Annotated in this window: 211 protein-coding genes, 4 pseudogenes and 1 riboswitch; of the genes and pseudogenes, 137 read left to right on the plus strand and 78 right to left on the minus strand. The window is 46.2% G+C overall.

Features of this window, described 5'->3' with window-relative positions:
- Positions 1 to 138, minus strand: a pseudogene (locus VT06_RS18035) (IS4 family transposase); the annotation flags it as partial.
- A gap of 99 nt (positions 139 to 237) precedes the next feature.
- On the opposite strand from VT06_RS18035, the gene VT06_RS04930 reads away from it, so the two are divergent.
- The 9 genes and pseudogenes from VT06_RS04930 to VT06_RS18580 all read left to right on the plus strand — a co-directional run bounded on the left by VT06_RS04930 (position 238) and on the right by VT06_RS18580 (position 6,890).
- Complete coding sequence (locus tag VT06_RS04930; RefSeq protein WP_046553176.1) at positions 238 to 1,389, plus strand: RHS repeat protein; 1,152 nt, start codon at positions 238 to 240, stop codon at positions 1,387 to 1,389.
- Positions 1,389 to 1,874: a hypothetical protein gene (locus VT06_RS04935; RefSeq protein WP_046553177.1), complete on the plus strand. Its 486-nt coding sequence runs from the start codon at positions 1,389 to 1,391 to the stop codon at positions 1,872 to 1,874. Before VT06_RS04930 ends, VT06_RS04935 begins: the two co-directional genes overlap by 1 nt.
- A 105-nt stretch (positions 1,875 to 1,979) precedes the next feature.
- Entirely contained in the window at positions 1,980 to 2,207 is a 228-nt protein-coding gene (locus VT06_RS04940; RefSeq protein ID WP_235357363.1) for a hypothetical protein, read from the plus strand.
- A gap of 215 nt (positions 2,208 to 2,422) precedes the next feature.
- Positions 2,423 to 3,655 (plus strand): annotated as a pseudogene (locus VT06_RS04945) (RHS repeat-associated core domain-containing protein); the annotation flags it as partial.
- An 88-nt stretch (positions 3,656 to 3,743) separates the two neighbouring features.
- On the plus strand, positions 3,744 to 4,814 hold the full coding sequence (locus VT06_RS04950; protein ID WP_046553179.1) for a tetratricopeptide repeat protein: 1,071 nt from the start codon (positions 3,744 to 3,746) through the stop codon (positions 4,812 to 4,814).
- 56 nt (positions 4,815 to 4,870) lie between these two features.
- Positions 4,871 to 5,161, plus strand: a complete 291-nt coding sequence (locus VT06_RS18395; RefSeq protein WP_046553180.1) for a DUF5992 family protein — start codon at positions 4,871 to 4,873, stop codon at positions 5,159 to 5,161.
- A complete protein-coding gene (locus VT06_RS04960) occupies positions 5,103 to 5,348 on the plus strand; it encodes a hypothetical protein (RefSeq protein WP_235357364.1) in 246 nt (81 codons plus the stop codon). The genes VT06_RS18395 and VT06_RS04960 overlap by 59 nt, the downstream gene beginning before the upstream one ends.
- Before the next feature lie 79 nt (positions 5,349 to 5,427).
- Entirely contained in the window at positions 5,428 to 6,198 is a 771-nt protein-coding gene (locus VT06_RS04965; protein ID WP_046553181.1) for a type IV toxin-antitoxin system AbiEi family antitoxin, read from the plus strand.
- Between the two features lie 29 nt (positions 6,199 to 6,227).
- Positions 6,228 to 6,890 (plus strand): annotated as a pseudogene (locus VT06_RS18580) (nucleotidyl transferase AbiEii/AbiGii toxin family protein).
- Between the two features lie 297 nt (positions 6,891 to 7,187).
- Here the strand turns inward: VT06_RS18580 and VT06_RS17510 are convergent.
- On the minus strand, positions 7,188 to 7,955 hold the full coding sequence (locus VT06_RS17510) for a M15 family metallopeptidase (protein WP_082122446.1): 768 nt from the start codon (positions 7,953 to 7,955) through the stop codon (positions 7,188 to 7,190).
- A 155-nt stretch (positions 7,956 to 8,110) separates the two neighbouring features.
- A riboswitch (TPP riboswitch) is annotated at positions 8,111 to 8,223 on the plus strand.
- Between the two features lie 39 nt (positions 8,224 to 8,262).
- Here VT06_RS17510 and VT06_RS04980 point away from each other — a divergent pair.
- Genes VT06_RS04980 through VT06_RS04995 form a run of 4 tightly spaced genes read left to right on the plus strand, consistent with a single transcriptional unit; the run spans position 8,263 to position 12,117 of the window.
- On the plus strand, positions 8,263 to 10,371 hold the full coding sequence (locus VT06_RS04980) for a TonB-dependent receptor (RefSeq protein ID WP_046553182.1): 2,109 nt from the start codon (positions 8,263 to 8,265) through the stop codon (positions 10,369 to 10,371).
- A gap of 29 nt (positions 10,372 to 10,400) precedes the next feature.
- The gene (locus VT06_RS04985; RefSeq protein ID WP_046553183.1) at positions 10,401 to 10,649 is read left to right on the plus strand and encodes a YkoF family thiamine/hydroxymethylpyrimidine-binding protein; all 249 of its coding nucleotides are present in this window, start codon (positions 10,401 to 10,403) and stop codon (positions 10,647 to 10,649) included.
- Positions 10,646 to 11,278: a nicotinamide riboside transporter PnuC gene (gene pnuC, locus VT06_RS04990; protein ID WP_046553184.1), complete on the plus strand. Its 633-nt coding sequence runs from the start codon at positions 10,646 to 10,648 to the stop codon at positions 11,276 to 11,278. Before VT06_RS04985 ends, pnuC begins: the two co-directional genes overlap by 4 nt.
- Entirely contained in the window at positions 11,224 to 12,117 is an 894-nt protein-coding gene (locus VT06_RS04995) for a choline kinase family protein (protein WP_046553185.1), read from the plus strand. Before pnuC ends, VT06_RS04995 begins: the two co-directional genes overlap by 55 nt.
- Here VT06_RS04995 and VT06_RS05000 read toward each other — a convergent pair.
- Complete coding sequence (locus VT06_RS05000) at positions 12,112 to 12,294, minus strand: helix-turn-helix domain-containing protein (RefSeq protein ID WP_046553186.1); 183 nt, start codon at positions 12,292 to 12,294, stop codon at positions 12,112 to 12,114. The two genes, VT06_RS04995 and VT06_RS05000, sit on opposite strands and share 6 nt — an antisense overlap.
- A 356-nt stretch (positions 12,295 to 12,650) precedes the next feature.
- Here VT06_RS05000 and VT06_RS05005 point away from each other — a divergent pair, with 356 nt between their 5' ends.
- The 6 genes from VT06_RS05005 to VT06_RS05030 are packed head-to-tail and all read left to right on the plus strand — an operon-like array spanning position 12,651 to position 18,505.
- Positions 12,651 to 15,446, plus strand: a complete 2,796-nt coding sequence (locus VT06_RS05005; RefSeq protein ID WP_046553187.1) for a monovalent cation/H+ antiporter subunit A — start codon at positions 12,651 to 12,653, stop codon at positions 15,444 to 15,446.
- Complete coding sequence (locus VT06_RS05010) at positions 15,446 to 15,802, plus strand: Na+/H+ antiporter subunit C (RefSeq protein WP_046553188.1); 357 nt, start codon at positions 15,446 to 15,448, stop codon at positions 15,800 to 15,802. Before VT06_RS05005 ends, VT06_RS05010 begins: the two co-directional genes overlap by 1 nt.
- Positions 15,799 to 17,313 (plus strand): monovalent cation/H+ antiporter subunit D, encoded by a 1,515-nt coding sequence (locus VT06_RS05015; RefSeq protein ID WP_046553189.1) that lies wholly within the window; start codon positions 15,799 to 15,801, stop codon positions 17,311 to 17,313. The genes VT06_RS05010 and VT06_RS05015 overlap by 4 nt, the downstream gene beginning before the upstream one ends.
- Positions 17,310 to 17,846 carry a Na+/H+ antiporter subunit E gene (locus VT06_RS05020; protein WP_046553190.1) on the plus strand — a complete coding sequence of 179 codons (537 nt, stop codon included), beginning with the start codon at positions 17,310 to 17,312 and terminating at the stop codon, positions 17,844 to 17,846. Before VT06_RS05015 ends, VT06_RS05020 begins: the two co-directional genes overlap by 4 nt.
- Positions 17,840 to 18,109, plus strand: coding sequence for a K+/H+ antiporter subunit F (locus tag VT06_RS05025; protein ID WP_046553191.1), 270 nt, complete (start codon positions 17,840 to 17,842; stop codon positions 18,107 to 18,109). The genes VT06_RS05020 and VT06_RS05025 overlap by 7 nt, the downstream gene beginning before the upstream one ends.
- A gap of 9 nt (positions 18,110 to 18,118) precedes the next feature.
- Positions 18,119 to 18,505 carry a Na+/H+ antiporter subunit G gene (locus tag VT06_RS05030; RefSeq protein ID WP_046553192.1) on the plus strand — a complete coding sequence of 129 codons (387 nt, stop codon included), beginning with the start codon at positions 18,119 to 18,121 and terminating at the stop codon, positions 18,503 to 18,505.
- Here the strand turns inward: VT06_RS05030 and mnhG are convergent.
- From mnhG to VT06_RS05120, 18 genes and pseudogenes are all read right to left on the minus strand, one after another.
- A complete protein-coding gene (mnhG, locus tag VT06_RS05035; RefSeq protein ID WP_200897916.1) occupies positions 18,502 to 18,885 on the minus strand; it encodes a monovalent cation/H(+) antiporter subunit G in 384 nt (127 codons plus the stop codon). The genes VT06_RS05030 and mnhG overlap by 4 nt on opposite strands.
- The gene (locus VT06_RS05040) at positions 18,878 to 19,162 is read right to left on the minus strand and encodes a monovalent cation/H+ antiporter complex subunit F (protein ID WP_152658981.1); all 285 of its coding nucleotides are present in this window, start codon (positions 19,160 to 19,162) and stop codon (positions 18,878 to 18,880) included. The genes mnhG and VT06_RS05040 overlap by 8 nt, the downstream gene beginning before the upstream one ends.
- Positions 19,159 to 19,632, minus strand: coding sequence for a Na+/H+ antiporter subunit E (locus VT06_RS05045; protein WP_046553194.1), 474 nt, complete (start codon positions 19,630 to 19,632; stop codon positions 19,159 to 19,161). Before VT06_RS05045 ends, VT06_RS05040 begins: the two co-directional genes overlap by 4 nt.
- A 2-nt stretch (positions 19,633 to 19,634) precedes the next feature.
- On the minus strand, positions 19,635 to 21,125 hold the full coding sequence (locus VT06_RS05050; protein WP_046553357.1) for a Na+/H+ antiporter subunit D: 1,491 nt from the start codon (positions 21,123 to 21,125) through the stop codon (positions 19,635 to 19,637).
- A gap of 5 nt (positions 21,126 to 21,130) precedes the next feature.
- A complete protein-coding gene (locus tag VT06_RS05055; RefSeq protein ID WP_046553195.1) occupies positions 21,131 to 21,475 on the minus strand; it encodes a Na+/H+ antiporter subunit C in 345 nt (114 codons plus the stop codon).
- Positions 21,472 to 21,912, minus strand: coding sequence for a Na+/H+ antiporter subunit B (locus VT06_RS05060; protein ID WP_046553196.1), 441 nt, complete (start codon positions 21,910 to 21,912; stop codon positions 21,472 to 21,474). Before VT06_RS05060 ends, VT06_RS05055 begins: the two co-directional genes overlap by 4 nt.
- A gap of 86 nt (positions 21,913 to 21,998) precedes the next feature.
- Positions 21,999 to 24,278, minus strand: a pseudogene (locus tag VT06_RS05065) (putative monovalent cation/H+ antiporter subunit A); the annotation flags it as partial.
- Between the two features lie 238 nt (positions 24,279 to 24,516).
- The gene (locus tag VT06_RS05070) at positions 24,517 to 24,792 is read right to left on the minus strand and encodes an HPr family phosphocarrier protein (protein WP_046553198.1); all 276 of its coding nucleotides are present in this window, start codon (positions 24,790 to 24,792) and stop codon (positions 24,517 to 24,519) included.
- Positions 24,782 to 25,639 carry an RNase adapter RapZ gene (rapZ, locus tag VT06_RS05075; protein ID WP_046553199.1) on the minus strand — a complete coding sequence of 286 codons (858 nt, stop codon included), beginning with the start codon at positions 25,637 to 25,639 and terminating at the stop codon, positions 24,782 to 24,784. The genes VT06_RS05070 and rapZ overlap by 11 nt, the downstream gene beginning before the upstream one ends.
- Positions 25,636 to 26,109: a PTS IIA-like nitrogen regulatory protein PtsN gene (ptsN, locus tag VT06_RS05080; protein ID WP_046553200.1), complete on the minus strand. Its 474-nt coding sequence runs from the start codon at positions 26,107 to 26,109 to the stop codon at positions 25,636 to 25,638. Before ptsN ends, rapZ begins: the two co-directional genes overlap by 4 nt.
- 7 nt (positions 26,110 to 26,116) lie before the next feature.
- The gene (gene hpf / locus VT06_RS05085) at positions 26,117 to 26,404 is read right to left on the minus strand and encodes a ribosome hibernation promoting factor (protein ID WP_046553201.1); all 288 of its coding nucleotides are present in this window, start codon (positions 26,402 to 26,404) and stop codon (positions 26,117 to 26,119) included.
- A 26-nt stretch (positions 26,405 to 26,430) separates the two neighbouring features.
- Entirely contained in the window at positions 26,431 to 27,927 is a 1,497-nt protein-coding gene (locus tag VT06_RS05090; protein WP_046553202.1) for an RNA polymerase factor sigma-54, read from the minus strand.
- 46 nt (positions 27,928 to 27,973) lie between these two features.
- Complete coding sequence (gene lptB / locus VT06_RS05095; RefSeq protein WP_046553203.1) at positions 27,974 to 28,696, minus strand: LPS export ABC transporter ATP-binding protein; 723 nt, start codon at positions 28,694 to 28,696, stop codon at positions 27,974 to 27,976.
- Positions 28,693 to 29,187: a lipopolysaccharide transport periplasmic protein LptA gene (gene lptA / locus VT06_RS05100; RefSeq protein ID WP_046553204.1), complete on the minus strand. Its 495-nt coding sequence runs from the start codon at positions 29,185 to 29,187 to the stop codon at positions 28,693 to 28,695. Before lptA ends, lptB begins: the two co-directional genes overlap by 4 nt.
- Positions 29,180 to 29,731 (minus strand): LPS export ABC transporter periplasmic protein LptC, encoded by a 552-nt coding sequence (gene lptC, locus VT06_RS05105; RefSeq protein WP_046553205.1) that lies wholly within the window; start codon positions 29,729 to 29,731, stop codon positions 29,180 to 29,182. Before lptC ends, lptA begins: the two co-directional genes overlap by 8 nt.
- Positions 29,728 to 30,282 carry a 3-deoxy-manno-octulosonate-8-phosphatase KdsC gene (gene kdsC / locus VT06_RS05110; protein ID WP_046553206.1) on the minus strand — a complete coding sequence of 185 codons (555 nt, stop codon included), beginning with the start codon at positions 30,280 to 30,282 and terminating at the stop codon, positions 29,728 to 29,730. Before kdsC ends, lptC begins: the two co-directional genes overlap by 4 nt.
- Before the next feature lies 1 nt (position 30,283).
- Complete coding sequence (locus VT06_RS05115) at positions 30,284 to 31,252, minus strand: KpsF/GutQ family sugar-phosphate isomerase (RefSeq protein ID WP_046553207.1); 969 nt, start codon at positions 31,250 to 31,252, stop codon at positions 30,284 to 30,286.
- 24 nt (positions 31,253 to 31,276) lie between these two features.
- Positions 31,277 to 32,254, minus strand: coding sequence for a calcium/sodium antiporter (locus tag VT06_RS05120; RefSeq protein ID WP_046553208.1), 978 nt, complete (start codon positions 32,252 to 32,254; stop codon positions 31,277 to 31,279).
- Between the two features lie 287 nt (positions 32,255 to 32,541).
- Here VT06_RS05120 and VT06_RS05125 point away from each other — a divergent pair, with 287 nt between their 5' ends.
- The 7 genes from VT06_RS05125 to murA are packed head-to-tail and all read left to right on the plus strand — an operon-like array spanning position 32,542 to position 37,087.
- Positions 32,542 to 33,333: an ATP-binding cassette domain-containing protein gene (locus VT06_RS05125; protein WP_046553209.1), complete on the plus strand. Its 792-nt coding sequence runs from the start codon at positions 32,542 to 32,544 to the stop codon at positions 33,331 to 33,333.
- Positions 33,330 to 34,112: a lipid asymmetry maintenance ABC transporter permease subunit MlaE gene (gene mlaE, locus VT06_RS05130; protein ID WP_046553210.1), complete on the plus strand. Its 783-nt coding sequence runs from the start codon at positions 33,330 to 33,332 to the stop codon at positions 34,110 to 34,112. The genes VT06_RS05125 and mlaE overlap by 4 nt, the downstream gene beginning before the upstream one ends.
- Before the next feature lies 1 nt (position 34,113).
- Positions 34,114 to 34,578: an outer membrane lipid asymmetry maintenance protein MlaD gene (gene mlaD / locus VT06_RS05135; RefSeq protein ID WP_046553211.1), complete on the plus strand. Its 465-nt coding sequence runs from the start codon at positions 34,114 to 34,116 to the stop codon at positions 34,576 to 34,578.
- A gap of 2 nt (positions 34,579 to 34,580) precedes the next feature.
- A complete protein-coding gene (locus VT06_RS05140) occupies positions 34,581 to 35,255 on the plus strand; it encodes an ABC transporter substrate-binding protein (RefSeq protein WP_052750173.1) in 675 nt (224 codons plus the stop codon).
- A 4-nt stretch (positions 35,256 to 35,259) separates the two neighbouring features.
- Complete coding sequence (locus VT06_RS05145; protein WP_046553212.1) at positions 35,260 to 35,553, plus strand: lipid asymmetry maintenance protein MlaB; 294 nt, start codon at positions 35,260 to 35,262, stop codon at positions 35,551 to 35,553.
- A gap of 8 nt (positions 35,554 to 35,561) precedes the next feature.
- Positions 35,562 to 35,819 (plus strand): BolA family protein, encoded by a 258-nt coding sequence (locus VT06_RS05150; RefSeq protein ID WP_046553213.1) that lies wholly within the window; start codon positions 35,562 to 35,564, stop codon positions 35,817 to 35,819.
- An 8-nt stretch (positions 35,820 to 35,827) separates the two neighbouring features.
- Entirely contained in the window at positions 35,828 to 37,087 is a 1,260-nt protein-coding gene (gene murA, locus VT06_RS05155) for a UDP-N-acetylglucosamine 1-carboxyvinyltransferase (protein WP_046553214.1), read from the plus strand.
- Positions 37,088 to 37,093: 6 nt separating this feature from the next.
- Here murA and VT06_RS05160 read toward each other — a convergent pair whose 3' ends face one another.
- The 3 genes from VT06_RS05160 to VT06_RS05170 form a co-directional block, all read right to left on the minus strand.
- Positions 37,094 to 38,179, minus strand: coding sequence for a trypsin-like peptidase domain-containing protein (locus tag VT06_RS05160; RefSeq protein WP_052750174.1), 1,086 nt, complete (start codon positions 38,177 to 38,179; stop codon positions 37,094 to 37,096).
- Positions 38,180 to 38,271: 92 nt separating this feature from the next.
- Positions 38,272 to 39,624, minus strand: coding sequence for a Do family serine endopeptidase (locus VT06_RS05165; RefSeq protein ID WP_046553215.1), 1,353 nt, complete (start codon positions 39,622 to 39,624; stop codon positions 38,272 to 38,274).
- A gap of 90 nt (positions 39,625 to 39,714) precedes the next feature.
- A complete protein-coding gene (locus VT06_RS05170; RefSeq protein ID WP_046553216.1) occupies positions 39,715 to 40,161 on the minus strand; it encodes a YhcB family protein in 447 nt (148 codons plus the stop codon).
- A 122-nt stretch (positions 40,162 to 40,283) separates the two neighbouring features.
- Here VT06_RS05170 and zapE point away from each other — a divergent pair, with 122 nt between their 5' ends.
- The 8 genes from zapE (at position 40,284) to VT06_RS05210 (ending at position 46,434) form a co-directional block, all read left to right on the plus strand.
- Complete coding sequence (gene zapE, locus VT06_RS05175) at positions 40,284 to 41,375, plus strand: cell division protein ZapE (RefSeq protein ID WP_046553217.1); 1,092 nt, start codon at positions 40,284 to 40,286, stop codon at positions 41,373 to 41,375.
- Between the two features lie 217 nt (positions 41,376 to 41,592).
- On the plus strand, positions 41,593 to 42,021 hold the full coding sequence (gene rplM, locus VT06_RS05180; RefSeq protein ID WP_046553218.1) for a 50S ribosomal protein L13: 429 nt from the start codon (positions 41,593 to 41,595) through the stop codon (positions 42,019 to 42,021).
- Positions 42,022 to 42,033: 12 nt separating this feature from the next.
- Positions 42,034 to 42,426, plus strand: coding sequence for a 30S ribosomal protein S9 (gene rpsI / locus VT06_RS05185; protein WP_019675270.1), 393 nt, complete (start codon positions 42,034 to 42,036; stop codon positions 42,424 to 42,426).
- A gap of 271 nt (positions 42,427 to 42,697) precedes the next feature.
- Positions 42,698 to 43,288 (plus strand): ubiquinol-cytochrome c reductase iron-sulfur subunit, encoded by a 591-nt coding sequence (gene petA / locus VT06_RS05190; protein ID WP_046553219.1) that lies wholly within the window; start codon positions 42,698 to 42,700, stop codon positions 43,286 to 43,288.
- Positions 43,288 to 44,562, plus strand: a complete 1,275-nt coding sequence (locus VT06_RS05195) for a cytochrome bc complex cytochrome b subunit (RefSeq protein ID WP_046553220.1) — start codon at positions 43,288 to 43,290, stop codon at positions 44,560 to 44,562. Before petA ends, VT06_RS05195 begins: the two co-directional genes overlap by 1 nt.
- Complete coding sequence (locus tag VT06_RS05200; protein ID WP_082122447.1) at positions 44,562 to 45,299, plus strand: cytochrome c1; 738 nt, start codon at positions 44,562 to 44,564, stop codon at positions 45,297 to 45,299. The genes VT06_RS05195 and VT06_RS05200 overlap by 1 nt, the downstream gene beginning before the upstream one ends.
- Positions 45,300 to 45,376: 77 nt before the next feature.
- On the plus strand, positions 45,377 to 46,015 hold the full coding sequence (gene sspA / locus VT06_RS05205) for a stringent starvation protein SspA (RefSeq protein WP_046553221.1): 639 nt from the start codon (positions 45,377 to 45,379) through the stop codon (positions 46,013 to 46,015).
- Positions 46,015 to 46,434: a ClpXP protease specificity-enhancing factor gene (locus VT06_RS05210; protein WP_082122448.1), complete on the plus strand. Its 420-nt coding sequence runs from the start codon at positions 46,015 to 46,017 to the stop codon at positions 46,432 to 46,434. Before sspA ends, VT06_RS05210 begins: the two co-directional genes overlap by 1 nt.
- A 54-nt stretch (positions 46,435 to 46,488) precedes the next feature.
- On the opposite strand, the gene ilvY is transcribed toward VT06_RS05210, so the two are convergent.
- Positions 46,489 to 47,373: an HTH-type transcriptional activator IlvY gene (gene ilvY, locus VT06_RS05215; RefSeq protein ID WP_046553222.1), complete on the minus strand. Its 885-nt coding sequence runs from the start codon at positions 47,371 to 47,373 to the stop codon at positions 46,489 to 46,491.
- Positions 47,374 to 47,549: 176 nt separating this feature from the next.
- On the opposite strand from ilvY, the gene ilvC reads away from it, so the two are divergent.
- From ilvC to VT06_RS05255, 8 genes are all read left to right on the plus strand, one after another.
- Positions 47,550 to 49,031 carry a ketol-acid reductoisomerase gene (gene ilvC, locus VT06_RS05220; RefSeq protein ID WP_046553223.1) on the plus strand — a complete coding sequence of 494 codons (1,482 nt, stop codon included), beginning with the start codon at positions 47,550 to 47,552 and terminating at the stop codon, positions 49,029 to 49,031.
- 350 nt (positions 49,032 to 49,381) lie between these two features.
- Positions 49,382 to 49,771 carry a hypothetical protein gene (locus VT06_RS05225; protein ID WP_046553224.1) on the plus strand — a complete coding sequence of 130 codons (390 nt, stop codon included), beginning with the start codon at positions 49,382 to 49,384 and terminating at the stop codon, positions 49,769 to 49,771.
- 121 nt (positions 49,772 to 49,892) lie between these two features.
- Positions 49,893 to 50,324, plus strand: a complete 432-nt coding sequence (locus VT06_RS05230) for a methylglyoxal synthase (RefSeq protein ID WP_046553225.1) — start codon at positions 49,893 to 49,895, stop codon at positions 50,322 to 50,324.
- Positions 50,325 to 50,370: 46 nt separating this feature from the next.
- Positions 50,371 to 51,054, plus strand: coding sequence for a VIT family protein (locus VT06_RS05235; protein ID WP_046553226.1), 684 nt, complete (start codon positions 50,371 to 50,373; stop codon positions 51,052 to 51,054).
- A 70-nt stretch (positions 51,055 to 51,124) separates the two neighbouring features.
- On the plus strand, positions 51,125 to 51,934 hold the full coding sequence (locus VT06_RS05240) for a TlpA disulfide reductase family protein (RefSeq protein WP_046553227.1): 810 nt from the start codon (positions 51,125 to 51,127) through the stop codon (positions 51,932 to 51,934).
- A gap of 142 nt (positions 51,935 to 52,076) precedes the next feature.
- A complete protein-coding gene (locus VT06_RS05245) occupies positions 52,077 to 53,096 on the plus strand; it encodes a Fe(3+) ABC transporter substrate-binding protein (RefSeq protein WP_046553228.1) in 1,020 nt (339 codons plus the stop codon).
- A gap of 28 nt (positions 53,097 to 53,124) precedes the next feature.
- Positions 53,125 to 54,759 (plus strand): iron ABC transporter permease, encoded by a 1,635-nt coding sequence (locus tag VT06_RS05250; RefSeq protein ID WP_046553229.1) that lies wholly within the window; start codon positions 53,125 to 53,127, stop codon positions 54,757 to 54,759.
- A gap of 2 nt (positions 54,760 to 54,761) precedes the next feature.
- On the plus strand, positions 54,762 to 55,799 hold the full coding sequence (locus tag VT06_RS05255; protein ID WP_046553230.1) for an ABC transporter ATP-binding protein: 1,038 nt from the start codon (positions 54,762 to 54,764) through the stop codon (positions 55,797 to 55,799).
- Positions 55,800 to 55,862: 63 nt separating this feature from the next.
- On the opposite strand, the gene VT06_RS05260 is transcribed toward VT06_RS05255, so the two are convergent.
- Both VT06_RS05260 and VT06_RS05265 read right to left on the minus strand, forming a co-directional pair.
- A complete protein-coding gene (locus VT06_RS05260; RefSeq protein ID WP_046553231.1) occupies positions 55,863 to 57,032 on the minus strand; it encodes a homoserine O-acetyltransferase in 1,170 nt (389 codons plus the stop codon).
- 10 nt (positions 57,033 to 57,042) lie between these two features.
- Positions 57,043 to 58,344, minus strand: a complete 1,302-nt coding sequence (locus VT06_RS05265; protein WP_046553362.1) for a GntP family permease — start codon at positions 58,342 to 58,344, stop codon at positions 57,043 to 57,045.
- A 154-nt stretch (positions 58,345 to 58,498) separates the two neighbouring features.
- Between VT06_RS05265 and VT06_RS05270 the strand changes: the two genes are divergently transcribed.
- Both VT06_RS05270 and VT06_RS05275 read left to right on the plus strand, forming a co-directional pair.
- On the plus strand, positions 58,499 to 60,742 hold the full coding sequence (locus tag VT06_RS05270) for a TonB-dependent receptor (protein ID WP_046553232.1): 2,244 nt from the start codon (positions 58,499 to 58,501) through the stop codon (positions 60,740 to 60,742).
- A 72-nt stretch (positions 60,743 to 60,814) separates the two neighbouring features.
- Positions 60,815 to 61,468, plus strand: a complete 654-nt coding sequence (locus VT06_RS05275) for a response regulator transcription factor (protein ID WP_046553233.1) — start codon at positions 60,815 to 60,817, stop codon at positions 61,466 to 61,468.
- Between the two features lie 53 nt (positions 61,469 to 61,521).
- On the opposite strand, the gene VT06_RS05280 is transcribed toward VT06_RS05275, so the two are convergent.
- Entirely contained in the window at positions 61,522 to 65,007 is a 3,486-nt protein-coding gene (locus VT06_RS05280; protein WP_046553234.1) for a PAS domain-containing hybrid sensor histidine kinase/response regulator, read from the minus strand.
- 43 nt (positions 65,008 to 65,050) lie between these two features.
- Positions 65,051 to 65,800 (minus strand): 3-hydroxybutyrate dehydrogenase, encoded by a 750-nt coding sequence (locus tag VT06_RS05285; RefSeq protein ID WP_046553235.1) that lies wholly within the window; start codon positions 65,798 to 65,800, stop codon positions 65,051 to 65,053.
- A 271-nt stretch (positions 65,801 to 66,071) separates the two neighbouring features.
- Here VT06_RS05285 and VT06_RS05290 point away from each other — a divergent pair, with 271 nt between their 5' ends.
- The 3 genes from VT06_RS05290 (at position 66,072) to nagA (ending at position 69,918) form a co-directional block, all read left to right on the plus strand.
- On the plus strand, positions 66,072 to 67,673 hold the full coding sequence (locus VT06_RS05290; RefSeq protein ID WP_046553236.1) for an AbgT family transporter: 1,602 nt from the start codon (positions 66,072 to 66,074) through the stop codon (positions 67,671 to 67,673).
- 210 nt (positions 67,674 to 67,883) lie between these two features.
- Positions 67,884 to 68,594: a SapC family protein gene (locus tag VT06_RS05295; protein ID WP_046553237.1), complete on the plus strand. Its 711-nt coding sequence runs from the start codon at positions 67,884 to 67,886 to the stop codon at positions 68,592 to 68,594.
- Positions 68,595 to 68,760: 166 nt separating this feature from the next.
- Positions 68,761 to 69,918, plus strand: a complete 1,158-nt coding sequence (gene nagA, locus VT06_RS05300) for an N-acetylglucosamine-6-phosphate deacetylase (protein WP_046553238.1) — start codon at positions 68,761 to 68,763, stop codon at positions 69,916 to 69,918.
- Positions 69,919 to 69,974: 56 nt separating this feature from the next.
- On the opposite strand, the gene coaD is transcribed toward nagA, so the two are convergent.
- Positions 69,975 to 70,463, minus strand: coding sequence for a pantetheine-phosphate adenylyltransferase (gene coaD, locus VT06_RS05305; RefSeq protein ID WP_046553239.1), 489 nt, complete (start codon positions 70,461 to 70,463; stop codon positions 69,975 to 69,977).
- 89 nt (positions 70,464 to 70,552) lie between these two features.
- Between coaD and VT06_RS05310 the strand changes: the two genes are divergently transcribed.
- The 5 genes from VT06_RS05310 to VT06_RS05335 all read left to right on the plus strand — a co-directional run bounded on the left by VT06_RS05310 (position 70,553) and on the right by VT06_RS05335 (position 77,830).
- Entirely contained in the window at positions 70,553 to 71,248 is a 696-nt protein-coding gene (locus VT06_RS05310; RefSeq protein ID WP_235357365.1) for a TetR/AcrR family transcriptional regulator, read from the plus strand.
- 147 nt (positions 71,249 to 71,395) lie between these two features.
- Positions 71,396 to 72,592, plus strand: coding sequence for a glycine C-acetyltransferase (locus VT06_RS05315; RefSeq protein WP_046553241.1), 1,197 nt, complete (start codon positions 71,396 to 71,398; stop codon positions 72,590 to 72,592).
- Between the two features lie 14 nt (positions 72,593 to 72,606).
- Entirely contained in the window at positions 72,607 to 73,629 is a 1,023-nt protein-coding gene (tdh, locus tag VT06_RS05320) for an L-threonine 3-dehydrogenase (protein WP_046553242.1), read from the plus strand.
- A gap of 248 nt (positions 73,630 to 73,877) precedes the next feature.
- Positions 73,878 to 74,372 carry a PEP-CTERM sorting domain-containing protein gene (locus VT06_RS05325; RefSeq protein ID WP_046553243.1) on the plus strand — a complete coding sequence of 165 codons (495 nt, stop codon included), beginning with the start codon at positions 73,878 to 73,880 and terminating at the stop codon, positions 74,370 to 74,372.
- Positions 74,373 to 74,725: 353 nt separating this feature from the next.
- On the plus strand, positions 74,726 to 77,830 hold the full coding sequence (locus tag VT06_RS05335) for a S8 family serine peptidase (protein WP_046553245.1): 3,105 nt from the start codon (positions 74,726 to 74,728) through the stop codon (positions 77,828 to 77,830).
- A 68-nt stretch (positions 77,831 to 77,898) separates the two neighbouring features.
- On the opposite strand, the gene dusC is transcribed toward VT06_RS05335, so the two are convergent.
- From dusC to VT06_RS05360, 6 genes are all read right to left on the minus strand, one after another.
- Entirely contained in the window at positions 77,899 to 78,858 is a 960-nt protein-coding gene (gene dusC, locus VT06_RS05340; RefSeq protein WP_046553246.1) for a tRNA dihydrouridine(16) synthase DusC, read from the minus strand.
- A 130-nt stretch (positions 78,859 to 78,988) separates the two neighbouring features.
- Positions 78,989 to 79,123: a DUF2256 domain-containing protein gene (locus VT06_RS18715; protein WP_082122449.1), complete on the minus strand. Its 135-nt coding sequence runs from the start codon at positions 79,121 to 79,123 to the stop codon at positions 78,989 to 78,991.
- 19 nt (positions 79,124 to 79,142) lie between these two features.
- Positions 79,143 to 80,018, minus strand: coding sequence for an HDOD domain-containing protein (locus VT06_RS05345; RefSeq protein WP_046553247.1), 876 nt, complete (start codon positions 80,016 to 80,018; stop codon positions 79,143 to 79,145).
- 93 nt (positions 80,019 to 80,111) lie between these two features.
- The gene (locus tag VT06_RS05350) at positions 80,112 to 80,588 is read right to left on the minus strand and encodes a hypothetical protein (protein WP_200897913.1); all 477 of its coding nucleotides are present in this window, start codon (positions 80,586 to 80,588) and stop codon (positions 80,112 to 80,114) included.
- A 103-nt stretch (positions 80,589 to 80,691) separates the two neighbouring features.
- Positions 80,692 to 82,560 (minus strand): M48 family metallopeptidase, encoded by a 1,869-nt coding sequence (locus VT06_RS05355; RefSeq protein ID WP_046553248.1) that lies wholly within the window; start codon positions 82,558 to 82,560, stop codon positions 80,692 to 80,694.
- A gap of 6 nt (positions 82,561 to 82,566) precedes the next feature.
- Entirely contained in the window at positions 82,567 to 83,157 is a 591-nt protein-coding gene (locus tag VT06_RS05360; RefSeq protein ID WP_046553249.1) for a LemA family protein, read from the minus strand.
- Between the two features lie 175 nt (positions 83,158 to 83,332).
- Between VT06_RS05360 and glpE the strand changes: the two genes are divergently transcribed.
- Together glpE and glpG are read left to right on the plus strand one after the other, a co-directional pair.
- A complete protein-coding gene (gene glpE / locus VT06_RS05365; RefSeq protein WP_046553364.1) occupies positions 83,333 to 83,659 on the plus strand; it encodes a thiosulfate sulfurtransferase GlpE in 327 nt (108 codons plus the stop codon).
- Positions 83,652 to 84,479 (plus strand): rhomboid family intramembrane serine protease GlpG, encoded by an 828-nt coding sequence (glpG, locus tag VT06_RS05370; RefSeq protein ID WP_046553250.1) that lies wholly within the window; start codon positions 83,652 to 83,654, stop codon positions 84,477 to 84,479. Before glpE ends, glpG begins: the two co-directional genes overlap by 8 nt.
- On the opposite strand, the gene VT06_RS05375 is transcribed toward glpG, so the two are convergent.
- The gene (locus VT06_RS05375) at positions 84,473 to 84,871 is read right to left on the minus strand and encodes a flagellar basal body-associated protein FliL (protein ID WP_052750175.1); all 399 of its coding nucleotides are present in this window, start codon (positions 84,869 to 84,871) and stop codon (positions 84,473 to 84,475) included. The two genes, glpG and VT06_RS05375, sit on opposite strands and share 7 nt — an antisense overlap.
- Positions 84,872 to 84,991: 120 nt before the next feature.
- On the opposite strand from VT06_RS05375, the gene VT06_RS05380 reads away from it, so the two are divergent.
- From VT06_RS05380 to VT06_RS05390, 3 genes are read left to right on the plus strand one after another with little or no spacing between them, the layout of a single operon-like run.
- A complete protein-coding gene (locus VT06_RS05380; protein WP_235357366.1) occupies positions 84,992 to 85,558 on the plus strand; it encodes a chorismate lyase in 567 nt (188 codons plus the stop codon).
- A complete protein-coding gene (gene ubiA / locus VT06_RS05385) occupies positions 85,555 to 86,427 on the plus strand; it encodes a 4-hydroxybenzoate octaprenyltransferase (RefSeq protein WP_046553252.1) in 873 nt (290 codons plus the stop codon). The genes VT06_RS05380 and ubiA overlap by 4 nt, the downstream gene beginning before the upstream one ends.
- A 39-nt stretch (positions 86,428 to 86,466) precedes the next feature.
- Positions 86,467 to 86,892 carry a DUF192 domain-containing protein gene (locus tag VT06_RS05390; RefSeq protein WP_046553253.1) on the plus strand — a complete coding sequence of 142 codons (426 nt, stop codon included), beginning with the start codon at positions 86,467 to 86,469 and terminating at the stop codon, positions 86,890 to 86,892.
- A gap of 19 nt (positions 86,893 to 86,911) precedes the next feature.
- Here VT06_RS05390 and VT06_RS05395 read toward each other — a convergent pair whose 3' ends face one another.
- Positions 86,912 to 87,586 (minus strand): 2OG-Fe(II) oxygenase, encoded by a 675-nt coding sequence (locus VT06_RS05395; RefSeq protein WP_082122450.1) that lies wholly within the window; start codon positions 87,584 to 87,586, stop codon positions 86,912 to 86,914.
- 175 nt (positions 87,587 to 87,761) lie between these two features.
- Here VT06_RS05395 and VT06_RS05400 point away from each other — a divergent pair, with 175 nt between their 5' ends.
- Positions 87,762 to 88,358 (plus strand): DUF3833 family protein, encoded by a 597-nt coding sequence (locus VT06_RS05400; RefSeq protein ID WP_046553254.1) that lies wholly within the window; start codon positions 87,762 to 87,764, stop codon positions 88,356 to 88,358.
- Here the strand turns inward: VT06_RS05400 and VT06_RS05405 are convergent.
- Positions 88,355 to 88,951 carry a DUF4136 domain-containing protein gene (locus VT06_RS05405; RefSeq protein ID WP_046553255.1) on the minus strand — a complete coding sequence of 199 codons (597 nt, stop codon included), beginning with the start codon at positions 88,949 to 88,951 and terminating at the stop codon, positions 88,355 to 88,357. The two genes, VT06_RS05400 and VT06_RS05405, sit on opposite strands and share 4 nt — an antisense overlap.
- Before the next feature lie 288 nt (positions 88,952 to 89,239).
- Between VT06_RS05405 and VT06_RS05410 the strand changes: the two genes are divergently transcribed.
- Together VT06_RS05410 and VT06_RS05415 are read left to right on the plus strand one after the other, a co-directional pair.
- Positions 89,240 to 90,475, plus strand: a complete 1,236-nt coding sequence (locus VT06_RS05410; protein WP_046553256.1) for a hypothetical protein — start codon at positions 89,240 to 89,242, stop codon at positions 90,473 to 90,475.
- Positions 90,476 to 90,504: 29 nt separating this feature from the next.
- The gene (locus VT06_RS05415; RefSeq protein WP_046553257.1) at positions 90,505 to 91,110 is read left to right on the plus strand and encodes a YjaG family protein; all 606 of its coding nucleotides are present in this window, start codon (positions 90,505 to 90,507) and stop codon (positions 91,108 to 91,110) included.
- Between the two features lie 100 nt (positions 91,111 to 91,210).
- Here VT06_RS05415 and VT06_RS05420 read toward each other — a convergent pair whose 3' ends face one another.
- Together VT06_RS05420 and rsmD are read right to left on the minus strand one after the other, a co-directional pair.
- Positions 91,211 to 92,038: a nidogen-like domain-containing protein gene (locus VT06_RS05420; protein WP_046553258.1), complete on the minus strand. Its 828-nt coding sequence runs from the start codon at positions 92,036 to 92,038 to the stop codon at positions 91,211 to 91,213.
- A gap of 166 nt (positions 92,039 to 92,204) precedes the next feature.
- Positions 92,205 to 92,798, minus strand: coding sequence for a 16S rRNA (guanine(966)-N(2))-methyltransferase RsmD (gene rsmD / locus VT06_RS05425; protein ID WP_046553259.1), 594 nt, complete (start codon positions 92,796 to 92,798; stop codon positions 92,205 to 92,207).
- Positions 92,799 to 92,879: 81 nt separating this feature from the next.
- Here rsmD and ftsY point away from each other — a divergent pair, with 81 nt between their 5' ends.
- The 4 genes from ftsY (at position 92,880) to rpoH (ending at position 96,664) form a co-directional block, all read left to right on the plus strand.
- Positions 92,880 to 94,022: a signal recognition particle-docking protein FtsY gene (gene ftsY / locus VT06_RS05430; protein ID WP_046553260.1), complete on the plus strand. Its 1,143-nt coding sequence runs from the start codon at positions 92,880 to 92,882 to the stop codon at positions 94,020 to 94,022.
- Between the two features lie 2 nt (positions 94,023 to 94,024).
- A complete protein-coding gene (gene ftsE, locus VT06_RS05435; protein WP_046553261.1) occupies positions 94,025 to 94,708 on the plus strand; it encodes a cell division ATP-binding protein FtsE in 684 nt (227 codons plus the stop codon).
- On the plus strand, positions 94,705 to 95,685 hold the full coding sequence (gene ftsX, locus VT06_RS05440; protein ID WP_046553262.1) for a permease-like cell division protein FtsX: 981 nt from the start codon (positions 94,705 to 94,707) through the stop codon (positions 95,683 to 95,685). The genes ftsE and ftsX overlap by 4 nt, the downstream gene beginning before the upstream one ends.
- 127 nt (positions 95,686 to 95,812) lie before the next feature.
- Entirely contained in the window at positions 95,813 to 96,664 is an 852-nt protein-coding gene (rpoH, locus tag VT06_RS05445; protein WP_046553263.1) for an RNA polymerase sigma factor RpoH, read from the plus strand.
- A 102-nt stretch (positions 96,665 to 96,766) separates the two neighbouring features.
- Here the strand turns inward: rpoH and VT06_RS05450 are convergent, their stop codons facing one another.
- From VT06_RS05450 to gpmM, 3 genes are all read right to left on the minus strand, one after another.
- Positions 96,767 to 97,537, minus strand: a complete 771-nt coding sequence (locus VT06_RS05450; protein ID WP_152658982.1) for a divergent polysaccharide deacetylase family protein — start codon at positions 97,535 to 97,537, stop codon at positions 96,767 to 96,769.
- Positions 97,538 to 97,600: 63 nt separating this feature from the next.
- Positions 97,601 to 98,773, minus strand: a complete 1,173-nt coding sequence (locus VT06_RS05455; protein ID WP_046553368.1) for a murein hydrolase activator EnvC — start codon at positions 98,771 to 98,773, stop codon at positions 97,601 to 97,603.
- An 11-nt stretch (positions 98,774 to 98,784) separates the two neighbouring features.
- Entirely contained in the window at positions 98,785 to 100,335 is a 1,551-nt protein-coding gene (gene gpmM / locus VT06_RS05460; protein ID WP_046553264.1) for a 2,3-bisphosphoglycerate-independent phosphoglycerate mutase, read from the minus strand.
- 162 nt (positions 100,336 to 100,497) lie between these two features.
- Here gpmM and VT06_RS05465 point away from each other — a divergent pair, with 162 nt between their 5' ends.
- The 4 genes from VT06_RS05465 to gpsA are packed head-to-tail and all read left to right on the plus strand — an operon-like array spanning position 100,498 to position 102,718.
- The gene (locus VT06_RS05465) at positions 100,498 to 100,932 is read left to right on the plus strand and encodes a rhodanese-like domain-containing protein (protein WP_046553265.1); all 435 of its coding nucleotides are present in this window, start codon (positions 100,498 to 100,500) and stop codon (positions 100,930 to 100,932) included.
- 2 nt (positions 100,933 to 100,934) lie between these two features.
- On the plus strand, positions 100,935 to 101,192 hold the full coding sequence (gene grxC / locus VT06_RS05470) for a glutaredoxin 3 (RefSeq protein WP_046553266.1): 258 nt from the start codon (positions 100,935 to 100,937) through the stop codon (positions 101,190 to 101,192).
- A gap of 19 nt (positions 101,193 to 101,211) precedes the next feature.
- Positions 101,212 to 101,706 (plus strand): protein-export chaperone SecB, encoded by a 495-nt coding sequence (gene secB, locus VT06_RS05475; protein WP_046553267.1) that lies wholly within the window; start codon positions 101,212 to 101,214, stop codon positions 101,704 to 101,706.
- A 4-nt stretch (positions 101,707 to 101,710) separates the two neighbouring features.
- Positions 101,711 to 102,718: an NAD(P)H-dependent glycerol-3-phosphate dehydrogenase gene (gpsA, locus tag VT06_RS05480; protein WP_046553369.1), complete on the plus strand. Its 1,008-nt coding sequence runs from the start codon at positions 101,711 to 101,713 to the stop codon at positions 102,716 to 102,718.
- On the opposite strand, the gene VT06_RS05485 is transcribed toward gpsA, so the two are convergent.
- Positions 102,711 to 104,576, minus strand: a complete 1,866-nt coding sequence (locus VT06_RS05485; protein WP_161795036.1) for a bifunctional diguanylate cyclase/phosphodiesterase — start codon at positions 104,574 to 104,576, stop codon at positions 102,711 to 102,713. The two genes, gpsA and VT06_RS05485, sit on opposite strands and share 8 nt — an antisense overlap.
- 170 nt (positions 104,577 to 104,746) lie before the next feature.
- On the opposite strand from VT06_RS05485, the gene VT06_RS05490 reads away from it, so the two are divergent.
- Complete coding sequence (locus VT06_RS05490) at positions 104,747 to 105,211, plus strand: tRNA (cytidine(34)-2'-O)-methyltransferase (RefSeq protein ID WP_046553269.1); 465 nt, start codon at positions 104,747 to 104,749, stop codon at positions 105,209 to 105,211.
- Here the strand turns inward: VT06_RS05490 and VT06_RS05495 are convergent.
- The 5 genes from VT06_RS05495 to glnA form a co-directional block, all read right to left on the minus strand.
- Positions 105,208 to 106,230, minus strand: coding sequence for an alpha/beta fold hydrolase (locus VT06_RS05495; protein ID WP_046553270.1), 1,023 nt, complete (start codon positions 106,228 to 106,230; stop codon positions 105,208 to 105,210). The two genes, VT06_RS05490 and VT06_RS05495, sit on opposite strands and share 4 nt — an antisense overlap.
- A complete protein-coding gene (gene glnG / locus VT06_RS05500) occupies positions 106,227 to 107,666 on the minus strand; it encodes a nitrogen regulation protein NR(I) (protein ID WP_046553271.1) in 1,440 nt (479 codons plus the stop codon). Before glnG ends, VT06_RS05495 begins: the two co-directional genes overlap by 4 nt.
- Before the next feature lie 4 nt (positions 107,667 to 107,670).
- Positions 107,671 to 108,735 (minus strand): nitrogen regulation protein NR(II), encoded by a 1,065-nt coding sequence (glnL, locus tag VT06_RS05505; RefSeq protein WP_046553272.1) that lies wholly within the window; start codon positions 108,733 to 108,735, stop codon positions 107,671 to 107,673.
- 81 nt (positions 108,736 to 108,816) lie between these two features.
- Entirely contained in the window at positions 108,817 to 109,332 is a 516-nt protein-coding gene (locus VT06_RS05510) for a DUF4124 domain-containing protein (RefSeq protein WP_046553273.1), read from the minus strand.
- 121 nt (positions 109,333 to 109,453) lie between these two features.
- Positions 109,454 to 110,863 carry a glutamate--ammonia ligase gene (gene glnA / locus VT06_RS05515; protein WP_046553274.1) on the minus strand — a complete coding sequence of 470 codons (1,410 nt, stop codon included), beginning with the start codon at positions 110,861 to 110,863 and terminating at the stop codon, positions 109,454 to 109,456.
- Positions 110,864 to 111,211: 348 nt separating this feature from the next.
- Here glnA and typA point away from each other — a divergent pair, with 348 nt between their 5' ends.
- From typA to VT06_RS05550, 7 genes are all read left to right on the plus strand, one after another.
- Complete coding sequence (gene typA / locus VT06_RS05520; protein WP_046553275.1) at positions 111,212 to 113,044, plus strand: translational GTPase TypA; 1,833 nt, start codon at positions 111,212 to 111,214, stop codon at positions 113,042 to 113,044.
- 129 nt (positions 113,045 to 113,173) lie between these two features.
- Positions 113,174 to 115,525: a TonB-dependent siderophore receptor gene (locus VT06_RS05525; protein WP_046553276.1), complete on the plus strand. Its 2,352-nt coding sequence runs from the start codon at positions 113,174 to 113,176 to the stop codon at positions 115,523 to 115,525.
- Between the two features lie 7 nt (positions 115,526 to 115,532).
- Positions 115,533 to 117,674, plus strand: coding sequence for an FAD-dependent oxidoreductase (locus tag VT06_RS05530; RefSeq protein ID WP_046553277.1), 2,142 nt, complete (start codon positions 115,533 to 115,535; stop codon positions 117,672 to 117,674).
- 3 nt (positions 117,675 to 117,677) lie between these two features.
- A complete protein-coding gene (locus VT06_RS05535) occupies positions 117,678 to 118,913 on the plus strand; it encodes an ABC transporter substrate-binding protein (protein WP_082122451.1) in 1,236 nt (411 codons plus the stop codon).
- A complete protein-coding gene (locus VT06_RS05540; RefSeq protein ID WP_046553278.1) occupies positions 118,889 to 120,538 on the plus strand; it encodes an ABC transporter permease subunit in 1,650 nt (549 codons plus the stop codon). Before VT06_RS05535 ends, VT06_RS05540 begins: the two co-directional genes overlap by 25 nt.
- Positions 120,522 to 121,184 (plus strand): ATP-binding cassette domain-containing protein, encoded by a 663-nt coding sequence (locus tag VT06_RS05545; RefSeq protein WP_046553279.1) that lies wholly within the window; start codon positions 120,522 to 120,524, stop codon positions 121,182 to 121,184. The genes VT06_RS05540 and VT06_RS05545 overlap by 17 nt, the downstream gene beginning before the upstream one ends.
- A 16-nt stretch (positions 121,185 to 121,200) precedes the next feature.
- The gene (locus VT06_RS05550) at positions 121,201 to 121,821 is read left to right on the plus strand and encodes a CDP-alcohol phosphatidyltransferase family protein (RefSeq protein ID WP_046553280.1); all 621 of its coding nucleotides are present in this window, start codon (positions 121,201 to 121,203) and stop codon (positions 121,819 to 121,821) included.
- Here the strand turns inward: VT06_RS05550 and VT06_RS05555 are convergent.
- Positions 121,808 to 122,626: a sterol desaturase family protein gene (locus VT06_RS05555; protein ID WP_046553281.1), complete on the minus strand. Its 819-nt coding sequence runs from the start codon at positions 122,624 to 122,626 to the stop codon at positions 121,808 to 121,810. The two genes, VT06_RS05550 and VT06_RS05555, sit on opposite strands and share 14 nt — an antisense overlap.
- A 134-nt stretch (positions 122,627 to 122,760) precedes the next feature.
- Between VT06_RS05555 and VT06_RS05560 the strand changes: the two genes are divergently transcribed.
- Positions 122,761 to 123,468, plus strand: coding sequence for a DUF1499 domain-containing protein (locus tag VT06_RS05560; RefSeq protein ID WP_046553282.1), 708 nt, complete (start codon positions 122,761 to 122,763; stop codon positions 123,466 to 123,468).
- Between the two features lie 86 nt (positions 123,469 to 123,554).
- Here the strand turns inward: VT06_RS05560 and VT06_RS05565 are convergent, their stop codons facing one another.
- On the minus strand, positions 123,555 to 124,100 hold the full coding sequence (locus VT06_RS05565; protein WP_046553283.1) for a hypothetical protein: 546 nt from the start codon (positions 124,098 to 124,100) through the stop codon (positions 123,555 to 123,557).
- A gap of 189 nt (positions 124,101 to 124,289) precedes the next feature.
- Here VT06_RS05565 and VT06_RS05570 point away from each other — a divergent pair, with 189 nt between their 5' ends.
- From VT06_RS05570 to VT06_RS05580, 3 genes are all read left to right on the plus strand, one after another.
- Positions 124,290 to 125,156 (plus strand): virulence factor BrkB family protein, encoded by an 867-nt coding sequence (locus VT06_RS05570; RefSeq protein WP_052750176.1) that lies wholly within the window; start codon positions 124,290 to 124,292, stop codon positions 125,154 to 125,156.
- Between the two features lie 54 nt (positions 125,157 to 125,210).
- Complete coding sequence (locus VT06_RS05575) at positions 125,211 to 126,134, plus strand: bifunctional GNAT family N-acetyltransferase/hotdog fold thioesterase (protein ID WP_046553284.1); 924 nt, start codon at positions 125,211 to 125,213, stop codon at positions 126,132 to 126,134.
- A 111-nt stretch (positions 126,135 to 126,245) separates the two neighbouring features.
- Positions 126,246 to 126,866 carry a restriction endonuclease gene (locus tag VT06_RS05580; RefSeq protein ID WP_046553372.1) on the plus strand — a complete coding sequence of 207 codons (621 nt, stop codon included), beginning with the start codon at positions 126,246 to 126,248 and terminating at the stop codon, positions 126,864 to 126,866.
- 143 nt (positions 126,867 to 127,009) lie between these two features.
- On the opposite strand, the gene VT06_RS05585 is transcribed toward VT06_RS05580, so the two are convergent.
- The 4 genes from VT06_RS05585 to hutC form a co-directional block, all read right to left on the minus strand.
- Positions 127,010 to 129,037 carry a methyl-accepting chemotaxis protein gene (locus VT06_RS05585; protein ID WP_046553285.1) on the minus strand — a complete coding sequence of 676 codons (2,028 nt, stop codon included), beginning with the start codon at positions 129,035 to 129,037 and terminating at the stop codon, positions 127,010 to 127,012.
- A 184-nt stretch (positions 129,038 to 129,221) separates the two neighbouring features.
- On the minus strand, positions 129,222 to 130,757 hold the full coding sequence (gene hutH / locus VT06_RS05590; protein ID WP_046553286.1) for a histidine ammonia-lyase: 1,536 nt from the start codon (positions 130,755 to 130,757) through the stop codon (positions 129,222 to 129,224).
- A gap of 5 nt (positions 130,758 to 130,762) precedes the next feature.
- Positions 130,763 to 132,436 (minus strand): urocanate hydratase, encoded by a 1,674-nt coding sequence (gene hutU, locus VT06_RS05595; RefSeq protein WP_046553287.1) that lies wholly within the window; start codon positions 132,434 to 132,436, stop codon positions 130,763 to 130,765.
- On the minus strand, positions 132,436 to 133,164 hold the full coding sequence (gene hutC / locus VT06_RS05600; RefSeq protein WP_046553288.1) for a histidine utilization repressor: 729 nt from the start codon (positions 133,162 to 133,164) through the stop codon (positions 132,436 to 132,438). Before hutC ends, hutU begins: the two co-directional genes overlap by 1 nt.
- A 157-nt stretch (positions 133,165 to 133,321) precedes the next feature.
- Between hutC and hutI the strand changes: the two genes are divergently transcribed.
- Positions 133,322 to 134,545, plus strand: coding sequence for an imidazolonepropionase (hutI, locus tag VT06_RS05605; RefSeq protein WP_152658983.1), 1,224 nt, complete (start codon positions 133,322 to 133,324; stop codon positions 134,543 to 134,545).
- 77 nt (positions 134,546 to 134,622) lie between these two features.
- Complete coding sequence (locus VT06_RS05610) at positions 134,623 to 136,092, plus strand: bifunctional diguanylate cyclase/phosphodiesterase (protein WP_046553289.1); 1,470 nt, start codon at positions 134,623 to 134,625, stop codon at positions 136,090 to 136,092.
- On the opposite strand, the gene VT06_RS05615 is transcribed toward VT06_RS05610, so the two are convergent.
- Positions 136,089 to 137,171 carry a formimidoylglutamase gene (locus tag VT06_RS05615; protein ID WP_046553290.1) on the minus strand — a complete coding sequence of 361 codons (1,083 nt, stop codon included), beginning with the start codon at positions 137,169 to 137,171 and terminating at the stop codon, positions 136,089 to 136,091. The genes VT06_RS05610 and VT06_RS05615 overlap by 4 nt on opposite strands.
- 29 nt (positions 137,172 to 137,200) lie before the next feature.
- Positions 137,201 to 137,686: a ribonuclease E activity regulator RraA gene (rraA, locus tag VT06_RS05620; RefSeq protein ID WP_046553291.1), complete on the minus strand. Its 486-nt coding sequence runs from the start codon at positions 137,684 to 137,686 to the stop codon at positions 137,201 to 137,203.
- 164 nt (positions 137,687 to 137,850) lie between these two features.
- Between rraA and VT06_RS05625 the strand changes: the two genes are divergently transcribed.
- On the plus strand, positions 137,851 to 139,842 hold the full coding sequence (locus VT06_RS05625; protein WP_046553292.1) for a bifunctional diguanylate cyclase/phosphodiesterase: 1,992 nt from the start codon (positions 137,851 to 137,853) through the stop codon (positions 139,840 to 139,842).
- Positions 139,843 to 139,870: 28 nt separating this feature from the next.
- Here VT06_RS05625 and VT06_RS05630 read toward each other — a convergent pair whose 3' ends face one another.
- From VT06_RS05630 to priA, 5 genes are all read right to left on the minus strand, one after another.
- Positions 139,871 to 140,239 (minus strand): gamma-butyrobetaine hydroxylase-like domain-containing protein, encoded by a 369-nt coding sequence (locus VT06_RS05630; RefSeq protein ID WP_046553293.1) that lies wholly within the window; start codon positions 140,237 to 140,239, stop codon positions 139,871 to 139,873.
- A gap of 40 nt (positions 140,240 to 140,279) precedes the next feature.
- Entirely contained in the window at positions 140,280 to 141,617 is a 1,338-nt protein-coding gene (gene hslU / locus VT06_RS05635) for an HslU--HslV peptidase ATPase subunit (RefSeq protein WP_046553294.1), read from the minus strand.
- Positions 141,618 to 141,628: 11 nt separating this feature from the next.
- On the minus strand, positions 141,629 to 142,147 hold the full coding sequence (gene hslV / locus VT06_RS05640) for an ATP-dependent protease subunit HslV (RefSeq protein ID WP_046553295.1): 519 nt from the start codon (positions 142,145 to 142,147) through the stop codon (positions 141,629 to 141,631).
- A 58-nt stretch (positions 142,148 to 142,205) separates the two neighbouring features.
- Positions 142,206 to 142,781: an SPOR domain-containing protein gene (locus VT06_RS05645; RefSeq protein ID WP_046553296.1), complete on the minus strand. Its 576-nt coding sequence runs from the start codon at positions 142,779 to 142,781 to the stop codon at positions 142,206 to 142,208.
- Positions 142,782 to 142,853: 72 nt separating this feature from the next.
- On the minus strand, positions 142,854 to 145,028 hold the full coding sequence (gene priA / locus VT06_RS05650) for a primosomal protein N' (RefSeq protein ID WP_046553297.1): 2,175 nt from the start codon (positions 145,026 to 145,028) through the stop codon (positions 142,854 to 142,856).
- Positions 145,029 to 145,231: 203 nt separating this feature from the next.
- Here priA and rpmE point away from each other — a divergent pair, with 203 nt between their 5' ends.
- The gene (gene rpmE, locus VT06_RS17775) at positions 145,232 to 145,444 is read left to right on the plus strand and encodes a 50S ribosomal protein L31 (RefSeq protein ID WP_082122453.1); all 213 of its coding nucleotides are present in this window, start codon (positions 145,232 to 145,234) and stop codon (positions 145,442 to 145,444) included.
- A 549-nt stretch (positions 145,445 to 145,993) separates the two neighbouring features.
- Positions 145,994 to 147,235 carry a malic enzyme-like NAD(P)-binding protein gene (locus VT06_RS05655; RefSeq protein ID WP_046553374.1) on the plus strand — a complete coding sequence of 414 codons (1,242 nt, stop codon included), beginning with the start codon at positions 145,994 to 145,996 and terminating at the stop codon, positions 147,233 to 147,235.
- Positions 147,236 to 147,339: 104 nt separating this feature from the next.
- Here the strand turns inward: VT06_RS05655 and VT06_RS05660 are convergent, their stop codons facing one another.
- The 4 genes from VT06_RS05660 to VT06_RS05675 all read right to left on the minus strand — a co-directional run bounded on the left by VT06_RS05660 (position 147,340) and on the right by VT06_RS05675 (position 152,136).
- Positions 147,340 to 149,217, minus strand: a complete 1,878-nt coding sequence (locus tag VT06_RS05660) for a hypothetical protein (RefSeq protein WP_046553298.1) — start codon at positions 149,215 to 149,217, stop codon at positions 147,340 to 147,342.
- A gap of 198 nt (positions 149,218 to 149,415) precedes the next feature.
- Positions 149,416 to 150,378 (minus strand): sugar phosphate nucleotidyltransferase, encoded by a 963-nt coding sequence (locus VT06_RS05665; protein ID WP_082122454.1) that lies wholly within the window; start codon positions 150,376 to 150,378, stop codon positions 149,416 to 149,418.
- A 135-nt stretch (positions 150,379 to 150,513) separates the two neighbouring features.
- Positions 150,514 to 151,323, minus strand: coding sequence for an SDR family oxidoreductase (locus VT06_RS05670; RefSeq protein ID WP_152658984.1), 810 nt, complete (start codon positions 151,321 to 151,323; stop codon positions 150,514 to 150,516).
- A gap of 48 nt (positions 151,324 to 151,371) precedes the next feature.
- A complete protein-coding gene (locus VT06_RS05675; RefSeq protein WP_046553299.1) occupies positions 151,372 to 152,136 on the minus strand; it encodes a hypothetical protein in 765 nt (254 codons plus the stop codon).
- 127 nt (positions 152,137 to 152,263) lie between these two features.
- On the opposite strand from VT06_RS05675, the gene VT06_RS05680 reads away from it, so the two are divergent.
- Both VT06_RS05680 and VT06_RS05685 read left to right on the plus strand, forming a co-directional pair.
- The gene (locus VT06_RS05680; protein ID WP_046553300.1) at positions 152,264 to 153,406 is read left to right on the plus strand and encodes a sensor histidine kinase; all 1,143 of its coding nucleotides are present in this window, start codon (positions 152,264 to 152,266) and stop codon (positions 153,404 to 153,406) included.
- Positions 153,399 to 154,043 (plus strand): response regulator transcription factor, encoded by a 645-nt coding sequence (locus VT06_RS05685; protein ID WP_046553301.1) that lies wholly within the window; start codon positions 153,399 to 153,401, stop codon positions 154,041 to 154,043. Before VT06_RS05680 ends, VT06_RS05685 begins: the two co-directional genes overlap by 8 nt.
- Positions 154,044 to 154,155: 112 nt before the next feature.
- Here the strand turns inward: VT06_RS05685 and metJ are convergent, their stop codons facing one another.
- Positions 154,156 to 154,491, minus strand: coding sequence for a met regulon transcriptional regulator MetJ (metJ, locus tag VT06_RS05690; RefSeq protein WP_019675723.1), 336 nt, complete (start codon positions 154,489 to 154,491; stop codon positions 154,156 to 154,158).
- 183 nt (positions 154,492 to 154,674) lie between these two features.
- On the opposite strand from metJ, the gene metB reads away from it, so the two are divergent.
- The 9 genes from metB to argH all read left to right on the plus strand — a co-directional run bounded on the left by metB (position 154,675) and on the right by argH (position 167,806).
- A complete protein-coding gene (gene metB, locus VT06_RS05695) occupies positions 154,675 to 155,949 on the plus strand; it encodes a cystathionine gamma-synthase (RefSeq protein WP_046553302.1) in 1,275 nt (424 codons plus the stop codon).
- A gap of 5 nt (positions 155,950 to 155,954) precedes the next feature.
- A complete protein-coding gene (gene metL / locus VT06_RS05700; RefSeq protein ID WP_046553377.1) occupies positions 155,955 to 158,360 on the plus strand; it encodes a bifunctional aspartate kinase/homoserine dehydrogenase II in 2,406 nt (801 codons plus the stop codon).
- 19 nt (positions 158,361 to 158,379) lie between these two features.
- Positions 158,380 to 159,273 (plus strand): methylenetetrahydrofolate reductase, encoded by an 894-nt coding sequence (metF, locus tag VT06_RS05705; RefSeq protein WP_046553303.1) that lies wholly within the window; start codon positions 158,380 to 158,382, stop codon positions 159,271 to 159,273.
- A 169-nt stretch (positions 159,274 to 159,442) separates the two neighbouring features.
- Entirely contained in the window at positions 159,443 to 162,298 is a 2,856-nt protein-coding gene (locus VT06_RS05710) for a ligand-binding sensor domain-containing diguanylate cyclase (RefSeq protein WP_046553378.1), read from the plus strand.
- Between the two features lie 123 nt (positions 162,299 to 162,421).
- Positions 162,422 to 163,453, plus strand: a complete 1,032-nt coding sequence (gene argC, locus VT06_RS05715; protein ID WP_046553304.1) for an N-acetyl-gamma-glutamyl-phosphate reductase — start codon at positions 162,422 to 162,424, stop codon at positions 163,451 to 163,453.
- Positions 163,450 to 164,220, plus strand: coding sequence for an acetylglutamate kinase (gene argB, locus VT06_RS05720; protein ID WP_200897914.1), 771 nt, complete (start codon positions 163,450 to 163,452; stop codon positions 164,218 to 164,220). The genes argC and argB overlap by 4 nt, the downstream gene beginning before the upstream one ends.
- A gap of 70 nt (positions 164,221 to 164,290) precedes the next feature.
- On the plus strand, positions 164,291 to 165,205 hold the full coding sequence (locus VT06_RS05725) for an ornithine carbamoyltransferase (RefSeq protein WP_046553305.1): 915 nt from the start codon (positions 164,291 to 164,293) through the stop codon (positions 165,203 to 165,205).
- A gap of 7 nt (positions 165,206 to 165,212) precedes the next feature.
- Positions 165,213 to 166,418, plus strand: coding sequence for an argininosuccinate synthase (locus VT06_RS05730; RefSeq protein ID WP_046553306.1), 1,206 nt, complete (start codon positions 165,213 to 165,215; stop codon positions 166,416 to 166,418).
- A 5-nt stretch (positions 166,419 to 166,423) separates the two neighbouring features.
- Positions 166,424 to 167,806, plus strand: a complete 1,383-nt coding sequence (gene argH / locus VT06_RS05735; RefSeq protein WP_046553307.1) for an argininosuccinate lyase — start codon at positions 166,424 to 166,426, stop codon at positions 167,804 to 167,806.
- A gap of 78 nt (positions 167,807 to 167,884) precedes the next feature.
- Here the strand turns inward: argH and VT06_RS05740 are convergent, their stop codons facing one another.
- Positions 167,885 to 170,461: a penicillin-binding protein 1A gene (locus tag VT06_RS05740; protein ID WP_235357367.1), complete on the minus strand. Its 2,577-nt coding sequence runs from the start codon at positions 170,459 to 170,461 to the stop codon at positions 167,885 to 167,887.
- A gap of 225 nt (positions 170,462 to 170,686) precedes the next feature.
- Between VT06_RS05740 and VT06_RS05745 the strand changes: the two genes are divergently transcribed.
- The 9 genes from VT06_RS05745 (at position 170,687) to VT06_RS05785 (ending at position 179,535) form a co-directional block, all read left to right on the plus strand.
- A complete protein-coding gene (locus VT06_RS05745) occupies positions 170,687 to 171,766 on the plus strand; it encodes a pilus assembly protein PilM (RefSeq protein ID WP_046553309.1) in 1,080 nt (359 codons plus the stop codon).
- On the plus strand, positions 171,754 to 172,350 hold the full coding sequence (locus VT06_RS05750; RefSeq protein ID WP_046553310.1) for a PilN domain-containing protein: 597 nt from the start codon (positions 171,754 to 171,756) through the stop codon (positions 172,348 to 172,350). The genes VT06_RS05745 and VT06_RS05750 overlap by 13 nt, the downstream gene beginning before the upstream one ends.
- Entirely contained in the window at positions 172,347 to 172,946 is a 600-nt protein-coding gene (locus VT06_RS05755) for a type 4a pilus biogenesis protein PilO (RefSeq protein ID WP_046553311.1), read from the plus strand. Before VT06_RS05750 ends, VT06_RS05755 begins: the two co-directional genes overlap by 4 nt.
- Entirely contained in the window at positions 172,943 to 173,479 is a 537-nt protein-coding gene (locus tag VT06_RS05760) for a pilus assembly protein PilP (protein ID WP_046553312.1), read from the plus strand. The genes VT06_RS05755 and VT06_RS05760 overlap by 4 nt, the downstream gene beginning before the upstream one ends.
- A gap of 90 nt (positions 173,480 to 173,569) precedes the next feature.
- Entirely contained in the window at positions 173,570 to 175,564 is a 1,995-nt protein-coding gene (locus tag VT06_RS05765) for a type IV pilus secretin PilQ (RefSeq protein ID WP_235357368.1), read from the plus strand.
- Between the two features lie 166 nt (positions 175,565 to 175,730).
- A complete protein-coding gene (gene aroK, locus VT06_RS05770) occupies positions 175,731 to 176,249 on the plus strand; it encodes a shikimate kinase AroK (RefSeq protein WP_046553314.1) in 519 nt (172 codons plus the stop codon).
- Between the two features lie 19 nt (positions 176,250 to 176,268).
- Positions 176,269 to 177,324, plus strand: coding sequence for a 3-dehydroquinate synthase (gene aroB / locus VT06_RS05775; RefSeq protein ID WP_046553315.1), 1,056 nt, complete (start codon positions 176,269 to 176,271; stop codon positions 177,322 to 177,324).
- Positions 177,324 to 178,658 carry an SPOR domain-containing protein gene (locus VT06_RS05780; RefSeq protein ID WP_046553316.1) on the plus strand — a complete coding sequence of 445 codons (1,335 nt, stop codon included), beginning with the start codon at positions 177,324 to 177,326 and terminating at the stop codon, positions 178,656 to 178,658. Before aroB ends, VT06_RS05780 begins: the two co-directional genes overlap by 1 nt.
- 4 nt (positions 178,659 to 178,662) lie before the next feature.
- Complete coding sequence (locus tag VT06_RS05785; RefSeq protein ID WP_046553380.1) at positions 178,663 to 179,535, plus strand: Dam family site-specific DNA-(adenine-N6)-methyltransferase; 873 nt, start codon at positions 178,663 to 178,665, stop codon at positions 179,533 to 179,535.
- On the opposite strand, the gene VT06_RS18820 is transcribed toward VT06_RS05785, so the two are convergent.
- From VT06_RS18820 to VT06_RS05800, 3 genes are all read right to left on the minus strand, one after another.
- Positions 179,477 to 179,671, minus strand: coding sequence for a DUF2970 domain-containing protein (locus VT06_RS18820; protein WP_046553317.1), 195 nt, complete (start codon positions 179,669 to 179,671; stop codon positions 179,477 to 179,479). The two genes, VT06_RS05785 and VT06_RS18820, sit on opposite strands and share 59 nt — an antisense overlap.
- Positions 179,671 to 179,928 (minus strand): hypothetical protein, encoded by a 258-nt coding sequence (locus tag VT06_RS05795; RefSeq protein WP_046553381.1) that lies wholly within the window; start codon positions 179,926 to 179,928, stop codon positions 179,671 to 179,673. Before VT06_RS05795 ends, VT06_RS18820 begins: the two co-directional genes overlap by 1 nt.
- Positions 179,929 to 180,083: 155 nt before the next feature.
- Positions 180,084 to 180,764: a TorF family putative porin gene (locus VT06_RS05800; protein ID WP_046553318.1), complete on the minus strand. Its 681-nt coding sequence runs from the start codon at positions 180,762 to 180,764 to the stop codon at positions 180,084 to 180,086.
- 219 nt (positions 180,765 to 180,983) lie between these two features.
- Between VT06_RS05800 and rpe the strand changes: the two genes are divergently transcribed.
- The 10 genes from rpe to speD all read left to right on the plus strand — a co-directional run bounded on the left by rpe (position 180,984) and on the right by speD (position 190,459).
- The gene (gene rpe, locus VT06_RS05805) at positions 180,984 to 181,661 is read left to right on the plus strand and encodes a ribulose-phosphate 3-epimerase (RefSeq protein ID WP_046553319.1); all 678 of its coding nucleotides are present in this window, start codon (positions 180,984 to 180,986) and stop codon (positions 181,659 to 181,661) included.
- A gap of 80 nt (positions 181,662 to 181,741) precedes the next feature.
- Positions 181,742 to 182,746 (plus strand): tryptophan--tRNA ligase, encoded by a 1,005-nt coding sequence (gene trpS, locus VT06_RS05810; RefSeq protein ID WP_046553320.1) that lies wholly within the window; start codon positions 181,742 to 181,744, stop codon positions 182,744 to 182,746.
- 32 nt (positions 182,747 to 182,778) lie between these two features.
- Positions 182,779 to 183,369, plus strand: a complete 591-nt coding sequence (locus VT06_RS05815; RefSeq protein ID WP_046553321.1) for an aminodeoxychorismate/anthranilate synthase component II — start codon at positions 182,779 to 182,781, stop codon at positions 183,367 to 183,369.
- Positions 183,370 to 183,389: 20 nt separating this feature from the next.
- Positions 183,390 to 184,505, plus strand: a complete 1,116-nt coding sequence (locus VT06_RS05820) for an HDOD domain-containing protein (RefSeq protein WP_046553322.1) — start codon at positions 183,390 to 183,392, stop codon at positions 184,503 to 184,505.
- Between the two features lie 289 nt (positions 184,506 to 184,794).
- Positions 184,795 to 186,012, plus strand: coding sequence for an aspartate aminotransferase family protein (locus tag VT06_RS05825; RefSeq protein WP_046553323.1), 1,218 nt, complete (start codon positions 184,795 to 184,797; stop codon positions 186,010 to 186,012).
- Between the two features lie 116 nt (positions 186,013 to 186,128).
- Positions 186,129 to 187,148, plus strand: coding sequence for an arginine N-succinyltransferase (gene astA / locus VT06_RS05830; RefSeq protein ID WP_046553324.1), 1,020 nt, complete (start codon positions 186,129 to 186,131; stop codon positions 187,146 to 187,148).
- Between the two features lie 13 nt (positions 187,149 to 187,161).
- Positions 187,162 to 188,631 (plus strand): succinylglutamate-semialdehyde dehydrogenase, encoded by a 1,470-nt coding sequence (gene astD, locus VT06_RS05835; protein ID WP_046553325.1) that lies wholly within the window; start codon positions 187,162 to 187,164, stop codon positions 188,629 to 188,631.
- 110 nt (positions 188,632 to 188,741) lie between these two features.
- Positions 188,742 to 189,092 carry a DUF3802 family protein gene (locus VT06_RS05840; RefSeq protein WP_046553326.1) on the plus strand — a complete coding sequence of 117 codons (351 nt, stop codon included), beginning with the start codon at positions 188,742 to 188,744 and terminating at the stop codon, positions 189,090 to 189,092.
- Between the two features lie 83 nt (positions 189,093 to 189,175).
- Entirely contained in the window at positions 189,176 to 189,604 is a 429-nt protein-coding gene (locus tag VT06_RS05845) for an OsmC family protein (RefSeq protein WP_046553327.1), read from the plus strand.
- A gap of 48 nt (positions 189,605 to 189,652) precedes the next feature.
- The gene (speD, locus tag VT06_RS05850) at positions 189,653 to 190,459 is read left to right on the plus strand and encodes an adenosylmethionine decarboxylase (RefSeq protein ID WP_046553328.1); all 807 of its coding nucleotides are present in this window, start codon (positions 189,653 to 189,655) and stop codon (positions 190,457 to 190,459) included.
- Positions 190,460 to 190,499: 40 nt separating this feature from the next.
- On the opposite strand, the gene VT06_RS05855 is transcribed toward speD, so the two are convergent.
- Complete coding sequence (locus VT06_RS05855; RefSeq protein ID WP_046553329.1) at positions 190,500 to 191,396, minus strand: phosphoribulokinase; 897 nt, start codon at positions 191,394 to 191,396, stop codon at positions 190,500 to 190,502.
- A gap of 179 nt (positions 191,397 to 191,575) precedes the next feature.
- On the opposite strand from VT06_RS05855, the gene VT06_RS05860 reads away from it, so the two are divergent.
- The gene (locus tag VT06_RS05860; protein ID WP_046553330.1) at positions 191,576 to 191,968 is read left to right on the plus strand and encodes an MAPEG family protein; all 393 of its coding nucleotides are present in this window, start codon (positions 191,576 to 191,578) and stop codon (positions 191,966 to 191,968) included.
- 9 nt (positions 191,969 to 191,977) lie between these two features.
- Here VT06_RS05860 and VT06_RS05865 read toward each other — a convergent pair whose 3' ends face one another.
- The 3 genes from VT06_RS05865 to VT06_RS05875 are packed head-to-tail and all read right to left on the minus strand — an operon-like array spanning position 191,978 to position 195,914.
- Positions 191,978 to 193,765 carry an ExeM/NucH family extracellular endonuclease gene (locus VT06_RS05865; protein WP_046553331.1) on the minus strand — a complete coding sequence of 596 codons (1,788 nt, stop codon included), beginning with the start codon at positions 193,763 to 193,765 and terminating at the stop codon, positions 191,978 to 191,980.
- 3 nt (positions 193,766 to 193,768) lie between these two features.
- Positions 193,769 to 195,076, minus strand: a complete 1,308-nt coding sequence (gene purD, locus VT06_RS05870; protein ID WP_046553332.1) for a phosphoribosylamine--glycine ligase — start codon at positions 195,074 to 195,076, stop codon at positions 193,769 to 193,771.
- A gap of 13 nt (positions 195,077 to 195,089) precedes the next feature.
- Positions 195,090 to 195,914 (minus strand): class I SAM-dependent methyltransferase, encoded by an 825-nt coding sequence (locus VT06_RS05875; RefSeq protein WP_046553333.1) that lies wholly within the window; start codon positions 195,912 to 195,914, stop codon positions 195,090 to 195,092.
- 182 nt (positions 195,915 to 196,096) lie between these two features.
- Here VT06_RS05875 and trmJ point away from each other — a divergent pair, with 182 nt between their 5' ends.
- From trmJ to VT06_RS18720, 21 genes are all read left to right on the plus strand, one after another.
- A complete protein-coding gene (gene trmJ, locus VT06_RS05880; RefSeq protein WP_046553382.1) occupies positions 196,097 to 196,846 on the plus strand; it encodes a tRNA (cytosine(32)/uridine(32)-2'-O)-methyltransferase TrmJ in 750 nt (249 codons plus the stop codon).
- Positions 196,847 to 196,850: 4 nt separating this feature from the next.
- Positions 196,851 to 197,660 carry a serine O-acetyltransferase gene (cysE, locus tag VT06_RS05885; RefSeq protein ID WP_046553334.1) on the plus strand — a complete coding sequence of 270 codons (810 nt, stop codon included), beginning with the start codon at positions 196,851 to 196,853 and terminating at the stop codon, positions 197,658 to 197,660.
- Between the two features lie 103 nt (positions 197,661 to 197,763).
- Positions 197,764 to 198,246 (plus strand): Fe-S cluster assembly transcriptional regulator IscR, encoded by a 483-nt coding sequence (gene iscR / locus VT06_RS05890; RefSeq protein ID WP_046553335.1) that lies wholly within the window; start codon positions 197,764 to 197,766, stop codon positions 198,244 to 198,246.
- Between the two features lie 19 nt (positions 198,247 to 198,265).
- Entirely contained in the window at positions 198,266 to 199,480 is a 1,215-nt protein-coding gene (locus tag VT06_RS05895) for an IscS subfamily cysteine desulfurase (RefSeq protein ID WP_046553336.1), read from the plus strand.
- A gap of 31 nt (positions 199,481 to 199,511) precedes the next feature.
- Entirely contained in the window at positions 199,512 to 199,895 is a 384-nt protein-coding gene (gene iscU / locus VT06_RS05900) for a Fe-S cluster assembly scaffold IscU (protein ID WP_046553337.1), read from the plus strand.
- A gap of 6 nt (positions 199,896 to 199,901) precedes the next feature.
- On the plus strand, positions 199,902 to 200,225 hold the full coding sequence (gene iscA / locus VT06_RS05905; protein WP_046553338.1) for an iron-sulfur cluster assembly protein IscA: 324 nt from the start codon (positions 199,902 to 199,904) through the stop codon (positions 200,223 to 200,225).
- 30 nt (positions 200,226 to 200,255) lie between these two features.
- On the plus strand, positions 200,256 to 200,780 hold the full coding sequence (gene hscB / locus VT06_RS05910; protein ID WP_046553339.1) for a co-chaperone HscB: 525 nt from the start codon (positions 200,256 to 200,258) through the stop codon (positions 200,778 to 200,780).
- 8 nt (positions 200,781 to 200,788) lie between these two features.
- The gene (hscA, locus tag VT06_RS05915; protein ID WP_046553340.1) at positions 200,789 to 202,645 is read left to right on the plus strand and encodes a Fe-S protein assembly chaperone HscA; all 1,857 of its coding nucleotides are present in this window, start codon (positions 200,789 to 200,791) and stop codon (positions 202,643 to 202,645) included.
- 2 nt (positions 202,646 to 202,647) lie between these two features.
- On the plus strand, positions 202,648 to 202,986 hold the full coding sequence (fdx, locus tag VT06_RS05920; protein ID WP_046553341.1) for an ISC system 2Fe-2S type ferredoxin: 339 nt from the start codon (positions 202,648 to 202,650) through the stop codon (positions 202,984 to 202,986).
- Positions 202,987 to 203,072: 86 nt separating this feature from the next.
- Positions 203,073 to 203,504: a nucleoside-diphosphate kinase gene (gene ndk, locus VT06_RS05925; RefSeq protein ID WP_046553342.1), complete on the plus strand. Its 432-nt coding sequence runs from the start codon at positions 203,073 to 203,075 to the stop codon at positions 203,502 to 203,504.
- Positions 203,505 to 203,634: 130 nt separating this feature from the next.
- A complete protein-coding gene (locus VT06_RS05930) occupies positions 203,635 to 204,762 on the plus strand; it encodes a bifunctional tRNA (adenosine(37)-C2)-methyltransferase TrmG/ribosomal RNA large subunit methyltransferase RlmN (RefSeq protein WP_046553343.1) in 1,128 nt (375 codons plus the stop codon).
- 21 nt (positions 204,763 to 204,783) lie between these two features.
- Complete coding sequence (gene pilW, locus VT06_RS05935) at positions 204,784 to 206,625, plus strand: type IV pilus biogenesis/stability protein PilW (protein WP_046553383.1); 1,842 nt, start codon at positions 204,784 to 204,786, stop codon at positions 206,623 to 206,625.
- Positions 206,622 to 207,491, plus strand: coding sequence for a RodZ domain-containing protein (locus VT06_RS05940; RefSeq protein WP_046553344.1), 870 nt, complete (start codon positions 206,622 to 206,624; stop codon positions 207,489 to 207,491). Before pilW ends, VT06_RS05940 begins: the two co-directional genes overlap by 4 nt.
- Positions 207,492 to 207,493: 2 nt before the next feature.
- A complete protein-coding gene (ispG, locus tag VT06_RS05945; protein ID WP_046553345.1) occupies positions 207,494 to 208,606 on the plus strand; it encodes a flavodoxin-dependent (E)-4-hydroxy-3-methylbut-2-enyl-diphosphate synthase in 1,113 nt (370 codons plus the stop codon).
- Between the two features lie 76 nt (positions 208,607 to 208,682).
- Complete coding sequence (hisS, locus tag VT06_RS05950; protein ID WP_046553346.1) at positions 208,683 to 209,960, plus strand: histidine--tRNA ligase; 1,278 nt, start codon at positions 208,683 to 208,685, stop codon at positions 209,958 to 209,960.
- A 92-nt stretch (positions 209,961 to 210,052) separates the two neighbouring features.
- On the plus strand, positions 210,053 to 210,682 hold the full coding sequence (locus VT06_RS05955; protein WP_046553347.1) for a tetratricopeptide repeat protein: 630 nt from the start codon (positions 210,053 to 210,055) through the stop codon (positions 210,680 to 210,682).
- Positions 210,683 to 210,694: 12 nt separating this feature from the next.
- Positions 210,695 to 211,870 carry an outer membrane protein assembly factor BamB gene (gene bamB / locus VT06_RS05960; protein ID WP_046553348.1) on the plus strand — a complete coding sequence of 392 codons (1,176 nt, stop codon included), beginning with the start codon at positions 210,695 to 210,697 and terminating at the stop codon, positions 211,868 to 211,870.
- A 72-nt stretch (positions 211,871 to 211,942) separates the two neighbouring features.
- The gene (der, locus tag VT06_RS05965; RefSeq protein ID WP_046553349.1) at positions 211,943 to 213,427 is read left to right on the plus strand and encodes a ribosome biogenesis GTPase Der; all 1,485 of its coding nucleotides are present in this window, start codon (positions 211,943 to 211,945) and stop codon (positions 213,425 to 213,427) included.
- A 16-nt stretch (positions 213,428 to 213,443) separates the two neighbouring features.
- On the plus strand, positions 213,444 to 215,711 hold the full coding sequence (locus VT06_RS05970; protein ID WP_046553350.1) for an arginine/lysine/ornithine decarboxylase: 2,268 nt from the start codon (positions 213,444 to 213,446) through the stop codon (positions 215,709 to 215,711).
- Positions 215,712 to 216,164: 453 nt separating this feature from the next.
- Positions 216,165 to 217,376: a hypothetical protein gene (locus VT06_RS17515; RefSeq protein WP_052750180.1), complete on the plus strand. Its 1,212-nt coding sequence runs from the start codon at positions 216,165 to 216,167 to the stop codon at positions 217,374 to 217,376.
- 57 nt (positions 217,377 to 217,433) lie between these two features.
- Positions 217,434 to 217,568 (plus strand): hypothetical protein, encoded by a 135-nt coding sequence (locus VT06_RS18720; protein ID WP_255353026.1) that lies wholly within the window; start codon positions 217,434 to 217,436, stop codon positions 217,566 to 217,568.
- 267 nt (positions 217,569 to 217,835) lie between these two features.
- Here VT06_RS18720 and VT06_RS05980 read toward each other — a convergent pair whose 3' ends face one another.
- The gene (locus VT06_RS05980) at positions 217,836 to 218,432 is read right to left on the minus strand and encodes a gamma-glutamylcyclotransferase (protein WP_046553351.1); all 597 of its coding nucleotides are present in this window, start codon (positions 218,430 to 218,432) and stop codon (positions 217,836 to 217,838) included.
- A 139-nt stretch (positions 218,433 to 218,571) separates the two neighbouring features.
- Complete coding sequence (locus tag VT06_RS05985; RefSeq protein ID WP_046553352.1) at positions 218,572 to 219,600, minus strand: NADP-dependent oxidoreductase; 1,029 nt, start codon at positions 219,598 to 219,600, stop codon at positions 218,572 to 218,574.
- Positions 219,601 to 219,809: the final 209 nt, after the last annotated feature.

A 219,809-nucleotide genomic window follows, 5' to 3' on the forward strand; every position in this document is an offset into this window, starting at 1 on the left:
TTCCTGGTATTTATCTCTGATACAAAACATATCAGGAAGATGCAGCGCCAGAGCCTTTTCAAACACTTCGCGCATAAACTCAGGTGCAGCCATTTTAACAAACTGTTTATGAAAGGGTTTAAGCTTTATATCAGTTGAAAAAATCAAGATAATGGACAGGCACAGGCAAGATACTCCCATAGCTATTTTACTACTTACAGCAACCCGGGCGACAGCAAAGGTTATACCGGCCATAAAATGATTAACGACTTCGACGTTATTCATATGGGCGGCCGTACCTACAACCCAATACTCGGCCGCTTTATGCAAGCCGACCCGCATATTCAGGCGCCAAGCAACCTGCAGAACTATAACCGTTATAGCTATGTGTTAAATAACCCGATGAGCTATACCGATCCTAGTGGGTATTTCTTTAAAGGTATCGGTAAGTTTGTGAAGAAGTATTGGCGGACTATTGCTGCTATAGCTATTGCTGTATACGCACCGGGCGCTACTGGTTGGGTTAATAGTATATTTGGTGTCACAAACTCTGTAGCTGTTGGTGCTATAGCAGGCGCCGCAAGTGGTTTTGTTGCCACAGGAAGCCTGCGGGGCGCAGCTTTAGGCGCGTTAACCGGGGCGGCATTCGGTTATTTGCATGGCGTGAACACGGGACTCACTGCAGGAGGCCATGATTTAGGGGAAATAGCATTGCATGGGGGGGCTGGTGGAGTAAGCTCTGTGCTGAATGGCGGTAAATTTGGGCACGGCTTTGTTGCTGCTGGATTTACGCAAGCACTGGGTCAGGTGGATGGCCTATTTACTGATGCGTCTAGCGCCGCTTTTACCATGGCCGACAGAATTACAAACGGTATTAAAGCAGCAATAATTGGTGGTACCACTTCAGCAATATCGGGTGGTAAGTTTGCTAGCGGAGCTATTACTGGCGCATTCTCTAGAGCGTTGAATGATGATAACTTATCAAAACTTCAGAATGAAGAAAAGGAACGGATGCTAGGGGCTTTAAGTAAAGAAATTCATGACGACGCAAAAAGCAGAATGCATCAATTAGCGAAGTGGAGGGCAAATGAAAACTGGGATGCAGTTCGTGCGGAATACGCAATTTTTAATAATGTATCGAATAATCAAATGTGGTTAAAAACAGCTTATTTACAGCGCGAATTTCAGGTTATTGCTTATGAGCATGTTGGTGGCTACATATCTAGCAACGTCCGTGAATTAACTCATAGATCAATAGATCTTGCGATGGGGGCAGTCAACCCTAATAAGTTGAATTTATTACAGGCTGTTTATTCTTTTATTAGTGGGCCACCACCGTTACCGATTCAACATCAATTTGTTGTTCCAAAAGCTGATACTGTACATATTGATATTGTGAGGAGAAAGTAGTGAAGTTGATGTCTTTTATTTTTTCTATTTTGATACTGAGCGGTTGTTCCCATAGATGTGATGAAGTTTCTTTGGATAAATTTATTAATAATGAATTTTGCAAGCAGTATTCTGTTACAGATGGCGATAGATGCGTTTCTTTTTTAGATCAGGAGTTTTTAGATGAGTATGGAGTTTTCTCATCTGATTACATTAATGATTTATATGAGAACGAAAATAAATTTAAAGATAATAATGTTATCGAGAAATATGGTGTTTATTTGTTGGGTGTTTCTATACTTTATGAAAACGAAGCTGCGATAGATTACTTTTTAAAATCTGGAGTTAGTCCGTATGAAATTAAAGGGAGCGCATTTGCTGCGGTTGTATTTGTTATTAACAGCAAAGACTATAAAATCTGGGAATTAATAAAGAAAAACTATCCTATATCGAAATTTCAAGACACGGTTCTTGTTGATAATTACATGAAAAATTGCATCGAATAAATACGAAGCTTCAAGTATTGGGGTCAGTACAATCAATAGGGTCATAGTCATTGATTTAAAACCGAAAAAGGGGTCGGAGCTAATTAGCTTTAAAGAAATATTATAATGATAAAATGCATTCTAGTTGCCATAGCATTATTGTTTGCGGTTGGTGTGCAGGCTGATACTACAGCCAAGATTGATAAAATATTAATGTTTGAAGGCGGTAACCTGGTTTATATCTACCCGGTGGGTGGCGTACAAAATAAACCGGCCTGTCATGGCGCTAATGGTGATTACTTATCATTTAGTATGGCCAGGCCAATGACGTTGGCGGCGCATCAGAGTTTATAAATAAGAAAATAAAGGTACTTAAAGTACCCTTATTATTATAAAAATAAACTCGAAAATTGTGTAAGTTTAAAAATAGTGCTAGATTGGTACTATGAGTGCCGAAATTAAAAGTAAAATAAACCAGTTGCTGTCAAAATCAAGATAATGGACAGGCACAGGCAAGATACTCCCATAGCTATTTTACTACCTACAGCAACCCGGGCGATAGCAAAGGCTACACCGGCCATAAAATGATTAACGACTTTGACGTTATTCATATGGGCGGCCGTACCTACAACCCAATACTCGGCCGCTTTATGCAAGCCGACCCGTTTATTCAGGCACCAGGTAATTTGCAGAACTACAACCGCTATAGCTATGTGCTTAATAACCCCATGAGCTATACCGATCCGAGTGGGTATTTCTTTAAGAAACTTAACAAAATGTTCGGGAAACTTGCACCCTTTGTAGGATTATTGGCATTGGCGATTCCAGGAGTTGGTCCCTGGGCAATGGCAAACTGGTATCAAGCAGCGGCTTTTGGCTTTATGTCTGGAGGCGTTGCAACGGGTAACTTACGTGGTGCTATTGTTGGAGCAATATCAGGCGCTGCTTTTCAGCAGATAGGTTCGCACTTTAAAAGCTTATCGAATGCGAATTTAGCGCAGGTAGACCGTGTAGCTAACGATGGCTTTGGTGCGTTAGCCGGAATGATGGGCGATAACCTGCATTCTTTTGGCGGATTGTCACTCAGTGCTGGGCAGGTTGCTGGGCAAATTGCATCTCATGCTGCTGCTGGAGGTATAGTATCAGTTGTTAGTGGCGGCAAGTTTGGTCATGGTTTCTTTAGTGCTGGAGTTACTAAGGGCGCTGGAGGTGCGTTTTTACCTGGTGGGTCTAACTTGTCTGGCGGACAGATTGCGTATGGTACTGTTGTTTCGGCGGTAATAGGCGGAACTGCTTCTGAGTTGGCTGGTGGTAAGTTCTCTAATGGTGCAAGAACTGCAACGTTTCAGTATTTGTTTAATCATGCTAGTGAATCCTTTTGGGGATTTGAATCACTAGATGACAAGAGTGCTGTAAATGTCTCCATCGAACAAGCAAGTTTAACTTTAGAAGTTGGCCCGCTAAAATTTGTAGGATTAAATCGCAATGGTGAGTTCTCTGGACCAAGTATTTCCGGGTCTAGGGGGCCTTTGTCAGCAACTTTATCAACTGATTCAGCGTCTATAGCTCTAGCTAAAGGTCCTATATCATTTGGGATGAATGGAGTTACAGCTAAAGCATGTAGTCATGGTCCAGCTGGTGGAGTTTGCTTTTCAGCAACGGGAATGGCAACAAGTCCAAAAGGTGCTGCGGCATTAAGAAACGTTAACCGTGCAACCCGTGCTACTGAAGATCAATCTGGTCGTGTCCGAGTCTATCTTTATGAACGTTTGGCTCCGACTTATTTTGGTCCGAGTGGTTAAAGAAGCTAAGATGACAATTATTAGTTAAACACAGTTATATTTTTGATGGTTATACAGTTTTGTTAATTAAATTTTTATGGTACTTACGATGATAAACCACTGGTTAATTTATTCGGTTTTGTTGGTCGGTTTTACTGCGGTCGCTCAATCTGCCGAGGATTGCAATGCTTCAACGGGTAAATTTAATCCTCAACGCTTTTGTGAAGAACAGAAGCTAGCAGGTGATTTGTTAGCATGTGCTGAAACAGCAAAAGAATTTTTTTCTCCATCAGCTACGGTTGATGTATTAGAGCTATGTCAAACCAGCAACGAAACTTGTCTTCAAGTTAGAGTTGAATATATCGTTGGTTATCGGTTGCAAGCATTTTATTCTGAATTATTAGCGTATTTGTCAAAGCGGGAGGTTGGAAATAATGATTGGATTAATAATGCAATCGCTACGCTCTACATAATGAGGGCGGAAGGTAATGACCTGTTAAGAGCTGAGGAAATACTGACACCTTTAGCCGAGGTTGGGTACAGAACTGCAATTGGGAATATGGCAAGTCTTAAGCACTTACAGGAAAAATATAATGAAAGCATTAAGATGCTAGAGGAATTAAAAAATAATGAAGAGTTATTCTATGATAATTATTTGCATGTTATTCAATATGCTCAGCATTATCATTTTGGTAGTGGTGTAGAAAGAGACTTACCATACGCTAAAAAATTATATGAGCAAGCTTTGGGAAGTTCAACTACAGGAGAGCTTGAGTACTTGTTATCGGATATATACCTTGAGATGGAGGACATTAGTCATTCAATAAAGCTATTAAAGCAGAGTTCTGCAAAAGGATTTTACAAATCAGCTGAAATGCTTGCGTCTTTTTATTTAACAGGCATCAATGTGGAAAAGGACTACAAAAAATCTCTAAGCTACTTTAAGATTGCGTCAAGGCTAGGCTCGCCTACGGCGATAGCTAATCAAGGTATAATTTACAGTCACTTGGGAGAAATGAAGAAGTCAAGAATAGCTTTTATCTCCGCCGCTTTAATTAATGATAGTACTACCGCTCATAAAGTTCTTCTTAATGAAAAAATTGATCCTGAAATATATAGGTGTCAAGTGTTAAGGATGTTCGGATCTCCGAGTAATTTTCTTTTCCAAAGCAATCAATAATCTATCAATAATCTTGAAAAAGGGGTCGGAGCTAATTAGCTTTATAGGGATATAACATGATGAAAATATGTTTAATGGCGCTGATATTGTTCTATGTGGCTTTTGGTATGTTTGCTAGTGCTGGCGAACTTACCCGAGGTGCCACTGTGCTGGAAGTAGCTAATCATGCTACTGGCAATGGCAAAAATTTTGCTATAAAGGTAGAAGGTGGCACAGGCCCTTGTGTTGGCTGGATCTACTTTCTTGAGAAAAAGGGGTTGCAGCTAATTAGCTTTAAAGGATTAAAAAATGATAAAAAGTATTTTAGTTGCCATGGCATTGTTGTTTGCGGTTGGCGTGCAGGCTGATACTACAGCCAAGATTGATAAAATATTAATGTATGAAGGTGGCAACCTGGTTTATATCTACCCGGTGGGTGGCGTGCAAAATAAACCGGCCTGTCATGGCGCTAATGGTGATTACTTATCATTTAGTATGGCCAGGCCAATGGCGTTGGCGTTGGCGGCGCATCAGAGTTTACAAATAAGAAAATAAAGGTACTTAAAGTACCCTTATTATTATAAAAATAAACTCGAAAATTGTGTAAGTTTAAAAATAGTGCTAGATTAGTACTATGAGTACCGAAATTAAAAGTAAAATAAACCAGTTGCTGTCAACAACGCCTCGTGGCGTTGTGTTGGCTTCTGCCTGGCTAACAGAGCAAGGCTACAGCCTTGAGCTTCAAAAAAGATATCGCAAAAGCAATTGGTTTAGCCAACTTGGAAGAGGGGCCTTGATAAGAAACGGCGATAACGTCGATGTCTTAGGGGGGATCTACACCCTGCAAACACAGCTGGGGCTATCCATACATCCGGGGGCTAAAACGGCGTTATCACTGTTGGGTAAGTCGCATTACCTGGAGTTATCAATGCAGCGATGTCAGCTCTTTGGTTACCAATTTGAAAAGCTTCCGTCGTGGTTTAAGAAACACGGCTGGAAACTGGATATCGATTATCAATCGTCCTCATTTTTGCCAGCAGAGCTTGGTCTCACTGAGTACACCTACAAAGACTTTCAGATAAAGGTGTCAAGTCCTGCCAGAGCGGTGATGGAATGCTTATATTTGGCACCAGAAAGCCAGCGCTTGGTGGAAGTGTACGAGCTGATGGAAGGGTTAAATAATTTGCGGCCTAAGTCAGTACAAACGCTATTAGAAGCCTGTACCTCTGTTAAAGTGAAACGTCTGTTCCTGTACATGGCAGAAAAAGCCGGTCACAGTTGGTTTAACCATCTAAAGCCAGATTCAATAGACTTAGGTAACGGCAAGCGCCAAATTGAGCCTGATGGTGTGTACATCCCTAAATATCAGATAACGTTACCAAAAGAACTCGAAAGATATACATGAAAGAGCAATATTTACGGCAAGTAAACCTTATGCTGAACATCATACCAGAGCTAGCTAAAGAGGCATGTTTCGCGCTACATGGCGGGACCGCAATTAATTTGTTTGTGCTAGAAATGCCACGGCTATCCGTGGATATAGATTTGACATATATCCCCATTCAAGCACGGGATGACAGCATTATCGCGATAAATGCTGCCCTATCCAGAATAGAAAACAATATCAGAGCATTAAGACCATCCATAAAAGTGTCGCACAGAGCCGATGTTTGCAAACTTATGGTTGAAGAGTGAGATGTGTTGGTCAAAATTGAAGTCAACATGGTTGGTCGGGGTGTGCTGGGGAACAGTGCTAAGGTGCTGCCGTTATGTGAGGCCGCACAGGATTACTTTGATGCGTTTTGCGATATACAGGTCGTTCCGCTATCTCAATTATATGGCGGTAAAATCTGTACCGCTCTGGATCGGCAGCATCCGAGAGATCTGTTCGACGTTAAATTGCTGCTCCAGGCCAATGACTATTCCCGCGAGATAAAACAAGGTGTCATATATTCGCTTGTCTGTAGCAATAGACCGGCACATGAAATGCTAAACCCCAATCATGTAGATCAGCGTGTTGCATATAACAATCTGTTCAAAGGCATGTCCGAACATCCGTTTACGTATGAAGATTTTGAGGCAACACGAAATCAGTAAATCCAAGTCGTAAACGAAAGTCTGGAAGAACAAGATCGGCAGTTTCTGCTCAGTGTAAATCAACTGGAGCCAGATTGGTCAATTTATGATTTCTCGCTCTATCCATCGGTGAAATGGACGTTAATAAACCTCGAAAAATTTAAAAAATCACGACCAGACGACTTTCACGCTCATATTGATGCATTGCGGTTACAGCTTAATCGCTGATAACAGCGTCATTTTCAGACCATGTTTGCAATGCACTAACAAAAATACTTTTGCAGCTCGACAATAAATAGATTGGTACGAGCTGTAGCATCAAGTAGCCAGATAACCACTATGGCAGTAACCGTCGGCCAGGCCGTCGCCTTGCAGGTCTATCTGGCTCCATTTTCCGCTTTGGCCAAGTACGAAAACCTGCTGATTGCTGACTAAGGTGGTTTTGATGTCAAAGCTGGTGCCCGGGCCGGCACGAAGCCTTAGGCCATCCCGCGCGGTTACCCTAGCTTTAATGACTGGTTGGCTAGCCAACGCTGTCGTATTGGTGTCAGCAGCAGGGGCTTCTGGTGGTAATGGTGGCCGGGTTGGCAACGCTTCTGGTAAAGGAGGCGCGGCGGGTGAGCCTGACCAGCGCGTTATGGCTTGCTGTAAATTTTCGGCCCAGCCATCATCGCCGTCAGCCGGATAATTTCCACGTTGCAACTGTGCCAGCTGCAAGCCCTGCATTTGCAAGTGAGGCAGTTCCCAGCTTAGTGGTTGCAGCCCATGTTTAGCAGCATGCTTATGTAACTGCTGCCACCATTTTTTTCGCTCACCGCTGTCGTCCCAGCTCCACTTACCGTCAATATACAACACAAAATCAGCGGCAACACCATATTGATGCATTGAACTCCAGGTATCAGCATTGGTGACACGTGGGCCCGGTTTAGTCCGGCTCTGGCTATACAGATCGCGTTGGCGTAGCGGTGAACGAAAGCCCTCGAATACCCTGAAGGGTAAGTTTGCATTGGCAAGATCCTGCAACAGCAACTCAACTTTATGCCGGAAAGTTGGATGCAGGTGTTCCATCACCGTATTTCTAGTCATTGCTTTATTCCTTAATTAGCCTTGCTGAAGTTGCTATGGCTACTATCGAGTGTAGCTACTCTTTTTAGTGATGCGACTAAATAGCCTGGGTAATAACGACACTGCCAGCAATTAAATGATGACTTGCTCCGAAAACTGAAAGGTATTAAACTTATTCCGCAACCAAGGGGTGCAACTGTGCTAACGCGCAGACGCTGAGATGCTTTAGGGCAAACCCTTAGAACCTGATCCGGATTATACCGGCGGAGGGATGGTGCTAACTCCTCATGCTGGTGTGATCTCTATTTTAATGGAGAGTCATACAACAATGCGTTTTTCCCATTCTTTACTTACGTTATCAATATTGTCAGCGCTACCTGCGGCGACAGCTTTTGCTCAAACTGAAAATTTGGCTACGGCTGCTGCTATTGAGCGCATTACCGTGCAAGGCGATTTTCGCCGCCAAACGGCAGCCCAACTTGCTGGCAGCGTGTCAGTAGTTACTGAGCAAGATTTACAGCGGCAGTCGGTACAACACCTCGATCAGTTACTCAATCAGTTTGCTAACCTGAATTACAGTGCCGGTGCCTCGCGTGGGCGTTTTATTCAGGTGCGGGGTATTGGCGAGCGCAGTGAATTTGTTGACACCATTAACCCGTCGGTAGGCATTTTAATTGATGGCATTGATTATTCAGGCCTTGGCATCAGTGGTATTAGCGATTTAGCGCAGTTAGAAGTGTTCCGTGGCCCGGAAGCGACCCGCTTTGGTGCGAATGCCTTGGCCGGTATGTTAAACCTGACTACCCAGGGGCCGACGGACCGTGCCGAGGGCAAAATTAGCCTGACGGCGGCCAATTATGGCAGTTATCAGCTTGCTGGCCAGTTTAGTAACGCCATTAATTCTCAGCTGGGTTATAGCCTGGCTCTGGAGCAACAAGTTTCTGACGGCTTTATTAAAAATAGTTTTCTTAAGCGTGACGATACCAACGATATTGACGAATTTACCGGTCGTTTTAAGCTGGCTTACCAGCCAACAGCAACGCTGCGTTTGCAGCTGATCAGCCACCTAGTTGATCAGGACAATGGCTATGATGCTTTTTCGCTGGATCGCAATCGTACTACATTATCCGACGAGCCAGGCCAGGATCAATTACGCAGCAAGGCGCTGGCAGTGCATGCAGACTATAGCGGCTTACGTTTTGCTACAGTGCAAGGCCAGCTTAGCTGGTTAGATGCGGCGAGCGATTATGGCTTTGACGAAGACTGGAGCTATGTTGGCCTGCACCCGGATGAATATTCTACTACAGACCGCTATCTGCGAAACCGCGAGCAATTAACCTTAGATTACCGGCTGGTCTCGACACCTGAAGGCCGTATTGGCGAAAGCGACTGGGTGTTTGGGTTGTATGTTGCCAGCAAAGAGTTTGCCTTAACCCGTCAGTTCTGGAATTGGGATTTATGGCAGGCGGATGTGTTTTCCAGCGCCTTAACCCGCAGTAATTTAGCGCTGTATAGTGAACTTAGCAGCCCGTTAACCAATAACGTAACCCTGGTTTCAGGTATTCGGCTGGAGCGCTATGAAGATGATTATATTGACACCAGCGGTAACAACGTTAGCAATAGCGACACCATGTGGGGCGCTAAACTCAGTTTAAATTATCAGCTTAATCCGCAGGCACTTATTTATGTGCTGGGCTCTCGTGGCTATAAAGCGGGTGGTGTTAATGGTGATGCGTTGGCAAAAGCCGCTGACGACAGCCTGAATGCGTTACTAAGCAAAGCCAGTTTTGCCCCAGAAACGTTATATAACGCTGAGTTTGGGGTTAAAGGTAGTGCCCGTGATCAAAGCCTGGTTACCCGGGTGGCCGCCTTTTACATGTGGCGCTCTGATATGCAGGTAAAAGGCTGGCTAAACCCAAATAGTGGTCCGCAGTTTGCTGGTTTTATTGATAACGCGGGCAGTGGCCGCAATTATGGCATTGAAATAGAAAACCGGTTGCAGCTTAATCCACAACTGGCGTTAACCTTAAGTGCCAGCTGGCTGAAAACCACATTAGGTAATTATGTCACTATTGATGGCGACGATTTTAGTGGCCGCGAGCAGGCACAGGCACCACGTTTTAGTTATAGCCTGGGTGCAGATTGGTTCCTGACTGAGGCCGTAACCCTGAATGTAGGCTTGCAGGGTAAAGATGCCTTTTATTATTCTGACGGTCACAATGCCCGCTCAAGTCGTTACGAATTGTTGAATTTACGCCTGAGTTATCAGTTGCAGCACTGGCAACTGGCGGTTTGGAGCCGTAATGCATTGGATCAGGATGTTGGCGTTCGCGGTTTCTTTTTTGGTAATGACCCACGAGATGGCTACCAGCCACATGTATATGAACAATTTGCTGAGCCGCGCCGGTTAGGGATCAGCGCCAGTTATCAATTTTAAACCGCACGTAGCGTGATGAAGGAGTAACCATGAAACTATCAGTTGAAATTAGTAAGTACCCGCTGGCTGAAGATTATATTGGCCCTATTAAAGGCTTTATCGAGCAGTTGAACGATTATCCGGATATTAAGGTAATTACCAACACCATGAGTACCCAGCTGTTTGGTGACTATGACCAAGTAATGCAAGCGTTACAACACTGCATTAAATCGTCATTTAGCCAATACGGTAAAGTAATATTTGTCTGTAAGTTTATTCATGGTGACTTACAACCATGATGCTATGGCTTAGCAATGCGCTGGACCAGTGGCAGTTAATGCATACTCTGGAGCTGCTGGGGACGTTGTTGGCGCTGGCCTATGTTGTACTGGCACTGCAGCAAAGCCTTTGGTGCTGGCCAGCAGCATTGCTAAGCACCATGTTATTTACCCATATTATGTGGGATTCAGCACTGCTGTCGGATGCGCTATTACAATTGTATTATGCTGCCATGGCCATATATGGCTGGCGGCGCTGGCAGCAATTAAAGCAACAACATCAGGGGCTGAACCAAGTATCGGAATGGCCGTGGCACCGACACCTGCAGCTTATTGCTATTACCGGCTTGGTTGGGGTGTTGTTGGGCTATGTCATGGATAATTTCACCCATGCCGATTTTGCCTATTTGGATGCCCAAACCACGGCGTTTAGTGTTATGGCAACATGGTTAGTTGCCCGTAAGTTGGTGTCAAACTGGCTGTATTGGGTGGTAATTGATGCGGTATCCATTTACGTATATGCTCAGAAACATCTGTATTTTTTAACGCTGTTGTTTATGCTGTACACCATTATTGCCTTGGTAGGATACTTTATATGGCGGGCCAATTATCAGCAGCAACAACCGCAGCAGTGGGTACCCGGCAGATAACGGCATTATGTCGCCAGTTGGAATTTTTTGCAGAGCACCCGCCATTTGCGATTTCGCCATTAGCCAGTGGCGATGTTAACCTGAGTTACCGGGTGGAAACGCGTCGCGGCCATTATGTGCTGCGACGCTACCCAGCCAGCAGCAGTAGAGTGTATCGGCAACAGGAATTGCGTTGCCAGCATGCGGCGGCGATAGCTGGTATTGCGCCAGTGCCGTTATGTTTAAATAATCATCAGCGAGTATTAATTAGCGAGTATATTACAGGTGGTAAGCCTTTTTTTTGCACCGGGAACCGTATTCCGTTGCTGGCGAACACGCTGGCAAGACTGCATAAATTGCCCGTTCCGACCCCTAAACTAGACCCATGTACCTATTTACAGCGCTTAGCTAATAGTGCCTGTCAACCATTGACACCAGCTGATACGTCGTTGCTGAGCCGGTTAGTAAACTTAGCCGGACAGTATCAGTTGCTGGAGCAAGATTGGGTACTGTGCCATTTAGATTTACATGCCGGCAATATGCTCTATACCAACGACAAGCTATGGTTACTAGATTTTGAATATGCGCAGCTGGCAGACAGCTGCTTTGATTTGGCTGCAGTGTCGCTCTATTTAACATTGGATCCGCTAATGGAACAGGCGCTGTTGTCTGCTTACACTCAGCAGCGCAAAAGCGTTGCGGCAAAGAACGGCGATCTCAACAAGCGGGTATTACAAGCAAAAATACTTTTTAGCGGGTTTTGCTGGTTGTGGTACCTGAGTTTTCCAAAGAGCGCTCCACTAAGTGAGCTACATGCTGCCCAATGGCGAAACCAGATTAACCAACTTTTTGCATTATAATCCGCCTAAACGTTCAGCTAGTATTTTATAGCGTTTTACATCATCTTCGTTAAATTGTGGCTTGCCGTTATCATCTTGCTGCGCAGCGACCAGCAAATTTTCCCGGGCCAACCGTTCAACCCGGGTGTCTGGGATCCCTAAAAATTCTGCCACTTGTTGTACCGACATAATCGACATAATGTAATCCTAATTAAAGTTAGTCTGATATTATTACCCTATTCAAGCACTATATTGAATTAAAAACAGCGCAAATAGGAAAATTTTATTGGTTTTTCTCGTTTTATTTACGCCGCTGTATCGCCAACTTTAATAGACATTTCGGCTACTTATCGGTATAAATATTGCTGCAAAACTCAGGTATCCTGTTTTAGCATGGCCCAGTTTTAAAATGCATTTATTTTTTATGCTGTGCGCTATAAACCCCTACTAGTGCGCAGCAGCAACCAAAAAGGGCCGGTTGTTATGCGATGTGCAGGCCGCGAAATGCCAATACAATCGACTTCAGGACTTTTTGTTAAGGAAGCTACAACGCTATGACTTTGTTATGGATTTTATTACTTCCACTGTTTGGTACTCTGGTTCCGCTATTAACCGCCAATTGGCGACGCAGCGCCTGTGCCATGGCAACCGCCTTACCACCAGCTTTTGCGCTGATGATAGTGTTGTATTATGGCAGTGCAGTATTTGTAGGTGAGAGCTTACGTTATACCTTGGCCTGGGTGCCATTACTGGGGCTGGATATTAGTATCCGGCTGGACGGCCTGGCATTTTTATTCAGTTTGCTCATTTTGGGCATAGGTTTGCTGATAATACTTTACGCCCGTTATTATTTGTCTGAACAAGACTCTATGCCACGTTTTTATGCCTATCTGATGCTGTTTATGACATCAATGATGGGTATCGTATTATCAAATAACGTGCTGCAACTTTGGCTGTTCTGGGAACTAACCAGTATCAGCTCTTTTTTACTGATCAGTTTCTGGTGGCATAAATCTGAAGCTCGGCGTGGTGCCAGAATGGCATTAACGGTTACCGGAGCCGGTGGTTTATGCTTGTTAGCGGCGTTATTGTTGTTGGGGCGAATTACCGGCAGCTATGATTTGGACGTGATCCTGGCTAGTGGCGCTATAATTAAACAGCACAGCTGGTACCCAATGGTGCTGGTACTATTTTTGCTTGGCTGCTTTACTAAGTCGGCCCAGTTTCCCTTTCATTTCTGGTTGCCTAATGCCATGGCAGCCCCTACACCAGTTAGTGCCTACTTACACTCAGCAACCATGGTAAAAGCCGGTATATTTTTACTGGCCCGGTTTTATCCTGCCATGGCCGATACTGATTTATGGTTTTTACTGGTCAGTATTACCGGTTTAACCACCTTTTTAGTCGGTGCTTATCTGGCGCTATTTAAGCACGATTTAAAAGGCTTACTGGCTTACTCAACCATTAGCCATTTAGGCTTGATCACCTTACTGTTTGGTATGGGCACCGATTTAGCTGCCGTGGCCGGGGTGTTTCATATTATTAATCACGCGATTTTTAAAGCGTCGCTGTTTATGGCCGCGGGAATTATTGATCATGAGTCTGGCTCGCGGGATATGAGAAAGCTTAATGGTTTGTGGCACTTTATGCCGATTACGGCCACGTTAGCGATGGTTGCTGCAGCGTCAATGGCCGGGGTACCCTTATTAAACGGCTTTTTATCGAAAGAAATGTTTTTTGCCGAAACGCTGCATCAGCATCTGCTTGGTTCGCTGTCCTGGGTTATTCCGGTACTCGCTACCGTCGCGGCGATATTTTCGGTGGCTTATTCAATGCGGTTTATTCATGATGTGTTTTTTAATGGTAAACCAAAAGGCCTGACCAAAACGCCTCATGAACCACCCCGTTATATGCGGATGCCGGTTGAGGTATTGGTGTTGTTGTGTATTTTGGTTGGAGTAGCGCCTGACTATATTATTGGTGATTTACTTCATGCGGCGTCATTTGCTGTATTAGGTACTGAGGTGCCAGAGTACAGTTTAGCGATCTGGCATGGTGTTAATTTACCATTGTTTATGAGTATAGTAGCGCTGGCGGGTGGCGTCTTAATTTACATTAACCGCAAATATCTGTTTGATTTTCAGAATAGCTTGCCAGGCATTGACGCGTTAAGTACTTTTGAGCTGGTAATGAAAACCCTGGTTAAACGTTGTCAGCAATTTTATGGCTGGCTAGACAACGGCTCATTGCAACGTTATATGGTATTTGTATTAATGGCCATTATTGTGCTGGCGGGTGCACCGTTGTTGCAATTAGATACGTTGTATGGCGGCCGGCCTGAATTGCCCATTGATGCCGTTAATGCAACGGGTGCCGCGATGTTACTGATCAGTGCCTTTGCTACGGTGGTTTTTCATCGGCAGCGGGTAGTGGCCTTATTAATGATATCAGTGGTAGGGTTAATGGTGTCGATTGCTTTTACCCGTTTTTCTGCACCCGATTTAGCGCTAACGCAGTTATCGGTAGAAGTGGTTACCATTATTTTACTGATGCTGGCGCTGTTTTTCTTACCGCATAAAACCCCGAAACAATCTAGCCCGACACGAGTGCTCAGGGATATTGGCCTGGCCAGTATGGTTGGGGTAGTGATTGGTAGTATTAGCTACGCCATTATGACCCGGCCATTCACTACCATATCGGATTACTTCATGGCTAATGCTAAAACCGGTGGCGGTGGTTCCAATGTAGTTAACGTTATCTTAGTCGACTTCCGTGGTTTTGATACGTTTGGTGAAATTGCAGTACTGGGCATTGCTTCACTGGGTATCTTTAAACTACTGACCCGCATTCCACTCTTTAAACCCAGCAGTGACGGCGAAGGCCGGCCCTGGGCTTTAGAACGGCATCCATTGTTACTGGCTACCGTAGCGCAAAGTATTTTGCCGATGGCGTTAATGGTCTCAGTGTTTATTTTCTTCCGCGGCCATAACTTACCTGGTGGAGGCTTTATTGCTGGTTTGATTACTGCAGTGGCGATTATTCTATTATATATCTCACAAGGGGTTGATTGGGTAAAAGCCCGCATGAATATCGAGTATCAGCGGGTGGTGGCTATCGGCTTAATGATTGCGCTATGCACCGGCCTGGCCAGTTTGTTGTTTAACCGGCCGTTTCTCACGTCTTGGTTTGATTACTTTGATGTACCCTTGTTTGGTGAAATTGAATTGGCTAGCGCTATTGCCTTTGACTTAGGGGTTTACGTTACTGTTGTCGGTTCAACACTGCTGATCCTGGCTAGTTTAGGTAAAATGACCACTTCTCACCGGCCAACACACCGGGAGCCAAGCTAATGGAGACTTTATTTGCCAGCTGCATTGGCTTTTTAACGGCCTGCGGCGTGTTTTTAATGTTGCGAGGACGCACCTTTCCGGTAGTCGTAGGCTTAACCATGCTGTCGTATGCGGTAAACCTGTTTATATTTGCATCTGGCCGGCTCAATTTACGTGGTGCGGTGATACTAGGTACCGCAGAAAACTATGCCGATCCGCTGCCACAAGCGTTGGTGTTAACCGCCATTGTGATTGGTTTCGCCATGACCGCTTTTTTGGTTATTTTAGCCATTCGGGCTCGAGCTGATTTGGGTACTGACCATGTTGACGGCAAGTTACCCACGCCAAAACAGGCTAAACGGGAGCCTCGTCGATGAGTCATTTAATTCTGCTGCCGATATTGTTACCTATGCTGACCGCGTTGCTGATTATGCTGCCGCCTATTCACTATTCACCTAACCGTCGTCGTTGGTTAAGTATGGGCTCTACTTTGCTATTATTGGCGTTGTCGGTGTGGTTATTAAGCCAGACCCTGCAACAGGGCGTAACGTTTTATGCATTGGGTAACTGGCAGCCGCCTTTTGGGATTATTTTGGTGGCAGATACTGTCAGCGTGTTAATGGTGTGTCTGACATCTTTTCTGGCACTGGGCGCTATTTGTTACGGCAGTGCCGGTGAAGATGAGAAAGGCAGCTTTTTTCATCCCTTGTTCCAGTTTCAATTAATGGGCATTAACGGCGCTTTTTTGACCGGCGATTTATTTAATCTGTTTGTATTTTTTGAAGTGCTGTTAATTGCTTCTTACGCGCTGTTAATTCATGGTGGTGGCAAAAACAAAACCAAGGCAGCTGTACACTATGTAGTTCTGAACCTGGCTGGTTCAGCGGTGTTCTTATTTGCATTGGCTATTTTATACGGCACCCTTGGTACCTTAAATATTGCCGATATGGCAGCAAAAGTTGCAGTGGTGCCCGCCGAAGATTTAATGTTAGTGAAAGCCGGCGGTTTATTACTGTTAATTGTCTTTGCATTGAAAGCCGCTATTTTACCCTTGCAATTTTGGTTGCCGGCTACCTATGCCTCGGCTTCACCGCCGGTAGCCGCATTATTTGCGGTAATGACCAAGATTGGCGTTTATGCATTATTACGCGTGTATACCACCATCTTTGGTGAACAAGCGGGGCCATTAGCGGGTATGGCATCTACCTGGTTATGGCCACTGGGTCTGGCAACCATTATATTGGGCGCCATTGGTGTGTTGTCCAGCCTCGATTTTAGAAAGTTGGTGGCTAACCTGGTGCTGGTATCAGTGGGTAGCTTAGTTTGCCTGGTTGCTATTGGTAATACTGCCGCCAATTCTGCGGTATTATTTTATACCTTACATTCTACTCTGGTCACGGCGGCATTATTTTTAATTGCCGATATGGTTGGCCTGCAACGTGGTAAGGCGGCTGATAGGTTAGTCTCTGCCCGCCGTGTAGCACAGCCAGTTTTATTGGGCAGTTTGTTTATGCTGGCGGCAGTATCCGTTGCCGGTTTACCACCCTTTTCGGGTTTTATCGGTAAATTAATGATCTTACAAGCGGTGGATACTGGCCCGGCCCAAGCCGGCTTGTGGAGTGTAATTCTGATCTCCAGCTTAATGGTATTAATTGGCTTGTCACGTGCCGGCAGTACCTTGTTTTGGCGGGTAAGCGGCCAACCTTCTAATGAAGATAAAGCGCAGCCATTACAAATATTTGCCGTTTGCTGGTTACTCAGTGCCAGTGTGGCATTAGTGGTGTTTGCCGGGCCAATGACCTCACTTACCCAACAAGGCGCAGTGCAGTTAGCCGATGTACCCGCCGCTATTTCTATTATTTTAAAAGCCCCAGGAGTATCGCCATGAGAATGAAACCCCGTTTTCGCTGGCTGCCAACCCCGTATCGTAGCTTGTTGCTGTTTATAATCTGGCTGTTACTAAACCAGAGCGTTGCGCCATTTCACTTGTTTTTTGGCTTGTTACTAGCGTTGGTTATTCCGTATATCTGCTACCGATTTCGCGATCCGCAGCCATTGATCGAACGACCATTGTTAGCCCTTCGCTATATATTGCGGGTAATTGCTGACATTATTACGGCGAATGCGGAAGTAGCAATACTGATTTTAGGTCCACTGCATAAACTGCAACCCGCGTTTGTGATGGTTCCATTGGATTTAGAGCACAATTTGCCACTAACTATTTTGGCGGGGACTGTCTCGATGACGCCGGGTACGGTAAGTGCCGATATTTACCCGTGTGTTGAGCATCTGGCCGCTGATGCGCCGATACCGCAACGTTGGTTGCTGATCCATGTGTTAAATCTGGAAAACGAAGCCGAATTAATAGCTACCATTAAACAACGCTACGAAGCGCCGTTAAAGGAGATTTTTAAATGCTAGCCAATGTTATATTTCTGGTGTTCGGCATGATTAGCTTAGCGTTGTTACTTAATTTATGGTCACTGTTACGCGGCCCCAGCTTACCCGATCGGATCCTGGCACTTGATACGATGTACATTAATAGTATTGCCTTAATTATTCTTTACGGCTTACTAATGGATTCACCCTTGTATTTTGAAGCCGCGTTGCTGATCGCTATGATTGGTTTTATTAGCACGGTGGCAGTGTGTAAATTTTTTCTACGTGGCGACATCATTGAATAGGAGCAGATAATGCAACACTGGATGGAGTGGGCCGTTGCCTTCTTTTTATTGTTGGGCGGAAGCTTCGTGCTGATTGGCTCGATTGGTTTAATCCGTATGCCTGATTTTTTTATGCGACTACATGGCCCAACTAAAGCTACTACCCTGGGGATGGGCGGTATTTTATTAGGTTCAATTTTCTATTTTAGTATGTCGCCAGAGACGATTAGTGTGCATGAGCTGCTCATCACACTATTCTTATTAATTACCGCGCCAGTCAGTGCTCATATGCTGATTAAAACAGCTTTACATCACCGTTTAAAAGCCCTAGAACGCACTCTGGGCGTTTCAGAACTGGAAAGTAGACAGATGAATTTAAGTGCTCAGGCTAATCGCAGCAAGAGCACTGACCCTTAGCTTTTTTTGTTACTATCAGCGTCTTGATCAGGGCTGCGAAGAACCAGAGTATCTGGGTCGTAGCGATCTTTTAGCGCATCTTTAACCGTGTGTTTCCATAGTGGCACGCCGATAAAATAGCTGGCGCGGCCAATAGCGTGTGCGGCGATGGGTGAGGTTAGTGTGGTAAATGCCATTACCGCTAATGCTTTTAAGGTAACACTGCTTTCACCGAAGAATAGCATGACGCCGCACATGATAAGGCTGGCACCCAGTACGCCGGATTTAGTGGTAGCATGCATTCTGGTCAGTAGATCGGGCATTCGGTATACCCCCAGCGAGGCTACCAGCATAAATAAACAGCCAATGAGTAAAAACAGTGCTGCTAGCAGTTCAATTATCATCGCGATAACTTCCTTTTTCTAAATAACGGGCAAAGCCAATAGCGGCTAAAAATGCCGTTAACGCTAGTACCATGGTGACATCAATGTAGGTATCTTTGCCACTGAGAATGGTATACAAGCCAATAATGCCAATGGTGATAGAGGCTATCAGTTCCAGCGCAACGACCCGATCTGGCAGGGTAGGGCCTTTAAGCAAGCGCAATAGCGCTAACAACAAAGCCAGGCTAAGGATAGCAAAACCCAGTAATAAAGTGATATCTATAATGTTATTCATCTCATTACCCGCAATATTTTTGTTTCGAGCCTTTTTAATTCACTGAGCACTTCTTGTTCATCGTAAAGGTACATTACATGTACGTAAAGCACCAGCCGATCGGTTGAAACGTCCAGGCTAAGTGAGCCGGGCGTGAGCGAGATAGCATTAGCCAATATAGTAATTTCCATATCGGTTTTAGCCCGCAGCGGCATGGCTATTACTCCGGGCTTCATCAGATTGGTCGGGGTGAGTACATCGTAGGCCACCTTTAAATTAGCCATGATCAGCTCTTTAGTAAAAAACACCATAAAACTAATAAAGCGAGGTACTTGCAGTCGGTATTTTCGTACATCCGGATGCTGTCGGAATACAAAAATTAACACTAGATAAGAAAGTATAAAACCAGCAAATAAGCCGCCACCGGTAAATGTATCGGTTAACGCCGCCCAAATCATCGCCAGCACTAGATTAGATAATAATAAATTCATAATCAGTCTGCCCCCAGCACCGCGTTAATATAGAGTTGCGGGTTAAGTAACTGGGTGGCCGCTTGCTGCGCTAATTGATAAATAGGCTCAGCAAACAGGCCAATGGCAATGGTCATGGCGGCAAGGCTGCCGGTAATACAATATAATAAACCGTTGCCTCCCGGTGCCGGGATAGCCGGTGCCGGGCTTGGTACCGCTTTCCAGAACACTTCATTCCAGATTTTCATCATAGAATATAATGTTAATAAGCCTACCAGTAAGGCTATACCCACCGCCCACCAGGCATGCGCTTCAACACCGGCTTTAATTAAAATAAATTTTGCGAAGAAGCCTGACAGTGGTGGTACACCCGCCAATGATAATGCCGGGATTAAGAATAACACCGCCAAACCAGGGTGGTCTTTGTATAAGCCCCCCAAGCGTTTTAATTCAAAACTGCCCCTTAAGCGGTAGATTAAACCCGCCACTAGAAACAGGTTAGCCTTCACAATAATATGATGCATGATATAAAACACCCCGCCAATCAGCGCCAGTGGCGTGTAAAGCGCCAACCCCAGCATCATGTAACCGATTTGGCTGATAATATGAAAGCTTAAAATGCGCCGTACTTCAAATTGCGCAGCTGCGCCTAACACCCCGGTTAACATGGTTAACACAGCCATCCATAACAGAATATTGTGAGTAAACTCCACTTCAGAATTAAAGATCAGAGTGAAAACCCGATATAGCGCATACACTCCTACTTTAGTTAGTAAACCGGCAAATATTGCGGACACAGCAACTTGGGGCGTATGGTAGGAAGCGGGTAACCAGAAAAACAACGGAAAAGCCGCGGCTTTAATAGAAAAGGCGATCAAAAAAAGCATGGCCACTACGGTGACCATTCGTTGATCTTCTACTTGGGTCAGGCGCTGGGCAATATCTGCCATATTTAATGAGCCAACTAAACCATATAACAGGCCTATTGCGGTTAAGAATAAGGCAGAAGACAGCAGATTAAGTGTGACATACTTGATAGCACCTTCCATTTGCGCCCGTTCGCCACCTTGAATTAACAGGGCAAAAGAAGCCACCAGCAACACTTCAAACCACACGTAAAGATTAAAAATATCGCCCGTTAGAAAGGCACCGTTTACCCCTGCCAGTAACAGATGAAGTAACGGATAATAGCCAAATCTTTCAAAACGGGTGAGTACAGTTTTTAAGCTGTATAGGGCAGTTGCAACGCCGGTGATGGCCGCTAGTAATACCATAATTGCCGACAGTAAATCGGCTACCAACACGATACCAAAAGGGGCAGGCCATGAGCCTACTTCCAGCACGATTATGCCATGTTGCTGGCAATGCCACATTAAAGCACAGGCGGCCAGCAAAATACTAAACGTGCCAATTACTGCCAGCCAGCGCTGTGCTTTGTGGTTTTTTAGCAGGGTGAGTGACACCGCGCCAAATAGCAACGGCAGAATAATCGGTAAAGCAACCAATAACGTCATATCCATTAATCGGTCCCTTTCATTTCATTCATGTCGTCAGTTTGTACCACTTCGCAGGCGCGGTGAATTAATACTACGGCAAAAGCTAACACCCCAAAGCTGATGACAATGGCAGTAAGAATTAGTGCTTGTGCTAACGGATCGGCGGCAGCTCCGGCAATCATTTGCTGGCCCTTATCAATTAGTGGCGGTACGCCGCGCTGTAGACCGGCCGCGGTAAAAATCAGTAAGTTGGCACCATTGGATAGTAAAATAAGCCCAATAACCAACTTGACTACTGAGCGGCGTAACATCATATAAATGGCTGCTGCATACAAACAGCCAATCAGAATAGCCATTAATGTGGTCATGAATGTTCTGCCTCTGCCAGGGTAAATACCACCGTTAGCACGCTGCCCACCACGCCTAAATAAACACCTATATCAAAAATAAGTGGGGTGCTGAGTTTTAAACTGCCTAATATTGGCAGATTTAGGGTCCACCACTGGGCGGTAAAAAAACTCTCGCCAACAAACAACGCCGGCAGAGAGGCGCCAGCAGCAAGTACCAGGCCAACGCCTACTAACTGCAAAGGGTGTACCCTAAGCATAGTGCGCGCCGCGCGATAATCTTCTGCAAACAATTTAAGTGAAATCGCGGCGGCGGCAACTAGCCCGCCGATAAAACCACCGCCGGGTTCGTTATGTCCGCGTAATAATAAAAACAATGAAAACAAAATGAGTAAGGGCAATAACAGCGTGGCCCCGGTGCTCAGAATTAATGACCGCATATTAAAACGGGATGTCATGGTTTAACTCCTGTTTTGGCCGATTTTTCACGCTGTTTTTGTACAGCATGACGTTTATCAGCATTTGTTACTGGTAAGACGCCAGTACGCAGGTGCATCATGGAGTAAACCCCTATGGCAACCAGTGCTAATACAAAAATTTCACCGAGAGTGTCGAGCGCCCTGAAATCGACCAGGATGACATTCACCACATTACGGCCGTAGCCTTCACTGACACTTTTTTCCAGAAAATAGCTGGAAATGCTGTTCATTGAACTGGCATTGGTAACCAATAATATTAATACAGTAATTAGGCCACCCGACAGCAACGCAATGGTGGCATCGCGAGCCCGGTTGGCTCTGGATGACAGTTGTCTGAACTCAGGCAGGCGATACAGCACCAACACCAGTAACAGCACGGTTATGGTTTCTACAAGTACCTGGGTAATGCCGACATCGACGGCGCTAAAGAACACGTAAATTAGTGCAACGCCAAAGCCCAGTGCGCCAATCAAGGCAACGGATACTAGGAAAGATTTTGCGGTGACTGCCGCTAAAACGGTGATCAGTAGTAAACCAACCACGGTAACTTCTTGAAGTTGTAACCCGCTGAAATCAATATTAAGTGCTATCTTATCTAGCCGCAGTACTGCCCAACCCACTAATAACACAACTGTTGCCAGTGTAGTTATCAGGTAATGCCGCAGATTGCCATTTTGCAGGGTTTTAGTTTGCCAGGTTGAAAAGCTGACCAGGCCTTGCATCAGTTTATTGTAACCGGCCTCGGGGCCAAACTGACTAAGCCGCTCAATGAAAATGGTGTGTTCTCGCCAGCCAGTCCAAAACCGGTATAGTAACAGGCCAAGCGACAGGCTTAACACGCTAAGCATTAGGGGTAAATTAATACCGTGCCATAGTGCAAGAGTGCCGGAAACTGGTTCGCCATAAACAGCACTTGCTGCAGCACGCAACAAATAATCCGCCGGAATAGCGGGCATTAAACCGAACAGCAAACCTAAAGCCGCCAATGTTAGTGGCCCGGCTAATAATGCCGGGCCAGGGTCATGAGCCGCTTTAGGCGTGGTAATCGTTTTGCCAAACCAGGGCTTTAATGCCAGTAGAGCACCCACTAACACCACAAAAATATTGGCTGTTACCGTGGCGATAGTCAGACCAAGTTGCCAGCGAGAGCCACTTAAAACGGCTTCTAGCAGTAACTCTTTGCCGATAAAACCAAATAGCGGAATAACACCCGCCAGCGATAGTGCTGCCAGCATAGCCGCCAGCGTGGTTTTGGGCATTAACCGACGCAGTCCCGACACATCGCGAAAATCTTTAACACCTGCCTCATGGTCAAGAATGCCAGCAATCATAAACAGGGCGCCTTTGTAAAGGGCGTGTGCCAGTAAAAAGGTTACCGCTGCCAGCGCTGCTTTCTCAGTACCCAGACCAAGTAGCATCGTTAGTGTGCCAAGCGCCATTACCGTTGAATAAGCCAATACGCGTTTAATGCCGGTTGATCTGCTGGCCAGAATAATGCCGGTAAGCATAGTTAGTGCGCCAATCAGAGTCAGGATGGTTAGCCAACTGGCACTACCGCCCAGAGTGGGGTGCAGCCTGGCTAATAAATAAATACCGGCTTTTACCATAGTAGCAGAATGTAAATAAGCTGAAACAGGCGTGGGCGCTGCCATTGCATTAGGTAGCCAAAAGTGAAAAGGCGTTTGTGCTGATTTAGTAAAAGCACCCAGCAATATCAGGCCTAGCATGGGCAGATACAAGCTGTGTTCGGTTAGGCTTGGCCCCGCTAATATTTCACTAAGTTCAAAGCTGCCGGCTGCCATACCCAACATAATAAAGCCTGTCATTAAGGCCAGGCCACCAAAAACCGTTACCATTAAACCCTGGTGCGCCTTTTTGCGGGTATCGTCGTCTTCGTGATTAAAGCCGATCAGCATAAAGGAACTTATGGTGGTTAGCTCCCAAAATACAAACAGTGAAATAAGATTATCAGATAATACCAAGCCGAGCATGGAACCCATAAAGCCAAGTAAAAACAAGAAGAAGCGGCCAAGTGCTGGGTGCCCTTCCTGATAACGACCGGCGTAAGCCAGAATAAAAAAACCAATGCCGCTGATTAATAACACAAATAATAAAGACAGGCCGTCGACCAGAAAGCTAAATTGAATGGCCATACTGGGAAGCCATTGATAAGCATGGCGCACGGTTTCACCGCTACTTATTAATGGAATTAAGCTGGCAAAGTATAAAAATATCGCCGCCGGTAATAATGCGAGCAACCAACCAGTCTGGCGGCCGGTAAGTGAATGCAGCCGCGGTGCTAAAGCGGCGAGTACAAAACATGACAGCACGGCTATCATTACCATGAGCGTCTCCTAGCGATGAAAAGCCAACGTTGAGAGATTTAGCACACCTGTTATTAACGTGGTGTACTTATAACGCATTGCAGTTATCAATAATGATAACTGCATTGCAAACCCCTAATTCTCCGGCAAAAAATAGTTTTAACCAAAGGTTATGCTAGCAGATAATAGCGGGGAAATACACTTAATCAAGCTGGAGTGGCAGGTAATAAATCACCGAAAAGGAGCAGTTAGTTGTTTATTAGTTTTCGTCAAATCCGTTGTTAATGAGTGTGGTTACGGCGGTCAATGCTGCGGTTGCATCTGGGCCCTGAGCGGTAACTTCTAGTGATTTTCCCTTGCTGCTGGCCAACATCAGTAGCGCCAGTACGCTAGACGCATCAGCCGTTTTACCCTCTTGTACTAACTCAATTTGAGCATTAAATTGTTGGCATAACATGGCCAGTTTGGTGGCAGCCCTGGCATGTAAACCTAATGGATTAACTATAGTAACAATACGGCTAAGTTTAGTGGCCATGATGGCGAACAAGCTCCCGATGGCGTATCTGTACATCTTCGCGCTGGCTACGGTAACTCTCGGCCAGGCTCTCAGCGATATAAACCGAGCGATGCTGACCGCCGGTGCAGCCAATAGCAATAGTGAGATAGCTTCGGTTATTGCGTTCAAGATGGGGTAACCAGCTGCTAATAAAGCTATTTATTTGCCAGGTATACTTTGCTACGACAGCTTGTGAGGCTAAATAATCTTTTACTGGCTGGTCTAAACCGGTGAGTGGCTTTAATTCTGGTTCCCAATGGGGGTTAGGTAAAAACCGGGCATCGAACACAAAGTCGGCGTCTTTAGGAATGCCATATTTAAATCCAAAAGATTCAAATAATATGACTAATCGACCGGTTTTTTGGCCTAGGATCCGCTCTCGTAATTGCTCTGCCAGTTGATGAACATTTAGCTCTGTCGTATCAATGTATAAATCTGCCCGGCTGGAAATAGGGTCAAGCAGTTGCTGTTCGCGGGATATTGCTTCATCTAATGACATTGCCTGGTGTGACAATGGATGCAAGCGACGGGTTTCACTAAAGCGTTTAATTAGCGTTGAATGGTCTGCATCAAGGTAGAGAATAGTCAGCTCAAGTTTACGCGGCAGGTACGAGAGAATATCCTCTAGTTCGTCAGGGTCTTGTGGTAAATTACGGACATCAATACTAACAGCTACCCGTTCATATTGGCCCATTACTGTTGTGGCAAGGGTGGGTAATAGATTAACCGGTATATTATCAACGCAATAATAGCCTAAATCTTCCAATACCCTAAGAGCAACTGATTTACCCGAACCTGAACGACCACTGACCACCAAAAGCTTCATGTTGTGCCCATTGCCTCACTGGCATTAATAATAAGTTGGTAAAGTTGCTCATTTGATTCGCAGTGGCGTATTTTACGCGTTAACTCTTTTTGACTGAGCAACCTGGCAATGCCGGCCAGCGTAGTCAAATGGGCCTGACATTGCTCTTCCGGGATCAAAATGGCACAGAAAATATCTACTGCCTGATTGTCGATAGCGTCGAAGGCAATAGCCTCTTTGGTGACCACAAATATCAGAATGGGCTCAGTTACCGTTTTTAGCTTGCCGTGCGGAATAGCAATACCGCCACCAATGCCAGTCGACCCGAGTTTTTCACGGGTCATCAGTGATTCTAAAATAGTGTACTCGCTCATTTCAGGTAAACGCTGATGGGCCAGTTCGGCAATATATTCAAGAATTCGTTTTTTGCTGTTAAAAAGAACTGCACTCTTGGTGCAGTTCTCGGCTAGCATAGTGCTTATATTAATCATAATTTAATTAGTGTCGGGCTACTTTTTCTTTATGTTTAATAACTTGCCTATCGAGTTTGTCAATTAACTGGTCGATAGCCGCATACATATTTTCATCTTCAGATGCCGCAAAAACTTCACCGCCATTTAAATGCAGCTTAGCTTCGGCAATCTGTTTCAATTTTTCCACGTTTAGGATCACATGTACATTGTTAATATGATCAAAGTGACGTTCAAGCTTGGCAAATTTGGTGTCTACGTACTCTTTTAATGCAGCAGTAATTTCTACATGACGACCAGTTATGTTGATTTGCATAGACGTTATCCTTTTGTTTGGGCGACCTAAACCAAGGTCTTGCGTTGATTTGATGGCGGAATAAACAATGCTTCACGATACTTGGCGATGGTACGCCGTGCTACGTTAATACCTTGCTCTAATAATATATCTGCCATCTTACTGTCACTTAGCGGTTTAGCTGGGTTTTCAGCAGCCACCAGTTTTTTTATAAAAGCGCGAATTGCCGTTGATGAACATTCACCACCACTTTCTGTACTAACATGACTGGAGAAAAAGAATTTAAGTTCGAAAATGCCTCTTGGCGTATGCATAAATTTCTGAGTAGTAACCCGGGATATTGTCGATTCGTGCATCCCAACCATTTCAGCTACGTCATTCAGCACCATCGGTTTCATCGCTTCTTCGCCGTGTTCAAAAAAAGCTTGTTGCTGTTGGACTATACAGTTGGCTACCTTTAATAATGTGTCGTTGCGGCTCTCGAGGCTTTTTAAAAACCATTTTGCCTCCTGTAGATGTGAGCGAATAAATTGGGTATCAGCCGTGTTCTTGGCGGTACGTGACATTACTGCATATTGTTGGTTTATTCTTACTTTGGGCATAGCATCCGGGTTAAGTTCAACCAGCCAGCGGCCTTTTACTTTATTTACCGATACATCCGGAATGACATATTGTTGTTGCTGGCGAATAACGTCTGCACCTGGTCTTGGGTTTAAGCTAAGGATCAGCCGCATCACTTCTTTTAGCTCATCCTCTTTCAGTTTAGTCACCCTCATCAAAGAACGAAAGTCCCGATTGGCTAAAAAGTCAGTATGTTCTTTAATGACATGCATGGCCTGTTGCAAAAAAGGCGTTAGCGGCGAAAATTGACGTAACTGCACTAATAAACATTCGGCAATGGTGCGGGCACCGACGCCCACCGGATCAAATAACTGAATACGTTTAATAACGGCTTCAACTTCATCGGCTTCAACATCAGCCAAGCCAAGCGATTCCAGAATTTCAGCAACATCTATAGTGAGTAAACCGCTTTCATCAATGGCTTCTATAATAACTTCGGCAATTGCTAAGTCGGTTTCAGAAAAGGGGGTAAGTTGCATTTGCCAGCGTAAATAATCTTGCAGTGTTTCGCTGGTTTCACCCTGAAAAACCATATCATCGTCAGGTGGTGAACCGGCACTGACCGAGGTCGCACTGATTAAGTCATCCCAATTATTATCTAACGGTAAGTCATCTTGCAGGCCTTGTTCACTCATTGATTCGCTGCTATCACGCTCAGCAATTTCAGTCAGGTTTTCTTGAGCGGCATCGTTAGTTTCGTCAGAGGAAGAGCGTTCATCATTGTCGTTAACATTACAACTGTCAGGGTCGGCAGAAAAGCTTTCAAACTCATCTTCACTTTCTAACAGTGGATTGGCATCTAATGCTTCCTGAATTTCCTGTTGCAATTCCATGGTTGACAGCTGCAGTAAGCGAATAGCTTGCTGTAACTGGGGTGTCATTGTAAGTTGCTGACCGAGCCGAAGTTGCAAAGAGGGTTTCATTTACGTCTTTTTCTCTCCTGAAGCAGGCGTTAATTGTTTTTCTTAACTATAGCCTGAATTGCTCGCCTAGGTATACATCCCGAACCTGCTGATTCACTAATACTTCTTGCGGGGGACCGGCTGCAATAAGTTCGCCATGACTAACAATGTAAGCCATTTCACAAACATCGAGGGTTTCTCTGACGTTATGATCGGTAATTAGCACCCCAATACCGCGTTGTCCCAGATGCTGAATAATTTTTTTAATATCGAGAACTGAAATGGGATCAACGCCGGCGAACGGTTCGTCAAGTAAAATAAATGCAGGGTCGGCAGCCAGCGCTCTGGCAATTTCTACTCGCCGGCGCTCACCGCCTGACAAGCTCATCCCCAGATTATTTTTAATATGGCCGATATGAAACTCTTCCAGTAAATCATCAGCTAGTTCAGCGCGCTTGGTGTTGCTAAGTGTTTTACGGGTTTGCAAAATGGCTAGCAAATTATCGTACACGGTTAATTTACGGAAAATAGAGCTTTCTTGAGGCAAATAACCGATTCCAGCACGGGCTCTGGCGTGAATAGGGTCAAACGTAATGTCCTGACCATTTAAGGTAATGTGGCCTTTGTCTGATGGCACTAAGCCGACAATCATATAAAAAGTGGTTGTTTTTCCGGCACCGTTCGGGCCAAGCAAACCAACAATCTGACCCGCACTGACTTCCAGGCTAACATCTTTTACTACCTGACGGCCGTTATAGCTTTTTGCCAGATGCGCTGCCACTAACTTCATTGATTTTCCTTGGTCTGTGGTGTGAAAATGGTGGTTACCCGTTTTTTCTGTTCACCACTTTCTGCACTGATTTGCTGGGTTTCAATGTTATAGCGGATCACCGCTGCCTCAACCTGGCTACCACTTTGGGTGAGCGATGCATTGCCACTTAACGTAAGCGTACGGCTGGCTCTGTCATAGCGTATTTCTGCTGCGGTAGCGGTTACAGGTTTAGCACCATCTAATAGCTGGCTGTATTGCACCGGCGACCCCTTGGCGAGAAAAATTTCATTACCTTTGCCCGCACTGGCGTTAATTTCTAACCGATCAGCCTTAATATTTAAGCTACCCTGGCTTACTTCTACGTTATCCATATATACCGAAACATTTTCTTTAATAGACGTTTCGTTATTTTCAGAGGTCACGGCGATAGGTTGGCTGTAATCCGGCTCATTGGCATAACTATTTGCTGCCAGTAGGGCAAAAAGAAATAAAAACGTAGTGTTATTCATTTGAGTATACCGTCTCCAGATGCTTGATAATGCGCAGTTTTTGCTCTGTCAAATCTGCCTGCATGCCAATTCCATTAATATAAAAACCCTTACCGATTATTTTTATAGGCGCGTTGGTGTGTAATGTTTTGGCAGGTAACAACAGTTCAAGGGTATCGGTGTATATTCTGTCAATCAGCTCGTTGCCATTAACATTAGTAATGCTAACGTCTTGTTCCAGTATAATTTTATCGTCTGGTAGCCAAATTCCAAACTGGCTGGTTACTTGCCAGGCGGGCAGATGCTCTGCATCAAACAGCGTATATTGTGGCTGTTCAAATTGAGTAAAGCCCAGTCGTTCAAAAAACTCTAACCGTTCAGCTTTAATCAGATCGGCTACATAGCCTTGTTCATCAAATAGAGTACGGGTAACCTGTTCGGCAATATAATCGGGTAACAGTTCACGGTCGGCATAATTGGGATCGGTTTGTTGCGCCGGGTTAAACCACAGATACGTTGCGAGTAAAACTAACGCCAGCACCAGTAGCATCAAGGTTTTTTTCATGCGCTGCTGCCATCAAACTGCTGAAACTTGTGTTGACTGATCAGCAGCAGATCGGCCAGCTCGCGCACCGCACCATGGCCGCCTGGTAAACAGGTTGTATAATGCGCATGCAGCCGCAAGTAGGGGTGAGCGTCTTTTACTGCTACAGATAAACCGCACTGTTGCATTACCTGCCAATCGGCTAAATCATCACCAATATAAGCAATTTGTTCTGCTGTTAATGCCAATTTTTGTTGTAGTTCAATAAAAGCTGCTTGTTTATTTTCTTGTGCTTGATAAACATAAGGAACGGTTAGCGAGCGCATTCGTTCAGTGACGATAGCGGAGGTGCGCCCGGTTATTACGGCAACTTCAATGCCAGCGTGACGCAGTGCTTTAATGCCGTAACCATCCCGGGTATGAAAGGCTTTAAGTTCTTCGCCGTTATTACCAAGATAAATTCGGCCATCTGAAAATACGCCATCAACATCGCAAATTAGCAGTTTTACAGTACTGGCCCGGGCCATAACATTTTGGCTGGCCTGCTGATAAAGCTGGTCGAACAGTGACATATTACATGATCCCCGCACGTAATAAATCGTGCATATTCATGGCGCCAATCGGTATACGCTGGCTATCAATGATAACCAAGCCATTAATTTTTTTCTGCTGCATAATTTTTAATGCTTCGCCTGCCAGCATATCAGCGCTGGCGGTAGTGCAGGGTGACGTCATCACCTGTTCTATTGGGGTGCTGTGGATATCTAGCTTCAAATCAAGTATCCGTCGTAAATCGCCATCGGTAAAAATACCTGCCAGGCTGTGGTCACTATTTACCACTGCGGTCATGCCCAGCCCTTTTTCAGAAATTTCCAGTAGTGCTTCTTTAATGGTGGCCTGGCGTTGAACTACGGGCACAAATTGGTCTTTATGCATAACATCAGTAAGGCGAAGTAATAGCTTGCGGCCAAGGCTGCCGCCAGGATGAGACAACGCGAAGTCATCAGCAGAAAAGCCTCGGGCATCCAGTAGTGCTACCGCCAGCGCATCACCCATGGCCAAGGTAGCAGTAGTGCTTGCTGTAGGCGCTAAGCCCAACGGACAGGCTTCTTGAGTTACCCGGACACACAAATGAATATCAGATAATTTAGCCAGGGTAGACACAGGGTTACCCGTCATGCTGATAAGGGTAATCCCAAGCCGCTTGATTACCGGCAGAATCGTTAAAATTTCTGCTGTTTCGCCTGAGTAAGAAATAGCCAGCACAATATCACCCGTAGTCAGCATGCCTAAATCGCCGTGACTGGCTTCTGCCGGGTGGACAAAAAAAGCCGGCGTACCGGTAGATGCTAACGTCGCGGAAATTTTATTAGCAATATGGCCAGATTTACCCATACCCATCACAATGACTTTGCCTTTAATATGAAACAACAGCTGACAGGCGTGTTCAAAGTCAGCGTTAATATACTGAGCCAGCTGTCGCACCGCCTCTGCTTCAATTTGCAAAACTTCCAGCGCCCGATTACCAAACGTGTTTGTCATAGTCTTTGCCATAGTAGAATCACATTATGCCAAATGAGTGAACAGTAAATATTGATAGCCTAAGAAACAAGCGAGCAGTATAGCACCTTCTACTCTGTTAATTCGTTGCATACGGGTGAAACGCACCGACATCACTAACATCATTAATGTCGCGGCTATCATAACGTAACTATCACGGCTACCGGCATTAGCATCGATAACATCCGGTCCAATTACTGCGCCTAAGCCAAGCACTGCCAATATATTAAAGATATTAGAACCAATAATATTACCCAGGGCTAAGTCATCTTCGCCTTTTAAAATACCAATAATGCTGGCCGCCAGTTCTGGCAAACTGGTACCAATCGCGATAATAGTCAGGCCAATAACCAAATCACTTAGGCCGGCATAGCGGGCGATTGTCACGGCACCATGCACCAACAGTTGAGAGCTGGCCAGCAACAGCAATAAGCCTATCACTATCCAGGAAACGGCTTTAACGGTAGAAATACTGACTACCGGAACATCGGCATTAATTTCAGCAATTAGAGGGTCATCCGGGGCGGCATGTTTACCCCAGTAAACTAATAAAGCTAAAAAGCTGCAAAAAGCCACCAGTAACAATATTCCTTCACTGCGGGTAAGCAGGTTATCAGACAATAAATAATAGCCAAACAGCGTACAAATAAGTAGTAAAGGGAACTCGCGGCGCAACGTTAATGAAGATACCGCTATTGGCTTGAGCAGGGCGGCCGCGCCAATAACTAATAAAATATTGGTTATGTTAGAGCCAATGGCGTTACCCACAGACGTATCAAGCTTGCCTTGCCAGGCGGCAGTAGCCGAGACCAGCATTTCGGGAGCTGAAGAACCCATAGCGACGATAGTTAGGCCGATTACCATTGGCGATATACCGCTATTACGGGCAATAGAGGACGCGCCAAACACAAAGCGATCTGCACTCCAGATGAGTAGAACCAAGCCGACAATAACAAAAAAGACAGCAACAAAAAGTGGTGACACGAGGTAGTCCTGTAACGTACTGGATTATAATCCGCTATTTTCCGTGTTATTGCCGGTAATTGCAAAAAAACCTGCTGGTTCAGCTATCTCCTATTTTTTCGCACACTTTGTTACTAATTTTTGTAACGACTTTATCGCGCAACACGTTTACAATATTACAACTTGAAACTTGCAGCATAGCTAATTGCAAACATACAGCATTGTATGTATATTGGCTTTCCTGAAAATTAGTACCCTATAACGGCGCCAGCGGTTGCGCTCAGGTGGAGTCCAGTTTGTCCGATATTATGGTTGATATTCAGCACTTAAGCTTTTCCCGAGGCAAAAATCTGATATACGATGATATGAGTATGCAGGTTCGTCGCGGCAAGGTAACGGCGATTATGGGGCCAAGCGGTATTGGTAAAACAACACTGCTGAAACTGATCGGTGGTCAGTTAAAACCTAGCCAGGGCCATATATTATTTGATGGCCAGGATATTCCGGCATTGTCCCGCGCTGATTTATATCAGGCTCGCAAGAAAATGAGCATGTTGTTTCAAAGCGGCGCGTTGTTTACCGAAATGTCGGTATTTGACAATGTGGCTTTTCCGATACGGGAACACACCAGATTGTCAGAATCGCTGATTAACATTATCGTTTTAATGAAACTTGAATCAGTGGGATTGCGTGGTGCCCGTGATTTGATGCCAGCCGAATTGTCCGGTGGTATGGCACGTCGTGCTGCATTGGCCCGGGCTATAGCACTAGATCCAGAATTAATCATGTATGATGAACCTTTTGCCGGTCAAGATCCGATATCGATGGGTGTTATTGTTCGTTTGATTAAAGAGCTGAATAACGCGTTAGGTTTAACCTCTATAGTGGTATCTCACGATGTGACCGAGGTAATGAGCATTGCTGACTATGTGTATCTGGTGGCTGAAAAAAAGGTTATTGGCCATGGTACTCCCGAGCAGTTGCGGCAGGACAAATCAGCACTGGTGCAACAATTTTTGTTAGGTGAGGCCGACGGCGCCGTACCTTTTCATTATAAGGCTGCGGCCTATGAGGATGAGTTAATGGAGCCGAGGCGTTGATAACAGAAAAGTTACAAAATTTGGGGCGTTCAACCATCGATAATCTGGCTGGTTTTGGTCGTTCCGGTGTGATGTTGTTTGGTGCACTGGTTGGCAAACCCAATTTTCGAAAAGGCTGGCCATTACTTGTTAAGCAACTGTACGTTATTGGGGTGTTATCTTTACTGATAATCTTGGTGTCAGGTTTATTTATTGGCATGGTGCTGGCACTGCAAGGTTATACGGTATTGGTAAAGTTTGGTGCTGAAGGTATGTTAGGGCCATTAGTGGCACTGAGTTTATTGCGAGAGCTTGGCCCGGTTGTAACGGCTTTGCTGTTTGCTGGCCGTGCAGGTAGTGCGTTAACGGCAGAAATTGGTTTAATGAAAGCCACTGAGCAGTTATCGGGCATGGAAATGATGGCAGTTGATCCGTTACGTCGAATTATAGCTCCCCGATTCTGGGCTGGGGTGATCAGTATGCCGTTGCTGGCGATGGTGTTTACTGCGGTAGGGATCCTTGGTGGTCATTTAATTGGTGTTAACTGGCTGGGAGTTGATGGTGGTAGTTATTGGTCAACCATGCAGGCGAATGTTGATTTATATCAGGATGTCGTTAATGGGCTGATAAAAAGTGTGGTATTTGCGGTAATCGTGATTTGGATAGCACTGCACAAGGGATTTGACGCAGTGCCAACATCAGAGGGTATTAGCCGGGCAACAACTCAGACGGTAGTAACAGCATCGTTAACCGTACTGGGCTTTGACTTTATTTTAACTGCATTAATGTTTGGTGGATAAAATGACCACACGGAAAATTGAAATTTTAGTAGGCGCTTTTATTGTTTTGGCAGTTGCTGCATTTTTAATGCTGGCACTAAAAGTAGCCAATGCCGGGATAAGTGGTTCAGGCCAAAGTTATGTTTTGTATGCTAAGTTTGAAAATATTGGCGGTCTTAAAGTCCGCTCACCTATTAAAGTGGGCGGTGTGGTAGTAGGCCGGGTCGCATCTATTGATTTAGACACGGTGTATTACACTCCAGTGGTAAAAATGGAAATTAATGAGCAATACAGTAATTTTCCAGAAACCAGCTCAGTAGCGATTTTAACTTCTGGTTTGCTAGGAGAGCAATATTTAGGCCTGCAGCCAGGTTTTATTGACGAAACAGTGCAGATTTTGGCTGATGGTGACTCTATTCAGGACACACGTTCTGCGATAGTGCTAGAAGAGCTTATTGGCCAATTCTTGTTTAACCGAGGGAATTAACCGTGAAATTTATATCAATTAAAGCATTGTTGTTGGTCGCTATAGCCGTGGCACCGGTTACAGCGTTTAGCAATGAAACTGCTGCCACGGCAGCCGTGCAGCAAGTAGTACAATATACCGACCCGTTTAAAATGATGGAGGTGGTTGCTGATAAAACCTTCAAGCGGATTGCGCATGACCAACAGATAATTAGCGATAATAAAGAGCATTTACGATTAATTGTTAACGAAGAGCTGGTGCCTTACATTGATAGCCGCTATGCCGCTTTAACCGTAATTGGCCGCACAGTAAATTTAAAAGAGTTACCTCGTGAGGAGTTCGATGCTTTTGTGGCGGCTTTTCAAGACTATATGGTTGCCTCCTACGCTGGTGCATTAACCTATTATAGTGATCAAAAAGTGATTATTCAGCCGGCCCGGCCACCTGAAAATCAAAGCATTATGACTATAAAAACCCGGGTTATCGATCCTGGCAAGCCGGATATTACTATCGATTTTAAATTGCGTCGCAATCGTGGATCTGACTATTGGTTGGTTTACGATATGGTTGCCGAAGGTATTTCATTGTTAGACAGTAAGCGGGCCGAGCTTAGCAATCTTATTCGTCAGCAAGGTGTTGCCCGGGTAACGGAATTGCTGTTAGAAAAAGCAAAAGATCCTATACAAGTGCCGGAGTAACCTGGTGTCGCTAGATATTACCAATCAAGATAATACGTTACGGTTCAGTGGAGAGCTTAATCGTGACACATTAATGCGCTATTCACCTTTTAAGCTGTTAAATACGCTCAGTGGTAAGGTAATCTTTGATTTTTCTGCCCTAAGCAATGTAGACTCAGCCGGACTAGCTTGGTTAATTCAGCAAATTGGTCTGGCCCGTAAGCAGCAATTGCAAATAGCGTTTTGCAATGTTCCTGCTCAGTTATTGGCTCTGGCTAAGGTCAGTGCCGTAACGGCCTTGTTACCTATAACAGATTAAGGTGTAGTGTGGAGATAAAACAAATTGAGCAACTGCTTACTGAGCAGTTGCAGCTGACCGAGGTATATGTTACTGCCGAAGGGTCGCATTATGCGGTAACAGCAGTGGGTAATTGCTTTGCTGACGTTAGCCGGGTAAAACAGCAACAAATGATTTATGCACCGCTAATGAGTGCAATCGCTGATGGCACTATTCATGCTGTTAGCATTAAAGCCTTTACGCCAGAAAAATGGCGCAGAGAAAAACTTTTAAACCCACCTATGTAAGACATAATATGCAACAATTCCGCGTTACTGCCAGTGGTCCTTTGCACGGTGAGGTTACTATCTCAGGTGCAAAAAACGCCGCATTACCTATTTTATTTGCCAGTATTTTGTCTGAAAAGCCCAGCACTATTACTAATGTGCCGAAATTGAAAGACATTGAAACGACGTATAAGCTACTGCAACTGTTTGGTGCCACTCTTACCATTGAGACCAACAGCGTTACCGTGGACGCAGGTCAGATTAATAATCAGTTTGCTCCTTACGAGCTGGTTAAAACCATGCGCGCTTCTATTTTAGCCCTAGGGCCGTTATTAAGCCGTTTTGGTCAGGCGGAAGTATCCTTACCCGGTGGCTGTGCCATTGGTGCCCGGCCGGTGAATTTACACATTGATGGCTTACGTAAGATGGGTGCTGAGATCCTGGTTGAAAATGGTTATATTAAAGCCCATGCCAGCCGTCTTAAAGGGGCGCATATCATTATGGAGATGGTGAGCGTTACCGGTACCGAAAACCTGTTAATGGCAGCGGTGTTAGCCGACGGTATTACCATTATTGAAAATGCTGCAAGAGAGCCAGAAGTTGTTGATTTAGCACTTTATCTCAATACTATGGGGGCGAAAATAACCGGTGCCGGCACTGACACTATTCAAATCGAAGGTGTTAGGGCGTTACATGGTGGTGAGCATCGGGTACTACCCGATAGGATTGAAACGGGTACTTTTCTGGTTGCTGCAGCGGTAACCGGTGGCGATGTTACATGTACTAGTGCTGATCCAACCGAGTTAGAAGCGGTACTGGAAAAACTGCGGGAAGCGGGGGCTGAAATAAGCACCGGTAAAGATTGGATCCGGTTGAATATGACGGGTAGAAAACTGAGTTCAGTGGATGTAAAAACCGTACCACACCCTGGTTTTCCAACCGATATGCAAGCTCAGTTTACCGTGTTAAATGTGGTAGCAGAAGGCGTTGGCATGGTTACCGAGACCATTTTTGAAAACCGCTTTATGCATGTACCTGAGCTGCAACGAATGGGCGCTAAGATTAGACTGGAAGGCAACACTGCAGTGTGTCAGCACAGCCCGAAACTAATGGCTGCCCAAGTTATGGCGACCGACTTACGTGCGTCAGCCAGCTTAGTAATTGCCGGTTTAGTGGCGGAAGGCGAAACTCTGGTAGACCGCATATACCATATCGACCGTGGTTATGAAAACATTGAGCATAAGCTGCAAGGTTTGGGTGCAAAAATTGAACGGATAGACGCGGTTTAATGGCGTTTACCCGCGTTGTAATGCGCGCACTATAGTCGGTACTTCAATAATCTGGCCATTGCGTACAATGGTCAGCATTAACGCGGTATCAGGTGCTGTTTCTGCAATTAAATTAAGCGCCTGACGCGAATCTGCAAATTGCTCTCCTGCTATTTTCAAAATGACATCACCAATTTGTAAATCAGCATTATCTGCCGGACCACCAGGATTAATCGATGTTAGGGCAAGGCCATACATTTTTTGGCCGGTAGAGACTAGCCGGTCGCCAGCGGCATTGACCACCGCATCGCCTGTTACGCCTAAATGGCTGCGGGTAACCCGGCCTTGTTTAATCAGTTTTTGCATAATATTTTGTGCCAGCTGGTAGGGCACAGCAAAAAAGATCCCCTGAATATCTTGATCTTGTAATTGAAAGGCTGCGGCATTGATACCAACCAAAGTACCGTTAGTATTTACCAGAGCACCGCCAGAGTTACCTTTATTTATTGCTGCATCCATCCGCATAAAGTCGATATAGCCACGCGAGCTAAGGCCGCTATTACCACTAGCGCTAATGATGCCTTGGGTAATGGTTTGGCCCAAATTGAGCGGATTGCCAATAGCCAGAACTACGTCACCCACCTGAGGTTCAAGTTCACTATCTTGCGGGATAACCGGCAGGTTATCAGCCTGAACGTACAATACTGCTAAATCAGAAATAACATCCTGGCCTATTAAAACGGCTTCTAACCAACGACCATCCTGCAGCGCAATTTCAATATGATCGGCACCGGATACTACGTGATGGTTAGTTAAAATATATCCTTTAGCACTCATGATAACGCCTGATCCAAGCTCCTGGCGTTCAATAGAGCGCGGGCTAAGACCGCGAGGGTCAATAACTCTGCTACGAGTATAGACATTCACAACTGCTGGCGCCGCTCGCCTCACGGCACGGTTATACGATATAGGGGCAGGTTCAGTATGCTCAGCGGTGTTATTCCAAACAGGCAAACTAATGCCAGTCAGGGTGGGGAAAAATAATAAAATAACCAGCGCTAACGCCAGGCCATAAGCAATACTTTTGAGGATGAAGAACAGCGTTTTTAACACAATAGTCTGGCAGCAGGACAAAATATGAAAAGAGCATAGCACTTTTTATGCTTAAGCAGTAGCCACTTAGCTACTGCTTAAGCCATATTTAACTAGCGAAGCAGGATATATAGATCGTCGTTAGTGCGTCGTATGTACAGCGCCGCAACACCTTGGCGGCCTTCAAGAATACGTCGCAGCTCCGCCAGGTTAGCCACCCGCTGTCGGTTAACTCCGGTAATTATATCACCCTGACGTAAACCAACTTGCTCAGCAACCGAGCCGCCGGCAAGTTCAGTTATCTCCACACCTTTATCGCTGTTGTTCAAGGTGGCGCCCTGTAGCATCGGGTGTAGCTCGTTTGCCGCAACCTGGCCGCTGGCCAACTCTTGCAACGTTACGGAAACTTTGCGCTCTTTACCATCACGTAATAATCCTAACTCTGTTTTTTGGCCTGCGCCCAAGGTAGCAATTTTTGCTCTGAGTTCATTAAAGCTTTGAATGGCATTACCATTCATGCTGATAATAACATCGCCTGCTTTAATGCCGGCAGTAGCTGCGGCGGTATCGGGTAGTACTTCATTCACAAATGCGCCACGACTTACTTTTAGGTTAAGCGCTTCGGTTAGCTCAGAATTAACATCACCCCCACGCACACCCAGACTACCGCGGCGGATTTCACCAAATTCAATAATCTGATCAACCAGATTTTTCATCATATTCGACGGAATAGAGAATCCAATACCGACATTGCCGCCATTAGGTCCTAAAATAGCGGTATTAATGCCGATAAGTTCACCCCGCAGATTCACTAAAGCACCGCCAGAGTTCCCCCGGTTAATAGCCGCATCGGTTTGGATAAAGTCTTCAAAACCGTCCATATTTAAGCCACTTCTGCCAAGCGAGCTAACAATTCCTGAGGTAACGGTTTGTTCTAAACCAAACGGATTACCAATAGCAATCGCATAATCGCCTACTCGTAGTTTGTCTGAGTTCGCCAGTGGGATTTGTACCAGATTTTTCGCTTCAATTTGTAGCAGGGCAATATCGCTTTGTGGGTCGGCACCGAGTTTTTTGGCGGTAAAACTGCGGCCATCTTTCAGTTTAATCAGTATTTTATCCGCGTCTTGTACCACATGGTTATTGGTAACAATGTAACCCTTATCGGCATCAATAATAACCCCAGAGCCAAGGCCACTAAACGGCTGTTCCTGACGCTGCTCGCCTTGGCCGCGCTGTCCGAAAAAGTCGCGAAAGGCTTCGGGTATACGCTGACGCGCCTCTCTGCTGCCTTCTACCGAAATATGTACTACAGACGGCGTAGCCTTTTCAAGCATAGGTGCCAGCGTGGGCATTTCTGTTTTATCTGAATTTAAAAAGGGCAAGCCGGCCTGCACTGGGCTGGCCGAGGTCGCTAACATTGCTGCAAGTATGGCAGCGTGTAATACAGATAATTTCATTTTCATTACGTTGTAGCCTCTTGGACAAAGATGTGACTAAGAACGTTATGGCATAGAAAAAGTTCAGCGCTTATTGCAGCATAATGTAACTAAGTATTACTCTGGTTTTTTAGCAGTGCGCTCCTTAATCAGACCGCTTGCTTCACCAGAGTAATCGCGGGGTTGCTCATCTACCGCAGAATATACCCGGCGCTTTTCATCAATCTGATGTAAAGATTGTTTAATGTGGGCGGCAGTGTCAGTGGACAAATAATTTAAGTCAGTATTTTTAGCTGGTGCGGGTTGCTCCACTAATTGCATTTTCGATTGTTGTACATGACGGGCAATGCGTGAGTAATTATCTTGTAGCTGGGTCATTAACTGGTTAGTAACGTCCAAATGTTGTGACACATCTTGCCGGTATTGGCTAAGTTGCTGCCGGCTGCTATCCAGTTCTTGTTGCAGTTTATGGCTGTTAAACTGCTTTAAACTATACAGTCTGGCCAAAACAGCGCCCACTATTAAACCAACAGCCAAACCCGCCAGGGCAAACGTGAGATCCATATCAACTCCTAAATAGTAAAATTTACAACAGTGTATCTTAACTTCTTAGCCTGAGTGGTAAGGCATGTTATTATTATTGCCTGTTTTGCCCGTTAAACCAACAACGTTTCCAGCCAGAGATCATGACACCAACAGAAAAATATCAACAAGACTTAACTAAAGCCGATTTTCAGTACGATGCGGCTCAGGAATACGCCGTTAAACAATTGCAACGGTTATATGATGAGTTTGTGCAAAATAGGCCTCAGCAGCAATCATGGTGGCAAAAACTGCTTGGGCGGTCAGCCTTGCAACAACCTGTAGCCGGCTTGTATTTTTGGGGTGGTGTTGGACGTGGTAAAACCTATCTGGTTGATACCTTTTATGAATGTTTACCTACCCAACGTAAATTGCGCATTCACTTTCACCGCTTTATGCATCGGGTACATGAAGATTTAAAACATCTAAAAGGGGTTAAAAATCCGTTGGAGCAGGTTGCGGACAATTTTAAACAGCAAACTGATATTGTGTGTTTTGATGAATTTTTTGTGTCTGATATTACCGATGCCATGATTTTAAGCACGTTAATGCAAGCGTTGTTTGCCAGAAATATTATTCTGGTAGCCACCTCGAATATCGAACCAGACGGCTTATATCGTAATGGTTTGCAGCGAGTCAGGTTTTTACCCGCTATTAGTTTGATTAAACAACATTGCCACATTGTTAACGTAGATAGTGGCATTGACTACAGGTTACGCACCCTTGAACAGGCCGAAATCTATCATTATCCACTGGATGCTGAAGCTGAACAAAATTTACAGCGCTATTTTATGGCACTGTCGGCAGAACCACGCCAAACTGAGTGTGAAATAGAAGTAGCTAATCGTCAATTGACGGCGCTGGCTGAAGCCGATGGCATCGTCTGGTTTAACTTCAGTGTCTTGTGTGAGAGTGCCCGCAGCCAATACGATTACATGGAATTAAGTCGCTGTTACCATACGGTGCTATTAGCCGGGGTAAAGCCAATGGGTCGCAACAATGATGATGTCAGCAGACGCTTTATTGCCTTAGTAGATGAGTTTTATGAGCGACAGGTAAAATTGATTATCTCGGCAACGGTTCCATTGGAGCAGTTGTACTATGGTGGCTTATTAGAGTTTGAATTTAAGCGTTGTATCAGTCGTTTACAGGAAATGCAGTCGCGTGACTATCTGGCTTCGCCGCACTTGCCGTAATGATGAGCACGTTATCTTCAACAATTATGCTATTTTTTTACTATCAATGCTGATCTTTTGAATTGTTTAATATATAATCCGCGCCCGGCCTACGTTACAGCCTCATACTGCCGTTAGCCCGGTAGTTTTTGTATTCGAAGGGGTACGATTACGACATTGTTAGCAACAGCCCTGCGCAATGTTAGGTGTAACTTAAGTTATTTTGGAATAGGTTTAGATGAAAACTTTTACTGCAAAGCCAGAAAGCGTAGAACGTGACTGGTACGTTGTTGATGCAAACGGTAAAACACTGGGTCGTATCGCAACTCAAATCGCTGCCCGTTTACGTGGTAAGCACAAGCCAGAGTATACGCCTCATGTTGATACCGGTGATTACATCATCGTTATTAACGCTGAGAAAGTAACTGTTACTGGTAACAAAGCGAAAAACAAAATTTATTACTCGCACACTGGTTTCCCAGGCGGTATTAAGGAAATCAGCTTCGAGAAGCTGATCGCGAAAAAACCTGAAATGGTTCTGGAAACTGCCGTCAAAGGTATGTTGCCAAAAGGCCCATTAGGCCGCGCTATGTTCCGTAAGTTAAAAGTTTACGCTGGCGCAGAGCATCAACATGCTGCTCAGCAACCGCAAATTTTAGATATTTAATCGGAGCATAACATGGCACAGAATCAATATTACGGAACTGGTCGTCGTAAAAGCTCAACGGCCCGCGTTTTCTTAAAAGCTGGATCAGGTAACATTGTTATCAACCAGCGCGCGCTAACCGAGTACTTCGGCCGTGAAACTGCCTGTATGGTAGTGAAGCAGCCATTAGAGCTAGTTGATATGGTTGAGAAATTCGACTTATACATCACCGTTAAAGGTGGTGGTATCAGCGGTCAGGCCGGTGCTATCCGTCACGGTATTACCCGTGCACTGATGGAGTTTGACGAGTCACTGCGTCCAGCACTGCGTAAAGCAGGCTTTGTAACGCGTGATGCACGTAAAGTAGAACGTAAGAAAGTGGGCCTGCGTAAAGCACGTAAGCGTCCACAGTACTCAAAGCGTTAATTCGCTGCGCGTATCAAAAACCCGGCTTTTATGCCGGGTTTTTTTATTGTAACGGATAATACATATTGAATAGCTGTAAACCCTGAGCTGTAACGCTTTGTTGCTGTTTAACCAGCAAACATCTGCATATATTAGCTATTCATCTCACCTTAAACCTTGTGTAAAGCAGGGGTTTTCATTATGATCGGCCTAATTTTTAAACTTGTAATAATTGCTGGAATTCAGCCGCTTAAATTTATTTTCAATTAAGCGTTAATGTGGAGATGAGTGGATGAGCAATGCGCCTATAGATAATGGTCGCCGCCGCTTCCTTACCATTGCTACCTCAGTAGTGGGAGGCGTGGGTGCTATTGGAGTGGCTGTACCCTTTATTGCATCCTGGAATCCGAGTGAGCGGGCTAAACAAGCCGGCGCTGCAGTTACTGCAGATATAAGCAAACTCGAACCAGGGCAATTAATCAGAGTAGAATGGCGGGGAAAACCAGTGTGGGTAGTTAAACGCACTGCTGAAACCTTGCAGCAGTTGGAACAAACAGAAGTAAACCTACGCGATCCTAATTCTGATGTGCCACAACAACCTGCTTATGCCCAAAACCGGCACCGTTCAATTAAACCTGAAATTTTTATTGCCGTAGGTATTTGTACTCACCTTGGTTGTTCGCCGTCTTATCTGCCAAACGATTTTACCGAGCAAGTTGAAGGTATTATTTCGGGTTTTTTCTGTCCTTGTCACGGTTCTAAATTTGATATGGCAGGTCGAGTATTTCAAAGCCTGCCGGCTCAAACCAATTTAGTAGTGCCTCCACATATGTTTATCGACGATAACACCATAGTGATAGGTGAAGATGAAGGGGTTGTCTGATGTTTAAAAACCTGATGAGCTGGATTGAATATCGCTTACCCTTTATGGATAAGATGAATCTTCATGTAATTCAGTATCCAGCACCAAAAAACTTTAACTTCTGGTATTTTTTTGGTTCACTCGCCATGGTAGTGCTGGTAAACCAAATTATTACCGGTGTTTGGTTAACCATGAACTACGAACCATCGGCAGAAGGGGCATTTGCTTCTGTTGAATATATTATGCGCGACGTAGATTACGGCTGGTTACTGCGCTATATGCATTCTACCGGCGCCTCGGCTTTCTTCGTTGTGGTGTATTTACATATGCTGCGCGGCATGATGTATGGCTCTTACCAAAAGCCTCGTGAGTTATTATGGGTTTTTGGCATGCTTATCTTCTTAGTGCTGATGGCTGAAGCCTTTATGGGTTACTTGCTGCCATGGGGCCAAATGTCGTTCTGGGGTGCGCAGGTTATCATTGGTATATTCGGAACCATTCCGTTTATCGGTGAAGATTTAACCCTGTGGATCCGCGGTGACTATGTTATTTCCGGCGCCACTTTAAACCGGTTTTTTGCGCTGCATGTTATTGCGCTGCCATTAGTGCTGGTTATCTTGGTGTTTTTACACATTATGGCACTGCACGAAGTGGGTTCGAATAACCCAGATGGTATTGATATTAAAAAGGATAATGACGGCACTGTTGAGCTAACCGAAGCCGATAAGAAATTTACCTTTCATCAGTACTTTACCCGTGGTGGTAAGAAAATTATTGTTGATGCCATACCTTTCCATCCTTATTACACAGTAAAAGACTTGGTTGGTTTAGCCGGTTTCTTGCTTATTTTTGCCTGGGTTATTTTCTTCTTGCCAGAGGGTGGCGGTTATTTCCTAGAGCCACCAAACTTTGAGCCAGCTAACCCATTGAAAACCCCGGATCACATTGCACCCGTTTGGTATTTCACGCCTTTCTATGCCATTTTACGCGCCGTTCCACATCCTTTTATGGGTGCGGTAGCCATGTTTGCGGCAATTATCGCCTTAGCGTTATTACCGTGGCTAGACAGAGGTAAGGTTCGTTCTGTGCGCTATCGTTGTGGGTTGCACCGCATTAACCTGATTATGTTTTGTGTCAGCTTTGTGGCATTGGGTGTGCTGGGCGTATTGCCTGCTACCGGCTTGTATACATTATTAGCGCAGATTTTCTCGTTTACTTATTTTGGTTTCTTCGCGTTATTATTTTTCTACAGTAAAAACGAAAAAACCAAGCCATTACCAGAGAGGGTTACCTAATGATGAAAACGTTATTGTCTGCAGTTGCATTATTAGCCTCATCCCTGGCAATGGCCGCAGGCCCCTCTATACCATTAGATAAAGCACCTATTGATTTAACTGATAAGGTATCGTTACAAAACGGTGCCAGGCTTTTTCAAAATTACTGTTTGGGCTGTCATCAAATGCAATACCAGCGTTATTCCAGAACCTTTGCTGATCTGGATATTCCGCAAGAGCTGGGTATGGAACATTTGATGTTTACCGGTGAAAAGGTAGGTGATCATATAACCAATAGTATGTCGGCGAAAGATGGTGAAACGTGGTTTGGTGCTACGCCGCCTGATTTAACCAATGTGGCCCGGGTACGGGGACCAGACTGGTTGTATACTTATTTGCGAACCTTTTACACTGACGATACCCGGCCTTTTGGTGTCAACAACAAGGTGTTTCCAATGGTAGGTATGCCGCATGTGCTGCAAGAGTTGCAGGGTGTGCCAAGCAGAACATACGAAACCCGTTTAGTTGATGGTCAGCCGAAAGAAGTGTATGTCGGTATTCAAACCGATGGTACTGGTGAGTTAAGCACAGATGAATATGATGCGGCCATTGCCGATCTGGTAAACTATCTGGAATATGTTGGTGAGCCAACCAAACTTGAAGCACATGCTTTGGGTTACAAAGTAATGATATTTTTGTTGATCTTCTTTGTGCTGGCTTACTTGTTGAAGAAAGAGTATTGGAAAGATGTTCACTAATTAGTTGATTTAACTAGTATTGAGATACCAGGGGCCTTAGCGCCCCTTTGCTGTTTTTTATTTTACCGGAGGAATAAATGGCGATCATTGCCAATAAGCGCCCTGTGATGACATTATTCACAGCTATAGACGATATGTACAGTCACCAGGTACGCATTGTCCTGGCTGAAAAGGGCGTAACTGTTGATATCCTTCAGGTAGCTCAGGATAATCTGCCAGAAGACTTGTACGAAGTTAACCCTTACGGCAGCTTACCGACCTTACTTGACCGTGAACTGGCTTTATATCAAGCCGACATTATCATGGAATATCTGGATGAACGTTTTCCTCATCCGCCGTTAATGCCGGTGTATCCTGTGGCCCGTGGGCAGGCCAGGCTAATGATGTATCGCATTAAAAATGATTGGTACAGCCTGGCTGAAAAAGTACTTAACCACGCTGATGATGCTGATAATGCGCGTCAGGAATTAAAAGAAGGGTTGCAATCACTGGCGCCATTATTTAATGAAACGCCGTATTTTATGAGTGAAGAGTTCGGCTTAGTCGACTGCTATATGGCGGCATTAATGTGGCGTTTGCCTACTCTGGGTATCGAGTTTCAAGGCCCTGGCAGTAAAGAACTGAAAAACTATATGGCACGCATTTTCGAACGTGACGCCTTTCAGGCTTCATTAACCGAAGTTGAGCGGGACATTCGGCGTGGGATGCGCTTGTAATGGCGGCAATGTCACCAAACCGTCCTTATTTATTGCGGGCGTTCTACGAATGGATAGTTGATAACGACTTTACACCGTATTTGGTGGTAGATGCGAGCTATCCTCAGGTTAAGGTGCCACAACAATTTGTGCAGAATGGCCAAATTGTATTAAATGTGTTGCCATCTGCAGTGAGCAATATGCTGTTAGGTAATGATACTATTACCTTTAATGCCCGTTTTGGTGGCCAGCCGTTTGCCTTGTATATTCCGGTAAAGGCGGTGTTAGCTATTTATGCTAAAGAAAATGGCGCCGGTACGGTGTTTACGCTAGAAGAAGAAGAGGAAGATGCCGAGTTATTCGACGAACCTTTTGAGCATGATGCTCCCCCTGAGCCAACGAAGCCTAAAAAAGGCAGCCACCTCAAAGTCGTTAAGTAACGCTTACAAATATAAAAATGAAGTTGAGTATTACTAAAGCTGCCATTGGCAGCTTTATTTTTTTGCTGCGGCAAGTTGCCAAAACGCTTTAAGTAACGGTTGTTCTAATTTTCGGCTTAACATGCATACACCTAACTCAAACGGCTGGAACTGATAACCGATATCCAGAATACGCACCCGGTCACGCACCGGGCTATGCTGTATAACGGGTTCTGGTACCACGGCTACGCCACTACCCAACGCCACCATCGAGACAATAGCTTCGTGGCCATCTACTTTAACCGCTACTTGCGGGGTTATATTACTGGCGGCGAGCCATTGGTCGGTGCGTGAGCGCGCAGGGCCATGATCTGACTGCACCAGTGGTATTTCATTCCAGTTTATCGCGGTTGCGGCTAATAAGTCATTTACCTTACAGGGAATAATCGGTGCAATTAGCCAGACAGGTAGCTGAGCAATCCGCTGAAATATCATGGTAGTGGGTAACTGTTCCGGATAAGCCGCCAACGCAATATCTACCTCACCCGCTTTAATCTTTTCAAAGGCCATAGCGGCATCGCCAGTGGTTAAGGTAATGTCAGCTTTCGGGCACTGTAGTCGAAACTTATCCAGCATAGTGGGTAAGTGACTGTAACTAGCAGTAACAGTACAAAACAAGCGGATTTCACCACTAAGCTCGGCGCTGGCCAACTGCAAATCCAGCTGTAACTGATGCCATTCATCCAGCCACAATCGGGCAAAGCGCTGCACCCGCACACCGGCCGTGGTGAGGTGTACGGAACGTTTGTCCCGGGTAAATAACATGCTACCCAGTTCGGCTTCCAACCGTTGGATCACCCGGGTCAGCGTAGACGGGCTTACGTACATTTGCTCGCTGGTTTTTGCAAAATTTAAGCTAGAGGCTAAGTGCAAAAATAATTGAGTACTACGAATATCCATGATTTACCATAATTTTGTATTGCATATAGTGAAATACAGAATTTTAAATATATCACTTCCCGCAACAAGATGCAGTGGCTAATATGGTTTCATTAACGCGCATTTACGTTCCAGACAACGAGATGCCGCATAAGATAAGCCAGGCTTATCCGCCAAACTGAAGATTGAGACAGTGTATGAGTAATTATTTTAATACCTTAAGTTTACGTCAGCAATTACAGCAATTGGGCCAATGTCGTTTTATGGATAAAGCGGAATTTAACGATGGCTGCAGTTTTATTAAAGACTGGAATATTGTTATTGTTGGTTGTGGTGCTCAGGGCTTAAACCAAGGCTTAAATATGCGCGATTCTGGCTTAAACATTAGCTATGCACTGCGTAAAGAGGCTATTAGCGAACAGCGTGCGTCGTTTGAAAAAGCCAGCAGCAATGGCTTTACCGTTGGCACCTACCAGCAATTAATTCCACAAGCCGATTTAGTGTTAAACCTGACCCCGGATAAACAGCATAGCAGCGTAGTTGATGCAATAATGCCATTAATGAAACAAGGTGCTACCTTGGCTTACTCGCACGGTTTTAATATTGTGGAAGAAGGTAAGCAAATCCGGCCTGATATTACCGTAGTGATGGTGGCACCAAAATGTCCGGGTACCGAGGTACGGCATGAATATAAGCGTGGTTTTGGCGTGCCGACGTTAATTGCCGTGCACCCGGAGAACGACCCAAAAGATCAAGGCTTAGCGGTGGCAAAAGCTTATGCGTCAGCCACCGGTGGTGATAGAGCCGGGGTATTGCAGTCATCTTTTATTGCTGAAGTAAAATCAGATTTAATGGGTGAGCAAACCATCTTGTGTGGCATGTTACAAACCGGTGCTGTGCTGGCGTTTGATAAGCTGGTGGCCGAGGGCACTGATGCTGGCTATGCCGCTACGTTAATACAATTCGGTTGGGAAACGGTTACCGAAGCATTAAAGCACGGTGGTATTACCAACATGATGGACCGGCTAAGTAACCCGGCCAAAATAAAAGCTTACGACTTAGCGGATGAGCTAAAAGTGATGTTACGGCCGTTATTTGAAAAACATATGGACGATATTATTAGTGGTGAGTTTTCCCGAACCATGATGGCTGACTGGGCTAATGATGATAAAAACCTGCTGCGCTGGCGCGAACAAACCCGTGACAGTGGCTTTGAGCAAGCGCCGGTGTCGGCTGAGAAAATTACTGAGCAAGACTACTTCGACCGTGGCATCTTATTAATAGCCATGGTAAAAGCCGGCGTAGAGCTGGCGTTTGAAACCATGGTTGACGCCGGTATTATTGCCGAATCGGCGTACTATGAGTCGCTGCATGAAACGCCCTTAATTGCCAATACCATTGCCCGTAAGCGTTTATATGAAATGAATGTGGTTATTTCTGATACCGCGGAATATGGTAACTATTTATTTGCTCATGCCGCCGTGCCGCTGCTACGCGACAAGGTAAACCGTTTAAGCAGCGAGTATATTGGCAAGGGCCTGAGCCATAGCCAAACCGGGGTTGATAACCTGAAACTTATTGCGGTAAATGAGGCGATTCGGCAGCACCCGGTAGAAGTAATTGGTAAAAAATTACGTGGTTATATGACCGCCATGCAACGAATTGAAGCGGCACATTAAGCCTACTGCAAGAATAATGTGGTTAATGGCAGCTAAACACAGAGTAAAGCCTGTTTAGTGCCAGACCAATAACGATGTTATACGTGGACCTTGGTTGTTTTGCCCCGCTTGTCGGGGCTTTTTTTTGCGGCAATCATAATTAAATTTTTTAGTTATCAATTAAACGGCTACGAAAAATTTTGATAAAAAGCATTTAGTGCATAAATGCTAACAAAATAAATACATTTGACGTTAACCTGACGAGGGACGCTAGTTACAGTGACTTGTGTATTGTATAAGTTACAAAAGTAGCATATAAAGGTAACAAAATAAAATCTGACACCGGCAAAATTAATGAATAAGAAATTTCAATGTTTAAATCCATAATTTTTGCAGCGATTATGCTTTTTAGTTCATATGGCGTGACAGCAAATACGGCAAATACTCAGCAAGTTCAGGTAGATATACCACAGGTTGGTATTCAGCCAATAGTTTTTTATATAGTGAATAAAACCAATGGTAGTACGAAGGTGTGTGTTTCTTCAGGAAATATTTGTAATGAAATACCCGGCACTGGCACCGTTAGTGAAGATATGGCTTTTTTTGAACTGTCGCACAACAATGGCGAAAATTTTAACATAAGTTTAATAAATTTCCTCGAAACCGAATATACCCAAGACAACGGTATGAGTTGTCGCCAATCTTCAACTTGCGGTTCTGATAATGATTGTACAGCTGTATTGACGTGTAAAAAGGACTGACTACTTTTTTTGATACAGAGGTTAGTAATATTCATATAAGAATTTCATGTGTATCTTGCCCCGCTTGTCGGGGCTTTTTTTTGCGTGTAAGGTCAGTATTATAGTAACCGCGAGATAGCCTATGAAAAACATTGCCCTGGTGGCCCATGATGGCAAAAAAGACACCTTGCTAGACTGGATTGGTAAACATAAAGCATTTTTTGCTGATAAAACCCTATTTGCAACCGGAACTACCGGCCAGCTTGTGGCGGAAACCTTGCAACAACCGGTGCAATGTATGGCGAGCGGCCCTTTAGGCGGAGATCAGCAAATTGGGGCGTTAATTGCTGAGCAAAAAATAGATTGGCTCATTTTTTTCTGGGATCCGTTATCGTCGCAGCCGCATGATCCCGATGTTAAAGCCTTGATCCGCTTAGCGGTGGTCTGGAATATTCCGGTGGCCTGTAACCGCGCCACCGCCGACTTTATTATTCACTCCAGTTTATATCAGCAAAATTATCAGCGCGAGGTGCCAGATTTTTCGGCACATAACAAACGCCTTAGCACACCGTAACTGACGCAGGTGTAGTTAAACTTTTTTGCTGGCAAGGATAAAATTAATGTATCCGAAAACCCATAAATCTCATCGCGTTGGCTGGCTTAGAGCGGCTGTATTAGGGGCGAATGATGGCATAGTGTCTACCGCCAGCCTGATCTTGGGGGTGGCCGCTGCCGGTAGCAGTCAGCAAGCTATATTAGTCGCTGGCGTGGCGGCTTTAGTGGCTGGTGCTATGTCGATGGCAGCTGGTGAATACGTATCGGTAAGCTCACAAGCAGATACCGAAACTGCAGATTTAAAACTAGAAGCTATGGAATTAGCGGAGCAACCAGCACAGGAACGAACCGAATTGGCCGCTATTTATACTAAGCGCGGCATTGAACCGGTGTTGGCAATGGAAGTTGCCCGGCAGTTAATGGCCCATGATGCTCTGGCAGCGCATGCCCGTGACGAGCTGGGTATATCAAGCACCGTTAGCGCGCGGCCAATACAGGCGGCGTTTTCTTCGGCATTGGCTTTTACCTTAGGTGCCGCCTGGCCATTGTTACTGGTAATGATGTTTTCATCGCAGCTTATGCTGGCGATGGCGGCAGGGTCTTTAGTCGGGTTGGCGTTACTTGGTGCGCTGGCAGCGAAAGCAGGCGGGGCGCCTATGCTGCGCGCGGCAATGCGGGTTAGTTGTTGGGGCGCTGGCGCCATGGCGCTTACCGCATTAATTGGCAGCTTATTTGGCGTAGTCACTTAATATGCTGTGTTAATAGCAATGTTAGCGCTATCTATTGCATAATGGCGCCTTTTCAGATGTTGGAATAACTATGACTGCAGTTGTTGTTGGCCCGTTGGCCTTGCCGCTTAGCCCCATGTTGTTGCTAATAAGTGTGTTGCTGGGTTTGTTGGTAGCCGCCTTGGTTGGCCGTAAATATCAGGTATCGGTTACTGATCCACTGTTAACCATTTTGCTCGGCAGTTTGCTTATTGGCCGGCTGGTGTTTGTTGCCCGTTTTGCTGACAATTACCAAAATGTCTGGCAGATGCTGGATATTAGAGACCGCGGCTTTGACCTGGTAGCCACCGTATTGGCGGCGCTGACGATCTTAATCTGGTTATTATGGCGCCGTCGCCAGCAGCGCCAGGCATTGTTGGCCGGAGTATTGACAGTAGCAATGTTATTTGGGGCCTTTAGTTCGGTTATTTATCTGGGCCGCCAGCAGGCTGTGTTACCAGATCTTACGTTGCAACAGTTAAATGGCGACAGTGTTAATCTGGCGGAATTAGGCCGGGGGCAGTTAACGGTAGTAAATTTGTGGGCGACCTGGTGCGCGCCGTGTCGGCGCGAAATGCCGGTACTGCAGCACGCCGAGCAGCAATACCCCGAAGTGCGTTTTGTGCTGCTAAATCAACGCGAGCATCCTGAAACGGTACACTATTATTTGCAGCAAGCAGGTTTGCAGTTTCAGCATTTATTATTGGATCGCCAAGGGCAGTTAGCCACTGATTTGGGGGCCTACGGTTTACCTATGACCCTCTATTTTAGTGCTGAAGGCCAGTTGTTACAAAGCCATATGGGTGAGCTTTCAGCGGCTAGCCTGGCGCAAAGTTTACAGCAATTGACCGGTCAGCAATAAATAGGCTGATAGCATGGGTTTAGCACATGAGAACAAGCGAAAAAATATCACATGAAACGTATTGAGAATAATTCGTGTTTATGTTTATATAGCGGCTTTACAGCGTTCTCAACAGAAAACCCTGACATTGGAGTAGGCTTTTATGCGTATTAAACCCACCCTATTAATTATTTCTGCGCTGGCCAGTGCCTTGGTCAGCACTACATCAGTATTTGCTAACGAAGTTAATATTTATTCTGCCCGCCAGGAAGAGCTGATTAAGCCGCTGCTGGATAATTTTAGCCGTGACACCGGTATTAAAGTGAACCTTATTACCGGAAAGCCAGATGAACTGATTAGCCGACTGGCAAGCGAGGGCCGTAATAGCCCGGCAGATTTGCTGATTAGCACCGATGTTGGCCGTTTATATCGGGCTAAGGTGCGGGGCGTATTACAACCTATTCAATCTGATGTGTTAACCAGTGCTATTGCGGCAGAACTGCGCGATCCTGCAGGCCAGTGGTATGGGTTAACTATGCGTGCCCGGCCCATTATGTACGTGCCCGGCAAAGTTAACCCGGATGAGTTGTCCAGCTATGCGGCGCTAACCGATCCTAAATGGCGCGGTAGAATTTGTGTGCGTTCATCGGACAATATTTATAACCAGTCGATGGTCGCCGGGCTAATTGCCCATCAAGGCGTTGCTGCTACTGAACAATGGGTAAAAGGGCTGGTAGCCAATTTTGCCCGGCCACCACAAGGTGGTGATCGCGATCAAATTAGTGCGGCTGCCAATGGCGTGTGTGACATTGCCATTGCTAATACCTATTATTTAGGTGGCATGCTCTCTGAGCCAGAGCAACGTGCCACGGCTGAAAAAGTAAAGGTATTTTGGCCTGAGCAAGCCGGTAATGGTGTGCATGTGAATATTTCAGGCGCCGGTGTTGCGGCCTATGCGCCTAATAAAGCCAATGCGGTACGTTTGCTTGAGTATATGGTAACTGAAGAGGCCCAGAGCTGGTATGCGCAGGTTAATCATGAATACCCGATATTGGCAGGTGTTAAGTCCAGTGCCCTGTTACAAAATTTTGGCGAGTTTAAAGCCGACCAGCTAAATCTGGAAAAACTGGGTGAGCTAAACGGCGAAGCGATCCGAGTAATGGACAGGGCTGGTTGGCGTTAATTGCTAAACCGGGCCAGCAAGAGGTGGTATGTCGCCAATTAAAGCAGATATCTGGCGCTGGTCAGTACTAATACCGGCATTGCTGTTAGCCATGCCGGTAATAGTGGTTTTTGCCAGTGTGCTCAGCCCCGACATTGAAGTTTGGCGTCACCTGCGACAAACGGTACTGGCGGATTATATTACTAACTCGCTGCTACTGGCGTTTGGCACTGGCGTAGGCGCATTACTTATTGGTACCGGTAGCGCCTGGCTGGTAAGCCAATATCAATTTTACGGTCGCCGTCTGTTGCAGTGGTTATTATTACTGCCACTGGCTATGCCCGCTTATATTATTGCTTATACCTATACCGGCATGCTTGATTTCGCTGGGCCATTACAACAAGCTTTACGCCGCTATTTTGGTTGGGAGTATGGCGATTATTGGTTTCCGGAAATCCGCTCGTTAACCGGTGCCATTCTGATGTTATCGCTGGTGTTATATCCTTATGTTTACATGCTGGCGCGCAGTGCGTTTCGTGAGCAATCGGTCAGTATGCTCGAAGCCAGCCGAACCCTGGGGTTTAGCCCGCGGCAGCACTTCTGGAAAGTGGCTTTACCACTGGCCCGCCCGGCATTACTTACCGGTGCGGCACTGGCCATGATGGAAGCCTTTGCTGATTACGGTACCGTACAATATTTTGGTATTGCCACCTTTACAACCGGTATTTTTCGCACCTGGTTTGGTATGGGCAGCCAGGGTGGTGCCGCGCAGCTGGCAGCGCTGCTAAGTACTTTTGTGTTGGTACTGCTAGTGCTAGAGCAGTGGTCGAGACGAAAAATTCGCTATTTTTTTCAAGGCCAGCGTCAGCAATATAGTCCGCTACGTCTTTTATCGCCATTACGTCAGTTGCTGGTAGCGCTGCTGTGCCTGTTGCCGGTATTACTGGGCTTTATTATTCCGGCTACTCAGCTGGCTAGCTGGGCCTTGCCAAACTGGGCGGTATTACTGTCGGCAGATTTTATCCGCTTAATCTGGAACAGTTTTAGCCTGGCGGCGCTAGCGGCGGTGTTGTCGGTTATGTTAGCACTGCTATTTGGCTATGCCAGCCGGTTAAGACGCGACCCACTAGTGCGTTTGCCGGTGCGGCTAGCTGCACTGGGTTATGCTATTCCGGGTACGGTCATTGCCATTGGCGTAATGATACCGCTGGCTTGGGTAGATAGAAATATCGACTTGCTGGCAGAGCAATGGTTTGATGTACGCACGGGCTTATTGTTATCCGGTACCTTATTTGCGCTGTTACTGGCTTATAGCGTGCGGTTTTTGGCTGTGTCATTACACAGCGTTGAAGCCGGCCTTCAGCGGATAAAGCCCAGTATGGATAATGCCGCCCGTTCACTGGGTGCCAGCCCGCTACAAGTGTTACGTCAAGTGCATGTTCCGCTGCTGCGTGGCAGTGTGTTAACGGCATTAATGTTAGTGTTTGTTGACGTTTTAAAAGAATTGCCAGCAACCTTGATTTTACGACCGTTTAATTTTAATACCCTGGCCGTGCGCACCTATGAGCTTGCTTCAGATGAGCGACTGGCCGATGCGGCATTGCCAGCACTGGCTATTGTTTGTGTCAGTATTATTCCGGTTATTTTGTTATCGCGCACGCTGGATGCCAGCAGAGGATCTTAAGCATGTTAGTTCTGGATAAGCTGGCAGTAGCCTATGGCCCACATGTGGTAGTTAAAGATGTGAGCTTTGCTTTGGCTGAGGGCCAGATAGGTTGCTTGGTTGGCCCCTCTGGCTGTGGTAAAACCACTTTGCTGCGGGCTATTGCCGGCTTTGAACCGGCGGCCAGTGGCAGTATTAGCCTGCAGCAGCAGGTGGTCAGTAACCAGCAAATCCAGCTGGCGACTGAGCAACGCCGGGTGGGCATGGTGTTTCAGGATTTTGCTTTATTTCCGCATTTATCGGTGGCCGCTAACATCAGTTTCGGTTTGCAAGGTCAAAGTCATCAACAAAAGCAAAGCAAGGTAAAACAACTGCTGCAATTAGTGGGTTTACCTGATTTAGCCGAGCGTTACCCGCATCAGTTATCGGGTGGCCAGCAACAACGTGTGGCGCTGGCCCGGGCACTGGCACCAGAACCTAAGGTATTACTGTTAGATGAACCGTTTTCTAGTCTGGATGCTGAACTACGCGAAGCACTGGCCCGCGACATAAGACATATTTTACAACAACTTAAAATTACGGCAGTAATGGTAACGCATGATCAATTTGAAGCCTTTACCATGGCCGATATGGTTGGGGTAATGCAGCATGGTAAGTTACAACAATGGGCTACGCCGTATGAGCTCTATCATAAACCCGCTAGTCGTTTCGTAGCAGACTTTGTTGGCCGTGGCGTGCTGCTACCGGGTGACATGCTCGATGCCAGACAGGTGCAAACTTGTTTGGGCATTTTTAACCAGCGTTATTTACAAAATGCCAGTAGTGGCGATAAGGTAGATGTACTGATCCGGCCTGATGATATTGTACATGATGATGCCAGTGGTATTACCGCCCGTGTAGTGGAAAAGTCATTCCGGGGCTCGCATATTCTGTATACGTTGGCACTTAGCGGTGGCGAACAGGTATATTGTTTAGCCTTAAGCCATCATAATCATGCCATTGGTGAGCAAATTGGCATCCGGCTCGATTTAGACCATCTGGTGATGTTTCCGCGTATTTAGTAATAAAAATGGGACACCCTGTGTCAGCGGCATCCCATCCAGGAACTACTATTAGCTTTGTTGTTATTCGGTCGCTAAGAACGACCGAATGTTCTCGGCCACGGCATTTATACCTACCACACCATCTAAGTGGCCCCATATGCCCGGTATTTCTGCATACTCTACCGTTTTGCCGGCGGCACGCAGGGCTTCGGCACTGGCTTTAGCCATTTCTGGTAACAGCAACTGATCGCCACTAGCAGGTAAAAATAAGGTTTTAGCCTGTACCTTGCTTAAGGCGTGTTGCCAGTTATCCCCCATACCAGCACGATACAGTTGCGAGGCGCGCACTAAGTATAAAATATGGTTAGCGTCTTGCATTGTGGCCCGAAGTTTCGCGTGCGCCATTAATTGCTCCCAGGCAGAAAAGCTGGCCAGAATATCGCGATGCGGTGCTTTATCGGTTTCCGGGGCCGGGTAGCGCATATTAAAACCGGTAGGATAAACAGCGTCCTGAATAATATAAGCCAGTGCCGTGGTTAAACCGTGTTCTGGCTGGCCATATTGATAGTAATCTCCACCACGCCAGGCTGGGTCTTGTTTAATCGGGTAAGCCCAGCGCTCTAAACGCACGGCAGCCCAGGCATCGATATAAGCTGAACCAATTACCGGAATTAACCGGGCTACCCGTTCTGGATACCGCGTAGCCCATTCAATGGCTTGGAAAGAGCCCATAGAGCCGCCGATAACCGCATGCAGTTTACCAATGCCTAAACTATCAAGCAGTGCTTTTTGTACTTCAATAAAATCGCCAATAGTGACAACCGGAAAGGTTAAGCCATACTGCTTGCCAGTAGCCGGGTTTATGGTAGCCGGGCCGGTAGTAATGACATTGGGGTCAAACACATTGGCATTCACCAGGGTGTCGACACTAATCACATAGTAGGTATTGGTATCAATTGCTTTGCCCGGGCCAATAATCGCGTCCCAGTAGCCTGGTGCCACATCGCTCTCATGGTATTTACCAGCAGCGTGCGAGCTGCCAGAGAAAAAATGGGTAACCAGAATAACATTCGATTTATCGGCATTCAGGCTGCCATAGGCTTCCCAACCTACTTTAACCGGGCTAATTACGGCGCCATTCTCTGTTTTAAAGTGCGGTATTTCAAAGGCGTGTTTAGTCACCAGCATGGCCTGGCTATTGCTGCCAATCAACAATATACCCAGTAGTAGTAACGTCTTTAACAATTTCATCTAATGCTCCTTAAAACCACTGAAACAGCACTATGGCTAATACCACGCCTAATAGTGGCATTAACACGCTTACCACCGCCATCGGCCAGTACGCGTTCTGGTGAGTTTCACCACAAATAGCACGGATAGTCGTTACTACGTAGCCATTATGCGGCAGGGAGTCGAGTGCGCCTGATGAAATAGCCACTACCCGATGCAATTGTTCAGCATCGACGCCACGGTCTAAGTAGGTAGGCGCAATTTCGGGCAATGCAATAGCCTGGCCACCTGAAGCAGAGCCCGTTAGGCCGGCAATGGCGCTCACGGCAACAGCTGCGCCGACGAGCTCAGGGCCGGGTAAGTGGGTCATGTACTCTACCACGCTGCTAAATGCCGGTGTCAGCTTGGCAACACTGCCAAAACCAACCACGGCAGCGGTGTTGCCAATAGCTAACAACGCACCCAGTACGCCTTCGTTAGTGGCCAAAGCCGGGTTAGCCAGAAAGCGAAAATTAAGCAAGTATAAACTGACCACCCCACCAGCCAGGGCAATAATTAACGCTGCTTGCTGCAAACTGTCGTGCAGTAAAAATGAGGTAACTAGTACCACTATTAGCGGTATTAAGCCTGTTACCCAATGCGGTAGTGGTCTGTCGCTTACCACGGGGTCGGTGCTGCGCTGAACAAACTGCTCACCGTTTTTCACGGCGTTTTTAATCATCCACATCAGGCTGAAATAACCACCAACCGCCATAAACAACGCCACCACAATGCTTACCTGCCAGCCGGCATAAGGTGTGGTACCAAGATAAGCTATTGGGATCCAGTTTTGAATTTCCGGTGAGCCTGCTGATGTCATGGTAAAGGTAACTGAACCAAGCGCTAGTGCTGCCGGTATAAAGCGACGCGGCAAATTAGCCCCTTTAAATAAGCTTACTGCCATCGGGTAGGCCGAAAACGCCACCACAAATAAACTAACACCGCCATAGGTTAATACGGCACAGGCCATTACGATGGCCAGTACCGCCCGGGTATGGCCAAGGCGTTTTACAATCGCCAGCGCTACCGCATCTGCTGCGCCGGTATGTTCCATCAATTTTCCAAAGATAGACCCTAGCAAAAACATTAAAAACCAGGCGGCAACAAAGCCAGCGAAGCCATTCATATAGCCATGAACAAAATCAATTTTATCAGCGACTTGCCAAAATGGAATGCCGTTGGTTGCGGCTACTAATAACGCACAAAGTGGCGCCGTTATAAATAGATTAAAGCCACGCATCGTAAACACAATCAACAGGCTTAAACCCAGTAGTAAGCCAAAGATACTTAACATCAGCAAATCCTTGTTATCATTTTTAGCTAGTCTGATACAGCTTGGCGATTGCCACCATAGTACTAAGGTACAGGTTAAAAGTTCTGCGTTTAGGCCTAAAGTAACAACACTGGTTAATACCACATTTTGCAATCAATCAGCAGGAGAGCCAAAGATGGCCAATAATTATAATAATGATGAACAACACAATTTTACCCGCTCTGTCCTTAAACCTAGCCTTATCGCCCTGGCTATTAGCAGTTGTTTAGCCGCACCAGCGATGGCGCAGCAGGCTGAGCCAGCCGAAACCGAGTTAAAGCTGGAGCGGATTGAAGTTACCGCCCGGCGCACGGTAGAAAACTTACAGACAGTACCGGTAGCGGTAACGTCTTTAGGCAGTGACGAATTACAACAACGTGGTATGGATAACTTAATTGCTGTACAGCAATATTCACCCAACACCACCTTACAAATTTCTCGCGGTACCAACAGTACGCTCACAGCCTATATTCGTGGTATTGGCCAGCAAGATCCGTTGTGGGGTTTTGAGCCAGGCGTAGGTATATACATTGATGATGTGTACATGGCGCGGCCACAAGGTGCAGCATTAGATGTATATGATGTTGAACGTATAGAAGTGTTACGTGGCCCTCAAGGTACGTTGTATGGCCGTAACACTATCGGTGGTGCGGTTAAATACGTAACTAAAGAACTCACTGGCGATACTGCCTTTGCTGTTCGCGGTACTATTGGTACTGAAAACCAGCAAGATGTTAAGTTATCAGGCCAGGTAGGCTTAACAGACACCTTATTCGTTAGTGGTGCCATTGCCAGCTTTAACCGTGACGGTTTTGGTACCTATTTAAACACCGGCGCTGAAAACTACGATAAAGATGTTCAATCTGGCCGTGTTAGCGTGCAGTGGAATGCCGCAGAGAATTTTACCGTGAGATTAAATGCCGACAAAACCACCGATAAGTCTAATTCAAAAGGTGGCTTTCGCTTAACGCCAAGTTTATTAGTTCCCACTCAGCCATTAACAGACAGCGTGTATGACTCGTACACCAGTATGCCAGCAGATAACAAAGTGGATACTGAAGGCCAATCGTTAACCCTAACCTGGGATGTGGATGATAACTGGACCGTTAAATCTGTTACCGCTAGACGGAAAGGCGTTACTGATACTAATATCGACTTTGATTCTACCCCTTTACAGTCATTAGATGTGCCGGCTTTTTATGAGGATGAACAAACCTCACAAGAGCTACAATTATTATTTAACGGCGATAAATTTAAAATGGCGTCGGGTGTATATTACTACACGGGTGAAGCGTGCGGTGCCTTCGGTACTGTCATTGTTGCCGGTGCGGGTGTAACACTTGAAAACGGGGGTTGTGTTGATACCGATAGTATCGCTGCTTATGCACAAGGTACTTATAAATTAACTGACAAACTATCGTTAACCGCGGGCGGCCGTTATACCAAAGATGATAAAGATGCGACAATGTATCGCAATCTGTACTTAGGCTATAAAGGACCACGCGATATCGCTGCTCCGGGGACGTTATTACAAGTACAAACCGATTTTAGCGGCAGTGAAAGTTTTAGCCATTTTTCACCACGAGTTGGTGCAGAATATCAGTACAGTCGTGACTTAATGTACTACGTTAGTTATACCGATGGCTTTAAGTCGGGTGGTTTTGATATGCGTGCGGTTGAAATTGTTAACCCTAATGCTACCGACCCGTACCAGGAAGAAACTGTTGACACTTATGAGTTTGGTATCAAGAGTGAATGGTTAGAGCAGCGTTTACGTGTGAATGCGGCAGTGTTCCATTCTTCTTACGATGATATGCAAGTTACGGTGCAACGCGCAGTAGGTAATAACGTTGCTTCTCAAGTATTAAACGCGGCTAGCGCCGATATTAATGGTGCTGAACTTGAGGCATTATTTGCGGCAACGCGTGATCTTGAAATCAGTGCGATTGTCGGTTACTTAGATGCGTCGTTTAACAAAGTCGAATTCTTTGACCCGGTATCGCAATCTGTGGTTGACGTATCTGACGTCTGGGGATTTGCTAATACCCCAGAGTTAACCGCAACACTAGCCAGCCGTTATACGGTAGTAACCGATTTTGGTGACTTAGTGTTTAATGCTAACGTAGCTTATCGCGGTGCGACGCAAATTTTTGAAGTACCTTCAGTACTAGATTATGGTGGCTATACTTTAATAAATGCTGGTGTGAACTGGTATTCAAAAGATGGTTACTGGGATGTGTCGTTACAGGGTAAAAACTTAGGTGATAAGCAGGCGCGTATTGCCGGTTATAACTTTGCCTTGTTAGCGCGTGAGCAAACTATTACGGGTTATTATATGGACCCACGTACGGTAAGCTTGTCTGTTGGTTACCGCTTCTAATACGTTAAAAACCTTGCCGGGGCGTAAGCCCCGGTTCATTATAGTGAGCCAACGTGCTCAGAAGTAAACCTTATGATAGCCATCATCGCCGATGATCACCCCTTGTTCAGGGTTGCCTTAGCTCAGGCTTCTTCCGCTATTCTAGGTAGCGACGCCTTATTGCTGCAAGCTCAAACGATGCAACAAGTCTGGCCATTACTGCGCCAGCATCCCGATACGAATTTTATTTTCCTCGACTTGAAAATGCCAGGCGCTGACGGCTTTACCGGCCTTAGTGCTTTGCGCACCGAATACCCTGATGTGCCGATTATTATGGTGTCGGCCGAAGAAGATCCGGTTATTATTAAACAAGCGCTGGCCTTAGGTGCTGCCGCCTATATTCCAAAATCTGTGCCGCTGGAGTTGTTGTCTGACGCCATTAGCGCCGTGCTAAACGGTGATACCTGGTTACCACCTGATTTAGTTGAAGACGTTAAAAATGCTAAGCCGCTAATCGACAATGACTTTGCTCAGCGTTTAGAGCAGCTTACCCCGCAGCAATTTCGGGTGTTAAAAATGATTGCCGACGGCCTGCTTAATAAGCAAATTGCTTACGAGATGAATGTGCAGGAAACCACTATTAAGCAACATGTCTCGGCTATTTTACGCAAATTAAACGTCAACAACCGCACACTGGCCGGCATTATGTTTGAAAAGCTGCGCCTGCCAGAGAGCTATACCGGTTAGCCTATTGTCGCAATTCGCGCTTAAACAATCTCGCCAGCCCCGTTACAGAATACTTAGCTGCGTAATAAGCGCTGAAACAGCCGCTTTAACGCAGCTGGCTTTAGCGGCTTCAGCAGAAAGTAAAAACCACTATTAAGTGCCAGCTCGCGAATATGTTGGTCATGATCAGCCGAGTGAATAATTACCGGCACATTTATGGCAAAGTGGCTGGCCAGCTGTTGGGCCACGGCTACCCCGGTTGCGGCATTATCTAGATGATAGTCAAACAGACACAAGTCGGGTTTAAAACCCTCACGTATGGCTGCCAGAGCAGCGCTAGGCTGACTTACCGCAGTAACCTGGCACCGCCAACTGGTCAATAATGCCTTTACCGCACTAAGTAAATGCGTTTCGTTATCTAATAATAAGATTTTTTTGCCAGCAAAACTGGCGCTAATGTCGCTAATGACGGCCACGGTTTCTAGCGAAATAGCCGGTGTAGCGGCCAGCGGTAAACTAAGACAAAAGCAACTGCCTTTACCTGGCTCAGACTGCACGCTGAGTGTATGGCCTAAAATAGCACTAATACGATGCGCGATAGCAAGGCCAAGGCCCAGCCCTTTTTGATCTGGCTGACTGCCTTGCTGAAATTCTTCAAAAATGCGCTGCAAGTCTGCTTTGGCAATACCCACTCCGCTATCATACACTTTTATTAGTAACTGCTGACCCGCCCGTTTCACGCCGACCACTACCTTGCCGGTGTTAGTATAGCGTACGGCATTGGCCAGTAAATTTTGAATAACCCGTTTTACTAATTTACGGTCGGTGGTAACACTTAGTATGCTGGGGTGCATGCTAAACTTTAGGCCTTTCTCAGCAGCTAGTGCCGCCGCATCACGGCCAATATCATCCAGCAACTGGCTTACTGCTACTGTTTGTGGGTACGCTTTAATTACCCCAGAATCAAGCTTGGTTAAATCCAAAATAGCGGTTAACAGTTCCTCTGCTGAATTAAGTGAGTTAGTTAAGTTGGCACTAAGTTCTTGTAATTCCGGTGTAGTGCTTTTTTGCCGCAGTAAGCCGGCAAACAGCGCAGCGGCATTAAACGGCTGCATTAAATCGTGGCTGGCGGCAGCAAAAAAGCGGGTTTTGGCCGCTGTGTTACTTTCAAGTTGATGCTGGGTGTGTTGCAATTGCTGGTTTAGCAGTTGTAACTCAGACGTGCGCTCGCCCACCCGTTGTTCCAGTAAGGTATTACTTTGCTCAAGTTGGGTTTGTACGGCAATAAAAGAGCTAACGTCGGTGTAGGTAGTAACAAAGCCACCGCCGGGTAACGGATTACCCTGCATTTCCAGTACGCGGCCATCTTGTTGTTGGCGCTGAAATTTATAACTGCTGCCCTGGCGTAAAAAGCTCAGTCGTTTGCTTACTTCAGCTTCTATATTTTCGCTGTCAATTAAGCCACGGTTTAAGTTAAAACGAATAACGTCAGCCACCGGCTTACCCACCTCAACCATGCCGGCTGGATAACTAAACATATCAATGTAACGTTGATTCCAGGCAATTAAACGTAAGTCGGCATCTACTACACTAATGCCCTGACTAATGTTGTCTATGGTAGAGAGCAGCAATGCTTGGTTAAACTGAAATACCTGGCTGGCTTCGTCAACAAACCGCTCAACGGTTTCCATGGGTAACTGGGCATGCCGACCGGCCGCATCCATAATTAAGCGCATTGAGGCGCCGCCAACCACGGCTGCTAAGCTGCGCTCGGCTGCCTGCACCAAATTTACCGGTGCCAATTGGTTTTGTAATGGGCTGGGATTTTTCAGATTCCGCTGCAACAACCGCCGCGCTTCCTTTTCTCCGGCAAAGCGCTTTACCAGCAAATAGCAATCTTGCACGCTTAATTGCAAGCGGCGTCGATTATCACTGCTCAGCTGCGCCCGCAAAAAACGGCCGCTCTCCAGCCATTCACTAACCCGGGTATTACTAAAACGGCTAATAGTAACTACCATCAGACAGTTTACTGACAAGCTCAATAATACCCCTAAGCTCAGTGGGTCGGCTTGCCAGCCAAATAATTGTTGTGGTGCTAACCATTGTAAGCCGAATGGCCCGTTACTTAACCAGCTTGAACCCATTAATCCGGCGCGACTTATTTCCGGTAGTAACAGTATATAGGCCCACACCAACGCGCCGCTAAGCACGCCGGCGATGGCGCCCTGACGGTTAACTTTGCGTGAAAATAAACCCAGAATAAGTGCGGGTGACAGTTGTGCAACCAAGGCAAAGGCCATTAACCCTAGTTGTGCTAAGCCGGTTTCGGTACCAATAAAACGGTAATACACAAAGCCCAATGCCATGACAATTAACATGGCAGAGCGGCGCAAGGTGGCTACTTTGACTCTATTTTGATGTTCGGGCTGCAGCTGACTGCTGCGGTAAAGTAAGGGTGCCAGTAATTCGTTGGTGATCATAATACCCAGCACCACGGTCGCCACCACCACCATACTGGTAGCGGCAGAAAAGCCGCCCAAATAGGCCAGCAAAGCAATGTCGGTGCGGTTTGCTGCCAATGGCAGTTGTAATACCACCACGTCGATATTAACGTCGTTACCCAGTAACATCACGCCAGCCAGCGCCAGCGGCAAGGTGAAAATACTCATAAGCAGCAGGTATAGCGGGAAAATCCAGCGGGCACTGCGCAGGTGGCTTAACTTCTGGTTTTCAACAAAGCTAACGTGAAACTGGCGTGGCAGGCAGAGAGTAGCAAAAAAGCCCAGTAGCGCATGCAACCAGTAAGCATGCATGGGCAGTGCTTGTTGGCGCAAGGTTGCAATGGCCGGATTAACTGCCGCGCTGTCAAAAATACTGGCAAAGCCGTCAAACATGCCAAACACAACAAAACAGCCAATTGCCAGTAATGCCAGTAGTTTAACTAACGATTCAAAGGCAATGGCGGTCATCAGGCCTGGGTTGGGTTGGTGCGCCCTAGCACTTTTACTCACAAATAACAGCGCAAATACCGCCATCCACAGGCTGACATAAAAGCCGGTATCGGTATACCAGTGCAGGCCAACTTCGGCTTTTACCAGGGTGTTAATGCTGGTAGATACGGCGTGAAGTTGCAGTGCAATATAAGGAATAACCGCCATGATCAGAATAAGTGTTATCAGCACAGCCAATGAGCGGGAATGGCCAAAGCGGGTAGCAATAAAGTCGGCAATTGAGGTAATACGGTAACGTCGGCAAGCAATGGCGATGCGGGCAATAAGTTTGAAGCCAAACCAGAATAAAATAAAAGAGCCAATATAGGTCGGTGGGATCCACCAGCCATTAACAGCTGCCTGGGCGGTTACGCCATAAAAGGCCCAGGACGTACAATAAATAGATAAGGCAAAGCTAAATACCCAAGGCGCCAACGGGTGGCGAGCAGTAATGCGCCGACCAAAACGACCAACACTGAATAAAATCAGCAAATATACCAGTGATATGGCGGCTATAGTGGTTAAACCAATGCCGCTGCCATTTTCGATCATTTGTTGTGGTGAGGTCATTCAGTACTCGTTAGCCGATTGTGCCTCAGATACCGGCTTAGTGCTAGCGGGCTGTCCAGCCACCATCTAAAATCAGGGTCTGCGCTGTCATGTGTCTGGCAGCATCCTGACATAAAAAAGCGGCCATTTCGGCAATTTCACTGACATCAATAAAGGCTTTTTGTGGCATGGGTGCCAGCATTATTTGCTCAATAACCTGTTGTTCGGTCAGGTTGTGTTCTTTAGCTTGAGCTGCAATTTGCTGCTCTACCAATGGTGTTTTTACATAAGCCGGGCAAATGGTATTAATGGTGATGTTTTTATCAGCGTTTTCCAATGCCACTACTTTGCTTAACCCTAACAAACCATGTTTAGCAGCAACATAGGCAGATTTAAACGGCGAAGCAATGACCGCATGAATAGAGCCAATATTTATTATCCGGCCAAAGTTGTTACTGCGCATGTGAGGTAACATGGCGCGGGTTAACATGGCTGGTCCGGTGAGCATGACGCTAATCAGCAGCGCCCATTTTTCTGGCGGAAAGTCTTCTAACCGTGCGACATGCTGAATACCGGCGTTATTAACCAGGATATCAGCCGGAAAGCGCTTGGCGCAGGCTTCAATAGCCTGCTGATTAGTGACATCCAACACGCAGTAATCGGCAATAATGCCCTGACTGCAAAGCGCAGCCGCTTTTTGTTGTAGCAGGCTTTCATTTAAATCGGCTAATACCACCTGGTAACCGGCCTGGCCAAAATGGCTGGCGATGGCAAAACCAATACCGCCGGTACCACCGGTAATTACTGCACGCATAGCAATACTCCTGAAAATGTTAATAGCTTATGCTAGGCCGCTACGCAACGGGCAGCAACGGTACTTTAGTGTTAGAAGCCGTAATAGAAGCCACCTTTTTAACTGGCTGTCACCTACACCTTAGCCTCTTGCTTTGCTACAAGCCTATCCTGTGGTAAATTTGCCCGATAAAAATAAAGAAAAGTCAGCTAACGGCCGCTTGTGGTTCAGGTTAGCTTGAAGAATTTCAGGTGATAACATCATCTGCGCTTTGACCAAAAGGAATTCATTTATGACAAATGCTGGTAGAACACCTACCCCGGCAGCCCCTAAACGTGGCTGGTTTACTCGATTTCTTGATACGGTAGAGTGGTTGGGCAATTTACTGCCACACCCGGTGACCTTGTTCGCGCTGTTTGCGCTGCTGGTGGTGGTAGGTAGTGGCGTGGCCGCTTATTTTGATTTTAGTGCGCTTGACCCGCGTCCGGCGGGGGCGGCCGGGCGCTCCGCTGATGGCATTATTCGGGTGGTCAGCTTGTTTAGTGTAGACGGTTTACAGCGGATAATTGCTAATCTGGTAACTAACTTTACTAATTTTCCGCCGCTGGGTGTGGTGTTGGTGGCTCTACTCGGGGTGAGTATTGCCGAGCATTCAGGTTTAATTTCAGCCGCGATGCGCGGCTTGGTAATGGGTGCATCCAAACGGATGGTTACCGTGACGATTGTGTTTGCTGGTATTATTTCTAACACCGCGTCAGAGCTGGGGTATGTGGTGTTAATACCAATGGCCGCCGTTATTTTTCATTCGCTTGGCCGCCATCCACTGGCTGGGTTAGCGGCAGCGTTTGCTGGTGTATCGGGCGGTTATAGTGCCAATTTATTTATTGGTACGGTTGACCCCTTGCTGGCAGGCTTTACCACCTCAGCTGCAAATCTGATAGATCCAAACTACACAGTAGGCCCTGAAGCAAACTGGTATTTTATGATTGCCAGCACCTTTGTTATTGCCACCTTGGGCGCCATTGTCACCGAAAAAATTGTTGAACCTAAATTGGGTAAGTATGATAAAAGTGAAGCCGCTATTGATTTAGATGAGCAGCAGTTAGAAAAACTATCTTTGCGGGAAAAGCGTGGTTTATTGGGCGCTGGTTTGGCATTTTTAGCACTGGCGGTTCTACTGGCGTTAAGTATTGTTCCGGAATGGGGCATTTTACGTAATCCAGAAACGGGTGGCGTGCCCGACTCGCCGTTCTTAAAAGGCATTGTGGTGTTTATCTTTGTTACCTTCGCCATACCTGGTTTTGTTTACGGTAAAATTGTCGGTACCATGCAAACCGATCGCGATGTTATTAACGCCATGTCAAAAAGCATTGGTGCTATGGGCTTGTATATTGTGTTGGTGTTTTTTGCAGCGCAGTTTGTCGCCTTTTTCGGCTGGTCTAATTTAGGCTCTATTTTTGCGGTCAAAGGTGCTACTTTTCTGCAAGAGCTTGGCTTAACCGGGCCCTTGTTGTTTTTGTTTTTTATCGCCATGTGCGGTTTCGTAAACCTGATGCTGGGTTCTGCTTCGGCGCAATGGGCCATTACCGCCCCCATTTTTGTTCCAATGCTGATGATCATTGGTTATTCGCCAGAGGTGATTCAGGCGGCTTACCGTATTGGCGACTCTGTAACGAACATTATTACGCCCATGATGAGTTATTTTGGTCTGATCCTCGCCGTGGCGGCCCGCTATAAAAAAGATTTAGGTCTGGGTACCCTTATTGCTACTATGCTGCCCTATTCAATGGTATTTTTTGTGGGCTGGTCGTTGTTGTTTTACCTTTGGGTATTTGTGTTTAACTTACCGGTAGGGCCAGGCTCACCTACTTATTATCAGTTTACTGCGGGTTAAACATCGAGATGATAAAAAACCGCTGGTACCAGCGGTTTTTTATCTGGCTAATTGAGGCTGACTAATCGCAGTAGTTGATTCACGGCGCAACTTCACGCAAGATAACGCCGGTACGCCAGTAAAGCAGACGGTGGCAGCGGCCAATGGCGCTGAGCATGACAACATCGCAACCCACTGGTATCTTAAAAATCCCATAACAATGAGTTATCTATGGAACAGAATAAAGTAGTAGCGCTAAGTAAAGAACAACATGCCAAAACTAAAATTAGCAATGACAACCGGCTAAGCCATGTTGCTAATCAGCATATGTTGCCAGTAGTAGTACAAGAATTTGTTGTCGCCGGTGCCGAATTTCCACTGGTGTTTGTTAAAGATAGTCAGAATGACAGCTACCAGCCAGTAGCCTTGCTTGGTTTAGCGGTAAACCAAAACCTGGTGTTACAGGATGGTAAATGGCAGGCGCTGTATGTACCTCGGGTAGTGCGTAATTATCCTCTGGTGTTAGTGCAGCCAGAGCCAAACAGTGACAAGTTAGTTGTGGCAGTTGACCAGTCTTCTGAGCGTGTTAACGAAGCTGAAGGTTTCCCGCTATTTAATGATGACGGAACCGAAAGCGACTACCTGGTCGAGCGAAAAAAGCAAATGGGTGAGTTTGTTGATTTTAGCCGGATGACCCGAGGCTTCACCGAAAAGCTGAAAAGTCTGGATTTAATTAAAGAGCAAGTATTAACTATCACCGTTGATGGTGAGCCACGCAATATTAATGGCATTCACATGATCGACGAAAAAAAGCTGAATGAGTTAGATAATGAGGTGTTTCTAGAATTGCGTCAGTTAGGTTTTCTGACCGCTATTTATGCTCATCTCTTGTCGTTACAACATACGCAAAAACTGGTACAGAAGCTGGCAAAACCAGTCTAATCACCCGTAATAAGCACTAAAACGGCACCTTCTGGTGCCGTTTTAGTTGCTGCAAGCTGCGTAATTAGTTTAGTGCAATCTATCTTGTGTGGCCTGTAGTGTCGGTCAGTGTGAACGGTCATAACTCATGCTAGAGTGGATAAGTACTAACAGTTGAGATGATGCGATGAATCAAAGTAGTGTTGTTACGGATACCTTGCAAAGTATTGCGGTTGCAAAGTTGTTTGACGGTAATAGCTGGCACAGTAATGTCGAACTAAGTTGGCAAAACGGCATGATCTTAACCTTGAAACCCGCTAATGGGCCGGTGCAGGCCGGTATTTTAGTTCCGGGGTTTATTGACCTACAAGTTAATGGCGGCGGTGGTATGTTATTTAATACCGCCCCGGTATTAGAAACATTGCAAACAATGACTCAGGCGCATTGCCGTTTTGGTACTACCGCTATGCTACCGACTGTTATTACCGACGCTTTAACAATAATGCAGCGCGCCGCCGATGTTATCGCGATGGCGTTGACTAAAGGCTTACCGGGCATTATAGGTATACATTTTGAAGGGCCGCATTTAGCGGTACCTAAAAAAGGCGTCCACCCGGCAGAGCATATCCGACCGATAAGCGCAGGCGAGCTGGCGTTGTACCAGCGAACGGATCTTGGCATCAAATTAATAACAGTAGCACCTGAAAACGTCACTCCTGCCCAAATTCAGCAACTGGTAGCAGCGGGTATGCGGGTGTGGCTGGGCCATTCTGATGCTGATGCCGCTACAGTAAGTATGGCATTAGCGGCTGGCGCCAGTGGTTTTACTCACCTTTATAATGCCATGTCGCCGTTAACCTCGCGTGAGCCTGGCATGGTCGGCGTAGCGTTAACCGATAATGCCAGCTGGTGCGGGATAATTCTCGATGGCCTGCATGTGCACCCAACGGCGGCTAAATTAGCACTGGCCGCTAAGCCTAAAGGCAAAGTACTGCTGGTTACCGATGCTATGGCGCCCGTGGGTACTAACGACACTGAATTCGCCTTTTTTAGTGGCAGGGTGGTACGCGATGGCAACAAGTTAACCAATGAGGCCGGCGTATTGGCAGGTTCAGTATTGGATATGGCAGGTGCGGTGCGTTATGCTATTGAGGTGCTGGCGGTAGAGCCGGCTGAAGCACTTCGTATGGCCGCCTTGTATCCGGCGCAGGCATTAGGGTGTGCCGATAAGCTCGGCAAGCTTGGCGGTGGTTATCAAGCCGATATGTTGTTGCTAAACCATGCGTATCAGGTGCAGCAAAGCTGGATAGCGGGTACCCAGGCTTATCCCTTGCCACCTCTTTAGCTGCGAAAACAATCAGCAAACGTCAACACGCCCTAATCTATATAAATAATAAAAAGCTACTCAGGCTTTTTGAATTTGGCTTGCAAGGCCTGCTCTACGTGCGCGGGCACAAAGCTGCTGATGTCGCCGCCATGGCGGCATACTTCTTTTACCAGTGTTGAAGAAATAAAGGTGTTTTTCTCTGAGGGTGTCATAAACAAGCTGTCTAATTCCGGGTTAAGCTGCCTATTCATGCTGGCTAACTGAAATTCATATTCATAATCTGCTACTGCCCGCACGCCACGTAACAATACCTGGGCGTGCTGTTCTTTGGCAAACTGCGCCAGCAAGCCGGAGAAACCGATAACCGTAACATTGTCGCATGTTGCAAAAGCCTGTTTCGCCAGCGCTACCCGCTCGGCCAGGCTGAACAATGGCTGTTTACTGGGGTTAGCGGCTACGCCAACCACCACAGAGTCAAATAAGCGGGCCGCGCGCAGCACCAGATCACTATGGCCATTGGTGAGTGGGTCAAAGGTGCCGGGGTAAATGGCTTTTACTTTCATATTTTTGTACTTATATTAGCGCCACTTAACAGCGTAATCGTGCAAGCGACTAGAGTTTGTAGTCAGTTTGGCGTTACTATAGCAAAATAATGCTCAAACAAAGAAGCTTAGCCGTAGCAATGGAAAAAAAGCTCAGAACAAAAGATAAAATTTTACACGCTAGCATTGCCCTGTTTAATGAGGTAGGCGAGCGGCAGGTGACCACTAATCATATTGCTGCCCATTTGGGTATTAGCCCAGGAAATTTGTATTACCACTTTCGTAACAAAGAAGACATTGTCAGGCAAATCTTTAAAGAATATGCCAAGTTACTGGAAACCCGAATTAAACCACCGTCTGCTCACACTGAAGCACTGGATGCGCTGGCCGAATATCTGGATGCCATTTTTGAATTAATGTGGCGCTTTCATTTTTTCTACGCCAATTTGCCGGATATTCTGGCCCGGGACAGTGCACTGCAACAAGATTATGCCCGGGTACAGCAAGGTGTGCTGGAGCGGGTCATCAGTGTACTTAACGCGTTGAAGAGTAAAGCCGTTATTGACATTGCTGATGAGGATATTAGTGATTTTGCACATAGTATAAAATTGCTGGTCACTTTTTGGATTAGTTACCTGAAAACGCAGGCACCGGATAAAGCCATTAACCATGCCAGCGTTTATCAGGGGGTATTAAAAGTACTGTTGTTATTTAAGCCTTATGCGACCACTAAGGCGTTGCCGCGTATTGAAAAGCTGCAGCAGCATTATATTATGCTGGCCCAATCTGATCCGACCAGCAGCTAAAATGTCGCTATCAATGTAGCTGATTGTTTACAGCTTTTCTGTTAAGCGCTATGGCGCTTAATGATCAATCGCTGCAGGGTTGCCGCTTAACCATTACAATGCTTATCTTTTTTTAATTGCCCGGATAATCGTTAATCAGGAGGCTATATGCGCAACGGCGCTTTTTTACAACACCTACAACAACAAATAGCAGACGTAACCGCAGAAGGGTTATTTAAAGCAGAGCGAATTATCGCCTCGCAGCAGCAGGCTGATGTTACTGTGGGCGGTACTCAGGTTTTAAATTTTTGTGCTAATAACTATTTAGGTTTAGCCAATCATCCTGATCTTATTGCCGCCGCTAAGCAAGGTCTGGATAGTCATGGCTTTGGCGTAGCGTCAGTACGTTTTATTTGTGGCACTCAGGATATTCATAAAACCCTGGAAGCGAAGATCAGCGAATTTCTGGGTACCGAAGATACTATTTTATATTCGTCCTGCTTTGATGCTAACGGTGGGTTATTCGAAACAATTCTGGGGCCAGAAGATGCGGTTATTTCTGATGCCTTGAATCATGCATCGATAATAGACGGTGTGCGTTTATGTAAAGCGAAACGTTATCGTTATGCCAACAATGATATGGCCGATTTGGAAACGCAGTTAAAACAAGCTGAGGCTGATGGTGCCCGCTTTAAACTTATTGCCACCGACGGTGTTTTTTCAATGGACGGCAGTATTGCCGACTTAAAAGCAGTATGTGATTTAGCCGACAAATACAACGCCATGGTAATGGTTGATGACAGCCATGCAGTTGGTTTTGTTGGTAAAACTGGCCGCGGCACCCATGAATACTGTGACGTACTGGAACGGGTTGATATTATTACAGGTACCCTGGGTAAAGCCTTAGGCGGTGCATCGGGCGGTTATACCTCAGGTAAAAAAGAAGTGATAGCTTGGTTACGTCAGCGTTCACGGCCTTATTTATTTTCTAACTCATTAGCACCTTCTATTGTGACTGCCTCAATTAAGGTACTGGACATGCTGGCTACCGGCGATGCGCTGCGCGCTAAGCTGTGGGAGAACGCCAATTATTTTCGTGAGCAAATGAGTGCGGCCGGCTTTACGTTGGCAGGTAAAGATCACGCCATTATTCCGGTGATGCTGGGCGATGCCAAAGTTGCTGCTGAAATGTCTAAACGCATGTTGGCCGAAGGTATTTATGTGGTGGGGTTTTCTTTCCCGGTGGTACCAAAAGGTCAGGCCCGTATTCGGACTCAAATTTCTGCAGCACACAGTAAAACTCAGCTGGATAAGGCTATTGCAGCCTTTATTCGTATTGGTAAAGACATGGGCGTGATCGCATAAGGGCGGGGCGTAAAATGAAAGCATTAGCAAAATTAAAAGCGGAACCGGGTATCTGGCAAACTGAGGTAGATAAACCGGAAGTTGGCCCAAATGACGTACTTATCCGCATTAAAAAAACCGCTATTTGTGGTACCGATGTGCATATTTTTAAATGGGATGAATGGGCTCAGAACACCATTCCGCACGGCATGGTTGTTGGCCATGAGTATGTTGGCGTTATTGAAGGCATGGGTACCGAAGTGCGTGGTTTTAACGTGGGCGACCGCGTGTCAGGCGAAGGCCATATAACTTGTGGTTATTGCCGTAACTGCCGGGCTGGACGGGTACATTTATGCCGCAACACCATTGGTGTTGGCGTAAACCGGGCTGGCTCGTTTGCCGAGTATCTGGTGATACCCGCCTTTAATGCCTTTAAGCTGCCAGATAATATTCCGGATAATATTGCCGCTATTTTTGACCCGTTTGGTAATGCTGTGCATACGGCTTTATCATTTGATTTAGTTGGCGAAGATGTATTAATTACTGGTGCCGGCCCAATTGGTATTATGGCGGCTGCAGTGGCGCGCCATGTGGGTGCCCGCCATGTGGTGGTGACCGATGTTAACCCGTACCGATTGGAATTAGCGCTAAAAATGGGCGCTAGTCGAGCGGTTGATGTTTCTAAGCAAAGCTTAAAAGACGTTATGAAAGCGCTGGGCATGACCGAAGGCTTTGACGTTGGCATGGAGATGTCCGGTGTACCTTCTGCGTTTAGCAGCATGCTGGATACCATGAACCACGGCGGCAAAATTGCCATGTTAGGCATTCCGCCTGCCAGTATGGCAATAGACTGGACTAAGGTTATTTTTAAAGGGCTAATTATTAAAGGTATTTACGGTCGGGAAATGTTTGAAACCTGGTATAAAATGGCCAGCTTAATTCAATCCGGGCTCGATTTAACACCAATGGTAACCCACGAAATGCCGATGGAGCGCTTCCAGGAAGGTTTTGAGATTATGTGCTCAGGGCAATCTGGTAAAGTAATCTTAAACTGGTGAGTCGATCATAATTCTATTCTGCTGCAAAAAGGCGAACCTTGGTTCGCCTTTTTTGTCTTTTTTTTATGTCACTTCTGTCTGTTTTTTATACTGCTTTTGGTTTTTTACTATCAGCATTATGTATTCTCACAATATTTTCTGCCTAAAGCCATAAAATAAAACAAGTTTTATTTTATGGTTCGTTTTATGCAGTTTAGCTGTGTGTGTCGTTTTACACATAGCTCACTAATAATAACAAGAGGTGGTTCATGTTTAAATCTGTATTCTTCACCCTGGCACTGTTGGTCTCTAGCGCTCTAGTGTTGCCGCAAACGGCTCAGGCAGGCCTGATAATAACTCAGCAATTTCAGTTGGAAGATGGCACTATTTTTGGCAGATTATCGATAGATATTGATGATATTGACGAATTTGGCTTTGTGGAAAACTGGCAACTATTTGAATTGTTTGGCACAACGATGACTGAAAACTATTTGTTTTCTGCCCAGTATAATCCGCTAAATCTGCTGGCGGGTTTGGAATTTCTTAGCTTTGATGTAAGCGGCATCGACAATATTTTTGCCTACCAAGGATTTTGGGATAAAGCATTGAACTTAGGATTTTTTGATATTTTTAGCCCGAGGGGAGGAGACCCTGTCGATTTTTTCAATATTAGGCTGGGCGCGGTTAGCGTCAGTGAACCGGCTAGCTGGTTGTTGTTTTTAACTGCCGGGTTTGGTTTGTTGTTACGCCGACGCCTAGTGTAGTGGTTGCTTAGCTAAAACAGAAAAAATGATAATAACCTGATGCTTTGTCAGCTTGATTTACAGCCATTAACACTTTAACCGACAATGCTATCGATTTTTTATAATCATAACTATATAAAAATATTCGATATATTTTATTGTTGGTTACAGGAGTTAGGCAACGTAATGTCAGGTTTTTATGCAAGCTTTCAGTAATCACTTAGTAAGTAAATGCTGCTGTGCACTTGACGTGTGTAACAGCCAAATAATGACAACGATATCGCCACCTAATACGGCGTATTGCAAAACCCATACTGTAGGTTTTTGCAGATGACTATTTTGCGTTGCGAATGTTTACTTTCGGAGAAACAAAGATGCAATTTAACCGACTTACTTGCAGAACATCGCTAGCTTTTGCTATCGCGTTAGGCATGACAGTGTCTGCTGCCAGTCAGGCAGCAAATTATGAAATTAGTGTGGACCGTAGTCAGCTGGCTCAAGCCGCAGATAATATTGATGAAGTGCCTTATATCGTGCAGGTAAAAGGTAAAAGCGGCGTGGAAAAAGCTGAAGAGCTGGGTGAGTTATTACCCACTGCACAGTTTGTTAGCGTTGGCTTAAACCGCTACAATGCAAATTCAGCAAGAATACTAAGCTACACCTCTAGCTTAAAAAGCTTTCATCAACAGTTGGCCGCGCAAAGCGGTAGTGGCGATATTCTTTATTCTTACACCCATACCTTTAATGGCTTCTCGACTAAGATGACAGCCGCACAGGCTGAGACGTTACGCAATCATCCCAATATTTCAGGTGTCTGGCGTGATGAAGCGCAGCAGTTAACCACCTCCAATACACCGGCTTTCCTTGGTTTGACTACGGGCCCTGATGGTCTGCATGTGCAAGGCATAAAAGGTGAAGGAGTCGTCATAGGTATAATAGACAGTGGTATTTGGCCAGAACACCCAAGCTTTGCGGATGATGGCAGTTATGCACCTATTGCTGGTTGGACAGGCATTTGTGATAGCGGAGAAGATGTTAGTTTTAGTTGTAATAATAAAGTCATCGGCGCCCGTTATTATAAAGACAGTTTTGAAAGTGTTTATCAGATCCAGCCGGGTGAGTTTATTTCACCAAGAGATGCCGATAACCACGGTAGTCATACTGCCTCAACTGCCGGTGGCAACGAAGGTGTTACCGCCATTTTTAATGGCACCCCTGTTACCACCATTTCTGGTATTGCGCCGCGTGCCCGGCTGGCAATTTATAAAGCCTGTTGGAATAGCAGCTATGTTAGTCCGGAAGGCGTTCCAGAACGGGGTTGTTTTGGTGCTGATACCATGGCGGCGATAGATCAGGCCGTTGCAGATGGCGTTGACATTATTAACTATTCAATTAGTGGTAGTTTAACTAGCCTGACCACTCCGCAAGCCGCCGCAAAACTGCGTGCAGCACAAGCCGGCGTGGTGGTTGCTGTATCGGCAGGTAATAGTGGCCCGACAGTAAGCACTGTTGGCACTCCGGCGCCTTGGGTAATGTCAGTTGCGGCGTCTACTTATAGTGGTACCAGTATTGCCAATGGCATAGAAGTGATTGCGGGGCCACTACAAGGGACATATATTGCGGTAGAAGGCGGCACTTCATTACCATTAAGTGAAGTGGGTGACATAACTGCCAATGTTACTGTTGCACAGCCGCTGCTAGCGTGTACGGCCTTAAGCAATGGTGCTGCGATTGCGGGCCGTTTTGTTTTGATCCAGCGCGGTACCTGTGGCTTTGATGTTAAGTTAGCTAATGCTGAAGCAGCTGGCGCTGTTGGGGTTATTGTCTACAACAACTCTGCTGCGTCGCCTATAGTTATGGGTGGCACCGGCAGTTTTGGTATTCCAGCTGTTATGACAACCTTGGCTGCGGGCAATGCGTTTAACAGCGAAATTACCGCTGGTGGTGCAATAACAGTGAAAATGAGCCCATCAGTATTTGTTAATGATGTTGTTGAAGTGGGCAATGTGATGGCCGGCTTTTCTTCACGGGGACCCAATTTATCAAGCTCTGATGTCATTAAACCTGATATTACTGCCCCTGGCGTAAAAATTCTGGCGGCAGGTTCATCCAGGCCAATGTTATCACCCGCGGGCCGCGACTTTATTTATTTGCAAGGCACGTCGATGTCCAGCCCACATATTGCGGGTATTGCGGCCTTAATTAAAGAGGCCAATCCAGATTGGTCCGCGGCAATGATTAAATCTGCCATTATGACGACTGCCAGACAGAACCTGACCAAAGAAAATGGTATTACTCCAGCTACTCCGTTTGACTTTGGCGCTGGCCATGCTGTTCCAAACAGTGCGGTTAACCCAGGTTTAACGTATCCCATTACCAATTTGGAGTATTTTGCTTTCCTGTGTGGTATTGGTGAAAGAGCGTTTGTACAGACAACCAGTGGTTTTTCTTGTGATGCCTATATTGGCGCAGGTTTTCGGATTGATCCTAGCCAGTTAAACCTGCCTTCAATGGCTATTGCTGAATTGGCCGGTGCCGAAACACTACAGCGACGTGTTACTGATGTCAGTGGTTCAATGTCAGTTTATACCGCTACCGTAGAGGCGCCTGCAGGGGTTACGGTAACAGTGCGGACCAACGAGGCCGGCAATGTTTTGACCGTGCCTGCCGATGGCACTGCAGCGTTTAGTGTAACCTTTACGCCAACCGCCAGTGCAGTGCAGCAACAGTGGTTGTTTGGTGCTATTACCTGGTCTAATGGCCAACATAGTGTTAGAAGCCCTATCGCCGTTAAAGTGGTGCCGCCAAAATTAATTATTGCCCCAGAACAGGTAGTCGGTAATGTCGCGGCGCGCTCAGGCCGGATAAGTTTTCCGGTGCAAATGAATTATAGCGGCGTTACCAGTGCCAGTATGGTGGGCTTGACTGCACCGTTCGGTTCAGCCGGCACGGTTGCTCAGGATGCTGACCAAGCATTTGTTTTTAACGAGGCCGGGCTTGGTTTTCACACCTTCCTAGTGCCAGCGGGAACCGAAGCCTTGCGGATTAGTTTATACGAGCAGTTATCCAGTGTACCGGGCGCAGATCTGGACTTTTATGCCTATCGTTGTATTGCGTTTTCATGTACTGCAGTGGGCTCTTCGGCAAATAACGGGGGTAATGAAGCGGTGACTTTGCGTAACCCGTTACCCGCGAACAACGGGGCGGCTGGCGATTTTTACCTGGTGTTTGTGCACGGCTATGATTTACTTGGCGCCACAAATGCGACCTACACCATGCCGGTTTGGGTAGTGAATGCCAACGTTGGTAACACACGTATTTTAGCCAGTACGAGGGCTATAGAGGGGCGTTTTAATAACGTTACTTTATTAACAAGTGGTTTAACTGCCAGCCCGTTCCCGTTCTTGGGTGTTGCGTCATTTTTTGATGCAGACGGTATTAAACAAAGTACCAGCTTACTGGAAGTTACCGCCAGATAAGTAACAGCGTTTTGTTAGTGAGGGTTAATTGATGGGGCTTTTCTTCATTGAAAAGCCCTTTTTTATGATTAACAGCTTTTACTACGCGCCATGTTTGCTCGCTCTGCGTTAAGCAAGGCTAAAATATCATGACTTTTGGTTAGCACCCTAAGCTGCTGAAATAAGCGTGCTGCTGCGGGGTATTGCAGTTTTAAATAGCTAAACCACTGTTTTACCCGGTTAGCGTAGTATTTTCCTTTATCACCGGCTATTTCAAATTCCGAATAGTGCATTAACAGTTCCAACACTTGTGGCCATGGCATGACGACGCTGCCCTGTTTAATGGTGTGTGCTAGGTTTGGCATGGCTAATGCTCCGCGGCCCAGCATAATATCCTGACAAGTGCTTTGTTGCTGGCACAGCGTTGCATCAGCCGCGGTCCAGATTTCGCCATTGGCAATTATTGGTGTAGTGATATGTTGTTTAATACGGGCAATCCAGGGCCAATAGGCGGGTGGGCGGTAGCCATCGCTTTTGGTACGGGCATGCACCGTTAAACTGCTGGCACCTGCTGCACAGATAGCCTCGGCGTTGGCCAGCGTCAGGCTGGTGTCGTCATAGCCAAGGCGAATTTTAGCGCTAACCGGATAAGCAGTTGGCACGGCATCACGCACGGCTTTAACAATCTGGTATAACGTTTCGGTTTCTTTTAGCAGCACGGCACCGCCTCTGCTTTTATTGACTGCTTTTGCTGGGCAACCAAAGTTTAAATCGACCCCTGGCGAGCCGAGCTCAACAGCCCGCACGGCATTTTCAGCCAGCCAGTTTGGCTCCTGGCCGAGCAACTGCACCCGAACTGGGGTGCCTGCTCGCGTTTTACCTCCTTGTAGTAATTCAGGACAGATCCGATGGAACACTCTGGCCGGTAAACACTGATCGACAATTCGGATAAACTCCGTTATGCATAAGTCGTAGCCACCAATCTGGGTTAGCATTTCCCGCATCAGATGGTCTACCACACCTTCCATCGGTGCTAACACAATTTGCATATATCCGTCCTATTGCAGCCCGAAAAAATTAAGGGCGTCATTGTAGCCGGAACCGGAGTGATTGGATATTCTGAATAGCAGCAATCCTTAGCAATACACTGTGGTAGCGGTCTTAAAGGGTGTTGAGAGGCTATTTTTGGCGCCGACAGCGTTCGGAGCAATAGATTACATTATCCCAATTAAGCTGCCATTTTTTACGCCAGACAAAAGGGCGTAAACAACAAGGACAGGTTTTTTCCGGAAGCAGCGCTTTACGATGAACCATGGGTAGCCTTTTAGTGACATTACTTCAGGCTATATACGGTAAGGATGTCCTGCTGGTGCAGTAGCTCGGCAAAATCTGGCAGGCTCAGGCTTTCCAGCTCCAGTACATCGAGTATGGCACCGCTGAAACTTTGCCACTCTGGGTCAACATTAATACCATATAACACCCGGCTCTCGCCGCTAAAAAATTCGGCTAATTTCAACAGGGCAAATAACTGCTGCTCGTAATCATTAGCTGATTGCAGGATAAGCGCCGGACTATGGTGATAAGCAATAACATTACACAGTTCAGTAGTTAACCCCCACGATTGTGCAATTAAATACCCCAGTACTTCATGGCATGTTTGAAAATGCTGTTCTTCAATTTCACTATAACTCACGCCAGCTTGCAACCCTGATTGCATTAGTGCGGCATACTGCGGCGCTTGTGCGGTAATCAGCGCAATACCCGCATTATGAAATAACCCCAGGCTGTAACAATCATCTTGGGCACTTTGGTTTAAATTGAATTGCTTAGCCAGCGCCATGGCGATAGTGGCAGTATGTAAAGCACTGCTCCATAAGCGCTGGCTAAAAGCATCTTGCCGACCTTCAGCCAAGGTAAAACGCAATACTACGCTGCGTACCAGCGCCAGAACCCGGTTCAGGCCAAGATATTTACAAGCATGTTCAATTGAAGTGATTTTTTGACTCAAACCAAAAAAAGCTGAATTCACTACTTTTAAAGTAAAGCCAGCAATACCTACATCCAGATTAATCAAAGCAGCTATCCGGCTGATACTTGGCTCATTTATAGCCAGTTGCTGCTGAATATGTTGCAGGATCTCTGGTCTGGGTGGGATAGTAAAGCCGGTTAGAGCCCGTTCTATTAACGTCATATCTAGGGCGGTGGTCATAACGATTACTCCGTATACTGACTGGTAAATTACCGATAATCGCTATATTAAAAGAACGGCGTTATATTGCAATTTAATATGCTAACAATATTGTTAGGAATCAAGATAAGGCCGACCAACCATCAGCTGTTGGGCCAGCATTAACTCGCTTTGTTTATCTTTAAGTTGCAAATCATTAAATTGCACATCGAACTGAATAAGGTCATCGTCTGGCAGGGTAAGTGCTATCAGCTTATCGGGTACCTGATTGACCTGTCGATAGGCATTTATGGCAACTTGTGCTGCTTGCTCCATCAGGGTTAAAAACTGGCCTAACGGGTATTGCTGGAAAACCTCGGCATCTAAATGCGCCCAGCCGAGTAAGTCACCGCTGATGCTCCCATCAGCATGATCAGTGAACAACATGGATACTGCCGGAAAAGCTGGGTTTTCGCCTGCCACAAACTGCTCGATATCTGCTTCGTTAAATAATAGTACAAAACCAAAACCTGGACAGCCTTCGGCATCCATATCATCGAAAGAGGCATCGTACAGTAGAAATAAGCGATTTTCAGACGGATTGTCAGACACAGTGCCTCCGGAGTTAAACAAGAACCGGCTATTTTACCTTAGCTGAAGCGTGGGCTAAAGCCCTAAAGCCATTTTTTACTAAATTGGCTGGTTAATTTTGTGATCAACTGATTGCAGGTTCAGGTTGCCACGGCATTTCCAGCAATAATGCCAAGGCCGTTAACAGGGCCAGTTCACGGTCTTGTTGCTGCTGATCTGCAGCAACGGCTGCCAGAATGGCCTGCCAAATATGTTGTTTTAACAGTGGTGCCGCGCCCAGTAAGCTATTTAGCTGTTCAGTTAACGACACCCAGTCGCTATCTGGTTTTTCGGTATCAGCAGCCAGGCCTAAACTTTTTAAACCGGCTTGCCACGCTTGCTGTCGTGCTACTTGCTCGCCTGCGGTATTCGCCACGGCACTGAGCAGCAGCAGCGTTGGGCTTTGCACGCTAGCAAAATCAGTTTGGCGTTGACTTGCTATATGTTGCTTCGGTTCAAAGTGGCTCGCCACGGTATGCTCAATAAAACTGATAACAATCCATTCCAGTAATGTCAGTTGCTCATCAACGGCCGTTAACGCCAGCATGAGCTGCTCAAACTGCTGAAACTGGCTGTGGCTTAGCTCTTTTAAAGCGGGAATGGTGCGTTGTAGCAGTTGTATTTGTAATGGCAGGCTTAATGCCTGCACCGCATCGAGTACTTGATCCACTTGTTGTAACAGTTCAAGTGAGCCTTGTTCTTTAATCAGTTTTAATTGTGCAGCTGCATAGTCGGGATGTTGCAGCAGCAAGGCGCAAACAATAGCTTTCGCCTGTGGAGGTTGTCGGCTGCTTTGCACCAGCAAAATAGGTAATGCTGCTATCGTTTGCAGTACGCTGTGTGCTGTTGCCATTGGCTGGTCAGAAGCAGCTTTAGTCGTGGTATTTAGCTCAGATGCTACTGCCGACACCTGGCTAATCGGGGTTGGAAACTTGCCATTCCAGTGTGGTTCTAAGCGGGTTATGCGCGCTGCAAGCGGCGGATGGGTGGCAAAAATACTGACCCAGCCGGAAATGGCCTCAGCAAAAAACAAGTGGCTATTTTCATCAGCGTTTTGGTTTTTTACCTGGGTGCCTGCACCGTAAGCTCCAATCCGCTTCAGTGCCCCGGCAATACCTCTGGGATTACGGCTAAACTGCACGGCGGAGGCGTCCGCTAAATACTCACGTTGCCGGCTGACCGCTGCTTTGATCAGGTTGCCAAAAAAAGAGCCTAAATAACCAATTACCACTAATCCCAGCGCAATAGCCAAAATACCGCCGGCATTATTATTTTTATTATTGCTACTGCGACTTATACTGCGATTACTGCCACGGCTAGAACGCAGCATAAAATAGCCAATATGCCCTAAAAATAAAATGCCGTTTAAAATAGCAATCATCCGGATATTCATTCGCATATCGCCATTTAGGATATGGCTAAATTCATGGGCAACCACACCCTGCAACTCGTCGCGGTTTAATTGTTCTATACAACCACGGGTGATGCCAATAACGGCATCGCCAGGACTGTAACCGGCAGCAAAGGCGTTAATACCTTGCTCGGGTAATAAATAAACAGGGGGTACCGGCAGATTGGCGGCGATGGCCATTTCTTCTACCACATTTAACAAACGGCGTTCGAGAGGATCGCTGCTGGCTGCATCAATGCGGTTACCGCCGAGGCTGGTTGCAATGACCTTACCACCACCTTTAAGTTGCTGCCATTTAATTAACACGGCTATGCTTACTGCAGCAACAACCACTATGCTAGTAAAAAAAATAGTTGGCCAGGGTAGGTGTTGCCGCAGCATGGTAGTGGGATTAACCTGTTGCAAGTCAACTAAACCAAGTCCAATTAATACTAGTGCATTGGTTAATAACAGCAATAACAATACCGCCAGGCTAAACAGCGTTATCAGCATCTTGGTATTACGACGGGCTAAATCTTGCTGATTGAAAAAATTACTGGCCATGATGTATCAGAAACTCACTTTTGGAGCCGCTTGGATTAACGTACTATCTTCAAACTCCAGCAGTGTGGCATCGTTAGCATGTCCAAAACTGGCCGCGACTAATACCGGTGGGAAACTCTGCTTGTAAATATTGTATTCAGTAACTGCATCGTTAAAAGCTTGACGGGCAAATGCTACTCTGTTTTCAGTACTGGTCAGCTCCTCAGACAACTGCATCATATTTTGGTTTGCTTTTAAGTCAGGGTAAGCTTCCATAACCACATTTAGCCTGCCCATAGCACTTTGCAAAGCGCCTTCAGCGCCGGCCAGTTGGCTTATTGCTCCGGCATCACCAGGATTGTTGGCGGCTACTTTTAAACCGGCCATGGCTGCGTTCCGGGCGTTAATTACTGCTTCCAGCGTTTCCCGCTCGTGGGACATATAGGCTTTAGCTGTTTCAATCAGGTTAGGAATAAGATCGTAGCGACGTTTCAATTGCACTTCAATTTGCGCAAAGGCATTTTGGAAGCGGTTTTTAAGTTTTACTAGCTGATTAAAAATGCTAATTACATAAAAAATGATAACAGCGAAAATAACGAGCACTAAAAGTAAGGTCATAACCAGTTCCTGCAGCAGTAATTAGATACCAATATTGTTAACAACAGTTTAATCGAATGTCCAGCATTTCTTGTTCGGTAACGGCTAAAACAAGCCCAACGTGCAAGCTGCTATTTTAGTATCGCTACGGTATCATAGCTACATATCGTTAAAAGAAGTAATGTTGAGAGCGCCGATGACAGATTTTAAACATATTTCAGTAGCCGACACCGCCACCATGATGGGTCAGCAGCAGGTTATTATTGCGGATATCCGGGATGAACAGAGTTTTGCTGCGGGTCATATTGCCGGAGCGCATCATCTTAGCAACGGTAGCATTAGCCACTTTATGCAACAGGTAGAGTTTGACCAGCCTGTTGTTGTGGTGTGTTACCACGGCAATTCCAGCCAGGGTGCAGCGCAGTATTTGGTGCAACAAGGCTTTGAAAAAGTCTACAGTATGGATGGTGGTTTTAGCGAATGGCAGCAAAGTCAGCCATTTGAGCGCAGCGACGATGCATAAGCTGGCAGAGCTGAACAGTGCAAAAGCAGCATTATTATTTGCCGATTATTGTAAGAGCCAGGGACTTGAGGTTAGCGCTGAGCTGACTAATAATGGCCCGGCACTGTTGCACTGCAATGACGCCGATATGGCACAGGCAACTGAGCTACTTAATGAATTTATTCGCCAGCCACATCACCCGCGTTATCAGGCTGCTGCCTGGCAACGCAGCCAGCCAGCAGCGCAGAGCAGTCGCCAGCCGATGATCACCATTCCATGGCACAACATACGCACCAGTCCGCTAACAGTGTTGGTGTTATTATTATGTTTGGCGGTATATGGCTGGCTGCTGGTCGATTTTCAAGCTGCCAGAACCAGCTTACAGTTAACTGAGCCAAGCCAGCTGTGGCGTTGGTTTACACCGGCTTTGCTGCATTTCACGCTAACTCATTTGGTTTTTAATCTGCTCTGGTGGTTACTGCTAGCCTCTGCCCTAGAGCGCCGCTATGGTAGCCTGCGTTTGCTTAATTTTACTGTAATAACGGCTGTTATTTCTAATGCTGCTCAGTATTTTATGGTGGGCGATAATTTTGGCGGTCTATCTGGGGTGGTCTATGCGTTATTTGGTTTTTGCTGGTTAAGCCATAAGCGTTATCCGCAATCGCAATCTCGGGTGCTGATTAGCGATCCACTGGCAATATTTATGCTGGTATGGTTAGTATTGGGTTTTGCCGATGTGCTGTGGGTAAGCATGGCAAATTGGGCGCATTTGGCTGGTTTGCTGGCGGGGTTGGTTATGGCGCTGTTGATTAAACCTGAACAACACCAGCCAACTCATTGATATAAAAATTTAGTAAAGAGTAGGTCTTTGATAATAGCATCACCTGTTTCACGACGCAGAGTTTCTTGTAGTGCGGTTAAAATGGCAACGCGGATCTGTTCTCTGCCCGTTAATGACTTCACCTGATCTTCTGATTGTTTGCTTAAAATACCAATAATGGTATCCAGAATTAATGGTTCGTGGTGCTCTATTGCCGCTAAAAAACGTTTATCGGTTACCATCAGTTCTACCGTTACCCTGACATAACCTAGGGTGCGTCGGTTGCCAGAGACATAATTGGTAACGATGTCAGGGTCAAAACCATAATAAAAAAATTCTGGTGCTTGCTGCCTGGCGCTCGCCGGGGTCATGCTGCTCAGTAAAATGACAAGCGCTACTAGTGCTATTTTCATGCAGCCGGACCTTGTAATGCCATGTGGTGAAAGTACGTTAACCTTAATGTTTTCGCGGCGTCTTTACCAGTTTATTTCTACTACTGTTTGTGGTTTTTCAGCTGAAAAGGCCAGCTGAACTTGTTATCATTCGAGAACTTACCCATTAACCCGAGCATTTTAGTGGCCCAACCTGCTATTTCACTCGCTGCGAACTGGCAATTAGCCAGTACCATGAGTCTGCCGCCAATGCTGCAAGCCTGGTTGCTGGAGCCGGCATCGTTAACCGCCCGCTTAAAAGCCCATACCCGGAATTTTCAGTTACAAGTGTTGCAGCAACAAACGCACGCTTTGCCAGATTTTATTCAGGTTTTATTACCTGGCGTTGCGAGTGCCCAATGTCGCGAAGTATTAATGAGCTGTAATCAGCTGCCGAGTGTCTATGCCCAAAGCTGGCTGCCACTGTCTACGCTTACTGCATTGCAGCCACTGGCCGAGCTAGGCCAGCAGCCGCTGGGCGAAATTATTTTTCAGCAACCACAGCAACTACAACGCAGCGCTATTGAAGTTGCCAGAGTGCAACTTTGTCAGCAATTGACAACAACCGTCGCAGCGGGCGAATACTGGGCCAGAAGATCGGTATTTACGTTAGCCGGTCATCCTTTATTAGTCGCTGAAGTATTTTTAGATGGTGTACTGGCGCTATGAGTTGGCAGCTAAGTTGGCAACGTTGGTCCGATTATCGGCTGTTGATGCGACTGGATAAACCTATTGGTATTTATCTGCTACTGTGGCCAACCTGGTGGGCATTATGGCTGGCAGCCGAAGGCACACCAGATATTGCCTTGCTGCTGATATTTACCCTTGGGGTAATACTAATGCGCTCAGCCGGTTGTGTTATAAATGACTATGCTGACCGGCACGTAGATGGTCTGGTTGAGCGAACTGCACAGCGGCCTTTGGCGCAGGGCAGGGTAACGGCAACTGAAGCCATCCAACTATTTCTGGTATTAATCGCCTTAAGTGCCAGCTTATTGGTGTGGTTAAACTGGCAAACAGTAGTGTTGTCGTTAGTGGCCTTGTTTCTGGCGGCCGCTTACCCTTTTATGAAGCGCTACACGCATTTACCACAACTGGTGTTAGGCGCTGCATTTAGCTGGGGTATGCCAATGGCCTTTATGGCAATTCAACTGCAATTACCGGCGTTGGTGTGGTACTTGTATCTGGCAAATATGCTGTGGACGGTAGCTTACGATACCTATTATGCTTTGGTTGATCAGCCTGACGACGTAAAGGCCGGTATTAAATCTACCGCAATTTTGTTTGGTAAACAGGCGTTGCCGGTTATTGTGCTGCTGCAATTAGTAACTTTGCTATTACTAGGGTACGTTGGGTTACTGGCACAATTAAGTCTTATTTATTATGTTGCTTTATTGTGTAGTGGTCTGGCGTTTTTTTATCAATATCGCCTGGCGGTAAAAAGTCGTGTTGGTTGTTTTCAGGCTTTTTTGCATAATCATTATGTTGGTTTACTAGTATTTACTGGTATCGCGTTGCATTATTTATTCAGTGCTTGAGCTGGCAATATCTCGTCTAATTTACTACAGGAAATCATAATGAAACACCGACTGTTTGCTGCTTTCTTATTACTGGTTAGTATTAATGCCTACGCGGCGCCCGCCCGTGTTATTTTTCCTGCAGCTGAAATTAACATTGCAGGTAGCAATATCGTGGTGCAACTGGCTAATACCGATGCACTGCGCGAGCGTGGCCTGATGTTTCAAAAACGCGCTGAACCGGGAATGTTATTGCTTTACCCTGAACCAAGAATGATCAGCCTATGGATGCGTAATACCAATTTAAGTCTGGATGTAGCTTTTATTGACAAGGAATGGCGCATTATGGCAATAGCCTCATTGCAACCCCTTGACGAGACTCCGGTTTCAGCACCAGCGGCTGCTTTGGCTGCTCTGGAAATGCCCCGGGGCTGGTTTGCAGAGCGTAACATTAGGGTTGGCGAACAATTGCAGTTAGTCAAATAGCTTGCCAAGTGCTAATGGGTTAACGGCTGGGATCAATAAGTCCATTGTTGCTATTGTTATGTCTGAACCAGCCTGCAATGCTATAGCGCTCATCAAATACAGTTAACACCTCATGCGCGAAGCGTTCACTTTCAAACAATACTAAGCTGCCGGCTAGCGGCTTTATTCGGCATAATTCACTATCATCCGGGTTATACAGCACCAATTCGCCACCGTTGTTAACATCATTCAGATAGCTTACGGTGGTTAATAGCCGATTAGAGCGACCTTTGAAGGCGTCGACATGTTTTTGGTAAAAGTCATCTTGCTGATAGCGGGCAAAGTGACATTCAAAATCAAACAACCCAAGAAAAAATTGACGATTAAGCTGTAACTGCAATTTATGCATAAGCTGTAAGTATTCTTGTTGAGCTTGGCTTTGGCCATCAAACCATTGTGTTTTATCACGGCGGATCTGATGGTTTACCGTATAAGCGTGGGCCCGGCCAATGCCAGCCGAAGTTAACGTTGCATAATTTTTTACTTCGTCTAATAATTGTTGATTTAACCTGTTAGGTAAAAAAGCGGGTAGCACGGCCCAGCCATGTAAATAAAACTGTTCGAGCATAGCGTTGTTACAGCAGCTGTCATCACCCGCGCCACTATTGCTGTTAGCGTTATCATTACTGCTGATGGTTGCAACACGTTCTGTCATAGTGTAACCCTTAATAAACTGGCTGCTTTTTACGGTGTCTGCTAAATACTGTCTAATAACATGAACTTATCTTCAGGATAAGAATGGTTAGCCACTAAGCCCAGTGGCTTTACTGAGCTAAAGCGGGTGTTTAGGCGTAGTGGCTACTAAAGTTACGTTAAATAAGGAAATTAATATGCAAAAATCTTTCTGGCTTGGTGCTGCCGCCGTGGCGTTCAGCTTAACGGCTATTTCGGGTTGTAGCCAATCTATTTCTGACTACAAGCAATTAACGCCTGCCTTATCGTTAGACCAGTTTTTACTTGGCTCAGGTAAAGCTTACGGTGTTATGCACGACTGGCAGGGTAAGCAAGGTGTCAGGTTTGTAGCGGATTTATGTGGTGAATGGCAACAAGGGCAAGGCGATCTTTATGAAGTATTTTATTTTAGCGATGGCCGGATAGAGCAGCGACATTGGCAACTTAGCCAAAACAGTGATGGTCAGGTTAAGGGCACTGCAGGTGATGTTGTCGGGGAAGCTACCGGCCAATTAGCCGGTAATAGTTTGTACTGGGAATACGTATTGCGGATACCTTACGATGGCGATACTTTAGACGTAACGGTAAAAGATTGGCTGCATTTGGTTGATGACAATAATTTGATTAACCGGACAACTTTGCATAAATTTGGTTTTAAAGTGGCTGAACTTACGCTTTCTATTCAGCAACTTGATCCTAAAGCAGATTGTAGTGCTTTAAAGCAGCAAGTTGCTGAAATTGCAGCAGGTGGCTAACGTGTAGGTTGTGGAAATTGCACAAAAATCTGAGCAACTGTGCGTGCAGCAGCTTCGCGCGGTTGTTCTAAATCAAGTTGTTTTAACGTACCCTCAGCAATACCTTCCCAGACTAACTGCCTTTTATCAGCGTCTATCAAGTCAATATTTACTGTTCCCACTTTATAGTGGACCGTACTAACGTCGGTGCTGTAAACCGGAAAACCCGCGTAAACTATACCGCGTCGATAATGGTAGTAGCCATAATGATAGCTGGTAGTTGGAATACTGCGTGTTTCTGAACGGTTAGCCACATTAGAGTTAAAATTTACCAGTAATTGCGGGCTGGACTTATCATACTTATAGCCTCTGGCAGTTAATTCGGCACTAATGGCGTCTTTAAAATGCTGGGTAACCAAGGTGGTATAACCAGCACGATCGGTTGCAAGTTCTGAGACAAAGGCAAACGTTTGATATTGGCTAAAATCGACATTGGCCGCTTTATCTGAACGCACGATTGGCCCGCTGCTACAGGCCGCCAAGGTTGCCGCGATTAAGGCAACTCCCATCAGCTGAATCAATCTTTTAGTCGTTGCTCGTGTAATTATCGTCATTGTAATTCCCTGTTACTTGTAATTGAATTTTGATAAGCGGCGTGCTATTAAGTTGCATTGGGTAGCGGAACCCTTTGAAGGCATTTATAATCATCTGTATCACTAAATTGCCACGCCTTATATTTATTATGGCATGCTAAGTATGATAAAACAGTAGTTGACTAAATACACATTAGCGTTAGCTATCGGTCGCAACTCATATTACACTCATTCCCAATGTGCGACAGGGATCTCGGCACGCCGATGACAGTATGCAGCCGGGGCGGCTGTTTAATTCGAGACCAGAACATGAATGCAGTTAAGAAAAATAATAATAACGAACAGCAACTGGCCGCAGAGCTGGAACAACAAGCGCAGCAGCAATTAGCGGCCAGTTTGGCTGACTTTGGTAAGCAGCTTATGAATCAACAGCAACAGTTGTTGCAAGGCTATGCTGAGCAGGTTTTAGTTGAGTCGCAAAGTCAGTGGCAGCAGCGGCTAGATGAGCAGGAGCAGGCTTACCAAAAGTTGTTGAAAGAGTGGCAACAAACCAAACAGCAACTAGATGAAGCGATGCCTGTGGCTAATGCCGATAATCAGGAGCGAGCCAACCTGAAGCAACAATTTGGCGAAACAACTAAACAGTTGTCAGCGTTGTCTGCTGAATTTACCAAGGCTCAGCAACATAATAAGGCATTAAGTGAGCGAGAAATAAACCTCGAACAGCAACTTGCTGAGCTTATGCATGAACTTGAATTAGAACAACACAAAACCCGTCATTTTGCCCAAACACTAAAATCAGCCCAACAAAACACCGTCGATCCTGAAAAAATAGCGCAGTTAAATGCTGAGTTAGAGCAAGCAAGGGCGCAAGCACATGAAAGTAAGCTGGCATTGCAAAAGTTAGAATCTGCAGCGCAACAGCATCAAACTGAACAACAGCATAGTGAACAGCAGCTAGCCCAGTTGAATGACCGTTTGCAGGCTTTACAGCAAAATGCTGAGCAGCAGGTACAAGCTCAGCAGGATAAATTACAGGCGTTAGCAAAAAGTCAGCAGCAGGTTGTTGATTTTGAGCAAAAGCTGGCTGAACAAGCACAACAACTTACTGATGTCGAACAGCAAAAAAATCATCTTAGCCAACAATTAGCTGAGCTTTCAGTACACAGCGAAGCGCTGCAGGCTCAGGTAAGTACGTTTGAACAACAACAACATGAGTTAGCAGATAACAGCGCTGAACTGGCGGCTGAACAAAGCCGCTTGCAAACTGAAGTTGATAGTACTAATGAGCTATTAAATCAAAACCAAACCCGCAGTAAAAAACTGGAAGCACAACTTGATCATGCGGTGAACCGCCAGCAGGCGGCTGAGCAAAAGCAACAATATGAGGCTGATCAAAGCCGGGAAATGATTCGGCAACTGCGTACTCAGTTGTCAGAGCAGGACGAGCTTAACCAGCAGCATGTTAGCGAACTCGAGCAAAAAATTATGGAATACAAACTTAAGTTCGAATATGCTCAAAAACAACTGGCTGTATCGGGTTAATAGCGGGCGTTAATCCGTGCAGGAGAGATATGAAAGAAAAAGCGAATAATTTCCAGTTAATGCGTGATTTGGGGTTTTATCAACAGGCTGCAATTGCAGCCTGTTTGCTTGAGCGCATGTTACCCAATTATCAATTATTTTCCGAAGTAAGTGAATTTGGTGACGCCGCCGCCTTGCGTCATATGCTTGAACTCAGCTGGGAGTGGTTAACAGTAAAAAAAGCTAAAATTAACTTTCCCCGTTTAGCTGAAGAGCTAGAGCCATTAATTCCTGAGGTGAATCATTTCACCATGTTTGGTGTTTACCCAGCGGTTGATTGCGCCACCGCACTGGATGCCATGTTTAATGGTATTAGTCAGCAAGATAGCAGCGAATTTATTAATGTCGCTAAAATTTCGCAGGCTACCGTGGCCCGTTTGATTGAGCATCAGGCTGAAGATGAAGATATTACCAGTGAGAATGAGTTAAAAAAGCATGTGCGCGATCATCCGTTAATGGCTTATGAAATGGAGTGTCTGGCAGAGCTGATAGAGCTGGTTCGCGTAATGAAGCAAATAGAACGCGAACAAATGTTGCAATTAAAAGCCTGGGTGCAAGAGCAAGGCTTAACAAACTTAGGTATGGAATTAAGTTAAGCGGCTCTCTATAAGTGATTATTTATCAAGCAATGAGTTACAAGCATCGATATAAAAAAGGCCTGCATTAATTGCAGGCCTTTATATTTTTACTGCTATATTAACGTTTTTGTCTGCGGCGCATAGCCGAAACTAATAACAAGCCTAAACTAAACATCGCCAGAGTTTCTGTTTCTGGCACACTGATTGGTGGTTCAACTACAATAGCGCCATTTCGGGCATTAAAAATATAACGGCCGTCAAAGCCACTGTTTAAGCGGTTGCTGACTAATGCATTGCTGCCGCCATCTAAAAAGGCGCCATTTACTGCTGAACCTGCCAGCTCAAAAAAGCTACCCGCATCTCCCGTGCCGTTTGAAAAACCTGCACGGGCTGAATCGCCACCTAAGCCATTATCATCGCCGTCGCTTGCAGTGCCGGTTTCCCACTGTATTTGGTCGTAGTTAAAAATAATATCAAAGTCACCAATACTAATATCTGAACGGTCGACCAAAATTAACTGAAAGCTATTGCGATTAGTATGAGTTGGGCTGCTATCAAAATAATCAACATCTAACCAATTTACCCCAAACGCCAGCATGCCAGCAAAAGAGCCAGTGCCATAAGTGACAGGATTGCCCGCTTCTCGTGTATCTACATCAGCAAAGAAAGGCGATATAATCTGCTGGCCCGTTGAGGTAAGATCAAATGGGGTGTAAGTGGATAGCGCTTCATCGAAAGTAACATTACCATTGTTGTTAACAAATAACTGGCTAAACGTTAGGCCAAAAAAGTTTACATCAAAGCCAATGTTAACTGCGGCGGTGGAGTTATCATCGTTGGCGGGTAAGGTGGAAGCATTAAAACCAGGCTCAATAATGCTGGCTTGGCTTACAAAGCTGCTACTAACCGTAAGCAGCGCCGCTAAAGCAATATATTTTAATTTCATGATTGGTAAGTCCTTTTTGTAAGTGAATATCACTATGCGACTTTACATCATTAAATAAACAAACAAGCCGGACTGTAAAACATTCAATAAATAAGCCAACTTTTTAATCATTGAAATGTCAATACTTTTATTTGAAGGTTTTTTTTTGCGTAAAAAATGCTGACGTTTATCTGGTGCTGGACCATAACCGATAAGCCAGTTGGCCGGCGATTTTTTCTTTTAACAGTTGCCAATTAGCGGGGATGGCCGTTATAGGTAATTCTTTTTCAGTTTCTAAATAAATCAATGCATTGGCGCTAAGCCAACCGTTTTGTTCTAGTAACTGGCAACAAGGCAGCGCCAGTTGCTGACGAAAAGGCGGGTCAACCAGCACTATCTGGTATTGGCGGCTTGCCGGTACGGCTAGATAACGTAAACAGTCAGCATTAATCACTTCTGCCTGGCTGGCTTTTAGGCCGGTTAATAGCGTTTGCAGTCGTTTGGCTTGGGCCGGATCTTTTTCAATCAGGCTGGCATAGCTGGCATAGCGTGATAACGCCTCAAACGCTAAGGCACCGGAACCGCTGAAACAGTCAAGAACTGTACTGTCAGTAATATCATGCATTAGCCAGTTAAACAGCGTTTCTTTTACCCGGTCAGTAGTGGGACGTAAGCCAATAACATCGGCAACAGGTAAGCGCCGACCGCGCCACTGACCGCTAATGATCCTGACAAAGCCCGGTTGGCCATTGGTACTTTTTAGGGTTTTAGCTTGTTTCATTGTTTCCGTTTTGCCTGCCGGTTAAAGGTGATAGTATTAAGTATAATATTATCCTGAATACTGCCTTCGACACAAAAGCTTATGACAAAACAGAAAAATATCTTCTCCTGGCTTGGCCTGGGTAATAAAAAGACTGAATCAGCAGAACCAGCAAAAGAGCCGAAGGCCGACAATACGACAGTGGTGCTTGATGAAACCATATCGGACCCGGTTACACAGGATACTGCTGCATTAGCAACGGCTGCAGCTTTGCAGCAGCTTGACCCTGTTGTTCAGGCAGTAGCAGAGGGCCCGCTTAAAAAAGCAGGCCTTTTCAGCCGGCTGAAACAAGGTCTGTCTAAAACCAGTCAGAATCTGGGTGATGGCCTGGCCAGTTTATTCAGTGGCAAGAAAATTGATGATGAGCTGTATGAAGAACTGGAAACCCAGTTGCTGATGGCCGATGTTGGTATGGAAACAACCCAGCAGCTGATCACTCAGTTAACCCAGCATGCTAATCGCAAAGCATTAAAAGATGCTGGCATATTATTTAGCCAGTTGCAGCAAGACATGGCAGCGTTACTGGCTAAGGTAGAGCAACCTCTGGTGGCCAGTCATCCGGGGGGGCCTTTTGTAATTTTGATGGTCGGGGTTAATGGTGTGGGTAAAACCACGACTATTGGTAAAATGGCTCAGCAATTCCGTCAACAAGGCAAATCGGTAATGTTAGCCGCGGGCGATACCTTTCGTGCTGCTGCAGTTGAGCAACTGCAAGTTTGGGGCGAGCGCAATAAAATTCCGGTAATTGCCCAACACACTGGTGCTGACAGTGCTTCGGTTATTTTTGATGCTTATCAGGCGGCTAAAGCCCGTAAAGTCGATATTCTTATTGCCGATACCGCAGGGCGTCTGCAAAATAAAGCGCATTTAATGGAAGAGCTGAAAAAAATTGTTAAAGTACTGAAGAAAATTGATGACAGTGCGCCGCATGAAGTGATGCTGACGCTTGATGCGGGTACCGGTCAGAATGCATTGAGCCAGGCTAAAATTTTTAATGAAGCGGTACCATTGACAGGTATTACCCTGACCAAACTGGATGGCACGGCCAAAGGAGGGGTGATATTTGCCATTGCTAATCAGTTCAGTGTACCTATCCGCTATATCGGCGTAGGTGAAGCCATTGACGATTTACGCCACTTTAACAGTCAGGACTTTATTAAAGCTTTGTTTAGTAAGGAAAGCTAACAATGTTACAGTTCGATCAGGTGAGTAAAAGTTACCCCGGTGGATTTGTTGCCTTAGATCGCATCAGTTTTCGGCTGGAGAAAGGTGAAATGGCTTTTCTGACTGGCCATTCTGGTGCAGGTAAGAGCACCTTACTGAAGTTAATCAGCTTAATTGAACGTCCTACTGCTGGCCGTGTGCTGATTAATGACATAGAGCTAAGCCGGATCAAACGCAGTCAAATTCCCTATGTGCGGCGTGATGTTGGTATTATTTTTCAGAATCACCGTTTACTAATGAACCACACCGTATTTGACAATGTGGCCTTGCCTTTAGTCATTGAAGGTTTTACTGGTAAAGAAATGGTGAAGCGGGTTCATGCTGCGCTAGACAAAGTGGGGTTGCTCGATAAAGTACGTTGTTTACCGGCAACCTTATCCGGTGGTGAGCAACAGCGGGTTGGCATTGCCCGGGCTGTCGTCAATAAACCCCCTTTACTGTTAGCGGATGAACCAACAGGCAACCTTGATCCAGACTTGTCGAAAGACACCATGCGGGTATTCGAAGCTTTTAATCAGGTTGGCGTGTCTGTGCTGGTTGCAACACACGATCTTGGACTGGTGGCGCGCATGAAATATCGTACTCTGACGTTAAAACACGGCAGGATGATCAACGACGGCTTGCTGCAATATCAGGAGCCGTTATGAGTATTCTGTTTACTGGTAGGGCTACCGGCGCCGCTGCTAAAAAAATTGGTTTGTTGCGACGCTTTATCATGTTTTGGTTAAACCATATCCGGCAGGCTATCGCCAGCCTTGGAGAGTTATGGCGAACACCATCAGCTTCTGTTTTAACGATAGCAGTGTTGGGGGTAAGTTTAACCTTGCCTGCTACCCTGCATTTGCTGGTAAAAAACATGCAGCAAATCAGTAGCAGTTTTACGCAAGCGGCAGAAATAAGTTTGTATATTCGTGAGCAGACGGCCGACAATCAAGTGCAAAGTCTGGTGGCTATATTACGGGCAGATCCTGAGATAGCGCAGGTTATTTTTGTTAGTAAACAGGAGGCGATGGCTGAATTTCAGCAAATTTCTGGTTTTGGTGCCGCCCTCAATTATTTAAGTACTAACCCTTTACCAGATTTAATCCGAGTGTTACCTAAAAATACGGCGCTTGAGGCTGCGGGAAGGCTTTTACAGCGGTTGAGCGACGAGCGAGTAGTGGAATTTGCCAAGTTAGATATTGACTGGTTAACCCGATTAAATGCCATTGTGGGTATGTTACAACAAGCCGTGCTTATTATTGCCTTGTTACTGTTAAGTGCCGTATTACTTATTGTAGGTAATACCATTCGCCTGTCTATTATGAATAAAAAAGATGAAATTGAAGTCATGAAACTGGTCGGGGCAACGGACGCGTTTATTCAAAGACCCTTTTTATATACCGGAGTCTGGTTTGGCGTTTTTGGCGGCTTATTAGCGTTTCTGGTGGTGGAAGCCATGCTCTGGTGGCTGCAAAGTGCAATAAGTAATGTCACTGCATTGTATCAAAGCGACTTTAGTTTACAGGCAATGAATTTCAATGAATTCCTCAGTTTGTTGCTGATTGCCATCTTGTTGGGCCTTACAGGGTCTTATTTATCCGTGCGCCGCCATATCAGTGTCATAGAACCCACCGGCCCTTAATAACGTTTAATTATTAATGTTATTTTTTTAGAATAACCAGATCTTAAAAACAACCAATCCAAAATTAGCACTCTCGCGTAAAGAGTGCTAACATACTTGCATTAGTTTTAACAAGGATTGGCACACTATGACAACCAAAGCAGAATTTATGCCGCTTACCGTCGCAGCCAGCGGCAGCCTTGAGGCTTATACTCATGCCGTTAGCACTATTCCGATGTTAACTGCAGACCAGGAGCGCAGCTTGGCTGAGCGTTTACAGCAAGGTGGCGATCTTACTGCCGCCCGGCAGTTAATTATGTCGCACTTACGCTTTGTGGTGCATATTGCGCGCAGTTATTCAGGTTATGGTTTGCCAATAAGCGACTTAGTGCAGGAAGGTAATATTGGCTTGATGAAAGCCGTTAAGCGTTTTGATCCGACTGTTGGTGTACGTTTAGTGTCTTTTGCTGTGCACTGGATTAAAGCTGAAATACACGAATACGTGTTAAAAAATTGGCGCATAGTTAAAATCGCTACTACTAAGGCGCAGCGAAAATTGTTTTTTAACCTGCGTAAAGCGAAAAAGCATTTAGGTTGGTTTAATCAGGATGAAGTTAAGCACGTTGCTGAGTCACTGGGCGTAGCTGAGCATGAAGTACGGGAAATGGAGTCCCGGATGAGCAATTATGATATGCCGTTTGATGCTCCAGACGAGGATGATGACTCGGCTTTCACTGCACCAGTATATTATTTGCAAGACAAAGCGTCTGATTTGGCTATTCAGGTAGAAGACGAGCAATGGGACAGCGCCGCGGCAGACCGGCTACAGGCGGCAATGCGTACCTTGGATGACCGAAGTCAGGATATCGTCCGCGCCCGCTGGTTAGACAACAACAAATTAACCTTACAAGAATTAGCAGAACGTTATCAGGTATCGGCAGAGCGTGTGCGCCAGCTTGAGAAAAACGCCATGAAAAAACTGCATTCTGCTCTTAGCTAAACATTCTTTTGTTCGCTATAAAGCGAGTAAAAAAATCCCGTTTAAACAACGTATAAAACCTGCTTAATGCAGGTTTTTTTAATCGCCCTAAACCGAATTTTATTATGGTGCAGAGATAGCCGGAGCGGTGAAACCGGCTGCTACGACGTCATGTTCAAGTGGTAATAACGCGGAAATACCCACTAATTCGATACCATGCTTGTTAAGCAGCGGCAGATTTTTTTTCAAAAATTCATAAGTCTGTGGATAGGGGTGGCCAATAGCAATGGCGGCCTGATGTCGTTTAGCAATATGCAGTAGTTGTTGAAATTGGCGCTGTAACGCCGCCTCAGACAAATCGTTGTCCAGAAATACATGACGACTTAAGCTGGCGACGCCATATTGTCGGGCGTACAACCGTGCTTTACTTTGCGGTGTGGTTAGGCTGTCAACAAAAAACAGCTGACGTTGTCTTAAGTATTCCATGGTCCAGGCCATGGGCTGGTCTAGCTCTGTGTACAAGCTTCCCATATGATTATTAACCCCGATGGCATAAGGAATGTCGGCTAACGCCGACTGCAAGGCTGCACGAACCTGCTGTCTATCCATATTGCGAGTTAACGCCCCAGGGCCAAGGCTTTTGCCATTGTTAGCTTCCATAGGCATATGCAACATTACATCTTTTTGCTGCGAGAAGGCCAGTTGTGCCGATTTAGGACCATAAGGGGTGTGAGGAAGCACCGATAATGTTAGCGCAAAAGGCAGCGCCACCATTTTTAAATCGTTTTTTTGATAACCGATATCATCAATGATAATGGCAATGCGCGGTTTTTCTGCCAACACATCGAAGCACAGCAGAGCACTTAGCGCTAGCCCAAATAAAAGTATACGCACGCGATTGATATTCCTGTTTTTGCCAATTATAGTGGCGCAAGCTAACTTTGGTCGCAACCTATTTTAACCTTTGTTTTTGCTAAGCCAAGGGAGTGGGTTGACTGCATCACCCTTTTCCCGTATTTCAAAGTACAATCCTGCATTAGCTTGTCCACCACTGATACCAACTGATGCTATGGTTTCACCAGCAATAATTTGCTCCCCAGGTTGTTTTAAAATGTTTTGGTTATGGCCATATAAGCTCATAAAACCCTCACCATGATCCAACACAATAACCCAGCCATAGCCTTTTAACCAATCAGCATAAATTACTCTGCCATCAGCAATAGCCTGTACCGGATTACCTTCACGGCCCTGGATCAGAATACCTCGAGAACGCATACCGCCCTGGCGGTTTTCACCAAATCCTTGTAACAAAGGACCATTTAGCGGCCAGCGCAGTTTACCCTTATTAGCAACTAAACCCAGCAGTTCACGACTGCGCTCAGCCAGAGCTCGCAGTTGGTCTATAGTGTTTTGTAAACTGCTTTCGTTTTGGCGCAAATAATTAAGCTGATTACCTTGTTCTTTTAGCACCGTTTGTAATTGTTTCACCGCTTGCTGTTGCTCCGTTTTTACGGATAACAGTTGTTGCTGCTGCTGTTGTTGTTCAAAAAGGGTACTTTGCAGCTGCTGTTGCTGTCCGGCAAGTTCTTGCATTACCTGTTCTAGCTCTAACACGGTGTTATTGATTTCAGCTAACTGCTTTACCCTGGCCCGGTTAAAATATTGGTAGTAAGTTAAGAGCCGTTCCAGTTTGCCGGTATCCTGCTGGTTAAGCAGCAAGCGCGTATAGTCATGTTGGCCGAGGCTGTAAGCACTTTTTAACTGAGCGGCTAATAAGTCTTGCTGTTGTTGCAACTCAGTTTTCAACTGCTGCTCACGGTTAAGTAATTGCTGGCCACGTTGCTTTAGATCGGCAAGTTGTTGCTCAGTGTTAAGCAGCAATGCTGACGCTTTGGCCAATGCCCGATCTGACTGCTGCAACTGTTTTGCTGATTTATTAAGTTGCTGCTGCTGACGTTTAAGCTGGCGCTCGGTGGTTTTTATTTGTTGTTGAACTTGTTGCAGTTCTTGTTGTTGTTGCACTTGCTGCGTTTCCTGCAAGCCAAAAGCAGGTGCTATAGTTAACGCACAGCACAACAATAACAACCATAGTACCTGTTGGCCAAGGTGAGTAATGAAATGACGTATCATCAGGCTACCGGTTAACACTGCTTCAATGGCATCAGCACCTTGCCGGTCATTTCAGCTGGTTTGGGCAAGTTTAATAAGTGCAGCATCGTCGGTGCGATATCGCTTAAAATACCACCATCAATAGCCGTTGCGGGTCGACCGACATAAATTAATGGTACCGGACCACTGGTATGCGCGGTATGGGCTTGACCTGAGTTAGGGTCTTGCATCATTTCTGCATTGCCATGATCAGCGGTAATTAAACACTCGCCGCCAACTTGTTGTAAGGCTGACACTACCCGGCCTACACAATGATCGACGGCTTCTACTGCGGTAATTGCCGCGGCTAAAATACCGGTATGTCCCACCATATCGCCATTTGGATAGTTACAAATAATCACGTCAAAATCACCGCTTTGAATAGCGTTAACCAGTTGGTCAGTCAGTTCAGTTGAGCTCATTTCAGGCTGTAAATCATAGGTTGCTACTGAGGGTGACTGTACTAAAATCCGGCTTTCACCGGCAAATTCAGTCTCCCGGCCTCCACTGAAAAAGAACGTAACATGGGCATACTTTTCGGTTTCTGAGATCCGCAATTGCGTTTTATTATGTTTAGCCAGCCATTCACCTAATACATTATGCAGGGCTTCCGGTGGATAGGCGCAAGGCGCATCAATATCGGCGGCATATTGTGTCAACATCACAAAGTTTGCCAGTTTCGGCTGATGTGTGCGTTTAAAGCCGTTAAAATCAGGTTCGGTAAAAGCTCTGCTGAGTTGGCGGGCTCGGTCGGCACGAAAGTTCATAAAAATTAGCGTGTCGCCATCTTGCATTTGCACAGGCTTGCCAGCTGCACCAGTAATTACCGTTGCCCGCACAAATTCGTCGTTTTCATCACGTTGATAAGCATCTTTTAAGGCGCTAATAGCATCTTTAGCTACAAATTTAGCGTTACCCTGAGTAAGTAAATCATAGGCTTGTTTTACCCGATCCCAGCGTTTATCCCGGTCCATGGCAAAATAACGACCGATTATCGAGGCTATTTGGCCACTGCCACTTTGAGCAAAATGTTCTGTTATTTTGCCCAGTGAGGCTTTTGCACTGCGCGGTGGCGTATCGCGGCCATCTAAAAACGCATGAAAATAGACCGGTCCTGCGCCGTGTTGCTCTGCCAATTTTATCATTGCCAGGATATGTTCTTCATGGCTATGTACCCCGCCATCAGATAATAAGCCCATGATGTGCACTGCCTTGCTGTTATTTTTGGCAGTTGTCACGGCATCAAGTAATACCTTGTTAGTAAAAAAATCACCATCTTTAATCGCCTTAGTGATGCGGGTGAAATCCTGATACACCACCCGGCCTGATCCCAAATTGACATGGCCTACTTCAGAATTACCCATTTGACCAGCAGGCAAGCCAACATCAAGGCCAGAGCCAGAAATTAAGCTGTGTGGGTGCTCTTGCCAAAGTTTATCCATTACCGGGGTGTTGGCCTGGGCTATCGCGTTATTGTCAGTTTGTTCGCGGTATCCCCAGCCATCAAGAATTAACAATACTAGGGGCTTTCTGGGATGATTCATGCTGACTCCGGTTTTGATTTAGCTGAACATTTAAGCGAGCTTTGTATCTTACCGCTTTTTCTAACTTTCTCCAGCCCGGATTGACCGTTTTAGGGCTGCTTTCTTAGAACAAAATCGTTATACTCAGGCCACTTTAATGAGTTCAGAGTAAGATTTAACGCTATGGCGCAGTTTACTGAGTTTGTCACAAATCACCCTATGCTAAGTCTGGCGTGGGCTATTATCTTTTTTTTGTTAGTGGGCGGCTGGATAAAATCCCGTTTTTCGGCTATCCGCCAGTTGTCACCAACTGAGCTAACGATGTTGGTGAATCGGCAGGATGGGGTAGTGCTAGACATCCGCAGTGAAGACGACTTTAAAAAGGGTCATATTGCTGGTGCCCGTCAATTGAGCGCAAGTCAAATTACTGAGCAGAAACTTGCTGGGCTTGAAAAGCAAAAAGATGCGCCCATTATTGTGGTATGCCAGACAGGAATGAGTGCTCATAAAAGTGCAGCTGCACTGGCTAAGCAAGGTTTCACGAATGTCGCCATGTTACAGGGCGGAATGGGGGCCTGGTCCGGTGCCAGTCTACCGGTAGTTAAAGCAAAGAGGTAAACATGGCAGAAGTGGTTATTTACACTAAGGCGTATTGTCCTTACTGTGTTCGGGCAATATCGCTACTTGAACAAAAAAAGGTAGCTTATCAGGAAGTAAAAATTGATCAGCAGCCAGAGCGACGGGCTGAAATGATTGAAAAAGCTAACGGCCGCTCAACTGTACCACAAATTTTTATTGGTACGACTCATATCGGGGGATGCGATGAAATGTTCGCGCTGCAGGCAGCCGGCAAACTCGATTCACTATTAACTGCATAACTTAAATTAGGAATTATTCATGGCCGATCAACAGGCAAACGGTGTTGCTACCGAGCAACAATCACAAGGTTTACAATTTGCTATTCAACGAATTTTTGTTAAAGATATTTCGTTTGAAGCGCCGAACGCTCCGGCTATTTTCCGTAAAGAGTGGAAGCCAGAAGTTAAACTGGATTTAGATACCCGCAGCGAAAAAGTAGAAGAGGGCGTTTATCAGGTCGTTTTGTCATTGACGGTGACCACCACCGTAGGCGAAGAAACGGCCTTTTTGTGTGAAGTACAGCAAGCCGGTATTTTTTCTATAGGTGAGCTGGAAGAAGCGCAGATGGCACATATGTTAGCCGCATTTTGCCCCAACATCTTGTTCCCTTACGCCCGCGAAGCCGTATCTAGTCTGGTAAACCGTGGTACCTTCCCGCAGCTAAACCTGGCGCCGGTTAACTTTGATGCTTTATTTGCACAGTATCTGCAAAAGCGTCAGGCCGATGCGCAAGGCGTTAAAGCTGACGCATAATAGTATGGAAAACGCCGCAATTGCAGTGTTAGGAGCGGGGTCTTATGGCACCGCTCTGGCTATTTGTTTAGCCCGCAATGGTAACCCCATTACATTATGGGGTAGAAACATTCAGGATGTTGAACAGATGCAGCGTTTACGCTGTAATACCAAGTATTTACCCGATATCCCCTTACCTGCCAGCTTAACCGTTAGTGCCGATTTAGCTGCGGTAGTGCAAAGCAGCCGTGACATTTTGGTGGTCGTACCAAGCCATGCCTTTGCTGACACGTTAAAGCAAATTAAACCATTATTATCGACAAACGCCAGAGTGGCCTGGGCTACTAAAGGTTTAGAGCCAGAAAGCGGCCGGCTATTGCAGGACGTTGCCCGCGATATTCTGGGCGAGCAGGTAGCGCTTGCTGTCTTGTCTGGTCCCACTTTTGCCAAGGAAATGGCGGAGGGCATGCCAACAGCTATTACCTTATCGTCTATTGACCATGACTTTATCAGCCGTTTATCTGATTTACTGCATTGTGCCAAAAGTTTTCGGGTGTATACCAACCCTGATTTTATTGGTGTACAGCTTGGCGGTGCGGTTAAAAACGTGATTGCAATAGGTGCGGGCATGGCCGATGGTATTGGTTTTGGTGCCAATGCCAGAACCGCACTTATTACCCGTGGCCTGGCTGAAATGAGCCGATTGGGCTGTGCCCTCGGTGCGCAGAAAGACACCTTTATGGGTATGGCGGGGCTGGGTGATCTGGTGCTGACCTGTACTGATAACCAGTCACGTAACCGACGTTTTGGGTTGCTGTTAGGGCAGGGTAAATCGGTAGAAGACGCAATGGCCAGCATTGGGCAAGTGGTAGAAGGTTATCGCAACGCTAAAGAAGTGTTTAACCTAGCGCAACGAGTTGGCATTGAAATGCCTATTTCTGAGCAAATTTATCAGGTGCTATACCAACATAAAGATGTCAAATTAGCCGCTGTCGATTTACTCGGCCGTGAAAAACGTGATGAAGTTAGTTAACTGCATTTTTCAATAATTTATTTTCTCTGGCTAATAAAGCCGGTATTTCATTTACTGGCAGGGCTTTACTAAATAAATTGCCCTGTAATTTATCACAGCCCATCACATGCAGCAGATAGGCTTGCATTTCACTGTCTATGCCACTGGCTGTTACTTCCAGTTGTAAATAACCCGCTAGTCTAATCAGGCTGGCGGTGATATTGCGTTGTTGCTCCTTTTGTTCCATTTGACTAATTAAGCTACGGGAAATTTTTACCGCATCTAGCGGTAGCTGGCGCAAAGTGGTTAATGAAGAAATGCCATCACCAAAATTATCCAGTAGTAACTGAAACCCCATCTCACGCAGTGTTGACATTCTACTCTGCAGAAGCTCACTATTGTGTTGAAAAATCCGCTCGTCTAATTCTAAGGTAAAATGCTTGGCATGTTGATTGGTTTCAAGCAGGCAGTCATTCATAAAATCAATAAAGTCGGATTGTTGAAAATTTTGGACTGAGATATTTAAGGCTACTCGGCCACGCAGTTGGTCAATTTGTAACCAGTGCTGGATTTGATGACAACATTGTAAAAATACAAAACGATCTAAAGCGACTATCATACCGCTTTGTTCAGCTAAGGGTAGAAAGCTCTGTGGCTGCATAATGCCACGTTTTGGATTATGCCAGCGTAGCAAGGCTTCGTAACCTACCACGCGATTGCTGCTAATGCTGAATTGCGGCTGAAAGTAAACAATAAAATCATTATTTTGCAGGCTTTTGCTTAGCTCAGCCTGTAAGGTCAGATACTCGGTAGCATTTTGCTGCAAACGGCTGTCAGCATAACAAAAGTGGTTTATGCCACTGCGTGCTGCAGTTTGTAACGCGCGTTCGGCACTGTGCATAATTTCAGCGGCATCGGCGCCATCTTCAGGGAAGCGGCTAATACCGATGCTGGCATACACTGCTGTTGCATTCCTTGGCAGAGTAAACTGACTAGCTTGAATTAAAATTTGATGTGCTAACTGGTGTAGCGTAAGTTCAACGGGTAGCGGGCATAAGTGGGGAGCAACTAATATGGCAAAACTATCACTGCTATAACGGCCAACCGTATATTGCGGCGCTATAGCTTGACGCAAGCCCAGAGCCGCTTCAATCATCCGCTGCGCGCTACTCTGTTTAGGGCCTGATTGCTCAGTACCCAGCAATTGATTAAATTTTACCAACAGTAATGCGGTTGCCGGATAAAGGCTGGTACAGCCTGCGATATTAGTGTTGAGGTGCTCTTCTACTAATATTCGGTTTGGCAAGCTGGTCAGTGGGTCACGGGTGAGGTTGTTCAGCTGTTGTTGATCAGATCTTTTACGCTCGGTAATATCCTGCGCGACCATTAAATAGCGTGCTGCCGGCCAGGCAGTATTATCACTTTGGGTAATTGTTAAACTAACTGCCAATAAATCAGTTTTGAGTTGCCACCATACCTCTCCCTGCCAGCTATTTTTTTGCTGCAATAGCAACTGAATGTCTGGCCAGGCTGCTTTTTTGGCATTGGCATCAAAGTACATGCTGTGGCAGATATTTTGATTGGCAGTAAGTTGTTCTAGTGCAGTGCTGGCAAGCAGCAGTTGGCAGTCACGATCCATAATAGCCACCAGCGCACTGGTATCTGTTAGTAATTGGCGTAACACATTTTGTTGTAGTTGTTGTTTAGCTAGCTGCTGCTGACGCAACCACCAACCCAGAACAGCTGTTATCAGTACACCAGCCAGAAATGGCCAAAGTTTAACTAGAACAGAGTTAGTCAGCAGTTCACTGCCAATATTTGCCTGGACTGAGAAAGCCGATGATAACGCAAGTAAAAATAGCCAACCTGGCAAAGGCATAACAAACACGTCCTTGTAATTTACAAAATACTGCCTAAATATAGCTGGCATAGCCTGCCCTAAGCAAATTAAATGTGTAGTGATTGACCTACGGTTAACGACTAAGCGCTTTAACTTCGCTGCTGCAAAGTGTAAATTAACTCCCTTTTGCTTATTTGGCACAGGCCGTTATGTTTCATATTGCATTATTTGAACCGAAAATAGCACCTAATACTGGGAATATTATACGGCTGGCAGCAAATACCGGTTGTAAACTGCATATTATTGAGCCAATGGGCTTTGATTTTGAAGAAAAAAAACTGCGCCGTGCCGGGCTCGATTATCACGATCTGGCTAATGTCAGTCGTTATGCTAATTATGGTGCTTTTGTGGCCGCTATAGCGGGTAAGCGGATCTTGGCGCTTACCACTAAGGGCAGTCAGCCTTTCCAGCTGCAGCAGTTTCAGTCAGATGATGTGTTGCTGTTCGGTTCAGAAACTGCCGGGCTACCGGATGTGGTGCGCGATACCATTCCCGCGCACCATCGTATCAGGGTGCCGATGCGAGCTGGCGCGCGTAGTCTGAATCTTGCAAATACCGTGGCAATCGTCTGTTATGAAGCCTGGCGACAACATAATTTTGCCGGTGGAGTTTAAGCACTAGCGTCGACTGACGGTGGGGTACTTTTCAGTTCAGCCAGAAAATGGTTAATGGCAGCAAACGCTTGCTGACGGATAGCATCCTGCTCCATCCAAATTTCATGTTTTGCGCCTGGCAGTATGGTCTGTTGCTTATACAATGGCGTCGGCAAACGGGCAAACCAGCTATCTTGTGCCGAATTGCTGACGATCTGATCGTCTGCTGCCTGCAACATTAAAACCGGGACGTTAAATTGCGTGGCTTGCTGCTGGATGCTGGCCATAGCCCGGATGGCCTGGGTCAGCCAAGCCCAGCTAACCCCCCCTAATTGGTTATCAGGATATTGCTGATACAGTTGGCACAGCCAGCAATAGCGAGCATGGCTGGCGGTTAACAGATTATCGGCAAAAGGCTTTTCCAGGTAGGCTGTTTGGCCGGGGAAATACTGTTGATTGTTCCATTGTAGTTTGTCTCTAAGCCAGCCGTAGCCAGCGACCAACCGGTTTGCCAGAGCGGCGGGTACTTTACCGGTATTTATGCCAAACATCGGTGAACCAAAGATGGCAGCGACAAAAGGGTGCTGATGCTGCTGCAGATAACGGCAGGCAATGGCGGCACCCATCGAATGCGCCAGCAGTAAATGCTGCTGATGGCCAGAGGGTTCGACTATCTCACTGACAAATTGCTCAAAATCGCTGACATAGTGCTGAAAATCTGCAACATAGCCCAGGTGGGGGTCGTGATGTAGGCGTGCCGACTGGCCCTGCCCCCGGTGATCGAGGATAAAAACGCTGTAGCCAGCCGTGATAAACTCTTGCATTAGCTCAAGGTACTTTATGGCCATTTCTACCCGGCCAGTACTAAACACCACCGCCTGTCTTGCTGGTTTAACCAAGTAATAGCTATAGCTTAGCCTGGTTTGGTCGCTGCTTTGCAGATCGCCGTGCACAAAGTGTTGCCACAAAGGCAGTAATTGTTGCTGCCATTGCGAGCTAAGCTCAATGTCGAGCAGGTTGGCAGTTATTGACGGCATCATACGAGTGGTAACTTATTTGTTGTTGTTATCTCAATGTTTAGTTCTTTTAACTTACGTGTCAGTGTATTGCGGCCCCAGCCCAGGCAACGGGCCGCTTCTTGTTTATGGCCGCGAGTAAAGTGCAGGGCCTGTTGTAAAACAATTCGCTCAAACGCCGGGCCGGCTTCAGCCAGAATGTTTTGTTCACCAGCGGCTAATTTATCTTCCACCCAGCTGGCCAGCTGGCTTTGCCAATCGCCATGTTGTGGCGAGCTGGTTTTTGCTGAAGTTTTTATCGGCTGCAGTAGTTCAGGTGGTAAGTCTGCTACCACAATATGCTTGCCACTTGCCATCACGGTTAACCAGCGGCAGCTATTTTCCAGTTGTCGGACATTACCTGGCCAATCTAGCTGGCTTAAAAATTGTTCAGCTTCTTTGGTTAGGATTTTCGCTTCCACATTCAGCTCTTTCGCTGCTTGTTGCAAAAAGTGCTGAGCGAGTTTGGCGATATCTTGTTTGCGGTCTTTTAAGGTCGGTATATGTACCCGAATCACATTCAGGCGGTGAAATAAATCCTCTCGGAATTTGCCCTCTTGCGCTAGTTGCTCTAAATTTTGGTGAGTGGCGGCAATAATTCTTACATCAACGCATACTGCCTGATGGCCGCCTACCCGGTAAAACTGGCCATCGGCCAGTACGCGCAATAAACGGGTTTGCACATCCAGTGGCATATCGCCAATTTCATCTAAAAACAGTGTGCCGCCGTCTGCTTGCTCAAAACGGCCTTTACGCAAGTTATTGGCGCCGGTAAAAGCCCCTTTTTCATGGCCAAACAGCTCAGACTCAATTAAATCTTTCGGTATGGCGGCCATATTTAAGGCAATAAAGGGTTGTTCAGCCCGCGGGCTGTGCTTGTGCAATGCCCTAGCTACTAGTTCTTTACCAGTACCCGATTGGCCGTTGATTAACACACTAATACTTGAGCGTGCCAAGCGGCCAATTGCCCGGAATACTTCCTGCATTGCCGGCGCTTCGCCAATAATTTCCGGCGTTATGCTGGCTACCTGCGGTTTTTGTTTAGCCAACTGGCTGTGGCTATGTTGTAGCGCCCGGCTAATAAGCGCTACGGCATCATTCACATCAAATGGTTTCGGTAAATATTCAAAAGCACCGCGTTTAAATGCATTAACGGCGCTGTCTAAATCCGAATGTGCGGTCATGATAATAACCGGCAGTTCCGGCGCCAGATGTTGTAGCTTAGTAAGCAGTGCCATACCATCGGTTCCTGGCATTCTGATGTCAGACACCACTACCGCGGGCTGATCATATTCCAGCCGCTGCAGCATTAGGTCGGCTGAGGCAAAGCTTTCACATTTAATGTCAGCGCGGGACAATGCTTTTTCTAACACCCAACGAATTGAGTTGTCGTCGTCGATAATCCAGACGGTATTACTCATTACGTTACTCCTCTGAGTCTGATATAGGCAAATATAGGGTAAATTCAGTTTGGCCTGGCCAGCTATCGCAATCTATCCAGCCGCCGTGTTGATGGATAAGGGTTTGCGCAATAGACAGTCCCAGGCCTGTGCCACCCGCTGTACCGCTGACCATCGGGTAAAATAAAGTATCTTTAATATCGGCAGGTATGCCGGGACCGTTGTCGATAACTTTAATAAAAGCGACTAACTTATAGCGTTTTCCGTTCAAGGTATGTTGGTGCAAAATTCTGCTTTGTAAGCAAATGGCGCCACCATCAGGGAGCACTTGTTGCGCATTTCTCACTATATTCAGTAGCGCTTGTTGCAGTAGTTCGGGATCAAAGCTGAAATAGGGAATGCTGGGGTCATAGTCGCGGCTGAATTGAACTTTGCCCGGGTTATCCATTTGTGCCAGTTGCAACACTTGTTCTACCACTTGATGCAGGTTAGTTAGCTGTTTCTGCGGTGGCCGGTAAGGGCCCAGCAGGCGGTCAACTAAATTACGCAAGCGATCTGCCTGAGCAATGATCAGTTGGGTATATTCCTTTTGTTCATCGTCTAACGATTCTTCCAGCAGCTGCGCTGCACCGCGCAAGCCGCCTAGTGGGTTTTTAATTTCATGCGCCAGGCCACGAATAAGCTCACGTGCCGCCAAATGCTGGTGTTGTTGTAAGCTTTCCATACTGATTTTGCGCTGCTGGTCAACCTGACGAAGTTCAAGCAGTAAGTGGTTAGCCGGTTGCTCGCTAACGGTTATAGCAATATCCAGCAACAGATGGCGGCCATCGAGCAACACGGCCTGGACATCGCTGACACTAAAACCCTGCTTGCTACTAAGCACCGCCGTTAAGTGACTGGCTTTAATATCAAGATGCTGAAACAAACCAGGGAAATACTGTGCCGACAGGCGCTTTTCGCCCAGTCCCATTACTGCGCAACAAGCGGTATTGAAATAACGCAGCATTAGGTCGCTATCAAGCAACAGTATCGCGGTGGTGAGTTGTTCGGCAATGGCAAAAAAATCGGTTTGTTGGTTCTGAGTTGTCACACTGTCACCTCTGCTGCACCAATTTAGTGCAGGTGGAGGGCAGTGTAATCGGTTTTTAGCCGAAATACAGCCTGTGCTGCACTAATTGGGGTTAATTACCGACGCTCTGTGAAGATAGAAGGTTGTGACGGGACTGGTTGCAATAAGCTTGCCGCTTTGATCAAACAATTCCATTTGCAACGTGTGCTCGCCGCGGTCAATATCACGCAGAATAAATGTAGCTTTATTTTGTGGCTCGCTAAGTGGGGTGCCGTCTACTACCAGCCTGACTTGTAAACCACGCTGAAACATCGGCGATATGCGGCCTGATACGTAAACTGAACCGGTATTATCCCTTACCGTGCCATTATTTTCAGGCTGGGTTATGGTAATTTTAAACGGTTCAGGTTCTGCCGGTTTCCTGGGAGGCAGGGTAGGGTCTGTCGATGCCATGATATTGGGACGGGAAGTAAGATTAATTTCTTCAGCACCTGGCTGAGGGCTGTCGGAAAATACCATCACGCCATTGGCATCTTTGGTAACAAAAATACGCTTCTCCTGCGCCTGCAATGGCAGCATGATTGTCAGCAAAGTTAATAACAACAGTAACTTATTCATATGCTTTTCAAATCCATTGATGTTGCATTTTAATCATTATCGATACACTTTAGCGTGCTTTAATAAAGAATTCTACAAAAAAAAGGCCCACCGAGGTGGGCCGGATAACGCTTAGCGTAACTTAGACGCTGTAATACAGTTCAAACTCCAATGGATGCACTGCTACCGCTAATCTGCGTGATTCAGCACGCTTAATTGCAATGTAGGCGTCAATCATGGCGTCTGACATTACGCCACCTTTGGTAAAGATAGCGCGATTTTTGTCCAGTTCATCCATTGCTTCATCTAACGTGGTACAAACCTGAGGGATGTTTGCTGCTTCTTCTGGTGGTAAATCATATAAGTCTTTGTCCATGGCATCGCCAGGATGAATTTTATTCTGAATACCGTCCAAACCGGCCATTAACTGAGCGGTGAAGGCCAAGTAAGGGTTGGCTGCCGGATCCGGAAAACGACATTCAATGCGGCGACCTTTGGCATTGGGTACCAGTGGAATACGAATTGATGCAGAACGGTTGCGAGCTGAATAAGCCAACATAACCGGTGCTTCAAAATGCGGTACTAAACGCTTATATGAGTTAGTTGATGGGTTAGTAAAGGCGTTAAGTGCCTTTGCATGTTTAATAATACCGCCAATGTAATATAAAGCTATTTCAGATAAACCGGCATATTTATCACCAGCAAACAGGTTAACACCGTCTTTAGCCAATGACTGATGACAATGCATACCTGAACCGTTATCACCAACTAATGGCTTGGGCATAAAGGTTGCTGTTTTACCGTACAGGTGAGCAACGTTATGAATAACATATTTTAATTGTTGCACTTCGTCGGCTTTTTTAGTCAGAGTATTAAAACGGGTAGCAATTTCATTCTGACCAGCAGTAGCCACTTCGTGGTGATGCGCTTCAACAACCTGGCCCATTTCTTCCAACACCATACACATGGCGCTACGGATATCATGGCCTGAGTCTACTGGTGGCAATGGAAAGTAGCCGCCTTTAACACCTGGACGATGGCCTTTGTTACCATCTTCGTACGCGGTACCTGAATTCCAGGCTGCTTCAGTAGAGTTAATTTTGAAGAAGGAACTGGCCATGGTAGTTTCGAACCGAATATCATCGAACATAAAAAATTCAGGTTCTGGGCCAAACAATACCGTATCGGCAATGCCGGTTGATTTTAAATATTCTTCAGCACGTTTAGCTATAGAGCGTGGGTCACGGTCATAACCTTGCATGGTGCTCGGTTCAATAACGTCACAGGTAATATTTAAGGTGGTTTCTTCAAAAAAGGGGTCTAGCACGGCAGTACTTGGATCAGGCATCAGAATCATGTCTGAATCATTTATACCTTTCCAGCCAGTAATTGAAGAGCCGTCAAACATTTTACCGTCTTCAAACATATCTTCATTAACTTGGCTTACCGGAATACTGACATGCTGCTCTTTACCTTTTGTATCGGTAAAACGCAGATCAATGAATTTAACGTCGTTTTCTTTGATTAACTTTAACACTTCCGATACAGACATGTATTCCTCCAATTGACCTGATTTGTACACTGAAATAGTGATTGCACAGCTAAATGCCAGATATATGCCAATATATAAAGCTATTGATTTTAATGACTTTAATTTATTGATGTAACTTAAAAAACCATCAGTCGCACCATGTTGGTGCTGAGCTGCTCGCTAATGGTGCGCTGCCTTAACGGCTTAGTGTAGTTGATTTTTCAGCGTTGTTTGAAAAAAAATCGCTAAAGCAATGCAAGGACTTTTTCTTTCTGTGAAAAAAAAGAGTAGAATATGCGCCCTTTACTTTTGAAAAGCGTTTGCCTGGTGGTCATTATGGTCATCTAGTGCCACAGAGGATATTGATTCATGAGCGTCACCGCCACCACTTTAGATAAACTGCGTAATATTGCCATCATTGCTCACGTCGACCACGGTAAAACAACCCTGGTAGATAAACTGCTGCAACAATCTGGTACCTTCGACGCCCGTGCCAAGCTGCAGGAACGGATGATGGATTCCAATGCCCAGGAGTCTGAGCGCGGTATTACTATCCTGGCTAAAAATACTTCAGTACGCTGGAATGGCTATCATATCAATATTCTTGATACCCCGGGTCACGCTGATTTCGGTGGTGAAGTTGAACGGGTTCTGTCAATGGCAGACTCAGTATTGTTATTGGTTGATGCCGTTGATGGCCCAATGCCACAGACGCGCTTCGTAACTCAGAAAGCGTTCTCACACGGTTTAAAGCCAATAGTTGTGGTAAACAAAATTGACCGTCCGGGTGCACGGCCAGACTGGGTTATCGACCAGGTCTTTGATTTATTTGATAACTTAGGTGCTAGCGACGAGCAACTTGATTTCCCTATCGTTTATGCTTCAGCAATAAATGGCTGGGCTACTTTAGACCATAAAGTAGAAAAGCCGGATATTACCGACTTATTTGAAGCTATTGTAAAGCACGTCGCACCGCCAGCGGTTGAATTGAATGGTGAAACCCAGATCCAGGTATCACAACTGGATTACTCTAGCTATTTGGGCATTATTGGCATCGGCCGCATTAGGCGTGGTACGTTAAAGCCAAACCAACAAGTGACTATTGTCAGTGCTGATGGCAGTAAGCGTAACGCTAAAGTTGGCCAGGTATTTGGTTATTTGGGCTTAGAGCGGGTAGAAACACCAGAAGCACAAGCGGGCGATATTGTTGCCTTTACCGGCCTCGGTGAGCTGAAAATCTCTGATACCATTTGTAGTACAACTAAGGTTCAGGCTTTGCCTGCGTTACAAGTTGACGAGCCTACTGTGACCATGACATTCCAGGTAAACACCTCACCGTTTGCGGGTAAAGAAGGTAAGTTTGTTACTTCACGGCAGATTTTAGATCGTTTAAGCCATGAGCTGAAGCACAACGTAGCACTGCGGGTAGAAGAAACGGAAGACGGCGACAAGTTCAAAGTGTCGGGCCGTGGCGAATTACACTTAGGCGTGTTAATCGAGAACATGCGCCGTGAAGGTTTCGAATTGGCGGTGTCTCGTCCTGAAGTAATTATGAAGCTAGTAGATGGCGTGAAGATGGAGCCGATGGAAAATGTTACCATCGACTGTGAAGAGCAGAACCAAGGCGCCATTATGGAGCGTATGGGTGAGCGTAAAGCCGACTTGACCAATATGCAGCCAGACGGTAAAGGCCGTATCCGTATGGATTTTAATATGCCAAGCCGTGGTTTAATTGGTTTTCGTACCGACTTTATGACAATTACTTCTGGTACGGGTCTGATGTACCACAGCTTTGATCATTACGGCCCTCATAAAGGCGGTACTATTGGTCAGCGTATGAACGGTGTAATGATTTCTAATGCCATGGGTAAAGCGGCGGGTTATGCTATTTTCTCATTGCAAGAACGTGGCCGTATGTTTATCAGCCACGCTGAAGAAGTGTACGAAGGTCAGGTTATTGGTATCCATAGCCGTAGCAACGATTTAACAGTTAACTGCTTAAAAGGTAAGCAATTAACCAACGTTCGCGCTTCAGGCACTGATGAAGCCATTAACCTTGTGCCGCCAATCCGCTACACTTTGGAACAGGCACTGGAATTTATTGATGATGACGAATTGGTAGAAGTTACTCCTAAATCTATTCGTATTCGTAAGCGCTTTTTAACTGAAAGCGACCGTAAGCGGTCTAGCCGCGGCGTGTAAGCGCCTCGAATAATAAAAAAACCAGCGTTAAGCTGGTTTTTTTTTGTAATAACCTTTTGTAATAACCTTGTGTAATACAATGTGCTGTCAGCAGGTCTAGTAGATCAGTAGCTTAATTAAGGGAAAACTATGTCGATTATACCCAATAGCATCATTGTTTCGACCAGCGTCGTATTAGCCTTTTCGGTGGCTGCCGACACGCAAGATAATAAGGTTGAACGGATTATAGTCACCGGAGTGAGTCAATCAGCTGTGGTAATGTCGCCGAAAAACACCCTGGTAGACGGTCCCTTTGGTAAAGATAAAAATCTGTCAGAGATTGCCCGCTCATTAACCGCAATCTCCAGTGACATGTTAGACAAGTTAGCCATTGATGATCTGCAGGATGTGTTGATCTTAGTACCAAATACCTATGCGGCCAGTGGGTTTGGTGCGCCAAGTTTACCAACCATTCGTGGCCAGTTAGGCGAAGTGTTTCAGCAGGGGTTGCGCCGTCAGGGAGGAAACAACGGTTTTGGTATTCCGTTGTCCTTTAATAGTGTTGGCCAAGTCGATGTAGTGAAAGGGGCGCCTTCAGTTATATTGGGTAGCTCGCAACGTAACGGTGGTTTTGTTAACTTAAACAATAAAGTACCAACATTGCTGGGCACCGATATTAAGCTGCAAACCAGCGCGGGCAGCTGGCAGAATTATCGCGGGCAAGTTGATGTTAGCCATGCTATTGAGCAAGGTAAAAGTGGTATTCGGGTTAGTGCAGAGTATATCGATAACGACAGTTTTTATGATTATAGTGGCTACCACAGTGCAGATATATTTGTAGCTTACCGGGTGTTGCCGGATAACCAGTCAAGCTGGGACATTAGCCTCGAACACTTTGATGTCGACTTTACTGATAACGCCGGTATTAACCGGCCTACCCAAAAGCTAATTGACCAAGGCTTGTATATTACCGGGCAAGGTGTGCAGCCCAATGGCTCTATGGTGCCCGGCGCTTTTGCGCTGGTCTCGCCAACTGGCGAGGTGCGTTTGCCGCGCAGCACAGTGTTAACTGATCCCGACAACATCAGTAATGCGCAGACCACCCTGTTGCATAGCACCTATGAGCGCCAGTTAAATTCCAATCATACTCTGACTAACCGCAGTTATTTTCAATATTTAGACCGTGAAGCGATTGCACAAAATAGTTTTGTTGAAATTATCGATGGCGCCATTACTGCTCAGAATAGAATTGAAGTGCAGTCAGTGTTTAACCCAGAACAACAAACTATCTGGGGCTTAGATATTCGTTATAACGAAGTGTTAGGCTATAGCCAATTTACCACTGAAGCTGATTTGCCTATCGATTTACTGGGTAGTTTGGCGCAGCGGCGAATTGCGCTGACCGCTGCCCAAAAAGCTCGCTTAGTAGAGCTGCGCCCCGGGGTGTTTGTGTCACCCGGTGCTAATTACGATACAGACGGTGATGGTACACTCGATTTTTCTTTATCTGATACTACCGACTCTACAACCTGGCAAACGGGCTTGTTCGCCCAGCAAGACAGTGACTGGAGTGATATTTTTAGTACCACAATCGGCCTACGTGCCGATCATTATGCGGTTACTGCCCGCGATGCTATTGCGCCAGTAGGGCAAATTGCCGCAGCAGATAGTTTTAGTAACTGGTTATATTCCGGCGCAGCCAGCGGCCGCTTAAAACTGGGCGCTGAGCTCGTTAGCTATGTTACCTATAGCTACAACGAGGCTACGTCCAATAGCATGGCGGGTGGTACCGTGTTAGGGGCTGGCAACACTATCAACCCCCTTAATTTTGCGACTGAAAATACCTTGTTGGAATTAGGCCTGAAGTATTCACCTGTAAACTCGCCTTGGTATGCCGATGCGTCAATATTTGAGCAAACACGCAGTTTACGTAATCGCGATGGCAGCAACACTGGCATTATCGCTAAGGGATTTGAGGCGCAATTGTATTACCAGGGACAAACGGTGTGGGCTAATTTAGGCTACAGTTACCTTGACGCGCGTTTTGATAATTCGGCCAGCGCTCAGGACTCGCAGCAAGTAGCGGATGCGTTTGATAATTCACAGCCTGATATTATTCAGGGAACCGGCATCGGCGCACCCAATTTCGCCGGGTTTGCTCCTTCTAACAGACTGCTACAAGGCATACCACAACAAACCGTTTCAGCCAGTGCCGGCTGGCAAATGCTGGAGAAATTGGAGTTATCTGGATCGGCTATTTACAGCAAAAGTTACCCTTTAGATTATTTAGCTACCGTGTTAATTCGTGACCAAATTACCCTAAACCTTCATGCCAGCGTTAACCTTACTGAGCAATCTAGTTTACGCTTAGAAGTGCGTAATGTTACTGATGAAAAAAATTGGCGGCCAGTGTTTGAAGGGGGGTATTTTGGCTCTACTTTGGTTTTTCCTGAACTGCCGAGAAGTGTGCAGTTAAGTTATAGCTATAAATTTAAGGCGTAAACACAACATGAATATAAAAAAAATACTCGTCGTTGTTATTTTCGCCGTGTTAGTGGCCTGCTTTTTTTTATTTGATCTAAACCAATATCTCACGCTGGAAAGCTTAAAAAGTAATCAGCAAGCCTTGGCTGATTTTATCGCAGCAAACTGGTTAGTTGCCTTTTTTGGCTACTTGTTTATTTATGCCAGCGCCACGGCATTAAGTGTACCCGGTGCTGCGGTGTTAACCCTGGCTTCCGGTGCGCTATTTGGTTTGGGGTGGGGTTTGTTGCTGGCATCATTTGCCTCCAGTATTGGTGCCACACTGGCTTTTTTAGTGTCGCGTTTTGTACTACGAGATTGGGTAAAAAGTACGTTCGCCAAGAAGCTCGATGCTATTGATAAAGGCATTGAAAAAGACGGTGCATTCTACTTACTCAGTTTGCGGCTGGTGCCGATATTTCCGTTCTTTATGATCAATTTGGTGATGGGTGTCACTAGCATTAAAACCTGGACTTATCACTGGGTAAGCCAAATAGGTATGTTTATCGGTACGGCAGTTTACGTCTATGCCGGTACGCAATTAGCGGAAATAAATCAGTTGTCAGATATTATTTCTGGCGAGCTTATTCTCTCGTTTGTGCTGTTGGGTAGCTTCCCTATCATGGCAAAGTTTATACTTAGCGCGTTGCAACAACGTCGGGTGTATAAAGGTTGGAGTAAACCGAAAAAATTTGACCGTAATCTCGTGGTTATTGGTGCCGGTGCCGCGGGTTTGGTTACTGCCTATATTGCTGCGGCCGTAAAATCATCGGTAACCTTAGTTGAAAAACACAAAATGGGTGGCGATTGTTTAAATACTGGTTGTGTACCTTCTAAAAGTTTACTACATGCCAGTAAGTTAGCTTATGTGCACCATGCTGCACAAAATACCGGAGTACACTATGCCCCACCAGAAATAGACTTTGCTGCGGTAATGGACAAGGTACACCGCGTTATTAAGTCGATTGAGCCGCACGATTCGGTTGAACGTTACGAGTCATTAGGCGTTAACGTGGTTATTGGCAGTGCCACCATCGTGTCGCCCTGGCAGGTAGATATTCAAACGGAGCAGGGTGTGCAATCACTGACTACCCGTAATATTGTTATTGCTACCGGAGCCCGGGCTTTTGTACCTGATATTGCAGGTTTAAAAGATATCGATTATTTAACGGCCGACAACGTATGGCAACTTCGGGTACAGCCGAAACGGCTGGTAGTGCTTGGTGGTGGGCCGATTGGTTGTGAGTTAGCCCAAGCCTTTGCGCGTTTGGGTACTAAGGTAACCCAGGTTGAACAGGCTGGCCAGCTGCTTAGCAAAGAGGATGCTGATGCCGCTATATATCTGCAAAATCAATTGCAACAAGACGGTGTGGATGTGCGGCTTAATAGCCGCGCCATGGCAGTACAGGCCGATAGTCACAGCAAGGTATTAGTTATTGAATATGAGGGTGAGCAGCAGCATATTCCCTTTGACCACATTCTAGTGGCGGTTGGGCGCCAGGCTAACCTGACTGGTTTTGGCTTAGATAAACTCGGCATTGAAACCGACCGTACCATTATTACTAATGCGTTTTTGCAAACTAAATATCCGAATATCTTAGCTGCTGGTGATGTAGCCGGCCCTTATCAGTTTACCCATACCGCCAGTCATCAAGCATGGTATGCGGCAGTGAATGCCTTGTTCAGACCGTTTAAAACCTTTAAAGTTGATTACAGCGTTATTCCCTGGGCTACCTTTGCCGAACCTGAAATTGCCACAGTGGGGTTGAATGAGTTAGCGGCTAAACAGCAGGGTATCGAGGTAGAGGTAACGCGTTATGATATAGGCGGTTTAGATCGCGCCTTGGCAGATAATCATGCCCGTGGTTTTGTAAAAGTGTTAACCAAACCCGGTAAAGACAAAATTTTAGGTGCCACCATAGTGGGTGCCAACGCCGGTGAGTTATTGGCTGAATTTGTGTTAGCCATGAAACATGGCCTCGGTTTAAATAAATTGCTAGGTACTATTCATATTTACCCAACGATGGCTGAGGCTAATAAAAACGCGGCAGGAAATTGGAAAAAAGCCCATGCACCGCAAAAGCTGCTGGCTTTGGTGGCACGTTTTCATCGCTGGCGTCGAGGTTAAAAAATGATCTGGCCAACTTTTAGCATTACCCAACGTACTTATGGGCGACGCTGCACAGGGTATTTTGTTGTTATAGCAAGTTTACTGTTATTGATGGCGGGCTCCGCTTGTGCGAACCAAGTAACGCAACAGCAAGCAGAGCAAGGTTTGCAGTGGCAGCAAACTCTCGTCAGTGCAAAAGGGGCAACGGTTTATTTTTATGCTTGGGGCGGTTCTAAACCGGTAAACGATTATTTGCGCTGGGCGAGTAAAGAACTTGCCGACCGTTATCAAATTCGCCTGCGCCATGTAAAAGTAGCAGATATCAGTGAAGCCATCAGCCGCTTAACAGCAGAAGCCGGTAGCCAAAGCGCTATTGATTTACTGTGGGTAAATGGTGAAAATTTTAGTTACCTTAAACAGCAGCAGTTATTGCTAGGCCAGCTGTGGTCGCACATTCCCAATACAGCATTATTAGCAACAGATACCTTGCCTTTGCAGCATGATTTTGGTGTGGCGATGGACGAATTTGAAGTGCCTTGGGGCGTGGGGCAATTTAATGTTATTAGTAATGCGACGCTATTTAAGCAAAGCGCTGATACCACGCCTGATGCGCTCAGCACGAACAACACTATCAGCCCCAGCAGTTTATTGGCGGCAGCTAAACGCTATCCCGGTAAAATTAGTTATCCACGGCCACCCGAGTTTCACGGTACCACCTTTTTAAAGCAGCTATTGGTGGCATTAAGCGCTAATGATCAGCGTTTACTGCACACCGCCACTGTCGACGCGCAAGCTGAGTTGCTGCCATTATTGTGGAATTATCTCGATCAATTACATCCGCTCAGTTGGCAACAAGGGCGGGCGTTCCCCAGCTCTAACACCGAACAGCTATCGTTATTTCAGCAACAGCAACTGGCGATGGTCGTCAGTTTTAATCCCAATCAACTGGTGAAAGATCAGCAGTCAGCAAGGCTTGCTGCGACTTCACAACGTCACTATTTTGCTCAAGGGGCCATTACCAATAGCCATAATTTAGCTATTCCTAAAGGTGCCCAAAGTCCGGATGCGGCAAAAGTGGTGATTAATTTTTTATTAAGCGAATATGCGCAACAGCAAAAACTAACGAGTAGTTGGGGCGATCCTACCGTGATAAAGCCATTAGTGGATGACGCGGCAACCCTGCCGGCACAGCAAGAATTACACAGCAGTTGGCAGCAAGTGATTGAAGTGTCATGGCAACAACGATACGGCGCCTGACACTTAGCGTTGGTTGGCTAGTGGTTGGGCTGGTTGCCGGGCTGCCGCTGTTTGGTATTGTAATGGGCTTATGGCCAACGGGTTCGCTGTCATGGCCTGATATTACCCGTTTTTTAACGTACAACGGTTTGGCCACGTCCATTGTAGCCAGTGTGTTCCTTTCGTTAGCGGCACCACTTTTGGCTTTGTATGTAGCCTTTATGGTGTATAGCCAATATCGCTTTAGCCGACGCTGGCAAGCATTGGAAAACAGGCTGGCGCCTCTACTCTCTTTGCCACATTTAGCGGTGGCCCTAGGCTTGGTTTATCTGTTTAGCCCCAGTGGTATGCTATGGAGTGTCCTTTACGGGATATTCGGTTACGGTGCCCCCGCATGGCTTGGCTTACCCCGGAAAAGTTTGCTTACCATGGTTTTAGCCGTAAGCATCAAAGAAGTGCCGTTTTTTCTGCTGATATTCAGTGCACTGGGGCGGCAGCTAGCCATTAAAAATTGGTTGTTACAAGGCAGAGCGCTTGGCTATAGCGACGCGGCTAGTTGGTGGTTATTGGTGTTTCCCGCGATATTAAAACAGTCGCGTTTGGCGCTGCTGGCAGCAATGGCGTACACCGTGTCAGTGCTCGATGTCAGCTTGCTGATTGGGCCAAATATTCCTCAGCTTTATGCCGTGGTGCTATACCACTGGCAAACGGGCTTTAGTGAAAGCGATCAGGCTCAGGCGTGGTTAGGTAATGTGGTATTGCTAGTGATGCTTGCAGTGTTAGTTGGCGCGATTTACCTGCATGAAGGGCTGGTGTTAATGCGTATACACTTCAATGCAGTGATGGCTAACCCATTAAGAATAGCCAGTGTTGGCCGCCTATTTACACTGTGGTTAACGGCATTTAGCCTATTAACTGTGGCTATTTTAACCACTTTTGTACTTTGGTCTGTTGGCTGGAGTAGTCAGGGGGCACCGAGCCTGGCTAAGCTGTCTTTTTCCTTATGGCAAGAAGAATGGTTTTTTATTCAGGGGCCGCTACTAAACAGTTTGGGTATTGGCATTTTCAGTAGCGTGTTAGGCGTCGCGTTAAGCGTGCTGGCGCTTGAATTACAGCACCAGCGCCAGCGTTATTTACCTGATTACATTTGGTTAATGGCTATTTTACTGCCACAGCTTAGTATGGTGTATGGCTGGCAAATAGCGCATACCACTCTGGCGGCGGGCTATCATAGCAGTTGGGTGGTCCTGGCGCATTTACCCTTTACTTTTGCTTATAGCTACTTAGTGCTGCGTGGGCCATTTCAAAGTGTAAACCGCCACTATGAAGTAGTCGCGGCCAGTTTCGGTTACAGTTATTGGCAACGCTGGTTTAAAATACGCTTTGTGTTGTTAGGCCCTGCGTTATTAAGCGCCTTGGCGATCGCCTTTTCGGTTAGCGTCGCGCAGTATATTTCAACGCTAATGATTGGTGCCGGCCGGGTGGTTACCATTACTACGGAGGCGGTTGCCATAGCCTCGGGTAATGAGCAACAGATCATTGCAGTGTATATGTTGGTGCAGGCCGCTCTGCCATTTATTGTTTTCCTGATTGCCAGTTTGCTGGCCCAGCGTATGCGGGGGAGTTACCATGTTGCGTATCACTGATTGTCATATTTATAACACTAAGTGGCGTATCGATTTACCTGATATCGCCTTAGCGCCCGGTGAATTATTAGTACTAACAGGGCCCAGTGGTATGGGGAAATCAACTTTTTTACACTGGTTATTAGGCGATATTATTCGCCATGCCACAATAAGTGGCGATATTAGCCTGAATAACATTGCGGTTAATGGCCTTAACATTGAACAGCGCCGGATAGGGCTGTTGATGCAAGATGTGTATCTTTTTCCGCACTTAAATGTGGTCGACAATATCTGTTTTGCTTTGCCTAAAGCGCTGGCTGACAGCAACGGTAAAGTGCTAAATAAGCCGCAGCGCCAAGCAGCGGCGTTGGCCATGTTAAACAATATTGATTTAGGCTATGTTGCCAAGCACTATCCAGAGCAATTAAGCGGTGGCGAGCGTTCACGGGTAGGCTTAGTCAGAGCGCTGGCTAATCAGCCACAAGCGTTATTAATGGATGAACCTTTCGCCAGCCTCGACCCTAGTACCAGTGTTCAGGTTAGCCAATGGGCCTTTACGCAGCTGCGCGCCAGTGGCGTCCCGGCTATTATGGTGAGCCATGCCATCAGTAATTTGCCGTCGCAAGCCCAGCATCTAGAGCTCGCTGATTATTATCGTCGTGTATAACATAACCAGGTAGATTATGATTGATCCTATGCTAAATCGGCTGCTTAAAAAGCCTCTTGCCAGCTTAGCAAAGCAACTTATCAAGGTCGGCTTTAGTGCTAACAAGGTAACCATGGTGGGGTTTTTGCTGGGGATGTTAGCCGTGCCAGCGATTATTTTAGGATATTATATTGTTGCACTGTGCCTGATATTAGTAAACCGGCTGGCCGATGGGCTAGATGGCGCAATCGCCAGAGCAACTCGTGTGACTGACGCTGGCGGTTTTTTAGATATCACCTTAGATTTTATCTTTTACTCGGCGATCGTGTTTGCCTTTATCGTCGCTAACCCTTCTGAAAACGCGATTGCGGGTAGTTTTTTAATGTTGTCATTTATGGCTACTGGCAGCAGCTTTTTAGCTTTTGCGATTATGGCTAGTAAGCATGGTATTAATAATCCGCAGTATCCGCACAAAAGTCTGCATTACATGACCGGTTTAGCGGAGGGTTTTGAAACTATTCTGGTTTTGTGTTTATTTTGCCTATTGCCACAGCATTTTGTCGTTATTGCCAGTGTGTTTGCGCTAATTTGCTGGCTTACGGCGTTTATTCGCATTTGGCTTGGGTTTAACACGTTACGTGCGATTAAACCGTCTTAGTCTGCTTATTATCAGGTGTCTTTCGAAATGGTATTAATAGTACGGTAGCAATACCGGTATTACTGGCTTCGCTATGGTATTCGTCTAGTCCAAGGACTAAGCCGTCATCTCCGGCCTTAGCGTTAGGGCTATAACTGCCAAATAAACGGTCCCAAATTGATAAACAAAAACCGTAGTTACTGTTGGTTTCTTGCACGACCTTGCTGTGATGAATGCGATGCATAGCTTGAGTAACAATTAATTTGCGCAATGGCCATTCTAACCAATCAGGCAGCTTAATATTGCTGTGATTAAAAATGGCACTGGCATTTAGAATAATTTCAAACAGTAAAATGGCTGCTGCCGGCACGCCTAACAGTAAAATGGCTAAAGCTTTAATCAATAAACTAAGGCCAATCTCAATAGGATGAAAACGTAGCCCGGTTGAGGCATCTAAATGCGGATCGGCATGGTGTACTTTATGGATCCGCCACAGCAATGGCAGCTTATGAAACAAGCGATGTTGCCAATAAATTACACAATCTAATAATATTACGGCTAGTGCAATAAGCAGCCACTCTGGCAGCGGCACCAGGTGCAATAAGCCAACGTGTTGCTTTGCGGCAAAAACGGCCACTACCGCTAAGCCTGCCGGCACCAACAAACGGCCAATAACAGCACCACAGAAGACTAAGAAAAAGTTACTTAACCAACGTTTACGCGTGGCGACAGCCGAGGTGCGGTTAGGGATAAAGGCTTCCCATATCATCATGATGGCTAATACACCAATAAAGCTACCCATTCGCAGCCATGTTTCACTTTGCATAGTTATCCAAAAATCGCTTTAAAAACCTATTTATATAAAGATTTATGCTAATAAGCTAAGCCATAACGTTTTTACTGATAGTATCAGCCTGATGATTACACCGCAGTGACATAAATAATAACAGGAAATATTCTATGACAACCTTGGTTAGTCTTATCAGCTTATTGGCTTTTTTACTGGTGGTTTTACCCGGCCCACTTTATCAGTATGGCGTGGTAGAATTGACCAGCGCTTTTACTGCCTTGCGTTACGGTGTTTACGTTGGTATCGCCGCTTTAGTGTTATTACTGCTGTATATTATTATAAAACGTAACAAAACTCGCTGGTTAACGGCCGGCGTATCAGCGGCGTTAGCGATTGTGGCGATTGCTTTACCGGTTAGTATGATGCAAAAAGCGAAATCAGTACCGCCTATTCATGATATTTCCACTGACTTAATTAACCCACCTGCTTTTGTTGCGGTAGCCGCTTTACGTGCTGGTGCAGCTAATCCATTAGAATATGCTGGCGAAGCAACAGCAAAACAACAGCGCGAAGCTTACCCAGAACTGGTGACACAACGTTATAGTCAAAGCGCTGAGCAGGTGTTTGCTGCAGCAGAGGCGGCGGTAAATAGCTCAGGAATGACCGCAGTCAACGTCGATAAAGCGTTAGGTATTATTGAGGCGACTGACACCACAGTCTGGTTTGGCTTTAAGGACGACGTGATTATTCGGATCAGTAATACTGGTGAGCAACGCTTGCTGGATATACGCAGTAAGTCACGGCTGGGTAAAAGTGATTTAGGTAAAAATGCCGAACGGATCCGTTCGCTGCTGGCTGATATAAACGCTAATCTGTAAACACTGTTTTAAATACTGCCGGCCATGGGCCGGCAGTATTTAAATAACAGCGAATGTTGATAGAGGCAGCAAGTGGTTTTGGTGGTTTAGTTAAATTCTGTTACAAGATAGAATTCGTTCGCCAGCAAATTCTTACGGCAGACATGCATACGCATATTTGAGCCTGGCTTGCGTTCATTACCACAAAACATATTTTGCACATCAGCTCCGTACTTGGCTTTATACTCTTCATACAGTGGGTTTAACGCGTCTAGTTGTGCTTTGGTTAAATTTTTTGTAATGTCTGCGTAGCGTTTCTCCCAGTCAGAGGTTTCCTGCTCTAATGACAAGCGCATCCATACCAAGCCTTCTTCAATATTTTCTGGTACATCTTGCCCGGTTACCATTAATAAACCAGCAAGATATTGCGCATACTTTTCGCCGTAGCGGGCAAAGCGCATAATCTCAGGCCAGGCTTCGGTGAATTTTTTCTTTTGTACCAGAGCCATCATGCTGTCGTAATCGGCAGAATAGAGCAGTGAGCGCAACCGAACTTCTTTAGCTTGTTGTGGTGCAATTTCATCCACTGCAACAACATGAGCGCTGGTCAATGTTAGTATGGCTACCATAGTTGCCGTAAGTAGTTTTTTCATGATTCAATTTCCTAATAGTGTGTAGTGTAACTATAACATTTTTGAATTTTCATGCTGCTTACAAATTGTAAGATATTATTTCATGTTTATCTAGCATCAGCCCGTACTGGCGCATGCTGCCCTGCCATGCTGGTCTGACTATGATTTTTCTAGTATTCTTGAGCTTATGAAGGTTTTTACGGAGCGGTTATGAACCAGCCTCAGTTATTAGGCTATCTGCATCAGGGCAAAAAGTTTATTGCCGCGTATATCCAGCGTTGCCAGCAAGACCAAATCACTATTATTGGTGGTTATCTGGCTTATATTTCATTATTGTCGCTGGTACCGTTTGTTGCAGTAATGTTTTCAATGCTGGGTATGTTTCCGATGTTCAAACAGTTAAAAGCTCAGTTAGAAGAGTTGATTTTTGCTAATGTTATTCCTACCAAAGGCGCGGAAATTCAAAATTATATCAATGAGTTTATCAGTAATACCGGAGGTATGACGGCGGTAGGGATCCTCGCTTTGATTTTTGTGGCATTACTGCTTATTCATAATATTGATAAAACCTTAAATAAAATCTGGCGGGTAAAACAACGGCCACGGCCAATTATTTCCTTCTCGATATACTGGATGATTTTAACTCTGGGCCCGGTGCTTATTGGTACCTCTATAGCCGTTACGTCATATCTGGCGACCTTTAGCCGCTATGCTGACGATTATACCCCAGGCATTTCCAGCGTTATTCTGTGGTTAATCCCATATGTGATGTCGCTGCTGGCATTTTTTTTCTTATATTTAGTGGTGCCTAATGTTAAAGTTAGGGTGCGGCATGCCCTTTGGGGGGCGCTATTGGCGACCGTTTTATTTGAGTTTTTTAAGCGTGGGTTTGCACTCTATGTTACTGAGTTTCCATCTTATCAAGCGATTTATGGTGCCTTAGCATTGGTACCCATTTTATTTGTTTGGGTATATTTATCCTGGCTAGTGGTGTTGCTTGGTGCCGAACTAACCGCCTTATTACAACAACGTGCCGAGTTACAAGAAGCTGAAGACTCAGGCGAGTCGCAGGCATGAGCATAGTATTTTGCTGGCATGATAGGATTCGTCTATGTTCAGGCCGAGCAGTCAATGACAATACCCTCTGACTGGCCACTAATCTGTCCAAAATCGGCTGCTCAGTGGCAAGCTTATTATCAATTGCGCTGGCAGGTACTACGCGCGCCCTGGCAACAACCCAAAGGTTCTGAGCAAGATGAGCATGAGCAGCATGCTTACCACATTATGCTAACCGATCTGGCTGGTGTGGTTCAGGCAGTAGGCCGGCTGCATCAACTTGATAAAACAGTGGGGCAAATCCGCTATATGGCGGTAGCTGAGGTTGCTCGCGGTAAAGGCGCCGGCCAGTTAATATTAAAAGCATTAGAGCAACAGGCGGTAAGTTTGGGGCTAACGCAATTGCAGCTTAATGCCCGCCAGCCAGCGCTCGGTTTTTATCAGCAGTGTGGTTATTATGCGTGTGGTATAGCAGCTCCTTTATTTGAGATTGCTCATCATAAAATGTCAAAACGCTTACGTCTTGTTGGTAGTCGTGCAGACTTTACCCATTGGCAGCAGCAGTTAAGCGATACCTGGCAGCAAACCATCCCACTTAGCCAGTTTATGCAGCTGCAGATCAGCGGTTTTAACGGTTATCAATTACGCTGCAGCGCTCCACTGGCACCTAATATTAATCTGCATAATACGATGTTTGCCGGGAGTATTTATACGCTGGCTACCCTAACTGGCTGGGGTATGCTGTTTATGCAATTACAGAGTCTGGGATTAAGCGGCTCACAGGTGCTGGCCAAGGCTGATATTCGTTACCTGCATCCTATTAGCAGTGCGCCAGAGGCACGTTGTCAGTTGCTCGATTGTTTTGGCGAGTTAACATCGCTTACTCGGGGTAAAAAAGTAAGGCAACGCATTACGGTTAATCTGTATTGTCAGCAGCAGCGGTGTGCCGAATTTACGGGTTATTATGTGGTGTTGCCTGAGCCTACGGTTAGTAACTAAGCAAAGCTACCCTTTAACAGCATTTATAAAACATTTATCAAAACTTGGTAAAGCAGGATAATCCAAGCAAGCCGATAATCAATGCTATCGCGACACTGGTTTGAGGTAAAAATGAAAAGTAAATGGCTCTGGGTATCGTCTATCAGCACGGTAATGGGCATTTTAGCCGGGGGGGGGTATCTGCTCTTCGCCGAACATTCATTGTTGTTAAGTGATAATGGCCTGACGCTGTCGGCATTTTGGTCAACGTTTATGTTGTGGGCTTTTGTGTTGATGTTTGTTGTTGCCTTGCTATGCAATGTATTGGCTTTTATTGAGCTGGATGATGAGCATCGGTTAGCTTGCTTACACCAACGCCTACGTTTAGCGCTTGGCAGCGGTGAGCGTCAACAGTCATTTTTGCTGGACGCAGAGCGTTTATTAAAGCAGAAAGGTCAGTGGACAATAAATGACAAAGTTGCGACAGACTATCGAGTCTTAAAAGCCCAACGCGATACACTTATTTTTATTCAGTCTGCATGTCATCCGGTCGATATTGGGCAGGTCCGCGGCATGTTTCAACAGATGCTGGCGGTCGATATTACCGATGGCATAGTGGTTAGTAGCGGTGGTTTTTCCAATCAGGCTTGGATCTTTGCTCAGGAAGCGAATATTAACCTGTTGGATGGTAAACGCTTAAGAAAACAGCAAAAGCGGGCAAAAATTCAGCAAGTACCGTTAATTCAGAGTTGATATCAACGTTTCATCAGGATTTTTGATTTTAAATTAGCGATATTGTTTAGCGAAAGGAATCAAAATAATAAACATGGACTAGCGTCACTTCCTGCATAGCTGGCTTCGGCCAGCTTTTTTATAGCTTACTTTGCTGTTGCAACTTAGCTAATCTTAAAACGAGTGGCGGCCGACTGTAATTGCTTTGCCAATCTGGCGACATCATCACTGTGTACTAAAGTGCGTTCTGCCTTAATGGTACTGTTATTCGCCAACTTAACCATGTGCTGCATATTGTCGCTGATGGCACTGCCTAATACTAACTGGCTGGCACTGGCATCACTTACGGCATTACTTATTTGCCTAGTTTGGGCAATGGCTTGATTAACCGCTTCCAGTGCTAATGCCAGTTGCTGAGTGCTAACAACACATTTTTCGGCATCGGTTTTACCGGTTAGTACCGCTGTAACAGCCTGTTGACTCTGTTGTTGTAAAGTAGCGATCATTTTGCGTATTTCATTGGTAGCTTGTTGAGTGCGCCCTGCCAGCGAGCGCACTTCATCTGCTACAACCGCAAAGCCGCGGCCTTGTTCACCTGCTCTGGCAGCTTCAATGGCAGCATTTAGAGCCAGTAAGTTAGTTTGTTCGGCAATAGCGCTGATGGTAGTAAGAATGCCGCCAATATTGGTCGACTGATCATTTACCTTATTCATTACGTCACTGGTGCGGGTTAACTGGCTGGCAAGATCAGTAATTAGCTTATTATTGTTATCGGCGATTTGCTGAATATGCTGGCTTTGCTGCAAAGCTAGTTGCATGGCTTCACCTGCTTGAAAAGCTTGATCTGCAACCGTTTTAGTGTTGTCGGCTAACTGATTAGTTATGCTATTTACCCGGCTTATTTGTTGTTGTTGTTGCTGCAATGAACCGCTTATTTCCTGTACTTCTGCACTAGATTGACTGGCATTATTGTTCAGTTCAGTAGCATTTTCCTGAATATTAGTGATAAGGCCACGTAACGCCGCGATTAAGCTGTTAACTTTAGCCGACAAGGCACCAAACTCATCTTGTTGTACTATGCTCAGCTGTCGCGTTAAATCGCCTTTTGAAATATCGCCCAGCATATGGTTAATGCTGGCAAGTGGTTTCAACATGGCATTAATCGTAAAATATGCTGTCACGATAGCCAGTACCACCAGTACCAATAGCATAACCAGAGTTCGATTGCTACCAGAGCTTAAGGCGTCTGATACCTGTTGTTGCAGGTGCTTGAAGCGCTGATCAGCCATGTCAACAACCTGGTCTAATGCCAGTACCGCCTGGGCAACTTGTTGTTCGGAACTGTTTAGTTGCCGGCGCGCCATTAGTTGTTGCTGTAGCTGTTGTTGTTTAATGCTAAGCAGAGAGTTATTACGTTGCAATTGCTCGGTCAGCGCCGCAAATTGTTGCTTAAACTGTGGCCAGAGGCCATCGGTGTCTACGGTATTTATTTGCTGGTTCAGATAATCAATATTCACTTGAATATCACTCAAGCTAAAACCAATATTTTGTTGGTTTTTTTCCAGCACGGTTAAGTCGCTATAGCCGGCTACTTCGCGCACGGTGTTCAGCAGGCCAAGTATTTGACCATCAATTCGACCGGCATTACCACTAATTTGCTCCATCGTCGCTTCATCTAACATTAAATTGGCATCGGCTAAGTCGAGTAAGCTGGCCCCAGCATCGTCTATCAGTATTTCTAATTGGCTTAATTCAGCTATTATTGCCGTTGTTGCAATGTTACTAGCAGTTTTAGCGTTAAACATAGCGTCTACCGCGCTATTGTACTGTTGAAAATGACCTAATGCGTTTTTCAATGGTTGTTGTAAAGCATCGTCTTCTGCCGTTAGTTGATTAAAGTCGTTGATTAACAGCATAAAACGGTTTTTGCTGTCAGCAAACTGTTGCTGATAGTCCATTATCTCAGTTTGCTGCTCCGCGGTAAAACCCAGCGCTGATAGTTTTGCCAGTTTAAGTAGCTGAATTTGTGCCAGATTACTTTGTTGTTGCGCAGGTACCGCCAGCTGATTTACCGCATTACTGTAGTGAGTGATGGTGTTAAAGCTAAATAATGCAGAGATGCTGGCAAACAACAACAGCATGGCAATAAACCCAAAACCTATAATGACCTTATGAGCAACTTTTAACGCCATGCAATTCACCAGTTAATGTCAGTTAATTAGTTTGCCAAAATAGAGTGAAAATATCAGCAGCCTATGACCCAACAAGGTAGCAAACTACGCTGTACTGGTCTAGCCAGAAATAGCCACTAAATCAGCTAAAACAAGACAGGCGTATCATAAAGTTACGCCTGTTGCAGAGCAGAAAAATAACAGCTTAAAAACTGCTGAGTAATGATGTTGGTATTAACGTGTTAAGAACTGCACTGCGGATCAGGCTGGCGCTTTTTTCAATGTCTGGCCCAAAGTAGCGGTCTTGCTGATAAAAACTCACCTGGGCTCGCAACAGTGCTTTAGCGTTTTCTATCGAAGCAGTGGATTTTAACGGCGCGCGAAAATCTAACCCTTGGGCCGCAGCTAAATACTCCACTGCCAGTACACCCGTTGTATTCTCGCTCATATCGGCCAACCGGCGCGCGGCAAACGTGGCCATCGACACATGGTCTTCCTGATTAGCCGACGTAGGCAAACTATCAACTGAGGCTGGATGGGCTAAACTTTTATTTTCAGAGGCGAGGGCGGCTGCGGTAACCTGTGCAATCATAAAACCGCTGTTTACACCGCCGTTAGGCACTAAAAAAGGGGGTAATTTACTTAAACTGGCATCAATCAGTAGCGCTGTTCGCCGTTCTGATATGGCCCCAATTTCAGCAATCGCTAAGGCTAAATTGTCGGCGGCCATGGCAACCGGTTCTGCATGAAAATTACCGCCAGAAATAATGTCGCCTTCATCGGCAAACACCAACGGGTTGTCGGTAACACCGTTCGCTTCAACCGCCAATACTTCAGCCGCCTGACGTATTTGTGTTAAACAAGCACCCATTACCTGTGGCTGACAGCGTAAGCTATAAGGGTCTTGTACTTTTTCACAGGCCTGGTGCGAATTACCAATTGCTGATTGCTCGGTCAATAAATACCGATAAATAGTGGCGGCGTCAATTTGACCGCGCTGGCCACGGGCCGCATGAATTCGGCTATCGAATGGCGCACGGCTGCCAAGCGCCGCCTCGACACTCATGGCGCCAATAACGGTGCCGGCAGCAAATAAGTTTTCTGCGCGAAACAATCCTTCTAGCGCTAGCGCGGTAGAGGCCTGAGTACCATTAAGTAGTGCCAGCCCTTCTTTCGCCGCCAGGGTGAGTGGTGCCATGTCCACGATGGCTAAGCCTTCAATTGCGTCATATAGCTGGCCCTGATAACTGACTTCACCTTCGCCAATTAGTGGCAATACCATATGCGCCAGCGGTGCTAAATCGCCTGAGGCACCGACAGAGCCTTTAATGGGTATACACGGATATACTTGCGCATTAACCAGTTGTATCAAGGCTTCAATAACGCTTAAGCGGATACCCGAAAACCCCCGGGCCAGGGCGTTTATTTTTAGTACCAGCATTAACCGTACTGTACTATCGTCCATAAAATCGCCAAAGCCTGCGGCATGCGATAACACTATTGAGCGCTGCAGCAGTTCCAGTTCTTCGTTTTTAATCCGGGTATTGGCCAGTAAACCAAAACCCGTATTAATGCCATACACCACTTTATTTTGTTTAATAATATTAGCAACACAAGCCGCTGATTTGTTAATGGCGGCAATGGCTGTAGGTTCTAGCGTAAGTTGCACTGGCCCCTGTTGAATTTGTCGTAGCTGCGCCAAGGTGAGTTGCCCAGGGATTAAATGTAGTTGAAAAGCCATATTAATTACTCCGTTACCATTGGTAAATCTAAGTTTTGCTCTTGGGCGCACGCGATGGCGATGTCATACCCCGCATCGGCATGGCGCATAACGCCGGTACCAGGATCATTCCACAGCACGCGGCCTAAGCGTGCAGCCGCAGCGTCGGTACCATCGGCCAGAATAACCACACCACTGTGTTGGCTATAACCCATGCCGACACCACCACCATGATGCAATGACACCCAGGTAGCGCCACCCGCGGTGTTAAGCAGAGCATTTAACAATGGCCAGTCTGATACCGCATCAGAGCCATCGAGCATCGCCTCGGTTTCGCGATTGGGGCTGGCTACCGAGCCCGAATCAAGGTGGTCACGGCCAATAATAATGGGTGCTGCTAGCTCGCCACTTTTTACCATCTCGTTAAAAGCCAGCGCGATGCGTGCCCGGTCTTTTAAGCCTATCCAGCAAATACGAGCCGGTAACCCCTGAAACTGAATATGCTTGCGCGCCATGTCCAGCCAATGATGCAGCTGCGGATTATCCGGGATCAGCTGTTTTACCTTGGCGTCAGTCTTATAAATATCTTCAGCATCGCCCGACAAGGCCACCCAGCGGAAAGGGCCAATACCCTCGCAAAATAAAGGCCGGATATACGCCGGTACAAAACCCGGGAAGTCAAAAGCATTTTTTACGCCCATGTCTTGCGCCATCTGGCGAATATTATTACCGTAATCAGTCGCCACGGCACCGCGCTGCTGCAAGGTAAGGATTGCCTGCACTTGAACCGCCATAGCTGCTTTGGCTGCTTGAACCACCCCTGCTTCGTCAGTTTTACGTTGCTGCGCGGCTTTTTGCATACTCCAGCCCTGCGGCAGGTAGCCGTTTAGCGGGTCATGGGCTGAGGTTTGGTCGGTAACCACATCTGGGGTAATGCCGCGATTAACTACTTCGGCAAATACATCTGCTGCATTAGCCAGCAAACCAATTGAGGTAGGTTTACCCTCGGCTTTGGCCTGCGCCAATAGCGCTAAAGCATCGTCCAGCGATGAGGCTTTTTTATCCAGATAGCCAGTTTTTAACCGAAAATCGATGCGACTTTCATCTACTTCACAGGCAATCATATGAAAACCCGCCATGGTAGCGGCTAATGGCTGGGCTCCGCCCATACCACCGAGGCCACCGGTTAAAATCCATTTATTGTGGGCATTGCCTGCAAAATGCGCTTTAGCCATTGCGACAAAAGTTTCATAGGTACCTTGCACAATGCCCTGAGTGCCAATATAGATCCAGGAGCCTGCGGTCATTTGGCCATACATCATCAGACCTTTTCGGTCCAGCTCGTTAAAATGCTGCCAGGTAGCCCAGGCCGGCACTAGGTTAGAATTGGCAATCAATACCCGCGGTGCATCAGGATGTGTTGGAAATACTCCCACTGGCTTGCCGCTTTGAATTAATAACGTTTGGTTATCTTCCAGCCGGTCGAGTACTTCAATTATTTTATCAAAGCATTGCCAGTTGCGGGCAGCACGACCAATACCGCCATATACTACCAACGCTTGTGGATGCTCGGCGACGTCTGGGTCAAGGTTATTCATCAGCATCCGCTTGGCCGCTTCGGTTTGCCAGCTTTTAGCCGTTATTACAGTGCCCCGGGCGGCGCGAACCACCCGGCTGTTATCTAGTCGGGGATCATTCATTATGGTTCTCTCGTTGTGGTCGGTAACACAAAATTTAAGTGGCTGCCAAGACGATAGCGGCTGCCAGGTGAGGTTAAATAAGCCAGGCTGACAGCACCGCCGCGGCTAAACGTGCGACGCGTCAGGCGCAGGCAGGGTTCGGCTTTTCTAAGCTGCAAATGTTTGCAGGTAAAATCGTCTGGCCAAATCGCCTCGACCGTATGCTCGGCTTCGGTAAGCGGTGCTATCAGGCTAAGATAATGATGCGGCGTCTGGTTGCTAAAGTCCTGAGCGATATAATCAGGTACTTGCAGTGGGCTGACATAACGCGCTTCCAGTTGCAGTGGCAAGGCGTTCTCTAAATGCACAATGAGCGAAAAGTACACCGGGTCGTTTCGTCGCAAGCCCAGGGCGCTGGCAATAATAGTGGGGCAGGGCAGTTCAGTCAGCTGCAATAAGCGGGCACTGTAAGCATGACCCCGGGCTTGCACTTCATCGGCAATATTGCGAATTTCTAACAATGACGATTGTGATTTTAGCGCCGCAACAAAACTGCCTACTCCTTGAGTTCGGTAGAGAATACCTTGCTCGGTCAATTCCTGCAGTGCCCGTCTGGCGGTCATCCTGCTTACGGAAAATTGCTCTGCCAGCTCGTTTTCAGACGGCACCCGGCTATGCTCTGGCCAGGCGCCAATTTCAATCTGGCTGAGCATAAACTCTTTTATCTCGGCAAATTTGGCTACCGCCATAACACCTCAACGCTTGCATAGTAAAAAGTGATTAAATAAAAAGTGGCTAAATACCAATGATGCTATAAAGGATAGCGCCATAAAAAATACTGCAGTTTGGTTGTATATACAAGCTATTGCTGTAATATTATTTGTAATGAGTACACAGGAGAACGCCATGCAGCAGTTTGATGCCATCTGGATTAATGCCAATATTGCCACCATGACCGACAATGGAGCGCCCTATGGCAGCATAGAAAATGGCGTATTGGCTATTAAAGACGGTATCATTGTTTTTGTGGGTAGCCGGGCTGACTTACCGCAATTTGATGCGCTGGCTACACCACTTTATGATGTGCAGGGCCAGTGGATTTTGCCAGGTTTAATTGATTGTCATACCCATCTGATTTACGCGGGCAACCGCGCTAATGAATTTGAAATGCGGTTAACAGGTGCCAGTTACCAGCAAATAGCGGCAGCGGGTGGGGGCATTGCGTCGACGGTAATGGCGACCCGCCATGCCAGCCATCAGCAGCTGTTTGAGCTGGCCAAAGATCGGTTAAACAGTTTGCTGGCACAGGGGGTAACAACGGTTGAAATTAAATCGGGTTACGGCCTCGATTTAGCTAATGAGCAGAAAATTCTTGAAGTGGCGGTAGAGCTGTCACAACATCATCCAATTAATATCAGCAAAACCTTTCTGGGCGCTCATGCCTTGCCGCCAGAGTACAGTGATAACCCCGATGACTATATTGACGCAGTGTGCCAGATGTTGCCTACGTTGCAGCAGCTGCAACTGGTTGATGCGGTAGATGTGTTTTGTGAGGGTATTGGTTTTTCGGTTGAACAGTGCCGTAAGATATTTCGCTGTGCCAAATCCCTTGGATTGCCGGTAAAAGCCCACGCCGAACAGCTGTCTAATCTGGGCGGTAGTGCGCTGGTTGCCGAGTTTGCGGGTTTATCGGCTGACCATATTGAGTTTTTGGATGAAGCCGGGGTTAAGGCCATGGCGCAGGCGGGGACCGTCGCGGTATTGCTACCGGGTGCTTATTATTTTCTGCGGGAAACGCAATTACCTCCCATTGACTTACTGCGTCAGCATAAGGTTGCTATGGCCTTGGCTACCGATCTTAACCCAGGTACTTCGCCGCTGTGTTCACTGCCACTGATGTTAAACCTGGCCTGTACTTTGTTTCGTTTAACGCCACAAGAGGCGTTAATGGGGGTTACCCGGCATGGCGCCACGGCGCTGGGATTAACTGATCGCGGTATGCTGGCACTCGGCCTGCGGGCCGATTTTGGCTGTTATCAAATCTCCCAACCAGCCGAGTTGTGTTATCAGTTTGGGGTGAATTCTCTTAAGCAACTGATTATCAATGGTAAACAAATTAGAGTGCCGTAGCGCTTACTTTACAAGTGGTCAATTTGGGGTAAGCTGTCAGCACTTATCAACCGGCGAAAAGTAAGTGTGGTGGTATTATGTTCGTTAATCTCGCTGAGCCAACAATGCTGCAAATAGCCTTACTGTTACTGCTGTTGCTGACACTTATTTATATTATTAAGTTAAAACGCGATCTGCGCCTTGCCAGGCGCAAACAGCCTGACTTGCAAAACTTTTACTCGTTACATGATGATATTAGCGGTTTTCCAAATAAATATGCTTTTCAACGGCAGCTTGAGCCCATTTTAAAAATGGCACCTGAGCAACAATTTGCCTTAATTCTGCTTAAAGTGGAAAACTTCGATCAGATCAATCAGTTATTGGGCCATAGCAACAGTAACTTAATTCTGGCTCAGATAGCCCAGCGTATTAACGATCGGTTGGCGGCAGAAAGCAAAATTTTAACGTTTGAATATCGGCAGTTGCAACCGGTGCGGGTATGCCATTTGGGGAGTGTTGATTTTGCTATTTGGCTCGATGTTGGCAGTCAGCCAGCACGCGCCGAGTTTTTGGCCAAACAGTTACAGCAAACGGTGCCACAGCCGATGCTGGTGCATGGTTGTGCTATTGATTATCGGTTAAGTGTGGGCATCTCATTTTATCCTGAGCATAGCATTCAGCTGAATGAATTATTAGAGCGGGCTTACCTTGCTTTGCAGCATTATCAATGGCAGCGCGGTGCCAGCTCGGTATTTTCTGCTGAGATGATAAATTATACCACTGAGAAATTAGCGCTAATGGCTGAATTGCGTCAGGCCATTGACACTGATCAGCTGGTATTGTTTGTGCAGCCTCAAATGCATATGCAAAGCCGCCAAGTGTTGGCTGCTGAAGTGCTGGTTCGTTGGCGTCATCCACAAAAAGGCTTGCTGGCTCCTGAGGCATTTTTAGCGCTAGCAGAGGAGATGGGCGTGATTTACCCGTTAACTCAATGGGTATTGGAGCACGCTATCCAAACCATTGCCAGCTTGTCTGCCCAGCAGTTAACCAGTCGAATAGCGGTCAATATTTCCAGTAAAGATTTACTGCATGATGAGCTGATTGACGAGCTGGAACTATTATTTGCAAAATATCAGGTGAAACCACAACAGTTGATGCTGGAAGTCAGCGAAAAAACCCTGCTGGCAGAGCCGGTTCGCACTATGGGCATGATGCAGCGTCTGCATCAGCTAGGTATTGAACTGGTGTTGGACGATTTTGGTACTGGTTTCTCGTCACTGGCTTATCTGCGGCAGTTACCCATACAGTACGTTAAGGTAGATTGCAGTTTTATCAGTGATTTACATAAAACTGAGGCCCATCTTGCCATTACAGGCGCTATTATTGATATGGCCCGTAATCTGGGATTAGGAGTTATTGCTGAAGGTGTTGAAGGCGCTGAAGTTGAAGATAGATTACTGCGCATGGGCTGTCATCGCGCGCAGGGCTATTGGTACTCGCAGCCATTTGATTTAAGTGGGTTCCCAGCCTGGTTGCGGCAATGGCAACATCGGCATCCGTTAGGTTAGTCAGCCTGCGGTGTGCTTGTTAAGCTAGTCGCGGGTTGGATTGTCTTGCCACTAATAAACGCCAACACCAGCGTCGCCAGCACCTGACCACACTGCTTAAGGCCGGCATCCAGGCCAGCCGGATGACACGCTGGCGCCGCTTCGGCCAAATGCAGGTAACGGGCACGTGGCAATCGCGCTAACTGAAACACAAATTGAGCCGCTTGAGCCACACTGATGCCACTATAATTTAATGCGCTAGCCGGCATCGCCTGAATACTGTCGGTATCCAGTTCAATTGCAATATCGGCACTAGCCTGACAACTTAGTGCGATGGTCTTATCTAATGCTTGCTGGAAGCTACACTGCTGCTGAATAAACATATGCTGGTAACTGATGTAGTGCCCGCCTGCTTGCTGCAATAAGACCAGGCTTTGTGCTGAATTTTTTTGCAGATCAAGCCCCAATACCGTGTAATGCCCTAAATAGCCGGCTTTACTGGCATAACTGAAACCATTTCCACTGTGCCGGCCTTCCAGTGGCCGAAAATCAGCATGCGGGTCTAAGTTGGCGCAATTAACCGGCTGTTTGCTCACCTCTGCCAGTGCCTGTAACAAGGGGTAGGCATTGTTATGGCCGCCACCAATAACGATGGGATATAAACCGGCTGCAAAAATAGGTACTATCTGAGCACTAACCCGTTGATCCAGCTCACTACAAAGTTGACGTAAGCGGCTAAGGTGCGCAGGCTGCTGATTACTCAATGTTGCTGCTTGCTGCTGCAAATCAGCACAGTCGATTTGGCCAAGCAGTAAAATTGTTGAGGTTGCTATGCTGTCGTTATGCTGCAAGTTTAAAAATCGTTGTAGAAAAGCCTGCCAGCCAAGCTCGGCGCCGGCGAGTCCTAAGTTAGCTCGCGGACCAATACTTTCCGCTATACCAAGCAACACAAATTGCCCACCCGCGGCTTTATGCTGTGCTAGCAGTTCAGGGTAAGGCAGCTTTACATCGGGCAATTGTACCAGTTGGCCCAGGCGGGTTTCGCCGGGCCTGGGCTGGCAATAGTGGTTTAACTCGGCAGTAGAAAAACGTTGTAACATTATGGTGTTTAATCGGCTAATTCAGTGGTTTATTCAATATCCAGCGCATCAGGTGACATAATTATGCCGGTGCTGTCAGCATATAAATGATCGCCAGGTAAAAAAGTAACACCGGCAAAATTAACCGGTACTTCTATTTCACCAAAGCCAAGATCGTCGGCACCAATAGGAATGGCATTAACCGCCTGAATACCAATTTCGAAGTCTTCCAGAGCATCCAAATCGCGGACACTGCCGTAACAAACAATGCCTTCCCAACCATTGCTGGCCGCTAAGTTAGCCAGTTCGGCATCAATCAGCGCACGACGCGCCGAACCACCACCATCAATGAGCAATACTTTACCAATACCATCATCAGCCAGTACTTTTCGCACTAAGCCGTTATCTTCGAAGCATTTTATGGTACGAATTTGCCCGCCGAATGAACGTCTGCCACCGTAGTTAGCAAAAATAGGCTCAACAACATCAACCTGGTCAGCATAAAGATCGCAAAGTTCTGAAGTATTGTATTCCATGTGAGGCTCCAAAGGCCGAATAAGCTTTCACACAGTATAGCGCTATGCCTTGCAAGCTCAAGCAATTAATGTGCGCTATTGGCGCTTATTAGCAGCAACAAAGTATTGCTGCCAAAGCATTTTGTTTGTTAAGGTGCAGTGGCTAAGCCAACCGAGAGCAGAACGTGCCAATAGAAATATTTGCCAGAATTTCGCTGTACATAACCCAAACCGGGTTAGCGTTACTTATGGCGTTACTGTTTTGGTATTATTTAAAAATTTATCAACAAACCTATCTGAAATATTGGCTGCTGGCTTTTCTGGCCTTTGCCGGCTATCAAGTTGCTATTTTATTGCTAAACGCCACGCCGCTCGGTAGCACCTGGGCCAAACTTCCCTTGCTCTTTTTAGTGCATGTTGGTTTTTATAGTTTTGCTTTATTAATGCTATTGAGTATAAGGCTGCAAATTCAGGACCGCCTTGACCCTGTACTGCGCGGTCCAGCCCGTCTCTACTTTATGCCTATAGTGCTGTTGGCGTTTACCGGAGGCTTACTGCCGCAGCTACTACCCGCCTTAACGCCATGGCAGTCTTTTATAGAGAATACGCTGCGGTTTATTATTGGGGGCTTGGTGTTACTTATTGCCGGCGGCTGGTTATGGCAACATTCCACTCGACACTTAGGGTCACGTTTAGCGGCGGTCATGTTAGTGTGTTGGGGGCTGTTGTATCTGCTAAATGCGCTGCTGCCAACTGAAAATTTTTACCAACTTAAACAAATATTTATTTATAAAAGTATCGAGTTAACGCTACTGGTTACCCTGGGCTTTTCATTGGTTATCTGGTTGCAGGAAAACGAGCGCAGTACTAATATTAAACTGACTGAAAAAACCCGCTATCTGGATCAGCACGATCAATTAACCGGCGCACTTAATCGTGATGCATTATTAAGTAAATTACAGCATCTTATTAGTATTGAGGGCAATAACACCTTACACCTGGTGATGCTGGGGCTGGATAAATTTAAAAACGTAAACGAGTCAGTGGGGTTAAAACAAGGTGACCGTATTTTACGGGATGTTATTCGGCGCTTTGAGCAAAGTATCGTTAAACCGGCATTAATAGCCCGTACCGGCGGCGATATTTTTGCACTGGTGCTAAGCGATGTAGTGAATGAAAAACAGCTGCAGTATTCGCTGCAACACATTCAACAATTGATAGAAAAACCTTTTCTGCTGGACAGTGGCCCGGTAAAGTTGACTACCAGTATCGGCTTATCGCAATACCCGCAAACTGCCAGCAGTGCTGAACAATTACTGCAACAAGCCAACATTGCTTTTCATCAAGCAAAACGATTACAGGCAAGCTGGTTAAGTTATCAGGCCGGTATGGAAGAAGAAACGGCCCGGTTGCTGGCCTGGGAAAGTGAATTACTGCAAGCGATAAATGAAAACCAGTTTGTCTTATACTATCAGCCGCAATTGAGCTTGCGCAGTAATTTACTGGAAGGTTTTGAGGTACTGGTGCGCTGGCAGCATCCAACGCGTGGCTTGTTAATGCCTGCACAATTTTTACCGTTGTGTGAACAACTTGGTTTAAGTCAAATTCTCGACTTGCTTATACTGCGTAATGCCATTGCCAGTATCCAGCGCTGGCAGCAACAAGGTGTGCGTATTCCGTTGGCAATTAATATGTCGCCAATTCATTTTGAACAGGAAGGCCTAAAGCAGGAATTAAAGGTGTTATTGCAGCAATTTTCTGTCTCACCTGAAATGGTTGAACTTGAAGTGACGGAAAATACCGCGATGCAGGACATGGAAAAAGGCTCTAACTTTGCACTGGAGCTGCAGCAAATGGGTATAAAAGTATCGATTGACGACTTTGGTACCGGCTATTCTTCTCTTGCCTATCTACGCAAAATGCCAATAGAAAAAATTAAAATTGATCGCAGTTTTGTGATGGAAATGACCACAAATGATTCTGACATGATGATTGTCAAAACCATGATTCAATTAGCACATGGCTTGGGGAAACGTATCCTGGCTGAAGGTGTTGAAACGATTGAGCAACTAGATCTGTTGCGCAAATTGTCTTGCGATGCGGTGCAAGGTTACTACATTGCTAAACCCTTACCTGAAGCAGAAGCTTTAGCCTTTTTTCGTGCTTACCCTTGCTAATGTTACAAGAGTTGTCTCGGTGTAATGCCTAATGCCTGATGCGGGTAGTGATCAGGCTTTCGCGACTGGCATTGGCGGCTTTTAGTTGCTCCAGATAACGAACCCAAAGCTGTTGTTGCTGCTCGGCCAGTTTACACAAATAACTAAAGTGATATAAACCGGTATTATGGCCATCATCAAAATGTAGCTTCACGCCGTAATGGCCAACCGGGCTTATGCTGCTAATGGCAACTTGACGTTTATTTGGCACTAACTTTGGCCGTCCATGGCCACGCACTTCAGCTGAAGGCGAGTGCACCCGCAAAAACTCAGCAGACAATACTTTTATTTCGCCGTTACTGAACACTAGATCCAGTAAACGGCGTTGCTGATGGTAATGCAAAGTACACAAAGTCATCAATTACTATGTCTCATTTTTAGTAAAAGCCTATCATCAATTACAGAATAAACCGGCTTAAATCTTCATCTTCTACCAGTGCACCCAAATGTTGCTGCACATAGTCGGCGGTTATCTCAATATGCTCACCAGCCCGGTCACCGGCGTCGTAAGAAATTTCTTCAAGTAGTCGTTCTATAACAGTATACAACCGGCGCGCCCCGATATTTTCAGTGGTTTTGTTCACTTGAAATGCGGCTGCGGCGATCTGTTTAATACCTTCCTTGCTAAAGCTGATATGCACACCTTCGGTGGCTAGCATAGCTATCGATTGCTCGGTCAATGACGCTTTAGGTTCGGTTAATATACGTTCAAAATCGGCGGCAGTTAAGGCTTCCAGTTCCACTCTTATAGGCAAACGGCCTTGTAACTCTGGCACTAAATCAGAGGGTTTACACATCTGAAAGGCACCGGAGGCAATAAATAAAATATGATCAGTTTTTACCATGCCATGCTTGGTATTGACGGTACAACCCTCAATCAGTGGCAGTAAATCGCGCTGAACCCCCTCGCGGGATACGTCGGGACCACTGGTTTCGCCACGCTTACAAATTTTGTCAATTTCGTCCAGAAATACAATACCATTTTGTTCAACCGCTTCCAGTGCTTCTGCTTTTAGCTCTTCCGGGTTAATCAGCCGGGCAGCTTCTTCCTCAATCAGCTGTTTAAACGCATCTTTAATTTTTAGCTTACGTTTTTTCTTTTTATCGTTACCTAGGTTTTGAAACATGCTTTGCAGTTGCGAGGTCATTTCTTCCATGCCTGGCGGCGCCATAATCTCTACCCCAAGCTGGCTTTGGGCAAATTCCAGCTCAATTTCTTTGTCATCTAGCAGGCCTTCCCGTAGTTTTTTACGAAAAATTTGCCGGGTGTTGTTATCGGTTGCTGGTGGGTTATCGGCTTCTGCCCAGTTACTATCGCGTGCTTTAGGTAATAATGCATCTAATATTCGCTCTTCTGCCGCTTCTTCAGCTCTAAAGCGGTTTTTGGCAATAGCTTGTTCGCGCAGCATTTTGACAGCGCTGTCGGTAAGATCACGAATAATGCTTTCTACTTCTTTGCCGACGTAACCGACCTCGGTAAATTTAGTCGCTTCTACTTTAATAAAAGGTGCGTTGGCCAGCTTTGCCAGGCGCCGGGCTATTTCGGTTTTACCCACGCCGGTTGGGCCAATCATCAAAATATTTTTTGGGGTTACTTCAGCCCGTAAACCTACTTCTAACTGCATCCGGCGCCACCGGTTACGCAAGGCAATTGCTACAGCACGTTTTGCTTTGCTTTGGCCAATAATATGCCGGTCCAGTTCGTGGACAATTTCTCTGGGTGTCATATCAGACATAATAAACCTGCTTAAAGTTGTTCAATGGTGTGGTGCTGGTTGGTGTAGACACAAATATCGCCAGCGATCTTTAAACTTTTTTCAACAATGTCATGGGCACTAAGTTCGGTATTTTGCAGCAGTGCGGTGGCGGCAGCCTGGGCAAAAGGTCCGCCACTGCCAATAGCAATCAGATCATGCTCGGGTTGAATAACGTCACCGTTACCGGTAATGATCAGCGAGCAGTTTTCGTCAGCCACTGCCAACAATGCTTCGAGTTTGCGCAACATTCTGTCAGTGCGCCAGTCTTTAGCCAGTTCAACGGCGGCGCGCATTAAATGGCCCTGGTGCATTTCAAGTTTTGCTTCAAAGCGTTCAAATAAGGTAAAGGCATCAGCGGTGCCACCGGCAAACCCGGCCAGCACTTTGTTGTTATAAAGTCGACGGACTTTACGGGCATTACCTTTCATTACGGTATTACCCAAAGACACCTGGCCATCGCCGCCAATAGCAACATGGCCATTACGGCGTACAGATACGATAGTTGTCATTAATTTTGCCCTATGGCGAATAAACCTAGGGCTTAAATGTGGCTGGCTACTTGATTTTTCAAGTCCAGTTCCAGATCTGACAGCCATTGATATTCTGTCGTTGTAGCCGGTTGCGATCAGCCGTGGCCTGACGCTTCGAATCGTAAGGGCCTAATACTACCCGGAACCACACGCCATTACTGCCTTTGGTTTGACGTACTATTGAGGCAAAACCGGCAAAGGCAATTTGAGCGCGCATGGCTTCAGCTTGCTCTGCCTGGCGAAATGAGCCACATTGCATCTGATAAGGGCCTTGTGGTTCGAGCTTACTTAAGTCAACGTCTACCTGAACTTCATTATTTTCCAAATCTTTAATGTATTGATAAGGTTCAGCGACAGGTTTGGTTGGTAAATCATCGGCTGCCGGCTTGGTACTGGTCACCTTTGCTGCAGGCGCAGGCACGCTTTCAGGTTGTTGTTTTAAGTACCATAAAAACCAGCCAAAGCTGAGTAGCAGCATGACCGTAATAATAATCAGCAGCCAGGGCCAGCGAGCTTGTGGTGCCGATCTGGCGTTGCCCCGGCGCGCACTGCTGGCTTTGGGTTTTGCTTTGGGCTTAGGGCGGGCAGTTTTTACGTAATCTTTTTGCGGCATAACGACAGCTTAACAACCTAACTTAAGAATTCACTGGCGCTATTCTACCTGCTTGGCTTGAAAAAGAAATAATTAGCTCAAATCGACTGGATCAACATCCAGTTGCCACTTTACCTGACGGCTTAATGGCCAGCTTTGCAACTCAGCTAGTAAAATATTCAGCGCCTGATGCAGTGCAGGACGCTGTTTACTGTATAGCTGTAGCTGCCAGCGATACTTGCCAGCGCGCTTTTCCATTGGTGAGCTAAGCGGACCCAATAGCTCCAGCCCTGGCAACGTTTTCGCCAGAGCGGCCAGCTGAGCTAACCATTGCTGACACAGCGCCCCTTGCAGCGCTTCAGCCCGAAATAAAGCCAAATGCTGCCACGGTGGTAGTCGGGTTTGCTGGCGTTCGAGTAGGGCGCTGCGGGCAAATGAGGCATACCCATTTTGTATAATGTCTTGTAGCAAGGCATGCTCGGGGTAATTCGTTTGCAGCAACACCGAGCCAGGGTTGCTGCCGCGTCCGGCTCGCCCGGCAACCTGAGTCAGCAACTGTGCTAATTGTTCTGGCGCCCGGAAGTCGCTGCTGTACAAGGCGCCGTCAACATCGACGATTACCACCAGCGTAACAAAAGGGAAATGATGACCTTTTGCCAGCATCTGGGTACCCAGTATTAGCCGTGGCCCGGGTTGGTTAATGCTGTCAAGTGCACTGTGTAAAGCGCCCTTGCGCCTGGTGGTATCCCGATCAAGTCGGGTAATAGCAACCTCAGGAAACAGTTGTTGTAAATTCTCTTCCAGTTGCTCAGTACCCTGGCCAACCGGTGCCAATCTGGCACTGCCACATTGCTTACATTGTCGTGGCACGGCTTTCGTCGCGCCGCAGTGGTGGCAAACCAACTGACGACTTTGTTTGTGGTAGGTGGTAAAGGCACTGCAACGATGGCATTCGGTTAGCCAACCACATTCCTGGCAACTCAGCGCTGGCGCAAAGCCTCGCCGGTTTAAAAATAACATCACCTGCATGCCTTGCTGCAGTTGCTGGCGCATATATTGTAACGTTTGGCTGGCCAAACCAAACTGCAGCACCTGTTGTTTTAAATCGACCAGTTGATAGCGCGGCATAGCCTGGCCACCTGCACGATTATGTAAAGTAAGTGCAATAAACCGCTGTTGCTGGCAGTTATAAATACTCTCAAGTGATGGTGTGGCGGAGCCAAGCAAAATAGGGCAGTGTTCAATGGCGGCGCGTTTAATCGCCAAGTCTCTGGCATGGTATCGAAAACCGTCTTGTTGTTTTAACGACTGATCATGCTCTTCATCAATAATAATTAAGCCGAGTTTGGCAAAAGGTAAAAATAACGCCGAACGCGTACCAATAACAATAGCGGTACTGCCTGCCTGGGTTTGGCGCCAACAGTTCAGGCGCTCGGTGTCAGTCAGGTTTGAGTGCCAGCATAACACTGGCGCCTGAAAGCGGCTCTGAAAGCGTGCCAGCGTTTGGGGTGTAAGACCAATTTCCGGTACAATTACTAATACTTGCTGACCGGTATCAAGCAAAGGAGCGATAGCCTGCAGATAAACCTCGGTCTTGCCAGAGCCGGTAACGCCTTCCAGTAACAAGCACTTAAAACCGTTTGCCGCCTGGTTAATGGCCGTAACCGCTAGCGCCTGATCTGCCGTTAATTGCAGCGCTGGCTGTTTTAGCCCTTGCTGATTAAACGGCTTTAGTGGCAAAATCTGCCGTGTAGTCAAGCCTTTAGCTTGTAATTGGTTAAGCGTTTGGCGGGAATGACTGCTTAACAGTTCGCTTTCAGGTAGCGGGCCGTCTTTTAACGTTTGCCACAATGCCAGCTGGCGGGCGGAGCGTTTAAAATCGTTGGTTGTCGCGATGTAGCCGGTGTCGGTTAACTGCCAGGCGTATTGCTGATAGTCTGCCAGGTTTTTACCTTCCCGCAGCAGTGCCGGTAGCGCAGCTGTTAATACTTCACCTAACGGATGATGGTAATAATCAGCGGCAAACGACAGAAGCTGACGCAGTTTTTCCGTTAATACCGGTTGCTGGTCGACAACCCCAATAACTGGTTTTAACTGAGCAAGCGGATAATGGTCAACCGGGTTAAGTTGCCAGGCAATACCAATTAATTCCCGCTTGCCAAAGGGAACCCGCAGCCGGCTGCCAATAGTTACTTGCTGGTTGGCATTGAGCAAATAATCAAAGTGTTGCCGCAGGGGCAAAGGCAGTGCAACGCGAATAACAGACACAGCTTAAATCCTTTAAGTTTAACCAGCCTTAGTGTAAGGTGCTGTTTGGCTGCTGCCAAGTAAAACAAAGCGGCAAATAGGTGGGTTTGCCAGTTGAAACTTTGATGGCTATCTATTAAGCTACGCGCCCTTAATAAACTGTAATTACGTATGGTGTCTGGCACATGATGACCAGATAGCGATACGGCCTAACGAGGTAACCCATGAAACCAGGTATCCACCCAGAATACAAAGAAATTACTGCAACCTGTACTTGCGGTAACACTTTTAAAACGCACTCTGCACTGTGCAAAGATATTCACTTGGACGTATGTTCAAGCTGCCACCCGTTTTATACTGGTAAGCAGAAAGTATTAGATGTTGGCGGCCGTGTTGACCGTTTCAAAAAACGTTTTGCGGTATTGGGCAATCGTTAATTGGCCAAAACGCTGTGTTAAGCGTAATGCGAACATAAAAAAAGCACCTTTTCAGGTGCTTTTTTTATGTTCGCTGGTTTTTCAGCCAAAAGTCGGCATAAATAAAAAATAATAATTAATATGTTTTATTGCTAATGTTTATCTGTACATTAGCTAGACATTGGCTAAACATGCAATAACCGTTTTTACATTAAAATGCCTGTACGCCTGAATTAGTTGTGCTTTACTCCCCGTGCCGCTGTAATATTTACTGTTATCCAGTCATAATTTTTGCAATATTAGCCAGCAGCTTTGCCACTAATCTGGCGAATAAACGCAATTTTTAATGTTATCAGTTCATTACTGGCAGCTGAAGGGCTTGGCGATTGCTGCTGAAGTTGCTATAACAACTGATACTAAGACTAAAGTGGTATGGTCAGTAAGCCTGAGCTGCGCTGTTAAGATCGTACTGTGATGCTCACGCTTCCGCTGCCAGATAAGACAAAAAAACAAAAAAACAAAAAACAAAAAACAAAAGTTACCCTCACTCATAAAAAGCAGGAAAACCAGATGTCAGATTTCAAAGAGCAAGCACTGCGCTATCATGCAGAGCCAACCCCGGGCAAAATTAGTATTGCAATTAGTAAGCCGGCAGAAACGGTAAAAGACTTAGCGCTGGCATACAGCCCAGGCGTGGCAGAGCCAGTACGCGAAATTGCTGCTGACATCGATAATGTTTATAAATACACAGCGAAAGGTAATCTGGTCGCGGTCATTACCAACGGTACGGCTATTCTTGGTTTGGGTAATTTAGGCCCGATGGCCTCCAAGCCAGTAATGGAAGGCAAAGCGCTATTATTTAAGCGTTTTGCGAATATTGATTCGATTGACATTGAGGTAAGCCATCGCACCACCGAAGAGTTTATTAATACCGTTGCCAATATCGCTGATACCTTTGGTGGTATTAATCTGGAAGATATTAAAGCGCCAGAGTGTTTTGAAATTGAAAAAGAGCTGATTAAGCGTTGTAAAATACCGGTATTTCATGATGATCAACACGGTACTGCCATTGTGACCGCCGCGGGTATGTTAAACGCACTGGAAATTCAGGGTAAAGACATCAGAAATGCTATTATTGTCTGCTTGGGTGCTGGTGCTGCAGCCATTGCTTGTATGGAGTTATTGATTAAATGTGGCGCGCAGCGCGAGCACATTTATATGCTGGACACTAAAGGGGTTATACATACCCGGCGTGATGATTTAAACCAGTATAAACTGCTATTTGCCAATAATACTGACAAACGCACACTGCAAGATGCACTGAGTGGCGCGGATGTGTTTGTCGGGGTGTCTGGGCCCGATATACTGCCGCCCGAAGCCTTAAAGCTAATGGCACCTAATCCGATTGTGTTTGCCTGCTCTAACCCCGATCCGGAAATTAAACCGGAACTGGCCCATGCTGCGCGAAATGATCTCATTATGGCTACCGGTCGCTCTGATTACCCTAATCAGGTAAATAACGTGCTGTGTTTTCCGTTTATTTTCCGCGGTGCTCTGGATGTTAGGGCCAGTGTGATTAATGATGAAATGAAAATTGCTGCAGTTAACGCCATTCGCGCTATTGCCAAAGAGCCGGTACCGGCTGAAGTATTACAAGCCGCGCAAATAGATAAGTTGGCATTTGGTAAAGCGTATATTATTCCCAAGCCAATGGACCCAAGGTTGTTGCCCCGTGTTGCCCGCGCAGTGGCAGAAGCCGCCATAGCCTCGGGTGTGGCCAGGATTGACTTGCCAGAGAATTATTATCAATAGCAGCCATTAAGTCTGCTGGTTTTTTTACGCTGTAATTAATTACCCCGATGCTCTGGTTATTTAGCGACAGAGTATCAGGTTTTTTTTAGCGATAGCGTTAGTCGTTAGTCTATGCTTTGTGCTAACGGCAAGGCTGCGCTGGCATCAGCATCTTGCTGTGGGGTGGCGAGAGTCGTGTTGTCGGCTGTTACCGGCATAGCACGGGATTGTTGGTTTATTTGATGAATTTGGTTGGTGTTAGCCAAGTCTTGTTCATTTTTAATACTGGCAATAGTTTCACGATCAGAGAAGAAGCTGCGAATATCATCAATAATGGACTGCATCTCTCGTGGGTTATCATTCATCTCTAAAATGTGTCTGGGATGCTCAACGTTTTTGGCTCCACTGTCTGCAAACGTACTGGACATAATACGTGAGCTGATAATCCACGGTGTTAAAGATGAACGCATCACATAGTTTTCAGAGGCTGTTGAATCGTAAATACCTTTACCGGTTGTCAGTTTGCTTTCGGTATAAGTGCCTTCACATTTTAAATAGACTAACAGTGAATTAAAGTTAAGTTCTGCCCAGAAAGTATGGCTGTAGTTCTGTAATAAACGCCCAAAGCTATGACAAATTAACCAGCTAAATAATAAGCTTAAAATAAACTGGCTTTCGTTAAACAATTGTATAGCCAGTTGCTCAGCTGCAGCACTGTTGTCTCTGCTATTACTTAACGCAGTAAATAATGCTAATACGTCTTTTGCTTCAAACATTAGGTAAAACAAAATGAGCGGGCCAACGAAAAGTAATACCTGACCAATCGCAGTGGCAATAATGCGTAATTGTTTAAATAAAACGGTGTGAGTCAACGGCGCATATTCTGGCTGAGTTTCAACCATCATTTCGCCACTAAAGTTACCTTTACTTTCCGACTGTTCGTTTAAGTTAGGGTTTAACTCGCGATAGACTCGATTAGGGATTTCCTTATAACGACGATTTGCCATTACGATATTATCAATATTGACAAATAACTCGCGCGGATGAATATTCTCCTGCCAATTTGCACGATACTCCGCCACTTTGGTTTGTGCCTCAACCAAAGCCGTTCTCTGTTTTAATAAAATAAAAATTAAACCAGCGCTAATAGCAGCAAATGCTAGTACCAACAATAACTGTGGTAGTAAGGCAAAGCTTTCTAAAGCAGATAATTCCAAGCGGGAAACCACTTGCGCAATATCCGGTTGTTGGAGTAAATAGTTAATGGTAAAGCCTAAAATTACCGGTGCTAAAATGGCAAAAGTCATGATTTTGGCCAGCTTAAGCGTGCCTTGGGTTTCAATGGTACGTTCGGCATTGCGATAAACAGTACTGGCTGTGCGCCAGGTTAGAATTAAATAGACTACTAAAAAAAACGAGAAAAGGGGTAATAAAATATCGCCTGTTGTGCCGACTAAACCGGTCAAGCAAACAAAAGCTGTTAATGCATAAGCAATTAATGCGACACCAGTAGCAATAATGGCACCAGAAAAACGTTGCGCCAGATTTCGTAGTGGGTAGGGTAAAAATATTAGCTTAGTCACTATCGTATGAACGAAGCGTGAAATAAAGCCATCAGGCTCAACAAAGGTTTTATTCTTGCGGCCCATGAGCATTTCTTCTAAATCAATGCTTTTATAATGTGGGGTTTCTAGCTTAGCGGTTTCCCGTTCTGATTTACTGTAGTTTGGCGCAAGCGACGTTGGCACACTTCGGCCGACAAAGAAGCGGAACATTTGAAAAACACCACCGCCTAATGCTCTGAGGCCACCGGATAATAACAGGAAACCAACACCGGCATAAATCCAGGCTAGCACTTTGTCTTGTTGAACCACGCTAATAACTTGTAGCAGCGGATAAACCCCTAACAGGGTAATTAAAAAGCCCCTGACTGCTCTAAACAGCCCCTCTACTTTAAAGGGGTTGCGGATCCCTAAGGATTCACTGCCATAATCATAGGCCATTACTACTTCCTTTTTTTCTTATTAAAATTTACGCTTGGCATTTTGCAGTAATTGAGTAGTATTGCAATCATTTCTGTTAACAATTAAACGTAAAAAATAATGGCCTCTACTTAGACAGCGAGCAAGATAGAGAGCGTTTTTTGAAGCAAAAAATAATACCTAGCGCTTAAGCTCAGGTCATGTTAGGGGTAATTAGCGTTACTGGTCTGCTGCTAACAACGTATTCTGATAACAAGGCCTGCCACCGGCAAGGGGCGATACATTACACAACTGGTATGATAGACGTCTTGATGTTTTGGACTGGCCACTTAGAATGGGCCAATGTTGGTTGGGTCCTTGCAGCCAATCTGGGTGATTTAATACATCTTGTTGCGCGGCGTAATACGCATTTAAAGTACCAACATCTCGCCAATAGCCCGCTAGTGACTGCTCGCCGGGTATGTCATTGTCAGCTAAGTTATACACATATACCGGCAGGTGTTGATAAAGTACTGGCAAGATATGATGGCCAAAGTCAATTGGCTGGTCACGCTTCTGCTTAGCCAGTGTCTGGTATAATGCTTTGGCAGTAAACAAATAATTTCCCATCGATGCCAGTACATAACCTGGTCGGTTTGCCATGCATGGTGGCGTTTGCTGAGGTTTTTCAATAAAGCCGATCATTCTGCCAGTGTCATCAGTTTGAATAATACCAAAGTGCCGGGCATGCTCTACTGGAATGGCAACGGCGGCGACGGTGATGCCGGCTTGATGTTGCTGATGAAAACGCAGCAGTTGCCGATAGTCCATTTTATAAATATGGTCAGCACTTAACAGGGTAATATGGGTTGGCTTCAAAGAGTAGATTTGCTGAAGCTGAAAAGCCACTGCTCCTGCTGTGCCCTGAGCCAGGTCTGACGGCGCGTTGCAACAGTGCATAAAGCCTTGATGACAAAACCGGTTGGCCCAGCATTGTTGTAAATACTGTTCCAGCCCAGCCGCCTGATACTGGGTTAGTACCAGTAAGTCAGTGAAGCCAGAGTGCAATAAATTACTTAAAACAAAGTCAATTATTCTGAAGCAACCGGCAAAAGGTACCATTGGCTTAGCCCGGTGCAGGGTCAACGGTCGCAGCCGGCTGCCACAGCCGCCAGCCAGTAACACAGTTAACATACTTGACATTATTTGCTTACTATATTGGCCGAGAATACCTTTAAGTATAGATCGGCATACTCTGCCTGGCTTGCTGTAGCTCAAACTAATAGCGTGTTTATTACTAAATGTAATTTAACACTTTATTAATATCTGCTTTCTCAATTAACGCACCTTACTGTTACGGATAATTTTATACAGCAATTCTGGCGATAACCTTGATATCCAGGCGCCTAGCCGCTCTTTAAAACCACCAATAACAATGTAACTGTTGTCTTTTAGCAGTGCTTTTACCGCTTGCTTAGCAAATTTTTCTGCACTCATGGCGTTGGCCTGCGCGTTATCCATTTGCCCAAGGGTGCTACCATCGCCGGTTAATGCGTTAAGCGAAACATCGGTGTTAACAAAACCAGGGAATAGGGTTGCGACGCTAAGGCCCTGCTCAAACAGTTCAGCACGTAAACTATTTGCCCATAAGTGCAGTGCGGCTTTAGCAGCAGAATAACTGCCACGATACTGAGTACCCACTAAACCGGCAACACTGGAAACAAAAACGACTTTACCGCCACCGTCGGCTAATAACAGTGGCAGTGCCTGACGAGTGAGATTAATCTGGGCAAAATAATCTACTTCAAACAGCTTACGTTCGGTGGCTAGGGTGGTGTCGCTGATTAATGCCCGCTGGCTTATTCCTGCATTATTAATGAGCCAGTCCAGGCCGCCAATCTGTTGTTTAATTTCATCGATAGCCGCACTAATAGCGTCGTTGTCAGTAATGTCTAGTGGCAGCAACAGATGTTGTGCGGCATTTGGCAGACTGCTGCGCACTCGTTCCAGCTCAGTATGGCGCCTTGCACTTAAAATTAAGCGGGCGCCATCGGCCGCCAGCTCGCGGGCCAGCGCTTCGCCAATACCACCGGAGGCACCGGTGATCCAAATGACTTTGTTGTGACCAGAGGTACTCGTCATGGTCATAATATTTTGTTGTCCTGTGCCAGTGTTGCACAGGACATTAAGCTAGCTTTAACCTTGTTGTAAAGTCTTGTTGTGTTGTACTTTGTATTTTCGCTTGTAGTAGCCGGTTAACAAGATCATTGCGGTTACGCCGATAATCGGTGCAACAAGCCAGCTAACCAGCTGCCACTCACCCGGTAGCCATTGTGACACGATTCGGCGACCACCTGCGGCAAAAAACGCGGTATACAAGGCAATACCCGAGCCAATCATGCTGCTGAAGTGTTCAATTATCCACTGTCGCGGTTTGATCTGCTGCTTATAGACATAAGCACAAATACTTAGTGAACTGATAATGCTGACGATAGCGAAGATGATCAGCAGTGGCATACCAATATTAATGCCCTGCCAGCAAACATAGATAGCGCCGGGTATTAGTATCAGGTTGGGCCCCTGAAATGCGATACCCCTTAATACCGCTCTGTTTTCTTTAACACGTAATACCGTAACAGCATGGCGAACCATTACCCAGGTTAGCAGGCTCAACAGTAGCAGGAACTGTGACAATGGTATCCGCCATACCAGCAGCCGTTGTTGCTGTGCCTCGGTCAGTACCTTGTCCGCGGCATAAATCCCGATAGGGTCGTGCAGGCCTATGCCACACAAGATCATGCCTGATGCCGCTATTACCAGCATCAAGTAGTAAAAGCCATGCCCTGCATTAATATGCAACTTACTGCCTTTGCGGGCAAAAGCCGGCAACCAGAACAGCAACAAGGCAACTGAGCCCAGTGCAATGTGTAAATAGAGTAGTGAGGTGTGGATAAGTAGCATAATAGCCTCCTTGGTTGATGCACCAGTTTATCGATGGGCCATACTCAGCGCAGGTGCCAAAAGTCAGGACTTTTGAATATGACTTCTGGCCTATTGCAGTTATTTGCCTGCCACGCATAATAAGAAGATGAAACTAAAATTTCCTTTAGCCACCTTTGCTGGGGTAATGACCTGGGCCCTGGTGTTTGTCATTACGCTGTATATTCAGCAGCTTCTGATACCGCCACAGCCTTGGCGGTTGGTATCAGCGTTGTTTATGTTATATGGCGTGGCGTTTATTACTCTGACACTAGATGCTGGCCCGGTCAGGCTGCAAAATCATGCTGGTAAATGGTTGTTGTTGCTGCAATTGGTCAGTGCTTTTGGCTTGATGTTGCTATTACCCTCGAAGTATTTCGATTATCTGGCTATTCTGACCATTATTTGGGTGTCGCTGTTACCGTCAGTTATGTCAAACCGTCGCGCTGTGTTGTTAGCGATACTGGTGGTGGTGCTGTGGTTTAGCCTGATAGCCAAGCTGGAACAGCGGCAGATGTGGATTAGTGCATTGTTGTATGGCAGTTTTCATTTATTTGCAGTGATGGTGCAAAGTGCGACGCAGGCTGAGCAAAATGCCAAAGAAGCGCTGGCGGATAAACATCAGCAATTGCTGGCTACCCAGCAATTGCTGCAGGCAGCGTCACGCCAAAGCGAACGAACCCGCATCGCCCGCAACCTGCATGATGTGGTTGGGCATCATTTAACGGCGCTGACCATCCAGTTGCAAGTGGCCGGCCATCTAACCGATGGCGACGCTAAAGTGCAGGTAGATAAATGCCATCAGCTGGCCAAGCTGTTGTTGTCTGACGTACGTGAAGCGGTTAGCACCATGCGACAGCATGCTGATTTATCTTTGCTCGATGCCCTGCAACAGCTTGTAGCCCTGGTGCCAGAGCAGCTTAAAGTGAAGTTGGACATTGCATCACAGATCATGTTGCACGATCTTAATCAAGCGCAACACTTACTATGCATAGTGCAGGAAGCGATTAGCAACAGTTTAAAGCATGCGACGGCGACAGAGCTGAGGATCAGAGCCGTGCTTGAGCAGCAGCAACTGCAGCTGACCATCAGCGACAACGGCAAGCTTGCAGCACACTGGCAACCAGGTAATGGTATTACCGGTATGCAGGAACGCATGGCAGAATGTGGTGGCAGCATGACGCTTAACACCACTGGCCAGAGTATGCAATTAGCTCTTAGCCTGCCATACCTGGCGAATAGCGATGCATAAAGTATTGTTAGTCGATGACCAGAAACTGATTCGGGACGGCATTACCAGCCTGCTCGGTTTATCAGGCAAGGTGCAAGTGATAGGAGAATGTGTTGATGGCTCAGGCGTATTGAATGCCTGCAGTGAGCTACAGCCGGATGTTATTTTACTGGATCTTTCCATGCCTGTCATGAATGGTGTGCAAACGCTGGCCTCGCTAAAGCAGGCTGGGGTGGTTACGCCGGTGCTTATTCTAACCACCTTTGATGAGCATGAACTTGTACTAAACAGTATTCAACTGGGTGCCCGTGGTTTTCTGCTAAAAGATGTGTCGCTGGATACGCTGGTACAAGCCATTACCATATTAGCTGCAGGGGGTAGCTATTTCGCGCCGAATATTACCGAGCGTCTGCTGAGCTCGGTGCGCAGCAACAGCACTGACTTTACTATGCCGGCACCGCAGGAGCCTCTTAGCGATAAAGAGCTGCAAATTCTGCAATTGATGGCCGCAGGTTACAGCAACAAAGAAATTGCGGCTGCGCTTTATAAATCAGAAGGCACTGTAAAAAACCAGTGTTCTGCAATTCTGGCAAAACTCGGTGTGCGGGATCGCACCCGGGCAGTGTTGCTGGCCTTGGAGCTCGGCCTAATCAGCTAGGGTTTCAGTCTGATTTAAGCCATCATGGCTAAATAGCCTGCTCTGCATTAACAAACATTAAAAAAACCGCTTGAAGGCGGTTTTTTTAATCAAGTCAGCGGAATTATTCTGATTACTCTTCGGTGGTATCCGCTTCAATAATTACCGGAATGGGTTTACCCATGCTGGTCAGTATTTGCCGTACTTCGGCCGGGATCTGGTGAGGATTATCTTTACGCAAATCTTCGTCTGCTGGCAGGGGTTGACCAGTGAAAGCATGCAAAAACGCTTCGCACAATAATTCACTGTTAGTCGCATGGCGCAGGTTATTGACCTGACGTCGGGTGCGCTCATCGGTTAATACTTTTAATACATTAAGCGGAATGGAAACGGTAATTTTTTTTACTTGTTCTGACTTTTTACCATGTTCCGCATAAGGATGGATGTATTCGCCATTCCATTTAGCCATAAAAATACCTTAGTTAATGATAATCGTTATTCGTATTTGCTTGCGCAGTTGCCAAATTCTAACTTTTTATACCGTCATGTCCAATAGTGAGCCACAAATAATCATTATAGACGGCTAAATGGTTTGACATCCAATTTTGGGTTGTTATACTTTTAGACGTCTAAACATCCAAACGGTGTCGTTATGTCTCAATCAGCTGCTGCAACCATCACTGCTCGGGCCGGTATCGCTCAGGATACGGCGTTTGGTGCAGTTACCCCACCATTATATTTAACGTCGACGTACGAGCTGCCCGCATTTAAACAGCCGGGCCAGTATGATTATTCCCGCTCAAACAATCCTACCCGGGATATTCTGGCTGACGCGTTGTGTGAATTGGAACAGGGCGCCAAAGCGATAGTCACCGGCAGTGGCATGTCGGCCTGTTTGCTGGCATTGCAATTATTAACAGCGGACGACACCTTAGTGATCCCGCATGATTGTTATGGTGGCAGCTATCGCTTGTTTACCAATCTGGCTGAGCGCAAACAAGCGTTTAAGGTAGTTATTGTTAATTTTCAGCAGGCAGATTGGACTGCGAAGGTTGCGGCGGCTAAACCTGCCATGATCTGGCTGGAAACACCCAGCAACCCGTTATTGCAAATTACTGATGTAAATGCGGTCTGTCAGCTGGCTGCTTCGTTAAAGGCTACCGTCGTAGTGGACAACACTTTTTTATCACCGGTATTACAACAGCCGCTCAAATTGGGTGCTGATATCGTGGTGCATTCCACCACAAAATACATTAATGGCCATAGTGACATTGTCGGCGGTGTACTGGTGGCTAAAGATCCGACAATTGGTGCTGAGTTAGCATGGTGGGCAAATTGCTTAGGCGTCACCGGACCAGCATTTGACAGCTATATGACACTGCGGGGGTTAAGGACTCTGGTACCCCGTTTGCATTTGCAGCAGCAAAACACCAGTGAGTTAGTCAGTTTTTTGCAACAGCAGCCGTTGGTCAGTAAATTGTATTATCCCGGGCTAACGGATCATCCTGGTCATGCCACGGCTAAAGCGCAGCAAAGTGGTTTTGGCGCGATGTGCAGTTTTGATTTAGCAGCACCTGCCGCTGCCTTGCCACTATTTTTTGCCAGCTTGCGCTTATTTACCCTGGCGCAATCGCTTGGCGGTATAGAAAGTTTAATTTGTCATCCAGGCAGCATGACTCATGCGTCTATGAGTGCCACTGCTCAGCACACTGCCGGTATCGGCCCAACCTTGATTCGTTTATCAATTGGTATCGAAGCCGCCGTAGATCTTATTGCCGATTTACAACGTGGTTTTCATGCTGTCGCCAATTGGCTGGCCAGTGAGCAAAACAGTAATAACACCGAGCGCGCAAGCAGTAAGGCGGCAGCCACAGATAATACAAATCAGCAATGTCGGTTAAATCCGGCTTTTTCGGCCATGTGGTAAGCGAAATGACACAGCATTTAACGGCTACAGCACCCCGGTTTTCATTGGCGGTGCATAAATTTGGTGGTAATAGCCTAGCAACGCCCGAGCGCTTTCATGCGGTTGCTGCAGTGGTACAGCAACAAGTTGGTTTACCCTGGATAGTAGTATCGGCACCCGGTGACACTACTGATGCTTTGTTGGCGATCATTGCCAGTAACCGTTGTAAAGATGATATTACTTCGGCACTGGTTACACTAACGCAGCAGTTACAGACACTGGTTGTAGCCACCTTACCCGCACATCTTGCGGCAGCTGTTGTTGCGCAACTTAGTGCCAAATTGCAACAAATACCATCGTGGCTAGCCCGCCAGCAAGCCAATGAGGTGTTGGCGCTAGGCGAGTGGTTATCAGCTAACGTGTTAGCGTTACTATTAACCGAGCAGGGCCGGCCGGCGGTGGCAATCGATGCCCGCGATTTTTTAGTGTTTCACCAAACCAAGCCAGATTGGCAAGCTAGCTCAGCATTACTCACTGCGTTATTGTCCACATACCGCCAGCAGCCAGTTATTAAGGTAGTAACCGGTTTTATTGGCCGCGATCAGCAGGGCAACAGTATTACGTTAGGCCGTAACGGTAGTGATTACAGTGCCACCTTGTTGGCTGCGTTACTGGGCGCTGATAGTGTGAGTATCTGGCGGGATGTAAAAGCCATATACAGTGCCGATCCACGAAAATGCGCCAATGCTATTCCTTACTTTGAAGTGAATGTACGACAAGCTTGTCAGCTGGCAGAACTGGGTAACTCCGTGCTGCATGCCCGCACCCTTGGGCCTCTTAAAGGCACTGCGATCACCTTACATGTCCGAAGTACCTTGCAGCCGGGGCAACCTGGCTGTGCCATAAAACCTGAAGCCGCACCGCAGGCTTTTTTAACCAGTTTATCTCAGGTTAGTTTGGTTACGCTGGCAACTCATCCGGCTATTAGTGCCGATACCTTGGCACGGCAATTACAGGCTGCTGTAGTGGAGTTGCCTCAGTCTCACAACGCCGATGATCACACTTGTCAGCGCTGGTTGCTATCGAGTGCCTGCTGGCCACAAGCTGCAGAGCTACTTCAGCAGCAAGGTGCTCATCCTTTAGCGGATACCTGTAGCTACTTTGCGCTGGTGTGGCTTAAAGCCAGTAACCAACAGCAGGTTAGTATGACGTTAAGTCAGTTATTACATCAGCTGGATGTGCAGCATCAATATGAAAATGATCAACTTGCTGTTTGGTTATTTAAACAGGAGTTAGCGGTGGCAGAGTTAAATCAGATCCATCAGCACTGCGTAATAATCAAGCCTGCTTTGCAATTGCTGGTGGCCGGTACCGGCAATGTAGGCGCTGAATTTTTACAGATGCTGCCAGCGCAACAGCAAGCACTGGCGCCCGGCATAACGCTGCAACTGGCGGGAGTTTTTAATTCGCGTCAGGCCTGGCTGGGCCCCGATTTACCGCCGGGGCAATGGCAAACAGAACTTACTAATAATAATCAGAACTATGATATTGAACAGCTGTTGCAATATGTGCAACAGCTAGCGGGGCCAAAGGTGCTGGTCGATATTACGCCCAGTTTGCAGTTTGCTAATCAGTATCCGGATTTTATTGCTGCCGGTTGTCATATCATTAGTGCCAATAAGCAAGGCGTTACCCTGCCAGTTACCCAATACAACACCATTCGTGCAGCGCTGGTTTCGCATCAGCTTAGTTGGCGCAGCAATACCACCGTTGGTGCGGGTATACCCATACAGCAAGTGATGCAGTCACTGTTACAAAGCGGTGATGTCATTACGCGAATTAGCGGGGTGTTTTCTGGCACCTTATCCTGGTTACTCTGCCAGTTTGATGGCAGCGTGCCATTTTCTAGCTTGCTGTCACAAGCCGCTGAACTGGGCTTTACCGAGCCGGATCCGCGTGATGATTTATCGGGTGTTGATGTTCAGCGCAAACTGTTGGTATTGGCGCGTGAACTGGGCTTGACCTTAGAGCTTGAGCAGATAAGTTTGCAGCCGTTACTGCCTGAAGCGTTGCTTGCGGGAAGTTGGCAAGACGCTTGGCAACAACGTGCGCTGCTGGATTCTATGCTTGGTGAGGCGTATACCGCCGCGAAGGCTGCCGGCAAATTACTGCGTTATGCCGCCAGTTTAACCATCACCGACGCGGGTCCTGTGGCGCAAGTAACATTGCAGCAGGTTGCACCAGATGAGCCTTTGGCTGCATTGGCGCCATGCGACAATATTTTTGTAATTGAAAGCCAGTGGTACAGCGCGAATCCATTGGTCTTAAAAGGCCCGGGTGCCGGCAAACAAGTTACCGCCGGTGGCATACATGCTGATGTAGCACAGTTGTGTCAACAGCTTATTTTAACTGGCTCACGCCACTTAGCCTGATGGCTTAACGAGAATAATTATGGCCTTTGCAAATGCCCAATACTTGGACGCAATAAACCGGAATCTGCAGGATGTGCAGGGGAAGGTGAATGTAAGTTTTGAATTTTTCCCGCCTAAAACCGCACAAATGGAGCAAACATTGTGGCAGTCGATTGAGCGACTGGCACCGTTGACGCCGTCTTTTGTGTCGGTGACTTACGGTGCTAATTCTGGCGAACGTGACCGCACCCATGACATTATAAAGTCGATTAAGCAACGCACTGGTTTAATTGCCGCACCGCATTTAACCTGTGTCGATGCGACGAAACAACAGCTTATCGATATTGCCAGAGATTACTGGGATAATGGCATTCGGCATATTGTGGCCCTACGGGGGGATTTACCAGTCAATAGCACGGCAACGCCAGAGTTGTATGCTACAGATTTAGTTGAGATATTACGTTCAGTAGCTGACTTTGATATTTCGGTAGCGGCTTACCCTGAGGTGCATCCGCAAGCACCAAATGCCCAATTCGATTTATTAAACTTAAAACGTAAAGTTGATGCTGGTGCCTCAAGGGCTATTACGCAGTTTTTCTTTGATAGTGAAAAGTTTTTACGTTATCGCGATCGTTGTGCTGCTATTGGTATTGATGTTGACATTATTCCGGGTATTTTACCGGTAACTAATTTTCAGCAATTACAAAAGTTTGCCGGGCTGACCAATGTCGCGATTCCAGACTGGATGAATAAAGCTTATCAAGGCTTGGATGACGACCCCACAACCCGAAATCTGGTGGCGGCTAATATTGCTATGGAGATGGTGAAAGTATTGAGCCGCGAGGGCGTTGCTCAGTTTCATTTTTATACACTTAACCGCAGTGAACTAAGTTATGCTATTTGTCATTTACTGGGAGTGCGGCCGGTACTTTAGCAATGGCTATTGCACTAGACTTCCCATGTCATAGCAAAAACGGTAATCTAACTGTTGCTTGTGTCGTTTAATTAGAAGCAGGGATTGGCGAATGCCGTGGTTAACTGTTTGCAGATACCGTATTGGGTACCAGATTTGCCTGGTAATTGGTTTGCTATCGTTTACAGTTATGGCAGCAGACGATACTGTTATCAATAAAACCGTTATTAATGATGCGACTGTTGTCAGTTTTGATAACTACTTCAGTGAAAGCTGGAGTACCTTTCACGGTTTACCTCACAACACTATTAACGCCATTGCGCAAACACCTGACGGTTATTTGTGGTTTGCTACCTGGGAAGGTGTTGCCCGCTTTAACGGGCGTCAGTTTGATATTTTCGAACGTAGTGAACTCACCGGTTTACCTGATTCTGGTATTCGGGCACTCACTGTTGCCAGCAATGGCGATTTACTCGTGGCGGGCTCGCGGGGGGGTATCGCCAGGGTTAAAGGTCACCATTGGCAAAGTTATCCACCGCTGGGCGTACTAATTAACAAGGTGCTGGTAGATAGTGTCCAGCGGCTTTGGCTGGCAACAGAAGGTGAAGGGGTGATATTGCAAAGCCCCGATGGCAGTCGGCGTCAATTCATCCAAGACAATGGTTTACCTGCCAATGCCGTGCATAGCTTATATGAAGATACTCAGGGCCAGATTTGGGTAGGTACAGCCGCTGGTCTGGCAATGATAGACGCCAACCTAATGCTAAGTACGCCCTTTCACGATACGCTAACCAGCCCGGTGTTTGCGCTGGCGGCGGGCGACGATCAGCAACTATTGATTGGTGCTGAAAGCGGGTTATATAAACTTAATAAACAGCAGCAACTCGTGCAGTTACTTGCAGATGTGCCGGTGTCAACGTTACTACCTGAAGACTCTGGTGGGCTTTGGATAGGTACTGTCGACCGTGGTTTATTGCGACTATACCAGAATAAACTTGAACAACTGAGTATAGAGCAAGGCCTACCAAACAACCGGATATTAGCCTTATTGCGAGATAAAGAGCACAGCCTTTGGGTTGGTACCAATGGTGGGGTTTTTCGGTTGCGTGATGCGCCATTTACCACCTACACCACCAAACAAGGCTTGGCAGATAATTACGTGCGGACAGTGCTGTCAGATGGCAAAAACTGTGTTTACGTAGGCAGTAGCCGTGGGCTGGACCGGATTTGTGATGGCAATATCAGCAATATCGATTTATCGTCACATGCCAAAGGCCAATCAGTACTTAGCCTGGCATTAGGTCAGGCGCAGCATTTATGGATAGGCACCTACACCGACGGCCTGTTGCACTATGCTAATGAGCAGGTTATCGCTCATTATCGCACCGAAGATGGCTTGGCGGCGAATGAAGTGCGGGCAATACTGCCGATGGCGGATGGTGCAGTATTGGTCGGTACTGCCCAGGGTGTCAATTTAATCAAAAATGGCCAGTTAACTACACCCGTACCGGCAGCGTTGTTACCATCGCCTTTTATCATGGCGTTGTATCAAACCAGTGATGGGCGGGTATTTATTGGCAGCGGTGCAGGCGTGTCAATTTGGCACAACGACACGGTGCGCCAACTCAATTTTGCGGATCTTGACCTGGCCCAATATGCTTTTGGTTTTGTAGAGGACCACGCTGCTGGCATTCTTTGGATGACCACTGACCGTGGTTTGGTCGCGTTTGATTTAGCCAGTGAGCAGCTGGCATTAATTGGCCGTAATCACGGCATGCCTTTTGACAAATTGTTTCAACTGGTTATTGATAAGCAACAGCAGTTTTGGATTTCAAGCAATCGTGGCGTGTTGCATTTTAGTCGGCAGCAAGCGTTAGACGTGGTCTATGGCCGACGCGACCAGATTAACTATGAATTGTTTGGTGAAAGTGACGGTATGATCAGTGCGCAGGCCAATGGCGGTTCATCGCCAGCGGCCAGCCTGCATAGCGATGGTTCGGTGTGGGTAGCCACATCGGTTGGGGTCAGTGAAGTGCAACCGGCCAGACTTTCGTCATTTTCTGCCATAATACCGCCAGTAGTTTTAGAAAAGCTGTTAGCCGATGGGCAGCCGTATATACCTGAACAGCATATTGATTTTGCCGCGGGTACTAGTCGGATAGAGCTCGAATATGCTGGGCTGGGTTATATTATGCCACAGCGTATTCAGTACCGGACCATGTTAGAAGGTTATGAGCAAGATTGGGTGTTTCGTGGTCCACAAAGTAACGTGCAATATACTAACCTGGCACCGGGGCCTTATCGTTTTAATGTTGTTGCATCCTACCCTGATGGTGGCTGGAGCCCGGTTGCCGCATCAGTATCTTTTAGCATAGCGCCACATTATTGGCAGCGGCCGTTATTTCAGTTTTTAGTCTTGTTTCTGCTGGTGGTTGTAGTAATAGCCGCAGTACGTTGGCGTTTAGGCAGTTTAAAACGTAGTGAAATAAAACTAAAATTACAGGTAGCAGAAAAAACTACCGAGTTGGCGGCATTAGCCAGATTAGATTCATTAACGGGTCTGGCTAATCGGCGGGCTTTTGATGAAGCCATGCAACATGAGCTAAAACGGGCTAAGCGCCAAAAAGAACCATTGTGTCTGGCGCTTCTGGATATTGATCATTTTAAACAGGTCAACGATAACTGGTCACATTCGGTGGGGGATGACGTGTTAAAACGAATTGCCATTACGTTGCAGCTGCATTGCCGGGATATCGACTCACTGGCACGCTGGGGTGGCGAAGAATTCGTAATTTTATTGCCTAATACCTCAATAGCTAAAGCAGCAGAAGTATGTGACAGGTTACGTCAGCAGGTTGCCAGCACCAGCATGGCAGACCTGGTGCCAGACTTAACCGTAACCCTGAGTGTCGGCTTAGCACAGCTTGGTAGCAAAGATGATGGTAAACAACTGCTTATTGATGCAGACCGGGCATTATACCAAGCTAAAAATCAAGGCCGTAATACGGTGGTTGTGCAACCTTCCGATCCGATAGATACCTCATAATAAAATAGATAAAAATTCACAAAAACAGCATAATTATTGTTGATTCTGCATGTTTGTCGTTCTACACTAGCAGCCGATTTATGCTATAACAATTAGCTGGTTTTGCAATAGAGTGTGCTTAACATGTCTGTGATGTCTTATTCTGAAAAAAAAATCCGGTGTGCTGTTTTGGGCGCCGCAGGTTACAGTGGTGCTGAATTATGTGCTTTACTGGTAGCCAACCCTCATTTTAGTTTGGAGCATGCTTTTGCGTCGGCGGGCCGAATCGCTGAGCCGCTCAGTAATCTGTATCCACGTTTCACCAATGCTATCGATATTGTGGTCGAGCCCTGGCGCGACGAGCGCATCAGCACCCTGAATGTTGACGTAGCGTTTTTGGCCTTACCGCATGAAGCAAGCGAAGCGATAACCCCGCTGTTACTGGCTGCCGGCATTGTGGTGGTTGATTTATCTGGTGCTTTTCGACTTAAACAGCCGCAACTTTATCCGAAGTATTATGGTTATCAACATCAGCATCCTGAGTTGTTGGCTGACGCTGTGTATTGCTTGATGGAGTGGTTAGAGCAAACTCCGGGCAATTTGATCTCGGTGCCGGGGTGTTACCCAACCGCCTGTTCGCTGGCATTATTGCCATTAGTAAAAGCAGAATTGATTGCTGAGCATTGCATTCCGGTAATTAATGCGACCAGTGGTGTGTCCGGAGCGGGCCGTAAAGCTACCCTTAATACTTCATTTTGCGAAGTTGGTTTAAATGCGTATGGCTTTTTTGGGCACCGGCATCGTCCTGAAATTGAGCAAAATCTAGGTCGAAAAGTGGTTTTTACGCCACATCTTGGTAATTTTAAACGAGGTATTCTGGCAACTAGTGTGGTGACGTTAAAGCCCAATGTTAGTGCTGAACACGTCAAACAAGTTTTTACCGAGGCCTATCAGCACAAACCATTAGTGCGGTTGTTAAACCACTCTCCCAATATCGCCAATGTAGTAGGGACACCCTATTGCGATCTGTATTGGCAACAGGACGAGGAGCAACTCATCGTGGTCTCTGCTATCGACAACCTGCTAAAAGGTGCCGCTGCCCAGGCAATGCAGGCGGCAAATATCCGCTTTGGTAAACCAGAAACGGCAGGCTTATTCAGCGGGGTGGTAGTTTGAAAACCTTACCCATCGTCATAAAAATGGGTGGTCGGCTATTGCAGGAGCGGGCTGCGATGGATGCCTTGCTAGCCGTATGCCGGCAGCTTAAACAACAACGGCCGGTAATTATCGTGCATGGTGGCGGCGATCAGGTTGATCAATGGCTGGCACAGTTTGGCTTTACCACTGAAAAAATTGATGGCCAACGGGTGTCACCGCCCGAGCAGATGCCGATTATTTGCGGTGCATTGGATGGGGCAGTTAATGCAGAATTGGTTAGCCGCGCCATGCTGCAACAGTTAAATCCAGTGGGGTTAAATCTGTCTGCCGGAGGCAGTTTGCAGTTTACCCTCAATACCCGGCTGGGTGCCGTTGGCTTAGCTAGAGCCGGTGAAGCAAAACTGGTCAATATATTACTGCAACAGGGTTTTACGCCGGTGTTCAGTTCGGTCGGAATTGGCAGTGAAGGACAGTTGCTAAATGTGAATGCGGATTTGGCTGCGGCGGCTATCTGTCAGCTGGTGCAGGGTGAGTTAGTATTATTGACTGACGTTCCGGGTATTTTAGATAGTCAGATGCAGCTTATTGCGGAATTAAGCCCTGCTGGTGCGGCAGAGCTGGTAGCCAGCGGGGTTATTAAAGGTGGCATGAAAGTGAAGCTGGATGCGGCACTGGAAACAGGTCAGGCGTTACAACGTAATATTATTGTCGCGGGCTGGAAGGAGCCAGAAAATTTATTAAAACTGATGCGGAATGAGCCAGTCGGCACCTGCATTTTATTTTAAACCTGCCTTGGTGTAATTAGCCACCATCGGCTTTAATCAGGAAACCGCCTAGCGGATTACAGCGTGTTTTATGAGTAAATTAAGCCAGCTGCTGTGTTTAGCTGAACTGGAACGGACCCAACTTAGCGATATTCTGAATTTAGCCGTGAAAATCAAGGGCAATCCAGCGCATTTTAGTACTGCGCTGACGGGTAAAAGTATTGCCCTGTTATTTGAAAAACCCTCTTTACGCACCCGGGTAAGCTTTGACGTTGGTATTAATAAGCTTGGTGGCCATAGCGTTTACCTGGATTTGCAAAACGGCGCCATGGGTGTGCGTGAGTCGGTAGAGGATTTTGGTAGTAATCTGGCATGCTGGACCGATGCCATTGTAGCTCGGGTGTTTTCACAAAAAACCTTGCTGGAACTGGCCCATAGCAGCAAAAAACCGGTAATTAACGCCTTAAGTGATTTGTATCATCCCTGTCAGGCGCTAGCAGATTTACTGACCTTACAGGAACAGTTTGGTGAGTTAAGTAACGTGCATCTGGCGTTTGTTGGCGATGGTAATAATGTCTGTCATTCGTTAATGTTGGGCTCAGCTATTATGGGCATGGACTTAACGGTTATCACCCCTCCAGGTTTTGGCCCTGATGCCCATGTATTGTTAAAGGCACAGCAGCTGGCGCTGAAAAGTGGTGCTAATTTGATATTAAGTCAGCATTTGTCATCAGCAGCCGGGGTTGATGCGCTGTATACCGACACCTGGTTTTCGATGGGCGCTAAAGCTGATCCTAAGCAGGTTGGTCAGTTATTTGCTGATTATCAAATTAATACTGCCGTGATGCAGCGTTTAGCGGTAAAACATTTTATGCACTGTTTGCCAGCGCATCGCGGTCAGGAAGTGACCAGCGAGGTGCTCGACAGCGATTATTCTTTGGTGTTGCAGCAAGCAGAAAACCGCATGCATGCGCAGAATGCCGTTTTAGTCAGTTTATTTAGTTGAGGTAACAATGGGTGTTAAAAAAGTAGTGTTGGCTTACTCGGGTGGTTTAGACACGTCGGCTATCGTGCCTTGGTTAAAAGATAACTATAACTGCGAAGTTATTGCCTTTGTCGCCAATGTCGGCCAGGGCGACGAAGAGTTAAATGGTGTTGAGCAAAAAGCCATTAATTCCGGAGCAAGCAGCTGCTATGTGGTCGATTTACGTCATGAATTAGTGAATGAGGTGATTTACCCCACGCTAAAAACCGGTGCGGTGTATGAGGGGCAGTACTTACTGGGTACGTCAATGGCCCGGCCGGTTATTGCAAGGGCTCAGGTAAAACTGGCATTAGAGCTGGGGGCTGATGCCTTATGTCATGGTTGTACCGGTAAAGGTAATGATCAGGTGCGGTTTGAAAGCTGTTTTGCTGCTTTGGCACCGCAGTTAAAAGTTATTGCGCCATGGCGCGAATGGCAGTTTACCTCTCGCCAATCGTTGCTGGATTATCTGGTTGAAAAAAATGTACCCACCACGGCTTCTGCTACCAAGATTTACAGTCGTGATGCCAACTTGTGGCATATTTCGCATGAAGGCGGCGAACTGGAAGATCCGTGGTGTGAGCCGTCAGAGCAAGTGTGGATGTGGACTAAGTCACCCGAGCAGGCGCCAGATCATTCTGCTTATGTTGAATTAGTGTTTGAACGGGGACAGTTAAGCAGTATTAATGGCCAGCAACTTGATGGCGTGGCCGCTATAGAATTATTAAACCAAATTGGTGCTGAGCATGGTATTGGTCGCATTGATATTGTTGAAAACCGCTTGGTAGGTATGAAATCACGCGGTTGTTATGAAACGCCGGGCGGCACCATTTTACTGGCCGGATTAAAGGGGCTGGAAGCGTTAGTTTATGATCGTAGCTCATTAAAATACCGTGAAGAAATTGGCCTGGAGTTTGCGCAACTGGTCTATGACGGCCGATGGTTTACGCCGTTAAAAGATGCATTGCTGGCCGCTGCAACGTCGCTGGCAGAGCAGTTAAGCGGTGAAGTGGTTATGAAGTTATATAAAGGTAATGTCACCGTAGCGAAACGCCGTTCAGTCAATACTTTGTATTCTGAAGCTTTCGCGACCTTTGAAGGTGACGAGGTTTATGATCAGAAAGATGCGGCAGGGTTTATCCGGCTATACAGTCTGGCCAGTCGGATCCGTGCTTTACATCAACAGAAGGGATAAGCGTTATGACCATGTGGGGAGGACGCTTTACTGAGGCAACATTGAGCGAGTTTCGTGATTTTAATGACTCACTTAGTTTTGACTATTTACTGGCACAGCAAGATATCGCCGCTTCAAGGGCCTGGGCTAAAGGATTAGTACAGGCAGGTATTATTAACAATAATGAAGCACAGCAGTTGGATCAGGGGCTGGCAGACTTAGCGGCGGCGTTAAAGCTTGATCCGCGTTTACCGCTGCAAAGTCAGGAAGAAGATATTCATAGTTGGGTAGAAAGCCAGCTAACCGCTAAACTCGGTAGTGTTGCCAAAAAACTGCATACTGGCCGCAGCCGCAATGACTTAGTTGCTACCGATTTACGCTTATGGACCCGTTTACAAGCCGGTTCGGTACGACAATCATTACTGGCTGCTATAGCGGCATTGTTAGAGTTCGCACAGCAGGCAGAGCAGGCGGTGATGCCCGGTTTTACCCATTTACAGCGGGCGCAGCCGGTACTGGTAGCGCATTGGGCTTTGGCTTATGTTGAAATGTTTAAGCGTGATCTAGGCCGGTTAGATGATGCGTTGGTTAGGATGGACAGCTGCCCACTGGGCTGCGGTGCCCTGGCGGGAACCGGCATTGCTATTGACCGCCTGGTATTGGCAAAGGAATTAGGTTTTGCCAACGCGGCGTTGAACAGTCTGGATGCGGTATCAGACCGTGATTATCTGGTTGAGCTTTCTGCCGCAGCCAGCCTTTGTATGACCCATTTATCGCGCTTGTCGGAAGATGTAATTTTTTTCTGCTCAGGTGAGGCCGGCTTTTTTAAACTGGGTGATGCCATCAGCTCTGGTTCATCGTTAATGCCGCAGAAGAAAAACCCGGACGTGTTTGAATTGTTACGGGGTAAAACTGGCCGGGTACTGGGCCACTTAGTGGCGATTTTGCATGTATTAAAAGGTTTACCCCTAGCTTATAACAAGGACATGCAGGAGGACAAGCAAGGTTTTTTTGATCTGATGCACAGCTGGCAGCAATCTTTGATGGTATTGGCAACAGTACTACCGCACTTAACTGTAAACCGCGAACAATGTCGCAAGGCAGCAGAGCTGGGGTATAGCAATGCCACCGACTTAGCAGATTACCTGGTGAGTAAGGGGATGCCGTTTCGTGACGCTCATGAGTGTGCCGGCGAACTGGTGTTAGTCGCATCGCGCCAGCAGCAACCATTGGAGGCGCTGAGCCTGGATCAAATGCAGCAGGTGAGCCTGTTAATCAGTGCAGATGTTTATCCGGCGTTAACATTAGAAGCGGGTATGGCAAGACGATGTGCATTGGCGGGCACCGCGCCCGTTAAGGTAATGCAGGCATTGTCTGACGCTAAAAGTTGGTTTACTAAGCTGATATAAGAAACTATTTATAAAACCGGCAGTTAGCTGCTGCCGGTTTTATATTGTAGTGTTGACACTAAATGGCTGATAGGACAGTTAAAACAATTCTGACTCGTCGGGTTCCGCTTTCTTATTATTATCAAAATGGATCTGTTGCACATTACTTTTATTGTATTGAGTGGGTTCTGATCCTATTTTAAAATATTCAAAACTGCTGGTGTGGTCGTTACTGCGACTGAGTAAGCCGCTAGCTAAATCAATTCGCACTGAAGACAAGCCAGTGGGTGCTTGTAGGCCGCTTTCTGAATAGTTGGGTAATATTTGTGCCATATAATCCAGCCAGGCAGGCAGAGCCGTTCGAGCACCCGATTCAGTACCAGCACTCTGTTCTTGCCCCAGGTTTGCATGCCACTGCGCCCGACCTAGGCTGCGATTTGAATCATCAAACCCCACCCAGGTAGTAACCGCGCTAGTAGCAGTAAAACCAGAAAACCAGGTGTCTTTTGAATCATTTGTGGTGCCTGTTTTCGCTGAAATATCCCGCCGTTTTAAACTTTGTACCCGCCAAGCTGTGCCATTCCAGCCAGTGCCCTGTCGCCAGTCGCCGCCGCCCCATATGCTGCTGGTTAGCGCATCTGCTATTAAAAAAGCATTCTGGCTACTAATTACCCGTTCTGCTGGTTTAACTGCTGCAAGTTCAGAGCTTTCAGTATTTTGTTCTGTTTGCTGCAGGGTATTTAGCAGGTCAAATAATTGCTGCTCGTTGTCGATATCTGGCTCAACATTCTCTGCTGTTTTTGCAGTAGCCAATTTACTATTATCGGAGGCCTCACCTTGTGTTTCAACATCACAGTCGGCACACACCATCTGCGGTTGGTGCTGATAAATCACGTCGCCCTGTTCATTGACCACCTGCGCCACCACAAATGGCGTGACTAAAAAGCCACCATTGGCAAAAACGGCATAACCAGCTACCAGCTCAAGTGGAGTTAACGAGGCGGAACCAAGCGATAAGGTTTCATTGCGGGGTAAATCGCTGGCGGTAAAACCAAAACGTTGTAAATGGGCAATGGTAGCATCTATACCAACCCCACGCAGTAGGCGCACTGACACCACGTTTTTAGATTTTGCCAGCGCTTCACGAATACGAATTGGGCCATCATAAACGGCCGGTGAATTACGTGGACGCCATGCAATGCCGGCATTTTCATCCCATTGATGAATAGGCGCATCGTTCATTATTGAGGCCAGCGTGTAACCGTGCTCCAGCGCAGCAGAATAAATAAAGGGTTTAATATTGGAGCCAACCTGACGTTTTGCCTGAGTTGCCCGGTTAAACTGGCTTTGACTAAAGCTATAGCCACCAACTAATGCCTGCACCGCCCCGTCTTTAGGGTTAATGGCTACCAAAGCGCCGCTGGCAAGCGGTACCTGACTTAACCGCCATTGCTCATCTTGCTGACGTACCAGAATATGCATACCTGGTGCCAAAATTGCTGCAGCACTTTTAGGCGCTACACCTTGCCGCTCATCGGTTATAAAGCTTCTGGCCCATTTTAAACCATCCCATTGCAGCGTAATAGTTTGATCGCTGGCAAGCACTATTTCCGCCGTATTAAGGCTGACACTGAGTACTATTCCCGGTAATAAGTCTTCTATACCCTGTTGTTTACTGAGGTAAGCGATAACAGCCGCATGGTCCGGACGGTCAGTTTCATTAAACAACGCATCGTTGTCTGGTGCTGCATCTGTTGCAATAAGTTCAGATTGCCACAGTTGCGCTTCGGGCCCACGGTAGCCGTGGCGTTCATCGTATTGGTATAAGTTTTGTTGTAATGCTTGCTTGGCGGCAAATTGCTCTTTGCTATTAATAGTTGTGAATACCTTATAGCCTTCAGAGTAAGCAATCTCCTCACCAAAGCGTTGCACCATTTGTTGACGAACCATTTCAGCTATATAGGGTGCTGAAGCCGTAATTTGAGCGCCATGTAACTTACTGGTAATGGGTGCGGCAAGTGCAGTTTGATATTCTTGTTCTGAAATAACCTCTATGGCGCGCATTCTGGTTAATACAATATCGCGACGTTTTTTGGCATTGGCTGGTGAGCGAATCGGATTAAGTATAGAAGGCGCTTTCGGTAAGCCGGCAATAATAGCAATTTCATCCAGGCTAAGTTCGTTTACCGTTTTACCAAAATAAACCTGAGCCGCGGCACCAACACCGAAGGAACGATGGCCTAATTCAATTTTATTTAGGTAAAGCTCTAAAATTTCGTCTTTTTCAAGTAATTGCTCAATTCGAAACGCCAAAAAGACTTCTTTCACTTTCCGGATCAGCTTCTTTTCCCGGCTAAGAAAGAAATTACGGGCCAATTGCTGAGTAATTGTACTGGCACCTTGACTGAAATCACCGGATGATGCCACGACAGTAACGGCGCGCATAATGCCAATAATATCTATGCCGGGGTGTTCATAAAATCGAGTATCTTCAATAGCTAAGAACGCCTGAACTAGTAAAGGTGGCATTTCATCCAGTTTTAAAGGGATCCGTCGTTTCTCACCAAATTGAGAAATAAGTTCGCCATCAGCCGTGTAAACCTGCATTGGGGTTTGCAACTTCACTTCTTTCAAGGTAGTGACGTCGGGAAGATCATTTTTGACATATAAGTACATCGCCGCGATCGTCAGGATCCCTGAGGAAAAACAGACCAGACCGATTATTAAAAGTTTTTTAACCCAAGACACTGAATAACCCCAATTTTTACTCCCAATTCCTTAACAACGCTGCTAGTATATATTTATTGGCTGTCGATGAAACGCTTTTTCTTGCTAAAAAATAGTGTCTGAGCTAAGAATACGACAATAATAATCATAACTATAAAATGGCCACAGGAAGCTATGATAAAAAGCCTGTTAAGTAAACAAACACCTATGATGGTAGGTATCGATATCGGTGCCCACTCCGTCAAGGCTGTGCTGTTAAGCCAACATGGTAATCAGTATAAGGTTGAAGCCTTTGCTGTTGAGCCAATGATTAAAGGCGCAATGTCTGATCGCGAGATCCAGGATATTGAAGCGGTTGGCAATGTGATCGGTAAGATCCGTAAGAAGATCCCAAGGTCAGTCAAATTTGCAGCTGCTGCGGTTTCTGGATCCACCGTAATCAGTAAAGTCATTTTTATGGATGTGTCATTAACCGATGCTGAACTGGAAAGTCAGATTGAAGTCGAAGCCGACACATTAATTCCTTATCCGCTAAATGAAGTTAGCCTGGATTTTGAAAAGCTTGATGTTAACGAATCGGACCCGTCTAAAGTAAACGTGTTACTAAGTGCCGCTCGCACAGAAAGTGTCGAAGCTCGGGTAGCCGCTTTAGAAAATGGTAGCTTTAACGCAAAATTAGTGGATGTTGAAAGTTACGCTTTAAGCCGTGCAGCAGTTTTATGCTTAAAACAACTACCGGATGACGCTGCGGGTAAAGTGGTGGCGCTGGTTGACATTGGCGCAACCATGACCTTGCTAAGTATTGTGGAAAAAGGCAAAACCTTGTACACCCGCGATCAGGCATTTGGTGGCGAACAATACACCCGCAGTATTTTGTCATATTACAATAAAAGCTATGATGAAGCGGAATTAGCTAAAGTAAGTGGTGATTTACCTCCAAACTATACCTTTGAGGTGTTGGCTCCTTTTCAAACGATGCTACTGCAGCAAATTCGTCGTGGTATTCAGATGTATCTTACGAGCAGCGGCCGTGATGCTGTTGATTATCTGATCGTATCTGGTGGTACTGCCCTTATCGAAGGTATTGATAAACTTTTGATAGATGAGTTGGGTATTCATACTGTAGTGGCAAACCCATTTAAAACCATTGATGTCGCCACCTCAGTCGATCGTGAGCAATTAAACAAAAGCGCCCCGCAACTTATGGTTGCCAGTGGCCTGGCCTTACGGAGTTTTTCATCATGGCATATATAAACTTACTGCCCTGGCGTGAAGCTGCGCGCAAAGAAAAGCAAAAACAATATGTCACTATGCTGGCAATGACCGCAGTGTTTAGTTTTTTGATTTTTTTTCTGATCAATATGGTTTACAGCAGCATGATTGATGGCCAGTACCAACGAAATCGTTATCTGGAAAATGAAATTAAGATCCTCGACCAAAAAATTGCTGAAATTAGTGCCTTAGATGAAACGAAGCGAAGCCTGCAACAGCGGATGAACTTGATTGAACAATTGCAGGGAAGTCGCAATTTAGGTACAGAGATTATGTCTGAAATCGCCAGGGTAGTACCATCAGGAATTTATCTGACGCAATTAGAGAAAAAAGGCTCTGATTTGTTGCTGATTGGTCGCAGCGAATCCAATAACCGCTTGTCTACCATGTTACGTGATTCAGAAAATTCTGAGTTGCTGTCCCGTCCATTGTTAGAGTTTATTGAAGCCGGTAAAGATGAATCACGGTTACTGAGTAATTTTAAAATGCATCTTACTGTCAAAGGGTATGAAGCAGTGCTGGATAGCCAGCCAGTTACACCCAGTACAAGAGGGGGTGCACGATGAGTCTGAATTTCAACCTGTCTGAAATTGATATCAATGATCTTGATATTGAAAACATGGGCTCCTGGCCTGTTGCCGCTAAAGTTATTTTTGCCATTATTTTGGCGACTTTAGTAGGAACTATTAGCTATTTTATGTTGATTGATAGCAAAATTGACGAGCTTAATGGTGCGAAGGTAAAGGAAACTGAATTACGTCAGGTGTTTCGTTCGCGCTATGCTTCAGCCTCGAAACTCGATTTGTATAAGCAACAAATGGTAGAAATGGAAAATACGTTTTCTTTTTTGCTAAAACAGCTTCCTACTACTCATGAAACTCCAGGCTTACTGGACGATATTACTTATGTAGGTACTACCAGTGGTTTAACCTTTTTAAGAATTAATTGGGAACCAGAAATTGAAAAAGAGTTTTATACTGAACTGCCGATTAAAATTGACGTAGTGGGGGATTATCACCAATTTGGCAATTTTGTTAGTGAAGTTGCGAAGTTACCACGTATTGTCAGCTTGCACGATTTTTCTATTCAGACCGAAAAAAATGAGCGATTACGTTTTAATGTTACGGCTAAAACCTATCGATATAAGGAGACTGCACAATGAGAAAGCTCATTTTGGCAGTGTCTGTTGCCACCTTATTGTCTGGTTGTTTTGATGACCTGAGTGAAGTTCAGAGTTATATGGATTCTGTAAAAACCAATACCCAGCCAAGGGTAGAACCATTACCAGAAGTACAGGAATTTGAACATATTGCTTACGTCTCTCAAAATAGCCGTAGTCCGTTTTCTGAACCAAGGCCTGAAGCAGTTCAGGATCGTTTCTTGCAAGTGCAAGACTGTTTGCATCCAGACCCACGCCGCAGCAAAGAACCTTTAGAAAAGTACGCGCTGGATAACCTTAAAATGCGTGGTACCTTGGGTGATACCGGTAATATCTGGGCTTTGATAGAAGCATCTGATAAAACCTTGCATCGGATTACCCTTAGTAATTATGTTGGATTGTTTCATGGCCGGGTAATTAATGTAGAACCTACCCATGTTGAATTGTTAGAGTTGATCCCAGATGGTGCAGGTTGCTGGAAAGAGCGGACGACTATGCTGCAAATGGTTGAAACTTCAGCAATGACGAGTAATTGATAGGTGTGCGAGTATATCATGGATAAAATAATCAAAAGAATTTCACGAGGAATCATCGGCACACGGCTAGCTGTGGCAGGATTTTTGCTGTTGGCTCTCCCCGCAGCAGCAGTACCGTTGCTGTATGATATCAGATATAACCCTTTGCTCACCGGCGAAACCGAGATCGAGTTTATTTTCGATGAGGATCTTTATACTGATCCTAGTATTCAGGTGTTTAACGAGCCCGCCCGGATTGAACTTTACTTTGATAACTCCGATTACGAAGAAAAGTTGGAAGAAGTATTAATTGATAAAGCTGGGGTAAAAAAAGTTAAATCGGAGTTTGTTGGTGAGGGTTTTAAAACGACGATTTATCTTGATTACCTTAAAATTTATCGCACCCGGGTTCGTGGCAATGTGTTTTACATGCACATTTCAGATAATCCTACTGCAGAGCAGGTTGGTCAGGCAGCTGACGTAACACCCACTTACATTAACCGATTACAAGCGATTGATTTTCGCCGTGGCGAAAAAGGTGAAGGCCGAGTATTGGTGTTTCTTCGCGAGAATACGGCTGCGGTTGATGTGGGCGAGCGTGCTGGCAAACTACTGATAGAGTTCCATAACACCGATATTCCCGATGAATTATTATATCAGTTAGATGTTATGGATTTCGGTACCATAGTTACTGGCATTGAAACCTTTAAAGATGGTGCATCAGCGCGGCTTGAAATTGCTACCAGCGATGCTTTTACTTATACCTATCAGCAGATAGATAATATTTTCACCTTGAATGTAGAACGTGATACCACTAACCGAAGCGTGCTGGGCGGTGGTCGTGAATATAAAGGTCGGCCAATTTCCCTAAATTTTCAGGATATTCCAATTCGAACGGTATTACAGATTATTGCTGACTATAACGGTTTTAATTTGGTAACCAGTGATTCGGTAACCGGTAATATCACTCTGCGCCTGGATGGTACGCCATGGGATCAAGCGTTAGATATCGTGTTGCGGGTTAAAGGCCTGGATAAACGGATGGACGGTAATATTCTGATGGTAGCGCCGACCGAAGAGTTGTCAGCTCGCGAAGCGCGTGAACTTGAGGCCAAGCAACAAGTAGAAGATCTTGAGCCATTGTACTCAGATTATTTAACCATAAACTATGCAAAAGCTGCTGATTTAGCAGGCTTATTATCTAACCGTGATGCGACGTTATTGTCCAGTCGCGGCAGTGTGGTGGTAGATAATCGCACTAACACTATTTTAATTAAAGATACCGCTCGTAATATTGAAAGCGTGCGTAAGCTGATTGGACGGCTTGACGTACCGGTTCGCCAGGTATTGATTGAGTCAAGAATGGTGACGGTACGTGACAGTGTTACTGATGAATTGGGTATTCGCTGGGGCTTTAGTGATCAACAAAGCACTAGTGGCGGTAATCGCGGTGTGTCGGGTAATGCTACTGGCTCTAACGCTATCTCTACTGGGCAGTTTCCGGCTCTTGATGACCGTTGGAATGTTAACCTGCCCATTCAGAATCCGGCAGGTAGTATAGCGTTTCACGTTGCCCGATTAGCTGACGGCACTTTACTTGACCTTGAATTATCAGCACTTGAGCAAGAAAATAAAGGCGAGATTATTGCCAGCCCGCGTATTACTACCTCGAACCAGAAAGAAGCCAGAATTGAGCAAGGTGTTGAAATACCTTATGTGCAGGCTGCTTCCAGCGGTGCTACCACGGTAGAATTCAAAAAAGCCGTGTTAAGTCTTACGGTAACGCCACAAATCACTCCGGATAATAAAATTATTCTTGATTTAGTGATTACTCAGAATACCCGTGGCGAAACGGTTCAAACCCCTACTGGCCCGGCAACGGCCATTGATACCCAACAAATTAAAACTCAGGTACTAGTGGATAACGGTGAGACGATTGTGCTTGGCGGTATTTATCAACAGCAAATTTTATCGACCGTTTCTAAAGTGCCTATGTTCGGTGATATTCCATATGTTGGTGCATTATTCCGGTCAAAACGTGACGTAAATGAGAAGAACGAACTGCTTATTTTTGTTACACCTAGAATTCTGACAGAGGGTCAGTAAAGCCTATTTGATTCGGGAGTCATGAGGTGGTTCCCGAATCAAGTCAGATTTAACTTGCCAACGAAAGGCTATTACTGACATAATTCGGCGCGTCAAATTTTCGCGGGAGCCTTTTGGTCCTTCAATTCAACTTTTCATTGAGTAAGCTGATTTAGCACTACGACATATGGCAGAAAAACGTAATATCTTCCTTGTTGGCCCAATGGGCGCAGGCAAAAGCACTATCGGACGTCATTTAGCAGACATGCTTCATCTTGACTTTTACGATTCAGATCAGGAAATTGAACGCCGTACCGGCGCAGATATAGCCTGGGTATTTGACTTGGAAGGTGAAGATGGTTTCAGAGTGCGTGAAGAAACAGTAATCGAGGATTTAACTGAGCTTCAGGGTATCGTTCTGGCAACTGGCGGTGGTTCAGTAATAAGTAAAGAGACTCGTAACCGTTTATCCGCCAGGGGCATAGTGGTGTATTTAGAAACGCCTATAGAAAAGCAAGTGGCACGAACTCAGCGCGACAAACGCCGGCCTTTGCTTCAAACTGAGGAAGCACCTAAAGAAGTGTTAGAGCGACTTGCTGCTGAACGAAACCCGTTTTATGAAGAAATTGCTGATTTTACGGTACGGACTGACGAGCAAAGTGCCCGGGCAGTAGCTAACCAAATTATAGAGCAATTAGGTTTTTAACGACAACAGGGAGCTGCAAATGCAAAAAGTTGATGTCAAACTTGGCGAGCGCAGCTACCCGATAGATATCAATACGGATTTCAGCTCATTGTCTGAAATCCTGGCAAACACTAAGCAAGTTGTTATTGTTTCAAACCCCACCATTGCCCCACTATATTTGCAACAAGTCAGCGCATTATTCAGTGCAGCATCGCATCATATTCTGATAGAAGATGGCGAAGAATTTAAAACGCTTAACTCATTTGAGACAGTTTTATCGTTTTTGCTAGAACACAGGATGTCTCGTGATGTATTGCTGGTAGCGCTGGGCGGTGGTGTTATCGGTGATCTTACTGGCTTCGTTGCCGCCTGTTATCAGCGCGGTGTCAGGTTTATGCAAATACCTACCAGTTTGTTAGCTCAGGTTGATTCTTCTGTCGGTGGTAAAACCGCAGTCAATCATCCGCTGGGTAAAAATATGGTTGGCGCTTTTAAACAGCCAGAACAGGTCATCATTAATACTGCAACGCTTAAAACATTACCACCACGTGAGTTTGCAGCTGGCATGGCTGAAGTTATTAAATATGCATTATTAGGTGATGTCGATTTTTTGCACTGGTTGCTAAAACATAGCGAACAGATTACTAACCAACAGCCAGCTATTATCGCTCAGATGATTCAGCATTGTTGTCAGATGAAAGCCGATATTGTTAGTCGTGATGAAACGGAACGAGGCGAGCGTGCACTGCTAAACCTTGGCCACACTTTTGGTCACGCCATTGAGGCGTTTATGGGTTATGGTAAGTGGTTACATGGCGAGGCCGTTGCGGTTGGTATGGTGATGGCTGCACAACTTTCAGCACACAGAGGTTGGATTAGCCAACAAGATGTGGCAGCTGTTCGCAGTGCGTTGCAGTGTTTTACATTGCCGTTAGCGGCACCCGAAACTATGAAAATAGCTGATTTTCTGCCTTTTATGAAAACGGATAAAAAAGTTAAAGATGGTCAGATGCGCTTTGTTTTAATGGCCGCATTAGGCCAAGCTGTAATAGTGGACGATATCACTGAGACTGAATTGCTTCAGGTCTTTGCTTAATGGATACAACGGTTTTACAACGTCATGTTGCCGAGTTAGGCCATTTACTCCCCTCACAACATGAATTATTAAACCGCTTGCTATTTCAACTGGCATTTAATGATTTTCAGAGTATTGGGCTGGTAGGTGCTGAGGGCAGTGGTAAATCAACGCTGGCACTGGTGCTGGCCGAGTTGTTTTCAGAACAAGCGAATGTAGCATTATTAAATGGGCCACTGGCTGAGTCGGAACTTAAAGCACAATTATTACAGCAATGGTATGGGCAGGGCGCAACCGATTCACTAGCAGCACCGCCTGTTCTAGCTGCCCTGATGGCGCAAGCAGATGCTGATAGTTTACCATTTTTGTTAATTGTGGATAATTTCAATCAGTTTAGTCGCAGCGCCAGTGACATGTTATTGCAACTTGATTGTCGCGGCTTCTTTATGTTGAGTCAGCCCTCTACTGCTATGGCGCTTAACTTAAGTATTAATGTACCGACGTTACAAGATGCTAGCATAATACTAGATAAAAAGTCGTTAGATGCATTAATGATAGCTGAACGCTTTGCTGCTAGCGCGGGCAATATGCACTTACTGCATACTGCTTTGATTAAAACAGCTGAGCAGAAACGTTTTTTTGCCGTATCATGGGTTTTACCCTTAGCAATTATGCTTGTGCTGATTGCAGGTGCTCTGAGTTGGTATTTAGCTATAACTGACAAAATATCCCCACCCGATGTAACAGCTGAAATAGTGATGTCTAACAGCCCAGAGCCTGCCCTTGAGCTAATAGCAAGTAAGGAGCCAGCTTCTGAGTTACTTGCCAGTTCTGAGCTTACTAACAGCCCTGAGCTCGCTAATGATTTACTTGCCAGTCCCGAGTCTGAGCCGCAAGATACCCTCGAGCTAATAGACATGCCTTTGCAGACAAGTAGCACCGAGTCATTTATTGCGCCAGAGCAAACTGAGACACCGGAAGTCGTTGCTTCGGTACAACAAATGCCTGCTGCTTTGATTGAAGGTTTATACCAGGAAGCGCAATTGTTAGCGTTAGCTGCCGATCAAAAGGTTATTCAGTTAGCAGTATTGTCTTCTGCTACTGCTGTAGCTCGTTTTCAGCAAGCTTATCCTGACATCAGGCTGGTTGTATATCAACGTAGTTGGCAAGGAAAATTACAGTGGGTAGTTTTGGCGGAAGCACATTACTCTGATAACGGCAGCGCTCGTCAGGGTAGAATGGCGTTAGCTGAGCCTATTCGAGCAGCTGAGCCTTTTATAAAGCCAGTTGCCGCCGTGCAGCAAGAAATTAAAGCCTTAGCACGCTTGCGTGCCGAGCAGCTGATGCAGGAATAATGTGGTGAACGCGCCCCGAAATCGGGCCTTTCTAAAGTGGGCTGGTGGTAAATATAGCTTGGTACCAGAGTTGCTAAAACGGTTACCCGCTGGCCCGGAACTGGTAGAGCCCTTCGTCGGTGCCGGCTCGGTCTTTTTAAATACCCACTATCAACGTTATGTACTAAACGATATTAATGCAGATTTAATTCAGCTTTATCAGATAGTCCAACATAGAGTTGATGCTTTTGTAGTGGATGCCCGCAGCTTATTTTGTGCCAGTGCCAACCAGAAAAATAGTTATCTTGATTTTCGTCAGGAATTTAACGCCACTAGTGATCCTTATCAGCGCGCCTTGTTATTTCTGTATTTAAATCGGCACGGTTATAACGGCCTGTGTCGTTATAATTTATCGGGTAAGTTTAATGTCCCCTTTGGTAGTTATAAAAAGCCTTATTTTCCAGAGGCTGAATTATACTTTTTTGCCGAAAAAGCCCAAAAAGCCCGTTTTAGTTGTACTAGTTACCAACAGGTATTTGCTGAGCTTTCTGCCGATGCAGTGGTGTATTGTGATCCACCTTATGTACCTCTTAGCAAAACAGCCAGTTTTACTAGTTATGCCAGGCAGGGTTTTAACCTTGATGATCAGGCGCAATTGGCTAATTTAGCAGAGCAAGCGCAACGCAACGGCCATAACGTGCTGATTAGTAATCATGACACAACATGGACCCGTAAAATTTACCAACAAGCCATATTGCACAGCATTCAGGTTGGGCGCTCGATTAGTCAAAATGGAGCAGGCAGAGGAAAAGTGGCGGAACTATTTGCTTGGTATTCAGCTAACCCAGTACCAGGTTCACCGTCAGCAGAAGTGCTGCTACAAACAGCAAAGCAGTAATAATACCTACAATGATGTAGGGCAGGATACTGTTAGATTGGAAATCTTGTTGCCGTTGTTTTTCAGATTGCACACCAATAAAAGCACCCAAAACTGCTTTAACAACCTGCCAGGTATTAGCCTTGGTAGCTGCCATTATTGTAATTTTGTGCTGTTTGGGGTGAGGCGGTTTAGTAGTTCGAGAAAATCAACAAAATGAAACTGAGTAGAGCGGCTATCACCCTTTATCCAGCCTAACCAATTTTGTTGTACATTCAGGCAAACATCACTGTTAGTTTGGTTACTGGCATTTTCACAATGCGGGCTGGTGTTAAAGTAGCCAACGGCACTTATGGTTAAAACCAAGGCTGCTGCTGTTGTAGCCAACGCTTTACTACTAAAGGTAATTTTCATGTTAAATCCAGTTAACGCTTTCATCACTATTTGCTGAGTGTAAAGCATCTGCTAATGTGATACAAGCTGGTCATTAAACGTACAGCTTGGTTACGACGTTAGCTGCTAGCTGGATCAGTTGCTCAGTGGTCGGCACTGAGCAACTGATATGTACTTTAAAAGCTTTTTGATACGCTAAAAATTACCCGACTGTCACATAGAGCGCAATCATTAATATCAGTATCAACATAAGCCAAACTGAGCCCGGCGCCCAGCACTTCGGTGCTCAAAGCAATACTCCAATCCAGATAACTAAGCGCACTATCATCATATTCGTTATGACCAACCTGTAAATCTAAAGCCAGATTGTCTGTCAGAGCGTAACTGTAACCTCCGTAAAGATAAAAATAAGTTCCGGCATTGGCGTAATAGTCGTCGCTGTATGCCAGGCCAAAAGTTAAATCTTGATATGACAAAGATCCATACAATTCATAGAAATTTGAGCCTGCAAACTCTGTATTAGGATAACCATAACGCATTATGCCAACATCTGCCGACCACTGGTCGTTTAAACTACCAGCCCAGCCTAGCATCACATCAAATTCTAACGTACCCTGACCACCAAAATCGACACTTGAGCCCCAGACGGATAAATAAAAACCAGTCTCATCACTCAATGTTAAGCCGCCTTGAATGGCTGGGGCTTGATCGGTTTGTGAGATGCCGCGAAAGGCATAATCTGAAGTAAATGTAATATCACCGCTAAGTTCAATGGCATGGCTTTGATTACTGTTACTTGCCAGACCAAGTAACAGCGTGGCGGTAGCTAAACTGGAAAAACTTTTTGTCATTTTCATTGGTATTGCCCTTGTGTTTAATCCCTGTATTAACCTTTCCAATAAACATGCCAAATGAAATGAACATATAAAACAATATGATATAAATTCTTATTTTGGTGTTGTATGACTTTTTGTGCATAACTGGTGCGCTGTTGCCTGTTTATTGTGCAATGGACAGTACGTGCTTTTTATGAGCTATTTCAGTAAAGTCAGGTTTTTAATTAGTGGAGCTGCCAGATGTTGCCTTATTTAATTGCCCCTTCCATTTTGTCAGCCGATTTTGCCAGGTTGGGTGCCGATGTTGAGCAAGTACTACTAGCGGGAGCCGATGTGGTGCACTTTGATGTAATGGACAACCATTATGTGCCTAACCTGACGATTGGCCCTATGGTATGCAAGGCGCTGCGAAATTATGGTATTACCGCACCGATTGATGTGCACTTAATGGTTGAGCCAGTAGATAGCCTGGTACCGCAGTTTGCTGATGCCGGTGCCAGTATTATTACTTTTCACCCGGAGGCATCGCGTCATATCGACCGTACGTTACAGTTAATTAAAAGTTATGGCTGTCAGGCTGGCTTGGTGTTCAACCCGGCGACACCACTAAGCTATCTGGACCACGTTATGGACAAACTTGATGTCATTTTACTGATGTCGGTAAACCCAGGCTTTGGCGGGCAGAAGTTTATTCCGGCTACGCTGGATAAACTGGCCAACGTTCGCAAAATAATTGACGATAATCAGTTGCCTATAAGGCTTGAGGTTGATGGTGGCGTCACTGCCGACAATATTGGCGCAATTGCAGAAGCAGGTGCCGATATGTTTGTTGCTGGTTCCGCCATTTTTAATAGTAATGATTACCGGCAAAGTATTAACAAGATGCGCCAGGCTCTGGCTGCAGTAAGAAATAAATAATTTACTGCGATTAAAGGCTGCTTGCGGCTATAATATTGCACTTTTCTACGTTTTAACCGGTTATGGACAATGAATAAATGATGAGTAGTAAACCAATTGTATTAAGTGGCGCCCAACCTTCTGGTCAATTAACCATTGGTAACTATTTGGGAGCACTGAGACAATGGGACCAAATGCAGGATGACTATGACTGCCTCTATTGCATTGTCGATTTGCATGCGATAACCGTACGGCAGCAGCCTGATGCGTTACGCAGTGCATCATTAGACAGCTTGGCGCTTTATCTGGCTTGTGGCATCGATCCAAAGCGCTCAGCGGTATTTATGCAGTCGCATGTGCCGGAACACAGCCAGCTGGCCTGGGTACTAAATTGTTATACTCAGTTTGGTGAGCTTAACCGTATGACGCAGTTTAAAGATAAATCGGAGCGGCATAACAATAATGTTAACGCGGGGTTATTTACTTATCCGGTATTAATGGCCGCCGATATTCTGTTATATCAGGCCAATCATATCCCGGTTGGCCACGATCAGAAACAGCATTTGGAATTAGCCCGTGATGTGGCAATGCGTTTTAACGCGGCGCATGGTGACATTTTTACTGTGCCAGAGCCCTATATTCCGCCTGTTGCTGCCCGGGTAATGAGCCTACAGGAGCCTACCCGTAAAATGTCAAAATCTGACGATAATCCATGGAATTTTGTTGGCTTGCTCGAAGATCCTAAAATGATTAGCAAAAAATTTAAAAAAGCCATGACTGACTCGGAAGATCCGCCACGGGTTCGTTTCGATTTAGAAAATAAACCCGGTGTTGCCAATTTACTGAGTATCTTAAGCGGTGTAACCGGCAATACAATTGCTGCGCTAGAAGCAGAATATGAAGGCAAAATGTATGGCCATTTAAAAGGTGATGTCGCCGATGCGGTTATTGCATTGCTAGAGCCGGTACAAAAGGCGTTTACTGAATTACGTGCTGACCAGACTACGCTGAACCATGTTATGCGCTCAGGCGCCGGTCAGGCTAGAGCACGTGCGGCCACAACATTAGCTAAGGTAAATGCCGCAGTAGGTTTTGTTGCGCCTTAACGCGGCGCGCCTGTCATTTTGTGAGGTAAGGCTTGCTGTTAATTATCGACAATTATGATTCCTTTACCTGGAACCTGGTGCAGTATTTTGCCGAGCTAGGGCAGAACGTTGTAGTAAAACGTAACGATGAATTGAGTGTGGCCAAAATAGCGGCACTTTCGCCTGACTATTTAATCATTTCGCCGGGGCCGGGTACCCCGAAGCAGGCCGGGATAAGTTTGGCTGCTATTGAATACTTTGCCGGGAAAATTCCGTTATTAGGGGTATGTTTGGGGCATCAGGCCATTGCGCAGGTTTTTGGTGGCAAGGTGCAACGGGCGGAAAAGGTAATGCACGGGAAAAATTCGCAAATTTATCATCACGGTCAATCGGTTTTTACCGGCTTACCCAGTCCTTTGTCGGTTACCCGATATCACTCTTTGCTGGTTGATGCCACCAGTTTACCCACTGAACTGCAACAAACCGCCTGGACTAGCCCGCATCATCAGCCTAAAGAGATAATGGGGTTAATGCACCGACAGTTAGCCGTGCATGGGGTGCAATTTCACCCGGAAGCTATTTTAAGTAGTGCAGGCAAAGTGATGCTGGCTAATTTTTTAAGCCAGCCAAATGCAAGCGTGTAACACAGAGTGGTTAATATTTAATGAGTAGCCTTGCCGAGCAATTACATCAGCAATTCTGGGATGACTTCGTTGGGGTCAATCCCGAAACAACCCGCTTGCAGTATCAAATTAAAACGGGCACGCCAACCAGCCGAAAGTTATTAGCGGTTGACGCACAAGCGATGAAAGCCCGCTTGGCTGATCAGCAAGCTCGCCAGCAGTATGTCGAGTTTGCGCAAGCACATGTGCATGATCAGGTCGCTGATCAGCTATTTCAGCGCTTAGGCAATATTGCACTGGTGAGTGCCTCGGTATTTGATTTAGGTCAGCATTACCATCAGTTATTGGACAAACTGGCGCACAAAGCGGTTACCATTAATCAGTTAGACCCATTAATTAGCCAGACTGAATGGCTGAAAGAAGATTTGCTCAAGTTGGTAAATCAACCGCAATATCGTAACCGAACTGCTTCTGGCGCTATGGTAAAAGACGTTAAAACGGCGCTGCGTTTTCTTGGGGTAGAAAGCCTGCAACTAATTATCCCGGTGTACGGTATGCGGCGCTGTTTACCGCATGCTACGGATCCTTTTGTTGGTTTTAAAACCCGCTTATGGGACTACAGTCTTGCCTGTGCTATTGCCGCCAAACGTCTGGCTGAAGACAGTGCAGAACTGCCCTATGCGGCTTTTTGTGTTGCGCTGTTTCACCCTATTGGTCATATTGTGGTTACTCGTAATTATTTACGAACCTACCAGCAAATTAAACAGGAAGAATTGCTTAAAGCAAGGGATGAGCGCAATACGGAGTTGACCAATGCCCTCGATTCATTGGAACCGGATGCCAGTTTTTTAAGTAATATCTTATTGGAATTTGCTGAAATTCTTAGTGCCGATATGACGTCGCGTTGGTCCTTGCAACAGTTACCGTTGTGTCAAACGTTAGACCAGCTGGCTGAAGGCATCGGCTTTAATGGTGTTAGCCCTCTAGGCAGTATAGTGCAGCAGGCTCAGGTATATGTGCAGTGGCAGCAGTTAAAAGCCACTGACAAAGTAAGCCCGGAACAGGCTAACGCCTGGTTCACTTCAGTGGGGTTAACGAATGAGTTGCTGAATACGTTAGCAAAAACCAATTTAAAGCGTTTAAGTATCGATATATAACAATTTTTTTAGCCATATTCATGCACAAAAGAAATTTGGCGACAACCGTACTATATCAGCAGCAGCACCTTTACTGTGGGTGTCGCGTTGTTTCTCTCATTGAAAGCAACAATGCTTAGTTATTCAGTAAGGCTGCAAATCTATCTGTAGCCCTTTGTTTTTAAGCATTTAGCTTTTTTTGCCGACAAGACAATCGTACTGATATCTGCAATAATGCTGCGATAATAATCTTCAGTGGTATTTAAATTTTGCCTGCCAGACCGACCCAGCTTGAAAAGAGGAAAGGAAAATGACAACAACGATTGCAGTAAACCGAGCCTTATTTGATGAAGTGATGGTACCAAACTATGCGCCGGCCAGTGTTATTCCTGTTCGTGGCGAAGGCTCTCGGGTTTGGGATCAACAAGATCGGGAATACATTGATTTCGCCGGTGGTATTGCGGTCAGTAGCCTGGGCCATTGTCACCCGGCATTAGTTAATGCGTTAAAGCAGCAGGCTGAAAAATTATGGCACCTCAGTAATGTCTTAACCAACGAGCCAGCATTACGTCTGGCTAAGAAATTGGTTGATACCACCTTTGCTGATAAGGTGTATTTCGCTAATTCCGGCGCTGAAGCTAACGAAGCGGCTTTTAAATTAGCCCGGCGCTGGGCGCTGGATAAATTTGGTGAGCAGAAACAACAAATTATTTCTTTTGGTAAAAGTTTTCACGGCCGGACATTTTTTACGGTTACGGTAGGTGGGCAGGCATCATACTCTGACGGTTTTGGTCCTAAGCCTGGCGCCGTAGTGCATGCTGAATTTAATAACTTAGACAGCGTAAAAGCGCTTATTTCGGATAAAACCTGTGCCATCGTGGTAGAGCCTATTCAGGGTGAAGGCGGTATTATTCCTGCCGATGCTAGCTTCCTGCAAGGGCTGCGTGACTTATGCGATGAGTATCATGCTTTACTGGTATTTGATGAAGTACAAACCGGGGTTGGTAGAACCGGTAAGTTGTTTGCTTATATGAACTCTGGCGTTATCCCGGATATTCTGACCAGTGCAAAATCGTTAGGCGGTGGCTTCCCCATCGGTGCCATGCTAACCAGCAGTGCCATTGCCAGCCATTTAAAAGTAGGTACTCATGGCAGTACTTACGGCGGCAACCCACTGGCTTGTGCGGTGGCAGAAGCGGTACTCGACACAATTAATACCCCAGAAGTGCTGGCGCAAGTACTTCACAATGAGCAGATATTCCGGCAGTGTTTGGCTGAGTTAAATGAACAATACCCTGTTTTTAGTGAAGTACGTGGCCAGGGGATGTTGCTGGGCGCCGTGCTGAATGAAACTTATCGGGGCCGGGCACGCGAATTCTTTTTAGCGGCAGCGGAGCAGGGTGTTATGGTACTGATCGCCGGGCCAGATGTGATTCGTTTTGCGCCCTCATTAGTGATTACTGAGCAAGATATTCGTGAGGGTATGCAGCGGTTTGCTGCAGCAATCAAACAAGTTGTGACTGGTTAGTTACTAGTAAGCTTGGTGATAGAATTAAAACGTTAAGCGACAACAAGATCGCAAAATGAAGCACGGCGGGGCCTTAAACCCCGTTACGTTATAAAGCAAAAATGGAGTAAGCGACGATGATGGTGATTCGCCCAATCCGAGCGGATGATTACCCGGCGCTCTATCAGATGGCAGTGGAATCGGGGCATGGTTTTACCTCGTTGCCGGTCAATGACGAGCTGCTAATGCGCAAGATCAGTCGCTCAGAGCAATCGTTACAAAAAACGGTTAGTTCTCCCGGTGATGAAGGGTATTTATTCGTACTGGAAGATACTACCAGTGGTGATGTTTGTGGTACCAGCGCACTGGAAGCGGCGGTGGGGCTGGATGATGCATTTTATCATTATCATCTTGGCAAAGTAGTGCACAGTTCCCGTTCCCTTGGTGTATATAAAACAGTCGACATCCTGACCCTCTGTAATGACTATACTGGCGTAAGCGAACTCTGTACGCTATTTTTACGGGAAAATCGCCGTGAAAAAAACAATGGCCGTTTGCTATCCAAAACCCGATTTTTATTTATGGCTGAATTTGCCGAGCGTTTCGCCGAACGAGTCATTGCCGAAATGCGTGGGGTGTCCGATCAAAATGGTCATTCGCCGTTCTGGCGCTGGTTACAGGAACATTTTTTCTCGGTAGATTTTCCAACGGCAGATTATTTAACCGGTATTGGCCAAAAAGTATTTATAGCGGAATTAATGCCCAAGTATCCAATTTACGTTAGCTTACTCAGCAAAGAAGCCCAGCAAGTTATTGGTAAAGTGCATGATAAAACACGTCCAGCTTTAGCCTTATTACAATCTGAAGGCTTTTCTAACCGCGGTTACGTGGATATTTTTGATGCCGGTCCAACTGTTGAAGCCAGAGTAGAGCATATCCGCTCCATTCGCTATAGTCGTAAATTACAGGTACAGATTGGCGAACCCGGGCCAAATACTCAGCCTTATCTCATTTGTAATACAACGATTGAACATTTTCGTGCTACCTGGTTGCCACTGACGGTTACTGAGCACAGTGAGCAGGTAGTAATACCACAGGCTTGCGCTGATGCCCTAGGGGTAAAAGCGGGCGAGCAAGTTAGATTAACCAGAATTTAAGCAGGGGAAATACATGAGCCAAGCAGTGCAATTCATCAATGGTCAATGGTTGGCAGGCCAGGGTAAAAGCTTTACCTCGCTTGATCCGGCAAAAAATCTGCAAGTATGGCAGGGCGAAGCAGCCAGTATTGAGCAAGTCGATGACGCCATTAATGCCGCCAGAGCTGCCCAGTATGGCTGGGGTGATTTAAGCTTTGAAGAGCGCGTTACTATTATTAAACAATTTGCTGAACAACTTGCGGCAAATAAAGAAGCACTGGCATTGTGTATTGCTAAAGACACCGGTAAAGCATTATGGGAAAGCCGCACTGAAGTTGCGGCAATGATTGGTAAGGTTGATATTTCGGTGCGAGCCTATGAAGAACGCACAGGTGTAAAAGAAAACCCAATGCCGCAAGGTCGGGCGTTTATCCGGCATAAGCCACACGGTGTAGTCGCGGTATTTGGCCCTTATAATTTCCCGGGGCATTTGCCTAATGGCCATATAGTACCGGCTTTATTGGCAGGAAATACCGTGGTGTTTAAACCGTCAGAGCTGACGCCTATGGTTGCTGAGTATATTGTAAAATTGTGGGAAAAAGCCGGTTTGCCAGCCGGGGTGCTTAATTTATTGCAGGGCGAAGTGGATACCGGTAAAGCTATTGCTAACCACGAGGGTATTGATGGTCTGTTTTTTACTGGCAGTTCCCGCACTGGCCATTATTTGCATCAGCAGTTCGCTGGTCGGCCAGAGAAGATCCTGGCACTGGAGATGGGCGGCAATAACCCTCTTATTGTGCAGGATGTCAGTAATATCGATGCGGCCGTGCATGATATTGTGCAATCTGCTTTTATTTCAGCAGGGCAGCGATGTACCTGTGCCAGAAAGTTGTTTTTACCCGCTAATGCTCAAGGTGACGCTATTCTGTCCCGATTGATAGAAGTTACCCGAAATATTAAAACCGGTTTATATGACGCTGAACCACAACCGTTTATTGGTGCCATGATTTCGGTTGCAGCGGCAAAAGGCATGCGGGCCGCTCAGCAACAACTGGTTGAGCTAGGTGGCGAAATGCTGGTTGAGTTACAGCATTTACAAAGCGATACTGCACTGGTTTCACCCGGTATTATTGAATGCAGTAATATCAAGAACTTCCCGGACGAAGAGCATTTTGGCCCGTTGTTGAAAGTATTTCGTTTTAATGATTTCGATTCAGCTATTGATGCGGCCAATAACACCAGTTTTGGTTTGTCTGCAGGTTTACTTAGTGACAGCCACGAGTTGTACCAGCACTTCTACCGGCGCATCAGGGCGGGTATTGTTAACTGGAACCGGCCAATCACTGGTGCCAGCTCTGCTGCGCCCTTTGGCGGCATTGGTAGCAGTGGAAATCATCGCGCCAGCGCGTATTACGCCGCTGATTACTGTGCCTACCCTGTTGCTTCAGTAGAATTAGATCAGGTAATAATGCCAGAGCAATTATCACCGGGTTTAACGTTTTAACGTAGCACAAATCGGGGCAACGGCCCCGATTTGTTTTATTACCGACATTTTGCTCAAACTACGCTATTGTAGTGTTTTTTAATGACAGCCAATTTAGGTATCATCCTATTATGGTCACTGACAAACCCGGCTATGAGCACCTTATTCAGTTTCTAACTGAACACTTGGCGTTGTTTACCGAAGATGGCCAGCTGCTGGTGGGGGGCAAAACGATAGGCGTTATTCTGGAAGAGCGGATTGCCGAACAAATCATTACCCTTTGTACCCAGCATACCGAGTTGGAAATTAACCATCGCAGTATGATAATTCGTGAAGTCGACGGCATAATGTATGATTTTCAGGAAGTATTAAGCAGTGTTCTGGAAAATAAAGCCACCGCTGAGCAAGCTGAACTGATAAACGAAATTTCATTGTTAATCAAAAACCTATTTGATAGTGCTATCGCCAGACTGCTCGATTAACCTGAATAAGCTGGCATTAACACTGGCTACCTGCCCGGTATTTCCGTAGAATATCTTGCCTCAATTTTAAGCCGGAAGTGGTTATGCAAGCAAAAGTGAGTTGGATAGATAACCTGAGTTTTATGGGTCGTTCTGGCAGCGGTCATGCGGTCGTGTTCGATGCTAATCAACAGGGCAGTACTGCCCCTAGCCCTATGGAAATGCTGTTAATGTCTGCCGGCGCATGTTCGTCAGTAGATGTGGTTAATATTTTACAAAAAGCCCGGCAGCAAGTAGTCGGTTGTGAAGTTGAACTTACCGCAGAACGTGCCGATAGCATTCCAAAAGTGTTTACTAAAATTCACCTGCATTTTGTAGTAACTGGTAATGAGCTTAGCGAGAAACAAGTGGCGCGGGCAGTAGACTTATCTGCGGATAAATATTGCTCGGTGTCTATTATGCTGGCTAGCAGTGTTGCGGTTAGCCATTCCTACAGTGTTAACAATGCCAGTCAAACCATTGCGGCTGAGTAATTACCCTGATAAACGAGACAGCCCAGGCTGTACGGGAGAGCGCAGAAATTGGTAAAGCCTTTTGAAAAACTAAAACTGCATGGGTTTAACAACCTGACTAAAAGCTTAAGCTTTAGCTTATATGATATATGTTATGCAAAAACGGAGCAGCATCGTCAGGAGTATATAGAATATATTGACGAGCAATATAATGCTGACAGATTAACTGATATTCTTACCGAAGTGGTAGATATCATAGGCGCTAATGTGTTGAATATTGCCCGGCAGGATTACGATCCACAAGGCGCCAGCGTGACCATTTTAGTGAGTGAAGAGCCGGTGTTGGTTAACCCGGATAATTCAGAAAATCCGGGGCCTTTACCAGAAACGGTAGTGGCTCACCTGGATAAAAGCCATATTTGTGTCCATACCTATCCGGAAGTACATCCGCATGATGGCATCTGTACTTTCAGGGCGGATATTGAAGTGTCAACCTGTGGCATTATTTCACCGTTAAAGGCGCTGAATTTCTTAATCCACAGTTTCGAATCTGACGTGGTCACTATTGATTACCGGGTGCGTGGTTTTACCCGCGATATTAGCGGTACAAAGCACTACATTGATCACCCTATCAGCTCTATCCAGAACTTTATGGACAATGACACCAAGCAGGCCTTTCAGATGATCGATGTAAACGTTTATCAGGAAAACCTGTTTCATACCAAGATGATGCTAAAAGAGGCTGATTTAAATAATTACCTGTTTGGCATGGGAACGGATAGCATGACGGCTGACGAACAAAAGTTGATCAGCAAAAAAGTCTTTAAGGAAATCCGGGAAATTTTTTATGGTCGTAATCTTCCGGAAGTAAAATAACGGCCAGTAAGTTGATAGTGTAAGCCCGCACCAGGCTTGGCTACTTACCCAGCCAATCTGCCTGGCCGCGTGCTTGCCGGCGCTTTTGGGTAATGGCTTCAATCAGTGGCGTCAGGATAAGCTCCATAGCCAAGCCCATCTTCCCCCCTGGCACCACCAATGTATTGACTCGTGACATAAAAGAGCCGTGGATCATCCGCAGGTAGTATGGAAAGTCGACATGTTTAATGCCGCGAAAACGAATCACCACAAAACTCTCGTCCAGTGACGGAATATCCTTAGCGCTAAAGGGGTTAGAGGTATCTACGGTGGGTACCCGCTGAAAATTAATATGGGTTCGAGAAAATTGCGGCGTAATATGGTTGATGTAATCGTCCATGCTGCGCACTATGCTGGCCTGCACCGCCTCACGGCTATGACCCCGTTCTGAGGTATCCCGAATAATTTTCTGGATCCATTCAAGGTTAACGATAGGTACCATGCCGATTAGTAAATCGACGTGTTGCGCGACATTATGCTGTTCAGTTACCGCACCACCGTGTAAACCTTCATAAAACAATAAATCGGTATTGGCGCGTAAATCTTGCCAGGGTGTAAAGGTGCCAGGGAGTTGGTTGTAGGGTACGGCTTCGTCAAAAGTATGCAAGTAGTGACGGATGCGGCCCGTGCCGGTTTCAGCATAGCTGGCAAAAAAGGTTTCCAATGCACCAAAGTCATTTGCTTCTGAGCCGAAATAGCTGATATAACGGCCAGCCTCTTTGGCTTTTCGCATGGCCAGATCCATTTCTGGCCGGCTAAAGCGATGAAAACAATCTCCTTCTACAAAGGCAGCGTCAATGCCCAGCGTGCGAAAAATATGTTGAAAGGCAATAGTGGTTGTGGTGGTACCGGCGCCTGACGAACCGGTAATAGCGATAATCGGATTTTTATGTGACATAGCGTGCACCAAGAAAATATTCTGCTGTCACCATAAAGCAACACTGCTAATTGCTGCAACTTATATCTGGTATTCTGACGGGTTCTCTTCGCCTTAGCCGCTTTATTTTACCTGCAAACTGATCGGCTTGGTTGGCACACTGTATTTATGTTCATTAACATAAATCAGGAGGGCTAACCATGACCTTGCTTTTGAGTACATTGCTTATAGTGGCATTATTGCCATATCTTGCTAAATTGCCATTGGTATGGGCAATGAACAAGGCGGGAGGGTATGACAATCATAACCCGCGCCAGCAACAGGCCAGGCTGGAGGGTTTTGGACAACGTTGCAATGCCGCTCATTACAACAGTTTTGAAGCATTAGGTTTGTTTTCTGCTGCGGTAATATGTTCTGTTGCAACAGCACCGGTAAGCTCGCTTGAACAATATTTAGCCGTAGCTTTTGTGTTAAGCCGACTGGGCTACCTGTTATGCTATTGGAACGACTGGGCCAGCGCCCGCTCATGGATTTGGTTGGCGGGCTTAGCAATGGCGCTGGCAATGATGCTCAGCGCCTTACAAGGCATATAGTGTCGGGGTTTAAAAGTCGAAGGTCATTATAACCGGATCATGGTCTGATGAGCGATATGGGGTAGGTGCATATAATCGGTGTTGTGCCGCGGCCGACTTATAGCGACTACTGTAGTCAAGCAAGATTGGCTCGTCGGCATTAATTGACCAATGCTCCAGCGTGCGCATGTGCTTTGCTAACTCCGGGCTTGCCAGCGCATGATCAAGTGAGCCACTGCGACCACGAAACGCATATGAAAACCCCGGATTTTGCGGATCCTCAAGATAATGCCAGCCAGCTTGTTCTAGTGCCCGCACCGGATCTTCCATCCGGTAGGCATTTAAGTCACCCATTATCAGCTTATAAGGGCTGGCGTCTTTGGTTGGGTTACTTGCCAGCCAGCTTGTCAAAGCATTACTTGCTTCAACCCGGGCGGCATTCCAGCAACTCTGACCATCGTTCTGATCGCCCTGGTGCTGCAATAGCGGGTTATCTTCCCGCGGGCAACTGCCTTTTGATTTGAAATGGTTAACCGCCACAGTAAGTTTTTTACCGCTGGTCAGATGTTGGAAAGTTTGGGCTACCGGCGCGCGATTAAGCCGGGCAAAAGGCTCTGCAGTTTGCGTTGCGGCTACCCCCGCCTGCTTGACGGCTGCTAGCCGGTAAATAAGTGCTACCTTTATGGCATCAGTGCCAGGTGTTACTGTTGTCTCTACTATGGCATAAGGGCTAGTAACCACCTCATTTAATGCGGCGACTAAGGTCGCAAGCGCACTGCCGCTGTCGTAACCATTATTTTCTATTTCCAGCAGACCAATTATATCGGCATCCATGGCGGTTAGCGCACTGACCAATTTTGCTTGTTGCCGGGCTAAATCGGCTGGGGTGCGGGCACCGCGGCGGGTAGGGAAAGGTTCAGCCTGTCCATGTCCGGTAAAAAAGTTCAGTACGTTAAATACCGCTACCCGAAGTTCTTGTGGTTGTTTAGCCAGAGGGGCAGCAGGCCTTGGGTTTGTATTAATAAATTGCGGTGTACTGGTAGGTTGTAGCCGGTAACCACGCTCATCCTGAAAAAGCACTCCACTAACGCCTCGCACCGTATCGCCCAACCGCACGCTGTTATTTGCCGTTAAGCCAGCAGGTGGATAGGGTTGCGGCTCAGGGTTTTCTTGCCAGCGACCGTCGTCTAACACCACTATGTGCCGTAGTTGTTGCTCGGCGTACTGGTTTGCTTCCTTACCGGGTAGCTTGATTTCTGTCGGGACGATTAAACGTTTATCAGCAAGCATTAACTCGCCATATCGGCCTAGCCCGTAGCTATCATTAACCACTAAATCTTGTGAAAAGCTCAGCCACATACCTTCTAGCGCCTCAAAGCTTAATTCTTCGCTTAGCGGCAACGTTATTACTGTAGGGCTATAGGTTACGGTATTGCCACAGCGCGAAACATGGCCAATATCGATAAGCGAGGTTAAGCCATTAATTTCTGCTACGGTGCCCTGCAACAATACTACTTCGCCTTGCTGATATTGGCCGGCGTCGCGTAGTTGAATAAATAGTGCTTCAGAGGTTAGCGGGTTGTCATCTGCTGTCAGACTTTGCAACATCATTCCTGGCAAAGGCGAGTCGGCATAGACTTCGGTAATAACCACCCCAGAGGTAATGACTTGCTGCCCAAGTAGCGGGCTTTGTTCGGCGCTACCCTGTAGCAGAGCAATAGCCTGATAAGGACTGTCGCAGCTAAGCGAAGGTTGCTTCGTGCAAGCAGCAAGACTTAACAATACCGCGATAAGCAGCATTAATATTACTATACGCATGGTTTAACCTTGTTGTTTTTTACGGCTAAGTTGTTCGCGGGCAACCGCCCGGTAACCAATATCGTTGCGACAGAACATGCCATCCCAGCTTATGTGGCTGGCCAGCTGATAAGCAGCTTGCTGAGCCGTACTGACCGTTGCACCTAACGCCGTAGCACACAGCACCCGGCCGCCATTCGTCAGTACTTTTAGGTGGTTAAGTTCGGTACCTGCATGAAACACTTTGGCGTTTACGCTATCTATCCCATCCAGGCCAATGATTTCAGAGCCCTTAACGTAGGTATCTGGATAACCCCCCGCTGCCAGTACAACACCAACCGCAGCTTGCGCGCTAAAATTAATGCTAACCTGATCCAGCTTGCCGGTGACAGCTGCCTGACACAAGGCGACTAAATCTGAGTTTAACCGCATCATAATGGGCTGGGTTTCCGGATCACCAAAACGGCAGTTAAATTCCAGCACTTTGGCTGAGCCATCGGGCGCAATCATCAGGCCGGCATATAAAAAACCAGTAAACACATTACCTTCAGCTGCCATTCCTTGCACCGTAGGATAAATGACTTGTTGCATGACCCAGTCATGCACCGCTGGAGTCACTACCGGCGCAGGTGAATAGGCTCCCATACCTCCGGTGTTAGGACCTTTATCCCCATTATCGCGCGCTTTATGGTCTTGTGATGATGCAAAGGCCAGTGCATGTTCGCCGTCAACCATAACAATAAACGACGCTTCTTCACCAGATAAAAACTCTTCAATTACTACCCGGCTACCAGCGTCACCAAATTTATTGCCAGAGAGCATATCGTCGATGGCGGCATAGGCTTCATCGTCACTTTGGGCAATAATAACCCCTTTGCCGGCGGCTAAACCGTCAGCTTTAATAACAATTGGTGTGCCGAGCTGTTTAACATAGGCTTTAGCCGGGCCAATCTCAGTAAAGTTTTGGTAAGAGGCGGTTGGAATGTTGTGCCGCGCTAGAAAGTCTTTAGCAAAAGCTTTCGAGCTTTCTAGTTGTGCCGCTGCCTGACTTGGTCCAAAAATCGCTAAGCCATACTGGCGAAACTGGTCAACTATGCCTTTCGCTAAAGGGGCTTCCGGACCAACGATGGTTAGATCAATCTGCTCGTCTTTAGCAAACGCCAGTAACGCCTTTACATCATCAGCGGCAATAGCCACATTCTGCAGGTTAGCTTCTCTGGCTGTGCCGGCGTTACCGGGAGCTACAAATACCTGGCTGGCTAAAGGAGATTGCGCGGCCTTCCAGGCCAATGCATGTTCGCGGCCGCCGCCGCCAATTACCAATACTTTCATCGGGGGTTCCGTTTTATTGTGCTACAGGTTTACGAAATTTCAAGGTCATGCGGTCGCTTTCACCAATGGCCTGGTATTTGGCTTTGTCCTGTTCACCAAGGCGCAATGAGGGTGGCAGGGTCCAAACGCCACGTGGATGGTCAGCGGTGTCTTTTGGGTTAGCATTAATATCGCTGCTTTGTTCCAACACGAAACCGGCTTTTTCAGCCAGTGTTATGGCTAGTTGTTCTGGAAAGTAGCCCGTTTTAGTCCAATCGCTATTGGCTTGTGCTGCCGGTAAACGGTGTTCAACCACGCCGAGCACACCACCTGGCTTTAAGGCGTTGTAAAAGTCGTTAAAGATTGCCTGCATGCCCTCATTGCCACCTTGACCATACCAGTTGTGCAGGTTACGAAAAGTTAGCACGACGTCGGCGCTGCCAGTCGGAGCAATAGCATCACTATTACCAGGGGCAAACTCGGTTAAACTAACCCGGCTATAAATAGGGTCAGATGCCAGTTTTTCTTTAAAAGATGCCAGGCTTCTATTGTAATAATCAGAACTGGTGTTAGCCGGAAAGTGAGCGGCATAATACTGCCCATGCGCCGCCAGTAACGGTGCTAGTATTTCGGCGTACCATCCGCCACCTGGTGAAATTTCAACCACGGTACTACTTGGTGTTACCTCAAAAAAAGCCAGCGTTTGCACTGGATTGCGGAATTGATCCCGACTTTTATTTTGCTCGCTACGAATGTGATGATCGGCAGCTTGCTGCAGTGCATCGCTATTGCTGTTTGCCAGAACGGGCAGGGTGAAGAGTATTGCTGATAACGTTATAACTTTACTAAGTGTTTTCATCTTCAGGTTCTCCTTGTCAAAATTAGTATGAGTTTAGCAAAGCAGCCAGCGAATTGCAGTGATTATCGACAGCTTACGCCATTCATTTTTAGATGGCCAGACTGCTAAATTTCAATCAACAATTACCGGTGGCTATGCTAAAATACTTACCTTTTTTCAATTGGCTTTATTGGGGTAACACAATGCCGTCGGCCTTAGACAATATAAAAGTAGTTTTAGTGGGCACTACCCATACTGGCAATATTGGTTCGGTTGCCCGGGCGATGAAAACCATGGGCTTAACGCAATTGACGCTGGTTGCTCCAAAAACCGCTCCCGACGGTCAGGCTTATGCGCTCGCAGCCGGCGCCAGTGAAATCCTTGCTGCTGCAACCACCTTTGATACCCTGGCTGAAGCCGTTGCTGATTGTACCTTGGTAGTGGGCAGCAGTGCCCGCTCCCGCACCTTAAGTTGGCCTATGTTAGACCCTCGTCAATGCGCCAAACTGGCTATTAACCAAAGCGATAAACCGGTAGCAATTGTATTTGGCCGTGAGTCCAGTGGCTTAAGTAACGAAGAGTTACAACTATGCAATTACCATGTGTGTATTGCGGCGAATCCAGAATATAGCTCACTTAATTTGGCAATGGCGGTACAAGTTGTCTGTTATGAGCTGCGTATGGCTTATCTGGATACGGCGCCGGCAACCACGGAAGTCGACGAAGTGAGCTATCCGAGCTCTGAGCAAATGGAAAATTTTTACCAGCATTTAGACACCGCGTTACAGCACACCGGGTTCATTATTAAGCAGCATCCGGGCGTGGTAATGACTAAGTTAAAACGTCTGTTTAACCGTGCCCGGCCAGAAGAGGCCGAATATAATATTTTGCGCGGTATTTTAACCTCGATGCAGCGTCTGGTAAAAATTGATAATACTACTTATAAGGAGTAAGGCGATGTTTGCCGGTATCAAAGAAGACATAAAAAGCGTATTTGACCGTGACCCGGCGGCACGCAGCAGTTTTGAGGTATTAACTAACTATCCCGGCTTACATGCTATTTGGTGGCATCGTTTAACTCACAAACTGTGGCGAGCCAATTTTAAGTGGCTGGCCCGTTTTTTAAGTAACATTGCCCGTTGGTTAACCGGGGTTGAAATTCATCCTGCTGCTAAAATTGGCCGGCGCTTTTTTATTGACCATGGTATGGGCGTGGTAATTGGTGAAACCGCCGAAATTGGTGACGATTGCACTTTGTATCATGGTGTTACGCTAGGCGGTACCAGCTGGGATCCTGGTAAACGTCATCCAACGTTGGCCAATGGGGTGGTAATTGGGGCCGGTGCTAAAGTGCTGGGGCCTTTGCAAGTTGGTGAAAACGCGCGTATTGGATCTAACGCGGTGGTTGTGCGCGATGTGCCAGCTGGAGCCACCGTTGTGGGTATTCCTGGCAGGGTAGTCGCTAAAATTGCCACTGAAGTGAGCGAAAAACGTCAGCACTTGGCAAAAAAGTTTGGCTTTGACGCTTACGCCGTATCTGCAGATAACCCAGATCCGGTGGCCAGTGCCATTGGTACTTTGTTAGACCACATTCATATACTAGACAATAAAGTGGCCGAGCTCTGTGCCAGCGTAAACAGTCTGGGTGGTAACGTTTGTACTGAAATGCCTGAGCTTGATTTGCCAGAGGAAGATTTTAAGCGGGCCGAGCAACTGGCAGCAGAGCAGCGTTGTAAAGACGTGGAAGCCTTTGACCCCAGTATATAGAGTAGTAGTGGGCTGGATAATACCTGACAAGATTACGGGGATATATACTTGACTAAAATAGTCAGGATTGTACAATAGCCTTCTAGTCGTCAGGGAGCCCGTTATGAGATTAACCTCGAAAGGTCGCTATGCTGTTACTGCCATGTTAGACGTGGCACTGCACGCGGGGCAAGGTCCAGTACCGTTGGCCGATATTTCTGAACGTCAGGGTATTTCGTTATCCTATCTTGAACAATTATTCGCTCGCTTGCGTAGACATGGTTTGGTCAGCAGCGTGCGTGGACCAGGTGGTGGCTACCAGCTGGGCCTGGCACCTGAAAATATTTCAATATCTGCCGTTATTGCTGCAGTAGATGAGTCAGTAGATGCTACTCGCTGTCAGGGTAAGTCTGATTGTCAGAGTGGTGCCCGTTGTCTTACTCACAGTTTATGGCATGACTTAAGTCATCGGATAGAAGATTTTCTGACCAATATTAGTCTGGCAGCCTTGGTTAGCCAGCAAGATGTGCAAACTGTTGCACAGCGGCAAAACAGCCGCAATGTTAAAAATCCTGCAACTGATATAAAAGTTAGTTGCCAGTTGTAAGCGCACTACGGAGCCAATAATGAAGTTACCTATTTATCTGGATTATGCGTCAACCACTCCGGTTGACCCGCGTGTGGCAGAAAAAATGATGCAATATCTGACCATGGATGGCGACTTTGGTAACCCTGCATCCCGCTCGCATCGTTTTGGCTGGCAGGCTGAAGAGTCAGTAGAAATTTCCCGAAGCCAAATAGCCGATTTGGTTAATGCCGATCCGCGAGAAATCGTGTTCACCTCTGGTGCTACAGAATCTAACAATCTGGCGATTAAAGGCGCTGCCCAGTTTTATAAGAAAAAGGGCAAACATTTAATTACCATTAAAACTGAACATAAAGCGGTACTTGATACCATGCGTCAGTTAGAACGGGAAGGGTTTGAAGTAAGCTACCTGGACGTTGAAAGTAGTGGTTTGATTGACCTTGCTAAGTTAGAAGCTGCCATGCGGCCCGATACTACAGTGGTTAGTATTATGTTTGTTAACAACGAAACTGGCGTTATTCAGGATGTTACCGCCATTGGCGAGTTATGCCGCAGCAAAGGTATCGTATTTCATGTTGATGCCGCACAGGCAACCGGTAAAGTTGATATTGACTTACAACAGATGAAAATCGATTTAATGTCATTTTCCGGGCATAAAACTTACGGGCCTAAAGGCATTGGTGCCTTATATGTTCGTCGTAAGCCACGCATTCGTTTAGAAGCACAAACGCACGGTGGCGGCCATGAGCGCGGTATGCGTTCAGGTACCCTCGCACCACATCAAATTGCTGCTATGGGTGAAGCGTTTCGCTTAGCGAAAGTTGAAATGGCTGCTGAGCGTGAACGGATAACTACTTTACGTGACCGCTTATGGGATGGCATTAAAGATATCGAACAAGTGTATCTTAATGGCCACGATGCTCCAAGAGTACCGGGTATTACTAATATCAGCTTTAACTTTGTTGAAGGTGAGTCACTGATTATGGCGCTGAAAGATATAGCAGTGTCGTCAGGTTCAGCCTGTACTTCTGCCAGCTTAGAACCCTCTTATGTGCTACGTGCTTTAGGGCTCACTGACGAACTGGCGCATAGCTCAATTCGGTTTAGTATCGGCCGTTTTACCACTGAAGCGCAAATTGACCATACGATTAAAATTGTCCATCAGGCGATTGATAAATTACGTGAAATGTCACCGCTATGGGACATGTTCAAAGACGGAATTGATTTAAACACTGTGGCATGGGTTGCGCATTAAGCGTCGCCTGGCACCAACGAGGTAACAGATCATGGCATACAGCAATAAAGTAATCGACCATTATGAAAATCCACGTAATGTGGGTTCATTTGCCAAAGATGACCCAAGCGTGGCAACCGGTATGGTTGGCGCACCAGCCTGTGGTGACGTAATGAAACTACAAATTAAAGTGAATGCACAAGGCATTATTGAAGATGCAAAGTTTAAAACTTATGGTTGCGGCAGTGCTATAGCATCAAGTTCGTTGGTAACAGAATGGGTTAAAGGTAAAACCCTGGACGAAGCTCAACAAATTAAAAATACCGATATCGCACATGAGCTTGCGTTACCACCAGTGAAAATTCACTGTTCTATTTTGGCGGAAGATGCCATCAAAGCGGCCGTCGCCGATTATAAGCAAAAACGCGGAGGCTAGAGCGGTATGGCCATATCGATGACCACAGCAGCAGCTGAAAGGGTAAGTAACTTTCTGCACAATCGCGGCAAAGGCCTGGGCTTAAGGGTGGGAGTTAAAACTACCGGTTGTTCTGGTTTAGCTTATGTGCTGGAATTTGTCGACGAGTTGCACGATGATGATCAGGTTTTTGAAAATCATGGTCTGAAATTAATTGTTGACGGCAAAAGCTTAGTGTATATCGATGGCACTCAGCTGGATTTTGTTAAAGAGGGCCTGAATGAAGGTTTTCAATTTAACAATCCTAACGTTAACGGCGAATGTGGTTGCGGCGAAAGCTTTACCGTTTAATTATGTAGACTGTTGTAAGGTCGGGACCGGATGAATTATTTTCAGTTGTTTGATTTGCCAGCCACTTTCGAGTTGGATTTAACTGAATTAGGTTCACGTTACCTGGCGTTACAGCGCCAATTTCACCCTGACAATTTTGCGGCTGCCTCCAATCGCGACCGCTTAATGTCAGTGCAGCAAACCGCTAACATTAACGATGCCTACCATAGCCTGAAACAACCTTTGCTCCGCGCTGAACATTTACTGGCGTTACGTGGCTTAAAAATAAGTCACGAACAGCGCAGCTTTACCGATCCGGTGTTTTTAATGCAGCAGATGGAGTTGCGGGAACAGTTGGAAGACATTAGCAGCAGTAATGATCCCGATGCAGCAATCATGGCAGTAGAGCAACAATTGCAACAGCATCGAAAAGGCTTGTTACGCCAATTGGCCGCGGCCATTGCCGCTAACATGCCAGACCAAAATCAGCAAGCGGCGGAGTTGGTGCGTAAACTCAAATTTTTCTTTAAACTACAGCACGAGCTGGAGTTAATTGAACAGAAAATACAAGACTAAATTAAGCTATGGCGTTATTACAGATTGCAGAGCCCGGCCAAAGCGCCGCCCCCCATAAACACAAACTGGCTGCCGGTATTGACTTAGGTACCACTAACTCTTTGGTTGCGGCGGTGCGCAGCGGCCAAGCCAGTACCCTAAAAAATACTGCTGGTATCGATATGATCCCATCTGTGGTGCGTTACGGCCCTGACAAAACTCAGGTTGGCCATGAAGCAGTTGCAGCAGCGGTAGCGGATGCCAGTAATACAATTTTCTCCATTAAACGTCTTATGGGCAAAGGGTATACCGAAACATTGCCGCTGGCTGAATTGTTGTCCTATCAGCTAGTCGATCAGGACGGTATGGCCGCGGTAGCTACCCGCGAAGGAGTAAAAAACCCGGTTGAAATTTCTGCCGAAATTCTGGCTACACTGGCTGATACCGCGAGCCAGGTGCTAGGTGGTGAGCTCAATGGTGTCGTCATTACCGTACCAGCCTATTTTGATGATGCGCAGCGCCAGGCAACCAAAGATGCGGCAAAACTGGCCGGTTTGAATGTACTTCGCCTACTAAATGAACCTACCGCTGCCGCATTAGCTTATGGCCTAGATTCTGGCCAGGAAGGCGTTATTGCCGTTTACGATTTAGGCGGTGGTACCTTTGATATCTCTATTTTACGTTTAAAACGAGGCGTGTTTGAAGTATTAGCAACCGGCGGTGATTCTGCGCTGGGTGGCGACGATTTTGATCAAGCTATTGTTGGCTGGCTGCAACAAAAAAGTGGCCAGCAGCAACTTAGCCATAGCGCAAGACGCCAATACTTAACGGTAGCTCGCCAGTTAAAAGAGCAATTAAGCGCTGATACCACTGCCTCGTATGACTTTAGCGCGGATCAGCAGCAATTTTCCGGTAGCTTAAGCCGCGCTGAGTTTGAACAACTGTGTCATGCCTTAGTGAAAAAAACACTGCGCAGCTGTCGTCAGGCGCTACGTGATGCCGCTATTACCCCAGACGACGTTGCCAGCGTGGTAATGGTAGGTGGTTCTACCCGTGTACCCTTGGTTCGTGAACAGGTTGCCCAGTTTTTTGTTACTGATCCGCTAACCTCTATTGACCCGGATAAAGTGGTGGCCATTGGCGCAGCCATTCAGGCGAATGTTTTGGTGGGAAATAAAGCTGAGCACGAAACACTGTTGCTGGACGTAATTCCGTTGTCACTTGGCTTGGAAACGATGGGGGGGCTGACTGAAAAAATTATTCCCCGCAACACGGTAATCCCGGTGGCTCGGGCGCAGGAATTTACCACCTTTAAAGATGGCCAGACGGCAATGGCTATTCATGTGCTACAAGGCGAGCGAGAACTGGTTGAAGATTGTCGTTCGCTGGCGCGCTTCGAATTGCGCGGTATTCCCCCCATGCCAGCTGGCGGTGCACATATCCGGGTAACATTTCAGGTTGATGCCGACGGTTTGCTAAGTGTAAGTGCTGAAGAAAAATCTTCCGGTGTGGCTGCTGGTATTCAGGTTAAACCGTCTTATGGTTTAACGGATGATCAAGTTGCCAATATGATTAGCGGCTCAATGCAACATGCCCGCCAGGATATGCAGCGGCGCTTGCTGCGTGAGCAACAAGTAGAGGCTGACAGAGTACTTGAAGCGGTAGGTACTGCACTGAATACTGATGCTAACTTGCTGAGTGAAGATGAACTTACACAGATTAAGCGGGCATTGGCAAGCTTAGCGCAAGTAAGGCAGCAAGAAGATACTGCGGCCATTAAGACCGCTATCGAACATACTAATATTTTAACTGATGACTTTGCTGCCCTGCGTATGGATAAATCTATCCGGCTGGCGTTGCAGGGTCATAAAGTCGACGAGGTTTAACCATGCCAAAGATAGTGTTTTTACCCCATGCTGAACTATGCCCGCAAGGGGCGGCGCTAGAGGCTAACGTTGGTGATACTGTGCTGGACGTAGCGCTGAAGCACGGTATTTCTATTGAGCACGCCTGTGAAAAATCCTGTGCCTGCACAACCTGTCATGTCATTGTGCGGGAAGGGTTTTACTCATTGAACGAAAGCGACGAGTTAGAAGACGACATGTTAGATAAAGCCTGGGGGCTGGAACCAGAATCGCGGTTAGGTTGTCAGGCTAGAATTGCTGACGAAGATCTGGTGGTCGAGATCCCAAAATATACCGTCAATATGGTCAGTGAAGGCCATTGAAATAAATGTCGATATAGGTTTTTTTCGGCAATTAGCGTATAATTTGCCGCCTTAAAATTTTAACGCTTTAATTACAGGAGCCTGACATGGCCTTAGAACGTACTTTCTCAATCCTTAAACCTGATGCAGTTGCTAAAAATCTGATTGGTGCTATTTATCACCGTTTCGAATCTGCCGGCCTGCGTATCGTTGCCTCTAAAATGCTACACTTAAGCCAGGAACAAGCTGAAGGTTTTTATGGCGAACACAAAGAGCGTCCGTTCTTTAAAGCGTTAGTCAGCTTTATGACATCAGGCCCGGTAATGGTTCAGGTGTTAGAAGGCGAAGACGCCGTGCGTAAAAACCGCGAAATTATGGGTGCCACAAACCCTAAAGATGCGTTAGCAGGCACTTTACGTGCTGATTATGCTGACAGCATTGATGAAAATGCAGTACACGGCTCTGATGCTGCTGTTTCAGCTGCCCGTGAAATTGCTTACTTTTTTACTGCCGCTGAGCTGTGTAACCGCACGCGTTAATTGTCAGTACAACAGTTAATTGCGTTAGCTGAAGACAAAGGGGGCGTTAGCCCCCTTTTTGTCTGAGGCAGCAGCAGTATGCCACATTAAAAGTAGGTTATTGATAGGTGTTATAAGGAGTGGTCTGGGTATGAATAAGCCGGTAAATCAGGTAAATATGTTAGATTTAAACCGCGCTCAAATGCAGCAGTTTTTTGTCTCGTTGGGTGAAAAACCGTTTCGGGCAGATCAAGTAATGAAATGGATTTATCATTACTGCATTGACGACTTCGACAAAATGACCAATATCAATAAACCACTGCGTGATAAGTTAAAAACGCTGGCGGTTATTGTGGCCCCTGTGGTGGTAACGCGACAGGACAGTGTCGATGGCACGATAAAATTTGTTATGGGTTTGGCCGGAGGGCAAGAAGTTGAAACGGTCTGGATCCCGGAAAAAGACCGGCGAACGCTTTGCGTGTCGTCTCAGGTAGGTTGTGCACTAGATTGCACTTTTTGTTCTACCGCTCAGCAGGGTTTTAATCGTAACCTGAGTGTGTCAGAAATCATCGGCCAGGTGTGGCGGGTGGCGCAAATTATTGGCAGCTATGGTGATACCGGCGAAAAACCGGTGACTAACGTGGTTATGATGGGCATGGGCGAGCCACTGCTTAACCTGAATAATGTGGTGCCAGCCATGGAGCTAATGTTAGATGATTATGGCTTTGGCTTATCGAAACGCCGGGTTACCTTAAGTACCTCAGGTGTGGTACCGGCTCTTGATTTATTACGTGAACGTATTGATGTTGCCTTAGCTATTTCCTTGCACGCCCCTAACAATGCCTTACGAGACGAATTAGTACCGGTAAACAAAAAATATCCGATGGAGCAGTTTTTAGCGGCATCGCGTCGTTATGTTGAGAACTCTAAGGCTAATGACAAGGTCACAGTAGAGTATGTTATGCTCGATGGCGTTAATGACAGTATGGAACAGGCTCACGAATTGGCGCAAGCATTGCAAGATACACCGGCAAAGATTAATCTGATACCCTTTAATCCGTACCCGGGTTCACCTTATAAGCGTTCAAGTAATTCGCGTATTGACCGATTTAGCAAGGTGTTACAACAGCATGGTTTTATTGTTATGGTACGCAAGACCCGGGGCGATGATATCGACGCCGCTTGTGGCCAACTAGTTGGTGATGTGATAGATCGAACTAAAAGACTGATAAAAAAGCAGCAAAAAGGCCAGCCAATTCTGGTTAAAACGCTGCTGTAACCCAAGGGATGACCAGTGGTAATGCAGAAAATTTTGGTGGGGCTAACGCTGTGTGCCGTGGTAACCCTCACAGCTTGCGTGTCAGAAAGCAGCTACGTCGGATCTGACCGTAAGGTTGGTCAGCGTAATCTTGACAATAGTGAAGCCGCTCGTACCCGAATTTCTCTGGGCTTAAATTATTTACGCCGCGGTGATACCACCCAGGCTAAATTTAATTTAGAGCGAGCCAGGGCATTCGCCCCCGATATGCCAGAGGTATACAATGCTCTGGCATTTTACTTTCAAGCTGTGGGTGAACATGCTCAGGTTGAGGAAGCCTATAAGCAAGCTTTATCAAAAGATAGCAAAAACGCCGATGCTTACAATAATTATGGCGCCTTTTTATGCCAGGTAGGTAAGTACGACGAAGCCGAAACGTTATTATTAAAAGCGATATCCTTACCCGGTTATATCCGGGTAGCCGAAAGCTACGAGAATTTGGCGTTGTGCGAATTAGACCAACAAGGCTTTACTTCAGCCAAAACTTTCCTCGAATCATCAGTGTCTCATAATGGTACCCGAATTAGCTCGCTGATCAATCTTGCTGCAGTAAGCTATGCCATGGGCGATAATGTTGCTGCCAAAACGGCATTGCAACGTATTCAACGCTTAGGCCGTGTATCTGCCCGTAGTACTTTGCTTAACTATCTGGTCGCTGAGAAACAGGGTGATATGAGCACCATGAAACACGCAGAACAGTTGTTGTTATCGTTATATATTGATACTCCGGAAGCCCGCTTAATACTGCAACAACGACTGCTGGAAAGTGAATTTGAGCAATTACGTGAGCAATATAAATTAAGTCTCATGGCCAATATTGTTGTGCCAACTGATTCGTCGACAGTTATTGCGCCAACAGCACCAACAGATAATCCCAGATTACGAGTGGTACGGCGTAAATCAACTGAAGCAGCCAGTAATGTTGGTTCAGCAATGACTAGCGCTACCACTAAAACAGCGGCCGCTAAAAAAGCCACAACAACCGCCAACTCTGTTAGCCGTCAAGCTATCGCTGGTTCCTTAGCATTAAGCGTGCCGCCTGCGTTTGAAAGTTCACCTGAGGCTGGTGCTGAGAATGCTGCAGCGGCGCAAGAATTGGCTGCGCTGCAGCAGGCAGAGCAAGAAGCCGACCGTGTAGCGGCTTTGGCATTAGCGGCTGAACAACATGCTGTTAAACAGGCCGAAATTCGTCTGGAAGCAGTACGGTTGGCAGCTGAACGCGTGGTGGCTGTTCAACGTGAGGCAAAGCAACAGGCTGACAAACTTGCTGCTGAACAGGCTGCTGCAGCCAGCCAATTAGTGCTGGTTGCCACCCCTTTGGAAACCTTGCCAGCCGAAACAGTATTAACCGAGCTACCGTCAACCAGTGATACTGTTGTTGCTGAGCAAGCGGTTCCGGCTGCTGTTGCCGAAATATCAACGCCAGAACCAGCAGCTTTGCCCGCTTTTCATGTGGTACAGGAAGGAGAGTCGCTCTATGCCATCTCGGTACAGCATAATATCCGGCTAGCCCGCCTTATGCAGTGGAACCAGCTTACTCCGGAATCGGTGATTAAAACTGATCAACGGATTTGGTTGGGTGAGGTTAGTGAGAGTCTGTTACAACAAGCGCAGCCCGCCGTGCGACTGGTAAAAAGCAGCGCAGCCGTATTGTCAACAGAACCTTATCATCAGGTTACCGCTGGTGAGACCATGTTTGGTATTTCTTTTCAGTACAATATTCGGCTGGAGCGTTTTATGGCTTGGAATAGTTTAACTGAACAAAGCAAGCTGCGGGTTGGCCAGCAGGTATTAATTGTTGACCCGGCAAGTGTTCAACCATGACCCATAGCGAAGATATTCCAACAAGTGCAACAACCGCAGGCCAGCTATTACGTCAAGCCAGAGAGCAGCGCAAACTCAGTGTGGCTGAAGTAGCATTACAATTAAATTTAAAGGTCACGCTGATTGCTCAGATTGAAGCTGATCAGCTGGACAGTAACATGTTAATAACCTTTGTTCGCGGTTATTTGCGAGCGTATGCCAGATTGGTTAAACTGCCTGAGCAGCAAGTATTACAAGCGTTCGAGCAACAGACAGGTAGCCCTTCCGAGCCGGCAAAACCGATGCGTACTTTTTCTAATCGTACTGCGCGGCAAGTGACTGAAAATCGTTTTATGTGGTTAACCTATGCTATTGGTTTAATTTTAGTGCTGATGCTGGTGCTATGGTGGTGGCAAACGGCAAGCCCTATTATAGAAAACCAGCCAGTAATACCAGCAGCAACGCTACCGGCGGTGGCGGATGAGCAAAGTGAAGCAGGCAATAGTGCCGGGTCAGTTAATACCGCGGTTGAACCTGAGTCTGAAGTCGAACCTGAACCTGCAGCCACAACCGCTATTAGCCTGCCTGATTTTATTGCCGAGCAAGCATTAGCAGAGTTAGTGAAAGCAAACGAGCCGCAGCCTGATGAAATAACGATGGTGTTTCAAGACAATTGCTGGATTGATGTGCTAGACGCTGATGGTAATCGTATTGCTTATGGTACCAAGGATGCAGGTTACAAGATGAGTGTCAGTGGTAAGGCACCCTTTATTGTAACGTTAGGTAATCCTAGTGTGGTGGTAGTTACGTTAAACAATAAACCTTTTGATATGTCATCACTGCCGGCAGGGCGGGTGGCAAAATTTACTTTGGCGGAACCCGATTAATCATGTTTGCTGACAATCCTATTACCCGACGCTTGAGCACGCAAATTCACGTAGGAAGTGTCGCCATCGGTGGTGATGCTCCAATTGCAGTGCAGTCAATGACAAACACCCGTACTACCGATGTGGCGGCAACACTGGCGCAAATTCAAGCTATTGCCGCTGCTGGTGCCGATGTCGTTCGAGTGTCAGTACCGACGATGGAGGCTGCAGAAGCGTTTAAGCTGATTAAATTGCAGTCGCCTATTCCGTTGGTAGCCGATATTCATTTTGATTATCGGATTGCCTTAAAAGTGGCCGAATATGGTGCCGATTGTTTACGGATTAATCCGGGTAACATTGGCAATGAAGAACGGATCCGCGCGGTAGTCGATTGCGCCAGAGATCATAATATTCCGATCCGCATTGGCGTTAATGGTGGCTCACTGGAAGCTGATATTCAGAAAAAATATACCGAGCCAACTCCTGAGGCGTTGGTTGAATCAGCCATGCGCCATGTGGATATTCTTGATCGGTTGAATTTCGATCAATTTAAAGTGAGTGTAAAAGCCTCCGATGTATTTTTAGCCGTAGGCGCTTATCGCTTACTGGCGAAGCAAATTAAACAGCCACTGCATTTGGGCATTACCGAAGCAGGTGGTGCCCGTGCCGGTGCGGTTAAATCAGCCATAGGATTGGGTATGCTGCTGGCCGAGGGCATTGGTGACACTATCCGTATTTCACTGGCAGCTGATCCGGTAGAAGAAGTAAAAGTAGCGTTTGATATTCTTAAATCGCTGCGCATTCGCCAACGTGGTATTAATTTTATTGCTTGTCCAAGCTGTTCGCGTCAGGAATTTGATGTAATCAAAACCATGAACGAGCTAGAGCAGCGGCTGGAAGATATTATTGAACCGTTAACCGTGTCAGTTATTGGTTGCGTGGTAAACGGTCCGGGCGAAGCCCTTATTTCAGACTTAGGTGTCGCTGGTGCTAACCGTAAAAGCGGTTTTTATCTTAATGGTCAGCGTCAGAAACTGCGGCTGGACAATAACAATATTGCCGAACAGTTAGAGCAGCAGGTGCGCCAGTATTTAGTGGCCCGGGAACAGCTAATTGGTATTAAACAACTGGATTAATGCTAAGGCGATTTGGAGTTTTCGCTGACACCGCTTATAATCGCCCGGTTTTTAGCTTCGCAATGAGAATAAGATTTTGGCAAAAAATATTCAGGCAATACGCGGTATGAACGATTGTCTGCCACAAGACACGCCGTTATGGCAACATCTTGAGCAGATATTACGCAGCACGGTAACCCGCTTTGGTTATAGTGAAATTCGCTTTCCCATTGTAGAAATGACTGAGCTATTTAAACGCTCAATTGGTGAAGTGACCGATATCGTTGAAAAAGAAATGTATACCTTTAGTGATCGTAATGGCGATAGCCTGACCTTACGCCCGGAAGGTACCGCTTGTTGTGTACGGGCCGGTAACGAGCATGGCTTACTGTATAACCAGGAACAACGGTTGTGGTACATGGGCCCGATGTTTCGACATGAACGGCCACAAAAAGGCCGTTATCGGCAGTTTCATCAGTTTGGTCTGGAAGCCTTTGGTATTGCCAGCAGTGATATCGACGCTGAAGTCATTACATTAACCGCACATTTGTGGCAACAATTGGGTTTAGCGCCTTATGTTAGCTTACAATTAAATTCTTTAGGTTCAAACGCCGCCCGTAAAACGTATAGGCAAGCGTTGGTGGTGTATTTAGAGCGGCATCAGGCGCTGTTAGATGACGACAGTCTGCGCCGGATGCACAGTAACCCGTTACGGGTGCTAGATAGCAAAAACCCGGCGTTAGCTGAGCTACTTTCTGGCGCGCCGCAGTTAAGCGATTACCTGGATGCTGATTCAGCTGAACACTTTAGTCAGCTAAAACGCCGGCTGGATAAAGCGGGCATTGCCTATACGGTTAATCCAAGGTTAGTACGTGGCCTTGATTACTACAATAAAACGGTATTTGAATGGGTTACCACTGAACTGGGTTCGCAGGGCACGGTTTGTGCAGGCGGCCGCTATGATGGCCTGGTAGAACAATTAGGCGGTAAAAGCACCCCAGCAGTTGGCTTCGCGCTAGGTATGGAACGTCTGGTGTTGTTATTGCAAACACTGCAACTGGTTACATTACCTGAGGCTACGGCAGATATCTATATTATGCCAATAGGTGATGCGGCGGAACTTGCGGCCATTAGTATTGCCGAACAGCTGCGTAGCGGCTTAAGCAGCAAACGTGTTATCTTGCACTGCGGTGGTGGCAACCTGAAAAAACAGATGAAACGAGCTGATAAATCGGGCGCTGAGTGGGGGCTCATTCTCGGTGATGAGGAACTTAGTCGCGGCGAAATTACCTTAAAATGGTTACGTCAGGACGCGCCTCAGCAGACTCTGGCGCTGGAAAATTTACCCCGGCAGCTGATAGCAAATGGGTGTTGATAAAATATTTTAAATATAAGAATTGGGTAAAGAAGCAGGCTGGCTAGCGTTTGGCCAAGTCGGATTATACAAGATCTTACGGAGTAGTAACTTTGGAAATTTACAGCAGCGAAGAGCAACAGGTTGAAGCCATTAAACGTTTTTGGAATGACTACGGCAAAGCTATTTTAGGCGGAGTCATAATAGGGTTGGCCGGTTTGTATGGCTGGCGTTATTACCAGGCCGATCAGCGTAGTCAGGCCGAGCTGGTTTCCGCCCAGTATAGCCAGTTGCTGGAACAACAACAAAGCCAGGGTAACGAGTGGTTAGACAGTGCTAAAAGCTTTATTAATACGCAGGGTAACAACAGTTATGCGGTGTTTGCCGCGTTATTGGCAGCCCGCGAAGCGATCGATAACCAGCAACTGGCTACCGCAGCAGAGCATTTAAACTGGGTAATGAATAATGCTAAAGATGCGCCGGTAAAAGCAATTGCACAATTGCGGCTTGCCAGGGTACAACGCGAACAAGGTAATTATGCTGATGCCTTAATTAGCTTACAGCAAACGGTTCCAGCAAGTTTTGTGGCTCAGCAGGCTGAATTAAAAGGCGATGTATTGCAATTAACCGGTGAGTTAGCTCAAGCGAAAGCCGCTTATCAGCAAGCGCTGGCCAGTAGCGAGCAAAGCCAACCATTATTGCAGGTAAAACTGGATGAATTGGCTCATATTACAGCCAGTTAACAAGGGGTAGGCGTGAAATTATTCGGAAAAACATCAGCCATTATTATTATGGCGCTGGCGTTAAATGCGTGTTCCAGCAAAGAAAAGTTGGTGCTGCCTGATGTTAAAAACAGCATCAACCCCACTAAAGTATGGCAAAGTAAAGTCGGTAAAGGGGTCGCGCATTATGAATCAGCATTAAAACCACTGATCCGTGATGATAAAGTGTATGCGGCCAGTCGAGAAGGTATCGTAGTAGCGAAAAGCCTTAGTAATGGCCGAACCCTCTGGAGCTTTGATTTACGCAACGAGGGTAAATCATCCCTGCTGAGCCGCTTTAGTGCCGACACGGCCCGTATTTCTGGCGGTATCGGTTTTAGTGCTGACAAACTGTATCTGGGTACCGAAAATGGTGAAGTATTTGCGCTGGACGCGACCTCTGGCCAGTTGATATGGCGGGTACCGGTTAAAGGTGAAGTATTGGCCAGCCCGGCTACCGGCGATGGTTTAGTGGTGGTTGCCACCACGGCTGGTAACCTTATTGGTTTAGACCCTGATAGCGGTGAGCAGCGCTGGATTTTTGAAGACGAGCAACCGGCATTAACTATTCGGGGTGTCAGTGAGCCGGTAATAGAAGCGGGTGGTGTTGTTTATGGTAGCGGTACCGGCCGGGTAGGTATTTTGCTGGCTGAACGTGGTTACCAGGCATGGGAAGAAGCCATTGCTTTACCGCAAGGCAGTACTGATTTATCGCGGCTGGTTGATGTGGATGCTAAGCCGATAATTGTTGCCGGTACGCTGTATACTATCTCTTTCAACGGTGAACTAGTGGCGATGGAATTGCGCAGTGGTCGACAGTTATGGAAGCGTGACTATGCCAGTTTCCGCAACATGGCGGTGGCCGGTAATATCTTGTACCTGGTTGATTCTACCGGTGGTATTTATGCGGTTGATCGGCGTAATGGTACTGAAGTATGGGGCCAGCAAGGGTTACAGCGGCATTTTTTAACCGGGCCAACCGTATATAAAGAGTATTTGGTGGTAGGGGACAACAAAGGTAACCTGCATTGGCTTAATCGCGAAACCGGCGATTTTGTTGCCCGCCAACGTTTCGATAGTTCTGGCTTTTATCGCGAAGCGATAGCAAACGATGACTATATATTAGTGACAAGCCGTAATGGTGAGCTAGTCTTATTACAAGTACCTTAACCGGTATCCTGTGCATATAATCGAAGGAACAGGCCTTAATAGGCCTGTTTTCTTATTTTTGAGGTTGACTGAATGTTACCTGTAGTGGCTCTGGTGGGGCGCGCCAATGTTGGCAAATCCACGTTATTTAATCGTTTAACCCGCACCCGCGATGCTCTGGTAGCGGATTTTCCTGGCTTAACCCGTGATCGTAAATACGGCTCAGTAAATTTTGAGGGCATGGAGTTTATTGTGGTTGATACCGGCGGTATTGACGGCAACGAGCAAGGTATTGAAGTTGAAATGGCCGAGCAATCGCTTAAGGCGATAGCAGAAGCTGACGTGGTACTGTTTATGGTCGATGCCCGTGCCGGCGTTACCAATGGTGATGGTGCCATTGCGGCGCATATCCGCCGGGTTGAAAAACCGGTATTTCTGGTGGCGAACAAAACCGATGGCCTAGATGCTGACACTGCTGTGGCTGATTTTTATAGCCTAGGTATTGGTGATGTGTATCCGATTGCCGCAGCGCATGGCCGTGGTGTGTCGTCATTGTTGCAGCATGCGCTATTGCCTTTTTTGGCCGACAAACTAGCCGAAAATGCCGCTGCAGAAGCTAGCGGTGAAGCAGAGCTTGATCTGGAAACCTTAACTGAAGAACAGGCTGATGCCGAAGCGGCGCGTTTGCGCAATGAGCATATTAAACTGGCGATTGTTGGCCGGCCCAATGTCGGTAAATCTACCCTGACTAATCGTATTTTAGGCGAAGAGCGGGTAGTGGTATTTGATATGCCCGGTACCACGCGTGACTCGGTATTTATTCCGATGCAGCGCAATGAACGCAATTACACGCTTATTGACACCGCCGGTGTCCGTCGTCGCGGTAAAATTGACGACATGGTGGAAAAGTTCTCAGTAATTAAAACACTGCAAGCTATCGAAGAGGCCAACGTCGTACTATTGGTGCTGGATGCGCAGCAGGGCATTTCTGATCAAGATTTAAGTATTTTAGGTTTTGCCTTAAATGCCGGCCGTTCACTGGTTATCGCGGTAAATAAATGGGATGGCCTGAACGACAGCATTAAAGAAGAAATAAAGCGTGAGCTGGACCGCCGGCTTGGATTTATCGATTTTGCCCGATTGCATTTTATTTCGGCGTTACATGGCTCGGGGGTAGGTAATTTATTTGAATCGGTAGAAGAAGCCTTTGATTCTGCCACCAAGCGGGTAAGTACATCTTTACTAACCCGTATCATGAAAATGGCTCAGGAAGACCATCAGCCACCAATGGTGCATGGTCGGCGGGTAAAATTAAAATATGCCCATGCCGGTGGTTACAACCCGCCAATTATTGTTATTCACGGTAACCAGGTAAAAGACTTACCCGACTCCTACAAGCGCTATTTAATGAATTATTATCGTAAAGCGCTGCAGATGATGGGTACACCGGTGCGGGTTGAATTCCGTGAAGGGGAAAACCCTTTTACCCCGACTAAAAAGAACACTGAAACGGCGCTGCAAAAATACAAACGCGAGCGTTTAATGAAAGCCCGTCAGAAAGTGGCCAAAAAAGATTAACAGCAAGGACTAACTAATGAAATTTCGTTTTCCGGTCATTGTTATCGATGAAGATTTTCGCTCAGAAAATATTTCTGGCTCAGGTATTCGTGATTTGGCACAGGCTATCGGTAGCCAAGGCTTCGAGGTGGTCGGTTATACCAGTTATGTCGACTTGACGGCCTTTGCCCAGCAAGCCAGCCGGGCATCGTGTTTTATTTTATCGATAGACGATGAAGAGTTTGGTAGTGGCAGTGATGCTGATGTGAATACCGCCCTAACTGAACTCAGGGCTTTTGTAAAAGAAGTGCGTAAACGTAACGCCGATATTCCGATTTTTCTCTACGGTGAAACCCGCACCAGCCGACATATTCCAAACGATGTACTGCGCGAGCTGCACGGCTTTATTCATATGTTTGAAGACACCCCGGAGTTTGTGGCCCGGCATATTATCCGTGAGGCACAAAAGTATCTGGATGCGCTGGCACCACCGTTTTTTAATGCGCTAATGGATTATGCTTCAGACGGATCTTATTCCTGGCATTGCCCAGGCCATTCGGGTGGTGTGGCGTTTTTAAAAAGCCCGGTCGGCCAAATGTTTCATCAGTTTTTTGGTGAAAACATGTTACGGGCCGATGTGTGTAACTCGGTAGACGAATTAGGCCAATTACTGGACCATACCGGTCCGGTAGCGCAAAGTGAGCAAAACGCTGCCCGCATTTTTAATGCTGACCATTTGTTTTTTGTGACTAACGGTACCTCTACCTCGAATAAAATGGTCTGGCATTCAGTGGTAGCACCCGGCGATATCGTGGTGGTCGATCGTAACTGCCACAAATCGATTCTACATTCGATTATTATGACCGGCGCGATACCGGTATTTTTAATGCCAACCCGCAACCATTACGGCATTATTGGGCCTATTCCGAAAAGTGAGTTTTCACCAGAGGCCATTGCCAAAAAAATTGAGGCGAACCCGTTTGCCCGCAATGCCAAGAACAAAAAGCCGCGCATTTTAACCATTACCCAAAGTACCTACGACGGCATTTTGTATAACGTGGAAGAAATTAAGCAAGAACTGGGCTCAACTATCGACACGTTGCACTTTGACGAGGCTTGGCTGCCGCATGCCAGCTTCCATGACTTTTATAAAAATATGCATGCTATTGGAAAAGACCGGCCGCGTTCAGATGAAACGCTGGTATTTGCTACCCAGTCTACGCATAAGTTGTTAGCTGGTTTATCGCAGGCGTCACAAATTCTGGTGCAAAACGCCACTAACCGTACGCTGGATACGCACCGTTTTAACGAGTCATATTTAATGCACAGTTCTACCAGCCCGCAATATGCCATTATTGCCAGCTGTGACGTGGCTGCGGCAATGATGGAAGCGCCTGGTGGTACGTCGCTGGTAGAAGAAAGCCTATTGGAAGCCATCGATTTTCGCCGGGCTATGCGCAAAGTTGATGCCGAGTTTGGTGATGACGACTGGTGGTTTAAAGTATGGGGCCCCGAGCATTTGCCGGAAGAAGGCATAGGCGAGCGTGACAACTGGATGTTACACGCCAGTGACAGCTGGCATGGTTTTGGGCCAATAGAGTCAGGCTTTAATATCCTTGATCCAATAAAAGCGACCATTATAACTCCAGGTTTAAATATGCTGGGCCAGTTTGACGAGCAAGGCATACCGGCTACTATTGTTAGTAAATATCTGGCTGAGCACGGCATTATTATTGAAAAAACCGGTCTGTATTCGTTTTTTATCATGTTTACCATAGGCATCACTAAAGGCCGTTGGAATTCAATGGTAACTGAGTTACAGCAGTTTAAAGATGATTACGACCAAAACTTGCCAATGTGGCGGGTAATGCCAGAATTTGTGGCGAAGACCCCACGCTATGAAAAAGTAGGCCTGCGCGATTTATGCCAGCAAATTCATAATATTTACCGCCAGTTTGACGTGGCGAAAGTCACCACCGAAATGTATCTGTCGACCATTGAAACCGCAATGACTCCGGCCGATGCCTGGGCGAAAATGGCGCACCGCGAAATAGAGCGGGTATCAATCGATGACATTGCTGGTCGGGTAACTGCTATGTTAGTGACCCCTTACCCACCGGGTATTCCGCTGATGGTGCCGGGTGAGCGCTTTAACCAAACCATTATTAATTACCTGAAATTCACCCGCGCCTTTAACAGCCAGTTCCCGGGTTTCGAGACTGACGTTCATGGACTGGTGCGCGAAACTATCGCTGGCGAAAGTCATTACTTTATCGATGTGGTAAAGGATATATCAAGCGGTTAGGACTAGCTAACATCACCCCTCGCGCACTGATAGGTGCGCGTATCTTTTTCATCCTAAAAATGTCAGTGTCAGTTACCAGCTATACGGTTGTAAAACCCAACAGCGTTCTATTAGCACGTATGGTTTACTAGCACGTTGTAAATATTACTTGCCATCCGGTAAGTGTTATAGATCTTGGCTGAATTTGTGTAAATTAACTTTGCAGTGTGGCAGCAGAACGACTGATAAGTACGTATTTCAGAGTTTTATTTAACAGATTCTAAACCTAGCGATAGCCTTGTTTTTCCTAAGTCCACGATGAATCAGCTGCAAAACACTACATGGAGAAACCGTAATTTAGTTAAGTTGGCTTAAATCTTGCGGTGAGCGTTATGCATTAAATGTTAATTACTTAACGCTTCGGTAGCTGAATAAGTTGAGACAGCGTCCGTCTATTTAATCCAGGAGCTCATCATGGCAATAGATACAAATAATACATCTGCCACAACGGCGGCTACTTTTAATATCCCGGTAGGGCATCGCATTAGTTGGGGGGGCATATTTGCGGGTGTTAGCTTATTCATTGCGCTCAGTTGGCTCATGTTATTACTTGGCTCTGCAATTGGAGTAAGCATTGCTGACGCTACAGATTTATCGGCAATAGGAGACGGTTTAGGAATTGGATCAATAATTTGGATACTGTTAACCACTATTATTGCTACGTTCGCTGGCGGATTACTTGCGGCCAAAATGGCCGGAACTGCTGATGATCGTATTGGTGCCTTGCATGGTTTAACGGTGTGGTCACTTGGTACATTACTCATTATCTTGTTAGGTGCTTCTGGTATCGGTGGGATAGTAAATTCAATCAGTGGCGCGTTAGGAACAGCCAATAAAGTGAGCATGTCGGTCATCGCCAGAGCCTCTAGTTCAGAAGTAAATAGCGGTTTACCCGAATCAGTTATTACCAGTATTGCTGCAATAATTAAACGCCAGTCAGCACGCATAATAAGTAGTAATAGCAGCGGTGCGAATAGTCCAAATCAAGGTGAAGTGCGCAAGGCCATAGAATCTCTGAATGCAGAGGATACCGGTGCAATTACCAGTGCACTGATTGCCGGCGATACAGAAAAAGCACGCAGCGAGTTAACGCAGCGTAGCACCTTGTCAAAAGCTGAGATTGATTCAATTATTACGGGCGCTGAGCAAAAAGTACAGAGTTGGAGCAAGTCTGATAGTGCACAGCAAGTCAAACAATGGCTGAATGAACAATTCAATGATGTTAGAAGCGCTATGAGTCAATCTATCGCTGGTATGGCTGGCTCACAACTATCTTCTCAAGAAGTGAACCGCGCTTTGCAACAGTTGGATCCAGACATTATGCTTGAAGCAGGCCAATATTTAATAATGGGTAAACCTGAAATGGCTAAAAATGTGCTCTCAGTAAATACCAACTTGTCTGAAGCTGACATTCAAGCAATTGTTGATGGTGCCGAAAAAGAAGCACAGCAGTTCATTGAGCGAGCTAAAGCAGAGCTAAACGAAGCTACCGAAGCAATTGGTACTTATACTCAAGCAGTATTATGGTCAGCGTTTATAGCTGCCGCATTAGGAATGTTAGCGGGCTTATTTGGCGGTCACTCAGGTGCTGGGGCGGTACGTCGTGTGTATGCAGTTCAGCGGTAATTAGATGAATTGGCATGGTCGCAAGTTCACATAACAGAAAAGTGCGAGGAACATAATATGAGAATAGGTCTTATAGGATTGGTAATACTGCTGTTAATCGCGGGTGCTTTGGTTCAAAACGTATTTATTGGCGGTTTAGGTGGGTTAATACTGCTTATTGTGTTGTTACTCTTCTTAACTGGCAGAGTTTAACAATTGCAGCCGATTAACTCAGTATTACATGGCTTTTATTCAGCTTCAGGTGTTAATAGGTAAATTAGATCTCAAGTTAATGAATAGCCCGATAGCTGAAAAACGCCATGTTTAACTGGACATGGCGTTTTTTAATAAGTACTTATTGGGATAGGTAAGCATGGCTCCAGATCGATTATTCATACCGATCCAGGCAGTAGCAATTAATAGGGCCAGATCCAGTAAAATATTCCACGTAAAGTAAATTTTGACCTGGCCCTAATGAGTCTAACGACACAACTGGTTTAATTGCTTTAACAGCTGCTGCTCAATAGCAAACACATGCTCGTCGTGTTCATTCATTTCCCGTAGTGCTTGCGCCAGTTTTAGTAAGTATTCACTATTGGGGCCACTTGGGCCTTGGCTACGGGCAATATGCGCAGCGATAGCCTCATCACTGTCTGGGCCAAGATAAGCCTCATTATCGGCGCTAGCCAAATACACCAGGCCCGTAGAAGGAGAGGGCGTATTCTGGCTGGGTTCATCCAGCCAATGCAATTCGGTAAATACCCGCAGGTAGCCGTTTTTTTCGCGATGGTCTAAATGCTCAAAGGTATCTGGCGTTACCTGATACGCCATGCCTACACAGCGCTCGCCAGGCGCTTCAATCAGGGTGAGCACCCGGCCCGGTGCCTGTGGCGTGCCGCGATGATCATGCGAACCTTGCCAGAAGCGACGTTGCCAGCCATAAATAAAGGCAGGCTTGCGTTGCAGATAAGGAAAGTCAGTTTTATAAATCAGTGAACCATAACCAAACAACCAAACCGATTCCAGGTGTTCTAATGGCTGGCGCTGTTGGTTCAGGGAAATAGTGTTGTGTGACATAAGGCTCCGGATAGCCAACGTACGTTAAAAGAAAACAGGTGTGGTCATATATGCTACCAAGACTTTATGACCCCGAGGTATTCCGGGGCTTTTTCAAGCGAATAGTAAACAGTAGTGTGCCAATGCCCGCCAATTAGCTCTAAAGCGGGCTGTTGAGCTTAACTACCGTTTTGCCAAAGTTTTTACCGGCCATCATATCATTAAAGGCGTCGAGGGTATTTTCAATACCGTCGACAATATGTTCACGATAACTGATTTTGTCTTCGCTCAACCATTTTTGCATCTCTTTACTGAAATCGGCGTAATGATCGCCGTAATCTTCAAAAATAATAAAGCCCTGCATTTTAATGCGTTTTCTGAGCAATTGCCCCATCAACATAAACAGGCGGTCGGGTCCGTTGGGTAAGCTGGTGGCATTGTACTGTGACACTAATCCACACAAAGGTATGCGCGCACATGTATTCAGTAGTGGTAACACCGCATCAAACACCTTGCCGCCTACACTTTCAAAATAAACATCAATACCTTCATCACAGGCCTTTTTCAGTTGTTCTGCAAAATCGTCGGCGTTGTGATCTATACAGGCATCAAAACCGAGTTTTTCCACCGCGTATCGGCATTTTGCACTACCGCCAGCAACACCCACTACCTTGCATCCTTTTATCTTGGCAATTTGGCCAACGGTGGCGCCCACTGGCCCAGTCGCGGCGGCAACAACAACCGTTTCACCGGCTTTTGGCGCGCCAATGTCCAGTAAACCCATGTATGCAGTAAATCCTGGCATACCCAAAATACCTAAGGCATATGAAGGATTACTTGGGTTTTTACCTAATTGCGTGAGGCCTTTTCCGTCAGAAATGGCATAGTCTTGCCATCCCGAATAAGCCAGCACCCATTCGCCTTGCGCAAACTTATCGTTTTTAGATATTTCGACCTGGCATACCGTCGCACCTACCATAACATCGCCGATCTTGACCGGATCGGCATACGACTTTGCATCGTCCATGCGCCCGCGCATGTAAGGGTCAAGCGATAAATATATCGTTCGAAGCAGTATTTCACCGTCTTTTAAATCCGATAAGTCGACCTCTTTTAGCTCAAAATTTGCTTTGCTTGGGGCGCCGTCTGGACGTGAAGCAAGTACAAGTTGACGAGAAGTTGTAGTCATAAATGTCTCCAAAAAAAGTTATACGGCACATATCGCAAGCCCTAACCACTCTGACCATTACGACAACGTTTTGTTCATAAAGCAGTGAAAAGGACAGGCACAACTGAACAACAGGCACAACTGAACAACACAGTGAGTAACAAACACTAGGCGTTAGCACCATTAATCACAATCACCAAAATCTTGACAGCTAGGCGAGCGACAACTAA

This window comes from Arsukibacterium sp. MJ3, from assembly GCF_000987765.1.
In the GTDB taxonomy this organism is placed as follows: domain Bacteria; phylum Pseudomonadota; class Gammaproteobacteria; order Enterobacterales; family Alteromonadaceae; genus Alishewanella.

What these genes read in the sequence shown, in the direction of transcription:
- iscR (WP_046553335.1), top strand. Translation starts at nt 197,764, where the DNA reads ATGAGATTAACCTCGAAAGGTCGCTATGCTGTTACTGCCATGTTAGAC.
- aroB (WP_046553315.1), top strand. Translation starts at nt 176,269, where the DNA reads ATGCAAAAAGTTGATGTCAAACTTGGCGAGCGCAGCTACCCGATAGAT.
- VT06_RS05165 (WP_046553215.1), bottom strand. Translation starts at nt 39,624, where the DNA reads ATGAAAATGAAATTATCTGTATTACACGCTGCCATACTTGCAGCAATG.
- VT06_RS05750 (WP_046553310.1), top strand. Translation starts at nt 171,754, where the DNA reads ATGGCATATATAAACTTACTGCCCTGGCGTGAAGCTGCGCGCAAAGAA.
- VT06_RS04980 (WP_046553182.1), top strand. Translation starts at nt 8,263, where the DNA reads ATGCGTTTTTCCCATTCTTTACTTACGTTATCAATATTGTCAGCGCTA.
- VT06_RS05575 (WP_046553284.1), top strand. Translation starts at nt 125,211, where the DNA reads ATGACAATACCCTCTGACTGGCCACTAATCTGTCCAAAATCGGCTGCT.
- VT06_RS05845 (WP_046553327.1), top strand. Translation starts at nt 189,176, where the DNA reads ATGCAAGCAAAAGTGAGTTGGATAGATAACCTGAGTTTTATGGGTCGT.
- VT06_RS05685 (WP_046553301.1), top strand. Translation starts at nt 153,399, where the DNA reads ATGCATAAAGTATTGTTAGTCGATGACCAGAAACTGATTCGGGACGGC.
- VT06_RS05580 (WP_046553372.1), top strand. Translation starts at nt 126,246, where the DNA reads ATGAAAAGTAAATGGCTCTGGGTATCGTCTATCAGCACGGTAATGGGC.
- rsmD (WP_046553259.1), bottom strand. Translation starts at nt 92,798, where the DNA reads ATGAAACAAGCTAAAACCCTAAAAAGTACCAATGGCCAACCGGGCTTT.
- zapE (WP_046553217.1), top strand. Translation starts at nt 40,284, where the DNA reads ATGACACCAACAGAAAAATATCAACAAGACTTAACTAAAGCCGATTTT.
- VT06_RS05455 (WP_046553368.1), bottom strand. Translation starts at nt 98,773, where the DNA reads ATGATACGTCATTTCATTACTCACCTTGGCCAACAGGTACTATGGTTG.
- VT06_RS05530 (WP_046553277.1), top strand. Translation starts at nt 115,533, where the DNA reads ATGAATATAAAAAAAATACTCGTCGTTGTTATTTTCGCCGTGTTAGTG.
- hscB (WP_046553339.1), top strand. Translation starts at nt 200,256, where the DNA reads ATGAATTATTTTCAGTTGTTTGATTTGCCAGCCACTTTCGAGTTGGAT.
- VT06_RS17515 (WP_052750180.1), top strand. Translation starts at nt 216,165, where the DNA reads ATGGCAATAGATACAAATAATACATCTGCCACAACGGCGGCTACTTTT.
- VT06_RS05415 (WP_046553257.1), top strand. Translation starts at nt 90,505, where the DNA reads ATGAAAGAAAAAGCGAATAATTTCCAGTTAATGCGTGATTTGGGGTTT.
- ptsN (WP_046553200.1), bottom strand. Translation starts at nt 26,109, where the DNA reads ATGATTAATATAAGCACTATGCTAGCCGAGAACTGCACCAAGAGTGCA.
- ispG (WP_046553345.1), top strand. Translation starts at nt 207,494, where the DNA reads ATGTTTGCTGACAATCCTATTACCCGACGCTTGAGCACGCAAATTCAC.
- VT06_RS05055 (WP_046553195.1), bottom strand. Translation starts at nt 21,475, where the DNA reads ATGACCACATTAATGGCTATTCTGATTGGCTGTTTGTATGCAGCAGCC.
- VT06_RS05235 (WP_046553226.1), top strand. Translation starts at nt 50,371, where the DNA reads ATGTATCCGAAAACCCATAAATCTCATCGCGTTGGCTGGCTTAGAGCG.
- VT06_RS05980 (WP_046553351.1), bottom strand. Translation starts at nt 218,432, where the DNA reads ATGTCACACAACACTATTTCCCTGAACCAACAGCGCCAGCCATTAGAA.
- argH (WP_046553307.1), top strand. Translation starts at nt 166,424, where the DNA reads ATGACCATGTGGGGAGGACGCTTTACTGAGGCAACATTGAGCGAGTTT.
- VT06_RS05295 (WP_046553237.1), top strand. Translation starts at nt 67,884, where the DNA reads ATGGAACAGAATAAAGTAGTAGCGCTAAGTAAAGAACAACATGCCAAA.
- VT06_RS04985 (WP_046553183.1), top strand. Translation starts at nt 10,401, where the DNA reads ATGAAACTATCAGTTGAAATTAGTAAGTACCCGCTGGCTGAAGATTAT.
- metF (WP_046553303.1), top strand. Translation starts at nt 158,380, where the DNA reads ATGGCCTTTGCAAATGCCCAATACTTGGACGCAATAAACCGGAATCTG.
- ftsE (WP_046553261.1), top strand. Translation starts at nt 94,025, where the DNA reads ATGTTACAGTTCGATCAGGTGAGTAAAAGTTACCCCGGTGGATTTGTT.
- VT06_RS05985 (WP_046553352.1), bottom strand. Translation starts at nt 219,600, where the DNA reads ATGACTACAACTTCTCGTCAACTTGTACTTGCTTCACGTCCAGACGGC.
- iscA (WP_046553338.1), top strand. Translation starts at nt 199,902, where the DNA reads ATGGCCATATCGATGACCACAGCAGCAGCTGAAAGGGTAAGTAACTTT.
- VT06_RS05005 (WP_046553187.1), top strand. Translation starts at nt 12,651, where the DNA reads ATGACTTTGTTATGGATTTTATTACTTCCACTGTTTGGTACTCTGGTT.
- VT06_RS05125 (WP_046553209.1), top strand. Translation starts at nt 32,542, where the DNA reads ATGGTTGATATTCAGCACTTAAGCTTTTCCCGAGGCAAAAATCTGATA.
- coaD (WP_046553239.1), bottom strand. Translation starts at nt 70,463, where the DNA reads ATGAAAGTAAAAGCCATTTACCCCGGCACCTTTGACCCACTCACCAAT.
- VT06_RS05570 (WP_052750176.1), top strand. Translation starts at nt 124,290, where the DNA reads ATGAACCAGCCTCAGTTATTAGGCTATCTGCATCAGGGCAAAAAGTTT.
- ilvY (WP_046553222.1), bottom strand. Translation starts at nt 47,373, where the DNA reads ATGGATATTCGTAGTACTCAATTATTTTTGCACTTAGCCTCTAGCTTA.
- VT06_RS05335 (WP_046553245.1), top strand. Translation starts at nt 74,726, where the DNA reads ATGCAATTTAACCGACTTACTTGCAGAACATCGCTAGCTTTTGCTATC.
- fdx (WP_046553341.1), top strand. Translation starts at nt 202,648, where the DNA reads ATGCCAAAGATAGTGTTTTTACCCCATGCTGAACTATGCCCGCAAGGG.
- VT06_RS05400 (WP_046553254.1), top strand. Translation starts at nt 87,762, where the DNA reads ATGCAAAAATCTTTCTGGCTTGGTGCTGCCGCCGTGGCGTTCAGCTTA.
- VT06_RS05680 (WP_046553300.1), top strand. Translation starts at nt 152,264, where the DNA reads ATGAAACTAAAATTTCCTTTAGCCACCTTTGCTGGGGTAATGACCTGG.
- rpsI (WP_019675270.1), top strand. Translation starts at nt 42,034, where the DNA reads ATGGCACAGAATCAATATTACGGAACTGGTCGTCGTAAAAGCTCAACG.
- VT06_RS05550 (WP_046553280.1), top strand. Translation starts at nt 121,201, where the DNA reads ATGATTGATCCTATGCTAAATCGGCTGCTTAAAAAGCCTCTTGCCAGC.
- grxC (WP_046553266.1), top strand. Translation starts at nt 100,935, where the DNA reads ATGGCAGAAGTGGTTATTTACACTAAGGCGTATTGTCCTTACTGTGTT.
- VT06_RS05895 (WP_046553336.1), top strand. Translation starts at nt 198,266, where the DNA reads ATGAAGTTACCTATTTATCTGGATTATGCGTCAACCACTCCGGTTGAC.
- VT06_RS17510 (WP_082122446.1), bottom strand. Translation starts at nt 7,955, where the DNA reads ATGACTAGAAATACGGTGATGGAACACCTGCATCCAACTTTCCGGCAT.
- VT06_RS05255 (WP_046553230.1), top strand. Translation starts at nt 54,762, where the DNA reads ATGTTAGTTCTGGATAAGCTGGCAGTAGCCTATGGCCCACATGTGGTA.
- VT06_RS05000 (WP_046553186.1), bottom strand. Translation starts at nt 12,294, where the DNA reads ATGTCGATTATGTCGGTACAACAAGTGGCAGAATTTTTAGGGATCCCA.
- VT06_RS18395 (WP_046553180.1), top strand. Translation starts at nt 4,871, where the DNA reads ATGATGAAAATATGTTTAATGGCGCTGATATTGTTCTATGTGGCTTTT.
- VT06_RS05665 (WP_082122454.1), bottom strand. Translation starts at nt 150,378, where the DNA reads ATGTCAAGTATGTTAACTGTGTTACTGGCTGGCGGCTGTGGCAGCCGG.
- hpf (WP_046553201.1), bottom strand. Translation starts at nt 26,404, where the DNA reads ATGCAAATCAACATAACTGGTCGTCATGTAGAAATTACTGCTGCATTA.
- trmJ (WP_046553382.1), top strand. Translation starts at nt 196,097, where the DNA reads ATGCCGTCGGCCTTAGACAATATAAAAGTAGTTTTAGTGGGCACTACC.
- VT06_RS05045 (WP_046553194.1), bottom strand. Translation starts at nt 19,632, where the DNA reads ATGAATTTATTATTATCTAATCTAGTGCTGGCGATGATTTGGGCGGCG.
- VT06_RS04940 (WP_235357363.1), top strand. Translation starts at nt 1,980, where the DNA reads ATGATAAAATGCATTCTAGTTGCCATAGCATTATTGTTTGCGGTTGGT.
- VT06_RS05825 (WP_046553323.1), top strand. Translation starts at nt 184,795, where the DNA reads ATGACAACAACGATTGCAGTAAACCGAGCCTTATTTGATGAAGTGATG.
- VT06_RS04960 (WP_235357364.1), top strand. Translation starts at nt 5,103, where the DNA reads ATGATAAAAAGTATTTTAGTTGCCATGGCATTGTTGTTTGCGGTTGGC.
- VT06_RS05285 (WP_046553235.1), bottom strand. Translation starts at nt 65,800, where the DNA reads ATGCGTGCAGTAATTACCGGTGGTACCGGCGGTATTGGTTTTGCCATC.
- VT06_RS05800 (WP_046553318.1), bottom strand. Translation starts at nt 180,764, where the DNA reads ATGAAAATGACAAAAAGTTTTTCCAGTTTAGCTACCGCCACGCTGTTA.
- VT06_RS05260 (WP_046553231.1), bottom strand. Translation starts at nt 57,032, where the DNA reads ATGAAATTGTTAAAGACGTTACTACTACTGGGTATATTGTTGATTGGC.
- VT06_RS05270 (WP_046553232.1), top strand. Translation starts at nt 58,499, where the DNA reads ATGGCCAATAATTATAATAATGATGAACAACACAATTTTACCCGCTCT.
- VT06_RS05490 (WP_046553269.1), top strand. Translation starts at nt 104,747, where the DNA reads ATGTTTCATATTGCATTATTTGAACCGAAAATAGCACCTAATACTGGG.
- VT06_RS05730 (WP_046553306.1), top strand. Translation starts at nt 165,213, where the DNA reads ATGGGTGTTAAAAAAGTAGTGTTGGCTTACTCGGGTGGTTTAGACACG.
- VT06_RS05375 (WP_052750175.1), bottom strand. Translation starts at nt 84,871, where the DNA reads ATGAAAATAGCACTAGTAGCGCTTGTCATTTTACTGAGCAGCATGACC.
- VT06_RS05170 (WP_046553216.1), bottom strand. Translation starts at nt 40,161, where the DNA reads ATGGATCTCACGTTTGCCCTGGCGGGTTTGGCTGTTGGTTTAATAGTG.
- hutC (WP_046553288.1), bottom strand. Translation starts at nt 133,164, where the DNA reads ATGGCGGTAGCCAAATTTGCCGAGATAAAAGAGTTTATGCTCAGCCAG.
- der (WP_046553349.1), top strand. Translation starts at nt 211,943, where the DNA reads ATGTTACCTGTAGTGGCTCTGGTGGGGCGCGCCAATGTTGGCAAATCC.
- VT06_RS05615 (WP_046553290.1), bottom strand. Translation starts at nt 137,171, where the DNA reads ATGTTACAACGTTTTTCTACTGCCGAGTTAAACCACTATTGCCAGCCC.
- VT06_RS05265 (WP_046553362.1), bottom strand. Translation starts at nt 58,344, where the DNA reads ATGTTAAGTATCTTTGGCTTACTACTGGGTTTAAGCCTGTTGATTGTG.
- VT06_RS05840 (WP_046553326.1), top strand. Translation starts at nt 188,742, where the DNA reads ATGGTCACTGACAAACCCGGCTATGAGCACCTTATTCAGTTTCTAACT.
- astD (WP_046553325.1), top strand. Translation starts at nt 187,162, where the DNA reads ATGAGCCAAGCAGTGCAATTCATCAATGGTCAATGGTTGGCAGGCCAG.
- VT06_RS18715 (WP_082122449.1), bottom strand. Translation starts at nt 79,123, where the DNA reads ATGGTTCATCGTAAAGCGCTGCTTCCGGAAAAAACCTGTCCTTGTTGT.
- VT06_RS04930 (WP_046553176.1), top strand. Translation starts at nt 238, where the DNA reads ATGATTAACGACTTCGACGTTATTCATATGGGCGGCCGTACCTACAAC.
- VT06_RS05240 (WP_046553227.1), top strand. Translation starts at nt 51,125, where the DNA reads ATGACTGCAGTTGTTGTTGGCCCGTTGGCCTTGCCGCTTAGCCCCATG.
- ubiA (WP_046553252.1), top strand. Translation starts at nt 85,555, where the DNA reads ATGAGTTGGCAGCTAAGTTGGCAACGTTGGTCCGATTATCGGCTGTTG.
- VT06_RS05485 (WP_161795036.1), bottom strand. Translation starts at nt 104,576, where the DNA reads ATGCCTTTGCCAGGTTGGCTATTTTTACTTGCGTTATCATCGGCTTTC.
- VT06_RS05795 (WP_046553381.1), bottom strand. Translation starts at nt 179,928, where the DNA reads ATGAAAATTACCTTTAGTAGTAAAGCGTTGGCTACAACAGCAGCAGCC.
- VT06_RS05660 (WP_046553298.1), bottom strand. Translation starts at nt 149,217, where the DNA reads ATGGCCTATGATTATGGCAGTGAATCCTTAGGGATCCGCAACCCCTTT.
- VT06_RS05395 (WP_082122450.1), bottom strand. Translation starts at nt 87,586, where the DNA reads ATGACAGAACGTGTTGCAACCATCAGCAGTAATGATAACGCTAACAGC.
- hslV (WP_046553295.1), bottom strand. Translation starts at nt 142,147, where the DNA reads ATGACAACTATCGTATCTGTACGCCGTAATGGCCATGTTGCTATTGGC.
- VT06_RS05970 (WP_046553350.1), top strand. Translation starts at nt 213,444, where the DNA reads ATGAAATTTCGTTTTCCGGTCATTGTTATCGATGAAGATTTTCGCTCA.
- VT06_RS05420 (WP_046553258.1), bottom strand. Translation starts at nt 92,038, where the DNA reads ATGAAATTAAAATATATTGCTTTAGCGGCGCTGCTTACGGTTAGTAGC.
- VT06_RS04950 (WP_046553179.1), top strand. Translation starts at nt 3,744, where the DNA reads ATGATAAACCACTGGTTAATTTATTCGGTTTTGTTGGTCGGTTTTACT.
- VT06_RS05345 (WP_046553247.1), bottom strand. Translation starts at nt 80,018, where the DNA reads ATGACCACCGCCCTAGATATGACGTTAATAGAACGGGCTCTAACCGGC.
- VT06_RS05535 (WP_082122451.1), top strand. Translation starts at nt 117,678, where the DNA reads ATGATCTGGCCAACTTTTAGCATTACCCAACGTACTTATGGGCGACGC.
- VT06_RS05195 (WP_046553220.1), top strand. Translation starts at nt 43,288, where the DNA reads ATGTTTAAAAACCTGATGAGCTGGATTGAATATCGCTTACCCTTTATG.
- glnA (WP_046553274.1), bottom strand. Translation starts at nt 110,863, where the DNA reads ATGTCTGTATCGGAAGTGTTAAAGTTAATCAAAGAAAACGACGTTAAA.
- VT06_RS05050 (WP_046553357.1), bottom strand. Translation starts at nt 21,125, where the DNA reads ATGACGTTATTGGTTGCTTTACCGATTATTCTGCCGTTGCTATTTGGC.
- rapZ (WP_046553199.1), bottom strand. Translation starts at nt 25,639, where the DNA reads ATGAAGCTTTTGGTGGTCAGTGGTCGTTCAGGTTCGGGTAAATCAGTT.
- glnG (WP_046553271.1), bottom strand. Translation starts at nt 107,666, where the DNA reads ATGAGTAATACCGTCTGGATTATCGACGACGACAACTCAATTCGTTGG.
- gpmM (WP_046553264.1), bottom strand. Translation starts at nt 100,335, where the DNA reads ATGAATCATCCCAGAAAGCCCCTAGTATTGTTAATTCTTGATGGCTGG.
- hslU (WP_046553294.1), bottom strand. Translation starts at nt 141,617, where the DNA reads ATGTCTGATATGACACCCAGAGAAATTGTCCACGAACTGGACCGGCAT.
- VT06_RS05410 (WP_046553256.1), top strand. Translation starts at nt 89,240, where the DNA reads ATGAATGCAGTTAAGAAAAATAATAATAACGAACAGCAACTGGCCGCA.
- VT06_RS05545 (WP_046553279.1), top strand. Translation starts at nt 120,522, where the DNA reads ATGTTGCGTATCACTGATTGTCATATTTATAACACTAAGTGGCGTATC.
- VT06_RS05390 (WP_046553253.1), top strand. Translation starts at nt 86,467, where the DNA reads ATGAAACACCGACTGTTTGCTGCTTTCTTATTACTGGTTAGTATTAAT.
- kdsC (WP_046553206.1), bottom strand. Translation starts at nt 30,282, where the DNA reads ATGTCACTGTTCGACCAGCTTTATCAGCAGGCCAGCCAAAATGTTATG.
- cysE (WP_046553334.1), top strand. Translation starts at nt 196,851, where the DNA reads ATGTTTGCCGGTATCAAAGAAGACATAAAAAGCGTATTTGACCGTGAC.
- VT06_RS05280 (WP_046553234.1), bottom strand. Translation starts at nt 65,007, where the DNA reads ATGACCTCACCACAACAAATGATCGAAAATGGCAGCGGCATTGGTTTA.
- VT06_RS05115 (WP_046553207.1), bottom strand. Translation starts at nt 31,252, where the DNA reads ATGACAAACACGTTTGGTAATCGGGCGCTGGAAGTTTTGCAAATTGAA.
- ndk (WP_046553342.1), top strand. Translation starts at nt 203,073, where the DNA reads ATGGCCTTAGAACGTACTTTCTCAATCCTTAAACCTGATGCAGTTGCT.
- VT06_RS05855 (WP_046553329.1), bottom strand. Translation starts at nt 191,396, where the DNA reads ATGTCACATAAAAATCCGATTATCGCTATTACCGGTTCGTCAGGCGCC.
- VT06_RS05780 (WP_046553316.1), top strand. Translation starts at nt 177,324, where the DNA reads ATGGATACAACGGTTTTACAACGTCATGTTGCCGAGTTAGGCCATTTA.
- VT06_RS05030 (WP_046553192.1), top strand. Translation starts at nt 18,119, where the DNA reads ATGCAACACTGGATGGAGTGGGCCGTTGCCTTCTTTTTATTGTTGGGC.
- aroK (WP_046553314.1), top strand. Translation starts at nt 175,731, where the DNA reads ATGGCAGAAAAACGTAATATCTTCCTTGTTGGCCCAATGGGCGCAGGC.
- trpS (WP_046553320.1), top strand. Translation starts at nt 181,742, where the DNA reads ATGAGTAGTAAACCAATTGTATTAAGTGGCGCCCAACCTTCTGGTCAA.
- VT06_RS05060 (WP_046553196.1), bottom strand. Translation starts at nt 21,912, where the DNA reads ATGACATCCCGTTTTAATATGCGGTCATTAATTCTGAGCACCGGGGCC.
- VT06_RS05555 (WP_046553281.1), bottom strand. Translation starts at nt 122,626, where the DNA reads ATGCAAAGTGAAACATGGCTGCGAATGGGTAGCTTTATTGGTGTATTA.
- lptB (WP_046553203.1), bottom strand. Translation starts at nt 28,696, where the DNA reads ATGAAGTTAGTGGCAGCGCATCTGGCAAAAAGCTATAACGGCCGTCAG.
- iscU (WP_046553337.1), top strand. Translation starts at nt 199,512, where the DNA reads ATGGCATACAGCAATAAAGTAATCGACCATTATGAAAATCCACGTAAT.
- VT06_RS05315 (WP_046553241.1), top strand. Translation starts at nt 71,396, where the DNA reads ATGCGCAACGGCGCTTTTTTACAACACCTACAACAACAAATAGCAGAC.
- VT06_RS05710 (WP_046553378.1), top strand. Translation starts at nt 159,443, where the DNA reads ATGGCAGCAGACGATACTGTTATCAATAAAACCGTTATTAATGATGCG.
- nagA (WP_046553238.1), top strand. Translation starts at nt 68,761, where the DNA reads ATGAATCAAAGTAGTGTTGTTACGGATACCTTGCAAAGTATTGCGGTT.
- secB (WP_046553267.1), top strand. Translation starts at nt 101,212, where the DNA reads ATGGCCGATCAACAGGCAAACGGTGTTGCTACCGAGCAACAATCACAA.
- VT06_RS05290 (WP_046553236.1), top strand. Translation starts at nt 66,072, where the DNA reads ATGACAAATGCTGGTAGAACACCTACCCCGGCAGCCCCTAAACGTGGC.
- VT06_RS05655 (WP_046553374.1), top strand. Translation starts at nt 145,994, where the DNA reads ATGTCAGATTTCAAAGAGCAAGCACTGCGCTATCATGCAGAGCCAACC.
- VT06_RS05675 (WP_046553299.1), bottom strand. Translation starts at nt 152,136, where the DNA reads ATGCTACTTATCCACACCTCACTACTCTATTTACACATTGCACTGGGC.
- VT06_RS05610 (WP_046553289.1), top strand. Translation starts at nt 134,623, where the DNA reads ATGTTCGTTAATCTCGCTGAGCCAACAATGCTGCAAATAGCCTTACTG.
- VT06_RS05200 (WP_082122447.1), top strand. Translation starts at nt 44,562, where the DNA reads ATGATGAAAACGTTATTGTCTGCAGTTGCATTATTAGCCTCATCCCTG.
- VT06_RS05090 (WP_046553202.1), bottom strand. Translation starts at nt 27,927, where the DNA reads ATGAAACCCTCTTTGCAACTTCGGCTCGGTCAGCAACTTACAATGACA.
- VT06_RS05250 (WP_046553229.1), top strand. Translation starts at nt 53,125, where the DNA reads ATGTCGCCAATTAAAGCAGATATCTGGCGCTGGTCAGTACTAATACCG.
- rplM (WP_046553218.1), top strand. Translation starts at nt 41,593, where the DNA reads ATGAAAACTTTTACTGCAAAGCCAGAAAGCGTAGAACGTGACTGGTAC.
- VT06_RS05820 (WP_046553322.1), top strand. Translation starts at nt 183,390, where the DNA reads ATGAGTAGCCTTGCCGAGCAATTACATCAGCAATTCTGGGATGACTTC.
- pnuC (WP_046553184.1), top strand. Translation starts at nt 10,646, where the DNA reads ATGATGCTATGGCTTAGCAATGCGCTGGACCAGTGGCAGTTAATGCAT.
- VT06_RS05010 (WP_046553188.1), top strand. Translation starts at nt 15,446, where the DNA reads ATGGAGACTTTATTTGCCAGCTGCATTGGCTTTTTAACGGCCTGCGGC.
- ilvC (WP_046553223.1), top strand. Translation starts at nt 47,550, where the DNA reads ATGAGTAATTATTTTAATACCTTAAGTTTACGTCAGCAATTACAGCAA.
- VT06_RS05465 (WP_046553265.1), top strand. Translation starts at nt 100,498, where the DNA reads ATGGCGCAGTTTACTGAGTTTGTCACAAATCACCCTATGCTAAGTCTG.
- metB (WP_046553302.1), top strand. Translation starts at nt 154,675, where the DNA reads ATGTCTCAATCAGCTGCTGCAACCATCACTGCTCGGGCCGGTATCGCT.
- VT06_RS05560 (WP_046553282.1), top strand. Translation starts at nt 122,761, where the DNA reads ATGACAACCTTGGTTAGTCTTATCAGCTTATTGGCTTTTTTACTGGTG.
- VT06_RS18820 (WP_046553317.1), bottom strand. Translation starts at nt 179,671, where the DNA reads ATGGCAGCTACCAAGGCTAATACCTGGCAGGTTGTTAAAGCAGTTTTG.
- purD (WP_046553332.1), bottom strand. Translation starts at nt 195,076, where the DNA reads ATGAAAGTATTGGTAATTGGCGGCGGCGGCCGCGAACATGCATTGGCC.
- glpG (WP_046553250.1), top strand. Translation starts at nt 83,652, where the DNA reads ATGCATAAGCTGGCAGAGCTGAACAGTGCAAAAGCAGCATTATTATTT.
- gpsA (WP_046553369.1), top strand. Translation starts at nt 101,711, where the DNA reads ATGGAAAACGCCGCAATTGCAGTGTTAGGAGCGGGGTCTTATGGCACC.
- hscA (WP_046553340.1), top strand. Translation starts at nt 200,789, where the DNA reads ATGGCGTTATTACAGATTGCAGAGCCCGGCCAAAGCGCCGCCCCCCAT.
- VT06_RS05020 (WP_046553190.1), top strand. Translation starts at nt 17,310, where the DNA reads ATGAGAATGAAACCCCGTTTTCGCTGGCTGCCAACCCCGTATCGTAGC.
- VT06_RS05540 (WP_046553278.1), top strand. Translation starts at nt 118,889, where the DNA reads ATGGCAACAACGATACGGCGCCTGACACTTAGCGTTGGTTGGCTAGTG.
- VT06_RS05745 (WP_046553309.1), top strand. Translation starts at nt 170,687, where the DNA reads ATGATAAAAAGCCTGTTAAGTAAACAAACACCTATGATGGTAGGTATC.
- VT06_RS05875 (WP_046553333.1), bottom strand. Translation starts at nt 195,914, where the DNA reads ATGAAAACACTTAGTAAAGTTATAACGTTATCAGCAATACTCTTCACC.
- VT06_RS05940 (WP_046553344.1), top strand. Translation starts at nt 206,622, where the DNA reads ATGACCCATAGCGAAGATATTCCAACAAGTGCAACAACCGCAGGCCAG.
- ftsY (WP_046553260.1), top strand. Translation starts at nt 92,880, where the DNA reads ATGACAAAACAGAAAAATATCTTCTCCTGGCTTGGCCTGGGTAATAAA.
- VT06_RS05355 (WP_046553248.1), bottom strand. Translation starts at nt 82,560, where the DNA reads ATGGCCAGTAATTTTTTCAATCAGCAAGATTTAGCCCGTCGTAATACC.
- VT06_RS05670 (WP_152658984.1), bottom strand. Translation starts at nt 151,323, where the DNA reads ATGACCATGACGAGTACCTCTGGTCACAACAAAGTCATTTGGATCACC.
- lptA (WP_046553204.1), bottom strand. Translation starts at nt 29,187, where the DNA reads ATGAATAACACTACGTTTTTATTTCTTTTTGCCCTACTGGCAGCAAAT.
- hutH (WP_046553286.1), bottom strand. Translation starts at nt 130,757, where the DNA reads ATGGCTTTTCAACTACATTTAATCCCTGGGCAACTCACCTTGGCGCAG.
- hutU (WP_046553287.1), bottom strand. Translation starts at nt 132,436, where the DNA reads ATGAATGATCCCCGACTAGATAACAGCCGGGTGGTTCGCGCCGCCCGG.
- VT06_RS05865 (WP_046553331.1), bottom strand. Translation starts at nt 193,765, where the DNA reads ATGCGTATAGTAATATTAATGCTGCTTATCGCGGTATTGTTAAGTCTT.
- VT06_RS05760 (WP_046553312.1), top strand. Translation starts at nt 172,943, where the DNA reads ATGAGAAAGCTCATTTTGGCAGTGTCTGTTGCCACCTTATTGTCTGGT.
- VT06_RS05210 (WP_082122448.1), top strand. Translation starts at nt 46,015, where the DNA reads ATGGCGGCAATGTCACCAAACCGTCCTTATTTATTGCGGGCGTTCTAC.
- VT06_RS05565 (WP_046553283.1), bottom strand. Translation starts at nt 124,100, where the DNA reads ATGAAAAAACTACTTACGGCAACTATGGTAGCCATACTAACATTGACC.
- VT06_RS05310 (WP_235357365.1), top strand. Translation starts at nt 70,553, where the DNA reads ATGCTCAAACAAAGAAGCTTAGCCGTAGCAATGGAAAAAAAGCTCAGA.
- metJ (WP_019675723.1), bottom strand. Translation starts at nt 154,491, where the DNA reads ATGGCTAAATGGAATGGCGAATACATCCATCCTTATGCGGAACATGGT.
- mlaD (WP_046553211.1), top strand. Translation starts at nt 34,114, where the DNA reads ATGACCACACGGAAAATTGAAATTTTAGTAGGCGCTTTTATTGTTTTG.
- petA (WP_046553219.1), top strand. Translation starts at nt 42,698, where the DNA reads ATGAGCAATGCGCCTATAGATAATGGTCGCCGCCGCTTCCTTACCATT.
- pilW (WP_046553383.1), top strand. Translation starts at nt 204,784, where the DNA reads ATGCAGAAAATTTTGGTGGGGCTAACGCTGTGTGCCGTGGTAACCCTC.
- VT06_RS05725 (WP_046553305.1), top strand. Translation starts at nt 164,291, where the DNA reads ATGAGTAAATTAAGCCAGCTGCTGTGTTTAGCTGAACTGGAACGGACC.
- VT06_RS05630 (WP_046553293.1), bottom strand. Translation starts at nt 140,239, where the DNA reads ATGACTTTGTGTACTTTGCATTACCATCAGCAACGCCGTTTACTGGAT.
- metL (WP_046553377.1), top strand. Translation starts at nt 155,955, where the DNA reads ATGACACAGCATTTAACGGCTACAGCACCCCGGTTTTCATTGGCGGTG.
- VT06_RS05275 (WP_046553233.1), top strand. Translation starts at nt 60,815, where the DNA reads ATGATAGCCATCATCGCCGATGATCACCCCTTGTTCAGGGTTGCCTTA.
- VT06_RS05230 (WP_046553225.1), top strand. Translation starts at nt 49,893, where the DNA reads ATGAAAAACATTGCCCTGGTGGCCCATGATGGCAAAAAAGACACCTTG.
- VT06_RS05070 (WP_046553198.1), bottom strand. Translation starts at nt 24,792, where the DNA reads ATGGCCACTAAACTTAGCCGTATTGTTACTATAGTTAATCCATTAGGT.
- rpoH (WP_046553263.1), top strand. Translation starts at nt 95,813, where the DNA reads ATGACAACCAAAGCAGAATTTATGCCGCTTACCGTCGCAGCCAGCGGC.
- VT06_RS05930 (WP_046553343.1), top strand. Translation starts at nt 203,635, where the DNA reads ATGAATAAGCCGGTAAATCAGGTAAATATGTTAGATTTAAACCGCGCT.
- dusC (WP_046553246.1), bottom strand. Translation starts at nt 78,858, where the DNA reads ATGCAAATTGTGTTAGCACCGATGGAAGGTGTGGTAGACCATCTGATG.
- VT06_RS05645 (WP_046553296.1), bottom strand. Translation starts at nt 142,781, where the DNA reads ATGCCGCAAAAAGATTACGTAAAAACTGCCCGCCCTAAGCCCAAAGCA.
- rpmE (WP_082122453.1), top strand. Translation starts at nt 145,232, where the DNA reads ATGAAACCAGGTATCCACCCAGAATACAAAGAAATTACTGCAACCTGT.
- rraA (WP_046553291.1), bottom strand. Translation starts at nt 137,686, where the DNA reads ATGGAATACAATACTTCAGAACTTTGCGATCTTTATGCTGACCAGGTT.
- VT06_RS05585 (WP_046553285.1), bottom strand. Translation starts at nt 129,037, where the DNA reads ATGGCGTTAAAAGTTGCTCATAAGGTCATTATAGGTTTTGGGTTTATT.
- VT06_RS05525 (WP_046553276.1), top strand. Translation starts at nt 113,174, where the DNA reads ATGTCGATTATACCCAATAGCATCATTGTTTCGACCAGCGTCGTATTA.
- VT06_RS05040 (WP_152658981.1), bottom strand. Translation starts at nt 19,162, where the DNA reads ATGAATAACATTATAGATATCACTTTATTACTGGGTTTTGCTATCCTT.
- VT06_RS04995 (WP_046553185.1), top strand. Translation starts at nt 11,224, where the DNA reads ATGGCGGGCCAATTATCAGCAGCAACAACCGCAGCAGTGGGTACCCGG.
- VT06_RS05225 (WP_046553224.1), top strand. Translation starts at nt 49,382, where the DNA reads ATGTTTAAATCCATAATTTTTGCAGCGATTATGCTTTTTAGTTCATAT.
- lptC (WP_046553205.1), bottom strand. Translation starts at nt 29,731, where the DNA reads ATGAAAAAAACCTTGATGCTACTGGTGCTGGCGTTAGTTTTACTCGCA.
- tdh (WP_046553242.1), top strand. Translation starts at nt 72,607, where the DNA reads ATGAAAGCATTAGCAAAATTAAAAGCGGAACCGGGTATCTGGCAAACT.
- argC (WP_046553304.1), top strand. Translation starts at nt 162,422, where the DNA reads ATGTCTGTGATGTCTTATTCTGAAAAAAAAATCCGGTGTGCTGTTTTG.
- VT06_RS05325 (WP_046553243.1), top strand. Translation starts at nt 73,878, where the DNA reads ATGTTTAAATCTGTATTCTTCACCCTGGCACTGTTGGTCTCTAGCGCT.
- astA (WP_046553324.1), top strand. Translation starts at nt 186,129, where the DNA reads ATGATGGTGATTCGCCCAATCCGAGCGGATGATTACCCGGCGCTCTAT.
- rpe (WP_046553319.1), top strand. Translation starts at nt 180,984, where the DNA reads ATGTTGCCTTATTTAATTGCCCCTTCCATTTTGTCAGCCGATTTTGCC.
- VT06_RS04965 (WP_046553181.1), top strand. Translation starts at nt 5,428, where the DNA reads ATGAGTACCGAAATTAAAAGTAAAATAAACCAGTTGCTGTCAACAACG.
- ftsX (WP_046553262.1), top strand. Translation starts at nt 94,705, where the DNA reads ATGAGTATTCTGTTTACTGGTAGGGCTACCGGCGCCGCTGCTAAAAAA.
- VT06_RS05740 (WP_235357367.1), bottom strand. Translation starts at nt 170,461, where the DNA reads ATGTACTTATATGTCAAAAATGATCTTCCCGACGTCACTACCTTGAAA.
- VT06_RS05755 (WP_046553311.1), top strand. Translation starts at nt 172,347, where the DNA reads ATGAGTCTGAATTTCAACCTGTCTGAAATTGATATCAATGATCTTGAT.
- sspA (WP_046553221.1), top strand. Translation starts at nt 45,377, where the DNA reads ATGGCGATCATTGCCAATAAGCGCCCTGTGATGACATTATTCACAGCT.
- glpE (WP_046553364.1), top strand. Translation starts at nt 83,333, where the DNA reads ATGACAGATTTTAAACATATTTCAGTAGCCGACACCGCCACCATGATG.
- VT06_RS18720 (WP_255353026.1), top strand. Translation starts at nt 217,434, where the DNA reads ATGAGAATAGGTCTTATAGGATTGGTAATACTGCTGTTAATCGCGGGT.
- VT06_RS05495 (WP_046553270.1), bottom strand. Translation starts at nt 106,230, where the DNA reads ATGATGCCGTCAATAACTGCCAACCTGCTCGACATTGAGCTTAGCTCG.
- VT06_RS05405 (WP_046553255.1), bottom strand. Translation starts at nt 88,951, where the DNA reads ATGACGATAATTACACGAGCAACGACTAAAAGATTGATTCAGCTGATG.
- hutI (WP_152658983.1), top strand. Translation starts at nt 133,322, where the DNA reads ATGCAGCAGTTTGATGCCATCTGGATTAATGCCAATATTGCCACCATG.
- VT06_RS05510 (WP_046553273.1), bottom strand. Translation starts at nt 109,332, where the DNA reads ATGAATAAGTTACTGTTGTTATTAACTTTGCTGACAATCATGCTGCCA.
- VT06_RS05860 (WP_046553330.1), top strand. Translation starts at nt 191,576, where the DNA reads ATGACCTTGCTTTTGAGTACATTGCTTATAGTGGCATTATTGCCATAT.
- VT06_RS05360 (WP_046553249.1), bottom strand. Translation starts at nt 83,157, where the DNA reads ATGACCTTACTTTTAGTGCTCGTTATTTTCGCTGTTATCATTTTTTAT.
- VT06_RS05025 (WP_046553191.1), top strand. Translation starts at nt 17,840, where the DNA reads ATGCTAGCCAATGTTATATTTCTGGTGTTCGGCATGATTAGCTTAGCG.
- VT06_RS05245 (WP_046553228.1), top strand. Translation starts at nt 52,077, where the DNA reads ATGCGTATTAAACCCACCCTATTAATTATTTCTGCGCTGGCCAGTGCC.
- murA (WP_046553214.1), top strand. Translation starts at nt 35,828, where the DNA reads ATGCAACAATTCCGCGTTACTGCCAGTGGTCCTTTGCACGGTGAGGTT.
- VT06_RS05015 (WP_046553189.1), top strand. Translation starts at nt 15,799, where the DNA reads ATGAGTCATTTAATTCTGCTGCCGATATTGTTACCTATGCTGACCGCG.
- typA (WP_046553275.1), top strand. Translation starts at nt 111,212, where the DNA reads ATGAGCGTCACCGCCACCACTTTAGATAAACTGCGTAATATTGCCATC.